The organism is Variovorax sp. SG517 (genome assembly GCF_013376045.1).
Lineage (GTDB): Bacteria > Pseudomonadota > Gammaproteobacteria > Burkholderiales > Burkholderiaceae_C > Variovorax.
Map to the genome: position 1 here is coordinate 1 of NZ_JABMJG010000007.1, position 224421 is coordinate 224421.

210 protein-coding genes, 5 tRNA genes and 1 riboswitch (1 of these 216 only partly in view) are annotated in these 224421 nt (G+C 67.3%); of the genes, 104 read left to right on the plus strand and 111 right to left on the minus strand.

Annotated features, from left to right (window positions below; translation table 11 throughout):
• The 5 genes from FHT32_RS35460 to FHT32_RS21200 form a co-directional block, all read left to right on the plus strand.
• A partial coding sequence (locus FHT32_RS35460) for an IS3 family transposase (protein WP_371132171.1) occupies window positions 1-62 on the plus strand: 62 nt, incomplete at its 5' end.
• Between the two features lie 105 nt (window positions 63-167).
• Entirely contained in the window at window positions 168-392 is a 225-nt protein-coding gene (locus FHT32_RS21185) for a hypothetical protein (protein ID WP_019652365.1), read from the plus strand.
• Entirely contained in the window at window positions 389-712 is a 324-nt protein-coding gene (locus tag FHT32_RS21190) for a cell division protein ZapA (protein ID WP_176666591.1), read from the plus strand. The genes FHT32_RS21185 and FHT32_RS21190 overlap by 4 nt, the downstream gene beginning before the upstream one ends.
• Before the next feature lie 281 nt (window positions 713-993).
• Window positions 994-1821 carry a sulfite exporter TauE/SafE family protein gene (locus FHT32_RS21195; protein ID WP_176666592.1) on the plus strand — a complete coding sequence of 276 codons (828 nt, stop codon included), beginning with the start codon at window positions 994-996 and terminating at the stop codon, window positions 1819-1821.
• A 78-nt stretch (window positions 1822-1899) separates the two neighbouring features.
• Entirely contained in the window at window positions 1900-2325 is a 426-nt protein-coding gene (locus FHT32_RS21200) for a universal stress protein (protein ID WP_176666593.1), read from the plus strand.
• A gap of 9 nt (window positions 2326-2334) precedes the next feature.
• Here the strand turns inward: FHT32_RS21200 and FHT32_RS21205 are convergent, their stop codons facing one another.
• The gene (locus FHT32_RS21205) at window positions 2335-3306 is read right to left on the minus strand and encodes a helix-turn-helix domain-containing protein (protein WP_176666594.1); all 972 of its coding nucleotides are present in this window, start codon (window positions 3304-3306) and stop codon (window positions 2335-2337) included.
• Window positions 3307-3489: 183 nt separating this feature from the next.
• Here FHT32_RS21205 and FHT32_RS21210 point away from each other — a divergent pair, with 183 nt between their 5' ends.
• Window positions 3490-4515, plus strand: a complete 1026-nt coding sequence (locus tag FHT32_RS21210; RefSeq protein ID WP_176666595.1) for a carbon-nitrogen hydrolase family protein — start codon at window positions 3490-3492, stop codon at window positions 4513-4515.
• A 17-nt stretch (window positions 4516-4532) separates the two neighbouring features.
• On the plus strand, window positions 4533-5606 hold the full coding sequence (locus FHT32_RS21215; protein ID WP_176666596.1) for a phenylacetaldoxime dehydratase family protein: 1074 nt from the start codon (window positions 4533-4535) through the stop codon (window positions 5604-5606).
• Between the two features lie 6 nt (window positions 5607-5612).
• Here FHT32_RS21215 and FHT32_RS21220 read toward each other — a convergent pair whose 3' ends face one another.
• From FHT32_RS21220 to FHT32_RS21255, 8 genes are all read right to left on the minus strand, one after another.
• Complete coding sequence (locus tag FHT32_RS21220) at window positions 5613-7151, minus strand: malonyl-CoA synthase (protein WP_176666597.1); 1539 nt, start codon at window positions 7149-7151, stop codon at window positions 5613-5615.
• 23 nt (window positions 7152-7174) lie between these two features.
• Window positions 7175-7969, minus strand: coding sequence for an enoyl-CoA hydratase/isomerase family protein (locus FHT32_RS21225; RefSeq protein ID WP_176666598.1), 795 nt, complete (start codon window positions 7967-7969; stop codon window positions 7175-7177).
• Complete coding sequence (locus tag FHT32_RS21230) at window positions 7966-8952, minus strand: tripartite tricarboxylate transporter substrate binding protein (protein ID WP_176666599.1); 987 nt, start codon at window positions 8950-8952, stop codon at window positions 7966-7968. Before FHT32_RS21230 ends, FHT32_RS21225 begins: the two co-directional genes overlap by 4 nt.
• A gap of 114 nt (window positions 8953-9066) precedes the next feature.
• A complete protein-coding gene (locus tag FHT32_RS21235) occupies window positions 9067-10533 on the minus strand; it encodes a malonyl-CoA decarboxylase (RefSeq protein WP_176666600.1) in 1467 nt (488 codons plus the stop codon).
• A gap of 37 nt (window positions 10534-10570) precedes the next feature.
• On the minus strand, window positions 10571-11239 hold the full coding sequence (locus FHT32_RS21240) for a GntR family transcriptional regulator (protein ID WP_176666601.1): 669 nt from the start codon (window positions 11237-11239) through the stop codon (window positions 10571-10573).
• 158 nt (window positions 11240-11397) lie between these two features.
• The gene (lgt, locus tag FHT32_RS21245; RefSeq protein WP_176666602.1) at window positions 11398-12231 is read right to left on the minus strand and encodes a prolipoprotein diacylglyceryl transferase; all 834 of its coding nucleotides are present in this window, start codon (window positions 12229-12231) and stop codon (window positions 11398-11400) included.
• Window positions 12232-12288: 57 nt separating this feature from the next.
• Window positions 12289-12558 carry a hypothetical protein gene (locus FHT32_RS21250; protein ID WP_176666603.1) on the minus strand — a complete coding sequence of 90 codons (270 nt, stop codon included), beginning with the start codon at window positions 12556-12558 and terminating at the stop codon, window positions 12289-12291.
• Between the two features lie 44 nt (window positions 12559-12602).
• Entirely contained in the window at window positions 12603-13376 is a 774-nt protein-coding gene (locus tag FHT32_RS21255; protein ID WP_176666604.1) for an SDR family oxidoreductase, read from the minus strand.
• Window positions 13377-13518: 142 nt separating this feature from the next.
• Here FHT32_RS21255 and FHT32_RS21260 point away from each other — a divergent pair, with 142 nt between their 5' ends.
• Window positions 13519-14460, plus strand: a complete 942-nt coding sequence (locus FHT32_RS21260) for a LysR family transcriptional regulator (protein WP_176666605.1) — start codon at window positions 13519-13521, stop codon at window positions 14458-14460.
• Here the strand turns inward: FHT32_RS21260 and FHT32_RS21265 are convergent.
• Entirely contained in the window at window positions 14457-15416 is a 960-nt protein-coding gene (locus FHT32_RS21265; RefSeq protein ID WP_176666606.1) for a LysR family transcriptional regulator, read from the minus strand. The two genes, FHT32_RS21260 and FHT32_RS21265, sit on opposite strands and share 4 nt — an antisense overlap.
• A 104-nt stretch (window positions 15417-15520) precedes the next feature.
• Between FHT32_RS21265 and ilvD the strand changes: the two genes are divergently transcribed.
• Complete coding sequence (ilvD, locus tag FHT32_RS21270; protein WP_176666607.1) at window positions 15521-17215, plus strand: dihydroxy-acid dehydratase; 1695 nt, start codon at window positions 15521-15523, stop codon at window positions 17213-17215.
• A 108-nt stretch (window positions 17216-17323) separates the two neighbouring features.
• Here ilvD and FHT32_RS21275 read toward each other — a convergent pair whose 3' ends face one another.
• Window positions 17324-18154, minus strand: coding sequence for a DUF3592 domain-containing protein (locus FHT32_RS21275; RefSeq protein ID WP_176666608.1), 831 nt, complete (start codon window positions 18152-18154; stop codon window positions 17324-17326).
• A gap of 58 nt (window positions 18155-18212) precedes the next feature.
• Window positions 18213-18467: a TIGR04438 family Trp-rich protein gene (locus FHT32_RS21280; RefSeq protein WP_176666609.1), complete on the minus strand. Its 255-nt coding sequence runs from the start codon at window positions 18465-18467 to the stop codon at window positions 18213-18215.
• Between the two features lie 105 nt (window positions 18468-18572).
• Between FHT32_RS21280 and FHT32_RS21285 the strand changes: the two genes are divergently transcribed.
• Window positions 18573-18887 carry a c-type cytochrome gene (locus tag FHT32_RS21285; RefSeq protein ID WP_176666610.1) on the plus strand — a complete coding sequence of 105 codons (315 nt, stop codon included), beginning with the start codon at window positions 18573-18575 and terminating at the stop codon, window positions 18885-18887.
• Window positions 18888-18912: 25 nt separating this feature from the next.
• On the opposite strand, the gene FHT32_RS21290 is transcribed toward FHT32_RS21285, so the two are convergent.
• Both FHT32_RS21290 and acs read right to left on the minus strand, forming a co-directional pair.
• Window positions 18913-19413, minus strand: a complete 501-nt coding sequence (locus FHT32_RS21290; protein WP_176666611.1) for a LapA family protein — start codon at window positions 19411-19413, stop codon at window positions 18913-18915.
• 279 nt (window positions 19414-19692) lie between these two features.
• A complete protein-coding gene (gene acs, locus FHT32_RS21295; RefSeq protein ID WP_176666612.1) occupies window positions 19693-21693 on the minus strand; it encodes an acetate--CoA ligase in 2001 nt (666 codons plus the stop codon).
• Between the two features lie 163 nt (window positions 21694-21856).
• On the opposite strand from acs, the gene FHT32_RS21300 reads away from it, so the two are divergent.
• Entirely contained in the window at window positions 21857-22492 is a 636-nt protein-coding gene (locus FHT32_RS21300) for a YqhA family protein (protein ID WP_176666613.1), read from the plus strand.
• Between the two features lie 6 nt (window positions 22493-22498).
• Here the strand turns inward: FHT32_RS21300 and FHT32_RS21305 are convergent, their stop codons facing one another.
• Window positions 22499-23428 carry a LysR family transcriptional regulator gene (locus tag FHT32_RS21305; protein WP_176666614.1) on the minus strand — a complete coding sequence of 310 codons (930 nt, stop codon included), beginning with the start codon at window positions 23426-23428 and terminating at the stop codon, window positions 22499-22501.
• A 122-nt stretch (window positions 23429-23550) separates the two neighbouring features.
• Between FHT32_RS21305 and FHT32_RS21310 the strand changes: the two genes are divergently transcribed.
• Window positions 23551-24168 carry an NAD(P)-dependent oxidoreductase gene (locus FHT32_RS21310; RefSeq protein WP_176666615.1) on the plus strand — a complete coding sequence of 206 codons (618 nt, stop codon included), beginning with the start codon at window positions 23551-23553 and terminating at the stop codon, window positions 24166-24168.
• Between the two features lie 61 nt (window positions 24169-24229).
• On the opposite strand, the gene fumC is transcribed toward FHT32_RS21310, so the two are convergent.
• Window positions 24230-25627, minus strand: a complete 1398-nt coding sequence (fumC, locus tag FHT32_RS21315) for a class II fumarate hydratase (protein WP_176666616.1) — start codon at window positions 25625-25627, stop codon at window positions 24230-24232.
• Window positions 25628-26151: 524 nt separating this feature from the next.
• Here fumC and proV point away from each other — a divergent pair.
• The 7 genes from proV (at window position 26152) to FHT32_RS21350 (ending at window position 35182) form a co-directional block, all read left to right on the plus strand.
• Window positions 26152-27423 carry a glycine betaine/L-proline ABC transporter ATP-binding protein ProV gene (gene proV, locus FHT32_RS21320; protein WP_176666617.1) on the plus strand — a complete coding sequence of 424 codons (1272 nt, stop codon included), beginning with the start codon at window positions 26152-26154 and terminating at the stop codon, window positions 27421-27423.
• Window positions 27424-27445: 22 nt separating this feature from the next.
• Window positions 27446-28624: a glycine betaine/L-proline ABC transporter permease ProW gene (gene proW / locus FHT32_RS21325; protein WP_176666618.1), complete on the plus strand. Its 1179-nt coding sequence runs from the start codon at window positions 27446-27448 to the stop codon at window positions 28622-28624.
• Between the two features lie 17 nt (window positions 28625-28641).
• A complete protein-coding gene (gene proX, locus FHT32_RS21330) occupies window positions 28642-29664 on the plus strand; it encodes a glycine betaine/L-proline ABC transporter substrate-binding protein ProX (protein ID WP_176666619.1) in 1023 nt (340 codons plus the stop codon).
• A gap of 66 nt (window positions 29665-29730) precedes the next feature.
• A complete protein-coding gene (locus FHT32_RS21335; protein WP_093306281.1) occupies window positions 29731-31284 on the plus strand; it encodes a fumarate hydratase in 1554 nt (517 codons plus the stop codon).
• A gap of 1 nt (window position 31285) precedes the next feature.
• Window positions 31286-32074, plus strand: coding sequence for a glutamate racemase (gene murI / locus FHT32_RS21340; protein ID WP_176666620.1), 789 nt, complete (start codon window positions 31286-31288; stop codon window positions 32072-32074).
• A gap of 19 nt (window positions 32075-32093) precedes the next feature.
• Window positions 32094-32885, plus strand: coding sequence for a hypothetical protein (locus FHT32_RS21345; protein WP_176666621.1), 792 nt, complete (start codon window positions 32094-32096; stop codon window positions 32883-32885).
• 89 nt (window positions 32886-32974) lie between these two features.
• The gene (locus FHT32_RS21350) at window positions 32975-35182 is read left to right on the plus strand and encodes an Ig-like domain-containing protein (RefSeq protein WP_176666622.1); all 2208 of its coding nucleotides are present in this window, start codon (window positions 32975-32977) and stop codon (window positions 35180-35182) included.
• Window positions 35183-35193: 11 nt separating this feature from the next.
• Here FHT32_RS21350 and FHT32_RS21355 read toward each other — a convergent pair whose 3' ends face one another.
• The 9 genes from FHT32_RS21355 to tig form a co-directional block, all read right to left on the minus strand.
• Window positions 35194-36492: an MFS transporter gene (locus tag FHT32_RS21355; protein WP_176666623.1), complete on the minus strand. Its 1299-nt coding sequence runs from the start codon at window positions 36490-36492 to the stop codon at window positions 35194-35196.
• A gap of 49 nt (window positions 36493-36541) precedes the next feature.
• Window positions 36542-37183, minus strand: a complete 642-nt coding sequence (locus FHT32_RS21360) for a DUF6806 family protein (protein ID WP_176666624.1) — start codon at window positions 37181-37183, stop codon at window positions 36542-36544.
• A 20-nt stretch (window positions 37184-37203) separates the two neighbouring features.
• Window positions 37204-37295 (minus strand) — tRNA-Leu (locus FHT32_RS21365).
• A 100-nt stretch (window positions 37296-37395) separates the two neighbouring features.
• Window positions 37396-37469 (minus strand) — tRNA-Cys (locus FHT32_RS21370).
• Between the two features lie 63 nt (window positions 37470-37532).
• Window positions 37533-37608, minus strand: a tRNA-Gly gene (locus FHT32_RS21375).
• Window positions 37609-37669: 61 nt separating this feature from the next.
• Window positions 37670-40111: an endopeptidase La gene (lon, locus tag FHT32_RS21380; RefSeq protein ID WP_176666625.1), complete on the minus strand. Its 2442-nt coding sequence runs from the start codon at window positions 40109-40111 to the stop codon at window positions 37670-37672.
• Between the two features lie 23 nt (window positions 40112-40134).
• Window positions 40135-41400, minus strand: a complete 1266-nt coding sequence (gene clpX / locus FHT32_RS21385) for an ATP-dependent Clp protease ATP-binding subunit ClpX (protein ID WP_176666626.1) — start codon at window positions 41398-41400, stop codon at window positions 40135-40137.
• Between the two features lie 107 nt (window positions 41401-41507).
• The gene (gene clpP, locus FHT32_RS21390; RefSeq protein ID WP_176666627.1) at window positions 41508-42116 is read right to left on the minus strand and encodes an ATP-dependent Clp endopeptidase proteolytic subunit ClpP; all 609 of its coding nucleotides are present in this window, start codon (window positions 42114-42116) and stop codon (window positions 41508-41510) included.
• Between the two features lie 114 nt (window positions 42117-42230).
• Window positions 42231-43547, minus strand: coding sequence for a trigger factor (gene tig, locus FHT32_RS21395; protein ID WP_176666628.1), 1317 nt, complete (start codon window positions 43545-43547; stop codon window positions 42231-42233).
• A gap of 263 nt (window positions 43548-43810) precedes the next feature.
• Between tig and FHT32_RS21400 the strand changes: the two genes are divergently transcribed.
• Window positions 43811-44827, plus strand: coding sequence for a tetratricopeptide repeat protein (locus FHT32_RS21400; protein ID WP_176666629.1), 1017 nt, complete (start codon window positions 43811-43813; stop codon window positions 44825-44827).
• Window positions 44828-44913: 86 nt separating this feature from the next.
• Here the strand turns inward: FHT32_RS21400 and FHT32_RS21405 are convergent.
• The 4 genes from FHT32_RS21405 to FHT32_RS21420 all read right to left on the minus strand — a co-directional run bounded on the left by FHT32_RS21405 (window position 44914) and on the right by FHT32_RS21420 (window position 51420).
• Window positions 44914-45000 (minus strand) — tRNA-Leu (locus FHT32_RS21405).
• Window positions 45001-45104: 104 nt separating this feature from the next.
• Complete coding sequence (locus FHT32_RS21410; RefSeq protein ID WP_176666630.1) at window positions 45105-48263, minus strand: efflux RND transporter permease subunit; 3159 nt, start codon at window positions 48261-48263, stop codon at window positions 45105-45107.
• The gene (locus tag FHT32_RS21415; protein ID WP_176666631.1) at window positions 48260-49456 is read right to left on the minus strand and encodes an efflux RND transporter periplasmic adaptor subunit; all 1197 of its coding nucleotides are present in this window, start codon (window positions 49454-49456) and stop codon (window positions 48260-48262) included. The genes FHT32_RS21410 and FHT32_RS21415 overlap by 4 nt, the downstream gene beginning before the upstream one ends.
• Window positions 49457-49575: 119 nt before the next feature.
• Entirely contained in the window at window positions 49576-51420 is a 1845-nt protein-coding gene (locus tag FHT32_RS21420; protein WP_176666934.1) for a potassium transporter Kup, read from the minus strand.
• 152 nt (window positions 51421-51572) lie between these two features.
• On the opposite strand from FHT32_RS21420, the gene hpnC reads away from it, so the two are divergent.
• From hpnC to FHT32_RS21445, 5 genes are read left to right on the plus strand one after another with little or no spacing between them, the layout of a single operon-like run.
• A complete protein-coding gene (hpnC, locus tag FHT32_RS21425; protein WP_176666632.1) occupies window positions 51573-52487 on the plus strand; it encodes a squalene synthase HpnC in 915 nt (304 codons plus the stop codon).
• On the plus strand, window positions 52484-53323 hold the full coding sequence (hpnD, locus tag FHT32_RS21430; RefSeq protein ID WP_176666633.1) for a presqualene diphosphate synthase HpnD: 840 nt from the start codon (window positions 52484-52486) through the stop codon (window positions 53321-53323). The genes hpnC and hpnD overlap by 4 nt, the downstream gene beginning before the upstream one ends.
• Window positions 53324-53334: 11 nt before the next feature.
• The gene (locus tag FHT32_RS21435; protein WP_176666634.1) at window positions 53335-54150 is read left to right on the plus strand and encodes a hypothetical protein; all 816 of its coding nucleotides are present in this window, start codon (window positions 53335-53337) and stop codon (window positions 54148-54150) included.
• Complete coding sequence (gene hpnE / locus FHT32_RS21440; protein ID WP_176666635.1) at window positions 54147-55409, plus strand: hydroxysqualene dehydroxylase HpnE; 1263 nt, start codon at window positions 54147-54149, stop codon at window positions 55407-55409. The genes FHT32_RS21435 and hpnE overlap by 4 nt, the downstream gene beginning before the upstream one ends.
• On the plus strand, window positions 55406-55714 hold the full coding sequence (locus FHT32_RS21445; protein ID WP_176666636.1) for a hypothetical protein: 309 nt from the start codon (window positions 55406-55408) through the stop codon (window positions 55712-55714). The genes hpnE and FHT32_RS21445 overlap by 4 nt, the downstream gene beginning before the upstream one ends.
• 19 nt (window positions 55715-55733) lie before the next feature.
• Here the strand turns inward: FHT32_RS21445 and FHT32_RS21450 are convergent, their stop codons facing one another.
• Window positions 55734-56375: a LysE family translocator gene (locus FHT32_RS21450; RefSeq protein WP_176666637.1), complete on the minus strand. Its 642-nt coding sequence runs from the start codon at window positions 56373-56375 to the stop codon at window positions 55734-55736.
• A 139-nt stretch (window positions 56376-56514) separates the two neighbouring features.
• Here FHT32_RS21450 and FHT32_RS21455 point away from each other — a divergent pair, with 139 nt between their 5' ends.
• Entirely contained in the window at window positions 56515-56820 is a 306-nt protein-coding gene (locus tag FHT32_RS21455) for an NIPSNAP family protein (RefSeq protein ID WP_176666638.1), read from the plus strand.
• Window positions 56821-56949: 129 nt separating this feature from the next.
• Here FHT32_RS21455 and FHT32_RS21460 read toward each other — a convergent pair whose 3' ends face one another.
• Entirely contained in the window at window positions 56950-57696 is a 747-nt protein-coding gene (locus FHT32_RS21460; protein ID WP_176666639.1) for an HAD family hydrolase, read from the minus strand.
• 15 nt (window positions 57697-57711) lie between these two features.
• Between FHT32_RS21460 and hemH the strand changes: the two genes are divergently transcribed.
• The 3 genes from hemH to FHT32_RS21475 are packed head-to-tail and all read left to right on the plus strand — an operon-like array spanning window position 57712 to window position 60709.
• Window positions 57712-58758: a ferrochelatase gene (gene hemH / locus FHT32_RS21465; RefSeq protein ID WP_176666640.1), complete on the plus strand. Its 1047-nt coding sequence runs from the start codon at window positions 57712-57714 to the stop codon at window positions 58756-58758.
• Entirely contained in the window at window positions 58755-59603 is an 849-nt protein-coding gene (locus FHT32_RS21470) for a bifunctional 2-polyprenyl-6-hydroxyphenol methylase/3-demethylubiquinol 3-O-methyltransferase UbiG (protein WP_176666641.1), read from the plus strand. Before hemH ends, FHT32_RS21470 begins: the two co-directional genes overlap by 4 nt.
• Window positions 59600-60709, plus strand: a complete 1110-nt coding sequence (locus tag FHT32_RS21475) for a hypothetical protein (RefSeq protein ID WP_176666642.1) — start codon at window positions 59600-59602, stop codon at window positions 60707-60709. Before FHT32_RS21470 ends, FHT32_RS21475 begins: the two co-directional genes overlap by 4 nt.
• A gap of 18 nt (window positions 60710-60727) precedes the next feature.
• On the opposite strand, the gene FHT32_RS21480 is transcribed toward FHT32_RS21475, so the two are convergent.
• From FHT32_RS21480 to FHT32_RS21535, 12 genes are all read right to left on the minus strand, one after another.
• A complete protein-coding gene (locus FHT32_RS21480; protein ID WP_176666935.1) occupies window positions 60728-61291 on the minus strand; it encodes a thioredoxin family protein in 564 nt (187 codons plus the stop codon).
• A gap of 132 nt (window positions 61292-61423) precedes the next feature.
• Entirely contained in the window at window positions 61424-61930 is a 507-nt protein-coding gene (locus tag FHT32_RS21485) for a DUF1993 family protein (protein WP_176666643.1), read from the minus strand.
• Window positions 61931-61995: 65 nt separating this feature from the next.
• Complete coding sequence (locus FHT32_RS21490) at window positions 61996-62880, minus strand: alpha/beta fold hydrolase (protein WP_176666644.1); 885 nt, start codon at window positions 62878-62880, stop codon at window positions 61996-61998.
• Window positions 62877-63944, minus strand: a complete 1068-nt coding sequence (locus FHT32_RS21495; RefSeq protein WP_176666645.1) for a branched-chain amino acid ABC transporter permease — start codon at window positions 63942-63944, stop codon at window positions 62877-62879. The genes FHT32_RS21490 and FHT32_RS21495 overlap by 4 nt, the downstream gene beginning before the upstream one ends.
• Before the next feature lie 19 nt (window positions 63945-63963).
• A complete protein-coding gene (locus FHT32_RS21500) occupies window positions 63964-64947 on the minus strand; it encodes a branched-chain amino acid ABC transporter permease (protein ID WP_176666646.1) in 984 nt (327 codons plus the stop codon).
• Window positions 64944-65672 (minus strand): ABC transporter ATP-binding protein, encoded by a 729-nt coding sequence (locus FHT32_RS21505; protein ID WP_176666647.1) that lies wholly within the window; start codon window positions 65670-65672, stop codon window positions 64944-64946. Before FHT32_RS21505 ends, FHT32_RS21500 begins: the two co-directional genes overlap by 4 nt.
• Complete coding sequence (locus tag FHT32_RS21510; RefSeq protein WP_176666648.1) at window positions 65669-66433, minus strand: ABC transporter ATP-binding protein; 765 nt, start codon at window positions 66431-66433, stop codon at window positions 65669-65671. The genes FHT32_RS21505 and FHT32_RS21510 overlap by 4 nt, the downstream gene beginning before the upstream one ends.
• Before the next feature lie 49 nt (window positions 66434-66482).
• Complete coding sequence (locus FHT32_RS21515) at window positions 66483-67943, minus strand: fibronectin type III domain-containing protein (protein WP_176666649.1); 1461 nt, start codon at window positions 67941-67943, stop codon at window positions 66483-66485.
• A gap of 243 nt (window positions 67944-68186) precedes the next feature.
• Entirely contained in the window at window positions 68187-69377 is a 1191-nt protein-coding gene (locus FHT32_RS21520; RefSeq protein ID WP_176666650.1) for a substrate-binding domain-containing protein, read from the minus strand.
• Between the two features lie 132 nt (window positions 69378-69509).
• Window positions 69510-69737, minus strand: coding sequence for a hypothetical protein (locus FHT32_RS21525; RefSeq protein ID WP_256099115.1), 228 nt, complete (start codon window positions 69735-69737; stop codon window positions 69510-69512).
• Window positions 69738-70015: 278 nt separating this feature from the next.
• Window positions 70016-70531 carry a hypothetical protein gene (locus tag FHT32_RS34815; protein WP_218088361.1) on the minus strand — a complete coding sequence of 172 codons (516 nt, stop codon included), beginning with the start codon at window positions 70529-70531 and terminating at the stop codon, window positions 70016-70018.
• Complete coding sequence (locus FHT32_RS21535; protein ID WP_176666652.1) at window positions 70528-72066, minus strand: sigma-54-dependent Fis family transcriptional regulator; 1539 nt, start codon at window positions 72064-72066, stop codon at window positions 70528-70530. The genes FHT32_RS34815 and FHT32_RS21535 overlap by 4 nt, the downstream gene beginning before the upstream one ends.
• A 135-nt stretch (window positions 72067-72201) precedes the next feature.
• Here FHT32_RS21535 and FHT32_RS21540 point away from each other — a divergent pair, with 135 nt between their 5' ends.
• Genes FHT32_RS21540 through FHT32_RS21555 form a run of 4 tightly spaced genes read left to right on the plus strand, consistent with a single transcriptional unit; the run spans window position 72202 to window position 78780 of the window.
• Window positions 72202-72900: a CerR family C-terminal domain-containing protein gene (locus tag FHT32_RS21540; RefSeq protein WP_256099116.1), complete on the plus strand. Its 699-nt coding sequence runs from the start codon at window positions 72202-72204 to the stop codon at window positions 72898-72900.
• Window positions 72897-74414, plus strand: a complete 1518-nt coding sequence (locus FHT32_RS21545; protein ID WP_176666654.1) for an efflux transporter outer membrane subunit — start codon at window positions 72897-72899, stop codon at window positions 74412-74414. The genes FHT32_RS21540 and FHT32_RS21545 overlap by 4 nt, the downstream gene beginning before the upstream one ends.
• Window positions 74411-75613, plus strand: a complete 1203-nt coding sequence (locus tag FHT32_RS21550; protein WP_176666655.1) for an efflux RND transporter periplasmic adaptor subunit — start codon at window positions 74411-74413, stop codon at window positions 75611-75613. Before FHT32_RS21545 ends, FHT32_RS21550 begins: the two co-directional genes overlap by 4 nt.
• Window positions 75614-75663: 50 nt before the next feature.
• Window positions 75664-78780 carry an efflux RND transporter permease subunit gene (locus FHT32_RS21555; RefSeq protein WP_176666656.1) on the plus strand — a complete coding sequence of 1039 codons (3117 nt, stop codon included), beginning with the start codon at window positions 75664-75666 and terminating at the stop codon, window positions 78778-78780.
• Window positions 78781-78864: 84 nt separating this feature from the next.
• Here FHT32_RS21555 and FHT32_RS21560 read toward each other — a convergent pair whose 3' ends face one another.
• The 3 genes from FHT32_RS21560 to FHT32_RS21570 form a co-directional block, all read right to left on the minus strand.
• On the minus strand, window positions 78865-80388 hold the full coding sequence (locus FHT32_RS21560) for a tripartite tricarboxylate transporter permease (protein ID WP_176666657.1): 1524 nt from the start codon (window positions 80386-80388) through the stop codon (window positions 78865-78867).
• Window position 80389: 1 nt separating this feature from the next.
• Window positions 80390-80926 carry a tripartite tricarboxylate transporter TctB family protein gene (locus FHT32_RS21565; protein ID WP_176666658.1) on the minus strand — a complete coding sequence of 179 codons (537 nt, stop codon included), beginning with the start codon at window positions 80924-80926 and terminating at the stop codon, window positions 80390-80392.
• Window positions 80927-81032: 106 nt separating this feature from the next.
• Window positions 81033-81992 (minus strand): tripartite tricarboxylate transporter substrate binding protein, encoded by a 960-nt coding sequence (locus FHT32_RS21570; protein WP_176666659.1) that lies wholly within the window; start codon window positions 81990-81992, stop codon window positions 81033-81035.
• A 136-nt stretch (window positions 81993-82128) separates the two neighbouring features.
• On the opposite strand from FHT32_RS21570, the gene FHT32_RS21575 reads away from it, so the two are divergent.
• From FHT32_RS21575 to FHT32_RS21590, 4 genes are all read left to right on the plus strand, one after another.
• A complete protein-coding gene (locus tag FHT32_RS21575) occupies window positions 82129-82812 on the plus strand; it encodes a response regulator transcription factor (RefSeq protein WP_176666660.1) in 684 nt (227 codons plus the stop codon).
• A 76-nt stretch (window positions 82813-82888) separates the two neighbouring features.
• On the plus strand, window positions 82889-84331 hold the full coding sequence (locus tag FHT32_RS21580; RefSeq protein WP_176666661.1) for a sensor histidine kinase: 1443 nt from the start codon (window positions 82889-82891) through the stop codon (window positions 84329-84331).
• A gap of 19 nt (window positions 84332-84350) precedes the next feature.
• Entirely contained in the window at window positions 84351-84788 is a 438-nt protein-coding gene (locus FHT32_RS21585; RefSeq protein WP_176666662.1) for an RNA-binding S4 domain-containing protein, read from the plus strand.
• Window positions 84789-84852: 64 nt separating this feature from the next.
• Complete coding sequence (locus FHT32_RS21590; protein WP_176666663.1) at window positions 84853-85659, plus strand: PPK2 family polyphosphate kinase; 807 nt, start codon at window positions 84853-84855, stop codon at window positions 85657-85659.
• Between the two features lie 42 nt (window positions 85660-85701).
• On the opposite strand, the gene FHT32_RS21595 is transcribed toward FHT32_RS21590, so the two are convergent.
• Window positions 85702-86370 carry a hypothetical protein gene (locus FHT32_RS21595; RefSeq protein ID WP_176666664.1) on the minus strand — a complete coding sequence of 223 codons (669 nt, stop codon included), beginning with the start codon at window positions 86368-86370 and terminating at the stop codon, window positions 85702-85704.
• Between the two features lie 140 nt (window positions 86371-86510).
• Here FHT32_RS21595 and FHT32_RS21600 point away from each other — a divergent pair, with 140 nt between their 5' ends.
• Window positions 86511-86855 (plus strand): c-type cytochrome, encoded by a 345-nt coding sequence (locus tag FHT32_RS21600; RefSeq protein WP_176666665.1) that lies wholly within the window; start codon window positions 86511-86513, stop codon window positions 86853-86855.
• A gap of 102 nt (window positions 86856-86957) precedes the next feature.
• Window positions 86958-88901, plus strand: a complete 1944-nt coding sequence (locus FHT32_RS21605) for an ATP-binding protein (protein WP_371132233.1) — start codon at window positions 86958-86960, stop codon at window positions 88899-88901.
• Here FHT32_RS21605 and FHT32_RS21610 read toward each other — a convergent pair.
• Complete coding sequence (locus FHT32_RS21610) at window positions 88889-90598, minus strand: acyl-CoA dehydrogenase family protein (protein WP_371132234.1); 1710 nt, start codon at window positions 90596-90598, stop codon at window positions 88889-88891. The genes FHT32_RS21605 and FHT32_RS21610 overlap by 13 nt on opposite strands.
• 269 nt (window positions 90599-90867) lie before the next feature.
• Here FHT32_RS21610 and FHT32_RS21615 point away from each other — a divergent pair, with 269 nt between their 5' ends.
• The 11 genes from FHT32_RS21615 (at window position 90868) to ileS (ending at window position 103463) form a co-directional block, all read left to right on the plus strand.
• Entirely contained in the window at window positions 90868-91707 is an 840-nt protein-coding gene (locus tag FHT32_RS21615) for an AraC family transcriptional regulator (protein ID WP_176666666.1), read from the plus strand.
• 287 nt (window positions 91708-91994) lie between these two features.
• The gene (locus FHT32_RS21620; RefSeq protein WP_176666667.1) at window positions 91995-92987 is read left to right on the plus strand and encodes a class I SAM-dependent methyltransferase; all 993 of its coding nucleotides are present in this window, start codon (window positions 91995-91997) and stop codon (window positions 92985-92987) included.
• Between the two features lie 68 nt (window positions 92988-93055).
• Complete coding sequence (locus FHT32_RS21625; protein WP_176666668.1) at window positions 93056-93883, plus strand: hypothetical protein; 828 nt, start codon at window positions 93056-93058, stop codon at window positions 93881-93883.
• Between the two features lie 70 nt (window positions 93884-93953).
• On the plus strand, window positions 93954-94262 hold the full coding sequence (locus FHT32_RS21630) for a DUF1330 domain-containing protein (protein ID WP_176666669.1): 309 nt from the start codon (window positions 93954-93956) through the stop codon (window positions 94260-94262).
• Between the two features lie 88 nt (window positions 94263-94350).
• Window positions 94351-95271: a DMT family transporter gene (locus FHT32_RS21635; RefSeq protein WP_176666670.1), complete on the plus strand. Its 921-nt coding sequence runs from the start codon at window positions 94351-94353 to the stop codon at window positions 95269-95271.
• Between the two features lie 59 nt (window positions 95272-95330).
• Complete coding sequence (locus FHT32_RS21640) at window positions 95331-96062, plus strand: alanyl-tRNA editing protein (RefSeq protein ID WP_176666671.1); 732 nt, start codon at window positions 95331-95333, stop codon at window positions 96060-96062.
• Window positions 96063-96072: 10 nt separating this feature from the next.
• Window positions 96073-96729 (plus strand): Rieske 2Fe-2S domain-containing protein, encoded by a 657-nt coding sequence (locus FHT32_RS21645; protein ID WP_176666672.1) that lies wholly within the window; start codon window positions 96073-96075, stop codon window positions 96727-96729.
• Between the two features lie 273 nt (window positions 96730-97002).
• Window positions 97003-98100, plus strand: a complete 1098-nt coding sequence (locus FHT32_RS21650; RefSeq protein ID WP_176666673.1) for an amino acid dehydrogenase — start codon at window positions 97003-97005, stop codon at window positions 98098-98100.
• Complete coding sequence (argE, locus tag FHT32_RS21655) at window positions 98097-99236, plus strand: acetylornithine deacetylase (protein ID WP_176666674.1); 1140 nt, start codon at window positions 98097-98099, stop codon at window positions 99234-99236. The genes FHT32_RS21650 and argE overlap by 4 nt, the downstream gene beginning before the upstream one ends.
• Window positions 99233-100597 carry an MFS transporter gene (locus FHT32_RS21660; protein ID WP_176666675.1) on the plus strand — a complete coding sequence of 455 codons (1365 nt, stop codon included), beginning with the start codon at window positions 99233-99235 and terminating at the stop codon, window positions 100595-100597. The genes argE and FHT32_RS21660 overlap by 4 nt, the downstream gene beginning before the upstream one ends.
• Window positions 100598-100673: 76 nt before the next feature.
• Entirely contained in the window at window positions 100674-103463 is a 2790-nt protein-coding gene (gene ileS / locus FHT32_RS21665; protein WP_176666676.1) for an isoleucine--tRNA ligase, read from the plus strand.
• 23 nt (window positions 103464-103486) lie between these two features.
• On the opposite strand, the gene FHT32_RS21670 is transcribed toward ileS, so the two are convergent.
• Window positions 103487-104437: a LysR family transcriptional regulator gene (locus tag FHT32_RS21670; RefSeq protein ID WP_176666677.1), complete on the minus strand. Its 951-nt coding sequence runs from the start codon at window positions 104435-104437 to the stop codon at window positions 103487-103489.
• A gap of 142 nt (window positions 104438-104579) precedes the next feature.
• On the opposite strand from FHT32_RS21670, the gene FHT32_RS21675 reads away from it, so the two are divergent.
• The gene (locus FHT32_RS21675; RefSeq protein ID WP_176666678.1) at window positions 104580-105317 is read left to right on the plus strand and encodes an SDR family NAD(P)-dependent oxidoreductase; all 738 of its coding nucleotides are present in this window, start codon (window positions 104580-104582) and stop codon (window positions 105315-105317) included.
• Window positions 105318-105356: 39 nt separating this feature from the next.
• Window positions 105357-105572, plus strand: a complete 216-nt coding sequence (locus tag FHT32_RS21680) for a 4-oxalocrotonate tautomerase family protein (protein ID WP_176666679.1) — start codon at window positions 105357-105359, stop codon at window positions 105570-105572.
• Window positions 105573-105692: 120 nt separating this feature from the next.
• Here the strand turns inward: FHT32_RS21680 and FHT32_RS21685 are convergent, their stop codons facing one another.
• The 8 genes from FHT32_RS21685 to FHT32_RS21720 all read right to left on the minus strand — a co-directional run bounded on the left by FHT32_RS21685 (window position 105693) and on the right by FHT32_RS21720 (window position 111938).
• Entirely contained in the window at window positions 105693-106268 is a 576-nt protein-coding gene (locus FHT32_RS21685; RefSeq protein WP_176666680.1) for a recombinase family protein, read from the minus strand.
• A 477-nt stretch (window positions 106269-106745) separates the two neighbouring features.
• On the minus strand, window positions 106746-107711 hold the full coding sequence (locus FHT32_RS21690) for a hypothetical protein (protein ID WP_176666681.1): 966 nt from the start codon (window positions 107709-107711) through the stop codon (window positions 106746-106748).
• Between the two features lie 419 nt (window positions 107712-108130).
• On the minus strand, window positions 108131-109303 hold the full coding sequence (locus FHT32_RS21695) for a zonular occludens toxin domain-containing protein (protein ID WP_176666682.1): 1173 nt from the start codon (window positions 109301-109303) through the stop codon (window positions 108131-108133).
• Complete coding sequence (locus tag FHT32_RS21700; protein WP_176666683.1) at window positions 109303-109602, minus strand: DUF2523 domain-containing protein; 300 nt, start codon at window positions 109600-109602, stop codon at window positions 109303-109305. The genes FHT32_RS21695 and FHT32_RS21700 overlap by 1 nt, the downstream gene beginning before the upstream one ends.
• Before the next feature lie 2 nt (window positions 109603-109604).
• Window positions 109605-110447 carry a hypothetical protein gene (locus FHT32_RS21705; protein ID WP_176666684.1) on the minus strand — a complete coding sequence of 281 codons (843 nt, stop codon included), beginning with the start codon at window positions 110445-110447 and terminating at the stop codon, window positions 109605-109607.
• Window positions 110448-111118: 671 nt separating this feature from the next.
• Complete coding sequence (locus FHT32_RS21710; RefSeq protein ID WP_176666685.1) at window positions 111119-111322, minus strand: major capsid protein; 204 nt, start codon at window positions 111320-111322, stop codon at window positions 111119-111121.
• A 10-nt stretch (window positions 111323-111332) separates the two neighbouring features.
• Window positions 111333-111533, minus strand: coding sequence for a hypothetical protein (locus tag FHT32_RS21715; RefSeq protein WP_176666686.1), 201 nt, complete (start codon window positions 111531-111533; stop codon window positions 111333-111335).
• A gap of 93 nt (window positions 111534-111626) precedes the next feature.
• A complete protein-coding gene (locus FHT32_RS21720; protein ID WP_176666687.1) occupies window positions 111627-111938 on the minus strand; it encodes a cellulose synthase in 312 nt (103 codons plus the stop codon).
• Window positions 111939-112494: 556 nt separating this feature from the next.
• Between FHT32_RS21720 and FHT32_RS21725 the strand changes: the two genes are divergently transcribed.
• The gene (locus FHT32_RS21725; RefSeq protein ID WP_176666688.1) at window positions 112495-112854 is read left to right on the plus strand and encodes a hypothetical protein; all 360 of its coding nucleotides are present in this window, start codon (window positions 112495-112497) and stop codon (window positions 112852-112854) included.
• Here FHT32_RS21725 and FHT32_RS21730 read toward each other — a convergent pair.
• From FHT32_RS21730 to cysS, 6 genes are all read right to left on the minus strand, one after another.
• Window positions 112822-112914, minus strand: a tRNA-Ser gene (locus FHT32_RS21730). The two genes, FHT32_RS21725 and FHT32_RS21730, sit on opposite strands and share 33 nt — an antisense overlap.
• Window positions 112915-112941: 27 nt before the next feature.
• On the minus strand, window positions 112942-114210 hold the full coding sequence (locus FHT32_RS21735; RefSeq protein ID WP_176666689.1) for an aspartate kinase: 1269 nt from the start codon (window positions 114208-114210) through the stop codon (window positions 112942-112944).
• A 55-nt stretch (window positions 114211-114265) separates the two neighbouring features.
• Window positions 114266-115243: a tRNA lysidine(34) synthetase TilS gene (gene tilS, locus FHT32_RS21740; protein ID WP_176666690.1), complete on the minus strand. Its 978-nt coding sequence runs from the start codon at window positions 115241-115243 to the stop codon at window positions 114266-114268.
• Window positions 115244-115257: 14 nt separating this feature from the next.
• Window positions 115258-116241 (minus strand): acetyl-CoA carboxylase carboxyltransferase subunit alpha, encoded by a 984-nt coding sequence (locus FHT32_RS21745; protein ID WP_176666691.1) that lies wholly within the window; start codon window positions 116239-116241, stop codon window positions 115258-115260.
• Window positions 116242-116396: 155 nt separating this feature from the next.
• Window positions 116397-117047 (minus strand): DNA-3-methyladenine glycosylase, encoded by a 651-nt coding sequence (locus FHT32_RS21750; protein WP_176666692.1) that lies wholly within the window; start codon window positions 117045-117047, stop codon window positions 116397-116399.
• A gap of 17 nt (window positions 117048-117064) precedes the next feature.
• A complete protein-coding gene (gene cysS, locus FHT32_RS21755) occupies window positions 117065-118441 on the minus strand; it encodes a cysteine--tRNA ligase (protein ID WP_176666693.1) in 1377 nt (458 codons plus the stop codon).
• 218 nt (window positions 118442-118659) lie between these two features.
• Between cysS and FHT32_RS21760 the strand changes: the two genes are divergently transcribed.
• The 6 genes from FHT32_RS21760 to FHT32_RS21785 all read left to right on the plus strand — a co-directional run bounded on the left by FHT32_RS21760 (window position 118660) and on the right by FHT32_RS21785 (window position 122787).
• On the plus strand, window positions 118660-119250 hold the full coding sequence (locus tag FHT32_RS21760) for a tetratricopeptide repeat protein (protein WP_176666694.1): 591 nt from the start codon (window positions 118660-118662) through the stop codon (window positions 119248-119250).
• A 90-nt stretch (window positions 119251-119340) separates the two neighbouring features.
• The gene (locus tag FHT32_RS21765; protein ID WP_176666695.1) at window positions 119341-119934 is read left to right on the plus strand and encodes a peptidylprolyl isomerase; all 594 of its coding nucleotides are present in this window, start codon (window positions 119341-119343) and stop codon (window positions 119932-119934) included.
• A 24-nt stretch (window positions 119935-119958) separates the two neighbouring features.
• Window positions 119959-120471: a peptidylprolyl isomerase gene (locus FHT32_RS21770; protein WP_176666696.1), complete on the plus strand. Its 513-nt coding sequence runs from the start codon at window positions 119959-119961 to the stop codon at window positions 120469-120471.
• Window positions 120472-120511: 40 nt separating this feature from the next.
• Window positions 120512-121288, plus strand: a complete 777-nt coding sequence (locus FHT32_RS21775) for a UDP-2,3-diacylglucosamine diphosphatase (RefSeq protein WP_176666697.1) — start codon at window positions 120512-120514, stop codon at window positions 121286-121288.
• 17 nt (window positions 121289-121305) lie between these two features.
• The gene (locus FHT32_RS21780; protein WP_176666698.1) at window positions 121306-122097 is read left to right on the plus strand and encodes a zinc-dependent peptidase; all 792 of its coding nucleotides are present in this window, start codon (window positions 121306-121308) and stop codon (window positions 122095-122097) included.
• Between the two features lie 93 nt (window positions 122098-122190).
• Window positions 122191-122787, plus strand: a complete 597-nt coding sequence (locus FHT32_RS21785) for a hypothetical protein (RefSeq protein WP_176666699.1) — start codon at window positions 122191-122193, stop codon at window positions 122785-122787.
• A gap of 83 nt (window positions 122788-122870) precedes the next feature.
• Here FHT32_RS21785 and FHT32_RS21790 read toward each other — a convergent pair whose 3' ends face one another.
• Together FHT32_RS21790 and FHT32_RS21795 are read right to left on the minus strand one after the other, a co-directional pair.
• Entirely contained in the window at window positions 122871-125720 is a 2850-nt protein-coding gene (locus tag FHT32_RS21790) for a DUF349 domain-containing protein (RefSeq protein WP_176666700.1), read from the minus strand.
• Window positions 125721-125941: 221 nt separating this feature from the next.
• Entirely contained in the window at window positions 125942-129763 is a 3822-nt protein-coding gene (locus FHT32_RS21795; protein WP_176666701.1) for a DUF748 domain-containing protein, read from the minus strand.
• Between the two features lie 670 nt (window positions 129764-130433).
• Between FHT32_RS21795 and FHT32_RS21800 the strand changes: the two genes are divergently transcribed.
• The 3 genes from FHT32_RS21800 to nrdR all read left to right on the plus strand — a co-directional run bounded on the left by FHT32_RS21800 (window position 130434) and on the right by nrdR (window position 133201).
• Window positions 130434-131273, plus strand: a complete 840-nt coding sequence (locus FHT32_RS21800; RefSeq protein WP_176666702.1) for a lytic transglycosylase domain-containing protein — start codon at window positions 130434-130436, stop codon at window positions 131271-131273.
• A 43-nt stretch (window positions 131274-131316) separates the two neighbouring features.
• Window positions 131317-131441: riboswitch (ZMP/ZTP riboswitch) on the plus strand.
• A 41-nt stretch (window positions 131442-131482) separates the two neighbouring features.
• Entirely contained in the window at window positions 131483-132727 is a 1245-nt protein-coding gene (gene glyA / locus FHT32_RS21805; RefSeq protein ID WP_176666703.1) for a serine hydroxymethyltransferase, read from the plus strand.
• Between the two features lie 30 nt (window positions 132728-132757).
• Window positions 132758-133201 (plus strand): transcriptional regulator NrdR, encoded by a 444-nt coding sequence (gene nrdR / locus FHT32_RS21810; protein WP_007836918.1) that lies wholly within the window; start codon window positions 132758-132760, stop codon window positions 133199-133201.
• Window positions 133202-133229: 28 nt separating this feature from the next.
• Here nrdR and FHT32_RS21815 read toward each other — a convergent pair whose 3' ends face one another.
• Genes FHT32_RS21815 through FHT32_RS21840 form a run of 6 tightly spaced genes read right to left on the minus strand, consistent with a single transcriptional unit; the run spans window position 133230 to window position 138459 of the window.
• Complete coding sequence (locus FHT32_RS21815; protein WP_176666704.1) at window positions 133230-133691, minus strand: type IV pilin protein; 462 nt, start codon at window positions 133689-133691, stop codon at window positions 133230-133232.
• A gap of 10 nt (window positions 133692-133701) precedes the next feature.
• Window positions 133702-135891, minus strand: coding sequence for a pilus assembly protein (locus tag FHT32_RS21820; protein ID WP_176666705.1), 2190 nt, complete (start codon window positions 135889-135891; stop codon window positions 133702-133704).
• A gap of 18 nt (window positions 135892-135909) precedes the next feature.
• A complete protein-coding gene (locus FHT32_RS21825; RefSeq protein ID WP_176666706.1) occupies window positions 135910-136599 on the minus strand; it encodes a PilX N-terminal domain-containing pilus assembly protein in 690 nt (229 codons plus the stop codon).
• Window positions 136596-137420 carry a PilW family protein gene (locus FHT32_RS21830; RefSeq protein WP_176666707.1) on the minus strand — a complete coding sequence of 275 codons (825 nt, stop codon included), beginning with the start codon at window positions 137418-137420 and terminating at the stop codon, window positions 136596-136598. The genes FHT32_RS21825 and FHT32_RS21830 overlap by 4 nt, the downstream gene beginning before the upstream one ends.
• A complete protein-coding gene (gene pilV, locus FHT32_RS21835) occupies window positions 137417-137965 on the minus strand; it encodes a type IV pilus modification protein PilV (protein ID WP_176666708.1) in 549 nt (182 codons plus the stop codon). The genes FHT32_RS21830 and pilV overlap by 4 nt, the downstream gene beginning before the upstream one ends.
• Window positions 137959-138459, minus strand: coding sequence for a GspH/FimT family pseudopilin (locus tag FHT32_RS21840; protein WP_176666709.1), 501 nt, complete (start codon window positions 138457-138459; stop codon window positions 137959-137961). Before FHT32_RS21840 ends, pilV begins: the two co-directional genes overlap by 7 nt.
• A gap of 205 nt (window positions 138460-138664) precedes the next feature.
• Here FHT32_RS21840 and ribD point away from each other — a divergent pair, with 205 nt between their 5' ends.
• The 11 genes from ribD (at window position 138665) to FHT32_RS21895 (ending at window position 148286) form a co-directional block, all read left to right on the plus strand.
• On the plus strand, window positions 138665-139786 hold the full coding sequence (ribD, locus tag FHT32_RS21845) for a bifunctional diaminohydroxyphosphoribosylaminopyrimidine deaminase/5-amino-6-(5-phosphoribosylamino)uracil reductase RibD (protein ID WP_176666710.1): 1122 nt from the start codon (window positions 138665-138667) through the stop codon (window positions 139784-139786).
• Window positions 139787-139830: 44 nt separating this feature from the next.
• On the plus strand, window positions 139831-140487 hold the full coding sequence (locus tag FHT32_RS21850; RefSeq protein WP_176666711.1) for a riboflavin synthase: 657 nt from the start codon (window positions 139831-139833) through the stop codon (window positions 140485-140487).
• On the plus strand, window positions 140484-141641 hold the full coding sequence (gene ribBA, locus FHT32_RS21855; RefSeq protein ID WP_176666712.1) for a bifunctional 3,4-dihydroxy-2-butanone-4-phosphate synthase/GTP cyclohydrolase II: 1158 nt from the start codon (window positions 140484-140486) through the stop codon (window positions 141639-141641). Before FHT32_RS21850 ends, ribBA begins: the two co-directional genes overlap by 4 nt.
• A gap of 5 nt (window positions 141642-141646) precedes the next feature.
• The gene (ribH, locus tag FHT32_RS21860; protein ID WP_176666713.1) at window positions 141647-142114 is read left to right on the plus strand and encodes a 6,7-dimethyl-8-ribityllumazine synthase; all 468 of its coding nucleotides are present in this window, start codon (window positions 141647-141649) and stop codon (window positions 142112-142114) included.
• On the plus strand, window positions 142111-142665 hold the full coding sequence (nusB, locus tag FHT32_RS21865) for a transcription antitermination factor NusB (RefSeq protein ID WP_093202799.1): 555 nt from the start codon (window positions 142111-142113) through the stop codon (window positions 142663-142665). Before ribH ends, nusB begins: the two co-directional genes overlap by 4 nt.
• Window positions 142666-142717: 52 nt before the next feature.
• Window positions 142718-143914, plus strand: a complete 1197-nt coding sequence (locus FHT32_RS21870) for a pyridoxal phosphate-dependent aminotransferase (protein WP_176666714.1) — start codon at window positions 142718-142720, stop codon at window positions 143912-143914.
• Window positions 143911-144369, plus strand: coding sequence for a YbgC/FadM family acyl-CoA thioesterase (locus FHT32_RS21875; protein WP_176666715.1), 459 nt, complete (start codon window positions 143911-143913; stop codon window positions 144367-144369). Before FHT32_RS21870 ends, FHT32_RS21875 begins: the two co-directional genes overlap by 4 nt.
• Window positions 144366-145091 (plus strand): protein TolQ, encoded by a 726-nt coding sequence (gene tolQ, locus FHT32_RS21880; protein ID WP_176666716.1) that lies wholly within the window; start codon window positions 144366-144368, stop codon window positions 145089-145091. Before FHT32_RS21875 ends, tolQ begins: the two co-directional genes overlap by 4 nt.
• 15 nt (window positions 145092-145106) lie before the next feature.
• Complete coding sequence (locus FHT32_RS21885; protein WP_093202808.1) at window positions 145107-145544, plus strand: biopolymer transporter ExbD; 438 nt, start codon at window positions 145107-145109, stop codon at window positions 145542-145544.
• A gap of 3 nt (window positions 145545-145547) precedes the next feature.
• Window positions 145548-146465, plus strand: a complete 918-nt coding sequence (locus FHT32_RS21890; protein WP_176666717.1) for a cell envelope integrity protein TolA — start codon at window positions 145548-145550, stop codon at window positions 146463-146465.
• Window positions 146466-146555: 90 nt separating this feature from the next.
• Window positions 146556-148286, plus strand: a complete 1731-nt coding sequence (locus tag FHT32_RS21895) for a penicillin-binding protein 2 (RefSeq protein WP_176666718.1) — start codon at window positions 146556-146558, stop codon at window positions 148284-148286.
• A gap of 22 nt (window positions 148287-148308) precedes the next feature.
• Here FHT32_RS21895 and FHT32_RS21900 read toward each other — a convergent pair whose 3' ends face one another.
• The gene (locus FHT32_RS21900; RefSeq protein WP_176666719.1) at window positions 148309-148728 is read right to left on the minus strand and encodes a YgiW/YdeI family stress tolerance OB fold protein; all 420 of its coding nucleotides are present in this window, start codon (window positions 148726-148728) and stop codon (window positions 148309-148311) included.
• Window positions 148729-148832: 104 nt separating this feature from the next.
• Complete coding sequence (gene dnaE / locus FHT32_RS21905) at window positions 148833-152351, minus strand: DNA polymerase III subunit alpha (protein ID WP_176666720.1); 3519 nt, start codon at window positions 152349-152351, stop codon at window positions 148833-148835.
• A 113-nt stretch (window positions 152352-152464) separates the two neighbouring features.
• Between dnaE and FHT32_RS21910 the strand changes: the two genes are divergently transcribed.
• The 5 genes from FHT32_RS21910 to FHT32_RS21930 all read left to right on the plus strand — a co-directional run bounded on the left by FHT32_RS21910 (window position 152465) and on the right by FHT32_RS21930 (window position 157790).
• Entirely contained in the window at window positions 152465-153250 is a 786-nt protein-coding gene (locus FHT32_RS21910) for a sulfurtransferase (RefSeq protein WP_176666721.1), read from the plus strand.
• A gap of 35 nt (window positions 153251-153285) precedes the next feature.
• The gene (locus tag FHT32_RS21915) at window positions 153286-154002 is read left to right on the plus strand and encodes a response regulator (RefSeq protein ID WP_176666722.1); all 717 of its coding nucleotides are present in this window, start codon (window positions 153286-153288) and stop codon (window positions 154000-154002) included.
• Entirely contained in the window at window positions 153953-155518 is a 1566-nt protein-coding gene (locus FHT32_RS21920) for a sensor histidine kinase (protein ID WP_176666723.1), read from the plus strand. Before FHT32_RS21915 ends, FHT32_RS21920 begins: the two co-directional genes overlap by 50 nt.
• Window positions 155519-155686: 168 nt before the next feature.
• The gene (locus FHT32_RS21925; RefSeq protein ID WP_176666724.1) at window positions 155687-156217 is read left to right on the plus strand and encodes a tripartite tricarboxylate transporter TctB family protein; all 531 of its coding nucleotides are present in this window, start codon (window positions 155687-155689) and stop codon (window positions 156215-156217) included.
• A gap of 4 nt (window positions 156218-156221) precedes the next feature.
• The gene (locus FHT32_RS21930) at window positions 156222-157790 is read left to right on the plus strand and encodes a tripartite tricarboxylate transporter permease (protein ID WP_176666725.1); all 1569 of its coding nucleotides are present in this window, start codon (window positions 156222-156224) and stop codon (window positions 157788-157790) included.
• A 29-nt stretch (window positions 157791-157819) separates the two neighbouring features.
• Here FHT32_RS21930 and FHT32_RS21935 read toward each other — a convergent pair whose 3' ends face one another.
• The 4 genes from FHT32_RS21935 to FHT32_RS21950 all read right to left on the minus strand — a co-directional run bounded on the left by FHT32_RS21935 (window position 157820) and on the right by FHT32_RS21950 (window position 160689).
• Window positions 157820-158743, minus strand: a complete 924-nt coding sequence (locus FHT32_RS21935; protein WP_176666726.1) for a pirin family protein — start codon at window positions 158741-158743, stop codon at window positions 157820-157822.
• 135 nt (window positions 158744-158878) lie between these two features.
• Window positions 158879-159430: a flavodoxin family protein gene (locus FHT32_RS21940; protein ID WP_176666727.1), complete on the minus strand. Its 552-nt coding sequence runs from the start codon at window positions 159428-159430 to the stop codon at window positions 158879-158881.
• Between the two features lie 52 nt (window positions 159431-159482).
• Window positions 159483-159902: a DoxX family protein gene (locus FHT32_RS21945; protein WP_176666728.1), complete on the minus strand. Its 420-nt coding sequence runs from the start codon at window positions 159900-159902 to the stop codon at window positions 159483-159485.
• An 85-nt stretch (window positions 159903-159987) separates the two neighbouring features.
• A complete protein-coding gene (locus tag FHT32_RS21950) occupies window positions 159988-160689 on the minus strand; it encodes a pirin family protein (RefSeq protein ID WP_176666729.1) in 702 nt (233 codons plus the stop codon).
• Between the two features lie 160 nt (window positions 160690-160849).
• Between FHT32_RS21950 and FHT32_RS21955 the strand changes: the two genes are divergently transcribed.
• The 8 genes from FHT32_RS21955 (at window position 160850) to FHT32_RS21990 (ending at window position 169460) form a co-directional block, all read left to right on the plus strand.
• On the plus strand, window positions 160850-161803 hold the full coding sequence (locus FHT32_RS21955) for a LysR substrate-binding domain-containing protein (RefSeq protein ID WP_176666730.1): 954 nt from the start codon (window positions 160850-160852) through the stop codon (window positions 161801-161803).
• A gap of 140 nt (window positions 161804-161943) precedes the next feature.
• Window positions 161944-163059, plus strand: coding sequence for an NAD(P)/FAD-dependent oxidoreductase (locus FHT32_RS21960; RefSeq protein WP_176666731.1), 1116 nt, complete (start codon window positions 161944-161946; stop codon window positions 163057-163059).
• 17 nt (window positions 163060-163076) lie between these two features.
• Entirely contained in the window at window positions 163077-164039 is a 963-nt protein-coding gene (gluQRS, locus tag FHT32_RS21965; protein ID WP_176666732.1) for a tRNA glutamyl-Q(34) synthetase GluQRS, read from the plus strand.
• A complete protein-coding gene (trmB, locus tag FHT32_RS21970; RefSeq protein WP_176666733.1) occupies window positions 164039-164794 on the plus strand; it encodes a tRNA (guanosine(46)-N7)-methyltransferase TrmB in 756 nt (251 codons plus the stop codon). Before gluQRS ends, trmB begins: the two co-directional genes overlap by 1 nt.
• 70 nt (window positions 164795-164864) lie before the next feature.
• Window positions 164865-165320, plus strand: a complete 456-nt coding sequence (locus FHT32_RS21975; RefSeq protein ID WP_176666734.1) for a helix-turn-helix transcriptional regulator — start codon at window positions 164865-164867, stop codon at window positions 165318-165320.
• A gap of 35 nt (window positions 165321-165355) precedes the next feature.
• On the plus strand, window positions 165356-165766 hold the full coding sequence (locus FHT32_RS21980; protein WP_176666735.1) for a VOC family protein: 411 nt from the start codon (window positions 165356-165358) through the stop codon (window positions 165764-165766).
• A 17-nt stretch (window positions 165767-165783) separates the two neighbouring features.
• Window positions 165784-168201, plus strand: coding sequence for an excinuclease ABC subunit UvrA (locus tag FHT32_RS21985; protein ID WP_176666736.1), 2418 nt, complete (start codon window positions 165784-165786; stop codon window positions 168199-168201).
• A gap of 86 nt (window positions 168202-168287) precedes the next feature.
• Window positions 168288-169460, plus strand: a complete 1173-nt coding sequence (locus FHT32_RS21990) for an ABC transporter substrate-binding protein (RefSeq protein WP_176666737.1) — start codon at window positions 168288-168290, stop codon at window positions 169458-169460.
• A gap of 15 nt (window positions 169461-169475) precedes the next feature.
• Here FHT32_RS21990 and FHT32_RS21995 read toward each other — a convergent pair whose 3' ends face one another.
• Window positions 169476-170198 (minus strand): Crp/Fnr family transcriptional regulator, encoded by a 723-nt coding sequence (locus tag FHT32_RS21995; RefSeq protein ID WP_176666738.1) that lies wholly within the window; start codon window positions 170196-170198, stop codon window positions 169476-169478.
• Window positions 170199-170344: 146 nt separating this feature from the next.
• Between FHT32_RS21995 and FHT32_RS22000 the strand changes: the two genes are divergently transcribed.
• From FHT32_RS22000 to FHT32_RS22025, 6 genes are all read left to right on the plus strand, one after another.
• A complete protein-coding gene (locus FHT32_RS22000; protein WP_125952939.1) occupies window positions 170345-170935 on the plus strand; it encodes an HD domain-containing protein in 591 nt (196 codons plus the stop codon).
• Window positions 170936-170955: 20 nt separating this feature from the next.
• Window positions 170956-171723: a class II aldolase/adducin family protein gene (locus tag FHT32_RS22005; RefSeq protein ID WP_176666739.1), complete on the plus strand. Its 768-nt coding sequence runs from the start codon at window positions 170956-170958 to the stop codon at window positions 171721-171723.
• A 131-nt stretch (window positions 171724-171854) separates the two neighbouring features.
• Window positions 171855-172781, plus strand: coding sequence for a LysR substrate-binding domain-containing protein (locus FHT32_RS22010; RefSeq protein ID WP_176666740.1), 927 nt, complete (start codon window positions 171855-171857; stop codon window positions 172779-172781).
• Window positions 172782-172863: 82 nt separating this feature from the next.
• Window positions 172864-174291, plus strand: a complete 1428-nt coding sequence (tcuA, locus tag FHT32_RS22015; RefSeq protein WP_176666939.1) for an FAD-dependent tricarballylate dehydrogenase TcuA — start codon at window positions 172864-172866, stop codon at window positions 174289-174291.
• Window positions 174275-175501: a tricarballylate utilization 4Fe-4S protein TcuB gene (tcuB, locus tag FHT32_RS22020; protein WP_176666741.1), complete on the plus strand. Its 1227-nt coding sequence runs from the start codon at window positions 174275-174277 to the stop codon at window positions 175499-175501. Before tcuA ends, tcuB begins: the two co-directional genes overlap by 17 nt.
• A gap of 122 nt (window positions 175502-175623) precedes the next feature.
• Window positions 175624-177939: a glycoside hydrolase family 3 N-terminal domain-containing protein gene (locus FHT32_RS22025; RefSeq protein ID WP_176666742.1), complete on the plus strand. Its 2316-nt coding sequence runs from the start codon at window positions 175624-175626 to the stop codon at window positions 177937-177939.
• 45 nt (window positions 177940-177984) lie between these two features.
• Here the strand turns inward: FHT32_RS22025 and FHT32_RS22030 are convergent, their stop codons facing one another.
• Window positions 177985-178344: a hypothetical protein gene (locus FHT32_RS22030; protein WP_176666743.1), complete on the minus strand. Its 360-nt coding sequence runs from the start codon at window positions 178342-178344 to the stop codon at window positions 177985-177987.
• A 194-nt stretch (window positions 178345-178538) separates the two neighbouring features.
• Here FHT32_RS22030 and FHT32_RS22035 point away from each other — a divergent pair, with 194 nt between their 5' ends.
• Window positions 178539-178832: a hypothetical protein gene (locus FHT32_RS22035; RefSeq protein ID WP_176666744.1), complete on the plus strand. Its 294-nt coding sequence runs from the start codon at window positions 178539-178541 to the stop codon at window positions 178830-178832.
• On the plus strand, window positions 178829-179179 hold the full coding sequence (locus tag FHT32_RS22040; RefSeq protein ID WP_176666745.1) for a VOC family protein: 351 nt from the start codon (window positions 178829-178831) through the stop codon (window positions 179177-179179). The genes FHT32_RS22035 and FHT32_RS22040 overlap by 4 nt, the downstream gene beginning before the upstream one ends.
• A 21-nt stretch (window positions 179180-179200) precedes the next feature.
• On the opposite strand, the gene FHT32_RS22045 is transcribed toward FHT32_RS22040, so the two are convergent.
• Window positions 179201-180496, minus strand: a complete 1296-nt coding sequence (locus tag FHT32_RS22045; protein WP_176666746.1) for an aspartate carbamoyltransferase — start codon at window positions 180494-180496, stop codon at window positions 179201-179203.
• A 214-nt stretch (window positions 180497-180710) separates the two neighbouring features.
• Here FHT32_RS22045 and FHT32_RS22050 point away from each other — a divergent pair, with 214 nt between their 5' ends.
• From FHT32_RS22050 to FHT32_RS34820, 3 genes are all read left to right on the plus strand, one after another.
• Entirely contained in the window at window positions 180711-181214 is a 504-nt protein-coding gene (locus FHT32_RS22050; RefSeq protein WP_176666747.1) for a MarR family winged helix-turn-helix transcriptional regulator, read from the plus strand.
• A gap of 62 nt (window positions 181215-181276) precedes the next feature.
• Window positions 181277-182482 (plus strand): MFS transporter, encoded by a 1206-nt coding sequence (locus FHT32_RS22055; RefSeq protein WP_176666748.1) that lies wholly within the window; start codon window positions 181277-181279, stop codon window positions 182480-182482.
• 58 nt (window positions 182483-182540) lie between these two features.
• Window positions 182541-183242, plus strand: a complete 702-nt coding sequence (locus tag FHT32_RS34820; protein ID WP_218088364.1) for a hypothetical protein — start codon at window positions 182541-182543, stop codon at window positions 183240-183242.
• Between the two features lie 175 nt (window positions 183243-183417).
• Here FHT32_RS34820 and FHT32_RS22065 read toward each other — a convergent pair whose 3' ends face one another.
• The 8 genes from FHT32_RS22065 to urtA all read right to left on the minus strand — a co-directional run bounded on the left by FHT32_RS22065 (window position 183418) and on the right by urtA (window position 190805).
• Window positions 183418-183768 carry an alpha/beta hydrolase gene (locus FHT32_RS22065; protein ID WP_176666749.1) on the minus strand — a complete coding sequence of 117 codons (351 nt, stop codon included), beginning with the start codon at window positions 183766-183768 and terminating at the stop codon, window positions 183418-183420.
• Between the two features lie 159 nt (window positions 183769-183927).
• Complete coding sequence (locus FHT32_RS22070) at window positions 183928-184269, minus strand: zinc ribbon domain-containing protein (protein ID WP_132751317.1); 342 nt, start codon at window positions 184267-184269, stop codon at window positions 183928-183930.
• A 14-nt stretch (window positions 184270-184283) separates the two neighbouring features.
• Complete coding sequence (gene fmdA / locus FHT32_RS22075; protein WP_176666750.1) at window positions 184284-185516, minus strand: formamidase; 1233 nt, start codon at window positions 185514-185516, stop codon at window positions 184284-184286.
• Between the two features lie 39 nt (window positions 185517-185555).
• Window positions 185556-186245: an urea ABC transporter ATP-binding subunit UrtE gene (urtE, locus tag FHT32_RS22080; protein ID WP_093075114.1), complete on the minus strand. Its 690-nt coding sequence runs from the start codon at window positions 186243-186245 to the stop codon at window positions 185556-185558.
• A 308-nt stretch (window positions 186246-186553) separates the two neighbouring features.
• On the minus strand, window positions 186554-187297 hold the full coding sequence (urtD, locus tag FHT32_RS22085) for an urea ABC transporter ATP-binding protein UrtD (RefSeq protein WP_176666751.1): 744 nt from the start codon (window positions 187295-187297) through the stop codon (window positions 186554-186556).
• A gap of 19 nt (window positions 187298-187316) precedes the next feature.
• Entirely contained in the window at window positions 187317-188519 is a 1203-nt protein-coding gene (urtC, locus tag FHT32_RS22090) for an urea ABC transporter permease subunit UrtC (RefSeq protein WP_176666752.1), read from the minus strand.
• Window positions 188520-188547: 28 nt separating this feature from the next.
• Entirely contained in the window at window positions 188548-189462 is a 915-nt protein-coding gene (gene urtB / locus FHT32_RS22095; protein ID WP_176666753.1) for an urea ABC transporter permease subunit UrtB, read from the minus strand.
• 77 nt (window positions 189463-189539) lie between these two features.
• On the minus strand, window positions 189540-190805 hold the full coding sequence (gene urtA / locus FHT32_RS22100) for an urea ABC transporter substrate-binding protein (RefSeq protein ID WP_176666754.1): 1266 nt from the start codon (window positions 190803-190805) through the stop codon (window positions 189540-189542).
• Between the two features lie 252 nt (window positions 190806-191057).
• Here urtA and FHT32_RS22105 point away from each other — a divergent pair, with 252 nt between their 5' ends.
• From FHT32_RS22105 to FHT32_RS22115, 3 genes are all read left to right on the plus strand, one after another.
• Window positions 191058-194459, plus strand: coding sequence for an ATP-binding protein (locus FHT32_RS22105; protein WP_256099118.1), 3402 nt, complete (start codon window positions 191058-191060; stop codon window positions 194457-194459).
• Complete coding sequence (locus FHT32_RS22110; RefSeq protein ID WP_176666756.1) at window positions 194437-195333, plus strand: response regulator transcription factor; 897 nt, start codon at window positions 194437-194439, stop codon at window positions 195331-195333. Before FHT32_RS22105 ends, FHT32_RS22110 begins: the two co-directional genes overlap by 23 nt.
• A 90-nt stretch (window positions 195334-195423) precedes the next feature.
• A complete protein-coding gene (locus FHT32_RS22115; RefSeq protein ID WP_176666757.1) occupies window positions 195424-196194 on the plus strand; it encodes a TIGR04325 family methyltransferase in 771 nt (256 codons plus the stop codon).
• Window positions 196195-196207: 13 nt separating this feature from the next.
• Here the strand turns inward: FHT32_RS22115 and FHT32_RS35090 are convergent, their stop codons facing one another.
• Window positions 196208-196333 (minus strand): hypothetical protein, encoded by a 126-nt coding sequence (locus FHT32_RS35090; RefSeq protein ID WP_256099119.1) that lies wholly within the window; start codon window positions 196331-196333, stop codon window positions 196208-196210.
• A gap of 172 nt (window positions 196334-196505) precedes the next feature.
• Here FHT32_RS35090 and FHT32_RS22120 point away from each other — a divergent pair, with 172 nt between their 5' ends.
• The 4 genes from FHT32_RS22120 to FHT32_RS22135 all read left to right on the plus strand — a co-directional run bounded on the left by FHT32_RS22120 (window position 196506) and on the right by FHT32_RS22135 (window position 199466).
• A complete protein-coding gene (locus FHT32_RS22120; protein ID WP_176666758.1) occupies window positions 196506-197405 on the plus strand; it encodes an SPFH domain-containing protein in 900 nt (299 codons plus the stop codon).
• A gap of 39 nt (window positions 197406-197444) precedes the next feature.
• Complete coding sequence (locus tag FHT32_RS22125; protein ID WP_176666759.1) at window positions 197445-197648, plus strand: hypothetical protein; 204 nt, start codon at window positions 197445-197447, stop codon at window positions 197646-197648.
• A 99-nt stretch (window positions 197649-197747) separates the two neighbouring features.
• Complete coding sequence (locus FHT32_RS22130) at window positions 197748-198602, plus strand: substrate-binding domain-containing protein (RefSeq protein ID WP_176666760.1); 855 nt, start codon at window positions 197748-197750, stop codon at window positions 198600-198602.
• A gap of 117 nt (window positions 198603-198719) precedes the next feature.
• Window positions 198720-199466 carry a transporter substrate-binding domain-containing protein gene (locus FHT32_RS22135; protein WP_176666761.1) on the plus strand — a complete coding sequence of 249 codons (747 nt, stop codon included), beginning with the start codon at window positions 198720-198722 and terminating at the stop codon, window positions 199464-199466.
• A 10-nt stretch (window positions 199467-199476) separates the two neighbouring features.
• Here FHT32_RS22135 and FHT32_RS22140 read toward each other — a convergent pair whose 3' ends face one another.
• From FHT32_RS22140 to alaS, 22 genes are all read right to left on the minus strand, one after another.
• The gene (locus tag FHT32_RS22140) at window positions 199477-199890 is read right to left on the minus strand and encodes a hypothetical protein (RefSeq protein WP_176666762.1); all 414 of its coding nucleotides are present in this window, start codon (window positions 199888-199890) and stop codon (window positions 199477-199479) included.
• Window positions 199891-199963: 73 nt separating this feature from the next.
• Window positions 199964-202204 (minus strand): M1 family metallopeptidase, encoded by a 2241-nt coding sequence (locus FHT32_RS22145; RefSeq protein ID WP_176666763.1) that lies wholly within the window; start codon window positions 202202-202204, stop codon window positions 199964-199966.
• A gap of 657 nt (window positions 202205-202861) precedes the next feature.
• Window positions 202862-204202 carry an MFS transporter gene (locus FHT32_RS22150; protein ID WP_176666764.1) on the minus strand — a complete coding sequence of 447 codons (1341 nt, stop codon included), beginning with the start codon at window positions 204200-204202 and terminating at the stop codon, window positions 202862-202864.
• 36 nt (window positions 204203-204238) lie between these two features.
• On the minus strand, window positions 204239-205345 hold the full coding sequence (locus FHT32_RS22155) for a porin (protein ID WP_176666765.1): 1107 nt from the start codon (window positions 205343-205345) through the stop codon (window positions 204239-204241).
• Window positions 205346-205389: 44 nt separating this feature from the next.
• Window positions 205390-206358 carry a PDR/VanB family oxidoreductase gene (locus FHT32_RS22160; RefSeq protein ID WP_176666766.1) on the minus strand — a complete coding sequence of 323 codons (969 nt, stop codon included), beginning with the start codon at window positions 206356-206358 and terminating at the stop codon, window positions 205390-205392.
• Between the two features lie 16 nt (window positions 206359-206374).
• Window positions 206375-207421, minus strand: a complete 1047-nt coding sequence (locus FHT32_RS22165; protein WP_176666767.1) for an aromatic ring-hydroxylating dioxygenase subunit alpha — start codon at window positions 207419-207421, stop codon at window positions 206375-206377.
• 14 nt (window positions 207422-207435) lie between these two features.
• Entirely contained in the window at window positions 207436-207660 is a 225-nt protein-coding gene (locus FHT32_RS22170; RefSeq protein WP_176666768.1) for a recombinase-like helix-turn-helix domain-containing protein, read from the minus strand.
• A 34-nt stretch (window positions 207661-207694) separates the two neighbouring features.
• A complete protein-coding gene (locus FHT32_RS22175; protein WP_176666769.1) occupies window positions 207695-208858 on the minus strand; it encodes an FAD-dependent monooxygenase in 1164 nt (387 codons plus the stop codon).
• 28 nt (window positions 208859-208886) lie between these two features.
• On the minus strand, window positions 208887-209882 hold the full coding sequence (locus tag FHT32_RS22180; RefSeq protein WP_371132239.1) for a Bug family tripartite tricarboxylate transporter substrate binding protein: 996 nt from the start codon (window positions 209880-209882) through the stop codon (window positions 208887-208889).
• Between the two features lie 14 nt (window positions 209883-209896).
• Complete coding sequence (locus tag FHT32_RS22185) at window positions 209897-210868, minus strand: VOC family protein (RefSeq protein WP_176666771.1); 972 nt, start codon at window positions 210866-210868, stop codon at window positions 209897-209899.
• A 13-nt stretch (window positions 210869-210881) separates the two neighbouring features.
• Window positions 210882-212357: an aldehyde dehydrogenase gene (locus tag FHT32_RS22190; RefSeq protein ID WP_176666772.1), complete on the minus strand. Its 1476-nt coding sequence runs from the start codon at window positions 212355-212357 to the stop codon at window positions 210882-210884.
• A gap of 14 nt (window positions 212358-212371) precedes the next feature.
• Complete coding sequence (locus FHT32_RS22195) at window positions 212372-213169, minus strand: aspartate dehydrogenase (protein WP_176666773.1); 798 nt, start codon at window positions 213167-213169, stop codon at window positions 212372-212374.
• Between the two features lie 14 nt (window positions 213170-213183).
• The gene (locus FHT32_RS22200) at window positions 213184-214884 is read right to left on the minus strand and encodes a thiamine pyrophosphate-binding protein (protein WP_126182128.1); all 1701 of its coding nucleotides are present in this window, start codon (window positions 214882-214884) and stop codon (window positions 213184-213186) included.
• Window positions 214877-215713 (minus strand): SDR family oxidoreductase, encoded by an 837-nt coding sequence (locus FHT32_RS22205; RefSeq protein ID WP_176666774.1) that lies wholly within the window; start codon window positions 215711-215713, stop codon window positions 214877-214879. The genes FHT32_RS22200 and FHT32_RS22205 overlap by 8 nt, the downstream gene beginning before the upstream one ends.
• A 10-nt stretch (window positions 215714-215723) precedes the next feature.
• On the minus strand, window positions 215724-216566 hold the full coding sequence (locus tag FHT32_RS22210; protein WP_176666775.1) for an IclR family transcriptional regulator: 843 nt from the start codon (window positions 216564-216566) through the stop codon (window positions 215724-215726).
• 40 nt (window positions 216567-216606) lie between these two features.
• Window positions 216607-217464, minus strand: coding sequence for an alpha/beta fold hydrolase (locus tag FHT32_RS22215; RefSeq protein WP_176666776.1), 858 nt, complete (start codon window positions 217462-217464; stop codon window positions 216607-216609).
• Window positions 217465-217576: 112 nt separating this feature from the next.
• Entirely contained in the window at window positions 217577-218125 is a 549-nt protein-coding gene (locus FHT32_RS22220; protein ID WP_019652117.1) for a cupin domain-containing protein, read from the minus strand.
• Window positions 218126-218170: 45 nt separating this feature from the next.
• Entirely contained in the window at window positions 218171-218986 is an 816-nt protein-coding gene (locus FHT32_RS22225; RefSeq protein WP_176666777.1) for an SDR family oxidoreductase, read from the minus strand.
• A 25-nt stretch (window positions 218987-219011) separates the two neighbouring features.
• Window positions 219012-219995: a tripartite tricarboxylate transporter substrate binding protein gene (locus FHT32_RS22230; RefSeq protein WP_176666778.1), complete on the minus strand. Its 984-nt coding sequence runs from the start codon at window positions 219993-219995 to the stop codon at window positions 219012-219014.
• Window positions 219996-220182: 187 nt separating this feature from the next.
• Complete coding sequence (locus FHT32_RS22235) at window positions 220183-221442, minus strand: D-amino acid dehydrogenase (RefSeq protein WP_176666779.1); 1260 nt, start codon at window positions 221440-221442, stop codon at window positions 220183-220185.
• Window positions 221443-221508: 66 nt separating this feature from the next.
• Window positions 221509-222525, minus strand: coding sequence for a 2-dehydropantoate 2-reductase (locus FHT32_RS22240; protein WP_176666780.1), 1017 nt, complete (start codon window positions 222523-222525; stop codon window positions 221509-221511).
• Window positions 222526-222560: 35 nt separating this feature from the next.
• On the minus strand, window positions 222561-224421 hold the 3' portion of the coding sequence (gene alaS, locus FHT32_RS22245) for an alanine--tRNA ligase (protein WP_176666781.1). It continues 764 nt past the right edge of the window; the window shows 1861 of its 2625 coding nt (coding positions 765-2625); its start codon lies beyond the right edge, outside the window; it ends in the stop codon at window positions 222561-222563.

Sequence of the window (224421 nt, forward strand, 5' to 3'; positions counted from 1 at the left end):
TCAAGCTCAAACTCAAAGGCCTGAGCCCAGTACAGTACCGAACTCAGGCCTTGTGCCATTAGCTTCTAACTGTCCAACTTCTTGGGGTCAGTTCAAATCCCTGCCACGCCGGGCAGCGCGTCCGGCCTCGGCGGGACCGCCTCCCCGGGAAACTACAATCGCCAACCATGCCCGCCTCCAGCCCCATCGATCAGATCGCCGAGCGCGTCGAACGACTGCTCGTGCGTCACGAAGAGGTGCAGCGCACCAACGCGCTGCTGCAGGAACAGGTCGATGCGCTCACGCGCGAACGCGACGCACTGAAATCGCGGCTCGTCGCGGCCCGCACGCGCCTCGATGCCCTGCTCGAACGGCTGCCGGCAGAACCACCTTCCGAAGATTCCCCCGCATGAAGCAGATTGAAGTACAGATCATGGGACAGAGCTATCTGCTCGGCTGTCCCGACGGCGGCGAGGCGCAGCTGCGCCAAGCCGTCGAACGCGTGGATGCCGCCATGTGCAAGATCCGCGACGCGGGAAAAGTCAAGGCCCGCGACCGCATCGCGGTGCTGGCATCGCTGAACCTGGCATTCGACCTTGCCGCGCAGCAGGCCGCCGCCAGCGCGGCGCCTGCTCCGACAGCAGCGCCCGATACCACCGAAACCGACCCGAAAGCCGCCCAGCTCATTCAAAGACTCGATCAGGCCCTGGCGGGCGATGGACATTTGCTGTGAACGGGTTCCGCCGGCAGGGCTGTAGCGGTAAAATCCAAACTGTCTGCGGTGCGCGTTGGGCTTTATATGTCCTTGTTCCAATGCTCTACGGAGCCGGGCTTGGTAAATCGCTCGACGGGTGTGATCATCTCGCGTCAGATGAACCCGAAGTCTTGCTGCCCTCGCCCACCTGAACCCCGGTTCAGGATGCGAGTCCGGCGCCCACTTGCAGACACCTAATTCCGCCACGGCCCCCTGCACACGCTGCTCGGGGCCGTTGCTTTTTGCGATACAGAATTTCCGTGAACGTCTCCAGCCTGCTCGACCCCCTCCTCATCGCCGAACTCGCCGCCCTCGGGCTCGGCACCGGTTTCCTCGCAGGCCTGCTGGGCATCGGCGGCGGCATGCTGATGGTGCCCTTCATCACGATCATCATGGGCCACCGAGGCGCGCCGGCCGACCTCTCGGTGAAGATGGCCATCGCGACCTCGATGGCGACCATCATCTTCACCTCGGTATCGAGCGTGCGCGCGCACCACAAGCGCGGCGCGGTGCGCTGGGAGATCGTGCGGCGCCTCGCGCCCGGCATCGTCATCGGCAGCCTGGTGGGCAGCCTCGGCGTGTTCGCGCTGCTCAAGGGCACGGCGCTGGCGATCTTCTTCGCGCTGTTCGTGGGCTTCTCGGCCACGCAGATGTTCCTCGACAAGAAGCCCGCGCCCACGCGGCAGATGCCGGGCACGAGCGGCCAGCTCGCGGCGGGCGGCGCCATCGGCTTCATCTCGGGCCTGGTGGGCGCGGGCGGCGGCTTCATCAGCGTGCCGTTCATGACGTGGTGCAACATCTCCATCCACAACGCGGTGGCAACCAGCGCGGCGCTGGGCTTCCCGATCGCGGTGGCGAACGTGCTGGGCTATGCGGTCAGCGGACAGTCGGTGCAGGGCCTGCCGGCCGGCTCCTTCGGCTACATCTGGCAGCCCGCGCTGGTGGTGATCGCGCTGTGCAGCGTGATCACGGCGCCGCTGGGCGCGAAGGCCGCGCACAGCCTGCCGGTGAAGAAGCTCAAGCGCGTGTTCGCGAGCATCCTCTACCTGCTGGCGGCCTACATGCTCTGGAAGGGCCTGCACGGCTGATTCCCTTCGGGCCCAAGGCCCTTGCGCCAGAGGTGCGACTCGTTGCCGCCCGCGCGCCGCGAGCCGTATAACGGGGCCATGAAAATCCTCATCGCAGTCGACGGCAGCGCCTACACGCAGAAGGCGCTGGCTTATCTGGTCGCCAACCGGGCCATGTTCGTGGACGGGCACGAGCTGGTCATCGTGCACGTGTGCACGGGCATCTCGGGCCACGTCACGCGCCACCTCAGCAAGGAGATCGTCTCCGAGTACTACGCCGAGGAAAGCGCCAAGGTGATCGAGCCCGTGAAGGCCCAGCTCGCGGCGCAGGGCATCACAAACTACACGGTCGATGCGCGCCACGGCCACATCGCCGAGGAGATCCTCAAGTCGGCCGCCGCCGCGCAGGCGGGGCTGATCGTGCTCGGCACGCACGGCCACGGCATCCTGGGCCGCGCGCTGATGGGCTCGGTCGCCACCAAGGTGATCGCCGAGACGAACACCACGGTGCTGCTGGTTCAGTAAGCCGATCCGTCACTGCGTACGCTGCTGCCGCCACTCGCGCGGCGAGCAGCCGAATCGCTCCTTGAACGCGCGGCTGAAATGCGCCGCGTCGTTGAAGCCCCTGCCGTAGGCGATGTCCGCCACGGGCCGGCCCGCAAGGCGCGGCTCCAGCAGGTCGCGGCTGCAGGCCTCCAGCCTGCGCTCCCAGATGTACTGCGAAGGCGTGAGCGGCTCGCTCCTGAACACGCGGTGGATGTGGCTGACCGACACGCCCAGCCCCGCCGCCAGCGTGCTGACCGACAGCGAAGGATCGGCCAGCTGCTCGTCGATGCGCCGCTTCACGCGCGCCAGGTGGTACGCCACCAGATTGCTCAGCGAGGGCGCGCTGGCCGCCGGCAACGTCTGCAGCCCCGCCACCAGGATGTTCTGCACGCCGTTGGCCACCGCGAGGGCCGAGGCCGGCTGCAGCGTGTCGATGTCCTCGCGCAGCGTGCGGATCATGCCCAGCAGCAGGTGCCCCGCGCCCTCGCGGCCCGAAACGGTGGTGGCCGTGAGCGCCTGGGTGTCGCGCAGTTCGCTGCGCAGGCGCTCGCCGGGCAGCTTGAGCACGATCTGCTCGAATGATTCGTCGAACAGCAGCTGGTAGGGCCGCGTGCTGTCGTACAGCGCGAAGTCGCCGGCCGACAGCACCGCGTCGCGCCCGTCCTGCCGCACCACGCCCCGGCCGCGCGCCTGGATGCTCACGAGGAAATAGTCGTCGCTCGAATGCGAGATGTGTCCCGGCGTGCGCATCACCTTCTGCGGGCTCGAGGTGACGACCGACACGTCGAGCCCCGGCAGCGTGTGCTGGCGGATGCTGCCCTCGAAATCGCCCGAGCCGCCCGAATTGCCCTCGCGCACCGGGTCGCAGCCCAGCTGCACGTAGACGTTGCAGATCATGTCGGTCCAGTAGGCGAGCCGCTGGTCGCGCGGGACGGCGTCGGTGCTGAGCAGCTGGGTCATCGGGGTTCCTCGGAAGGCCTGAGGGGCAGCGAACGGATGCAACGCTGGAACAAGAACGCTGCCAAACCGGGTCAAGGCGTTCAGGCGGCGCGAATCTACGCTTCAAGCAACCCGCATGCCACAGCGCAAACCCGGTGACTGCGGACCACGCCTCGTTACTTTCATTGCATCTGGAGAAGCATCATGCCGACCACCGTCCACCCCAAGCTGCGCGTTGCCGCAGTGCAGGCCGCCCCCGTGTTCCTCGACCTCGACGGCACCATCGACAAGACCATCGACCTGATGGCGCAGGCCGCGAAACAGGGCGTGAAGCTCATCGCCTTCCCCGAGACCTGGGTGCCCGGCTACCCGTGGTGGATCTGGCTCGATTCGCCGGCCTGGGGCATGCAGTTCGTGCAGCGCTACCACGACAATTCGCTGGTCGTCGGCTCGGCCGAGTTCGAGCGCATCGCGCAGGCGGCGCGCAGGCTCGGCATCTGGGTGTCGCTCGGCTACAGCGAGAAGGCAGCCGGCAGCCTCTACATCGCGCAGGCGCTCATCGACGACCAGGGCCGCACGGTGCAGACGCGGCGCAAGCTCAAGCCCACGCACGTGGAGCGCACGGTGTTCGGTGAGGGCGACGGCTCCGACCTCGCCGTGGTCGAGACGCCGCTGGGCAACATCGGCTCGCTTGCCTGCTGGGAGCACCTGCAGCCACTGAGCAAGTACGCGATGTATTCGCAGAACGAGCAGATCCACTGCGGCGCCTGGCCGAGCTTCTCGCTCTACCGCGGCGCGGCCTACGCGCTGGGGCCCGAGGTCAACAACGCCGCGAGCCAGGTGTATGCGGCCGAGGGCCAGTGCTTCGTGATCGCGCCCTGTGCCACCGTGTCGAAAGCCATGAGCGAACTCATGTGCACCGACGCCGGCAAGCAGCAGATGCTGCGCATCGGCGGCGGCTATGCGCGCATCTTCGCGCCCGACGGCTCGCCACTGGGAACGCCTCTGGCAGAGGACGAGGAAGGCCTGGTCGTCGCCGACATCGACCTCGGCATGATCTCGCTCGCCAAGGCCGCCGGCGACCCGAGCGGCCACTACTCGCGACCCGACTGCACGCAGCTGCTATTCAACAAGACGCGTCGCGAGCCGGTCGTGGTGCAACAGGCGCCGTCGCCATTGCCCGCGCCGTCCGAACCCGAAGCCAGCGTGTCCGAGCCCGTCGCGGTCTGAACCCTCGGAGGCAAGCCATGGAATCCGCCATCGACGGGCACCTGAAGTGCCCCCGCACGCGCCACCGCCGCGTGGAAGACGACTACGTGCCGCCCTACCCCGCATGGTCGGCCCGCGCCCCTGTGTCGGTGAAGCAGGTCGTGATGGGCTACTTCGGCGTGCAGTCGCGCGGCCCGGAGATACAGGGCCGCGCCTGCGCCGCGCTGATGAAGATCGCGCGCGACTTCGCTCTGCCCGACGGCCCCGGCCATCACGACCTCACGCACTACGTCGACGCGCAGGGCTTCGACAACATGGTCGCCATCGCCTACTGGAGCGACCCCGCCGCCTACGCCCGCTGGTGCGCGACACCCGCCATCGACGCCTGGTGGCGCTCCGACGAGCGCCTCAGGGAAGGCCTGGGCTACTTCCGCGAGATCGCCTCGCCGCGCGTCGAGCATTTCGAGACCATGTTCAACACGCCCGACCGCTTCGAGGGCGTCGGCGTGGTCATGGGCGGCGTCAGCGGCGAGTTTCAGGAGCACGGCTACTGGGGTTCGATGCGCGACCGCATTCCGCTCTCGCAGACCGATGCGATGGCGCCATCGGGCACGCGGGCGGTGATCGCGGGCGCGCCGGCCCCGGGGCAGCGCGTGCGCATCGCGGGGCACGAGAACGTCGCGATGATCCGCTCCGGCCAGGAGTGGACCGACACCACCGGCCAGGAGCGCAAGCTCTACCTGGAAGACATGGAACCGGTGCTGCGCGAGGGCATGGACTTCCTGCGCGACCAGGGGCTGGGCATCGGCTGCTACAGCAACCGCTACATGCGCCACCTCGACGCGCAGGGCGCGCCGCTGCAGAAATCGTTCGGCCTGAGCTACTGGCGTTCGCTGGCCGACATGGAACGCTGGGCCGAGTCGCACCCCACGCACGTCGCGATCTTCGGCAGCTTCATGCGCTACGTGCAGGCGTTGAACTTCCAGCTGCAGCTGCGCGTGTACCACGAGGTGTCGGTGCTCAAGGCCGACGAGCAGAGCTACGAGTACGTCAACTGCCACGCGGGCAGCGGGCTGATGAACGGACTCGCGCCAGCAGCAGTCGGGGCTTGAACCGGCTCAGGCCGCGAACAGCCCCTTGTGCTCGTTGCGCAGCAGCGCCTTCTGCACCTTGCCCATGGCGTTGCGCGGCAGCTCGGGCACCACGAAGCAGCGCTTCGGAATCTTGAAATTGGCGAGCTTCGATTTCAGCTCCGCCACGATGGCATCGCCGTCGAGCGCCGCGCCCGCCTTGGGGATGACGATGGCCACGCCCACCTCGCCGAAGTCGGGGTGCGGCACGCCGACCACCGCGCTCTCGGCCACGCCCGCCATCTCGTTGATGTAGCCCTCGATCTCGGCGGGGTACACGTTGTAGCCGCCGCTGATGATCAGGTCCTTGCTGCGCCCGACGATGGTGATGTAGCCCCGGCCGTCGATCTTGCCCACGTCGCCGGTCTTGAAGAAGCCGTCCGCGGTGAACTCTTCCTTCGTCTTCTCGGGCATGCGCCAGTAGCCTGCGAACACGTTGGGGCCGCTGACCTCGATGTTGCCGATCTCGTCGGTGGTGCAGTCGCGGCCGCTGTCGTCGCGCACGCGCAGCTGCACGCCCGGCAGCGCGAAGCCGACGGTGCCGCCGCGGCGTTCGCCCTGCTCGGGCCGGTAGGGGTTGGAGGTGAGCATGACCGTCTCGCTCATGCCGTAGCGCTCCAGGATGGTGTGGCCCGTGCGCTCGCGCCATTCGTCGAAGGTCTCGATGAGCAGCGGCGCCGATCCCGCGATGAACAGGCGCATGTTGCGCACCGCCTCGCGCGTGAGGCCGGGCTCGGCCAGCAGGCGCACGTACAGCGTGGGCACGCCCATGAACACGGTGGCCTCGGGCAGCTTCTGCACCACGCGCTTCGGATCGAACTTCGCGAACCACAGGATCTTGCTGCCGTTGAGCAGCGCGCCGTGCAGCGCGACGAACAGGCCGTGCACGTGGAAGATGGGCAGCGCATGGATCAGCACGTCGCCTTCGGTCCAGCCCCAGTAGTCCTTCAGCACCTCGGCGTTCGACAGCAGGTTGCCGTGCGTGAGCATCGCGCCCTTGCTGCGGCCGGTGGTGCCGCTGGTGTAGAGGATGGCTGCCATGTCGCCGGCCTTGCGCTGCGCGGGCAAGTGCTGGTCGCTGCACTGCGCGGCCACGTCGAGCAGCGTGCCGGTGCGGTCGTCGTCCAGCGTGAAGACGTGCTTCGTGCCCGCCGCGGTGGCGATGGGCGCGACCCACGAGGCGTTGCGGCTGGTACACACCACCACGGCCGGCTCGGCGTTGCCGATGAAGTATTCGATCTCTGCGCTCTGGTAGGCGGTGTTCAGAGGCAGGAACACGTAGCCCGCGCGCAGCGTGGCGAGGTACAGCAGCATCGCCTCGACCGACTTCTCGACCTGCACCGCGATGCGCGCGCCCTTCTCCAGCTTCAGAGCGTCGAGCAGGTTGGCGATCATGGCGCTGGCGCGTTCGAGGTCGCGCCAGGAATAGAACAGGCCGCTGTCGGTTTCGACGGCGATGCCGTCGAGGTCGGCAGGGAATGCCGCGCGCAGGGCGGCGAACAGGTTGGCGTTGGCGGACTTCTTCATTCGGACGATTGCTTGGCTTGGCTTCAGAAATTCGGGGTGCGCTTGGCAAGGAAGGCGGCGATGCCCTCGCGGTGTTCCGCGGAATCGGCGTAATCGTAGGCGGTGGCCAGCAGGCCGTGGGCCGAAGGTGCGCCGGCGCGCAGCACGGCGAAGGTGGCCTTGTGCAGGCGCGCGGCCTGCGGGGAGAGCGCGGCGATGCGCTCGGCGTGCGACTGGGCAGCGAGCGGAACTTCGTTGTCGGGCAGCACCTGCAGCAAAAAGCCTGCGTCGTACAGGCGCTGCGCACCATGCACGCCGGCGGCCAGCAGCATGTCGCGCGCGAGCACGTCGCCGATGGCGCAATGGACCAGCGCCGCTTCGCGCGGCGCCATCGGGAAACCGAGCTTGGCGATGGGCGCACCGAACTTCGCGGACGCGCCGGCCAGGCGGATGTCGCAGCAGCTCGCGATCTCGATGCCCGCGCCCATGCAGGCGCCCTCGATCTGCGCGACCAGCGGCAGCGGGCAGTCGAGCATGGCCTGCAGTGCGGCCCAGACCTCGTTCTCGTGGAACTCGCGCAGGCTGGGCTCGCTGAAGCGGAACGACGGGTACTCGGAAATATCGCCGCCCGCGCAGAAGGCGCCACCCTCGCCGCGCACGATCACGCAGCGCAGGGCGTTGTCGCTGTCGCCATCGCCATCGCTGCGCAGGCCGTCGAACACCGCGCGCAGTTCGCGCCACATGGCGCGCGTCATGGCGTTGAGCCGCCCCGCGTTCGACAGCGTGACGACCGCGATGGCGCCGTCGCGGCGCAGGGAGATGGAGCTTCCAGTCGTCATTCGAGCTTGGCGCCCGAGGCCTTCACCACCGCGGCCCAGCGCTTGATCTCGGCATTGACGAAGCTGCCGTAGGCGGTGGTGGTGAGGTTCGGGATCTCGGAACCGTTCTGGGCCCAGATGCCCTTCAGGTCGTCGGTGGCCAGCGACTTCTTCATGTCGTCGATGGCGCGCGCCTGCGTGTCGGCCGGCGTGCCCTTGGGCGCCCACAGGCCGTACCAGGTGGTCACGGTGTACTCGGGCAGGCCCACTTCGGCGGCGCAGGGCACGTCGGGGAAGGCCGGGTTGCGCTTGGTGCCGGCCACCATCAGCGCCTTGATGCGGCCGCTCTTGATGTGCTGCGCCGAGGAGCCCAGGCCGTCGAACATCAGGTCGACGTTGCCCGAGATCAGGTCCGACAGCGCCGGGCCCGCGCCGCGGTACGGAATGTGCGTGATGAAGGTGCCGGTCTGGATCTTGAAGAGCTCGCCCGCCAGGTGGTGCGAGGTGCCCGAGCCGGCCGAGCCGTAGTTGAACTTGCCGGGGTTGCGCTTCACCAGCGCGATGAATTCCTGGATGGTGTTGGCCTGCACCCGCTTCGGGTTGATCACCACCACCTGCGGCACGTTGGCCAGCAGCATCAGCGGCACGAAGTCTTTCTCGATGTCGTAGTCGAGCTTCGGGTAGATGGACGGCGCGATCGCGTGGTGCACCGCGCCCATGAAAAGCGTGTAGCCGTCGGCCGGCGCCTTGGCGGCGATGCTGGCGCCCAGCGTGCCCCCTGCCCCGCCGCGGTTGTCGATGACCAGCGTCTGCCCCGCGACGCGCGAGAACTGCCCCGACAGCGGCCGCGCGAAAGCGTCCGTGCCGCCACCGGCCGGGAACGGCACGATCATCGTCACGGGCTTCGTCGGCCAGCCCTGCTGGGCCCGCGCGGCGCCGCACAGAACGGCCGCACCGGCGGCGGCCACGCGCAGTACGTCGCGGCGCTGAAAGCTTGAATTCATTTGTCTCATCTCCTGTGTGTCGTTGTGGATCTTGCCGCCCCGTGCGGCTGCCGGCCTTGTGTGCGCCGGCTCTTTGCTCTGCTTCGACTTCCTCTGCTTCCTCTTTGACGGACTTCAGCCTTTCTTGAAATACAGGCCTTCGATGTCTCCCGATACCGCCACCCTGCCCTCGGCCAGCCAGGCGCGGTGCTTGTCCAGGCGCTTGAGGTCATAAAGGTAGTTGACCATGAGCCCGTAGGACTGCTTGTGCCCCTTGGGCGACGGATCGCCGGCCCAGTTCAGGCGCTCGACGCGCGCGCCGTTGCCGAGGTGGAATCGCGCCACCGGATCGGCCGGCGTGCCGTCGACCAGAGCGCGGCCGAGATACTCGGCGGCCGCCTGCATCAGCCACTGCCGCAGCGGCGACTTGGCGTCGAAGCTCGCGGCGCCGTCCACGGCGGCGAGCAGGCGCTCGGCCGTCGGCGGTAGCGAGCCGACGAGGCGGCCCAGTTCGGCCTCGCGCTTCTCGTCCAGGCGCGGCAGCAGGTCGGCGGCGTTCTTCGCGAGCCAGGTGCGAAAACCCGGAATCGGCGAGAGCGTGGCGAAGGTCTTCAGGCGCGGCAGTTCTTCCTGCAGCGTCTCGACCACGCGCTTGATGAGCGAGTCGCCGAAGCTCACGCCGCGCAGGCCGTTCTGCGTGTTGCTGATCGAATAGAAGATGGCGGTGGTGGCCCGCGCCGCGGGCACCGGCACCGCGGTTTCGTCGAGCAGCGGCGTGATGCCGTCGCTGATGCGGTCGACCAGCGCCACCTCGACGAAGATCAGCGGCTCGTTGGGCAGGCGCGGATGGAAGAAGCCGTAGCAGCGGCGGTCGCTGTCGTCGAGCCGGTTCTTCACGTCGGACCAGCTCTTGATGTCGTGCACCGCCTCGTAGCGGATGAGCTTCTCGATCAGCGAGGCCGGCGAATCCCAGTCGATGCGGCGAAGCTCCAGGAAGGCGACGTCGAACCAGGTGGAGAAGAGCTGTTCGAGCTCTGCATCGAGCGCGAGCAGGCGCTTGTCGGCCTTCAGGCACGGCAGCAGGTCGGCGCGCAGGTCGACCAGGAAGCGCATGCCCTCGGGCTCGACCGCGAAGCGCTGCAGCAGGCGCATGCGCGGCGACACCAGCGCGCGGCGCAGGCGCAGCTCGGCTTGGCCCTCGTCGGGCGTGCCGACTGCGGCCTGGTGCTGGTCACGCGCGGTCTTGAGCTTCTGCGCATCGGCGGCGAAATGCTCGCTCATGAGCGCCCAGTAATCGCGGCGCTCGTCGGCCGTGGCGGCGCGGTAGGCGTCGGCAATGGCATGCGCGCGGCGGCCGCCCTCGACCTCGCTCACGCGCGGGTCGATCACGGCCTGCAGGTCGGCCAGCACGCGGCGCAGCGCGCGCGGCGACAGGGCCTCGTCGGCCTTGCGCAGCGTGGCCTGAAGGCGCTCGGCGGTCGTGCGGACGCTGGGCTTGGGCGCGTTCTTCGATGCGCTCTTTGCCACGCCTTCGGGCGCCACGGGCACTTTGGATTTCTCTCCAGAACGCAGCCGCGCCTGGAACCATTCGGTCGCACTCATTGGGGCACTCCAATGCTTGAAGGGGTTGTCACGCCTGTCACGACATCACCCTGGATTTCTGCTGGCGCGCGACCTCGCGCAGCGCCTCGCGCTGGCGGGTGAGGTGCGTGCGCATGGCTGCGTCGGCGCCCTCGCTGTCGCGCGCCTTCAGCGCCGCGAACACGGCCAGGTGCTCCGACAGGCTCTGCTCGAGCCGCCCCGGGGCATGCAGCTGCTGCAGCCGGGCGAGCTTGAGGATCTTGCGCAGGTCGCCGATCACCTGGGCCAGCCACTTGTTGTCGGCCAGCTTGATGATCGCCTCGTGGATGATGTGATTGGTCGCGTAGTAGTCGTTGATGCGCTTGGCCCTGGCGTGGCGCACGAGGCGCTCGTGCAGCGCGTCGAGCTCCTGCAGTTCGGCGTCGCTGGCGTTGCGGGCCGCCTCGTAGGCGCAGCGGCCTTCGAGCAGCGCGATGACCGGGAAGATCTCGTCGAGATCGCGCTCGGTCACCTCGTTGACGAAGCAGCCGCGGCGCGGCTCGTGGCGCAGCAGGCCTTCGGCAGTGAGCACCTTGAGCGCTTCGCGCAGCGGCGTGCGCGAGATGGAGAGCCGCTCGCACAGGGCGATCTCGTCGACGAAGCTCCCGGGGGCCAGCGAGCCGTCGAAGATCTGCTCGCGCAGCGTGGCGGCGACTTCGTCGTGCAGGGAGTTGGGGACCAGGCGCATGGGATCAGGGGCGCATAATTTCCTGTAATTACACGTAATTCTGAGCCCGCTCACCGCCCGGCGCAAGTGCCGCACGTCGAATGCACGGCGGGTAGTTACCCTTAAAACAAACGGCCCCGAAGGGCCCTTTGCCCCGAAGGGCCCTTTTCCCTGAAAGCTCAGGCGCGCGCGGCGCTGGCCGTCTTGCCGCCGGTGCGGCCGAACCAGAACCACAGCGCGATGCCCGCGACGATCATCGGGATGCTCAGCCACTGCCCCTGGCTCAGGTTGAGCGCCCGCAGGCCGAGGAAGTCATCGGGCTCGCGGAAGAACTCGGCCACGAAGCGCAGCACGCCGTAGCCGATGAGGAACACCGAGGCCACCTGACCCTGCTTGCGCTCCTTGCGTGCATAGAGCCACATCACGACGAAGAGCAGCAGCCCCTCGAGCAGGAACTGGTAGACCTGCGAGGGATGGCGCGGCAGCATCGATCCGCTCTGCGGAAACACCATGCCCCAGGGCAGGTCGGGGCTGCTGAAGCGGCCCCACAGCTCGCCGTTGATGAAGTTGCCCACGCGGCCGGCCGCGAGGCCCGTCGGCACGCAGGGCGAGACGAAGTCCATCACCTGCCAGAACGGCCGCTTGCGCGAATACGAGAACCACACCATCGCGCCGATCACGCCAAGCAGCCCGCCGTGGAAGCTCATGCCGCCCTGCCACACGTAGAGGATCTCGAGCGGATGCGTGAGATAGAACTCGGGCTTGTAGAACAGGCAATAGCCCAGCCGACCGCCGACGATGACGCCCATTACGCCGAGGAAAAGAATGTCCTCGATGTCCCTGCGCTGCCACACGCCCGCATCCACCAGGCTGCGGAAAGGCTCGTGCCGCAGGCGGCGCGTGCCGAGGAAATAGAACAGCGCAAACGCGGCCAGGTAGGTCAGGCCGTACCAGTGAATGGCCACCGGCCCGATTTGCAGGGCGATGGGGTCGATATGCGGATACATGAGCATCCGCGGATTGTGCCCCGGCCGGATGTCGGGGCCGGGACGGGGCTTTTCAGGTGGAAATCAGCGCCCGAACTTCCACCACAAGAGCCCCGCGACCAGGGCCGGCACCGCGAAGATCAGCAGGAAGATCGGCAGTTCCTCGGCCACCGAATACCCGGCCTTGATCACGCCCACGGCCATGTTGATGCCCGCCCCGACGAACCACGCCGGGATGAACCACTTGGCCGCCACGGCCAGCGCCGCCGGGGAGCCGTCGCCCAGCAGGCGCCCGGCCAACAGGAACACCGCCAGCAGCACGAAGCCGCCGCCCATCACCATGATCGTGTGCATGTCGTTCGTCCTCCTCGCGGCATCTTGCCGGATCTGCACGCGGGTCAGCGCGTCGTGTAGCCGCCATTGGCGAAGATCGTCTGGCCGGTGATCCACCAGCCCTCGGTGACGAGGAAACGCACGATGGGCGCGATGTCCTCGATGTCGGTCAGGCCCTTCTTCGAGAACTTGCTGAGCGCGGCAGCGCTGCTGTGGTACTCCACGGCCTCCTTGCTCTCCTGGCCGTAGAAGAACGGCGTGTCCATGGGCCCGGGGCCGATGGCGTTGACCGAGATGCCGCGCTCGCCGAACTCCTTCGATGCGGCGCGCGTGTAGTGCTCCACCGCGGCCTTCGAGCCCGGGTAGATCGCATAGAACGGCGTGTAGGCCGCCAGCAGCGAGCTCACCAGCGTGACGATGCTGCCGCCGTCGGCCAGCGTGCGGCCGGCCTGCTGGATGAAGAAGAAGGCGGCCTTGGCGTTGGCGTCGAAGCTCTTGTCGTAGTCGGCTTCGGTGACGTCGAGGATCGGCTTCTTGATGACCACGCCGGCCGTGTTGATCGCGATGTCGACCTGGCCGAAGTGCTTCACCGCCTTGTCGAACAGGCCGACGCAGTTCTCGACCACCGAGAGGTCGCCCTGCACCAGCAGCGTGTCGGCACCCTTGGCCTTGAGTTCGGCGGCGGTCTTCTCGGCATCGGCGCGCGAGGCGTCGCTGTTGTAGTGGATGGCGATGCCCCTGGCGCCGCCGTCGACCAGCTGGTGGCCGATGAGAGCGCCGAGGTTCTTGCCGCCGCCGGCGATGACGGCGACCTTGTTCTTGAGGGTGCGTGCGGACATGGAATGGCCTCCTTGGTTGAAGCTTGGATGTGTGACGGGAGAGGCCAGTCTATTGATCGCCTTCGCAGAGATAAATAGATCGTTCAAGGCTAGACTATTCAGGACTTCACGAACAATCGAGTTCCCTTTCCTTCTCCACTCCATGGACCGCATCGACCTCCTCCAGGTCTTCGTACGCGTGGCCGAAACCGGCAGCTTCACGCGCGCCGCCGACCGCCTGGGCCTGCCGCGCGCCAGCGTCTCCACGGCCGTGCAGCAGCTCGAAACCCGCCTCGGCTCCCGCCTTTTGCACCGGACCACGCGCCGCGTCGGCCTCACGCCCGACGGCGAAGTGATGCTGGAGCGCGCCCGCGCGCTGGTAGCCGACATGGAGGACATGGAGCAGCAGTTCCTGCCCGCGCATGGCCAGGTGAGCGGGCGCCTGAAGGTCGACGTGCCCAGCCGCATCGCGCGGCGGCTCATCGCGCCCGCGCTTCCGGAGTTCTTCAGGCGCCATCCGGCCATCGAACTGGAACTGGGCTCCAGCGACCGCGCGGTGGACCTCGTGCTCGAAGGCGTCGACTGCGCGCTGCGCGTCGGCCCGCTGGCCAGCAGCAGCCTCGTGGCGCGTCCCATCGGGCATTTCACGCTGATCAACTGCGCGAGCCCAGCCTACCTCGAGCGCCACGGCACGCCGCGCACGCCCGCCGACCTGCCGCAGCACGTCGCCGTCAACTACGCCTCGCCGACCAGCGGCCGCGCCGCGCCCTGGGAATGGCTGCGCGACGGCGAGACCGCGACACTGCGCATGCGCAGCCAGGTGGCGGCGAACAACGCCGAGACCTACATCGCCTGCGCGCTGGCCGGGCTGGGCCTGATCCAGATTCCGGCCTACGACGTGCGCGAGCACCTGGCAGCCGGCGAGCTGGTCGAGGTGCTGCCCGAGGCCCGCGCCGAGCCGCTGCCCGTGCAGCTGGTATATCCGCACCGGCGCAACCTCTCGCGGCGCATGCAGGCCTTCGCAGGCTGGCTCGAGACGGTGCTGGCCGATGCGCTCGACAAGCCGGCGCAGCCCGCTGGCGGACGTACTCGCAAGGCCCGCTAAGCCTCGCCCCGGCTCTTCGAACCAGCCCCCCGCTCGCGCACGAAGGCGATGAAGCGCGCGAGCGCCGGACTGGCCGCTCCCTCGGGCCACACCAGGCTGGTCTCGCAGGCAGGCAACTCCGGCGGGGTACGACGCCGCGGGGCCGGCGCGAACTCCTCGGCACGCCGGTACACCACGCCCGCACGGCGGAACTGCGTGACGCTCTCCGGCACCCAGGCCACGCCGATGCCGCCCGAGACGAGGTTCACGATGGTCTGCATCTGTATCGCCTCCTGCCCCAGTTGCGGCGTGCGGCCGGCAGCGTGGTACAGGTCGAAGATGGCGTCGTGCAGCGAAGGCACGATGCGGCGCGGAAAGATCACCAGCGGCTCGGCGAGCACGTCCGCCAGGAGCAGCTTGCCGGTGCGCGCGAGCGCATGCCGCTCGGGCAGCGCCAGCACCAGCGGCTCCTCCGACACGGCAAGGCGCGCGAGCCCGGGCGGCGCGGCGCCGGGCGAATGCAGCATCAGCCCGGCATCGATCTCGCCGCGCGCGAATGCTTCGAGCTGCACGTCGCCGGTGGCCTCCACCAGCTCCAGCGCGACCTCGGGGCACAGCACGCGGAATTCGCGCACCCATGCGGGCAGCTGCTCGAAGCCCACCGTCGACACGAAGCCGATCCGCACCCGCCCCACCTGCCCCGCCGCCGCCGCGCGTGCCCGCGCAGGCAGTGCCTGCGCGCGGGCCAGCAGCTCTCGCACGTCGGGCAGCAGCGCCTCGCCCGCCGGCGTGAGCGCCACGCGCCGCCGGGTGCGGTCGAACAGCACCACGCCCAGCGTCTTCTCCAGCTGGGCGATGGCCTGGGTGACCGGCGGCTGCGTCATGTGCAGCCGCTGCGCGGCGCGGCCGAAGTGCAGTTCCTCGGCCACGGCGACGAACTGGCGCCAGGCCCGCAGGTCGACGAGGGCTTCATTCATATGCCGAGCATATCAATCTGCAATTGAAAATGGATTGGAAGCAATCAATCAGAAGTCCGATACTTGAGCCCCCCCCCCGATCTCCCCACGACAGAAGAGACACCATGGACACCAAGCCAATCCAGATCAACCGCCGCAGCGCCAACATCGTCGAAGGCAAGAGCCGCGCCCCCAACCGCTCGATGTTCTACGCCATGGGCTACGAGGAAGGCGACTTCAAGAAGCCGATGGTCGGCGTCGCCAACGGCCACAGCACCATCACGCCGTGCAACTCGGGCCTGCAGAAGCTGGCAGACGCGGCCATCGCCGGCATCGAGGAAGCCGGCGGCAACGCGCAGGTGTTCGGCACCCCCACCATCTCCGACGGCATGGCCATGGGCACCGAGGGCATGAAGTACTCGCTGGTCAGCCGCGAAGTCATCTCCGACTGCATCGAGACCTGCGTGGGCGGCCAGTGGATGGACGGCGTGCTGGTGGTCGGCGGCTGCGACAAGAACATGCCCGGCGGCCTCATGGGCATGCTGCGCGCCAACGTGCCGGCCATCTACGTCTACGGCGGCACCATCCTTCCCGGCAAATACAAGGGCCAGGACCTGAACATCGTGAGCGTGTTCGAGGCCGTGGGCCAGAACGCCGCCGGCAACATGAGCGACGAAGACCTGCACGAGATCGAGAAGCGCGCCATTCCCGGCACCGGCTCGTGCGGCGGCATGTACACCGCCAACACCATGTCGAGCGCATTCGAGGCGCTGGGCATCTCGCTGCCCTACTCGTCGACCATGGCCAACCCGCACGACGAGAAGGCCAACTCGGCCAAGGAATCGGCCAAGGTGCTGATCGAGGCCATCAAGAAAGACCTTAAGCCGCGCGACATCGTGACCAAGAAGGCCATCGAGAACGCCGTTGCCGTCATCATGGCCACGGGCGGCTCGACCAACGCGGTGCTGCACTTCCTGGCGATCGCGCATGCCGCCGAGGTCGAGTGGACCATCGACGACTTCGAGCGCATGCGCAAGAAGGTGCCCGTGATCTGCGACCTGAAGCCCTCGGGCAAGTACCTCGCGGTCGACCTGCACCAGGCCGGCGGCATCCCGCAAGTGATGAAGGTGCTGCTGAACGCGGGCCTGCTGCACGGCGACTGCATCACCATCAGCGGCCAGACCATCGCCGAAGTGCTCAAGGACGTGCCGGACGTGCCGCGCGCCGACCAGGACGTGATCCGCACCATCGACAACCCGATGTACGAGGAAGGCCACCTCGCCATCCTCAAGGGCAACCTGTCGCCCGAGGGCGCTGTCGCCAAGATCACCGGCCTGAAGAACCCCGTCATCACCGGCCCGGCCCGCGTGTTCGACGACGAGCAGTCGGCGCTCAAGGCGATCCTGGACGGCAAGATCAAGGCCGGCGACGTGATGGTGCTGCGCTACCTCGGCCCCAAGGGCGGCCCCGGCATGCCCGAGATGCTGGCGCCGACCGGCGCACTCATCGGCGCGGGCCTCGGCGAGAGCGTGGGCCTGATCACCGACGGCCGCTTCTCCGGCGGCACCTGGGGCATGGTGGTGGGCCACGTGGCGCCCGAAGCCGCTGCCGGCGGCACCATCGCCTTCGTGAACGAGGGCGACTCGATCACCATCGACGCGCACCAGCTCAAGCTCGAACTGAACGTGCCCGAAGCCGAGATCGCCAAGCGCCGCGAAGGCTGGAAGGCCCCCGCTCCGCGCTACACGCGCGGCGTGCAGGCGAAGTTCGCGTTCAACGCGTCGAGCGCCAGCTCGGGCGCGGTGCTCGACAAGTTCTGATCCTTGCGCGAAACACCGAGGAACCGGCTTTGCCGGGCCTCGGTGTTGCCCCCGGTCGGGGGTTGGCGAAGTGACACGAAGTGCACGCAGCCTGGGGGCGAGCCTTGCCTAAGCCATCATCCACGCGCCGTAGCCGAAGGCCAGGAAACCAAGGCCGACGATCGCGAGGATGCTGCGCGACTGGAAATCCATCGCCGGCGGCAGGCTCTGCACGAGAAAGTGCAGCATGGCGCCGGCGCCGACGGTCATGAAGCCCGCGCCGAACTGCTTCATCGGGCTCGGGTCCGGATAGAGGAAGACGAGCGCGAAGCCGGCCAGGAAGACGAGGTTGGCAAGCACGGTGCCGCGCGTGCGCCAGCGCTTCTGGCCGGGCGTGGGTTCGCGTACCTGCGCCCGCTCATAGGTGCCTTGCCTTTCGCGCGCGTCCTGGCGCGCCATGCCTATGAAGAACAGGCCGAACATCGCGGGAAAGGCACCGAAGATGCCGAGCCCCCAGACGCCACCCCACATGTTCTGGAAATCGGCCACCAGCGCCTGCGCGGGGTCGGCCACGCGGTAGCGCACCTCTACCGGATCGCCCCACTCCTTGCCCGACAGTCCGCCGCCGAGGCCCTTGACGCGGCGCTTCTGCCCATCCGGCGTGACGTACTCGACGATGGGCGCGCGCGATACGGTGACGCGGCCCTTGCTGTCCTTGCTCTGCTCGTCGACGAATTCGACCAGGCTGCCCTGCACGCTCGCGGTGCCGGCGATCGACTGGTAGCGATTCCAGCCGAGGGTGGCCGCGCCATAGAGACCGGCGCAGCCGATGAGCAAGGCGCCCACGCCCACACCCCAGAAGAAGTTCTTGAGCCAACCCACGAGCCCGCCGATGGCCGGGCCGATCAGCAGCGACAGTCCGAAGACGATCAGCGCGCGGGTGGTGGCTTCCTCGTCCATGGCACTTCAGCGTGATGCATGCGGTGCGCGGACTCCGGCCGATGGAAGAACAAGCGGCTCAGCGGCGCGGCCGCTGCCCGTTGCCGGTCTTCATGCCCATGTTGTTCTTCTGGCGGTCGATGCGCGCCTGCTTGCGACGGTCTTCCCGCTCGACGACCTTGCGCTTGGTGTAGCCCGACGAATCGGCCCACGCCCACCATGCGACGGCCATCGCGAACGGCGACAGCACGATCCACCAGCTCCATGTGGCGACCATGCCGATCTCGAAATACTTGAGGGCCAGAGCAAGCAGGCCCAATCCCAGAAACCACATCGCGAATCCCTCAGGGTTGTATTGGCAACGCATCCGGCGCCGTGCACGGGCCTACCTACAATCGCGTTGAGTCGAATGTAACTCAGCATTTAACAATTACACCCCATGAAAAGAGTCTTGCTGCCGGCAGTCCTGGGCCTCGGCCTCACCGCACTCGCCGCGCCTGCCTTCGCCGATCTGGCGCTGGCGACCTCGAAGAACTGCATGAGCTGCCACGCGGTCGAGCGCAAGGTCCTCGGCCCCTCGTTCAAGGACGTGGCCGCCAAGTACAAGGACGACAAGGGTGCCGTCGACACCCTCGCCAACAAGATCATGAAGGGCGGCTCCGGCGTGTGGGGGCCGGTGCCGATGCCAGCGAACAACCAGGTCAGCGAAGCCGACGCGAAGAAGCTCGCAGCCTGGGTGCTGTCGACGAAGTAAGCCCGCCGCCGGGCCTGGCTTTGCGTCAGATCTGCGGGTTGATGTCGGCCGGCACGGGCCGGCGCTCGATGCGGTCCTCGAGCTGGCCGATGTGGGCAGCCAGGGTGTTGTCGGTCTGGTCCGAGCGCAGTCGGATCGCCGTCTCGAGCTGCTCCAGCCGCGCCAGGATCGCCGTCTGGCGATCGGCGTTCTGCGCCATGTGCTTGTTCTCCTGCGCCTCCAGGAAGTTGCGCAGCTCGGTGAAGCGCGATGCCTCCGCCTTGTCGGCCAGGTCGCGCTGGGCCTGCATTTCCTTGGTGTGGCGCTTGGTGTCGATCAGCACCGAACTGTGCAGGTACAGCACATAGACGAGGAAGAAGGCCGCCAGCACCGCGGTCAGCCCCAGCATCAGGAGGCCCAGCGGGGCCGAGACGGTCATGAAGCCCAGCCACACGTCGGTGGGCGTGGCCAGCGTGCCCCAGTTGAGCGCGGCGAGCGCCACGATGAGCAGCACGACGACGAAAAGAAAAGCGGATCTCACGCCCATTTGGGGCCTCCTTCGGAAAGATCGAACACGTCGGAACCCGTGCGCATCGAGGCGCGCGGTGGTTGCGACGGTTTTACCTCAGCGAAGAGCCCCGTTCGGCGCAAATGGCCGCATAAACGGCCATGTCCTACAGCACTAATGCACTGCTGGTCAGTTCGTCTGCGACAACTGCTCCAGGATCGCCGGATTCTGCCGGCACCTCACATCGCTGCGCGATATGAGTGCCGTCTTCACCTGCTAACGTGCTTCGCACGTACCGGCCTCCGGCCGGATCCCGGATCAGTTCGTCTGCGACAACTGCTCCAGGATCGCAGGGTTTTCCAGCGTCGACGTGTCCTGCGTGATCGCCTCGCCCTTGGCGATGCTGCGCAGCAGGCGGCGCATGATCTTGCCGCTGCGGGTCTTGGGCAGGTTGTCGCCGAAGCGGATGTCCTTGGGCTTGGCGATGGGGCCGATTTCCTTGGCGACCCAGTTGCGCAGTTCGTTGGCGATCTGCTTGGCTTCCTCGCCGGTCGGGCGTGAGCGCTTGAGAACGACAAAGGCGCACACGGCCTCGCCCGTCACGTCGTCGGGGCGGCCCACCACGGCGGCTTCTGCCACCAGGTCGGTCTTGGCGACCAGCGCCGATTCGATCTCCATCGTCCCCAGGCGGTGGCCCGACACATTCAGCACGTCGTCGATACGGCCGGTGATGCGGAAGTAGCCGCGGTCGGCGCTGCGCACCGCGCCGTCGCCGGCGAGGTAGATCGTGCCGCCCATTTCCTCGGGGAAGTAGCTCTTCTTGAAGCGCTCGGGGTCGTTCCAGATCGTGCGGATCATCGAGGGCCAGGGCCGCTTGATGACCAGCATGCCGCCCGCGCCGTTGGGCAGGTCTTTACCGGTCTCGTCGACGATGGCGGCCATGATGCCCGGCAGCGGCAGCGTGCACGAGCCCGGCACCAGCGGCGTGGCGCCCGGCAGCGGCGTGATGACGTGGCCGCCGGTCTCGGTCTGCCAGAAGGTGTCGACGATGGGGCAGCGCTCGCCGCCCACATTGCGGTGGTACCACATCCAGGCCTCGGGATTGATCGGCTCGCCGACCGACCCGAGGATGCGCAGGCTGGTGAGGTCCCAGTTCTTCGGATGCACCTTCTCGTCGCCGTCGGCCGCCTTGATGAGCGAGCGGATCGCGGTGGGCGCCGTGTAGAACACGCTGACCTTGTGCTTCTCGATCATCTGCCAGAAGCGGCCCGCGTGCGGGAAGGTCGGGATGCCCTCGAACACCACCTGCGTGGCACCGGCCGCGAGCGGGCCGTAGGCGACGTAGGTGTGGCCGGTGATCCAGCCGATGTCGGCGGTGCACCAGAACACGTCCTCGGGGCGGATGTCGAAGGTCCAGTCCATCGTGAGCTTCGCCCACAGCAGGTAGCCGCCGGTGGAGTGCTGCACGCCCTTGGGCTTGCCGGTGGAGCCCGAGGTGTAGAGGATGAAGAGCGGATGCTCGGCGTTGACCGGCACAGGCGCGCATTCGGTGCCCTGCCCCTTCAGCGCCTCGGTGAAGCTGATGTCGCGGCCCTCGACGCGGTTCCACGCGGTGGGCGTGCGCTCGTACACCAGCACGGTCTTGATCGACTCGCAGCCGCCCAGCGCGATGCCGTCGTCCACGATGGCCTTCAGCGGCAGCTCCTTGCCGCCGCGCAGTTGGTAGTTGGCCGTGATGACCGCCACCGCGCCCGCGTCGATGATTCGCTCCTGCAGCGCCTTGGCCGAGAAGCCGCCGAACACCACGCTGTGGGTGGCGCCGATGCGCGCACAGGCCTGCATGGCGACGACGCCCTCGATGGTCATCGGCATGTAGACGATGACGCGGTCGCCCTTCTTGATGCCGCGCGCCTTCAGCGCGTTGGCGAACTGGCTCACGCGCGCGAGCAGCTCCTTGTAGGTGACCTTGGTGACGGTGCCGTCGTCGGCCTCGAAGACGATGGCGGTCTTGTTCTCGACCGGGGTGCCGATGTGCCTGTCGAGGCAGTTGGCGCTGGCGTTGAGCTCGCCGTCGCCGAACCACTGGTAGAACGGCGCATTCGATTCGTCGAGCGTCCTGGTGAAGGGCTTGGTCCAGTTCAGGTTGTCCTTGGCCAGGCGGGTCCAGAAACCCTCGAAGTCGTTCTCGGCTTCCTTGCACAGGGCCTCGTAGGCGGCCATGCCGGAAATGCGTGCGCCTTGCGTGGCGCGGCCGTCCGGCGGGAAGACGCGGTTCTCGACCAGGACGGATTCAATGTTCTTCGATGCGCTGCTGCTCATGCTCTTTGTCTCCAGGATGGGTGCGGCCGTAATGTCGGCGGACCCACTTACGGGTCACTGACGGCTGCCATGTTAGAGCCTGTTCGATGGCCCTCTCGGGGTTATCACGAGGGCGTCACCGGGACACCCCTAGAATTCGCGGTCCTCCACAACCGGACTGCAGATGTCTGCTCCCGACCCTTTCGACACCCGGAACCCGCCCGTACCACGCCGTGGTTCGCCGCTTCGCCCCCTGCCCAAGCTGATCTTCGCAAGCCGCTGGCTGCAGCTGCCGCTGTACCTGGGCCTGATCGTGGCGCAGGCGGTGTATGTGGTGCACTTCCTGGTCGAGTTGCTGCACCTGGTGGAGGCCGCCTTCGGCTCCAAGGATGCGCTGCAGGCGCTAATCACCAGCATCGGCTACAAGACCACGGCGCCAGTGGGCACGCTGAACGAGACGGTCATCATGCTCGTGGTGCTCGCGCTGATCGACGTGGTGATGATCTCCAACCTGCTTATCATGGTGATCGTTGGCGGCTACGAAACCTTCGTGAGCCGCATGGACCTCGAAGGCCACCGCGACCAGCCCGAGTGGCTGAGCCATGTGAACGCCTCGGTGCTCAAGGTGAAGCTGGCCACCGCCATCATCGGCATCAGCTCCATCCACCTGCTGAAGACCTTCATCAACGCGGACAACTACACAGACCGCGTGCTGATCGCGCAGACCGTGATCCACATCGCGTTCCTGTTCTCGGCGATGGCCATCGCCTACACCGACCGGCTGATGGCACCTGCCCATCCGCCCGCCGACCCGCACTGAGCCTGTTCAGCCGCCCCGACCCGCCTGCGGCAGCACGTCCCAGGCGGGTGGATCGGTGAAGCGCGCGGCCAGAAAATCGAGCATCGTGCGCAGCGTGGCCGGCATGTGCTTGCGCGATGCATACACCGCGTACATGCCTACCACCTGCGGCTCGAAATCACCGAAGAGCCGCACCAGTTCGCCGGACTGCAGCAGCTGCGACGTGAGGTATGTCGGCAGCATCGCGATGCCGGCCCCTGCCCTCGCCAGGTACATCAGGCTCGCCGCATCGTTGGTCGACACGTTGCCGCCGACCGCCACCGACACCGGCTCCCCGCTTTCCTTGCGCGTGAAATTCCAAAGACTGCGCCCGAAGTACGAGTGCGTGAGGCAGTTACGCTGCGCCAGCTCTTCCACGCTCGACGGCCTGCCGTGCTCCTTCAGATAGGCCGGTGAGGCACACACCACCGAACGGCAATCGGTGAGCCGCCGCGCAATCAGGTTCGGGTCGATCTCGGCCGCCACGCGGATCGCGAGGTCGATGCGTTCGTCGACGAGGTTCACCGCACGATCCAGCAGCACCAGGTCGACCGCCACGCCCGGATAGATCCGCACATAGTCGGCCATGGCATCGGCCAGTTGGGCCTGTGCGAACGAAGTGCTGGCCGTGATGCGAAGCTGCCCGCGCGGAGCCTCCGCCGGATGCCGCACCGCGGCCTGCATGTCGCCCGTGAGCTCCAGCACCTGGCGGCAGCGCGGCAGGAGCTCCTCTCCCGCCGCCGTGAGGCTCAGGCGACGCGTCGTGCGATGCAGCAGGCGCGCACCGGTCCACTGCTCCAGTTCGGCGACATAGCGCGTGACGACCGGGCGGGACATGTCGAGCTTGTCGGCCGCGGCCGAAAGACTGCCCGAATCGACCACGGCGACGAACACGCGCATTGCATTCAATCGATCCATTCGAACGATTTTAGGAATAAACAAGCGCGCAAATCGAGGTATTTCTTTCGAAACCAGAAACCTAAGATTCGCTCCATCCCATCCCGATCTCTCGATCCTTCCGATCTTTCACAGGAGTCACCATGAGCCACATCGCCATCATCGGCGCCACCGGACGCGCCGGCAGCCAGCTTCTCGACGAGGCCCTGCGCCGCGGCCACACCGTCACCGCCATCGCCCGCAAGGCCAGCGCCAAGCTGGCGGGCCGCGCCAACGTGAAGGCCGTCGATCTCGACGTGCTCGACGGCGCTGCGCTTGAGAAGACCCTGGCCGGCCACGACGCCGTGTTCAGCGCCGCGCACTTCGCCACCGTGCCGCCCGCGGCCATCATCGAGCCAACGAAGCGCGCCGGCGTGAAGCGCCTGCTGGTGGTCGGCGGCGCGGGCAGCCTGTTCGCGGCGCCCGGCCTGAAGGTGATCGACACGCCCAACTTCCCCGACGCGTACCGCGCCGAAGCCTCGGCCGGCGGCGTGTTCCTCGACACGCTGCGCAACGAGAAGGACCTGGACTGGACCTTCCTCTCGCCCTCCGCCGAATTCGTCGAAGGCGAGCGCACCGGCAAGTTCCGCCTGGGCAAGGACGACCTGCTCGTGAGCGCCGAAGGCCGCAGCTGGATCAGCTTCGCGGACTACGCGATCGCGTTCATCGACGAACTCGAAAAGCCCGCGCACTCGCGCCAGCGCTACACCATCGGATATTGAGCTGCAGGCAGAAAACAAAAAAGGACCTGCGAGGGTCCTTTTTTCGTTTGAGCCGGCCGGATCAACGCCCGGTCATGTTCTCCGGCACCACCCACTGGTCGAACTGCTCGGCCGTCAGGTGGCCCGATGCGATCGCCGCATCGCGCAGGCTGGTGCCTTCCTTGTGCGCCTTCTTCGCGATGTAGGCCGACTTGTCGTAGCCGATGTGCGTGTTCAGCGCCGTCACCAGCATCAGCGAGCGCTGCACCAGCTCGGTGATGCGCTCGCGGTTGGGCTCGATGCCCACCGCGCAGTGGTCGTTGAAGCTCACCATGCCGTCGGCCAGCAGGCGTACGCTCTGCAGGAAGTTGTGCGCCACCATCGGACGGAACACGTTCAGCTCGAAGTTGCCCGAGGCGCCGCCGATGTTGATGGCCACGTCGTTGCCGAACACCTGCGCGGCCAGCATCGTCACCGCCTCGCTCTGCGTCGGGTTGACCTTGCCCGGCATGATCGACGAGCCCGGCTCGTTCTCGGGAATGCTCAGTTCGCCGATGCCGCTGCGCGGGCCGCTGGCGAGCCAGCGCACGTCGTTGGCGATCTTGTTCATGCTGGCGGCCAGCGTCTTCAGCGCGCCGTGCGCGTGCACCAGCGCATCGACGCTGGCCATGGCTTCGAACTTGTTCGGCGCGGTCACGAACGGTAGGCCGGTGAGCTTCGCCAGTTCGGCCGCCACCTGCTCCGCATAGCCCTTGGGCGCATTGAGGCCGGTGCCGACGGCCGTGCCGCCCAGCGCCAGTTCGCACAGGTGCGGCAGCGCGGCGCGCACGTGCGCCTCGCCATGAGCCAGCTGCGCGACATAGCCGGAGAACTCCTGGCCCAGCGTGAGGGGCGTGGCGTCCTGCAGGTGGGTGCGGCCGATCTTCACGATGTCGGCGAAGTCCTTCGACTTCTGCTCCAGCGTGCCGCGCAGCTTCGCGATGGCCGGCAGCAGCTTGTGGGTGATGGCCTCGACGGCCGCCACGTGCATCGCCGTGGGGAACACGTCGTTGCTCGACTGGCTGCGGTTCACGTCGTCGTTCGGGTGCACGAGGCGTCCTTCACCGCGCTCGCCGCCGAGGATTTCGCTGGCGCGGTTGGCCAGCACCTCGTTGACGTTCATGTTGGTCTGCGTGCCCGAGCCGGTCTGCCAGACTACCAGCGGGAACTCGCCCGGGTGCTTGCCGGCGATGACCTCGTCGGCCGCGGCCACGATCGCGTTGGTTTTCTTCTCGTCCTGCAGGCCCAGCGCGTGGTTGACCACGGCGGAAGCGCGCTTGACCTGGGCCAGCGCCTTGATGATCTCGCGCGGCTGCTGCTCGCCGGAGATGTCGAAGTTCTGCAGCGAGCGCTGCGTCTGCGCGCCCCACAGCTTGTCGGCCGGCACGTCGATGGGTCCGAAGGTATCGCGCTCGGCACGGGTCTTGGGGGAAGTCGTCATGAGAAAAAGCTCCGCAGGATCATGAAAGGTCGCGCCGCTTGCCGGCGCGCCATGGAGTATCGCCCCGATGAGAGTAGCTCTCATCTGACGAGGGCATTGCACCGCCGCCGACACCGGCGCCCTGCCGCTTGCCTTGACCTCATCATGTCAAAAAGTTATAATTGACAGCTTCTGACGACCAACAAGTCATGATGACAACGTTGGTCAAGCCTGCACTACTCGCGGATCTCCGAATCCCGTCGCGGTGCAAGGTGCTCCCGCCGGGCCCTGCCCGGCAAACCGGCCGGATCTTTCCAGCCCCATTGCCACGTCAAGCTCATCCAGCCGGCGCCCCTCGACCAGGCCCGTCGCGCTGCGGATGAAGCATCCGGCGGGCACTGGCTTCGTCGCCCTGTCGTCTTCAGTGCCTGTCGGCAGCCCCTCCATCTGACGGGCTGGGGCGTGGTCGCGTCGCCCTTTTTGGAGCTTCCGGAGCTTCCGAAGGACGGCGATCTGTCAACCCTTCACCCAAGGAGCCCCGACGTATGGCCAAAGGAATTCTCATCGACCATGTCTTCAAGGTGTTCGGCGACGAGCCCGAACAAGCGCTGGAGCTGGTCCGCCAAGGACTTTCGAAGAAGGAGATCCTGGCGCGCACCGGCCAGTCGATCGGCGTGTTCGACGCCACCTTCGAGATCCAGGCCGGGGAAATCTTCGTCATCATGGGCCTCTCGGGCTCGGGCAAGTCGACGCTGGTGCGGCTGCTGAACCGGCTGATCGAGCCGACCGCCGGGCGCATCGTGATCGACGGCGCCGACATCAACGAGCATTCCGACGCGCGGCTTCGCGCGCTGCGCCGCAAGGACATCAGCATGGTGTTCCAGTCGTTCGCGCTGATGCCGCACATGACGGTGCGCGAGAACACCGCCTTCGGCCTAGAGCTCTCGGGCACCGGCAAGAAGGAGCGCCTCGCGCAGGCCGACAAGGCGCTCGCGCAGGTGGGCCTGGCGGGCTGGGGCGACAGCTACCCCGACGAGCTCTCCGGCGGCATGCAGCAGCGCGTGGGCCTGGCGCGCGCGCTGGCCTCCGATCCGTCGATCCTGCTGATGGACGAGGCCTTCTCGGCGCTCGATCCGATCATCCGCACCGAGATGCAGTCGGAGCTACTGCGCCTGCAGCAGGAGCAGCGCCGCACCATCGTCTTCATCTCGCACGACCTCGACGAGGCCATGCGCATCGGCGACCGCATCGCGATCATGAAGGACGGCCAGGTGATCCAGGTCGGCACGCCCGACGAGATTTTGCGCAGCCCCGCCAACGACTACGTGCGCAGCTTCGTGCGCGGCGTGGACGCGGCCGCCGTATTCAAGGCGGGCGATATCGCGCGCAAGCAGCTCACCGTGGTCTGCGAGCACCCCGAGCGCGGCGCGCGCGCGGCGCTCAAGCAGCTCGAAGACCAGGACCGCGACTTCGCCTACGTCACCAGCCCGAGCAAGCGCTACCTGGGCACCGTGTCGGCCGACACCCTGCGCGCGGCGCTCGACGGCCATTCCGGCCCGCTGGGCCTGCGCCACGCGTTCCTGAACGACCTCGGCACGATCGACGCCGATGCGCCCGTGGCCGGCCTCTTCGGCCAGGTGGCCCAGGCGCCGTGCGCGGTGCCGGTGGTGGCGGCGGACGGCCGCTTCTGCGGCGCGATCAGCAAGACGACGCTGCTGAAGTTCCTCGATCGCGACACGCCGCCCATCGACCCGGCGCACCAGCCGCAGCAACCCGTGGCCGCCGTTGTCTCCACCGCCGCCGCCACTGCCGCCTGAACGAAATCGAAGGACACAACAGATGAACGACACCGCACTGCCCTCCGAACTCGCGCCGATGAACGACGCATCGACCGCGCTCGCGACGCCCGCTGCCGCGCCGGCGCCGGTCGACCCGTGGGAAGCCCTGTCGGCCGCGCCCGACACCTCCGCAACCAGCGCCTGGCTCGACGCCCCCGCGCCGCTCGATAGCGCCCATCAGCTCGCCGGCCACGCCGATGCCGCGGGCGGCCTGCAACTGCACCGCCTGTGGGATGGCTCGCTGCCCATCGAATCCTGGATCAACAGCGGCCTGGGCTGGGTGGTGGAGCATTTCCGCCCCTTCTTCCAGACCGTGCGCCTGCCCATCGACGGCACGCTGAACTGGATCCAGGGCCTGCTCACCGGCCTGCCCACGCTGGCGATGATCGCGCTCATCGGCCTGCTGGCCTGGCAGTTCGCCGGCCGCGCGCTGGCCATCGGCACCACGGTGGCGCTGCTGCTGGTGGCCATGCTGGGCATCTGGCCCGAGGCGATGGTGACGCTGTCGCTGGTGCTGACCTCGCTGGTGTTCTGCATGGCCGTGGGCCTGCCGCTGGGCGTGCTGCTGGCCAGCAGCGACCGCGCGCAGCGCGTGATGCGTCCGGTGCTCGACGCGATGCAGACCACGCCGGCCTTCGTGTACCTGGTGCCGGTGGTGATGCTGTTCGGCATCGGCAATGTGCCGGGCGTGATCGTGACCATCGTCTTCGCGCTGGCGCCGCTGGTGCGCCTGACCAACCTCGGCCTGCGCCAGGTGCGCCCCGACCTGATCGAGGCTGCGCGCGCCTACGGCGCCTCGCCGTGGCAGATGCTGGTGAAGGTGCAACTGCCGCTGGCCATGCCGTCGATCATGGCGGGCATCAACCAGGCGCTGATGCTGTCGCTGTCGATGGTGGTCATCGCCTCGATGATCGCCGTGGGCGGCCTCGGCCAGATGGTGCTGCGCGGCATCGGCCGGCTCGACATGGGCCTGGCCACCGTGGGCGGCCTGGGCATCGTTCTGCTGGCGATCTCGCTGGACCGCCTGACGCAGGCCATGGGCAAGTCGCGTCGCGGCGGCGGCCGCCGCTGGTGGCACACGGGGCCGGTGGGCCTTGCGCTTCGCATGCTGCAGCGTGCAGTGGCACCGGCCCGCAACGACGCCGAGCCCGCGCCCGCCCTTTCCGCACAGGCGCGATGAACGGAGGAACCCGCCACATGAACTTCGTCAGGAACAAGACCGGATTCATCGCCCGCGGCCTGCTCGCCCTCGCCTTCGTGGCCTCGGGCGCGGCCGCCCAGGCCGCCAACGACCTGCCCGGCAAGGGCGTCACCGTGCAGCCGCTGAAGAGCTCGCTTGCGGAAGAAGCCTTCCAGACGCTGCTGGTGATGCGCGGCCTGGAGAAGCTCGGCTACAAGGTCGAGCCCATGAAGGACCTGGAGCCCGCCACCGAGCACCTGGCCATCGCCAACGGCGACGCCACCTTCATGGCCCACCACTGGAGCCTGCTGCACGCCGACTTCTACAAGAACAGCGGCGGCGACGCCAAGCTCTGGCGCAAGGGCGTGTATTCCGAAGGCGCGGTGCAGGGCTACCTGATCGACCGCAAGACGGCCGAGCAGTACGGCATCACCAACATCGCGCAGCTGAAAGACCCGGCCATCGCGAAGCTGTTCGACATCGACGGCGACGGCAAGGCCGACCTCACGGGCTGCAACCCCGGCTGGGGCTGCGAGCTCGCCATCGAGAACCACCTGACGGCCTACCAGCTGCGCGACACCGTCAGCCACCGGCAAGGCAGCTACGCCGCGCTGATGGCCGACACCATCGCGCGATTCAGGCAGGACAAGCCGGTGCTGTACTACACGTGGACGCCGTACTGGGTCAGCGCCGTGCTGCGCCCGGGCAAGGACGTGGTGTGGCTGCAGGTGCCGTTCTCGTCGTCGCAGGGCGACGGCGGCAATGTCGACACCCAGCTGCCCAACGGCAGGAACTACGGCTTCCAGGCCAACAACGAGCAGATCGTCGCCAACCGGGCCTTCGTCGAGAAGAACCCGGCCGCGGCGAAGCTGTTCGAGGTGATGAAGCTGCCGATCGGCGACATCAACGCCCAGAACCTGCGCATGAGCCAGGACGCCAACACCCAGCAGGACGTGGAGCGCCATGCCGACGGGTGGATCCGGGCGCACCGGCAGCTCTTCGACGGCTGGGTGGAGCAGGCCCGGGAAGCGGCAAGGTAAGCGGGGCAGGCGCGGCGGCTGAGATAATCGGGGGGCGTTTCCACACTCCTACAAAGCCCCCCCACCATGACGACCACGATCCAGCAGGCCGACCTGATCGAATCGATCAGCGCCGCGCTGCAGTACATCAGCTACTACCACCCCGCCGACTACATCGCCCACCTGGCCCGCGCCTACGAGCGCGAGCAGAGCCCGGCGGCCAAGGACGCCATCGCGCAGATTCTGACCAACAGCAAGATGAGCGCGACCGGCCAGCGCCCGATCTGCCAGGACACCGGCATCGTCAACGTGTTCCTCAAGGTGGGCATGGACGTGCGCTGGGGCGGCTTCACGGGCAGCCTCGACGACGCCATCAACGAAGGCGTGCGCCGCGGCTACAACCACCCCGACAACACGCTGCGCGCCTCGGTCGTGGCCGACCCGCAGTTCGACCGCAAGAACACCAAGGACAACACGCCCGCGGTGATCTTCACGGAGATCGTGCCGGGCGACAAACTCGAGGTCACCGTGGCCGCCAAGGGCGGCGGCAGCGAGAACAAGAGCAAGCTGGTCATGCTGAACCCCGGCGACAGCGTGGTCGACTGGGTGCTCAAGACAGTGCCCACCATGGGCGCCGGCTGGTGCCCGCCGGGCATGCTGGGCATCGGCATCGGCGGCACCGCCGAGAAGGCCGCCCTGATGGCCAAGGAAAGCCTGATGGACGACCTCGACATGCACGAGCTGCTGGCCAAGAAGAACTCGGGCGCCGAGCTGAGCAAGGTCGAGGCGCTGCGCGTCGAGCTGTACGAGAAGGTCAACGCGCTGGGCATCGGCGCTCAGGGCCTGGGGGGCCTGGCCACCGTGCTGGACGTCAAGATCCAGATGTACCCCACGCACGCGGCGAGCAAGCCCGTGGCGATGATCCCCAACTGTGCGGCCACGCGCCACGCGCACTTCACGATGGACGGCAGCGGCCCGGTCTACCTCGAAGCGCCCTCGCTCGACCTGTGGCCCGATGTGAACTGGGCCCCCGATGAAAAGAAGAGCAAGCGCGTCGACCTCGACAAGCTCACGCCCGCCGAAGTGGCGAGCTGGAAGCCGGGCGACACCCTGCTGCTCAACGGCAAGATGCTCACCGGCCGCGACGCCGCGCACAAGCGCATCCAGGGCATGCTGGCCAAGGGCGAGAAGCTGCCGGTCGATTTCACCAACCGCGTCATCTACTACGTCGGCCCGGTCGATCCGGTGAAGGACGAGGCCGTCGGCCCCGCCGGCCCCACCACCGCCACCCGCATGGACGGCTTCACCGAAATGATGCTGGCGCAGACCGGCCTGATCGCCATGATCGGCAAGGCCGAGCGCGGCCCGGTCGCCATCGAGGCCATCAAGAAGCACAAGAGCGCCTACCTCATGGCCGTGGGCGGCGCCGCCTACCTGGTCAGCAAGGCCATCAAGACCGCCAAGGTGGTGGGCTTCGAGGACCTGGGCATGGAAGCCATCTACGAATTCGACGTGGTCGACATGCCCGTGACGGTGGCGGTCGACGCCGGCGGCACCAGCGCGCACATCACCGGCCCGGCCGAGTGGCAGAAGCGCATCGCCACGGGCGAGTTCAAGACCATCATGATGGAAGAAGCCTGAGTTGAGCCCGGTAGGCGTCTTCGACAGCGGGGTCGGCGGCCTCAGCGTGCTGGCCGCGCTGAGGGCCGAGCTCCCGCACGAGCACTTCGTCTACTTCGCCGACACGGCCTATGCGCCCTACGGCGAACGCGGAGACGCCTACGTGATCGAGCGCTCGCGCGCGGTGGTCGAACACCTGCTGCGCGAGCACGGCATCAAGGCGCTGGTGGTGGCCTGCAACACGGCGACCACTGCCGCCATCCACCTGCTTCGTGCCGACCACCCCAGCCTGCCGATCGTGGGGCTGGAACCCGGCCTCAAGCCTGCAGTGGCTGCGAGCCGCACGGGGCACATCTCGGTGCTGGCCACGCGCGGCACGCTGGCCAGCGCGAAATACGCGACCCTGCGCGCCTCCTTCGCAGGATCGGCCGATGTCCGGCCCGTGCCCTGCGACGGGCTGGTGAAGGCCATCGAAGGTTTCGACTCGGCCGGCATCGCGGCGCTGGCCGAACGCTACATGGCCGAGGCCGGCCCTTTCGGCGATCGGCCCGGCGAGGTCGACACGGTCGTGCTCGGCTGCACCCACTATCCGCTGGTGAAGGACGAGCTGGGCAGGCATGCGCCGGCCACGCTGCGCTTCATCGACACGGGCGTGCCGGTCGCGCAGCAGACGCGGCGCCTGCTGGCATCGGCGGGCCGGCTTGCCGACAGCGGCAGCGGCGGTCTGCTGCTGCAGAGCAGCGGCGATGTCGCCGTGCTCGAGGCGGCTGCCGCGAAATGGCTCGGGCTTCCCGCCGCGGCCACGGCCTGAGCCGGACGACCGGACAACCATGCGCCTGCCGCGCCGCATCGCCTCCTGCGCCCTCTTCCTCCTGGGTCTTTCGGCAGCCGGCCTGAGCCATGCGGCCTGCGAGAGCGGCCTTGCCGAGCGCATGCACGCCAAGCTGCATCCCAACCGCCAGCTCGACGAGCGGCTCGCTGCCTGCAAGATCTGGCCGGCCTTTCCGGGACGCAGCATCGTCGTTCTTCCGATGCCCCGCGAAACCACCGACCGCGGCGCCAAGGTGTTCGACATCGAGATCCTGCTGATCCAGCGCCCGGACAACGGCAATACCGATCGCGACACCGTGATCGGCCGCCTCATGCAGCCCGAGGCGCTCGACGAGGACGCCACCACCTCGATCCAGGACCTGCGCATCGACACCTCGCGCTACGTGCTCTCGCCCGAGGCGCGCGCCTTCGGGCTGCGCGTGCGCTATCGCGGCAGCAACGCGCCCGGCAACCCTCTGGCCAGCGAAACCATGCGGCTCTACGTGCACCACGGCAAGCAGCTGCGCCAGGTGCTGCAGGAGGTCGAGCTCGACCACGACCATGGCGGATGGGACTCCACCTGTACCGGCCACTTCGAGAAGCTGCGCACCATGGTGTCGGTCGGCAACGGCAGCAGCAACGGCTTTGACGACCTGCAGCTGTCGCGCACGCTGCTGCAGAGCCGCGCGCAGGAGCTGGAAGACCAGGGTTGCGTGGAGAAGGCGCTGCCCCCGAAGTTCAACACCGTCACGCTGCGCTACGACGGCGAACGCTACAAGGTGCCGAAGTCGCTCCAGCAGCAAGTCCCCTGACGGGAGCCTGATTCAAGGCCCGCTTTTCACCGGGCCGTCATACAGAAGTACCAGCATGCGCGGTTTGTCAAAAAGTATTGCCGCGCACGATGAACTCACTCTCCCAGGCCCGCATTCCCTTCAAGCCCATGATCCTCGCCGGCGCTCTTGCGCTCGTGCTGGGCGCCTGCGGAGGCGGCGGCGGTGGCTCCGGTTTCGGCGCGATCTTTCCGCCGGCAAGCACTGCGCCGCCTCCTGCTGCCCAGCCACCGGCGCAGCCGCCCGCCGCGCAGCCTGAGCCCGACCAGCTCGTTTCCAAGGCACGATTCACGCCCAATGCGGGCACCACCGAGGGCTCGTCCGACGCATCGACCGCCATCGCCCTGCCCGACAACTTCATGATCGTGGCGGACGACGAAGCCAACGTACTGCGCGTCTACCCGCGCGCCGGCGGCGCCGCGGTGAAGGAATGGAGCTACAAGCTCGAAGGCCCCAAGCTCGCCAAGGAACTCGACCTCGAGGCCGCCACGCGCATCGGCGACACGCTGTACCTCACCGGCTCCAACAGCAACAAGAAGGACGGCGCGGACGCCGTCTCCGACCGATCGCACCTGTTCGCCGTCAAGGTGAGCGGCACCGGCGCGGCCACCGCGTTCGACTATGTCGGCCAGTTCGCGCTGCTCGAGGCGCAGCTCATCGCCTGGGATTCCGGCAACGCGCACGGCCTCGGCGCCAATCACTTCGGCTTTGCCGTGTCGGCCGGCGCCGGCATCGCGCCTGAGCGGGTCGACGGCTTCTCCATCGAGGGCATGACCAGCTCGCCGGGCGACACCGCGCTGTGGCTCGGTTTCCGCGCGCCGCAGACGGGTGCCACCGTGCGCTCCAAGGCGCTGATCGTGCCGCTGCAGAACTACGCGGCGCTGGTCGCAGGCACCGCCACCCAGGCCGCCTTCGGTGCGCCCATCGAGCTCGAACTGGGCGGCCGCGGCATCCGCTCGATCGACAAGGGCACCGATGGCAACTACCTGATCGTCGCCGGCCCTGCAGGCCCCGCGAGCCCGGACGTGGAGCGAAACTTCGCGCTCTTCGCATGGAACGGCAATCCCGGCAGCGCACCGGTCGAGCTGTCGAACGACCTCGATTCGCTGTCGAAGAAAACCGGCGGCAGCTTCGAGTCCGTCGTGGAGGTGCCCGGCCCCGTGAAGGCCGGTACGGAGGTCCAGCTGCTGCTGGACAACGGCGATACCAAGTGGGACGGCAAGACCGCCTCGAAGGACCTGCCGCCCGCCGACCAGAAATTCGACGGCTTCGTGGTGCGTCTGGGTTCGCCCCTGGTCGATACCACTGCGCCGAAGCTGAAGAAGGCATCGCTGGCGGGCCTCGTGGGCGTGAACCTCGATGCATCGCTCACGCTGACGTTCAACGAAGCCGTGCGCCTGGGCTCGGGCAGCATCGTGCTGCACAAGGCCGACGGCAGCGTGGTCGAGACCTTCGATGCCAGCAGCCCCGCCGCACGCCTGCAGGTGGCCTTCAACAAGCTGAAGCTGGTGCCGACCGCACCGCTGGCGGCGAGCAGCGGCTACTACGTCACCATCGACGGCAACGCGATCACCGACCCCACCGGCAACGCCTTTGCCGGCATCGGCGACGCGACGACGCTGAGCTTCACCACCACCGCCGGCGCCACCACGCTCGCCACCGGCGACCTGCTCTTCATGGCCGCCAACGCCGAGGCGCCCGACGCCTACGCTTTCGTGCTCCTGAAGGCGGTGAACGGCGGCACGAAGGTGCTGTTCACCGACCGCGACCGCAAGTCCGGCACCAACGAGTTCACGGGCATCACCAACGAGACGGCCTTCTTCTGGACCGCCGACCAGAACCTGCCGGCAGGCACCATCGTGACGATCCAGACCGACGTCACGGGCAATCCGATCGCGGACAAGGGCTTCACGCTCGGGTCGCCGGGCGGCATCGGCAAGTCGGAAACCGTCTATGCGATTGCAGGCGGCACCATCGCCGGACTGGGCGACGGCGTGGCGGGGCAGATCACCGCCGTCGGCGACTACCTCGCGACCATCACCCTCGGTGGCACCGCGGGCACCATTCCCGACGCCGTCACGACCGCCGGCACCGCCTTCAGCTTCACAGTGAGTCCCGCCAACCAGACCAGCGCGATCTACACCGGCTCGCTCGACCGCTCCGACCTGGCCGCCTTCGCGGCGCGTGTGAAGAACCCGGCGAACTGGACCGTGCGCTATGCGCCAGAAGTGGGCTGGCCGCTGACCAACGACAGCCTGTTCGGCGACAGGCTGCCCTGATCGAAGCCTGATCAGGCGCGCAGCGCGGCTTGCCGGCCGCGCTGCATGTCGATCGGCAGCAGCAGCAACAGCCCCGCCACGAAGAGCACGGCCGTCGAGAGGATCGCGATGCGCTGGTTGCCGCCGGTCATCCAGGTGATGGCGCCGAAGCTCAGCGGGCCGACGATGCTCGCCAGCCGCGTCGCGAAGGTCCACAGGCCGAAGAACTCGGCGAGTTGCTGCGGCGGTGCCAGGTAGCCCGTCATGGCGCGGCCGGCCGACTGGCTCGAACCCATCGAGAGTCCCGCGATGGCCGCGGCCCACCAGAAACCGCCTTTGGTGGTGACCATCGCGGCGATCACGCAGACCGCTATCCACGCGGCCAGCGTACCGGCCAGCGAAACCTTGTGGCCGACGCGGTCCTGCACGTAGCCGAAGCCGAAGGCACCCAGCGCCGCCGCGATGTTGAGCACGAAGATCAGCACCATCGTCTCGCTCGCCACGAAGCCGATCACCTGTTCCGCATAGATGGCCGCGAGCGTGATGGCCACCGCCACGCCGCCCTGGTAGCAGACGGTGCATGCCAGCAGCCACATGAAGTCGCGATATGCCCGCGCCTGCCGGTAGGTTGCGCGCAGCTGCTGCCAGGCGCCGAGCCCGGTATCGGCGGCCCTGGGCTGTGCGCGCTCGGGCAGCAAGGCGAAGGTGGCGCATGCGGCCAATCCGTAGATGGCGGCCGTGATCAGCATCGTGACCGGCACGAAGTGCGCCGCCGGCAGGCCCTTGGATTGAGACCACAGCACGTAGGCCAGGCAGATGCCCAGCGCGAGCATGCCGCCGACGTAGCCGAAGGCCCAGCCCCATCCGCTCACCTTGCCCATTCCCTCGGCCGTCGCGAGCTCAGGCAGGAAGGCGCCGGTGAGCGACTCGCCGTACGAGTAGAAGGCGTTGGAAACGACGATCAGCGCCATCGCCAGCGCCACGCCGGCAGCGCCGGAGAAGCTGGGGGTGATGGCAAGCGCCGCCGTTGCGAAGACGCAGCCGATGGTCGCCAGCATGAGCACGCGTTTCTTGGCCGCGCGCAGGTCGGCCCATGCGCCGATGGCGGGCATCGTGAGCATCACGATGGCGTACGAGGTGCTGAGCGCCGCGGTCCACGCAAAGGCGGCCCATGGAGCGCCCTTGGCGATACCGCCCACGAAGTAGGCGGCGAACACAGCGGTGATGACGACCGTGGTGTAGCCCGAGTTGGCGAAGTCGTACATCGCCCAGCCGAACACCTCGCGCTTGCGCACGCCCGGTCTCAGCGCCGAGGCGGGGAACAGGGCCATGCGAGGGCCTGTGGCTTGTTGTGGCGCGTCTTCGCGGGGTGCCGCGGAATCAGTGCAGGTGGCGCGGACGGCGGCCGCCGCCATGCCCGCCGCCACTGCCTCCGCTGCCCGAACCGCCGGTGCCGCGCGGGCGCTTGCCGATCTCGAGCGAATTCACGAGCGCATCGAAACGGTCGCTGAAGAGGCGATCGATCTCGGCGACCACGCCACCCAGTTCGGAGCCGTCGAAGTGGCGCTCCATGAGGTTGACCACGTCTTCCACCAGCAAGTCGCGCTGCACCTGCATGATCGCGGCCGGGTTGGGGCCGACGAACAGCATCACGAAGTCGTCGCGCGATTCTTCCTCGGGGTCGCCCTCTTCCTCGTCGAAGTCGGTGTCGTAGAAAGTGACCTCGATGGCGGCTCCACGCTCTGAGAGTTCGTTCAGGCCCATGCACATCTCGTCGAGCGCCTGGCGGAAGTCCTCGTCGCCGGCCACGGTCCAGCACATCTGGAGCATGTGGTCCTTCTGCTCGAAACGGATGCCGGGTTCTTCCTCGTAGCTGCTGGTGGCGCCGTCGGCCAGCGATTTGGCACCGGCGTATTTCCACAGCGGCTTGAGCGCCTCCTGGATCTGCTCGAAGGTCGCGTCCGCACGCAGCGGCACGTCGCCGTGCACATGAATTTCAAATGGAGCGTTGTAGCGAGGCATCTAATGCTCCCTTGTAAGAGTGGTACCCGGAACGGGGGTCGAACCCGTATGCCCCGATTAAGGAAGCGGCGGATTTTAAGTCCGATGTGTCTACCAATTTCACCATCCGGGCGTCAGGTTGGACATCGACGATAACCCAAATAAAACAAGCCCCGGCAACGTCGGTTGGCGGGGCTTGGCGTTCGGGGTCGAATCAGTTTGAACCGAGAGAGTGGAGGCGCGATCCGGAGTCGAACCGGACTAGACGGATTTGCAATCCGTTGCATAACCGCTTTGCTATCGCGCCACGCAGAAATACGAAATCGAACTAGCGAAAAAAAGGGAAGCTGGAGCTTCCCTTTTTCAAAACTGGAGCGGGAAAAGAGTCTCGAACTCTCGACCTCAACCTTGGCAAGGTTGCGCTCTACCAACTGAGCTATTCCCGCGTTTCGAGCCTTGAAGTATATACCAATTTTTCAAGGTCCCGCAACTTTTGCGACCGTTCGATCAGTGCTTGACCGAGCCTTCGGAGGCCGGTGCCGGCGTGCGCTGCTTGGCCAGTTCGGCCATCGCAGCAGCGGACGCAGCGACCTCTTCGTCGGACAGCGGCTCGGGCTGCTTCTCGAGAGCGATCTCGAGAACCTTGTCGATCCACTTCACCGGCACGATCTCGAGGCCGTTCTTCACGTTCTCGGGGATCTCCTGCAGGTCCTTGGCGTTCTCTTCCGGGATCAGCACGGTCTTGATGCCGCCGCGCAGCGCGGCCAGCAGCTTTTCCTTCAGGCCGCCGATGGCGGTGACCTCGCCTCGCAGCGTGATCTCGCCGGTCATCGCGACGTCGCCGCGCACCGGAATGCCCGTGAGCGCCGACACGAAGGCCGTCGTCATCGCAGCGCCCGCGCTCGGGCCGTCCTTCGGCGTGGCGCCGTCGGGCACGTGGATGTGGATGTCGCGCTTCTCGAACATCTCGTCCTTGATGCCGAGCCGGCGCGAGCGGCTGCGCACCACGGTGCGCGCGGCCTCGACAGACTCCTTCATCACGTCGCCCAGCGAACCGGTGCGGCTGATCACGCCCTTGCCGGGCATGGTCACGGCCTCGATCGTCAGCAGGTCGCCGCCGACTTCGGTCCACGCGAGGCCGACCACCTGGCCGACCTGGTTCTGCTTCTCCGCGAGTCCGAAGGTGTACTTGCGCACGCCGAGGAACTCGTTGAGGTTCGCGCCGTCGACGGTGACCTTGGGCGTGAGCTGCTTGAGCAGCAGGCCCTTCACCACCTTGCGGCAGATCTTGGACAGTTCGCGCTCGAGCGAACGGACGCCCGCTTCACGCGTGTAGTAGCGCACGATGTCGCGCACGGCCTCTTCGGTGACGAACAGTTCGTCGTCCTTCACGCCGTTGTTCTTCATCTGCTTGGGCAGCAGGTACTTGATCGCGATGTTGGTCTTCTCGTCCTCGGTGTAGCCCGAGAGGCGGATGACTTCCATGCGGTCCAGCAGCGCCGGCGGGATGTTCATCGAATTCGAGGTGGCGACGAACATCACGTCGCTCAGGTCGAAGTCGACTTCCACGTAGTGGTCGCCGAAGGTGTGGTTCTGCTCGGGGTCGAGCACCTCCAGCAGCGCGCTCGACGGGTCGCCACGGAAGTCGGTGCCCAGCTTGTCGATTTCGTCCAGCAGGAACAGCGGATTGCGCGTGCCGATCTTGCTCAGGCCCTGCAGCACCTTGCCCGGCAGCGCGCCGATGTAGGTGCGGCGGTGGCCGCGGATCTCGGCTTCGTCGCGCATGCCGCCCAGCGCCATGCGGGTGTACTTGCGGCCGGTCGCCTTGGCGATCGACTGCCCCAGCGAGGTCTTGCCCACGCCCGGAGGTCCCACGAGGCACAGGATCGGCGCCTTGACCTTGTCCACGCGCTGCTGCACCGCGAGATATTCGAGGATGCGGTCCTTGACCTTCTCCAGGCCGTAGTGGTCGGCGTTGAGCACCGCCTCGGCGTTGGCGAGGTCGTGCTTGATCTTGGTCTTCTTGCTCCACGGCAGGCCGATCAGCACGTCGATGTAGTTGCGCACCACGGTGGCCTCGGCCGACATGGGCGACATGAGCTTGAGCTTCTTGAGCTCGCCCTCGGCCTTCTTCAGGCCTTCCTTGGACATCTTCGCGAGCTTGATCTTCTTCTCGATCTCCTCGATGTCCGCGCCCTCTTCGCCCTCGCCGAGCTCCTTCTGGATGGCCTTGACCTGCTCGTTGAGGTAGAAGTCGCGCTGGTTCTTCTCCATCTGGCGCTTCACGCGCCCACGGATCTTCTTGTCGACGTTCAGTATGTCGACTTCGCGCTCGAGCTGGCCGAACAGGTTCTCCAGGCGAGCCTTGACGTCGTCGAGGTCCAGCACGGCCTGCTTGTTGTCGAGCTTGAGCGGCAGGTGGGCGGCGATGGTGTCGGCCAGGCGGCCCGGATCGTCGATGCTCGAGATCGAGGTGAGGATCTCGGGCGGGATCTTCTTGTTCAGCTTGACGTACTGGTCGAACTGCTGCATCACCGCGCGGCGCAGCGCCTCGACCTCGGTGCCCTTCTCGCCGCCTTCGGGCGCCTCGACGGGCGTCACGTTGGCCGAGAAGTGGGTCTCGCCGTCATCGATGCGGTTCACGCGGGCGCGCTGCTGGCCTTCGACCAGCACCTTCACCGTGCCGTCGGGCAGCTTGAGCATCTGCAGGATGGTCGAGACGCAGCCGACCTCGAACATGTCCTCGACCGAGGGCTCGTCCTTGGCGGCGGCCTTCTGGGCCACCAGCATGATGCGGCGCTCCGCCTCCATGGCGAGTTCGAGCGCCTTGATGCTCTTGGGGCGCCCCACGAACAGCGGGATCACCATGTGTGGAAACACCACGACGTCGCGCAGCGGCAGCAGCGGCAGGTCGAGGGCTTCGGGAGGCAGAGGGGTATGGCCAGACATGCAGATCCTTCGCGTCTTTGGCTTTAAGCCTTTTTCGCCGCTTCGCGGTACACGAGCAGCGGGGGCTTGTTTTCGTCGATGGTCGATTCCTCGACCACCACCTTGTCGACATTGGTCGCGTTCGGCAATTCGAACATGGTGTCGATCAGTGACTGTTCAAGGATCGAACGCAAACCGCGCGCACCGGTCTTTCGTGCCAGCGCCTTGCGGGCGATCGCCTTGAGCGCCGCGGGGCGGATCTCGAGGTCCACGCCCTCCATCTGCAGCAGCTTGGTGAACTGCTTCACCACCGCGTTCTTGGGCTCGGTGAGGATCTGGACCAGCGCGTCCTCGCTGAGCTCCGCGAGTGAGGCGACCACGGGCATGCGGCCCACCAGCTCGGGGATCAGGCCGAACTTGATCAGGTCTTCGGGCTCGACTTCGCGGAACACCTCGGTGAGGCTGCGCTGCTGCTTGCTCTTGACCGAAGCGCCGAAGCCAATGCCCGAGGCTTCGGTGCGGTTTTCGATGACCTTCTCCAGGCCCGCGAACGCGCCGCCGCAGATGAAAAGGATGTTGGTCGTGTCGATCTGCAGGAAGTCCTGGTTCGGATGCTTGCGCCCGCCCTGCGGCGGCACGCTGGCCATGGTGCCTTCGATGAGCTTCAGCAGCGCCTGCTGCACGCCCTCGCCCGACACGTCGCGCGTGATCGAGGGGTTGTCGGACTTGCGCGAGATCTTGTCGATCTCGTCGATGTAGACGATGCCGCGCTGGGCGCGCTCGACCTCGTAGTTGCAGCTCTGCAGCAGCTTCTGGATGATGTTCTCGACGTCTTCACCCACGTAGCCGGCTTCAGTCAGCGTGGTGGCGTCGGCCATCACGAAGGGCACGTCGAGCATGCGCGCCAGCGTCTGCGCCAGCAGCGTCTTGCCCGAGCCGGTGGGGCCGATCAGCAGGATGTTGCTCTTGCTGAGCTCCACGTCGTCGCCCTTGGCCTTTTCCTTGTGGCGCAGGCGCTTGTAGTGGTTGTAGACGGCCACCGACAGCATGCGCTTGGCCGGCTCCTGGCCGATCACGTAGTTGTCGAGGTTGGCCTTGATCTCCAGCGGCGTGGGCAGGTCGTTGCGCGCCTCGCGCGCTTCCTCACCCGCCGGGAGTTCGTCGCGGATGATCTCGTTGCAAAGGTCGATGCACTCGTCGCAGATGAAGACCGAAGGGCCCGCGATCAGCTTCTTGACCTCGTGCTGGCTCTTGCCGCAGAACGAGCAATAAAGCGTTTTTTCGCTGGAGGAGCCTTTTTTATCGGCCATGGACATTTGCCTCGTTACAGGGTAGGGACAATGATAACTAAACAAAAACGGCGTTTCCCGTGTGGAAAACGCCGTTTTTTGCCATTTGGCGCCCTCGGCGCCGGCGTTCAACCGCGCTTGGCGACGACCTGGTCCACCAGGCCGTAGTCCTTGGCCTCGTCGGCCGTGAGGAAATAGTCGCGTTCGGTGTCGGCCTTGACCTTTTCCAGCGGCTGGCCGGTGCGTTCGGCCAGGATGCGGTTCATCTGGTCCTTCGTACGCAGGATGTCCCGGGCGTGGATCTCGATGTCGGTCGCCTGGCCGCGTGCGCCGCCGAGCACTTGGTGGATCATGATCTTCGAGTTGGGCAGCGAGAAGCGCTTGCCCTTCTCGCCGGCTGCCAGCAGGAAGGCGCCCATGCTGGCCGCGAAGCCCAGGCACATGGTCGACACGTCGGGCTTGATGAACTGCATGGTGTCGTAGATGGCCATGCCGGCGCTCACGCTGCCGCCCGGGGAGTTGATGTAGAAGGAAATGTCCTTGTCCGGGTTCTCGCTCTCGAGGAACAGCAGCTGGGCCACCACGAGGTTGGCGGTCTGGTCGTTGACCTCGCCCACCAGGAAGATGATGCGCTCCTTGAGGAGACGCGAATAGATGTCATACGACCGCTCGCCGCGGCCGGATTGCTCGATGACCATCGGGATCATGCCGAGGGCCTGGATATCCTGTGCGCTCATGTATTTGCTCTCCGGGAAATGGAATCGTTCGCTGTTTCTGAACTGTACGCCTGAGTGAAATGGGGCTCGTGCCGCAAAGCACAAGCCCCATTGGCGTTGCGGGCGAGACGGAGATCAGCCCTGCTGCTGAGCCATCAGTTCGTCGAACGACACCGACTTTTCGTTGACCTTGGCCTTGCTCAGCACGAAATCGGTCACGTTGTTCTCGATGACGACGGCTTCGACTTCCGCCAGGCGGTTGTTGTCGCTGAAGTACCAGCGCACCACGTCGGCCGGCTTCTCGTAGCTGGCGGCCAGCTCGTCGATGTGGGCCTTGATCTGCTCGGGCTTGGCCTGCAGGTTGTTGGCACGCACCAGTTCGGCGACCACCAGGCCCAGGCGCACGCGGCGCTCGGCTTGCGGGCGGAACACTTCGTCGGGGATCGGAGCCTTGTCGGCGTCCTTGATGCCGCGCTGCTTCAGCTCGGCGCGGGCGCCTTCGACCATGCGGTTGACTTCCGACTGCACGCTGGCGTTGGGCAGGTCGAGCTCGGCGTTGGCCACCAGGGCGTCCATCACGGCGTTCTTGTTGCGGGCCAGCAGGCGGAACTTCACTTCTCGCTCGAGGTTGCGCTTGATGTCGGCGCGCAGGCCTTCGACCGTGGCTTCGGCGATGCCGAGCGACTTGGCGAGCTGCTCGTTGACTTCGGGCAGGTGCGAGGCTTCGATCTTCTTCACGGTGACGAGGAAGTCGGCCTGCTTGCCGGCCACGTCCTTGCCGTGGTAGTCGGCCGGGAACGACAGCGGGAAGGTGCGGCTGTCGCCGGCCTTCATGCCGCGCACGGCGTCTTCGAATTCCTTGAGCATCTGGCCTTCGCCGACGACGAACTGGAAGTCTTCGGCCTTGCCGCCCTGGAAGGGCTCGCCGTCGATCTTGCCTTCGAAGTCGACGGTCACGCGGTCGCTGTCCTGGGCCACGGCGTCTTGCGCGCGCTGGGCGAAGGTGCGGCGCTGCTTGCGCAGGATGTCCAGGGTCTTGTCGATGGCGTCATCGCCGACTTCGGCCGACAGCTTCTCGACTTCGGCGCCCGACAGGTCGTTGATCTTGACGTCGGGGAACACTTCGAAGACCGCGTCGAAGGCCAGTTCGCCTTCAGGCGCGTCTTCCTTCTCGGTGATGCGGGGCTGGCCGGCGACGCGCAGCTTGGCTTCGTTCGCGGCTTGCGAGAAGGCCTCGCCGACCTTGTCGTTCATGACTTCGTAGTGCACCGAGTAGCCATAGCGCTGGGCCACGACGTTCATCGGCACCTTGCCGGGACGGAAGCCGTCCATCTTGACGGTGCGCGCGAGCTTCTTGAGGCGCGAATCGACTTCGGACTGGATGGTGCCGACCGGCAGGGTCAGCGTGATCTTGCGTTCGAGCTTCTCGAGAGTTTCAACGGTCACGGTCATGATGTCTTCCTGGTAAGGGGCTGGTGCGCGGGGCCTGCATCTTTTTATCAATACAGATCAAGGACTTACACGCGCTCGCGGGATTTATGCGGAGGCACGTGCGTGCCGCCTGCAAAACTGGGCAACCGATGATTCTAATCGGCTGGAAGCGCCCGTTCTGAGCGGGCCAAGGACCGATGGCGATGGAGATCGCACAACATGTCCGATCCGGCACCGAATTCGCCTTTACAGTGGCTGCGATTCGACATTTCCCCGAGAAACGAATGCCCATGCTCTTCCAGCGACTGCTCGCCTCCCTCGCCTTCACCGTGGCCCTCGCGTTCGGCATGCTTGCGCCCGCGCTGGCCAAGACCGCCACGCCGGCTGCAGCGGCGGCGAAGGAGCCAACCATCCAGCAGATCTACGAAGCTGCGAGCAACGGAAAGATGGCCGATGCCGACGCGATGATCGCGAAGGTGCTGAAGAACCATCCGAAGAGCGCGAAGGCCCGCTATGTGCACGCCGAGCTTCTCGCGATGAAGGGCGAGCTCGACGATGCCCGCGACGAACTGGCCCTGGCCAAGGAGCTCTCGCCGGGACTCAAGTTCGCGAAGGCCGAATCGGTCGCCAAGCTCGAGCGCAAGCTGGAGAAACCGGTCGAGACCAAACCCGAGCCACCGCCCGTACCCAGCCCGGCTGCAGCATTGGCGTCCGGCAAGACGGATACGGGCTCATCGTCCGGCCCGATCCCCTGGGGGCCGATCGGCATCGTGGCGCTGTTCGTCGTCGCCTATGTGGTCTTCCAGCAGCGCCGCCGCGCCACCACCTTCGAGGCGCCTGTCCCCGCCGGGAGCGGAACCAGGTTCTCCAGGCCCACGAGCGATTCGTCGATGGGCTACGGCAGGACGGACGACTACAGGGACTACGGCTCCGCACCTCCCGCACCCAGCCAGGGGCCCGGCATCGGCGGCGCGCTGGCCGCGGGTGCGGCAGCGGGCGTGGGCGCGGTTGTCGCGGGCGAGTTGCTGCGCCACATGATGAACGACCGCTCCGACGAGCACCGGGGCAGTACGGTCAACATCTTCAACACCCACCGCGGCCACGACAGCGGCAACGACAGGATGGGCAGCAGCCTGTGGCCCACGTCCGACCCGGAGCCGGAGCGCCAGGTCGACCGCAGCTTCGTCGACAACGACTTCGGCATCAGCGACACGAGCTCGTGGGACGACTCGAGCAGTAGCAGCAGCTCCGACAGCGGAAGCAGCGACAGCAGCAGCAGCAGCAGCAGTAGCGACTGGTAAGCCGGGGAAAAGGGAAAGAGAAAAAGCCCCGCTCCTTGCGGAACGGGGCTTTCAGTCTGCTCGATAGAACGGGCTACGTGCAGGGCTGGTGCGCGGGGCCGGACTCGAACCGGCACGTTCTTGCGAACGTCAGGACCTAAACCTGGTGCGTCTACCAATTTCGCCACCCGCGCGATGCCAATCTTTTTTCAGGTGAATGCAAAAGCGGACGGGCTTTTCGCACCACGGATTCCCGTGGGCCAAAGACCATCCGCTTGAAATCGGTCAGCCAGCGATTTTAGACGCTAATTGGCAGCGTTTCCGGCTCGCGCTTCACACGGAATGCAGCGGCGTACATCGCGGGCAGCGCGAGCAGGGTCAACACCGTTGCCACGATCAGCCCGCCCATGATGGCAACGGCCATCGGCCCCCAGAACACGCTGCGCGACAGCGGGATCATCGCCAGCACCGCTGCGGCCGCCGTCAGCACGATCGGCCGCAGGCGGCGCACCGCGGATTCGACGATCGCATCCCACGCCGGCACGCCCGCCGCGCGGTCGAGTTCGATCTGGTCGATCAGGATCACCGCGTTGCGCTGGATCATGCCCATCAGCGCGATCACGCCCAGCAGCGCGACGAAGCCGAAGGGCCGGTTCAGCACCAGCAGCGCGCCGGCCACGCCGGCGATGCCCATCGGACCGGTGATGAACACCAGCAACGAACGGCTGAAGCTGTGCAGTTGCAGCATCAGCAGCGTGAACACCAGGAACAGCATGATCGGCACGCCCGCCACGATGGAGGCCGAACCCTTGCTGCTTTCCTCCACCGCGCCCGCCACTTCGATGCGATAGGCGCCCTGCCCGGCCGCGACCCAGCCGGCCTCGAGCTCGCGCAGCTTGGGCAGCAGCTGCGCGGTCACGGTGGCGCCCTGCAGGCCCTCGATCACGTCGCCCTGCACGGTAATGGCGTAGTCGCGGTTCTCGCGCCACATCACGCCCGGCTCCCAGGTGAACACCGGCTTGGCGATCTGCGTGAGCGGGATCGAGCGGCCCGAGGTCGTCGGGATGTAGGCGTTGCCGATGTCCGAGATGGCCTGGCGCTCGTCGGGCGCCTGGCGCAGCACGATGTCGATCAGCAGGTCGTTCTCGCGGTACTGGCCCACGGTCGTGCCGCTGAACATGGTCTTGGAAGCCTGCGCGATGGCCTGGCTGGTCACGCCCAGCGCGCGCGCCTTGGCCTGGTCGATCTCGAGGCGGATCACCTTCACCGACTCGTTCCAGTTGTCGTTCACGCCGCGCATGTTGGCGTTGTCGCGCAGCACCGCCTTCACCTCGTCGGCGTGGCCGCGCAGCAGCGCCGGGTCGGGCCCGATCACGCGGAACTGCACCGGGTACGGCACCGGCGGGCCGTTGGGCAGCAGCTTCACGCGACCGCGTACCTCGGGGAATTCCTGCGCCAGCACCTGCGGCAGCTTGATGCGCAGGGTCTCGCGCACCTTGAGGTCCTTGGCCAGCACGATCAGCTGCGACACGTTGGTCTGCGGGAACACCTGGTCCAGCGGCAGGTAGAAGCGCGGCACGCCCGAGCCGATCCAGGTGCTGACGGTGCTCACGCCGGCCTCCTGCATGAGGCGCTTCTCGACGCGCTTGGCCACTTCCTCGTTCGCGGCGAACGAGGTGCCTTCGGGGAACCAGATGTCGACCAGGATCTCCGGCCGGCTCGAATCCGGGAAGAACTGCTGCTGCACCTTGCCCATGCCGAAGATGCCCAGTGCGAAGATCAGCACCGTGGCGCCAATGGTCATCCAGCGGTGCTGCACGCACCAGTTCACCGAGCGGCGGAAGGCGTTGTAGAACGGCGTGTCGAAGAGTTCGTGCGGCGGCGCGTTGGGGTCGTGCGGCTTCACCTTGAGCAGCAGCGTGCCCAGGTAGGGCACGAAGTACACCGAGACGATCCACGACAGCACCAGCGCGATCACCGTCACCGCGAAGATCGCGAAGGTGTACTCGCCAGTCACCGACTTGGCGATGCCGATCGGCAGGAAGCCCGCAGCGGTGATGAGCGTGCCCGTGAGCATCGGCTTGGCCGTCACGTCGTAGGCGAAGGTGGCGGCGCGGACCTTGTCGTAGCCCTCTTCCATCTTCCGCACCATCATCTCGACCGCGATGATGGCGTCGTCCACCAGCAGGCCCAGCGCAATGATGAGCGAGCCCAGCGATATCTTGTGCAGCCCGATGCCGAAGTAATTCATGGCCAGGAAGGTCACGGCCAGCACCAGCGGGATGGTGATGGCCACCACCAGCCCCGGGCGCATGTCGATGTACCAGCCGAAGCGCCCGCCCTTGTGCAGGCCCAGCGAGATGATGCTCACGGCCAGCACGATGGCCACGGCCTCGATCAGCACGCCCACGAATTCGTTGACCGAACTCGCCACCGCCACCGGCTGGTCCTGCACCTGCGCCAGCTTCACGCCGGCCGGCAGGCGCTGCTCGATGGTCGCCGTGGTGGCCTTCAGCGCCTTGCCCAGCGCGATGATGTCGCCGCCCTTGGCCATCGACACGCCCAGGCCGATCACTTCCTTGCCCTGGTGGTGCATCTTGACCGAGGGCGGATCGACGTAGCCGCGATGGATGTCGGCGATGTCGCCGAGCTTGAGCTGGTTGCCCGAGCTGCCGCGAATGGGCATCTCGCGTAGCTGGTCGACGCTGGTGAACTGGCCCGCGACGCGCACCTGCACCACGTCCAGCGGCGACTGGATCGTGCCCGCGCTCTCGATCGCGTTCTGCGAGCCGAGCTGCGAGAGCACCGCGTTGAAGTCGAGCCCCAGCTGCGCCAGGCGCTTCTGCGAGATCTCGATGTAGACCTTCTCGTCCTGCACGCCGAACTGGTCGACCTTGGCCACGTCCTTCACGCGCAGCAGCTGCTGGCGCACGTCGTCGGCCAGGGTCTTGAGCTCGGCATAGCTGAAGCCTTCGCTCTCCAGCGCATAGATCACGCCGTAGACGTCGCCGAAGTCGTCATTGAAGAACGGCCCCTGCACGCCGGCGGGCAAGGTGGCGCGCATGTCGCCGATCTTCTTGCGCACCGTGTACCAGACGTTCGCCACCTCGGTGGACTTCGACGAGTCCTTGATGTTGAAGATGATCTGCGACTCGCCGGGCTTCGAATAGCTGCGGATCTTGTCGGCGTAGGGCGCCTCCTGCAGCGTGCGTTCGAGCTTGTCGGTGACCTGCTCGGCCACCTGCTGCGCGGTGGCGCCGGGCCAATAGGTGCGCACCACCATCGCGCGGAAGGTGAAGGGCGGGTCTTCGTCCTGCCCGAGCTGGAAGTACGCGAACGCGCCCAGCACCATCAGCACCACCATCAGGTAGCGCGTGAGGGGCGCGTGGTCCAGCGCCCATTTGGAGAGATTGAAGCCCGAGGGCTTGTCGTTGGGGTTCGCTGCGCCGCCGCTCATTTGGCGGCACCCGCTGCGATCTCCTTGTTCGTCGCCGCGACGGCCGTGACGGGCTGCGCCGACTCCTTGCCGACATTGGCGGCGGCCGCGGCCGCCTCCTTGGACTGGTAGATGGTGACCTTCTGCCCCGGCGACAGCACGTGCACGCCAGCGGCCACGACCATCATGCCGGGCGAGACGCCGCCCACGATCACGGCTTCGTTGCCGTCGGCAGTGGCCACCTGCACGGGCTGCGAGCGCACCGTCATCGTCGACTTGTCGAGCACCCACACGGAAGTGCCCTTGCCTTCCTGGCGCAGCGCGCTGGTCGGAAGCTTCATCACAGGAGCGCTGGAATGCGCCAGGGCCTGCGGACGGGCGTAGACCGTGGCGCCCAGAGGCGGCGCCGTGGCCGCGTCGATGGAAACCTTGACCGAGTAGGTGCGCGTGACCGCGTCGGCGCTCGCCGCCACCTCGCGCACCTGGCCCTGCAGCTCGTTGCCGCCGGACCAGCCGCGCACCGTGACGGGCGAACCGGTCTTGATCAGCGTGGCGCGGTCTTCGGGCACCGCGAACACCACGTCGCGCGCGCCGTCCTGCGCAATGCGCACGACCGGCGTGCCGGCCTGCACCACCTGGCCGGGCTCGGCCTCGATGGCGGTGACGATGCCGGCCACGTCGGCCACCAGCGTCGTGTAGTTGGCCTGGTTGCCCTGCGAGGCGAGCTGCGCCTGTGCCTGCTCGAGCTGGGCCTGCGCGGCCTTCCAGGTGGTTTCGCGGCGCTCCAGCTCGGCGCCGCTGATGAAGTTCTGGGCCCGCAGCTCGGTGTAGCGCTTGAGGTCGGCGGCGGCAAGGTCGCGATTGGTCAGCGCGGCGGCCTGCTGGGCGCGTGCCGCTTCGGCGGCGAGGCGGTAGTCCTGCGGATCGAGCTGGGCCAGCACCTGGCCGGCCTGCACGTGCTGGCCGAGCTCGGCCTGGCGCTTGGTGATCTTGCCGCCGACGCGGAAGCCCAGTCGCGACTCGACGCGGGCGCGAACCTCGGCCGAGAACTCGGGCTGGGCGTCGAATTCGCTCGCCCCCACGGTCACGAACTTGACCGCCCGGACCGGGTCTTCAGCCGCGGGTTTGGGTGAACAGCCAGCCAGAAAGATGGCGGGAAGCAGCAGCCAGGCGGCGCTGCGGAGGCGGGACGGGAAGACGGCGGAAGCGGTCATGAGACACCCTGGAAAGGACGAACCGGATCATTACTGACCCACTGGTTAGTAATCTAGGGTAAACGTGAACCGGTGTCAATGACCCGCCGGTCACTAGGGCCTGCCAGCCGCCGAATCTTCTAGGTGCGCTGGCCCATCTCCACGAGCCGGTTGTCGGGCAGTTCGAAATAGTCAGAGGCCCGCCCTGCATTGCGCTGCAGCCAGCCGAAGAGCGCGCGCCGGATGGGGTTCATGCCCGGCAGGTTCTCCTCGCCCACCGAGGCCCGGGAGACGAAGTACGACGTCTTCATCGAGTCGATCGCCAGCGTTTTCTGGTAGGCCAGGATGCGAATGAATTCCGGCACGTCCGGCCGTTCCATGAAGCCGTGGCGCGCCGTGACCATCCAGATGCCCTCCATCAGCTGCTCGGCCTCGATGCGGATGCGCGCGTCGACGCGCGGCGTGTCGCAAGGCAGCACGCGCAGCACGATCACCTGCTCGTGCAGCACCTGGTTGTGCTTGAGGTTGTGCAGCAGCGCATGCGGCACCGCCGTGGCGTCGGGGTTCAGGAACACGGCCGTGCCGCTGACGCGGTGCGGCATGTGCTGCGCCAGCGACTCGACAAAGGGCCGCAGCGGCAGGCTCTCCGCCGCAGCCGCCTCCAGCCCCAGCCGGCGCCCCTTCGACCAGGTGGTGAAGAGCACCATCACCACGGCCGCTACGGCCAGCGTGAGCCAGCCGCCCTCGGCCACCTTCAGGCTGTTGGCGATCACGAAAGTCAGGTCGACCACCGCGAAAGCCGCCACGCCGATCACCACCGCCACCTTGTTCCAGCGCCACAGCCCCCAGGCCACGATGCCGGCCAGCAGCGTGGTCGTCACCATCGTGATCGACACCGCGATGCCGTACGCCGCCGACAGCGCCCCCGAGCTCCTGAAGCCCAGCACCAGCAGCAGCACTCCCACCATCAGCAGCCAGTTGACCGCCGGCACGTAGATCTGCCCGATGGCCGTGCCGGATGTCTGGATGACCCGCATGCGCGGCAGGTAGCCCATGCGCATGGCGTGCGCCGTGAGCGAGAAGGCGCCCGAAATCACCGCCTGCGAGGCGATCACCGTCGCCATTGCCGCCAGCACCACCATCGGCAGCACGCCCCACGAAGGAAAGAGCCGGAAGAACGGGTTGTCGATGGCGGCCGGGTTCGCCAGCACCAGCGCGCCCTGCCCGAAGTAGTTCAGCACCAGCCCCGGCAACGCGATGAAGATCCATGCAAGGCGGATCGGCCTGGCGCCGAAATGCCCCATGTCGGCGTACAGCGCCTCGCCGCCCGTGAAGGCCAGGAACACCGCGCCCAGCACCGCCAGCGACTGCGCCCGGTGCTCGATCAGGAAGCCGAAGGCGCGGCGCGGATCGAGTGCCGCCAGCACCTGCGGCTGCTGCAGCACCTGCCACGCGCCGGCCACCGCCAGCACGATGAACCACAGCAGCATGACCGGCCCGAATATCTTGCCCACCGTGCCGGTGCCCTTCTTCTGCACCATGAAGAGCGCGACCAGGATCACCACCGTGGTCGGGATCACCGCGCGCTGCAGCACGGGCGCCTGCACCTCCAGCCCCTCGACCGCCGACAGCACCGAAATGGCCGGCGTGATGAGGCTGTCGCCATAGAACATGGCCGCCCCCACCAGGCCCAGCATGCCGATGGCGCTCCACACCCAGGGCTTCGTCTTCGGTCCCGCTACGGCGCTTCGCGCCAAGGCCTGCAGCGCCAGGATGCCGCCCTCGCCGTCGTGGTCGGCACGCAGCACGAACACCACGTACTTCAGCGTGACCACGAACATCAGTCCCCAGAAGATCAGCGAGAGCAGCCCCAGCACCGAATCGGGCGTGAACGGCACGCCGTGCTCGGGGTTCATCGTTTCCTTGAAGGCGTAGAGCGGCGAGGTGCCGATATCGCCGAACACGACGCCCAGCGCCGCGACCATGAGCGCCGGGCCCGTCGGATGCGCCGCCTCGCCGTACGCTGAAACCTGGGACCCGGAAGCCGGAGCGGATGCTTTCATGAAGCGGGGGAGTTCGTAGTGGCGACGCTGCGAGCATAGTGCCGGGGCATTGCGTCGTCGCTGACAATCGTGGCGTGTCCGCCACTCCCCAACACGCCGCGCCACCTGCGCATTACGAAAACTTCCCCGTGGCCTCCTGGCTATGCCCGCCGCACCTGCGCCCGCCGATCGCGGCCATCTATCACTTCGCACGCACGGCGGACGACATCGCCGACGAAGGCAGCGCATCGCCCACCGAGCGCCTGGCCGACCTGCGCGCCTACCGTGAAGAGCTGGCCGCGGCCGCCCGCGGCGAAGTGCGGCCCGAGTCGCGCTGGCCCCACGTCTTCGGCCCGCTCGCCCACAGCATCGCCCGGCACGGACTGCCCGAAGACCTGCTCGCCGACCTGCTGAGCGCCTTCGTGCAGGACATCGAGAAAACCCGCGACCGCGGCACCTACGCCGACCGCGCCGAGCTGCTCGACTACTGCCGCCGCTCCGCCAACCCCGTCGGCCGCCTGCTGCTGCACCTCTACGGTGTGCACGACGCCGGGGCCCTGGCCCAGAGCGACGCCATCTGCAGCGCGCTGCAGCTCATCAACTTCTGGCAGGACCCGAGCGTCGACCTGCCGCGCGGCCGCTTCTACTTTCCGCTGACCGACTGCGACCGGCGCGGCCTGACGCCCGAGAACTTCAAGGTCTTCGCGCCGCTGTCCGCCTCCGAGCCACCTCAGGAAGCTATCAATCTGATAGCAGTGATGGTCTACTGGGCGCGCGAGCTGATGCACCAGGGCGCGCCCCTCGTGCATCGCCTGCCGGGCCGTGCCGGCTGGGAGCTACGCCTGGTCGTGCAGGGCGGCCTGCGCATCCTCGACAAGATCGAGGACCTGGGCTTCGACACCTTCTCGCAGCGCCCCGCCATCGGCAAGCTCGACGCCCCGGTGCTGCTCTGGAAGGCCGTGCGGATGCGGAGACAATCACGCCCCATGAAAGCAGCGCCTCCCCGATGACCCCCGAGCAATACGTGCAAGACAAGGCCGCCGCCTCGGGCAGCAGTTTCTATTACGCCTTCCTGTTCCTTCCCAAGCCGCGCCGCGCAGCGATCACGGCCTTCTATGCCTTCTGCCGTGAAGTCGACGACGTGGTCGACGAGGTCAGCGACCCCGGCGTGGCCGCCACCAAGCTCGCCTGGTGGCGCACCGAGGTGGCGCAGTCGTTCGCGGGCACGCCGCGCCATCCGGTGATGCAGGCGCTGATGCCCCACGCCGCGGCCTACGGCATCGAAGCGCGCCAGCTCAACGAGGTGATCGACGGCTGCCAGATGGACCTGGACCAGACGCGGTACCTCGACTTCCAGGGCCTCTCGCGCTACTGCCACCTCGTGGCCGGCGTGGTCGGCGAGGTCGCCGCCCGCATCTTCGGCCAGACCGACGCCCAGACCACCGCCTACGCCCACAAGCTGGGCCTGGCGCTGCAGCTCACCAACATCCTGCGCGACGTGGGCGAGGACGCCATGCGCGGGCGCATCTACCTGCCGGTCAACGAACTGCAGAAGTTCGACGTGAAGGCGCACGAGATCCTGAACCGCGTGCACTCCGACCGTTTTGTCGAACTCATGAAGTTCCAGGCCGCGCGCGCCCACGCCGCCTACGACGAAGCGCTCGCCCTGCTCCCGCTGGCCGACCGCCGCTCGCAGAAGCCCGGCCTGATGATGGCCAGCATCTACCGCACCCTGCTGCGCGAGATCGAGCGCGACAACTTCCAGGTGCTGAACCAGCGGGTGAGCCTGACTCCGGTGCGCAAGTTCTGGCTGGCGTGGAAGGTACAGGCATTGGGGCGCATCTAGCGCCCGGTCAGATGGATGCATCCGAACTTTCGCATGTGGGCCTCTTCAGGGCGATCCTGAACTCCGACCCGAAGGCCAACCTTTTCCACGAACTGCTCTGCCCCTGGATGGAAAGGGAGCGCGGCTGGCTGACGGCGTTCGCACAGCAGACGTCGCCGGAGCCGATCGCCATCGAAGACTCCTGGCGCCTCTACGCGCTGTCTCGCATCAACGAGATCTTGTTGATGGCTTTTCAGCGGGGAACCTACGACAGTTGGGAAGGGCCGACGCTGACCTTGCTCGAGTACCTCGCGTTCATGACCGGCCTGGGTTTTCGCGTGGTTGACGAGCCCGCCTACTCGCCTTTTTTCCACGAGATCGTCGACATCGTCGAAGCCGCTCCTCTCCGGCCTCGCAGCGACTACATCGATCTTGAACGGATTGATTGGCCCGCACTCATGCTTGGCCCCATGATGTTCTCGCGCGCCGGTGTTGCCGTGTCCTGCCTGGCTGGCACGCTGAACCCTGAAATCGCAACATCGTCAACGCTGTACTGGGCGCATCGACGCAAGTTCCGCCGCCGTGAGGATCTGGCAGACGGCTGGGGCTCCAATTCGCAATGGCGAACGCAATTCAGGCGTGACTACATCGTGGGTGACAAGCTGCTCTTCAACGCAGATGGCAAGTACGACTTGAACGATCGCAATCAGGCGCTGCGCGAGGATGGATTGACAAGAAGCGAGCGCATCGAGCTTTTGACGTATAGGTGCTTCGTGAGATGCGCCAAGCCGGACGACGATCTGGCCCCCTACTACGACCGCGTGCTGCTTCCACGCGACTGTCAATGAGAACGACCGCCGTCATCGGCGCCGGCTGGGCCGGCCTCGCCTGCGCGGTGGAGGCCACGCGGCTCGGACATGCCGTCACGCTGTTCGAGGCGGCGCACACGCCGGGCGGGCGGGCGCGGCGGGTCGACAACATGCACGGGCTGGCGCTGGACAACGGCCAGCACATCCTGATCGGTGCGTACACCGCCACGCTGCAGCTGATGCGCGATGTGGGCGTGGATGTCGACGGCGTGCTGCTGCGGCTGCCTCTGTCGCTGCGTTTCGCCGACGGGGGCGGACTGAAGCTGCCGCGGCTGCCGGCGCCGCTCGATCTGCTTGCGGGCATCTTCACGGCGCGCGGCTGGACGTGGCGCGACAAGTCGTCGCTGCTGCGCACCGCCGTGGGCTGGAGGCTCTCGGGTTTTCGCTGTGAGCGCGGCACGACGGTTGCCGATCTCTGTGCCGGACTCACTCCGCGCGTGATGCGGGAACTGATCGAGCCGCTGTGCGTTTCCGCGCTCAACACGCCCGTGGCGCAGTCGAGCGGCGAGGTTTTCCTGCGCGTGCTGAAGGATGCGCTTTTCAGTGGCAGCGGCGGTGCGGACCTGCTGCTGCCGCGCGCCGATCTGGGCGCGCTGCTGCCGGATGCCGCCATCCAGTGGCTGTTAGAGCGCGGCGCAACCGTGCGCATCGGCACCCGCGTCCGCGCCATTTCATCCGAGGTCGGGCGATGGCTGGTCGACGGCGAAGCTTTCGATCAGCTCGTGCTGGCCTGCGCGCCCTGGGATGCCGCCCGGCTGGTGCGCGCGTCCAACCTGCCCGCGGACCCTTGGTGCGAGACCACCGAGGCGCTGCGCTTCGAGGCCATCGCCACCGTCTACGTGCGCGGCGCGACGACGCTCGCCGAGCCGATGCTCGCGCTTCGCAGCGATCCGGCCACGGCACCGGCGCAGTTCGTCTTCGACAGGAGCCAGCTCGGCGGCCTGCAAGGCGTGCTCGCAATGGTGGTGAGTGCGAACGAGGCGTCGCGCGAAGTGCTGGAAGAACAGGTCATTGCCCAAGCCGCCGCGCAACTGGGCCAAGCGAACCTGCGGCTCGTGCAGACCGTGGTCGAGAAGCGCGCCACCTTCGCCTGCACACCGGGCCTCGCGCGGCCGCCCTCGGCCATCGCACCAGGCCTGCAGGCCTGCGGCGACTATGTCGAAGGCCCCTACCCCGCCACACTCGAAGGCGCGGTCCTCAGCGGACTGGCCGTCGCGAGAGCATTGACGACACCATGACGACCGAACTGCGCTACCTCGACTTCGACTACAGCGAAGACACCGAAGGCCATGGCACCTTCGACGCGATGGCTTCGACCACGCCCGACAGGACGCCCGAGGTCCAGGCCGAGATCGCGCAGGTGCTGGCCTGGGCCGAAGCCGTGTTCCCCGATGCGCGCGGCGCACTCGAGGAAGGCGGTGTCTGGGACTACGACCTGCAGCAGGCGCAGGAAGAAGACGCACGCTTCGTCACGTGCACCCTCTCGCTCAGCGGCACGGCCGACTTCTGCGCGGCGCTGCGCGAGCAGTTCGCGCTCGACTGAAGAAGCTGAGAAAAGCGAATCAGGCCGTCTTGTTGGGCAGCCGCAGCAGGCTCAGCCCCAACAGCACGAAGGCGCCGCCCGACAGCTTGTTGAACAGCCGCGTACGGCGCGGGTCCGACAGTTGCCTGCGCAGCAGGCGCGCCAGCAGCACGTAGAACGCATGCGACAACACCGAGGCGGCTGCGAAGGTCGTCGTCAGCACAGCGAACTGCATGGCCAGCGGTGCATCCTGCGTGAGGAACTGCGGGAACAGCGCCGAGAAGAAAAGAATGCCCTTGGGATTGGTCAGCGCCACCGTCAGGCCATGCCCGAACAGACGCCAGCTCGAACGCGGCGAGGCCGCCGCCGAAGAACCCTGCAGATCGGCGAACACGCTGCCCTGGCTGCGCCACTGCTTGATGCCCAGATAGATCAGGTAGGCCGCGCCGGCCAGCTTGAGCAGCATGAAGGCATGGGCCGAGGTGGAGAGCACCACGCCAAGCCCAGCCATCGCGGCGGCCGACACCACGAACAGTCCTGTTGCATTGCCCAGCGAACTGATCATCGCGCGTCGCGGGCCCACGCTCATCGAATTCGAGACCGCCAGCAGCACGGCCGGTCCCGGCGTGAAGGCGACGAGCAGCGTGACGCCGCAGAAGATGAGCCAGTTGGAGAGATGCACTTCAGAGATCCTGCCCGGCGCGAAGCCGCAAGAAAGACGTTGAGGGACGAACGGGAAACTATAGTCAGCCCGGCGCCTCATCGCTGGCGCCGCGCCAATACCCCTGCGCGCCCCTCAACCCGACACCAATCGAACCACCATGGTCACCTGCTACCTGCGCTACATCGTCGATCCCTACAAGCTCAAGGAATTCGAACACTACGGCCGGCTCTGGATTCCGCTGGTCGAGAAGTTCGGCGGCAAGCACCACGGCTACTTCCTGCCGTCGGAGGGCACGAACAACGTGGCGCTGGCGATGTTCAGCTTTCCGAGCCTGGCGGCCTACGAGAAGTACCGCGCCGATTCGATGGAAGACCCCGAATGCCAGGCCGCGTTCAAGTACGCGGAAGAGACGCGCTGCATCCTCAGCTACGAACGCAGCTTCTTCCGGCCGGTATTTGGCTAACCCCCAGGCTGCGCGCACTTCGTGTCGCTTCGCCAACCCCCTTGCAGGGGGCAACACCAGCGGCCCGGCAAAGCCGGTTCCGCAGTGTTCCTGGAATGAACCAAGTTTCTTGTCGGACCCGTTGACGCCTCAGCCGTCGAGCGCCATGCACAGGGCGTGCAGGTTCGGCACGATCAGCTGCGGCCGCGCGCCGTGCACCCAGGGCCGCTCGTCGCGCACCAGCCAGGCGGCCTGCATGCCGGCGTTGAGCGCGCCGACCACGTCGAGCTCGGCATCGTCGCCCACGTGCAGCACGTCCTTGGGCAGCAGGCCCACCGATGCGGCAGCGGCGCGGAAGATGGGCGCGTGCGGCTTGCCGCTGCCGAAGGCGCGCGCATTGAAGGCGGTGCGGAACCAGCGGCCCACGCCCGTCTTGTGGATGTCGGCGTTGCCGTTGGAGATGGCCACCAGCGGATAGCGTTCGCTGAGCCACTTCAGGGCAGGCAGCGCGTCGTCGTACAGCGTCACGCGCTGGCGCTCGGCGAAGAAGGCATCGAAGGCCGGCTCGGCCAGCGCCGGGTCTTCGCCCGCGCGAGTGAGCGCGGTGCGGATCGACTCGCGGCGCAGCGCGCTCAGGTCGTGCGCAAGATCGGAACGCTCCTTGGCAGTGGCTTCGCGCAGCTCGCGAAGGATGCCCGGGGTCATCAGCAGCGTGGCCGTCTTGGGCGCTTCGCGCAGCAGCCATTGGTGCAGCACGGCCTCGGCGCGTTCGATGGTGGGCCAGATCGGCCAGAGGGTGTCGTCGAGGTCCAGCGAGATCGCCGAAATACGCTTGAGGTCCAGAGGCTTGAGATCGAGAGGCGCGGCGCCTGTGGGCACCGGGGAAGCGGAAGTCATGCCCGAGAATATCGCATGCCTTCGACCCACGAGAACGCCGCCCCGAGTACCCCCGGTTCCCTTCGCACCGCCGTGCTCTGGTGCAACCTGGGCTCTCCCGACGCCCCCACCGCCGCCGCCGTGCGCCCCTACCTCGCCGACTTCCTGGGCGACCCGCGCGTGGTCGAGATTCCGAAGGCGGTCTGGGCGCCGATCCTGCACGGCATCATCCTTCGCACGCGCCCGGCCAAGTCGGCAGCCAAGTACGCGAGCATCTGGATGCGCGAAGGCTCGCCGCTCAAGGTATGGACGCAGAAGCAGGCCACGCTGCTGGCCGGATGGCTCGGCGAGCGCGGCCACCGCGCGACGGTGCGCGACGCGATGCGCTACGGCAGCCCCTCCATCGCCTCCCGGCTCGACGCGCTGCAGGCCGAAGGCGTCGGCCGCGTGCTGGTGCTGCAGGCCTACCCGCAATACTCGGGCACCACCACCGCGAGCGTGATCGACGCCGTGAACGCCTGGAGCCGCAAGCAGCGCCGCGTGCCCGAATTCCGCTTCGTCAACGACTACCACGACGACCCGGCCTACATCGACGCGCTGGCCCTGAGCATCGAAAAGCACTGGAAGACCGAGGCTCGCGGCGAAGTGCTGCTGATGAGCTTCCACGGCATTCCCGCGCGCAACATCGCACTGGGCGATCCTTACCAGGCGCAGTGCCTCGAAACTGCGCGCCTGCTCGCCGCGCGGCTCGGTCTTTCGAGCGCGCAGTACCGCGTGACCTTCCAGTCGCGCTTCGGCAAGGCCAAATGGCTGGAGCCTTATACCGAGCCCACGCTGCGCGAACTCGGCGCGTCCGGCGTGAAGCGTGTCGACGTGGTGTGCCCGGGCTTCCCGGCCGACTGCCTCGAGACGCTGGAAGAAATCGCCATGGAAGGCCGCGAAGCCTTCCTGCACTCGGGAGGCGAAGCCTTCAGCTACATCCCCTGCCTCAACGACAGCCCCGCATGGATCACCGCGCTCGCGGGCATCGCCGAACGCAACCTTGCCGGCTGGCCCACGCAGACGGCGCCCACTGCCCGATGAAGAAAGACCTGCACGAAGCCAACCGGCTCTCATGGAACGCGGCCACCCTCGCGCACAACAGCCACAAGGGCGACCAGGCTGCCTTCTTCCGCAACGGGGGCTCCACGCTCTTTCCAGAGGAAGCCGGTCTGCTCGGCGACGTGAAGGGCCTGTCGGTGCTGCACCTGCAGTGCAATGCGGGCCAGGACAGCCTGAGCATCGCTCGCATGGGCGCCGATGTGACGGGCGTGGACATCTCCGACGAAGCCGTCGACTTCGCGGCGCGGCTGTCGCAGCAGTCGGGCATTGCGGCGCGTTTCGTGCGCTCGGACGTCTACGACTACTTCCGTGATGCGCAGGCACGCGGCGAGCGCTTCGACATCGTGTTCTGTTCGTACGGCACGCTCTGCTGGTTCTCCGACATCGCCGCCTGGGCCCGCGGTGTGGCGCAGATGCTCAAGCCCGGCGGACGCTTCGTCATCGTCGAGTTCCACCCCTTCGCGCTGGTGTTCGATCAGGACTGGAAGTTCCACTACGACTACTTCAACGAGGCCGCCGTGCCCGAACAGGGCGTGAGCGACTACGTGGCCGAGTCCGGCGACGGCCTGGTGCGCGAAGGCTACGAGCGCGGCGTGGAGAACTTCAGCAACCCGCATCCGAGCTTCGAGTTCACCTGGGGCGTGGGCCAGGTGACGACCGCGCTGTCGCGGGCCGGCCTCGTCATCGAGCAGTTCGACGAGTATCCGTACGCCAACGGCTGGAAGCCCTTCGAGGGCATGCGCGACATCGGCGGGCGCCGCATGGCGCCGCCCGAGGGCATGCCGCGCATCCCGCTCATGTATTCGATCTCCGCCCGTAAGCCATGAAAAATTTCCACGCCCGGTGCCTCGCCGGCCTGCTCCCGCTGCTGCCCCTGCTGCCCTGCGCGGCCGCAACCGCGGACGTGCCCAAGGGCGTGTGGGAAGGCACGCTCGGCACCAAGGCCATCGTGGCCTGCTTCAATGCCGAGTTCCGTAGCGGCAGCTACTTCTACAAGCAGTACCGCAAGGCGATCCCGCTGAGCCGCACCGAGAAGGACAGCTTCTGGCACGAAGCCGGCGACACCGGCCTGTGGTCGCTGGACCCGGCCAAGGGCAACACGCTGACCGGCACCTGGAAGAACGTGAAGGGCACGCCCGTCACGCTGCCCATCAAGCTGGACCTTGCCGATGCAACGGGCGGCGACCGGGCCTGCGGCAGCGACGGCTACGCGGGCCAGCTCGAAGCGCCGCCGAAGATCGAAGTCGGCAAGAAGGAGGAATACGCGCCCGGCCGCAGCTTCCGTCGCCTGCGCTTCGCGGGCCAGGAAACCGTCGAGCTCTCCGGCCCCGAGCCCACGCTGGCGGCCATCAACCGCGAACTGCGGCGCGACTTCGACACCAGCAAGGACGCGGTCAAGGCGTACTTCGACAAGCGACGCGAATTCCTCGACCGCGTCGGCGTGCCTGCGGAGGACGAGAACACTGCCGAGCCCGAGTACTGGACCTCGCAGTGGCTCAGCATCCGCAACTACACCTGGGCGGCCGGCATGGGCCGCAATGGCATCTCCTGGTTCTATCGCACCTGGGACCTGCAGACGGGCAAGCAGGTCGATCCGTGGTCCTGGTTCGGCCTGCGCTCGCTGTCGAAGTCGCGCCCGACCGAGGGGCGAATATCCGGCACCGGAGGCGGCTCGATGCCGCCGAAGCTGCGCCGCTTCCTGTTCCGCTACGCGGGCATCGACGCGTCGAAGGCCGAGGACAACTGCCAGTCCAACCACGAAGAAGGCGCCTACTACGACCTGACGCTGGAAGCCGAGGGCATGCGCTTCGCCCAGCCCGCCCGTGGCAACGGCTGCGAGATCGAGGTCGAAGTGCCCTACGCCGATCTCGACCCGGTCCTCACGCCCGCAGGCAAGGCCGCGGTGCGGCGCATCGTCGAATCGGGCAAGTAAAGCTGGCTCAGCCCGGGCTCAGGCCGGCGGCCTGCGCGCCAGCAGCGCCTCGATCGCGGCCTCCATCTCGGCGTACTCCCCTTCGCCGAAATGGCGCCGCATCACCTGCCCGTTGCTGTCGGCGAGGTAGAAGGTCGGCCAATACTGGTTGTTGTAGGCCTTCCAGGTGCTGAAGCCGTTGTCCTGCGCCACTGGGTAGCGGATGCCGAAACGCTGGATCGCGTCCTGCACGTTGCGCGTCGACTTCTCGTAGGCGAACTCGGGCGAATGCACGCCCACCACCACGAAGCCCCGCTCCTTGTACTTCTCGTACCAGCCCACCACGTAGGGCAACGTGCGGATGCAGTTGATGCAGGAATAGGTCCAGAAATCGACCAGCACCACCTTGCCCGCCAGGCCCTGCATGGTGAGCGGCTCCGAGTTGAGCCACTTGTCGATACCGGTGAACTCGGGAGCCTTGCCGTAGTCCCGCAACCCCGGCGACGCGGCCAGCGCGCTGCGCACCGGCCACGCACCGCCCACGGCAGCCGCGAGCGCGGAGGAGCCGACGGCGAGTCCCGAGAACGCCCTTCTGGACAACATCTTCATGATCGCGAACCTCGCTCGAATGTCAGACCGAAAGCGGTCAGGCTCGATTGTTCGCGGCGCACGCCGGGCGTGCGCATGTGTCACGGCAATTTGAACTTTGTCCCGGCGGCGTGAAGGCCGCCCGGGTCAGAACTTGCCCAGATAGTCCAGCTTGCCGATCGGCATGCCCTTGTGGCGCAGCACGTCGTAGGCCGTGGTCACGTGGAAGAAGAAGTTGGGCAGCGCGAACTGCAGCAGGTAGCGCTGCGCCGTGAAAGTCGCCTCGCCTTCGCGGGTCTTGATGGTCACGGCGCGGTCCTCGTGGCCGTCGATCAGGGCGCGATCGACGCCCGCCAGGAAGTCCTGCGTCTTCGCGATGCGCGCGACCAGGTCGTCCCAGGTCTTCTCCTCGTCGGCAAAGCTCGGCGCGGTGATGCCGGCGATGCGGGCCGTGCCCAGCTTGGAGGCATCGCTCGCGCGCTGGATCTGGCCGACCAGCGTGAGCATGTCGGGCGCGAGGCGCGCATCGACCAGCGTGGCCGGGTCGATGCCGTTGGCCTTCGCGTGCGCGAGGCTCTTGTCGAGGATATGGGTGAGTTGGCCGAGTCCGCGCGTGAAGACGGGCACGGACAGGTCGTACATCGAGAGCGCCATGGTGTTCGAGGCCTTGTCTCGGCCTTGTGGTTGAGGTGGGCGGCGATTGTCACGCCGCCGCAGCCTCAGCGGCCGGCCGCGCGGATAAACCCCTCGATGGGCTCAAGTTGTTCGGGCACGTTGAGCGCGGGCGCGTGACCGCAGGCAGGAACTTCGATCACCTGCAGCCTGCCGGCCGCGCCGGGGCCGCGGCGCTTCATTTCCTCGACCACGCCGGGCAGCACCAGGTCTGACTCGGCTCCGCGCAGGCACAGCACCGGCACCTCGATGGCGTCGTAGTGCGGCCAGATCAGGTAGTCGTTGTCGTGCGCGCTGAACTGCCGGACCATGGCCGGGTCGTAGTGCGGCGTCACGCGGCCGTCGGGCAGGCGGCGCGTGGAGGTCTCGGTCAGGCGGCGCCATTGAGCGTCGCTGAGCCAGCCGTAGGGCTTGTAGACCGTGCGGAAGAAGGCCTCCAGCTCGGCCACCGTATCGAAGGCGGGCGGACTGCCCGCATAGGCACGGATGCGCTCGATGGCTGGCTGCGCCAGCTCGGGCGCGTTGTCGTTGAGCACCAGGCTCGCGATGCGCGCCTTCATGCGCGGCTCGAAGAGGCCCGACGCGCAGACGGTGCCGATGGCGCCGCCCATCGAGGTGCCGACCCAGTGCACGCGCCCGAGCCGCAGCTCGTCGCACAGCGCGTTGGCGATGCGCGCATAGAACGCGAGCGTGTATTCCTCGTCGGGCAGCGGGCTCCATTGGCTCAGCCCACGGCCGATGGTGTCGGGGCAGATCACGCGGAAGCCGCGCGAGGCGAAATGCTGGGCCAGCTCGTCCATGTCGCGGCCGGTGCGCGCCAGGCCATGCCAGGCGATGACCACGGGGGCCTCGGGCGCGCCCCATTCGAGCCAGTGGATCTCGCGGCCCGCGAGCTGGGCGTAGCGGGACAGGGGAATGTGGTTGTCGCTCATCGCGTTGCCCTTGCTCGCAGTTTTCCGACGATGCCGGTGGGGAAGTAATAGACGGAAAGAACGAACAGCACGCCCAGCCACAGCAGCCAGCGGTCGGGCGACAGCAGCGCCGCCAGCCACGGCAGGCCACTGGCGGCCTCGTTGCCGATGCGCAGCAGGTCCTGCAGGTAGCTCTGCGCCACCACGAAGAGCACCGCGCCGATGGCAGCGCCGTAGATGGTGCCCATGCCGCCGATCACCACGATCAGCAGCACGTCGATCATGATCTCGAAGCTCAGCGAGGTGTCGGGCCCGTTGTAGCGCAGCCAGATCGCGAGCATCGCGCCGGCCAGCGTGGCGAAGAGCGCCGACAGCACCGCGGCCGTGGTGCGATACACCACCACGCGGTAGCCGATGGCCTCGGCGCGGAACTCGTTCTCGCGTATCGCCTGCAGCACGCGGCCAAAGGGCGAGTTCACGATGCGCAGCAGCGCCAGCACCAGCACCACCGCCGCCACGAACAGCAGGTAGTAGCACAGCAGGCGGCCGTCGAGCGAGACGCCGAGGAAAGGCTCTTCGGCGAACTCGAAGCTAGGCGAGATCAGCTCCGGCAGCTTGAAGGTCAGGCCGTCCTCGCCGCCGGTGAAGTCCGACAGCTGCGAAGCCAGCGTCTGGAAGGCCGAGGCCACGGCCAGCGTGATCATCGCGAAGAAGATCGCGCGAACCCGCAGCGAGAACAGGCCGATGGCGAACGACAGCACCAGCGAGATCGCCAGCGACGCGCCCAGCCCCACCAGCACCGAGCCCCAGTTGGGCCCGAGCCGCGAGGCCGAAATGGCGATGCCGTAGGCCCCGATGCCGAAGAACATGGTGTGCGCGAAACTCACGATGCCCGTGTAGCCCAGCAGCAGGTCGAAGCTGGCCACCAGCACCACGAACACCAGGATCTTGGCCGCGACGCTCAGCGCCTTCACGCCGGGGAAGATGAATGGCGCGAAGGCCAGCGCGACGAACACCGCCAGCAGCAGCACGGCGAGCAGCCGGCTGCGGGGCATGTCGTTGGAGAGGAGTCGTTTCAGGAACATGTTTTCTTCCTCCCCTTCTTCAACGGTTCGCCACCGGGTACACGCCCTGCGGGCGCCACAGCAGCACGGCCACCATCAGGAAAATGCTCGCGAACTGCGTGAGCGTGGGCAGCAGGAAGCCCACGTAGTTGGTCATCAGCCCCACCAGCAGCGCGCCGATGAGCGCCCCGCCCGTCGAGCCCAGCCCGCCGATGATGATCACGATGAAGATCAGCACGTTGACCTGCGCGCCCATCTGCGGCACCAGGTTCTGCTGGAACAGCCCCCACATCACGCCGCCCAGGCCGGCCAGCGCGCTGCCGACCACGAACACGCCGACGAAGAGGCGCCCGATGCGGTAGCCGAGAGACTCGACCATCTCTCGGTCTTGCACGCCGGCACGGATGAGCAGGCCGATCTTGGTGCGCCCCAGCGTCCATGCGAGCACGCCGAACACCACCACGCCCACGGCCACCGCGAGCAGGCGGTACTTGCTGATGGCCGCATCGCCCACCAGCAGCGAGCCGCGCAGCGCCTCGGGCAGCGGCAGCGGAACCTGCGCCGGGCCCCAGATCACCTTGATGAGCTCCTCGCCGATGATCATGCCGCCCATGGTGATGAGGATCTGCTTCAGATGCTGGCCGTACACCGGCCGCACGATGAAGCGCTCGAAGGCCAGCCCGACTGCGCCGGCCATGGCCATCGCGACCAGCATCGCCGGGAACACCGCCACCAGATTGCGCCACAGCTCGCCGGAGCCCGTCCAGTCGCCCATCAGGCCGAGCACGCTGCTGGCCACGAAGGCGCCCAGCGCGATGAACACGCCGTGGCCGAAGTTCAGCACGTCCATCAGACCGAACACCAGCGTGAGGCCCGAGGCGATGATGAAGATGATCATGCCCATGGCGAGCCCCGCCACCGTGAGCGTGAGCCAGGTGGAGAAAGAGCCGGTGAGCGGCAGCGCGGCCAGTGCGAGCGCTGGGGCCAGCAGCAACGGCCGCCAGTCGAATTCGAGTTTCTTCATAGAGCCAGTCCGAGCAGCGATTGCTGAAGTTGCGCGTTAGCAGAAAACTCCGCCATGGAGCCCGCATGCACCACGCGCCCGTTGTCCATCACCGCGACGGTGTCGCCCAGGCGCTGGGCGAAGTTGATGTTCTGCTCCACCAGCAGGATCGTCACGCCGCTGCGCTTGAGCTCGGCGAAGGCGTCGATCATGTTGTTGATCATCACGGGCGCGAGGCCCTTGCTGGGCTCGTCGATGATGAGCAACTCGCGCGGTTCCACGATCGCGCGCGAGACCGCCAGCATCTGCTTCTGCCCGCCCGAGAGCTTGCCCGCCGGGTGGTTCCAGAATTTCTCGACCGCGGGGAAGAGCTTGAAGATCCACTTCAGCCGCGTGTCGTCGATCTGCGCCGCGTTCTTCGCGCCGCGCGCTGCCAGCAGCATGTTCTCCTTCACCGTGAGGTCGGAGAAGATGCCCATGTTCTCGGGCACGTAGGCGATGCCCAGGCCGGCGATCTGCGGCGTGTGCTGCGTGGTGATTTCCTTGTCACCAAAACGCACCCTGCCCTGCGACGCATGCCACAGGCCCATGATGGTTCGCAGCGTGGTCGTCTTGCCCGCGCCGTTGCGGCCCAGCAGCATGGTGAGCTGCCCGCGCGGCACGGCGAGGTCGACGCCGTGGAGGATGTGATACGCCCCGATGTGCGTGTGCACGCCCTCGAGGGTCAGCAGGTTGTTCGTGCTCATGCGGCCTCCTTCGAAACGCCCAGGTAGGCCTCCTGAACCACCGGCGAGGCGATCACCTCGGCCGGCTCCCCGTCGGCCACCAGCGTGCCGTTGTGCAGCACGATGATGCGGTCGGCGAGCTCGCGCACCACGTCCATCTTGTGCTCGACCAGCAGGATGGTCTTGGTCTTGTCCTTCTTGAGCTTGCGGATCAGGTCGAGGATGACGGGCGCCTCGGCCGCGTTCATGCCGGCCGTGGGCTCGTCGAACATGAAGACCTTGGGCTCCAGCGCCATCAGCAGCGCCACTTCCAGCTTGCGCTGGTCGCCATGCGGCAGGCTCGCCACCGTGGCGTGCTCGCGCGACTTCAGCGCCACCTCGGCCAGGATCTGGTCGGCGCGCTCGGTCAGCGCCTTGTGGTCGCTCCAGATGCTCCACAGGTTGAGCCCGCGCCGGTGCGCGCCGTCGCGCGTGGCCTGCACCGCGAGGCGCACGTTCTCCAGCACCGTGAGGTTGGGGAACAGGTTGGTGAGCTGGAAGGCCCGCCCCAGCCCCGCGTGCGTGCGCGCCGAGGGGGACAGGCCCGACAACGACTGCCCGTCGAGCGACACCGTGCCCGCGCTCGCCTTGAGCTGGCCCGAGATCAGGTTGAAGTAGGTGGTCTTGCCCGCGCCGTTGGGGCCGACGATGGCCGTCAGCGTGCCCGGCGCGAAGGCGCAGCTCACGCTGTTGACGGCCACGTGCCCGCCGAAGCGGATGGTCAGATCTCGGGTCTCAAGCATCGTCGTTGGTCATTGCGAATCGGAAAACAGGAAAGAAGACCGGCCTGCCTCAACAGGTCCCGATCACGTAGTAGTTGGGCCCCGTCTGCTTCAGCGTGGTCGTCACGTAGATGTTCCACAGGCCCATCGACTGGTTCGAGCCGTACGCATAGGTCAGGCCGTACAAGGCATAGGCCCGCCCGGCGATGGTGTGCGTGTAGTTGCTCGCGGTGTAGCAGGTGCCGCCGCTGCCGCCTCCGGTGGTGGTGCCGGTGGCAGCCGACGACATGGCGCCCTCGACGTTGCTCGCGTTCAGCGCGGACACGGTCCAGCTGTAGGTGGTCGAGGCGGCCAGGCCGGTGTCGGTGTAGCTGGTGGTGGTCACCGGCGAGGCGTTGACCTTGCTGCCGCCGCGGTACACGTTGTAGCCGCTGGCGCCGCTCACGGCGTTCCAGGCGATCACCATGCTGTTGGCGGTCGCGCCCGATGTGCCCACGCCGGTGGGCGCGGGCAGGCCGCTGCCGCCCGAGGAGCCGGTGACGCGGTCGATCATCGCCTTCATCGCGGCCATCTGCGGGCCCGACTTCTTCGCGTAGTTGGCGTTGTCGTAGCCCCACCAGTCCCAGCAGCTGTTGGTGGCCGCCGTGCTGGTCTGCGGGTAGATCAGCACGATGTTGTTGGTGTCGGCCCAGCGGTTGTAGCCGGTCTTGCGCACGTACTGGTCGCTCACGTCGGTGTAGTTCTGCTTGCAGCCGTGCAGCACCAGGTGCACGCGGCACGAGGTGGTGGTGCAGGCCTGCGGCACGTAGATCCAGCCCGTGGCGGCCATGCCGTGGCCGGAGATGAATTCCGACTGGTTGAACTCGGTGAAGGTGCCGCCCAGCGTGCCGTTGTTGCGCGGGTTCAGCGGGCCGTAGAGCTGCGTGAGGATCTCGCCCGCAAGGTCGAAGCCGCAGTTGTTGATGTAGGGCGCGGCCGTGGTGCTGCAGGCGCTGCCGTAGTCGTCGGTGACCATCGCGTGGCCCGCGCCGATGTTGTTCTTGTAGACCACGTTGGCCGCGGGCACGAAGCTCTGGTAGTAGGTCTTGAGGTCGTCCATCACCGGCTGCTTGACGGTGTTGTCCGAGGTGCCCGAGAACATGTAGACCTTGGAGCCGCTCATGTTCGACACCGGGTCGATCGCGCCGCTGGCGGCCCAGCTGTTGGTGGTGCTCACGAGCGAGGACACCGGGATGCTGGTGCTGTGCGTCATGCAGCGCCCCGTGGCATTGAGCACCGAACCTTCGGCGCAGTAGTAAGGCCCACCGGCCACCACGCCCGCGCCGCGCTTGAAGGTGGCCGAGTACGCCACGTGCAGTTGCACCGCCATGAAGCCGCCGGCCGACAGGCCCGACACGCTCACCTCCGCCGGGTTGGCACCGAGCGCGGGCAGCGGCACCGCCGCCTGCGCGGCATGCGCCGCCACCGTCATCGCCGCGGCCGCGGCGAGCGCCTTCCAGTTCTTCCACTTCTTCCATTTCATCGCTTGCATCGCTGTCTCCTTGTGTTGTGGGTATCGAACGCTTGCTTTGCTGACTGACGAATCGAATCGGCCGAGGGAACAACACGCCGCCGCGAAGAAATGCGCAGGCTGGCGCTTCGCCCGGCGGCCATCCGGGGCGAACTTGGAACATTCAAGGAACACCGCGGAACCGGCTTTGCCGGGCCGCAGGTGTTGCCCCCGGTAGGGGGTTGGCGTAGCGACACGAAGTGCGCGCAGCCTGGGGGCGAGTTCTTACCTCTTGTTCTTGATGGGGATGTCCATCTCTTCAGGCTTGATCTCGTGCACCAGCTCCGGCACGCCCCAGGCGAACGCCGGGTCGACCTTGATCTTGAAGTGGTACATCGACTGCATCGCCTGGTGGTCTTCCTTGCGGAAGGTCATCTTGCCCTTGGGCGTGTCGAAGCTCATGCCTTCCATCGTGCTGATGAGCTTGTTGGTGTTGGTGTCGCCGTTGGTCTTCTTCAGCGCCGTCACCACCGCCATCGCGGCGGAGAAGCCGCCGGCAGTGAAGAAGTCGGGCGGCGTCTTGAATTCCTTGTAGTGGGCCGAGACCATCGCCTCGTTCACCGGGTTCTTCGGAATGCCGAAGTAGTAGTAGGCCGCGCCCTCCATGCCCGGCAGCGCCTTGTAGGCAGCCATGGCCGGCAGGATGTTGCCGCCGGTGGCGATCTCGATGCCGTAGCGCTTGAGGTCGAGGTCGACGATCTTGAACGGGTTGCCCGCGCCCGCCCAGACGATCCAGATGATCTTGCGGCCCGGCTGGTCCTTGAGCTTGTCGATCAGGCGCTGCGCGCCGGCCGTGAAGTCGGTGGTGGTGGGCGGAAGGTATTCCTCATGGACCAGCTTGGCCTTCTTGAGCGCGGCACCGAAGGCCTTCACGCCGTCACGGCCAAAGGCGTTGTCCTGCGCCAGCGTGGCGACGGTGACGCCGGGCTTGTCGATGGCCACCGCGTTGGAGATCGCGTCCTGGCTCGAATTGCGGCCGGTGCGGAAGATGTACTTGTTCCACTTGTCGCCGGTGATCGAATCGGCCACCGCGGGCTCGACGATCAGGATCTTCTTGTATTCCTCGGCCACCGGCAGCATCGCCAGCGCGACGCCCGAGGCGGTCGGGCCCACGGCCAGCGCGGCCTTGTCGTCGGAATACGCGGCCGCCAGCAGCGACTTGCCGAGGTCGGGCTTGCCCTGGTCGTCCTTCTCGATGACCACCAGCTTCTTGCCGTTGATCGTCATCGTGCCGCCGGTGGCGTAGTCCAGGCCCATCATGAAGCCGGTCTGGGTCTGCTTGCCGTAGGCCTCCAGCGCGCCGGTCTTGCTGTAGATGTGGGCGATGCGGATTTCGTTGGACTGAGCCCAGGCCGGAGCAGTGGCCGCGGTGCAGGCGGCGAGCGCGGCCAGGGCGACGAGGTGGCGACGGTTCATTCTTTGTCTCCTGAAAAAGGTGACTGAATATTGCACAGTTCGTGCCATCCGCTAAGCCATTGATAACAAACGCTTCTCCATTCGGGAGAAGCGCTTTCCGGCTGAATTCAGAACACTTGCAATGTCTGAATTTCAGTCGATTGCCTGATTTTCAGTCAGGGTTTTCGCGGAGGCCTTGCGCTGGGCGATCCACTGCTCGAACTGCCGCTCGGCCTGCATCCGGAACTCGTTGCGCGCATGGTTGCAGGCCGCGTGCGCGAGTCGCCGATGCTTCGACGAGCGGATGCCGCCGAAGGTCGAATCGACCAGATGCTCGACGGTGGCGGATTCCGGCCGGCCCGCGGGCTCGTCGAAGTCCATGGTCAGGCCGCACCAATGGCAGTTGGGGCCGAAGGTGGAGCGTAGGGCCTTGACGCTCATAGGATTGCGCACTCCTTGATTTTCAGGCGCATCGATGTGCAGTCGGCGCCCGAAACGAAGTAGACCAGCCTCATCCGATAGCTGCCCCTGCAGATCGAGCTCCAGACCTCGGGCACCTTGAGTTGCTGCTTGCTGCAGCAGTGCGGGAAGGGGTCTTGGTCATCGGGATATCGGGTGGGGTTTCATCCAGGGCGGGAGTATCGCCCGGCCTTCGGGCCTCAGTGCCCCTCGCTCACACCCTCGACCCAGTAGAGCTGCTTGTGGCCCCTGCCCTCATAGACTCTTTGGTAGTAGTCGGCGACCCGACGGCTCTCGTACTCGTGCATCAGGATGCGGTTGCCGTTGTCGTCCAGCCGAAAGAGGCGGCAGGGCTCCAGATCCTTCGTGTAGACAGGATATTTCGTCCGCAAGAGTTCCACCATGAAAGCCTCGACGTGTATCTCGAACGCTCTCAATTCAAGAAAATCAAGCACAGCCTCGATCTCCAGGCACTCGAGGTAGATGTTGAACAAGTCGATGGACTTGTGGCGCTCAAGAGTGATCCTGTGCCCCCAAGGAAGCTCAAAGAACCATAGCTCGACCGGTCCCGGCGCATCCCAGTCAGCGGGTTGATCCAAGTGCTTTGCGCCGAATCGCCTGACGAACTCCGGGTACGGCATCTCGACGGCAATCAAGCGCTCGCCAGCCTCGATGTCGCCGCGGCCGATCTGGCGCATGGCAGGCAGCGGCCTCATGTCGACCGCTCCTGGCTCGTCATCCGCTCATACAACGTCGCCCGCGAAATCCCGAGCAGCCGCGCCGTCGCCAGCTTGTTGCCGCCCGTGGAGGCCAGCGCCGCCGCGATCGCCTTGCGCTCCAGCTCGGCCACCTGTTGCGCGAGCGGGCGCAGCAACGCAGCTTCTTCATCCGCGTCGTGCGCACTCTGCAAGGTGGCGGGAAGCTCGATCTGCTCCAGCCCGGCTTCGCGCAGGATGCGTTCGAGCTGCACGGCGTCGATGCGCTGCGAGTCGCTTCGCATCGTCACCTGCTCCAGCACGTTGCGCAGCTCGCGAATGTTGCCGCGCCAGTGCTGGCCGGCGAGCAGCGCGAGCGCGTCGGGCGTGAGTTCGGGCGGCGCTTCGCCGCTGCGCAGCGCCATGTCCTCGCCCAATGCCTCGACGAGCGCGGGAATGTCGGCGCGCCGCTCGCGCAGCGGCGGCACGCGCAGCGGGAGCACGTTGAGGCGGTAGTACAGGTCTTCGCGGAACTGGCCGCGGCGCACGAGTTCGGGCAGGTCGCGCGAGGTGGCGGCGATCACGCGGGCGTCGAAGGGCACGAGCTTGTTGGAGCCGAGCGGTTCGATCTCGCCCTCCTGCAGCGCGCGCAGCAGCTTGGCCTGCAAGCCCAGCGGCATGTCGCCGATCTCGTCGAGGAAGAGGCTGCCGCCGTCGGCCAGCTTGAACTTGCCTTCGCGGCCCTTGCGGTCGGCACCGGTGAAGGCGCCGGGCGCGAAGCCGAAGAACTCGGCCTCCAGCAGCGTGTCGGGCACGGCCGCGATGTTGACGCTGACGAACTGGCCCTTGGCACGCGCGGACGATGCGTGGATGGCATGCGCCAGCAGCTCCTTGCCGGTGCCGGTCTCGCCCAGCAGCAGCACCGGGCTCGTCGATTGCGCCGCGCGCCGCGCATGCCGCTTCACTTCCACCGCGGCGGGGCTGCTGCCGATGAAGCTCGCGAAGGTGTACTTGGAGCGCCGCTGGCCGTCGGCCGAGTGCTGGTAGAGCGGGTTGTTGCGCTGGCTCGCGAGCTCGCGCCGCGCATCGTCGAGGTCGCGCTGCAGCAGCGCGAACTTGCTGATGAGCGGCTGAAGCGTGGTCTCGGGCTGGTCGAAGAGCACGATGCCGATGGCGCCGATGACCTTGCCCATTCCTCCCTCACCTCCCTCTCGCTCTTCGCGAAGCGGAATGCGGCTGACGACGAAGGTGCCGGCCTTGTTGGTCAGCAAGTCGACCAGGATGGGCTCGCCGGTCTCGAGCACGCGCCGCATCTGCGTGTTGGGGATCACGTCCTCCACCATGTGGCCCATGAACTCGTCGATGGACGAGAAGCCCAGCGCGGGCAGGAAGCGCCGGTAGCCTTCGTTGACCCACACGATGCGCCCGGTGCTGTCGACCAGGAACATGCCCTGGCTGATGCTGGAAAACAAATGAAACATCGAGCGCGCGGCGAGCGCGAGAATGCCCTCGGCATCGAGAGGCAGCGAGGGTGTTGCGGTGGAGGCTGCAGGCATGGCGGAATCGTAGCGCGGGCCGGATCCGCACCTTAAGTCTTAAGGATTCGCTTCGGCGAGCACAGGTCGGCAAAGACCTTCAGGAAGCCTTAAGTTAATCAATCGTTTGATTTTGTGCGTGGTGTAATGCCGGCCATGAACGCGAGAGATCCGATCACCCAGGCACCTCGCCGCGCACCGCGCGCAGACGGTGCCGAGGCACGCCACCGGCTGCTCCACACCGCGCTGCGGCTCTTCGCGCAGAAGGGTTTCGCCAAGACCTCCACCCGCGAGATCGCCCGCGAGGCCGAGGTCAACATCTCGGCCATCAGCTACTACTTCGGCGACAAGGAGGGGCTGTACGCCGCCACCTTCAGCGAGCCGATGGGTGGCGACTCCAGCGACCTCATCGCCGCCTGCAATGCACCCGGCCAGTCGCTCGAGGAAACGCTTCGCACGTGCATGGTGTCGATGATCGATCCGCTCAAGCAGGGAGAGATCGTGCGGCAGTGCATACAGCTGCACATGCGCGAGATGCTGGAGCCCACCAGCCGCTGGGCCGAGGAGCTGGAGCGCGACATCAAGGGCCCGCATCGCGCCATCGCCGACCTGCTGTGCCGCCACCTGAAGGTGGACCGGGCCGACGACGACATCCATCGCCTGACCTTCGCGATCACCGGGCTGTCGATGCAGCTCTACGTGAGCCAGGACTTCATCGAGGCCATCCGCCCTTCGCTGCTGCGCACGCCGCGCGCCATCGACGCCTGGGCCGACCGGCTCACGGCCTATGCGCTGGCACTGGTCGAAGTCGAGGCCGCCCGCCGGCGCGCCGAGAGAAAGCAGAAGAAACAATGAGAAAACTCCGATTCAAACTGACGGCCGCTGTCTGCCTCGGCATCGGTCTTTCGGGCTGCTCGCTGATGCGTCCGCCGACGCAGGTCGAAGCTCCCATCCCCGCGCAGTGGCACGCGCCCCTGCCCCATGGCGGCTCGCTGGCTTCGCTGGCCAACTGGTGGAGCCAGCTCGACGATCCGCTGCTGGTCGAGCTGATTGCCGCCGCGGAAGCCGCGAGCCCCAATGTCGCGAGCGCCGCCGCACGCGTGGCCGAGGCGCGCTTCACGCGCGTTCAGGCCGGCGCCGCGCTGCTGCCGAGCCTCGACGGCACCGCATCGGCCAGCCGCGGGCCCGTCGGCATTTCAGGCGGCAGTTCCTCTGGCACCAACAGCGGCAGCAGCGGCGGGCTGTCGTCGAGCACGCCGATCACCACGCTGCAGGCCGGCCTGCAGTCGAAATGGGAGGCCGACCTGTTCGGCCGCCTGCGCGCCGATCGCGATTCCGCCGAGGCCAAGCAGAGCAGCGCCAACGCCAAGTGGCACGACGCCCGCGTGGCGGTGGCGGCCGAGACGGCCAACGCCTATTTCGCCGAACGCGCCTGCCAGCAGCAGCTGCGCGTGGCCGAGGCCGACGCCCGTTCACGCTCCGAGACCTCGCGGCTCACAGATCTGTCGGCCAAGGCCGGCTTCACCGCGCCGGCCGATGCCTCGCTCGCGCGCGCCAGCGCCTCCGACGCTTCGGCCCGCCTCACGCAGCAGCGCGCTCAGTGCGCGGTGCAGCGCAAGGCGCTGGTCGCGCTCAGCGGCATCGACGAGACCACGCTCGAAGGCAAGCTCGCAGCCGCGCCGGCACAGCGCGCGCTGCCTGCCGTGGGCAGCATCGCCAGCGTGCCGGCCGAAGCGATCACGCAGCGGCCCGACGTCTACGCGGCCGAGCTCGGCGTGGCTTCGGCCAGCGCCGACGTGGGCTCGGCCGAGGCCGAGCGCTATCCCAAGCTCACGGTATCCGGCTCCATCGGCCGTTCGCAATACCGCGTGAGCGGCGTGCACCAGTCGCTCGAAACCTGGACGGTGGGCCCGATCTCGCTGACCGTGCCGCTGCTCGACGGCGGCGCGCGCAAGGCGAATGCCGACGCGGCCAAGGCACGCTACGCCGAAGCCGTGTCGCTCTACCGCGCCAACGTGCGCCAGGCGGTGCGCGAAGTCGAGGAGGCGCTGGTCAACCTCGATGCGACCAACGCCCGCACCGCCGATGCCGACGCCGCGGTGAAGAACTACCAGGCCTCCTTCGACGCCACGCAGGCGCGCTACAGCAGCGGCCTCGCGAGCCTATTCGAGCTGGAGGACTCGCGCCGCACGCTGTTCTCGGCACAGACCGCGCGCGTGACGCTGCAGCGCGAGCGCACCGAGGCGTGGGTGGCGCTGTACCGCTCGATGGGCGGCGGCTGGAACCGCCAGTCCGCGGGGGCTCCCTCCTCTTCCGATTCGACCTCAATGACCACCACACCGACCGCCAAGGTCGCGACGTCGCCATGAAAACAATGAAGCGTTCCACCCTCGCCATCGCGCTGGCCGCGCTGGTCGTCGTCATCGCCGCAGTCTTCTTCATGACGCGCGGCAAGCCGGCTGACAAGACCGCCGAACCGGCCGCCGCAGCCAGGACCAAGGACGGCGCCGCCTCGCCCAAGCCCGCGCTGACCGTGACCGTCGCGAAGCCCGAAGCCACCGAGCTGATGCTCACGCTCGCGGCCAACGGCAACGTGGCCGCCTGGCAGGAAGCCGTGGTCGGCTCCGAGTCCAACGGATTGAAGCTGGCCGAAGTTCGCGTGAACGTCGGCGACACGGTGAAGAAGGGCCAAGTGCTCGCCGTGTTCTCGCCCGAGACGGTGCAGGCCGACATCGCACAGGCGCGCGCCTCGCTGGCCGAAGCCCGCGCCACCGCGGCCGACGCCGCCGGCAACGCGGCACGCGCACGCACGCTGCAGGCCACCGGCGCGCTGAGCCAGCAGCAGATCAACCAGTACCAGACCACCGAGCAGACCGCCAAGGCGCGCGTCGAGGCGGCCGAGGCCGTGCTGGCCGCGCAGCAGGTGCGCGGGCGCAACACGCAGGTGCTGGCGCCCGACGACGGCGTGATCTCGGCTCGCACAGCCACGGTGGGCAGCGTGGTCGCGGCGGGCACCGAGCTCTTCCGGCTGATCCGCCAGGGCCGCCTCGAATGGCGCGCCGAAGTGACCTCGGCCGAATTGAGCCGCGTCGCTGTGGGCACCACCGCATTCGTGGTCAGCGCCAGCGGTGCGCAGGTGCGCGGCAAGGTGCGCAGCATCGCGCCCACGGTCGATCCGCAGACGCGCGCGGCGCTGGTGTATGTCGACCTGCCCAACGTGCAGCAGAACACCGGCGTGAAGGCCGGCATGTTCGCGCGCGGCGACTTCGAACTGGGCCGCAGCACGGCGCCGACGGTGCCGCAGGCCGCCGTGGTGCCGCGCGACGGCTTCAACAACGTGTTCATCCTGAAGCCCGACAACAAGGTGTCGCAGCTCAAGGTGCAGATCGGCCGCCGCCTGAACGACCGCATCGAGATCACCAGCGCGCTGCCCGAGGGCGCCCAGGTGGTGGTGCAAGGCGCGGGCTTCCTCAACGACGGCGACCTGGTGCGCGTGGTGGATTCGCCCGCCGCCACGTCGGCGGCGCCGGCTCCCACGGGCGCGGCCTCCGCCGCCGTTGCCAGGTAAAGAAGAAAAGAAGAAGAAATGAAAAGCCAGATGACGCAAAGGACACGCCCATGAACGTTTCCGCCTGGTCCATACGCAACCCGATTCCGGCGGTGATGCTGTTCGTGCTGCTCACCTTCGGCGGGCTGCTGTCGTTCAACGCGATGAAGGTGCAGAACTTTCCGGACATCGACCTGCCGACCGTGACGGTCTCGGCCTCGCTGCCCGGCGCCGCACCTTCGCAGCTGGAGACCGACGTCGCGCGCAAGCTCGAGAACTCCATCGCCACGGTGCAGGGCCTGAAGCACATCACCACCAAGGTGCAGGACGGCGCCGCCACGCTGATCGTCGAGTTCCGCCTCGAGAAGCCGGTGCAGGAAGCCGTGGACGACGTGCGCTCCGCGGTGCAGCGCGTGCGCGCCGACCTGCCGGCCGACGTGCGCGACCCTGTGGTCACCAAGCTCGACTTCGCGGCCCAGCCGGTGCTGGCCTTCACCATCGCCTCCTCGGCCATGGATGCCGAGGCGCTGAGCTGGTACGTCGACAACGACGTCACCAAGAAGCTGCTCGCGCTGCCCGGCGTGGGCGCGGTGAACCGCGTGGGCGGCGTCACGCGCCAGGTGCACATCGACCTCGACCCGTCCAAGCTGCAGGCGCTGGGCGCCTCGGCGGCCGACATCTCGCGACAGCTGCGCCAGGTGCAGACCGAGAGCGCGGGCGGCCGCTTCGACCTGGGCGGCAGCGAGCAGCCGGTGCGCACCATGGCCACGGTGAAGTCGGCCGATCAGCTCGCCGACATGCAGATCGTGCTGAGCGACGGCCGCCGCATCCGCCTCGACCAGGTGGCGCGCGTGAGCGACACCATCGCCGAACCGCGCGCCGCCGCGCTGCTCAACGGCAAGCCGGTGGTGGGCTTCGAAGTGGCCCGCAGCCGCGGCGCCAGCGAAGTGGAAGTGGGCCACGCGGTGATGAAGGCGCTGGCCGACATGCGTGCCGCGCGCCCCGACATCGAGCTGACCGAGGCCTTCAACTTCGTCGACCCGGTGGAAGAGGAATACAACGGCTCGCTGCACCTGTTGTACGAGGGCGCCATCCTCGCTGTGGTGGTGGTGTGGCTCTTCCTGCGCGACTGGCGCGCCACCTTCGTCTCTGCCATCGCGCTGCCGATGTCGGTGATTCCGGCCTTCATCGGCATGCATCTGCTGGGCTTCTCGGTCAACGTGATCTCGCTGCTGGCGCTGTCGCTGGTGGTGGGCATATTGGTGGACGACGCCATCGTGGAGGTCGAGAACATCGTGCGCCACCTGCGCATGGGCAAGACGCCCTACCAGGCGGCGATGGAAGCGGCCGACGAGATCGGGTTGGCGGTGATCGCGACCACCTTCACGCTCATTGCCGTGTTCCTGCCCACGGCTTTCATGAGCGGCGTGGCCGGCAAGTTCTTCAAGCAGTTCGGCTGGACGGCATCGCTGGCGGTGTTCGCGTCGCTGGTGGTGGCGCGGGTGCTCACGCCGATGATGGCGGCCTACATGCTCAAGCCGGTGGTCACCGCCGAAACGGAACCGGGATGGATGCGCTGGTACATGCGCGCCGTGACCTGGAGCACGCACAACCGCTTCAAGACGATGGTGCTCGCCACCCTCTTCTTCTTCGGCTCGCTGGCGATGATCCCGCTGCTCAAGACGGGCTTCATTCCGCCGGACGACAACTCGCAGACGCAGATCTATCTCTCGCTCGCGCCCGGCTCCACGCTGGCGCAGACCACGGCAGCGGCGGAAGAAACGCGCAACCGCGTGATGAAGATCCAGCACGTGAAGAGCGTCTACACCACGGTGGCCGGCGGCAGCGCGGGCGGCGACCCGTTCGCGAACTTCGGCACGCCCGAGACGCGCAAGGCCACGCTCACCATCAAGCTCGACCCGCGCGGCGACCGCCCGCGCAAGCAGGTGATCGAGAACCAGATCCGCGCGGCGCTCGAAACGCTGCCCGGCGTGCGCAGCACGGTGGGCCTGGGCGGCTCGGGCGAGAAGTACATCCTGGCGCTCACCGGCGAGGACCCGGTGGCGCTGTCGAGCGCGGCCAGCGCGGTGGAAAAAGACCTGTGCACCATTCCCGGCCTGGGCAACATCACCTCCACCGCGAGCCTGATCCGCCCCGAGATCGCCGTGCGCCCCGACTTCGCGCGGGCCGCCGACCTGGGCGTGACCAGCTCCGCCATCGCCGAGACGCTGCGCGTGGCCACGCTGGGCGACTACGACCAGTCGCTCGCCAAGCTCAACCTCGCGCAGCGGCAGGTGCCGATCGTGGTGAAGCTGGAAGACTCGGCCCGCAAGGACATCGACCTGCTCGGGCGCCTGTCGGTGCCGGGCACGCGCGGGCCGGTGATGCTCAACCAGGTGGCTTCGCTGAGCATGGAAGGCGGCCCGGCCGTGATCGACCGCTACGACCGCTCGCGCAACGTGAACTTCGAGATCGAGCTCTCGGGCGTGGGCCTGGGCGACGCGAAGGACGCGGTGCAGAAGCTGCCGTCGATCCAGAAGCTTCCGCCGGGCGTACGCATCGCCGAGGTGGGCGATGCCGAAGTGATGACCGAGCTGTTCGCGAGCTTCGGCCTGGCCATGCTCACCGGCGTGCTGTGCATCTACATCGTGCTGGTGCTGCTCTTCAAGGACTTCCTGCACCCGGTGACCATTCTGTGCGCGCTGCCGCTCGCGCTGGGCGGCGCCTTCGTGGGCCTGCTGATCGGGCAGAAGGCGCTGTCGATGCCTTCGCTGATCGGCCTGATCATGCTGATGGGCATCGCGACGAAGAACTCCATTCTTCTGGTGGAGTACGCCATCGTGGCGCGCCGCGACCACGGCATGAACCGCTGGGACGCCCTGCGCGACGCCTGCCACAAGCGCGCCCGTCCCATCATCATGACCACGCTGGCCATGGGCGCGGGCATGCTGCCCATCGCGGTGGGCTTCGGCGCGGCCGACTCGAGCTTCCGCTCGCCGATGGCGATGGCGGTGATCGGCGGGCTGATCACTTCCACGGTGCTGAGCCTGCTGGTGGTGCCGGCCGTGTTCACCTACATCGACGACATCGAGCACTGGATCAGGCGAACCGTTCGCAAGCTGCGCGGGCAACCGGCCGATCCGCACATCGATGACGATCTGGTCGAGACGCCTGCGCCGGGACGGTAGATAGAAGCTCCCGGCAGAAACGAAAAAAGCTGCGGCAATGCCGCAGCTTTTTTTGGCCAGGCCCCGGATGAGGCCTTCGGAAGATCAGGCGTCCATCTGCGCGAGCTTCGCCAGCTTGCGTTCGCTCATGCGCTTCGCAAGGCGCGGCAGGATCAGCACGGCCACCACGATGACGACCAGCGCGATCGACATCGGGCGCTGGAAGAACACCGCCGCGCTGCCCTCGCCGATCGACATGGCATTGCGCAGCTGCGCTTCGGCCAGCGGGCCGAGGATCATGCCGACCACCACGGGAGCGGTCGGGAAGTCGAAGCGGCGCATCACCACGCCCAGGATGCCGATGGCATACAGCAGGAACAGGTCGAACGCGCTCTGGCGCATGCCGTAGGCCCCCACCGTCGCGAAGATCAGGATGCCGGCGTAGAGCTGCGGCTTCGGAATCTTCAGCAGCTTGACCCACAGACCGACCATCGGCAGGTTCAGCACCAGAAGCATCACGTTGCCGATGTAGAGCGACGCGATCAGCGCCCATACCAGCGCGGCCGAGGTGGTGAAGAGTTGCGGCCCCGGCTGGATGCCGTAGTTCTGGAACGCGCCCAGCAGGATGGCGGTGGTGTTCGAGGTCGGAATGCCCAGCGTGAGCAGCGGGATCAGCGCGGCCGTCACCGTGGCGTTGTTGGCGGCCTCGGGGCCGGCCACGCCTTCGATGGCGCCGGTGGTGCCGAACTCGGCCTTGGCGTCCTTGTCCTTTGCCAGCTTCTTCTCGGTGGCGTAGCTCAGGAAGGTCGGGATCTCGGTGCCGCCGGCCGGAATGCAGCCGAAGGGCGTGCCGATGGCGGTGCCGCGCAGCCAGGCGGGAATGGAGCGCTTCCAGTCGCGCTTGCTCATGTGCACGCGGCTGAGCTTGTTCTGGCCCTCGACCACCTTGCCTTCATACAGCACGGCGTACAGCACCTCGGCCACGGCGAACAGGCCCACGGCCACCAGCACGATCTCGATGCCGTCGAGCAGCTCGGGAATGCCGCCGGTGTAGCGGCCCTGGCCCGAGATCTGGTCGAGGCCGATGCAGCCCGCCGCGAGGCCGACGAACAGCGCCGTCATGCCGCGCAGCGTGCTCTTGCCGAGCACCGCGCTCACCGTGGTGAAGGCCAGCAGCATCAGCATGAAGTATTCCGGCGGGCCGAGCTTGACAGCGAATTCGGCCACGAAGGGCGCGAACAGCGTGACGATGACGGTGGCGATGGTGCCGGCCACGAACGAGCCGATGGCCGCCGTGGCGAGCGCCGCGCCCGCGCGGCCGCTCTTGGCCATCTTGTTGCCCTCCATCGCCGTCACCATGCTCGCGGTCTCGCCGGGCGTGTTCAGCAGGATGGAAGTGGTCGAGCCGCCGTACATGGCGCCGTAATAGATGCCCGAGAAGAAGATCATCGAGGCCGTGATGTCGACCTTGCCGGTGATCGGCAGCAGCATGGCCACCGCCACGGCCGGGCCGATGCCGGGCAGCACGCCGACGGCCGTGCCCAGGGCGCAGCCGACCAGGCACCAGAGGAGATTGACGGGGGTGATGGCGGCTGCGAAGCCGGCCATCAGGGCGTTGAAGATTTCCATGTCAGATCCACCCGGTGTTGGTGAGGCCAGGCAGGTTGATGGCCAGGAATTGCGTGAACATCCAGAACACCGGGGCGGAGATCACCGCGCCGGTGATGAAGTCGGTCGCCCAGGTGCGCGGCGAATTGACGCCGACCTGCCCGCTCGCGCGTCGCAGGCCCTGCACCGCCAGCAGGTAGCACAGCGTGCAGCTCAGGATGAAGCCCAGCGTGGTGATGAGCGCTGCGTTGAGCAGCAGGCCTGCCGACACCCAGATGAAGCCGGGCCAGTAGGCATGCTCGGCGCCCGATGGCGCATCGAGTTCGCGGAAACCGCCGGTGCGCGCCTCCCACAGGATCCAGGCGCCGCACAGCACGAGCACCACGGACACCAGCCAGGGCAGGAAGTTGGGGCCGACGCCGCCGTAGCCCGCGTCGGAGGAAATGCCGATGGCGCCGAAGGCCAGCGCCAGGCCGGTCAGCAGCACGCCGGCGCCGACCAGGGTTTGCGGCCAGGTGGCCGCGGGTTGCGGCGGAGCCGAGGAGTCTGGAGTTGTCATTTTTTCTCCCGGGATGTGGAGCTGGATTTGAAAACGGCACGCTGTCGTCTCTTGCGAGGACAGCGCGCCGTGGAGCGGACCAATGGCTGCGGCGCGAGCCGCAGGATCAGATCATTCCCGACTTGGTCATGATGGCGCGCAGGCTGGCGAAGTCGTCGTCGACGAACTTGGCGAAGGCGTCGCCCGAGAGCACGGCCGACGTCCAGTCGTTCTTCTTGAGCGATTCGGCCCACGAGGGGCTCTTCATGGCGGCCAGCACCATGTCGGTCAGCGCCTTGCGCTGCTCGGCCGAGATGCCGGGGGCGCCGTAGACGCCGCGCCAGTTGCCGATCTCGACGTCGATGCCCTGCTCCTTCAGCGTGGGCACGTTCACGCCCGGCAGGCGCTGCGCGGAGGTGACGGCGATGGGCTTCATCTTGCCGGCGGCGATGTACTCGGCGAACTCGCTGTAGCCGCTGCCGCCGACGGTGACGTTGCCGCCCAGGACGGCGGCGGTGGCCTCGCCGCCCCCGCGGAAGGCGACGTAGTTGATCTTGGACGGATCGGCGCCGACCTTCTGCGCGATCATGGCCGCGGCGATGTGCTCGGTGGAGCCGCGCGAACCGCCACCCCACTTGACGCTGCCCGGGTCCTTCTTGAGCTGCTCGACCACGTCCTTCATGGACTTGAACGGCGAATTGGCCGGCAGCACGAACACGTTGTATTCGGTGGTCAGGCGCGCGATGGGCGTGGCCTGCGACAGGTTGACCGGCGGCTTGCCGGTGATGATGCCGCCCAGCATGACCGAGCCCATGACCATCAGCGCGTTGGCGTCGCCCTTGGAGCCGTTGACGAACTGGGCCAGGCCCAGCGCGCCGGCGGCGCCGCCCTTGTTGTCGTAAGTGACGGTGTCGGCCACCTTGGCGTCGGTCAGCGCCTTGCCCAGCGCACGGCCGGTGGTGTCCCAGCCGCCGCCCGGGTTGGCGGGGATCATCATCTTGACGTTGGCGGCCGCGCGCGCCGACAGTGGCAGGGCTCCGACGGCGGCCATGGCGGCCAGTGACTTCAGAAAGGTGTCGCGACGCATGCTTGGGTCTCCTGATTGGAAGGAACTTGAAAGGAAGCTGACTTGTAGCTGAGCGCTATCATGCGCCGCCCCGCTGTCAGTTGGCTGTCCGCCAGACTGGGGAAAACACCAAAGTACGCACCCCGAAGCCCCACGTATGAAGCTGCTGCTGGTCGAAGACGACCCCACGATGCAAATCACCCTGCAGCGCACCCTCGGGCGCCGCCGCATCGACGTGCGCGTCTGCGGCGACGGTGCCGAGGCCGTCTCGCAGTGGCGCGCCATCGAGCCCGACGTGGTCGCCCTGGACCTGAGCCTGCCCAACGTCGACGGCATGCAGGTGCTGGCCCAGGCCCGCGCCGAGGGCCTGCGCACGCCGGTGCTGCTGCTGACCGCGCGCGGCACGGTGGGCGACCGCATCGTCGGCCTGAACGCCGGTGCCGACGACTACCTGCCCAAGCCCTTCGACCTCGACGAGCTGGAAGCCCGCATCCGCGCACTGCGCCGGCGCAGCCACGGCGCCACCGGGCCGGACGCGGGCCTGAACCCGCAGGAGATCGGCGGCCTGCGCTTCGAGCCCGACAACGGCGCCATCTACAACCGCGCCGAACTGCTCGAGCTCACCCCGCGCGAGCTGGCGCTGCTGAAGGCGCTGATGATGAAGCCCGGCCACGCCGTGACCAAGGAGCGCCTCTTCGAGCTGGTGTTCCCGGGCGAGACCGACGTGCAGTACGAGGCCATCGAGGTGGTGGTGTACCGGCTGCGCAAGAAGCTGGCGGGCACCGGTGCCGTGCTGATGACGATGCGCGGGCTGGGCTACCTGCTGCGCCCCGAGACATGACTCACCCCCAGGCTGCGCGCACTCCGTGTCGCTTCGCCAACCCCCTTGCAGGGGGCAACGCCTGCAAGCCCGTTCGATGACCCGCGCGATCTCGTTGCGCGCGCGGCTGCTGCTCGGCATCCTCGCGCCGGTGGCGGTGTTCATCGTGATCAACAGCGTGAGCCTGTACCGCCAGAGCTTGGCGGCGGCCACCACAGCCTACGACCGCACGCTGCTGGCGTCGGCCAAGACCATCGGCGAGCAGCTCGACGTGGAAGGCTACGACGACATGGCGCGGCTGCGCGCCATCGTGCCCTACTCCGCGCTGGAGGCCTTCGAGGCCGACAACCGTAGCCGGCTCTTCTACCGGGTCTCGGCGCTCGACGGCGAGATGATCTCGGGCTTTGCCGAGCTGCCCTTCTGGCGCGGCCGCATCCCCGACCGCAGCGCCTACGCGGCCCTGGTCGACTTCTACGACGCGCAGTTCCGCAACCAGCCAGTGCGCGTGGCGGTGCTGCTCCAGCCGGTGGCCAGCGCCACCGGCCGCGGCATGGCCGTGGTGCAGGTAGCCGAGACGCTGGAGATCCGCGAGACGCTCGCGCGCAAGCTGCTCATCGACACGCTGTGGCGCCAGCTGCTGCTGATGGGCGTGATCGCGCTGGTCACGGTGTTCGTGGTGCAGCGCGCCACGCGGCCGGTGCGCGAACTGGGCGAGGCCATCGGGAGGCGCCAGGCCGACGACTTCTCGCCCATCGACGCGCCCGACGCGCCGCGCGAACTGCGCCCGCTGATCGACGCCACCACGCAGGTCATGGGCCGGCTGCAGCGCCTGCTCGACCACCAGAAGCGCTTCGTGCGCGACAGCGCCCACCAGCTGCGCACGCCGCTGGCGGTGCTCAAGGCGCAGGTGCAGTCGGCGCAGCGCGGCGACGTGGCCCCCGAACAGGCGCTGCACGAGATCAGCGGCACCGTGGATCGCGCGACCACGCTCGCCAACCAGATGCTGTCGCTGGCCAAGGTGGAACAGCTGCGCCAGCAGCCGGAATCGGTGACGCTCGATTTCGCCGAGGTGGCGCGCAACATCGCGCTCGACCTGTCGCCGCTGGTGGCCGACAAGGCGCTCGACTTCGAGCTCGCCATCGACGAGCCCGTGCCGGTGCGCGCCCACCAGTGGATGCTGCACGAACTCACGCGCAACCTGCTGCACAACGCGATCAAGCAAAGCCCGCCGGGCGCCGCGCTGTCGGTGGCGGTGCGCGCGGAGGGCCCCGACGCCGTGCTCGTCGTGCGCGACGGCGGCCCCGGCATCTCGCCCGAGCTTCGCCAGCGCCTGTTCGCGCCCTTCTCGGCGGGCAGCACCTCCAGCGGCTCGGGGCTGGGGCTGGCGATCTGCCGCGAGATCGTGCTGGCGCTGGGAGGGAGCATCAGCCTGGACAACCGCATCGCCCCCGACGGCAGCGAGCGAGTCGTTGGGCTGGACGCCGTCGTGCGCCTTCCGCTCGCGCCGCCGCAGCCGGCGCCGTCGCGGCACAATGCCTGACCTCCACTCCTCGACTTTCATGGACCGTCTGCGCATCGACAAATGGCTCTGGGCCGCCCGCTTCTTCAAGACGCGCTCGCTGGCCGCGGAGGAAATCGGCAAGAACCGCGTGCAGGTGAACGGAGACATCGCCAAGGCCTCGCGCGAGGTCAAGGCGGGCGACACCGTCGCGATGCGCATGGGCCCGCTGACGCGCACGGTGACGGTGCGCGGCCTCAGCGGCCAGCGCGGGCCGGCGCCGGTGGCGCAGCATCTCTACGAGGAAACGGCCGAGAGCCTGGCGGCGCAGGCTGCCTTCAGGGAAATGCGCCGCGCGGGCATCGAGCCGGCACTGGCCATCGAGCAGGGCCGCCCCACCAAGCGCGACCGGCGCGAGCTCGACGGCGCGGTGCGCCGGCACACCGATTGGGACAGCCGCTGGAGCGCCTCGCTGCCGCCCGAGGACGACGAGCGCTGACGGCAGGCCGCCGGATCGATCGCTTACGCTGTCGGCTTCGTTGTTCTTCACGGAGTCCCGCTTCATGGCCAGCTTCAAGAAATACCGCGTCGGCGGCAAGTTCAAGCTCTCGCACGTCGACCCCGGCGACACGCCCTTCTGCGAAGGCGACGAAGCCACGCAGCGCGCCGAGGTCGATGCGCTGGCGGTGGAACTCGACGAGCTGCAGGACCTGCTGAATGCCGAAGGCCGGCGCAAGCTGCTGCTGGTGCTGCAGGGCATGGACACCAGCGGCAAGGACGGCACCGTGCGCTGGGTGTTCTCGCGCACCTCGCCGCTGGGCGTGCGCGTGACCGCCTTCAAGGCGCCGACCGTGGACGAGCGCGCGCGAGACTACCTCTGGCGCTGCCACGCCGTGGTGCCGCGCACCGGCGAGATCATGGTGTGGAACCGCAGCCACTACGAGGACGTGCTGGTGCCCGTGGTCGAAGGCTGGATCGACAAGGCCGAGGCCAAGCGCCGCTACGCGCAGATCAACGACTTCGAGCGGCTGCTCACCGAGACCGGCACGGTGGTCGTCAAGTGCATGCTGCACATCGACAAGGACGAGCAGCGCGAGCGCCTGCAGGCGCGCATCGACACGCCCGGCAAGCAATGGAAGTTCAGCATGGACGACCTGGAAGTGCGCACCAAGTGGGACGCCTACCAGCAGGCCTACCAGAACGCACTGGCCGCCACGTCGACGGAACATGCGCCCTGGTACGTGGTGCCCGCCAACAGCAAGCGGCACCGCAACGTGATGATCGCCCGGCTGCTGGTGAAGACGATGCGCCAGATGAAGCTCAAGCCGCCGCCGCCGGACCCGGCGCTCAAGGGAATGATCGTCAAGTGACGAGCCCGGGGCCGGCGGAGCGGCCCGGCCCGGGGTTCAGGCTCAGGAGCGGCGGATGACGGCCTGCGCCAGCACGCGGCACTTGCCGAACTCGCAGCGCACCGCCCAGGTGCCGCCGTTGTCGCAAGGCACGTTGTAGGTTTCGTAGCCGGGGCCCTTGGCCGTGAGCTCGGCGCGCGGCTGCAGGTTGCAGCGGCCGGCCTTGGCCAGCGTTTCGACGTTGTAGGTGTCGACGCCCGTGCGGCGCGGCTTGACGATCACGCCCGGATCGAAGGTGTTGCCGTAGAAGGTGTCGCGCACGTTCGGGTCGAGATTGCGATAGCCGCGCTTGGCCATGCAATGCACGACGGCGATCTGCTGGTGCTCGGCGATGAGTTCCGAGCTGGGGCGGCCGTTCCAGTCGATGATGGCCGCGGTGATGCCGGTGTACGAGGCCGCGGCCACGATGCCCTGCCCGTACACGGTGATCAGCCCCACGCCCAGCGCGCCCCACATGGCGTCGCCGGTTTCGCTGCGGGCCGAAATGCGGGTGGCGGCGGTGCGGCAGTCGGCCACGTCGTTGTCGTAGCGCACCTTATCGACGCCTTCCATGGCGACCATCGGCACATAGGAAGTGCCCGTGCCCGTTCCGGGCTCCGTGGGGGTGACCGGAGCGCTGGCGCAACCGGCCAGGGCCACGGCGGCAAACGCAATGCTCAGCAACAGCTTCATGCAATCCCTCGTCTTCTTCGCGATAGTTGCGCGGATTTAACCATACATATAGTTACTCTTGAATCGTCTTGTCGTGAATGCACGACGACTGCCCCCGCCGGCGCGGCATGCGACCATGCCGGGCGCAAGCCCCGCCACAAATGAAGATCCAGACTCCCGGCAAGCTCCTTTTCCCGTTCCTCACCGGCTGCGTGATGGCCCTCCACCCCTTCTGCGCGACGGCGCAGACGCCGGCCGACCTGGCGCGCAGGAATGCCTGCATGGCCTGCCACGGCCTGGTCCACAAGCAGGTGGGTCCGGGTTTCGCGCAGATCGCCGAGCGCTACCGCGGCGACGGCGAAGCCGCAACGCGGCTGGCCGGGAAGATCCGCAACGGCAGCGTCGGCACCTGGGGCCGCGTGATCATGCCGCGGCAGACACAGGTTTCCCAGGCCGACGCGCAGGCGCTCGCGCAATGGATCCTGTCGCAACCCACACCGCGCTGAGGCCCATCCCGGGGCGCAAGCTCGCCCGGCTGGTAACAAAGTGAGAAAATAGGTTACACAAACCTCCGCCCCCGCTTCGGCCGCGGCACTTTGCAGCCTTCCTTGAACTACCGCCCCGCACCCTTCTTCGCCCACGTGGTGCTCGTTCTCTCGATGGCACTGCTGGGCATCGTCGGCGCCTACCTGGTCGGGGCGACCGGCGTACGGCAGTCCGACGCGCTGCTGCACATGACGCACGCCGATTGGCAGGTCGAGGATGCATCGGGCTTCAGCACGCCGCCGCCCCGGCAGGACAGCAGCGCCCTGCCGCGGAACTGGAAGAAGGTCGAACTGCCCCTGGCCCTGCCGATCGCGCTGCTGCGCCAGGCCGAGAACACTTCCACCAGCACCACGCGCACCACCTGGATCAGGCTCGGCACCCGCGGCCTGCCGGCCAGCTCCGGCCCGCTGGCGCTGTACGGCGCGCGCATCAAGACCGACGGCACCATCGCGGTCTATGTCGATGGCCAGCTGGTCCATCGCGCGCAGCAGTCGGGCCCGCTGTGGAACAGCACCCGCATGCCGCTTTGGGTGCAGCTCGACGACCACGGCGCCGGCGGCAACGGCCCGCCGGCCGAGATCCTGCTGCGCCTGGAGCACACCCGCGGCGCCCAGGTGGCGCTGTCCTCGCTGTGGATCGGCCCTGTCGATGCGCTGCGGGGCCGCCACGGCATGCGCCAGTGGCTGCAGCAGGAGTTGCCCGCGATGCTCGGCGCGGCGTTCATGGCGGTGGGCGTGTTCGCGCTCTTCGTGTGGTTCAGGCGCCGCGACGAAACGGGCTATCTGCTGTTCTTCAACCTCGCGGCCACGTCCTTCATGCGGGGGCTGCACTTCTACGTGAGCCTGCCGGTCCTCAACGACTGGTTCGCATGGCTGACCGTCAACTCGCTCTTCTGGCTGGTGATGGTCGTGCACTTCTTCCTGCGGCAGCTGCATGGGCGGCAGCTCGTGTGGCTCACCCGCGGCGTGGTCGCGACGACGACGGCCATCGGCATCGTCACGATCCCCGGGCTGGCGATCGTGCAGAACACGCCGCAGGTGACGCCGCTGATCTACGCGGTGGCGGCGCTCATGGGCACGGCGGTCTGCCTTGTGGGTGCCGTCAGCGCCTGGCGCCGCTCCACCGAGGGAAGGCTGGTCGCGGCCGGCATCGGCGCCTGCGTGCTGCTGGGCATCACCGACTGGCTGCTGCAGAACAATTTCATCAGCCCCGAGGGCTGGTATCTGGGCGCGTACACCAACGCCGTCACCTTCAGCGTGTTCGGCGTGCTGATGTACCGCCGCTACATCCATGCGATCGGCGAAGTCGAGGAACTCAACGCGAGCCTCGCGCAGCGCCTGCACAAGCGCGAGGCCGAGCTGGAAGACAGCCACCGCCGGCTGCGCGAGATCGAGCGCCGGCAGACCATCAGCGACGAGCGCCAGCGGCTGATGCAGGACATGCACGACGGGCTGGGCTCCTCGCTGATCAGCGCCATCCGCTCGGTCGAAGGCGGCGGCATGAGCGACGACAAGGTCTCGCAGATCCTCAAGAGCTGCCTGGACGACCTGAAGCTCACGCTCGATTCGCTGGAGCCGGTGGAGGCCGACGTGCTCCTGCTGCTGGCCACGCTGCGCTACCGGCTGGAGCCGCGCCTCGAAGGCACCGGCGTCTCGCTGCGCTGGGAAGTGCAGGAGCTGCCCGCGCTGGAATGGCTCGATCCGTCGAGCGCGCTGCACATCCTGCGCATCGTGCAGGAGAGCATCTCGAACATCCTGCGCCACACGCGCGCGACCGAGATCCGCGTGGCCACCTCGCTCGACGGCGCGGGCGTGCGCGTGACCATCGAGGACAACGGACAGGGCTTCGACGTCGCCAAGGCCATGGCCGCGTCCTCGGGCCGGGGCCTGCAGAACCAGCGGCGGCGCGCGCATTCGATCCGCGGCACCGTCGACTGGGAATCCCTGCCGACGGGGACGCGCTTCGTGCTGTGGCTGCCGCTGCGGCGCGAGGCTCAAGCGGCCTGAGGCACGGGCGCCACTTCGGCGCGCGAGACGATCTCGCGCAGATCGGCGCCGTCTGCCAGCGTGCCCATCACGCCGGCGTGCCGTCCGCCCAGGCGCGATTCGATGAAGCGCCGGGCGACCGCGCCGTCGCCGTGCCTGAGCATCTCGCTCGCCTGCAGCGCGAGGGCCATGCGCGTCACGATGGCGCGCGAGTTGCCCTCGTCGATGGCTCCTCCCGCAAGGTCGTCGCGCAGTTTCGCAATGAACTTCGCGTGCGCCGCATCGCCAGCCGCCTGCGGAGGCGAAACCTCGTCCAGGAAGACTTCGAGCGCCCCCTTCTCGCGTCCGAGCGCGCGCACCACGTCCATGCACATCATGTTGGTGGTGCCTTCCCAGATCGAGTTGAGCGGCGCCTCGCGATACAGCCGCGCGATCGGGTTCTCCATGATGAAGCCGTTGCCGCCGTGGACCTGCAATGCCTCGTAGACGAAGTAGGCCGCGCGCTGGCAGTTCCAGTACTTGACCACCGGCGTCGCCACGCGGGCCAGAAGCCGCTCGCGTTCGTCAGACGCCATGCCGTCGGTCGCGCGCGCGACGCGCATCGCCGACAGCATGGCCGCCTCGCTTTCGAGCGCGAGGTCGGCAAGCACGTTGGTCTGCATCGGCAGGTCGGCCATGCGGCGGCCGAAGCCGTCGCGCGTCGATGCGTGGCCTATGGCCAGCGTCAGCGCCTGCCGCATGAGGCCGGCAGAGCCGACGGCGAAGTCGAGCCGCGTCAGATGCGCGTGCGTGAGGATCTCGCGGATGCCGCGCCCTTCTTCGCCGACCAGCATCGCCCAGGTCTTGTTGAACTCGACCTCGCTCGATGCGTTGGAGCGGTTGCCGCACTTGTCCTTGAGGCGCTGCACCGCGACGCGGTTGGCGCTGCCGTCCGGCAGGAAGCGCGGAACGAAGAGGCAGCTCACGCCCGATTGCGTCCGGGCCAGCGTGTAGAAGCCATCGGAAGTCGGCACCGAGAAGAACCACTTGTGGCCCGTGATGCTGTAGACCTGCACACCGTTGTCGGTGCCGACGAAGGCCGCGGTGGTCTGCGTCTGGCGCAGGTCGGAACCGCCCTGCTTCTCGGTCATGGCATAGCCGATCACCGCGCCGGTCTTCTGCGACAGAGGCAGGCGTCGCGGGTCGTACCGGCCCGAGAGCGTCTTCTCTCTCCACGGCGCGAATTCCGGCCGCCCTTCGAAGCCGGCGCAGGCCGCATACGCCATGCCGGTCGGGCAGCCCGTGCCGTTCTCGACCTGGTTCCACAGATAGCTCAGCACCGCGCGCGCGAAATGGCCCGAGCGCTCCGTGGTCGTCCATGCGAGGCCGGGCACGCCATGCGCGAAGGCCAGGCTCATCAGCTGGTGCCACGCGGGATGGAACTCGACCCAGTCCAGCCTGTTGCCGAAGCGGTCGTGCGTACGCAGTTGCGGGTTGTGCTCGTTGGCCAGTCGCGCGAGATCCTGCACCTGCTCGTCGCCTGCCAATGCACCGACGGCCGTCGCGTTCGGAATGCTCCACGGTGCATGCTTCCTGGTTAGTTCCCGTAGAGCAACGTCGCCCGTGAACGCGTTGTGGCCGATGCATGGCTCGGCCTGGTTGAATACCTTGTGCGTTTCGACGCCGTCGGCCAGCGAAAACTGAAACGCCAGTTCTGTGCTCTCGAGAGGCATGTTCATGAAAGATCTCCATGGAATGGCTTTGCGCCGCGAAGCATGGTGAATCATTCGCCGCGATTCGTGAATCTGATCTTTCCCGGGGCAATGCGGGCGGCCCGCAAAATGGCATAGCGTTTGCTTGAAACGAGCCGCAGCGACCGGAAGCTCCCCGCTTCACCCAAGATCGCGCTGTAATCACCGGAAAGAGACGGCCTTGCTCACCATTCAGGTGCCATCGACCGGTTGAACGAAGGGTGCGTTGCAACCGCTGATCCAAACGGAGGTTTTCGTTGGCCAAGCTGGACCCTCTGAACACGTCGCGCTACTGGCATGCATCCGGCATCCCCGGCATGGACATGCTGCACGCCGACTTCACCACGCACGAATACGCGCCGCACGTGCACCATTCCTTCGTGATCGCGGTCACCGAGGTCGGAGGCGCGGAATTCAAGAGCCGCGGCCGCACGGGCATCGCCGATCAACAGGCTCTGCTGGTCTTCAACCCTTCGGAGCCCCACTCGGGCCGCATGGGCGGAAGCAACCGGTGGCGATACAGGGCGCTCTACCTGGCCGACCCGGGCATCAGGCACCTGATGAGCACGCTGGGCATCGACCAGACTCGGTACTTTGGTTCCAACATCTACGACGACCCGGAACTCATCGCCTGCTTCCTGGAGTTGCATCGGGCCTTCGACGGAGACAGCGGCCAATGGGACCCGCTGCGGCAGCAGGAGCTCTTCGTCCACAGCTTCGGCACGCTCTTCCAGAACCACGCGCAGCCCGGCCAGCGCGTGCTTCCGGTGCCGGCGGATGCGAGCGTGCTCGCGCCGGTGCTGGAGCTGCTGCGCGATGCCTTCGCGGAGCGCCTGACCCTCGAGCAGATGGCGGCCGCGGCCGACCTCACGCCCTTCCAGCTGATCGGCGCGTTCAACCGCACGATCGGCCTGACCCCGCACATGTACCTGACGCAGCTGCGGCTGAGGGCCGCTATCGGTCTTCTCACCGCGGGCCGCCCGCTGATCGAGGCCGCGGTGGCGAGCGGCTTCTACGACCAGAGCGCCCTCACCCGGCACTTCAAGCGCACCTTCGGCATGACGCCCCTGCAGTACGTCCGCGCGCGGATCAACTGAGGGACTGAAAGGCCGAGAGCCTGACTCGCCCCGCGGTACGAGCCGGGGCCTCCACTTTCCCCATACCACCCCGCGCGGCATGACCGCGCCGGGTCGGCTTTACCCGCGCGCGCCTGCCCTGGCACCTCGGCCGAATTCTTTCGGCCAGCTCTTTTTTGCCTCTTGCTGCTGTGCCGCAATTTTTACCAATACGGCCTCCGGCCCCCTGACTATCGTGCAACTAAATGGTTTCGGCCATTGCAAAGTAATCAGTTCGTTTTCAATAGCATTCAACCCACAGGTGACCCATGCAAAACGTCGATCGCGGCATTACTGGTTCTTCCCTCGCAGGTTCTGCAATCCTGCTGGAAATAGGCGCTGAATACGGAGTCATCGAATTCCTGCAGAAATCGCCCGTCGTGGATGCGGAATCGGCATCGCGCTCCTGCGGCATAAAGGAATCCGTCATTTCGGCCTACCTCGATTCGCTGAGCAAGGCCGGCATCATCGAGGACCTCGGCACAAAGACTCCGGCAACCTACAAGGTCGGCAGCAATTTCGACGAGCTGATCAACGAGGTCGGATATCTCTCGTGGGCGCTTCGCGCATGCGCGCCGCTGATCAACAACGCCAAGGAATTCTCGGAACGCAACGAGGAGGCGCAGGCCAAGTACCCGCGCAGCGGCGGCCTGGTGGCCCGCACGTCGAAGTGGATGGGGGAAAAGTCCTTCTATCCCCAGCCGGAGAACGCCATCGTCGCGATGGCACCAAGGAAAATCGTGGATCTTGGATCGGGCTCGGGCGGCTTCCTGATCCGCATGCTGCGCAAGATCCCCGGCTCCACGGGCGTGGGCATCGACCTGAGCGCATCGGCCACCGAGCAGGCCGTCCAGGCCGCCAAGGACGCCGGCATGAGCGACCGGCTGCAGTTCGTGACGGCCCCCATCCAGGTGCTCGTGGAAGACGCGTCGCTCATCAAGGACGCCGACATCATCCACGCCGGCTTCGTCATGCACGACTTGCTTCCGGCCGAAGAAGCGACGCTCGACGCATTGCTGCGCGCCTGCTGCACCTACGCCATCAAGGGCACGCTGATCATCGTCGACGCAATTCCGGTCGCCCAGTCGAATTGGGAAAAGCCGTTTGCGGCGGCATTCAACCATCTGCACAACCATTTCATGTCCAGGCGTCTTCTGAGCGAAGAGGAATGGACTGAAAAATTGTTCCGCGCGGGATTTTCCAATGTGCGGATCGAAGTACTCGATCACCCTGGAGGGCGCATGCTGATGGCAAGCAAGTAATCAAAGCAATTCATCCGTCAATTTTTTCCTCATGGCATTTTTTAACCAACCGTAATTAGGAGAAAGAAATGAGCGTTACCATTTCCGATCTGGTCGAAAGAGTTAAAAGTCATCGTTGCTATTCGCACCCGATTTTCAAGAATTGGGCGAAGGTCGAGCCGGAGCCGCCCGTCGTCGGGGCCCTTTTCCACCAGATCCAGAGCTTCTGTGCGTCGACCCGTCCGGGGTGGAACTTCCCCGAAGCCCTGAAGACGCACGGGCTGCACAGGCAAAGCGAGCTGCTCGAGGAAATCGTCGAGAGCGAATCGGGCCACGGCCCCGAACTGGCCACGATGGCCGGCTACATCGTCAACCAGTCGGCCGAACAGCCCGTCTTCGCGGACCTCTACAACCAGGAGAAGGTCGAGGCGAAGCTGAAGGCCTTCTCCGACCAGCTGCTCGGCTCCCTGCCCGGCTACGACATGGAGACCGGCCTGACCACGCAGGTCCGCAAGGCCATCGGCGTGTTCGACCACCGCAAGCTGACGGACATCGAGAACACTTACCGCAACCTCGGCACCACGCTGGCGCTGGAGATGATCTCGAACCAGCAGCTGATTCCCGGCGAGAAGTACTGCCTGGTGGACAGCGGCATCTACAACGCCGATCTCGAAGTGCCCGAGATGCACTACCTGCTGGAGCACTGGGGCGAAGTCGGCGCCGAGCAGCACCACGAGCAGAACGCACGCACCGCGGTCGAGCTCGCGCTGAAGACCGAATACGCGCACCTGGTCATCGAAGGCGCAGACGACTTCCTCGATTCGCTGACGGGCCTCTGGGACATCCTGGACGCGGCGCTGCTGCAGTCCGGCGTCGCGGCGCAGGCCCAGCAGCAGCGCAAGGTGGCCTACGTCTAACGGCGGCCCGACGGCATCTTCTGCGCGCTCGGACACAGCATTCATTCACCGAAGCGAGTCGGGTAGCCACATGGTCGCCTATCTGATCGGCCGGATGTCCATCGTGAATCCGGACCAGTACAACCAATACAAGCAACTCACGCCCGGCATCGTCGAGAAGTTCGGCGGCAGGTTCCTGACACGGGGAGGCGAGCGCATGCACCTTGAAGGCGCTCACGACGACAGGCGCGTGGTTCTTGTCGAGTTCAAGACCGCGGACGCGGCGAGGAAGTTCTACGAGTCGCCCGAATACACCCACGCAAGAGGGTTGCGAAAAGACGCAGCGGTCGACATGCAGCTCATGGTGATCGAAGGATTCGAAGAGCCCCTACGGCCCTAGCTTCCGTCCTCGCCATGTCTGTCCTCCAGATCATTCACAACAAACCGAGCGATACGGCCGATGGAGACCCGGTCGTATCGAACAGAACATGACGACAACCATCGCACTACCGGCTGCATCGAAGAGCAGCTTCTTCTCTTTCGTCGCGCTGCTATTGGGCGCGGCGGCATTGGCATTGGGGGGCGTCTTCCTGCGCCACAGCGAACTGCCTCCGACGGCCAGCGCGGTCTACCGGGTCGCACTCGCCATCCCGATCTTCTTCCTGCTCGACATGCTCGCGGCCAGGGCCGAGCCGGCGCCGGCGGGCGGGCAGCAATCCGCGCGGCAATCCACGCCGGGCATTCCCTTCAAGCTCATCCTCGTGGGTTTCATCTTCTCGGGAAACCTCGCGCTCTATCACTGGTCGATGACGCTGACCACGCTGGCCAACTCGAACCTGCTGGCCAACCTGGCGCCCATCTTCGTGGTGCTCGGCTCCAGGATCTTTCTCGGCAAGAGGTTCAAGCGGGGCTTCCTGTTCGGCATGCTGTTCGCGCTGACCGGCGCGTTCATCCTCATAGGCCACAGGCTCGACTTCGGCTCCAGCTACATGGCGGGCAACCTGCTGGGGCTGCTCACTGCCGTCTTCTACGGCTCGTATCTGCTGGCGGTCAGCCTCGTGCGCTCCAACTACCGGACGATGACGGTCATGGCATGGAGCAGCGTCGGCACCTTCATCGTGCTGCTGCCTATCACGCTGCTGCGCGGCGAATCGCTGGTGCCGCACACGCTGCACGGCGTGCTGATGCTGGTGGCGCTCGCCGTGGTGTCGCACGTCGGCGGCCAGGGCCTCATCGCCTATGCGCTGGCCAAGCTGCCGGCCGCGATGTCGTCGATCACGCTGCTGATACAGCCCGTCATCGCAACGGTGTTCGGCGCCTACCTCTTCCACGAGTACCTGAGCGTCACCGAGTTCGTGGGAGCCGTGGTGATCCTGGCCGGCATCGTGACGGCCCGGCGTTTCTCCTGAGCAGCAACCCGCAAGCAAGCATCCAAGCAACCCCGCATTCCGCACAACCCGAGGAATTCATGTCCCAGTATCTTTGCCACATCGAACCCGACCGCCTCCAGTTCGAAGCCGACGTCATCGCGCGCCGGCCGAACGCAGTTCTTCTCGACAAGTCCTACTTCTATCCGGGCGGCGGCGGGCAACTGGCGGATCGCGGCACGCTGCAATGGAACGGCAGCACGGTGAAGATCGACCGCATCGAGATGGAGGGCAAGAATGCCTGGCACGTCTTCGACGAAGCGGACATCGGCAAGGCCCCCGCCGACAAGGTGGTCGCCAGCGTCGACCACGACTTCCGCTTCATGATGAGCCAGCTGCACACCGGCCTGCACATCCTCAACGCCCTGGTCTACCAGCGCTTCGAGGGCTCGCTGGTCACGGGCGTGCAGATGGCGGCCGACGGCACGGCCCGCATCGACTTCGACCTGCCCGCGGTCGACAACAACGAACTGCGCAAGCTCGAACCGGAGCTCAACAGCCTGATCTCCGATGGCCTGCACGTGAACGCGGTCTACCTCGATTCCGCGGCGCTGTCGCGCGAGCCGGGCGTGCTGCGCAGCCGCTCGGTCGCGCCGCCTCCGCAAGACGATGGCACCACGCGCATCATCGAGATCGTGGGCCTCGACCGGCAGGCCTGCGGCGGAACGCATCTCGTGAAAACCTCCCAATCGTCACCGCTGCGCATCCTGAAGATCGAGAACAAGGGACAGCACAACCGCCGGATCCGCATCGGCCTGCTCAAGCAAGCCTAGGCGGCAGGACATGCAGGCCGAAGCACCTCGGGAGGCAGGCTCCTTCCGCCCTTTGCCCGAGGGCTTCCTGCCCTCGAACTGCACCTACTCCGAGCAGGACTGGCCCGTTCTGGCCAGGCAGTGGTTCCCGGTCTGCCGCGCAGACGATGCGCTCGCCAGGCCCAGGCAGGTGGTGGTGCTGGGCCTGCGTCTTGTCGTCTACCGGATGCCCGACGGCATCCGCGTCGGCCGCGACATGTGCCCGCATCGCGGGCTGCCGCTGAGCGGCGGCCGCATCGAAGGCGGGGAACTCGTCTGCGCCTATCACGGCCTGCGGTTCGGTTCCGACGGCCAGTGCACGAAGGTGCCGGAGAAGCTCGCGCCGAAGACGGCGGATTGCTTCAGCGTCACGATGTTCCCGGCAATCGAACGGCACGGCCTTGTCTGGACCTGCCTGATTCCGGAGGAAGGAACGGAGGTTCCCGATGGAACTCCGGACTCGCCATTCAAACTTTCCAGCGAATACTTCGCTGAGTCGATGATTTTCGAATTTCGCGACGGAAGCGGAATCGTCGAACCTGAAAATCATCAATCGCTGAGAAATCTCGGACTCTCCGAGTACCAAAGGCTTCTCTCGGGAATTGGCTTCGGCAGCGAGACAAGCCCTCTTCCCTCATCTGCCGCCTGATCCCCATCGGGGCGGAAATTTTCGCCAATATCGCGGCGAATCCACCTGTCATGCTGCACCTCAAAGCGAGGCCTACACATGACGCAATCATTTCGCCAAGCAAGCACTGAAGTCCTTCCTCTATCGGGCATGGATCTCGACGTCCGTCCGGTGGAGCTGCTACTACGCCTGCGTCGCCTGTTGCTGTTCCTAGCCTGCTTTCGCAGGCATTGAGCGGCGGCCTTGCATCGAAGCCGGTCCGCACTCGTTCACACGAATTCCAAGAAGCACCAGATGACAGTTTTCTCCACCGAGTCTTTCGCGGACCACGAGCAGGTCGTTTTCATATCCGATGACAAGGTCGGGCTGCGGGCCATCATCGCCATCCACAGCACGCGGCTCGGGCCGGCGCTCGGCGGCTGCCGGATGTATCCGTATGCCGACGAAGCCTCCGCCCTGCGCGACGTGCTGCGGCTGTCGCGCGGCATGACCTTCAAAGCCGCTGCAGCGGGGCTGGGCCTGGGCGGCGGCAAGTCGGTGATCCTTGGCGATCCGCGCAAGAACAAGACGCCCGAGCTGCTGCGGGCCATGGGCGTGGCGGTCAACCGCCTCGGCGGCCGCTACATCACTGCCGAGGACGTGGGCACCACCGTCGACGACTTCGCCTGGGTGCGGCAGAGCACGCGGCACGTGGTCGGCCTGCCGGAGGCACTGGGCGGCACGGGTGATCCTTCGCCGACCACGGCGTTGGGTGTCTACCACGGCATCGTGGCCAGTGTTGAGCACCGGCTCGGTCGCGACCTGTGCGGGCTGACGGTGGCCGTGCAGGGCCTGGGCAACGTCGGCTGGAATCTCTGCCGGCTGCTCGCCGATGCGGGCGCGCACCTGGTGGTGACCGACATCGACGCTACGCTCGCGCACAAGGCTTCCGCCGAATTCGACGCGCGGGTGGTGGAGCCCGAGGCGATCTACGCCGTGCAGGCCGACGTGTTCGCGCCCTGCGCGATGGGTGCCGTCGTGAACGACCGGACCCTGCCGCAGATGAAGTTCCGGGTGATCGCCGGCGGCTCCAACAACCAGCTGGCGCGCGACGAACACGGCAGGCATTTGCGCGACAGGGAGATCCTGTACGCGCCCGACTTCGTGATCAACGCGGGCGGCCTCATCCGCGTGGCGTCGGAGCACGAGGGCTTCAATGCCGCCAAGGTGGATGCGCAGGTGCAGGGCATCGGCGCCACGCTGCACCGGATCTTCGAACTCGCCTCCCGCAGCGGCACGCCGACCCAGTCCGCGGCCATGCAGCTGGTGCAGGAGCGGCTGGGCGGACATGCCGCCGGCGGCATCCAAAGCAGCAGCGGCAGCAACAACAACCTGGCAGAGCGTGTCGCATGAACACCATAGAGATCCTTCGCGCCCTGGTGGCCTTCGACACGACCTCGCATCGCTCCAATCTCGACCTGATCCACTGGATCGCCGACTACCTCTCGAGGCACGGCGTCAAGGTGCAGCTCGTGCACAGCGACGACCGGCGAAAGGCGAACCTGCTGGCCAGCATCGGCCCCGACATTGCCGGCGGCATGGTGCTCTCGGGGCACAGCGACGTCGTGCCCGTGACCGACCAGAACTGGACGTCGAGCCCCTTCGCGCTCGCCGAGCGCAACGGCCGCTTCCACGGCCGCGGCGCGGCGGACATGAAGGGCTTCATCGCCGCCTGCCTCTCGGCCGTGCCCGCATGGCGGCGGCAACAGCTGCGCCGGCCGATCCACCTCGCCTTCTCCTACGACGAGGAGATCGGCTGCCTCGGCGTTCCGCAGCTCGTGGAGCAGCTGAAGGCCCAGGTGCCGGCGCCTGCGCTGGCCATCATCGGCGAGCCGACCGGGATGCGGGTCGGCGTGAGGCACCGCGGCTTCTTCGGGCACCGGGCCGTCTTCACCGGGCTGCCCGCGCATTCGAGCGACCCGTCGCTCGGCGCCAGCGCGATCGAGCCGGCGGCGTACCTGGTCACCCGCCTGGCCGGGCTGCGGCGTCGCCTGGCGGACCAGGGCGGCGAAGCCACCATCAACATCGGCCGCATCGACGGAGGCACGGCAATCAACATCGTGCCGGGCTGCTGCGAGGTGCTTTGGGAGTTCCGCCCGAAGGACGAGGCGACAGCCGAGCTCGTGCGCAGCACGGTCCGCGAAGCGCTGGCCGACCTGCCCGCGGGCGTCACCGTCGAGGCTTCGCAGGTCGCCGGCGTGCCAGCGCTCTCGGCGCGCGACAACGACGCGGCCGTCTCGGTGGCGCGCGAGCTCGGCGCCCTCTGGCCCGAGGCGGAACTGCCCTTCGGCACCGAGGCCGGCTTCTTCCAGCAGGTCGGCATCTCGACCGTGGTGTGCGGCCCGGGCTCCATCGCCCAGGCCCACCAGCCGGACGAATGGATCGCCGCGTCGCAGCTGCAGGCGGCCGACCGCTTCATGCAGTCGGCCGGCGCCTGGGCGCTGGCCAAGCCGGCCGCCCGTCTTACTTCAACCCTCAGGACAGCATGAAAAACATCGACGCAGCCGCGCTGGCGGACGCCACCAGCAACTTCTCTCCGCTCGCCCCCGGCGCCCCTGTGGCGCACGGCGTGCAAACCCGCGACGCCAGGCGCCGGACGATTCTTGCGGCGGTCATCGGCAACACGCTGGAGTGGTTCGATTTCGCCGTCTACGGCTTCTTCGCGCTCACCATTTCCAGGCTCTTCTTTCCCACGGGCGACGAGACCTCCTCGCTGCTGCTGACGGTGGCAACCTTTGGCGTGGGCTTCGTGATGCGGCCCATCGGCGCGGTGGTGCTGGGCGCGCTCGGCGACTCGCGCGGGCGCAAGGCCGCGCTGTCCACCACGATCCTGCTGATGGCGCTGGGCACGGCCATGATCGGCTTCGCGCCGACCTATGCCGACGCGGGCCTCTGGGCGCCCGCATGGATCGTGCTGGCAAGGCTGATCCAGGGCTTCTCCGCCGGCGGCGAGGTCGGCGGCGCGACGGCGTTCCTCGTCGAGCACGCGCCCAAAGGCCGCAGGGGTTACTTCGCGAGCTGGCAGCAGGCGAGCCAGGCCGGCGCGCTGCTGCTGGGCTCGGTCTTCGGTGCGACGCTCACCGACGTGCTGACGCCCGAGCAGCTCGAGGCGTGGGGGTGGCGAGTTCCGTTCCTGTTCGGCCTGATCATCGGGCCGGTGGGCTGGTACATCCGCACCCGGACCCAGGAGTCGGAGAGCTTCGTGCAGGCGAAGGCGGCGGCCCGGAGCCAGCACAGCCAGGCCTCGCCGCTGAGACGGGCGCTCGGCTCCTACCGCAAGGAAATCATCGCCGGCTTCGGCGTGACCATCGTGTGGACCGTGTGCACGTATTTCTTCCTCGTCTACATGCCGACCTACGCGGTGCGCACGCTGAAGCTGCCGCAGAGCGTGTCGCTGTGGGCCAACGGCGCGGGGCTGATGGTGCTGGTGGTGCTGGCGCCCTTCTTCGGCGCGCTGTCGGACCGGATCGGCCGCAGGCCCCTGCTGATCGGCTTCGCGGCCGCGATCCTGGTGCTGGCCTATCCGGCGCTGTGGCTCCTCACGGCCGTGCCCAACCCGTCGACCCTGACCATCGTGCTGCTGGTCTTCGCGGTGCTGATCGCCGGCTTCACCGGCCCCGCGCCCGCCGCCATGGCCGAGCTCTATCCGCCGGAGGTGAGGTCCACGGGCCTCTCCATTGCCTACAACTTCGCTGTCACGATCTTCGGAGGCTTCGCGCCGTTCATTGCAACGGCGCTGATCGCGCGGACCGGGAATCCGCTCGCTCCCGCCTGGTACGTGGTGTTCGCGGCGGCGGCCAGCCTGGTCGCGCTGCTGGCCGCCGGCTCGGCCCTGCGCAACAGGGACTGAGGCCGACGCTACCGATCGCTCGACCAATCAATCGATCGACAAATCGTCTCTCTCGAAAAAGAAAACACCACGCCACATGCCAGATCTAAAGAGCACCCTGAACCTGCTGACGACCTCGTTCCCGATGAAGGGAGACCTGCCCCGGCGCGAACCGGCGCTGGTCGAGCGCTGGGCGCGGCTGCGCATCTACGAGCGGATGCGCGCCGCGGCGGCAGGACGCCCGCCATTCATCCTGCACGACGGCCCGCCGTATGCCAACGGCGACATCCACATCGGGCACGCGGTGAACAAGGTGCTCAAGGACATGGTCTTCAAGAGCCGCTTCTTCGACGGCTTCGACGCGCAGTGGATTCCCGGCTGGGACTGCCACGGCATGCCCATCGAGCACCGCATCGAGCAGATGAACGGCCGGGGCCTGCCGACAGAGCAGGTGCAGCAGCTTTGCCGCGAATACGCGCACTCGCAGACGCAGAGCCAGAAGAAGGACTTCCTGCGCCTGGGCCTTCTCGGCGACTGGGACAACGCCTTTCGCACGATGGATTTCGAAACCGAGGCCAACGAGATCCGCTTTCTCGACTGCATCCGGCAGCGCGGCCTGCTGTTTCGCGGCCAGAAGCCAGTGAACTGGTGCGTCGATTGCCAGTCGGCATTGGCGGAGGCGGAGCTCGAATACGCGAACAAGCGCTCGACGACGGCGTACGTCGGCATGAAGGCAGTCGACGCGGCCGATCTGGCGTCGCGCTTCAAGTGCGCTCACGTTGCCGGCAAGCCGGCGCGCGTCGTGATCTGGACCACGACGCCGTGGACGCTGCCCGGCAACGCGGCGGTGGGCCTGGACCCGCAGGCCAGCTACGGCCTGTACGACTCTCCCGACGGCATGCTGGTGATGGCGGCGGAAACCGGCGGCAAGCTGCTGCAGGGCTTCGGTGTCGAGCACGAGCTCTGCGCGGTCGTGCCCGGCGCCGACCTGGTCGGCCTCGTGCTGAAGCATCCGCTGCACGACGCAGCAGTGCCCATGGTGGCGGCCGACTTCGTCTCGCTGGACACCGGCACCGGTCTCGTCCACCTCGCGCCGGCGCACGGCGCGGAAGACTTCGAGCTGTGCCGCGGCCTGGGCATCACCGGCGACAACGTGATCGACGGTGCCGGCCGCTTCGTGGCGAACCTGCCCGCCATCGGCGGCATGTCGCTCGAGGAAGGCAGCAAGGCCATTCTCGAAATGCTGAAGGCCGACGGCTCGCTGCTGCGGCAGGAGCGCATCGAGCATTCGTATCCCCATTGCTGGCGCCACAAGACGCCGATCCTCTTCCGCTCGACGACGCAATGGTTCATTGCCATGGACCATCCCGCGAAGGGCGACGAGCGCACGCTGCGCGAGACCGCGCGCGAGGCGATCAGGAACGTGCCGTTCTACCCTGCCTCGGGCCGCTCGCGCATGGAAGCGATGATCGACGGCCGGCCCGACTGGTGCGTCTCGCGGCAGCGCGCGTGGGGCGTTCCCCTCGCCTTCTTCGTCAGGCGCAGCGACAACTCGCTGCACCCCGAGACCTCGCGCCTCGTCGAGGAAGTGGCGCGGCGCGTGGAGCGCGAAGGAATTTCCGCCTGGACTCGGCTGAGTCCCGCGGACCTGGGCGTGGATGAGTCGGAGTTCGAAAAGCTGTCCGATACCCTCGACGTGTGGTTCGACTCCGGCTCAATCCACGCAACCGTCTACAGGGACCCGCGCCGCCCCGACGCGCACGGCCATCCGGCGGACCTGTACCTGGAGGGCTCCGACCAGCACAGGGGCTGGTTCGGCTCCTCGCTCATGACGGGCTGCGCGGCGGACGGCCGCGCGCCGTTCAAGGCCGTGCTGACGCATGGCTTCGCCGTCGACGGGAACGGCAAGAAGATGAGCAAGTCGCTGGGCAACACGGTCAGCCCCCAGCAGGTGGCCGGCACGCGGGGCGCGGAGATCATTCGGCTGTGGATCGCGAGCACCGACTATTCGACGGACATCTCCGTCTCGGAAGAGATCCTGGACCGCGTCGTCGAGATGTACCGGCGCATCCGCAACACGATCCGCTTCCTGCTGCTGAACGTGTCGGACTTCGATGCGGGCGCCGACCGGGTGCCCCTGGACTGTCTCGAAAGCGTCGACCGGCATGCGCTGGCCCGTTGCCGCGAACTGGCGCAGCAATGCCGCAAGGGCTACGGCGACTACGACTTCGTCTCGGTGACGCGGCTCGTTCACGGCTACTGCGCCGACGAACTTGGCGGCTTCTATCTCGACGTGCTGAAAGACCGCCTGTACGCCAGCGCGCGCGACAGCCGCGAAAGGCGCTCCGCGCAGACCGCGCTGCACATCATCCTGGAGAACCTGCTGCTGCTCGTAGCCCCCATCCTCAGCTTCACGGCCGAGGAAGCGTGGGCGGTACTGCGCGGATCGTCCGGGGAAGACAGCGTGTTCCTCCACACCTGGGACGAGGCCGTGCCGCCGGCTACCGACGATCCGGAAACCGCCGGGTTCTGGCGCCACGCGAGACAGCTCCGCCCGAGCGTGATGAAGGCCATCGAGGATGTCCGCTCATCCGGAAGCATCGGCCGCTCCGGGGAAGCGAGCGTGGTCATCGAGGCGCCCGCGGAAATCATCGAATCGCTTTCCATGCTTCGTTCGGAGCTGCCGGCCATCTTCATCGTTGCCGACGTGGCCTTGAAGGAAGCCGAGAGGGTCGACGTCAAGGTCAGGCGCACCGCTTCGCTGCGCTGCATGCGGTGCTGGCGGCACGATGCCTCCGTGCGTGACGACGCCGATGCCGAACAGGCAATGCTCTGCGGCCGGTGCACGACGGTGCTGGCCGGTCTTCCGGAGCTGTCGGGCGCCTGATGCGGGCGAGGCAGGCGCGTTGCTCAGGACGAGGCAGACGACGACTCGCCTGAACCGCCTGAACCGCCTTGGCCGCGCTCCGCGAGGAAATCGACGAACGCCCGCACCCGCGAAGGCAGCAGCCGGCCGTGCGGATACATCAGGCTGACGGGGCGTGAGCGCCCGCCGAAGGGCTGCAGCAGTTCCACCAGCTCGCCACTGGCCAGCTCCTTCTCGACCGTGAAGCGATAGGCCTGGAAGAGCCCCGCGCCGGCCTTGGCCAGCGTCACGCCGGCGAGCACGTCTTCCGCGCAGTTGTAGTGGCCCGTGGAGAAGACTTCCTTCTCGCGACCGTCCTCCATGAACAGCCAGGCGATCTGCCTGCCGCTGCTGGGCAGGTCGAACTGGATGCACTCGTGCTGCGCCAGGTCCGCGAGCGTGGCAGGCCGGCCCGCGCGCTGGAGATAGCCGGGGCTGGCGACGACGACCAGTTCGGCGTCTTCGAGGTGCCGGGCCACCATCGTCGAATCGGGCTGGGCCCGCAGGCGGATGGCGACGTCGAAGTTCTCTTCGCGGAAGTCGATGTTGCGGTTGCTGACGTGCACTTCCACGCGGATCAGCGGGTACTGCGCGCGAAACGCCGGCAGCAGCGGCAGCAGGCGGTGGTGGCCGTAGGTGGTGGGCGCGCTGATGCGGATGGTGCCGCTGGGCTGCACCTGCTCGCCCGTGACCTTGCGCTCGGCCTCCACCAGTTGCTGGAGCGCGGCACGGCATTGCTCGAAATATTCCCGGCCTGCCTCGGTGAGGCGGCTGCTGCGCGTGGAGCGCACGAACAGGCGCACGCCCAGGCGCTTTTCGAGGCGCGAGACCGACCGGCTGACCGCCGCGGGCGTCACGCCCGCGATGCTGGCTGCCGCCGTGAAGTTGCCCGACTCCGCCGCAAGGCAGAACAGCTCGATGCTGCCCAGCAGCACGTCGTCGAATTGCCGGTGCATATTCATTACGCCATGTATCAATACAAGTGCTCTGGAGCCTATTTTTTGCGCCTGACGTTGTCAATAAAGTCCCACTCAACCGGTGGGCACACAGAAAAAAGCCGCCGGCCTCCCTGAAACCCAACCCACTACGAGGTACTTCATGAGCAAGTCTGAACAGAACACCGCCGTCATCACCGGCGCCAGCAGCGGCATCGGCCTGGGCCTGGCCGAGGCATTCCTGAAGCGGGGCTACAACGTGGTCGGCACCGGCCGCTCCGCCGATCGCCTGCAGGCCGCGGCCCGCACGCTGGATGCGGGAGACCGCTTCCTCGCCGTGGCGGGCGACGCCGGCCGGCCCGAATCCGCGAAGAGTGTCTTCGAGCAAGCCATCGCCCGCTTCGGCAAGGTGGACGTGCTGGTGAACAACGCCGGCATCTTTGCCGCGCAGCCCTTCGTGCAGTTCACGCCCGAACAGATCGAGGAACAGATCGCCACCAACCTGAAGGGCGTGCTGTACGCATCGCAGGAGGCGGCCCGCCACATGATCGAGCGCAAGCGGGGAAAGATCGTCAACATCACGGCCGCGCTGGCGATGCAGCCGCACAGCGGTGTGCCGGCGCTGCTGGCGGTCGCGCTGAAGGGCGGCATCAACGACGCCACGCGTGCGCTGGCGCTCGAGCTGGCACCGCACGGCGTCACCGTCAACGCCGTCGCGCCGGGCCTGGTCGATACGCCGATGCACGCGCCGCAGTCGCACGACTTCCTGGCAAAGCTGGCGCCGCTCAATCGCATCGCGAGCGTGCGCGAGATCGCGGACGCGGTGCTCTACCTCGTCGAGGCCGACTTCGTGACCGGCACGGTGCTGCCGGTCGACGGCGGCTTCAGCGCAGGCCGCTGAGGCACTTTTTCATTCGCAAGCCAAAAGGAGAAAGACGCCATGCCATTCGTCAGCATCCGCATCACCCGCGAGGGCAACACCGCCGAGCAGAAGGCGCAAGTGATCAAGGAAGTCACCGAGACGCTGGAACGCGTACTGCACAAGCCTCCGGAGTGGACCCACATCACCATCGAGGAGATCGACACCGACAACTGGGGTTTCGCCGGCATCACCACCACCGAGATGCGCAAGGCCCAGGCTTCGGGCAGTCGTTAGGCGGCGACGCCGCACAGCGCTCAGGCCTTGCGCGATCCGCCGCGAGGCAAAAGAAAAAGCCCCGTCGATCAAACGATCGACGGGGCTTCATCAACTTGGCGGAACCGGAAGGTTTCGACCCTAATTCAGACTCGAATGGCCCGGCTTTTTCGCGCGATATACGGCACGCTTCACAACGGAGTCAGACACATCGAACATCAAAGCAATCGCATGCATCGTGTGCTCGCCAGTGGCGTACAACCGCACCACCTCAGCCTCAGCATCTAACGACAGCGCACGAGTTCGCCCTGGGAGATTCCCACGGTCTCGCGCCGCACGCTGGCCAGCGATAGACCTCTCTCGAATGATGCCACGCTCAAGCTGCGCAACGGCACCCAGAATCTGAATAACAAACGACCCCATCGCAGTGGTCGTATCAAGCGGCTCAGTCAGGCTCTTCACGAGCGCACCGGCTAGCCGAATCTCTTCCAAGATCGCAAGCAAGTCGGGCAAGGACCGAGCCACCCGATCCAGCTTGTACACCATGAACACGTCGCCGGGCCGAAGCTCCCGAAGGCAACGCCTCAACTCCGCTCGCTCCCCAACGCTAGACGTCTTTTCCTGAAAGATGACCTCAGCACCAGCAGCCCTCAGCGCATCAATTTGCAAATGCGTCTCCTGCTCACGAGTCGAAACCCGCGCGTACCCAATCAGCATAAACACCCTTCCGAGGCGGGATCAAAAGCGCAACCTCCCTCCGTTAGACACGCCCAATCCCAACGCGCTTAGGCCCCGAGCGCACCGCTAAGGCTCACTGCTACGCCGTGGACCCCACCTCACCCCGCGCTATTGTTTTAATAGCATAGTACATTTGGCAACATGAAGACGCCACTACTCGCGATCACCCTCTTTTCAGCAAGCGCAGCCTTTGGCCAGCCGGTGAACCTCAACCGATGCCAGACGGACAACACCTTCGCCTACTGGACCCCAGACGCGTGCGCACAAGGTGACGACAACAACGGGAGTTTCCTGCTAACAGAAACAGCACGGAACTTCACGGAACACGTGAAGCACGCTGAATGCCTATGGCGCGCATCGGTATCAGACAACAAACTCTACGGCCCCCCGCCACGAGGCCAGAGCAGACGGACACGACCGCACCCCGAGTGCGACTACCCCACCCCAAAATGAGCCTCACACGCGCCGACACGCGAAGCCGCTCTCAGCCGCCAGCGTAGCGAACTGCGCATAGCGCTGCGCAGCAGCATCGACCATCACCGCTTCGGTCGTTCGCTTCACCAGCGGGTCAGGCTCGCTGTAGAGCATCCACATGGTGTTGAACTTATTGCACATGTGTTGCACTACTACATGACCCTGCGGTAGCTCCCACGCCATGCCGATAGCATCGGCCATCGAAACACCTGGGAAATGCATCGTCATCGCGGGAGGCGGCGTCAGCCCTTGCGTGCTATCCCACATGCGCGCCCCGAACTCACCGTTCTCATGGTCCTTGGTGAGGTACTTCGACACGTAACCCGCGATCTTGGCCGGGCTGCGGTAGCGATTGAATCGGCCGTCTTTGCCACCGACGAAGCAAAGGCCATTGTTCCGACCGACCACATCGCGCCACAAGGCCGTGCCGACCTTCCAGCTGACCACCCTGCCGCCACGAAACTGCATGAGCATGGGAAGGCGGTCACAGGCCACGTGAACGTGCCACGCACCGCGTTCCTGCCGTTCGAAGCCCCACACCCCACGGAAGCCGGGAATGGCCCTGCGCATCTTGCGCAGCCACGCCGCGAAGTGTTTGCGGCAGAGGGCGAGATCCTGCTGATTCTCCCGGTAGGTGATCGTCAGCATTTCATTGAAACCCGCCTGCTTGATCTTCCAGCGACAGCCCCTCTTTGCACGCTGACCGCTTTTCCAGCGGGAGCGCTTAGCCTTTTCCTCGAGGCGCTTTTGTTCCTCGAGCGTGCCGGTCTGATCGACCTCGGAAACCCATGCGTCAGGGTCATCAGGATCGCTGGTGCCCGGGATAAAAAGATAGCGCGGCTGGATCAACGTCTCGCGCTGCCCATTGTCAAACACCTGCATGCGCACCTTGACTCCATCCTGAACTTTCTCGCACCAAAGACCTTTGTGCTTTACCATCGCGCTCATACCGTGATCCCTCGAAAACGTTGCGGTATCCCGTCCCCGGTGGCCTGCCAGCTACGCGGGGACTTTCTTTTGGGCTTCGCCCTATCGACCCGACCGGGTTGCGTACCCCCATGTCGAGATGTGTTCTTTTAATAAATTAAGGCCGCGCTGCGCGCGGCCTTGGCCCGCACTACGTGCTGGTCCTGCGGCCGGCTCAGCGCGTGCCCCATCGCATCCGCAGCCGCACACGAACGACAGGAGCCCGCAGCCGCGGGCGTGTTGCTTCACGTTGGACACGGAGGCCGGGGCACGTAAACACAGTGCGCCACTCGGAGGCGTGTCTGCGCTTCGCTCCGACGTTGGCTTAGCAGTAGCGCGAGCGCTGGCGCAGGGGCACGTAAAGAGCATCCCGCAGCCAAGACGGCCGTAGTACAGGGTGATCATTCGCCGCCGGTCTGGAATGACCACTTGGAGCCCGGCTGCACCCGAGGTTGCGGCGCTGGTGCCGGTGCGGCCGCGATGGCCGTAGGCGCACCGGGAGACTTGCCGCCACTGTCGATCAAGACAATGCCGGAAGGCGCAGGAAGGGCCGTTTCCGGGCTTTGGCGGGGGGTCTGCGGCTGATCGAAGGCCCGACGCTCACCTTCAGCCGCGAAGGCGTAAAACGCCCCATGCTTGACCAAAGCCTCACACATCGCCTGATCGATCGGATAGGGCGTGGCGTCCTGGGTGAAACATTTGCAGCCCTTCGACGGCATCGAAATGCACGCCGCAGCGACGGGCACACGCTTCGGCTCAGTGAGCTTGTCATAGACCGGCGCAGTGTGCATCAGGCCCTCAATGCGCGGGCGATAGCTCGCAGCGTATTCCGCAGGGGTTGAAGGCCGCTCACGCGCTGCACCTGAGGCCCCTGCAACCGCACCGGACGCCGAGGCAGAACCAGCAGCAACGGCAGGAGCCTTGTGCGTTCGATCCCACAGCAGCTTACCCGCCATGTACATCATCGACAGCGCTACAGGCACGCCGACCACGACCATCCAGAACTGTTTAGGAATCTTGCGCTTGCCGGTATGCAGCTCAGCGCTGTCGTACCAGTCGTACACCTCTTTCGGCTGACCGCGCATGGTCACCTGCGCCGACTTGCCGGAACCGTCTTTCTCGCAGGTGTTGTTGACAGCCGACCACTGAAGCACGCTGGTCATGTTCGACGCACCGAACGCACGCTTCAGGTGCTGGTGCCAGCCGGGCGAGCCGACGAGCTTCGTGACGAAGCTATCGATGTTGCTGGGGTGCTGGGTGAGCAAGAAGAAGTCAAAGCCGCGTGCACGGTGCTCGGCGAGCTTGCTGACGTAGAGCGGGACCGCCGAACCGTTGGGCCGCTTGGGCAGATCGAGATGGCACTCATCCATCAGGAAGATGGTGCCGTCCGGCTCTGCCTGCCAGTCCTTGAAATCGATCAACTTCCAGCCGAACTCTTTGAGCTTTTCAGGCTTGAGTTTGAATCGACCGTTATAGCAAACGGGGCGCAACTCCTTCATCTGCATCTCACGCACATCCTTGAGCGTGAACAGGGTCTTACACGAGCCGTTGGCCCCGGTGCGGAGATACAGCATTACTTAATCACCCAGCGCTTGACCTTGTCGTTCGTGACGCCGGTCACCACGGCCCGCGCAACGATGGCACTCATCACGATGCTGATGGCGACGCCAACCTTCATGTACGACAGCAGGTTGACCACATCGGCCCCCATGCCCTGCAACGCTGCGACGGCCTGCGACTTGAGATAGCCCAAGCTGGCATTCATGCCGGTGTACGTCGCGACACCAATGCCCAGGCGGAGCAGCACCTGCCCGGCAAGCGACCCGGAGACCCACAGCAGGCCCCGCAACAACAACGCGATGATCAATGGCATGGTTACCCCCTTGTGACGATGCGAGCGCCCAGCAGGAATGCGAAGGCAACAAGGATTTGGCCGAAGATGGCCAACGGATCACACAGGACGTTGAAAGGCAAGGCCACGCTGTAGCCACGCACGCTCACCGTCTTGTTCAGGCTGCACCCGCCACCGCCGAGCGCATCGGAAGTATCGAAGCTACCCGGGCCGATACTGAACTCGGCATTGTTCGGACTGTCCGCCATCACGTTGCCCGTCTTCTGCCCCTCCGCAGTCGCCCAGGTGGACGGCTCGGCATCAGTGCGAAGGACTTCGCAATTGCGCTTGTGCTGTTCCAACGCCATAGCATTGAGGATCGGATCCTCACCCTTGATGACGAAACCAGCAACACAGTTTCCAGTGAGGCCACCGCCGCCCTCGACGCCCGTTCCCGTCGACGCGCAGACCTTGTTTCCGGGATCGGCATTGCACTTCGCGCCGATAGTCTCTTTTTTCTCATCGACCTTGACGGTGCCAATGATCGCGCCCGTCGCATCGCGGTTGGTCGTCTCCTTCGTGGTCGTACAAATGCCCGCATTGCACTTCGTCGTTTCCTTCGTCGTCGTGCTGGTGCCGTCCGCGTTCTTTGTCTCAGTGCCTTGGACTCCCTCGATGCCCTTGTCAGGCTCGCGCTTGATGCAAACGCTCGTACCGTTCAACGATCCCGGAAAACCATCAGGACATGGGTTCGGGTCTGCCTTTGGTTGCGCATCCGTCGCTGGCTCATCCGAACAGGTTGCACCGGTCGGAACACCCGTCGCAGACCAATCACGCAACAACGGGTCACCCTCACGCGGCACCGCAATCGTGTTGTTGAGCGTCATCTGACAGCCCTTCACCGCGTCAGGCCCCTCGAATGGCGGGTACGGCTTATAACAAGACGCGCCCGGCAACGCCGAAGCACTCCCAACCGTACCCCTCTGAGTGAACGGATTCTTTGCAGCAGCGTGCTGCTGACAAAACTGCTCAAGATCGCTAAGAGGCGCAACACAGGAGGTATGCGTGGAATCTTCCACGTACGGCGACGTGCACTGACACGCCGAACCCGACAACGTGCTGTTTGCAGGACAGGCACCACCGCGTGTCCCTTGTGCATACGAGACAGCTTGCAACGGCCCACTGCTGCCACGTGCCTTGCGTTGCACGTCACATCTGAGCCCGGGCACATTGGCAACCGCACTCACGTAGTCATAGACCGCCTGAGCACCATTGAGATAGCCGATGTAGTCATCGCACGATGACTGCTGACTAGTAAACCAAGGACGCCCGGAACCAACCACTTGATACTCCGGAACAGTCGGCACCAGAGCGCTCGCGGCAAACGACGCCAGGAGCAAAACCGCCCCGACGATCAGACAGAAAAAATGAGCCATAGCGCCCCGAGGATTGCAATGATGACGAACAGTCCCATGACGTTTTGCCCTGTGCGAAGCAGTCGGCGACCGCTTTGAACAAGGCACCTGCAGGCGTCCCCGCAGATGCGCTCAGCGGTGGATCAGCTCAGGGCCGAACGCACCCACTTGAAGGCCTTCACCGCGCCGTAGATCAGCAGCACGGCCACGCCGATCAGGCCCACGGGGGCGGCTTGTGCGCCGATGTCGGTCACGACTGCAGCCACGTCCACAGCGGCAGCGTTCGCGCCGCCAACGATGGTCAGAGCACCAGCGGCAACCAGGCCGCGAATCACGTTTGCATTCATTTCAGTTTTCCTACTCAGGTTGGTTTCCATCGGAAGTACTGAGCGTCTTCAGGACCATTCGCACGGCCCATCCAACGACCCAGACCGCGCTGATGGCGAGCGCGATTTGTGCGCCTTCTTCCAGCGTGAGCTGGAGAGGAGGCAAAGAGAGTTCGTGCACCACGGTGACGGTGCACGCAGAAGCGCAATCGATGACGGTGGGGTCAGCCATGGCGTACACGCTTCGGAGCGGTCAACGTGGAGAGAACCCACATGCACGCGATGGCTGAAGGGACCGCCAGCGTGAACGCGATGGCGTGGAACATCAGGCGCCTGCTGCGCTAGGTTGCGGCTTGCCGCCCTTCGGAGGCAGAGGGGTCAGCCCGACCAGCTTCGCCACGATGCGGCCTTGGTTCTCGCCGAAGGACGCAGCCTCGAGGGCGAATGCGCCGGTGTACGTACCGGGCTTCGCGACCTCTTCCAACTGCTTAGGGATGACCAGCACGCCGACCGCCGCCACGGTTCCGTCATCGTTGATCAGCACGCACTGCGCCTCAGGAATCTTGTACGGCTGGCCGGACTTTTTCGAGGTGCCCTCTTTGGTGTTGACCACGAGAATTTGAAGAATGGATTGCATGGTGTGTTCGTCCTGGGAAGACGCAGCCAAATCGACTGCCGGATGCTCGCGTTGGAAGCGAGCAACGAGCGGGCGACTCAGCCAGTTAGGCATGCGCTCCCCGGACTGGGGAAGCCACGGTGGCACCAGCAAGCGCACGCGGATGGTCCGGACACACGCCACCAGCACGCACTTCAAACCCATGCTTCCGACAGCTGGTGTACGGCGTGATGCCGATGCCACCCTCATCAGCAAGCTGCGAATGCTTGCAGTCCCTGCAGCTAGGCCGTCCTTGTGGCGACACGTAGCCAGCTGCGAAATGCGCGGCGACCATACGCATCACCGACTCCCCGACTTGGGGACGCGCGAAATACGCCGCTTGATCGCGGCCAACTGGCGCAGCTGCCAAGCGTTGAGGGGAGGAAGGCCGGACTTCCCCGGACTGGGGAACGGCAGCGGGAGGGTGCGGCTGTCTGTTTGGTCGCGCATGTAAGACTCCTAGAATGAGCAATCAGCTACTGAAGCAAATTGCTATAGGTAGCAGCCTATCACACACGGAAGCACTTTGCTACACCCCATGGACGTAAAACAACTCATCGAGGCCGCCGCCGAGATCGCAGGCAGCCAAGTCAAGCTGGCAGCACTTCTAGACATGGCTGCACCGACACTGATCCAGATGAAAAACGGCACTAGGCCGTGCAACTGGCGAGTGCGCGGCAAGCTACGGGCAGTCCTGGGAGAAGACCCGACACGCGCCTTCATCACCGCGATGGCGGAAGACCTCGAACAGTCGGAAAGGGAAGACGAGAAACAAGCCGCAGAAGGCTTTAAGGCGATGCTCGCCGCCTTCCCAGAGAATGAAAAAAGCCCCGTCAATCCTGAGATCAACGGGGCTTCATCAACTTGGCGGAACCGGAGGGATTCGAACCCTCGATGAGGCTCTACACCCCATACTCCCTTAGCAGGGGAGCACCTTCGGCCACTCGGTCACAGTTCCTGAAAGAAGCCGAGATTATGCCACTACTTAGGCGCCCGGCTGATCCAGATCGAAGGCTTTGTGCAGTGCGCGCACTGCCAATTCCATATATTTTTCGTCGATCACGACCGAAGTCTTGATTTCGCTGGTCGAGATCATCTGGATGTTGATGCCCTCTTCGCTCAGCACGCGGAACATCTTGCTCGCAACGCCCACGTGGCTGCGCATGCCGATGCCCACGATGCTGACCTTGCAGATCTTGGTGTCGCCGACCACTTCGGTCGCGCCCAGCGAGGGCATCACCTTCGACTGCAGCAGGTCGATCGTCTTCGCGTACTCGTTGCGGTGAACGGTGAAGCTGAAGTCGGTCTTTCCGTCCTTGCTGAGGTTCTGGATGATCACGTCGACTTCGATGTTGGCGTCGGCCACGGCACCGAGGATGTGATACGCGATGCCCGGCTTGTCGGGCACGCCGAGCACCGAGATCTTGGCTTCGTCGCGGTTGAATGCGATGCCGGATACGACGGCTTGTTCCATGTTTTCGTCTTCCTCGAAAGTGATCAGCGTGCCGGACTTGGCCTCTTCATTGATGTCGATGTCCCACGGCGTGAAGCTCGAAAGCACGCGCAGCGGCACCTTGTACTTGCCGGCGAATTCCACCGAGCGGATCTGCAGCACCTTGGAGCCCAGGCTCGCCATTTCGAGCATTTCCTCGAAGCTCACCGTGGTCAGGCGGCGCGCATCGGGCTCGACGCGCGGATCGGTCGTGTACACGCCGTCGACGTCGGTGTAGATCAGGCATTCGTTCGCCTTCATTGCCGCGGCGATGGCCACGGCCGATGTGTCGCTGCCGCCGCGACCCAGCGTGGTGATGTTGCCGTCGTCGTCGACGCCCTGGAAGCCGGTGATGACCACCACCTTGCCGGCGTTCAGGTCGGCCATCACGCGCTCGTTGTCGATGCTCTCGATACGGGCCTTGGTGTAGGAGTTGTCGGTGCGCACCGAAACCTGCCAGCCCGCGTAGCTCACGGCCTCGACGCCCTCGGCCTGCAGCGCGATGGCCAGCAGCGCCGACGAAGCCTGCTCGCCGGTGGAAGCCAGCATGTCGAGCTCGCGGTTGTGGGCCACGCCGGGTTTGCTGGGCGCCAGCTCCTTGGCCAGGCCGAGCAGGCGGTTGGTCTCGCCGCTCATGGCACTCGGAACCACGATCATCTGGTGGCCTGCGCGCGCCCACTTGGCGACACGCTTGGCGACATTCTTGATGCGCTCGGTCGAGCCCATCGACGTACCGCCGTATTTGTGAACGATCAATGCCATGGGTGAAATCAGAGAAAAGAAAAGGGCCGCTGGATAGGCGGCGCCCTGCAAGCGGTCAGAGCGAAGTCTTCGGCGAGGGCGGGGCATTGTACCAATGCAGCAAATCGCCCTTCCGCTCGACGAAACCGGTAGCCACCTTGAGGTGGATGCGATGGCCGCGCGTGGTGCAGGCGCGGACCTGGTCGAGCAGCTGTTCGAGCTGCGCTGCGCTCGGCGCGCAGCCGTGCGATTGCGCCAGCCAATGGCGCAGCACATTGGCCTGCCGGGCACGCGACAGCGCCTGAAGTATGGCGATGCGCGGTGGGCTGCCGACGCCTTCCAGGTCCTGCGCCGCGAGTTCGCTCAGCAGTTGCTGCGCCTGCGCGGCATGGCCCACGCTGCGCGCAAAAGTGGCGCGGAACTGCGGAAAGGCCTGCTCCAGCGCGGGCAGCAGCACGGAGCGGATGCGGTTGCGGGTGTAGCGCGCGTCGTCGTTGGTCGGGTCCTCGATCCAGGGCAGATCGCGCCCGGCCAGCCATTCGCGGATCTCGCCCCCTGGCACCGCGAGCAGCGGCCGGTAGATGTCGAGCCCGTTGCGCTGCGCCAGCGCCGGCATGGCGGCCAGCCCCGGCAGCCCCGCGCCGCGCGACAAGGCGAGAAGCAGCGTCTCGACCTGGTCATCGGCATGGTGCCCCAGCGCCACCGACCGGATCGCCGCCCTCGCCCCGTCGGCACGCGCCATTTCGGCGAATGCCGCGTAACGGGCTCGGCGAGCCGCGTCTTCAGGGCTTTCACCGGACGCATGCCGCGCATCGACGCGATGGACGACCAACGGCACACCCAGGCGCTCGCAGATCGCATGGCAATGCTGCTCGAAGCCATCGGCCGCCGCCTGCAGCCCGTGATGTACATGGAAGGCGACCACCTGCCCTGGCCAGCGCAACACGCAGGCAGCCAGCAAGGCGGTCGAATCGGCGCCGCCGCTGAACCCCACCGCCAGCGGCCAATGCGCCGGCTCGAACGCGGCAATGGCGCGTTCGAAAGTGGAGTTCATGGCGCGCCTGCGGGTTACCTGCCGTTGCTGTCGGCCTTGGTGTCGTTGAAGCGGCCGTAGCTCTGCAGGCGCTCGTAGCGGCGCTCCAGCAGTTCCTTCGGCTTCAGGTCGCTGACCTGGCGGAAGGCGTCGTTGAGGGCGCGCTTGAGGAACGCGGCCATCTGGCGATGGTCGCGGTGCGCGCCGCCCACGGGCTCGTTCACGATCTTGTCGACCAGGCCCAGCGCCTTCAGGCGGTGCGCGGTGATGCCCAGCGCATCGGCCGCTTCCTGCGCCTTCTCGCCGGTCTTCCAGAGGATGGAAGCGCAGCCTTCGGGGCTGATCACCGAATAGATCGAGTACTGCAGCATCAGCAGTTGGTCGCCGACCGAGATGGCCAGCGCGCCGCCGGAGCCGCCCTCGCCGATGATGGTGACGATGATCGGCACCTCGAGCTGCGCCATCTCGAAGATGTTGCGGCCGATGGCTTCCGACTGGCCGCGCTCCTCGGCGTCGATGCCGGGGTATGCGCCGGGGGTATCGACGAAGGTGAAGACCGGCAGCTTGAACTTCTCGGCCGTCTTCATCAGGCGCAGCGCCTTGCGGTAGCCCTCGGGCTTGCTCATGCCGAAGTTGCGCGCGGTGCGCTCTTTCGTGTCGCGGCCCTTCTGGTGGCCGATGACCATGCAAGGCACGCCGTTGAAGCGGGCCAGGCCGCCCACGATCGACAGGTCGTCCGAGAAATGGCGGTCGCCGTGCAGTTCGACGAAATCGGTGAAGATTTCGTTGACGTAGTCCAGCGTGTAGGGGCGCTCCGGATGCCGTGCGATCTTGGTGATCTGCCAGGGCGTCAGGTCGCTGTAGATGTCCTTGGTGAGCTGCTGGCTCTTCTTGCCGAGCTGATCGATTTCTTCAGAGATGTCGACCGCGGATTCGGTCTGCACATAGCGCAATTCTTCGATCTTTGTTTCGAGCTCGGCAATCGGCTGCTCGAAGTCGAGGAAGGTTCGTTTCGCCAACGTCTTCTCCTGTTTTATTTCAATTTGCCAAACACCCGCCTGCCTGCCGCATCCCTTCCAGGAACACCAAGGAACCGGCTTTGCCGGGCCTTAGGTGTTACCCCCTTGAGGGGGTTGGCGAAGCGACACGAAGTGCGCGAAGCCTGGGGGTGTTGCTAATACGTAACTGGAGCGGGATCCAGCGATCGCCAAATATACCAAGTCGCCACGCTGCAATAAGGCGCCCAGGCCACGGCGACGTCGCGGGCATCGCTGCGGCTGACCGGGTCGCCCGAGAAGTAGTTGACGCTGATGCCGTTGAGCAGCCCCAGGTCGTCCACGGGCAGCACGTTCGGGCGCATCAGGTGGAAGATGAGGAACATCTCGGCCGTCCAGCGGCCGATGCCGCGGATGGCCACCAGCTCCTCGATGATCTGCTCGTCGTCCATGTCCTTCCATGCATCGACGTGCACCAGGCCCGAGTCGAAATGCAGGGCCAGGTCGACGAGGTACTCGATCTTGCGTGCCGAAAGCCCAGCCCCGCGCATGTCGTCGACCTTGAGCTTGAGCACGTTGGCCGGCGTCAGCTTGCGCGGCAGCGCGGCGAACTTGTCCCAGACCGACTGCGCGGCCTTCACCGAGATCTGCTGGCCCACGACGCTGCGCGCGAGCGTGGTGAACGCATCGCCGCGCGACTCCAGGCAGGCGTCGCCGAACTTCGGGATCAGCCGCTTCATCACGCGGTCCTTGCGCGAGAGGTGCTTGCACGCCTCCTCCCAGTAGTCCGGCGTGTAGATCTTGACGCTGGGCTTCCTGGGGGCAGGCATGGGGTTCGTGGTTCCGTTCACTGCGCGGCCGCCCAGGTCGTGCCCGTGGGCGAATCCTTGAGCACGATGCCCTGCTCGAGGAGTTCCTGGCGAATGCGGTCGGCTTCGGCGAAGTTCTTCGCGACCTTGGCGGCGGCGCGCGCGTCGATCTTTGCCTGGATGGTGGCTTCGTCGAGCGTGCTGCCGGCCTGCAGGAAGGCCCGCGGGTCGCCCTGCAGGATGCCCAGCGAAGCAGCCAGCGCCTTCAGCAGCCCGGCGGTTTCGGCGGACTTGGTGCGGTTGACCTCGCCGGCCAGCTCGAACAGGACGGCGATGGCTTCGGGCGTGCCGAAGTCCTCGTCCATGGCGGCCTTGAAACGCGCGGCATGGGGCTGGGTCCAGTCGATGGCCACGTCGGCCGGCGCGACCAGGTCGAGCGCGGTGTACAGGCGCTTGAGCGAATTGCGTGCGTCGTCGAGATGCGCGTCGCTGTAGTTGAGCGCGCTGCGGTAATGCGTGCGCACCAGGAAGAAGCGCAGGCTCTCGGCGTCGTACTTCTGCAGCACCTCGCGGATGGTGAAGAAGTTGCCCAGGCTCTTGGACATCTTCTCGTTGTCCACGCGCACGAAGCCGTTGTGCACCCAGAAGCGCGACAGCGGCTTGCCGTTGGCGCCCTCGCTCTGCGCAATCTCGTTCTCGTGGTGCGGGAACTGCAGGTCGGCGCCGCCGCCGTGGATGTCGAAGGTTTCGCCGAGGGTGGCGCAGCTCATGGCCGAGCACTCGATGTGCCAGCCCGGACGGCCGGCGCCATAGGCGCTTTCCCATTTGGCATCGGCGGGCTCGGTCGGCTTTGCGGCCTTCCACAGCACGAAGTCGAGCGGGTCCTGCTTGCCGTCGAGCACCGCGACGCGTTCGCCCGCGTGCAGCTCGTCGAGCGACTTGCCAGAGAGCTTGCCGTAGCCCGGGAACTTGCGCACCGCGTAGTTCACGTCGCCGTTCTCGGAGCGGTAGGCCAGGCCCTTCTGCTCCAGCTTCTCGATGATGCCGAGCATCTGCGGCACGTATTCGGTGGCGCGCGGCTCGATGGTGGGCGGCTCGATGCCGAGCGCGCCGATGTCCTCGTGCATGGCTGCGATCACTTCGTCGGTCAGCTGGCGGATGGTGATGCCGCGCTGCACCGAGCGGGCGATGATCTTGTCGTCGATGTCGGTGATGTTGCGCACGTAGGTCACGTCGTAGTCGCTGGCGCGCAGCCAGCGCTGCACCACGTCGAACGCCATCATCATGCGGGCGTGGCCGATGTGGCAGAAGTCGTAGACCGTCATGCCGCAGACGTACATGCGCACCTTTCCCGGTTGCAATGGGGAGAATTCCTCCAATTCACGCGACAGCGTGTTGTAGATGCGCAGACTCATGAGATTCGGAAAACGTCATTTCGCGCGCGTGCGGCACGGGCGAAAGACGGTGTTTTTCAGGGGTGACTGGGACTGTGTTCGCGAGGGGTTCGACATGGCCCCTCGGTTACAATCGGCTCAAGTATAAACGGCTGCCATCGGGTAGCGTCGGGGTGTTCCCCAAGCCCGCTGCACCGAGTTCGCTTCCCGCATCTCCCCCCAAATTCCGTCGAGGCTTCATGAAGCGCTCCGCCTTCTCCAGATTCTCCATTGCCTTCGCGCTGCTGTTCGGCCTCTGGGGCTCCGCAGTCCATGCGAACGAATACGACGACGTGAACGCGCTGCTGCGCCAGGGCAAGTCGAACGAGGCGCTCGCCAAGGCCGACACCTACATCGCCGGCAAGCCGCGCGATCCGCAGATGCGCTTCCTGCGCGGCGTGATCCTCACCGAGCAGAACAAGCAGGCCGAGGCCATCATCGCCTTCACGCAGCTCACGCAGGACTTCCCCGAGCTTTCCGAGCCCTACAACAACCTGGCCGCGCTGTATGCGTCGCAGAGCAAGTTCGACCAGGCGCGCGCCGCCTTGGAGCAGGCGCTCAAGCTCAACCCGAACTACGCCACGGCGCACGAGAACCTCGGCGACGTGTATGCGCGTCTCGCGGCACAGGAATACGTGCGTGCCCAGCAGTTCGCCAGCACCAACGCCAGCGTCGCGCCCAAGCTCGCGCTGATCCGCCAGATCTTCACGCCGAAGACCGAAGCCGAGGCGGCCGCCCTGCCCGCTGCGCCGGCGGTCATCCGCAAGCCGGTCGGCCGCACCAGCAAGTAAGCAAGTAAGCAGCCGGTCGCCGCCGTACCGGGGCGCCGCGATGGCGCCCACCACGCGACCCCGTTCCCTCATCCGCAAACGGAGCCTCATTTGACGATCAACTCCTTCTCCCGTTTCAGCCGCCGCGGCGCCCTCGTGCTGGCAGCCGCATTCGCGTTCGCCGCCAGCGGCCACGCGCAGTCGGCAACGCCGCGCGTCAAGCTCGCCACCTCGGCGGGCGACATCGTGGTCGAGCTCGACGAGGCCAAGGCGCCCAAGACGGTCGAGAACTTCCTGCAGTACGTCAAGGACAAGCACTACGACGGCACGGTCTTCCACCGCGTGATCGACGGCTTCATGATCCAGGGCGGCGGCTTCACGGCCGACCTGCAGCAAAAGCCCACGCGCGCGCCCATTCCGCTGGAAGCGGGCAACGGCCTGAAGAACGACAAGTACACGATCGCCATGGCCCGCACCGGCGACCCCAATTCGGCGACCTCGCAGTTCTTCATCAACGTGAAGAACAACGACTCGCTCAACGCACCCAACCCCGACGGCTACGGCTACACCGTGTTCGGCAAGGTCGTTGCCGGCACCGACGTGGTCGACAAGATCCGCGCGGTGGCCACCGGCAACAAGGGCGGCATGCAGAACGTGCCGCTCGAGGCCGTCACCATCAAGTCCGCCACCGTGGTGGCGAAGTAATCCCTTTCAAGTAGGAGTCCTCTCATGAGCAACCCCCAAGTCGAACTGCACATCAAGAACCTCGGCGTGATCACGCTCGAACTCGACGCCGCCAAAGCGCCGAAGTCGGTCGAGAACTTCGTCGCGTACGTGAAGAAGGGCCACTACGACAACACGGTGTTCCACCGCGTGATCCCCGGCTTCATGGTGCAAGGCGGCGGCTTCGAGCCCGGCATGAAGCAAAAGCCCACCGACGCCGAGATCCAGAACGAAGCCAACAACGGCCTGAAGAACGACAACTACACCGTGGCCATGGCCCGCACCAGCGCGCCCCACTCGGCCACCGCCCAGTTCTTCATCAACGTGGCCGACAACGGCTTCCTGAACCACACCGCCCCCACGGCTCAAGGCTGGGGCTATGCCGTGTTCGGCAAGGTCACCAAGGGCACCGAGGTGGTCGACAAGATCAAGGCCGTGAAGACCGGCCGCAAGGGCTTCCATGACGACGTGCCCCTCGAGGACGTCGTGATCGAAAAGGCCGTCGTCATCGCTGAATGACCGGCACCCGGCTCGGCTCGGTGGCAGCTGCAACGACGGCATGACTGCGGTGGCGAACCCGGCTTTTGCGGAGCTGGTGGCGCCGCCCGCGTGGCGCACGGTCGACCTCATCTCCGACCTGCACCTGCAGGCCGGCGAGCCCGCCACCTTCGAGGCCTGGCAGGGCTACCTGCAGACCACGCCGGCGGACGCCCTCGTCATCCTCGGCGACCTGTTCGAGGTGTGGGTGGGCGACGATTCGGCCACCCAGCCCGGCTTCGAGGCGCAATGCGCCGAACTCCTGCGCCAGACCGCGCAGCGGCTGCCCGTGTTCTTCATGCACGGCAACCGCGACTTTCTCGTCGGCCCCGCCTTCGCCGCGCAATGCGGCCTCACGCTGCTCGACGACCCGACGGTGCTGGTGCTGCACGGCCGGCGCTGGCTGCTGAGCCACGGCGACATCCTCTGCCTGGAAGACACCGAGTACCTCAAGTTCCGCGCGCAGGTGCGCACGCCCGGATGGCAGGCCGCGTTCCTCGCCCGGCCGCTGGAAGAGCGCCGCGCACTCGCGCGCTCCATGCGCGTGCAGAGCGAAGACCGCAAGCGCAATCCGTCGATGGTCTGGGCCGATGTCGATACGGCCGCGGCACGCGACTGGCTGCATCGTGCCAACGCCCAGGCACTGGTGCACGGCCACACGCATCGTCCGGCCGACCATGACCTTGGCGAGGGCCTGCGCCGCATCGTGCTGAGCGACTGGGATGCCGACGCGCATCCGCCGCGCGCGCAGCTGCTGTGCCTGTCCGCCGCCGGCGCGCAGCGCGTCGACCTGCGCTAGCCGCGCCGCCGCCAGCAATGTTCAAGTGGCTGCGCCGCCTGCGCGCCCTGCCCCCGATCCCCGAAGCCGCCTGGCAGGCCACGCTCAGGCGCTATGCCTTCCTGGGCACACTGCCGGAGGCCGACCGCCAGCGGCTGCGGACGCTCACCGCTGAATTCCTGCGCGACAAGGAGTTCCACGGCGCCAAGGGCTTCACCATCACCAACGAAGTGGCGCTGGCCATCGCGGCGCAGGCCGTGCTGCCGGTGCTGCATCTCAAGGGCGGGCTGAACTGGTACGACGATTTCGTCGGCATCGTCGTGCACCGCTCCGAGGTGGTAGCGCGGCGCAAGGTGATCGACGAAGCCCAGGTGGTGCACGAATACGGCGAGATCGTCGCCGGCGAGGCCATGGACCGCGGCCCCGTCATGCTGAGTTGGGACGACGTGCTGGCCAGCAGCGTCACCAGCGAGCGCGGCTACAACGTCGTCATCCACGAGTTCGCCCACAAGATCGACATGCGCAGCGGCGATGCCAACGGCTGTCCGCCGCTGCCGCCCGGCTTCGCGGGCCAGCGCAGTTCGCGCGCGGCCCGCGCGGCCTGGATGGCCGTGCTGCAGCCCGCCTACGACGACTTCCGCGAGCAGACCATCAAGGCCGAGCGCTTCGGCACCGAGGCGCCGTGGCTCGATGCCTATGGCGCCACCTCGATCAGCGAGTTCTTCGCGGTGGCCTGCGAGGCCTATTTCGTGAACCGACCGAACTTCGCCCGCGACTTCCCCGGCGTGCTCGCGATCTTCGATGAATTCTTTCTGCCTAAACGGCCCTGAGCCCTCGCCAATCCTTGCCCTTCAGCTACCGATTCGATAGCGCCACAACCCTTACCATTGATGGGTTATCAACTCACCAAAAAGGTAAACAACATGAGGGATTGGTTCTATCAGCTGACGGGCAAGGCGTGGATCGCGCTGGTGTTCGGCATCGGCATCCTGGGCTGGGCGGGATATGCGCAGTTCAAGGCGAGCTCGGATACGCACGGCGCGGCCGTCGAGGATCTCGTCGCGAAGAGCGGCACGATCGTCAGCGGCAGCGAGGTCACGGAGACCACCAAGCGCCGCCGCGGTGGCAGCAGCACGCGCCGCTACTTCGTGCTCGACGCCAAGCTGGCCGACGGCAACACGGAGAAATGGCGCGTCGACTACGCGGTGGGCCGCAGCAAGCTCGAGCCGCTGATCGACGAGGCCGTCGAAGTGCGCGTCGATCCTTCGGACAACAACCTGGTCTACGAGGTGAAGCTCAAGGGCAAGCCCGTGGTGTCGCTGGCCGACGTGCAGCAGATCATGGAAGTGAAGGACAAGGCCGCGGCATCGAGCGCCACCGACAAGGGCACGCTGATCGTCGGCGCCATTGCGCTGCTGCTGGGCATCGGCGGGCTCTTCGCCCGACGCAAGATCCGCGACAGCTACCTGGCCGAGCAAGGTGCCGCCGTGCAGACACCGGCCGTCGGCGAAAAGGCCTGAAGGGCTTCGGCATCTGCGCCGACGCGCCAATGAAAAAGGCGCCCTGCGGGGCGCCTTTTTCGTGGCCGAAGCCTTCTCTTCCCTTACTTGCGCAGCAGCGCCTTCAGCGCGTTCTGCAGGCGACGTGCGCTGGCAGCGTCGTGCGCAGCGGCCAGCACCTTGCCGGCGTCCTGGCCCCAGGTCTGGGCAGGCGCCGGGTCGCCGCGCTTCGTCAGCAGCTTGAGCTGCAGGGCGCGGCGTGCTTCGAGCTGTTCGGCGGGCGTCGGCACTTCGGCGGCCATTTCGAGGCGCAGCAGCGCTTCGGCGGCGTCGTTCGCGGCAGCCGAGGGCGCGGAGCCGATGGCTTGCGACCAGCCGCTGCGCACTGCCGGCGTAACCGCGCGGCCCAGTTCCTGGATGCTCGGCAGACGGCTGGCGTCGCGCTGCTCCCAGGCGCCCAGCACCTGGGTCAGGGCTTCGCCATGAGCCTGCGCAGCGAGCTTGCGCAGCGCCAGGTCGGCGCGCTCGAGCGCTTCGCGCTGTGCACGGAAGGCAGCATCGCCCAGGCGCGGGCCACGGTCTTCACGCGGGGGGCGGTCGCCGAAACGGCCGCCGGGCGCGCCACGGTCGCCACCACGAGGGGCTCCACGGTCACCGCGATCGCCGCGATCACCGCCAGGACGACCCGGGCCACCGGCACCGGGACGGCCGCCATCGCGGCGGTCGCCGAAGCGGCCACCGGCACCGCCGCGCGCGGCAGGTGCCGCCTCGGCCTTCTTGCTGCTCGGACGGTCGTCGCCACGCATCGCCACGACGGGCTTGGGCGCGGCCTTCGGCGCTGCCGCCGGTGCTTCGACGGCTGCGACTTCGCCGGCGTCATGCGCTTCGCCATCGGTACGCGCCGAAGCGTCGGCACCGTCGGCCGGCGCCACGAGGTCCGCGGGTGCCGCGCCTGCTTCGTGGGATGTGCCGGGCGAGGCTTCCGCATCACCCGGGCTCGGCGCCTGTTCGGCACTTTCACTGAATTCGGCGGCTGCCTGCCCCGGCGCCACGACTTCGGTCGCGCCGACCGACGGACCATCGGCCTTCGGTGCGGGCGGCGGCACCTCGCCGCGCAGCGCGGCCTCGAGATTGGCAATGGCCGCACGGATCTTCTGCGCATCGCCGCCGGCGTTGGCCGCGTCGAGCGCCTTGGACGCCTCGAGCACATGGCGGTCGTGCGCATTCATCGCAGCCGACGCCTTCTCGCGCTCGGCGGTCTTGCGGTTGAAAGCCTCGTCGATGGGCGCGCGGAATGCGTCCCACAGCTTCTGTTCATGGCGGCGGTCGAGCGGCACGCTCTGCGCCTCGGCCTGCCAGCGCTGCTGCAGCGCCTTGACGGCGTCGATGCGCAGCACCGGCTGGGCGCCGAGCTCGGTCGCCTCGGCGATCATGGCCTGGCGACGTTCGACGCTTGCCTTCTGCGCCGTCTCGAACGGTGCGCGCGCGGCGCCGAAGGCTTCGTTCCACAACGGCTGCAGCTCGGCGAACACCTTCTCGCCCACGTGGCCGGCATCGCGCCAGCGGTCGGCGAACTGGTGCAGCGCGCGGTTGTGCGCCTTCAGGTCGGTGGCACCGGCATGCTCGGCGGCCCAGGCCTTGACCTCCTCGATCAGTGCAACGCGCAGCGCGCGGTGCTCTGCCGCATCGGCGCGGACCTTCTCGAGCCAGGCCTCGACAACCTTGTGGGCTTCGTTGCAGGCTTCATCGAAACGCTTCCAGAGCGCATGGTTGGGCACGCCGCCCTGGTCGGCCTGCTTCCACTGGTCGCGCAGGGCGCGCAGCGTTTCCTGCATCTTGCGCCCGCCGAGGGCCTGGCCTTCGGGGCGCTTGAGCAGGCCTTCGGCCTTGGCGACGAGGTCTTCGCGCACCTTGTCGGCGCTCCAGCGCTGCCAGCCTTCGAGTTCGCCGGCAGCCACCAGCGCGGCATGCACGCGGGCTTCGAGCGGCGCATCGACCAGCTTGCCGTGTTCCTTGAGCACGGCGCGCAGCGCGGCAGCCGCGCCGGCGCTGGCCTTGCCGTGGCCTTCGGCGGTTTCCTGCTCGAGCTTGGCGAGCGCGGCCTGGACGGCGTCCTGAGCGGCGGCGCGCACGGCCGGATCGACCTTGGGCGCGGCCGGGCGGGCGGGAGCAACGGGCTTGGGCGCCACGACCTCGCCGCGCGCGGCGCGCAGTTCGTCGGCCCACACGGGCACGGGCGGCAGCGGTGCCGCTGCATCGGCGGCGGCGGCGACGGCCTGGGCCAGCGCGCTATGGAACGCGTCGGACACCACCAGCAATTGCGACTTCGACGATTCGAGCTGCGGCGCGAACTTGGCGTCGAGGCTGCTCCAGTTGGCATCGCCGACGATCTCGGCGGCCTGCTGCTGCCAGTGCGCCACGTCGGCGCGCAGCGACTCTTCGGCGACCTGGGCGTCCTGCCAGCCCTTGGTGGACAGCACCTCGAAGCGCTGCGCCAGCAGCACGGCGGCTTCGCGGTGCACCTGCGCGCGGTGCTGCAGGTCTTCGATGCCCTTGACGCGCTCCGACAGCTTGAGCTTCAGGCCCGCCAGCGGCTCGCGCGACAGCGGCGCACCGGCCTTGGCGGCGTCGCGCTGCCAGGCGAGCGCATCGGCAATGTTGAGCTTGGACTGGGCGAGCAGCGCTTCCGCCTTCTGCGCCCATTCGGCGGCGATCGCCTCCTGGCCCTTGGCGCGCTTGAGTTCGTCGAGCTTTTCGCGCAGCAGGCGTGCGGCGCCCTTGTCACGACCGCTCAGTTCCTTGAAGACTTCCTGCATCTGCTCGGGCGCCGGGTTGCCCGCGAGCCAGTCGCGGATGCGCGCGGCGCGCTCGCCGGAAGTCGGCGCGGTGAAGGCGCCGCCGGTGAGCGTATCGAGGGCCTGAATGTCGTGTGGCTTGGAAGAAGTAGAGGTCACTGCGCGAAATCGTTGTCTTGGTAGAGAAAGCGAAGGCGCCGGCAAAGGCCGGCGCACATCGACATTTTCACCCACTTGCGGCCGGCCGCAGAAATCCATGCCGAAACGGCGCTGCGCGCGAAGGTAGTGGGTGGTGGAGCCGACGGACTACATATATAGCGAGCCGGAGGAAAAAACCAAGTGGGCGGGTGCGATCGCGCCCCACCCCATTTGGCGTCGGGTTACTTCATGGTCAGGCTGAGTTCGGCGCCCGGCTTCCAGTCGCTGCCGCTGGCACTGGTGCGCACCGCCCCCAGGAAGAGCCGCTCGCTCGGCAGCTTCTTCGAGAGCAGGTAGTCGCGCACCGCCGCGCCGCGCTCGACGGCAAGCTGGCGCATCGACTCCTCGTCGACCGGCACGCTGGCGAACAGCAGCTTTTCCATGTCCTGCAGCGGCAGGTCCTTGGCGAGGCCGACCATGTTGCGCGGCTTGGTGATGTCGGCGCGCTTGTACACGGCGGTCAGCAGCTCGGGGTATTCGGCATCGGTGACGGGCGCAACGTCGGTGCCCGTCTGGCCGCCGCGCACCGCAACGCGGCGCTTCTCGGCATAGGCGAGCTGGCGCACGCGCTGGCGCTGGTAGGCGTCGCGCTCCTTCTCGAGGCTGGAGGTGCCGACCACCGTCATCTGCAGCGTGGGCCGGTCGGTCAGCGCCTTGGCGACCTTGTCCAGGCTTTCCTTGGCGGAAGCGCTGAGCTCCGAACTGCCGGCCTCGAAGGTGATGGCGCTCGATTCGCCGCTGCCGCCACCCAGGCCGCCAGTGAGCAGGCTGAACGGCGCCGTCACGGCCTTCACGACCAGATTGACCACCGCCTTCCAGATCAGCGGGCCGACGCTGAACTGCGGGTCGTTCAGCGAGCCGCTGAGAGGCAGGTCGACATCGATCACGCCGTTGCGGTCGGCCAGCAGCGCCACGGCCAGCTTTACCGGCAGGCTGTTGGTGGAGCCCGCCACCTCGTCGCCGAACTGCAGCTGGTTGAGCACCAGCTTGTTGGTGGCGGTGAGCTGGCCGTCGGGCGCGACCTTGTAGTTGACGTCCATGCTCATCTTGCCGCGCTCGATGCCGTGGCCGGCGTAGCGCACCGAGTACGGCGACAGCGGCGCCAGGTCGAGGTCTCGCATCTTGGCGGTGATGTCGAGCTCGAGCGGCTTGGCCAGCGGATTGAGCTTGCCCGTTATTTCCAGCGCCGCGGTCTGCTGCGCCTTGCCGCGCAACTCGAGGTCGGCCAGCGCGGGCCGGCCGCTCTCGCCCTTCGGCGGATTGGACGAGAAGGAACTGAGCTTGCCGGTCAGCTCGCTCAGGTCGGCCGAATAGTTGGGCTTGACGAACAGGTCGGTGAAATCGATCTTGCCGTTGACCAGGCTCATCGGGCCGAAGTTGATGACCGGCGCCGGGCCCGCATCGGCCGCCGCGGGCGCGGGCGCCGCCGCGGCAACGGCCGCCGGCTTGGACGGTTCGCGCGCTCCGCCGACCATTTCCTCCGCCGACACCGCACGGCCGGCGGACCGCTGCGCCGGCGCCGCCGCCGTGGTGGTGGTCGTTCCGCCCGGCCCCTTGCGGGTGCTGGCCTCGCCGGCTGCCGCGGCGGCCGCATTCGCTTCGGCCTCGCCCTTCTTGGTCAGGCTCAGCAGGTTGAGCCTGCCGGTGGGGTCGACGATCACGCGGGCGAAGAAATCGGTCAGCGTGGTTTCGCGCACGTCCACGTTCGGCGGCGCGTTGGGCGCCATGGTCACCTGCAGGCCGCGCAGGCTCAGGGTCTTCCAGCTCAGCAGCTGGTTGTTGCTGCGGTCGAAGCCCGGCGACTGGGTCAGCGAGACACTGTTGGCGCGGAAGTCGTCGAGCGCGGTGTCCCCGGCCAGCTTGACGCTCATGCCCACCGGCGAAGTGGCGTAGCGCACCGTGCCGCGATAGCTCGCGAAGGCGCGGCGGATGTCGACGTTGAGCGCGTCGGCGTAATAGGCCTTGAAAGCGTGCGCCGGGAAGGACGCGATCTCCACCCTGCCCTCGGCCGCCAGCGGCTTGAGCACGATGTTGCCCTTGTAGTCGAAGCGGCCCGGATCGGAGCGTCCGGAACCGATGCGGCCCGAAACCTCCAGCGGCGAAGTCGTGCTGGTTTCGGGCGCGAGCTTCTGGGCGTGCAGCTTGAAGGCAGTTACTTCCACCGTTACCGGCGTTGCGCCGGCCTTGTCTGAATAAGAGAGCGCGCCGTTGTCGACCGCCAGCGTGCCGACGGTCAGCGCCCAGGGCTTGGTATTGGCGCCAGGCTGCGGCGTTTCGGCGGCGGCGGGCTTGGGCGCTGCGACCTTGGCCTCGGCCTCCTTCGTGCCGCCGCCGGCCGGCGTCTTGAGCCAGCGCTCGAACATCCAGCGCTTCTCGCTGTCGCGCTCCACGCGGATCTTCGGGTTGGTCGCGGTGAACGAGGCTACGTTCAGCGTGTGCTTCGTCATGTCGGCCTCGGCGTCGACCAGCTCGAAGCGTCCGACGCTTGCCAGCGCCGTCTTGCCCTGGGTCAGCGCCAGCCCGTCGGCGGACACCCGGCGCGCCTTGAACTTCAAGTCGGGCTGGGCCCAGGCGATGTCGATCTGGCCGCTGAGCTTGCCGTCGAGCGTGGGCTCCAGGCTCTGCGCCAGATAAGGAGCGGCCAGCGACAGCGGGAGCGCGGCGACCTCGGTCTGCACGTCGGCCACCTTGTCGGTTGCGTTGCCCTTGAACTTGAGCGAGGCGCCGGCAACGGCGGTGCTGCCGCTGAATTCGGCCGGCTTTTCCATCGGCCAGGTGACGCCCGAGACGTCGATGCCGAGGTCGGTCAGGTCGACTGCCGCCGCGGGATTGACGGTTTCGTCGCGCCAGCCGATGCGCCCGCCGTTCAGGGCCACCTTGTCCACCTGCACCTTCAGCGCCGGCTTCGGCGCGGGCTTGCCTGCCGCTGGCGCGCTCGCTGCCGCGGCGGGCGGCGGGGCCACCTTCTCTGCCGCACCAGTCGCCGGGTCGGTCGCGAGCAGGTTGAGCTTGCCGGCCGCGTCGCGAGCCACGGCAAGCTGCGGGTTGGCCAGCGCCACCTCGCTCAGATGGAATACCGACTCCAGCGGACGCACGTCGGCCAGCCCCAGCTTGAGCGACTCGAAGGCCAGCAGGTCGCGACCGCGCGCGTCGGCCACCTTGGTGGTGTGGGCCTCGACCGTGCCGGTGATCTTCAGGCCGGTGGTGGCAGCCTGCTCGAAGCCGATCTTCAAATCGGCGTCGAGGCTGCCCGCCTGCAGCTTCACCGGCAGGCCGCCGGGGATGTAGCCGAGGTACGGCACGAGGTCGAGCCCCTTGAACTGCACGTGGGCGTCGGTTTTGCGGTTGTCGGCGAAAGGCGTGGTGAAGGCAGCCGAGTCGAACTTGCTGCCGTTGAGGGCGAAGGCGAGCTTGGGCTCCGTATTGATGTCGCGCTTGGAATCGAGGTTGCTCAGGAAAGGCACCTTGAGCACGAAGTCGCGCAGCTCGTGCTTGCGCTTGACGGTCTGGTCGTCGAAGTCGACCGAGCCACCATTGATGGCGATGTTGTAGATGGCGAAACGCGCGGGCTTGGCGTTCGGATCGGGCGGCGGGCCGGCCGCGAGCCTGGCCAGGATGTCGTCGATGTCGTACTTGCCGTCCGCCAGGTGCGTGAGCAGGATGGCCGGGCCGTCGAGGGTGACCGCGTCGATCACCGGAGCGAGGCGGAAGATCGACTGCAGTTCGGCGTCGGCATAGATGCGGTTGATGGCCACCTGCGGCTTGCTGCCGTCGGCGGTGGCGATGCGCAGGTCGTTCAGCGCGAGTTCGAGCGTCCAGGGCTTGAAGTCGATCTTGCCGACCGTCACCTGCCGGCCGAGCTTTTCACTGGCGATCTTCTGGATCTGGCTCTTGGCGATCGGCGGTACTGCCAGCCAGGCGATGACCCAGAAGGCCAACAGCGCCAGCAACGCGACGATCCCACGTCGCACCCATTTGTTCTGTTTGATCGAAGCTACGTCCATCGCTGGAGTGTGCCGCAAACATGCGTCGGCGCTAGGTACGCAGAAAGGACGCAGGCCCCGTCCCGGAAGAATTACCGAAGAAAGGTCTTCATCGGGATCTCTCAGATGAAGAAAGCCCGGTGAGTCGACGGAATGTCTCGTCACCGGGCTTGATGGCGGGCACAAAACCCATGCCATCGATTCGCGCGACCGGAAGTCAATGGTTCCCGCCGTGCTGGCAGCAAGAGATTGCCACCGTTGCTCCTCGACCGCTGAACCCTCGGACTTGCACCTCGGGTTTCCCGGGCCTCGGAAGAACGCCTGAAAAGCCAGGCCCGTCCAGATTAGGCGTCGCCCCCTCCGATTGCAAACGTGTTTTACAAAGGGATTTCCCGTAAGCCGAAACACCTCTGTGGGAGCCAACTTTTAAACAATTATTAGCATAATAAAACAAGTTCTTATGCTTGACCGTGTATTTAGCCACGCTAGAATCCGCGCTGCCCTGACCGCCCGACGCGGAGGGGCCACCTGAATCCGCTGCCGAACTCCCCCGGCTTGATCAGGCCGCTGCGCTCCCACCAACCCTTCACTCCATGCGCGGAGCCTGATTCGTACCAATCCAAGCGCCGCTGCCCTCACCCATCGCCTTCCGTGGCGTTGCGACCCGGGTGCCGCACAGAAAGGAAGAGCGATGAACAAGGCGTTTGATGCCACGGCCCGAGGGCTGAGGACCTTCGTGTCCGATGTGGCAGACGGCTTTTTTGAAATCACCCACAACGGGTTCGCACTGGTTGGCCTGGCCATCGTGTTCGCGGCACTCGCCCTGGTGGCGCGGCCCGACCTGCGCAAGACCGGCGAAGAGGAACTGATGGGCTGGCTGCAGTCGCGCAAGCCCGCGCCCGAGGCCACCGACCTCGAGCCGACCGCCATCGAGCGCACCACGGCCGCGAGCCCCGCCGACCTGCCCAAGCAGCAGGCCGCCGTGGCCTACTGGCTGAGCAAGAAGTACCGCGTGGCCGCCGAGCCGCTGAGCGTGCTGGTGGCCGAGGCCTACGGCATCGGCAAGCGCACGAAGATCGACCCCACCCTGATCCTCGCGATCATGGCCGTCGAATCCAGCTTCAACCCCTTCGCCCAGAGCCAGGTCGGCGCGCAGGGCCTGATGCAGGTCATGACCCGCGTGCACGGCGACAAGTATGAAAGCGCGGGCGGCACGCTCACCGCGTTCGACCCGGTCACCAACATGCGCGTCGGCGTCAAGGTGCTGCAGGAATGCATCGCCCGCGCCGGCTCCCTCGAAGGCGGCCTGCGCTACTACGTGGGCGCCGCCAACCTCGAGGACGACGGCGGCTACGCCGCCAAGGTGATGGCCGAACACGAGCGCCTGCTGCAGGTGGCCAACGGCCGCGCGCCCTCGACGGTCACGCCGCCGACCGTGCGTCCGCAACCCATCCCCGTGGCGGTGCCCCCGGCCAAGCGCGAGGAAGGCTCCGAGCCGGCCAAGGTGGCCCTGCTTTCCTCCGTTTCCTGAAGAAGGAACATTGCGGTCCGGGTGGGGGCTACTGAGCTACACTCGGCCGGTACGCGACTGGCGATAGGCGCAGCACCCGCACAAGGTGCCACGCGCTGACGTGGAATACCACTGGGAAGCGTACCGCCTGGTCACGCAGGCGTTCAGCCGTTCGCCTGGGCAGCCCTTGTTTGGTTGAAGAACAAGGACCTCGTCTTCAAAGGACTGCCATGTACCAACGCAATATCCTGGTCGAACAGACCGATCCCGAAATCTGGGCTGCGATTCAAGCCGAAAACGCGCGCCAGGAACACCACATCGAGCTGATCGCCAGCGAGAACTACGCCTCGCCGGCCGTCATGGCCGCCCAGGGCTCGCAGCTCACCAACAAGTACGCCGAAGGCTATCCGGGCAAGCGCTACTACGGCGGTTGCGAACACGTCGACGTGGCCGAGCAGTTGGCCATCGACCGCATCAAGCAGATCTTCGGCGCCGACGCCGCCAACGTGCAGCCGCATTGCGGCGCCTCGGCCAACGAGGCCGTGATGCTCGCCTTCCTCAAGCCCGGCGACACCATCATGGGCATGAGCCTGGCCGAAGGCGGCCACCTGACCCACGGCATGCCGCTGAACATGAGCGGCAAGTGGTTCAACGTGGTGAGCTACGGCCTGGACGCCAACGAAGCCATCGACTACGACGCGATGGAGCGCAAGGCGCATGAGCACATGCCCAAGCTGATCATCGCGGGAGCATCGGCCTACTCGCTGCGCATCGACTTCGAGCGCTTCGCCAAGGTGGCCAAGGACGTCGGCGCGATCTTCATGGTCGACATCGCCCACTACGCCGGCCTCGTGGCCGCGGGCGTGTACCCCAACCCCGTTCCGCACGCCGACGTGGTCACCTCCACCACCCACAAGAGCCTGCGCGGCCCGCGCGGCGGCATCATCCTGATGAAGTCGCAGCACGAGAAGGCCATCAACAGCGCGATCTTCCCGGGCCTGCAAGGCGGCCCGCTGATGCACGTGATCGCCGCCAAGGCCGTCGCATTCAAGGAAGCCATGTCGCCCGAGTTCAAGACCTACCAGCAGCAGGTGGTCAAGAACGCCCAGATCGTGGCCGAGACCCTCACGCAGCGCGGCCTGCGCATCGTGAGCGGACGCACCGAAAGCCACGTGATGCTGGTCGACCTGCGCGCCAAGGGCATCACCGGCAAGGAAGCCGAAGCCGTGCTGGGCAGCGCCCACATGACGATCAACAAGAACGCGATCCCCAACGACCCGGAAAAGCCGATGGTCACCAGCGGCGTGCGCATCGGCACCCCCGCCATGACCACCCGCGGTTTCAAGGACGAAGAGGCCCGCATCACCGCGAACCTGGTAGCCGACGTGCTCGAGAACCCGCGCGATGCGGCGAACATCGATGCCGTGCGCGCCAAGGTTCACGCCCTGACGAGCCGCTTCCCTGTCTACCGCTGATTTCTTCCGGGTCGCAGAAGACGTGGCCGCATGAAATGCCCCTTTTGCGGCCATCTTGAAACGCAGGTCGTCGAGACCCGCGTTTCGGAAGACGCCGACTTCGTCCGCAGGCGCCGCCAGTGCAGCGCCTGCGACAAGCGCTTCACCACCTACGAACGGCCCGACGTCAATTTTCCCGTGGTCGTGAAGAAGGACGGCAGCCGCGCCGACTTCGACTCGACCAAGGTACGCGCCTCCATGATGCTGGCGCTGCGCAAGCGCCCCGTGAGCATCGAACAGATCGACAACGCCCTGCTGCGCATCGAGCAGAAGCTGCTGGCCAGCGGCCTGCGCGAAATCGACTCGACCAAGGTCGGCGAGCTCGTCATGCGCGAACTCAAGAAGCTCGACAAGGTCGCCTACGTGCGCTTCGCCTCGGTGTACCGCAGCTTCGAGGACGTGGACGAGTTCAGGCAGCTGCTGCGCGACATCTGAGCCGCGCCGCCGTCGCCCTTTTCAGCCTTCAGCGGTCCCAGCAAAGCTGCACCAGCGCATCCGAGGCGCTGCCGCGGCCGGCGGCCAGCCTGGCACCCTGCTGGTTCACGGTGAGCGTTCCGCATTCATCGCGCCTCGACGCGCCCTGCGGCACGGCATGCAGGGTGAATGTGTTCGCGGTCCTCGTGCCGTAGCGGATGACATAGCTGGCCGGCCCGGACGGCGGCGACTGGCTCAGCCCCGCCGGCAGCACGACGCCTTCCGGCGGATACCTGCCGTTCGCGGTCAGGTAGCGCTCGGACCACTGCGCCGCCTGCAGCAGTTGCTGCTTGGCATCGGCTCGCTTGGCCCACAGCACATAGCGCGTATAGCTCGGGTAGACGATGGAGGCCAGGATGCCGATCACCGCGATCGCGATCATGACCTCGATCAGCGTGAAGCCACGCGGGCGCGCCCGTTCGCCAGCCCTTGGCCTGGAGTGCCTTTTCATGGTCCGTGCCTCAGTGGGTGGAAATCAAGTTGCGCCAGCCGAAGCGGCGCCCGATGACCGGCCGCTTCGTCGAACTGCAGTCGCCGGCGGCATTGCAGATCACGTCGCTGCCCCTCTCCCCGCTCTGCGGCTCGAAGAAGATGTCATCCCTGCCTGAGCTGTTCCGGAAGCCGGCATAGGCCCCCAGCGCATCGGACGTGCCATACGCGATGCCTTCGGGAGCGGAGCCGCTGAAGAGGTCGATCACCATCGACCACCCGCCGTCTCCCCTGCCGGACGCACAGGCGCCCGGCTTGCCGCCGGCATCTCGAATGGTGGTCGAGAACAAACCCACGCCGCTTCCCAGCACGTCGCCGGGATAGACGATGCGCTCCCCCGCCGTCGGCAGCTTCAGATGCCAGCCACGCCTGGCATCGGAGCCGGAGAAGCTCACGCCGTGGCGCGAGACGGTGCGCAGCCCAATTTCGCCTTCCCGGGTGGAAGCGGCGCCGGCGGTCTGGGCCACGAGGTCGGCCGGTGTCGCGGTGTCCGCGCCGCCGTCGGCCGGGTCCCAGACGCCGTAGAGGTATTGCTCGGCGGTCGAGCCTTCGTCGCCGGAGGCAGGCGGCCTACCCGTGCCGAACACCACCATGTAGCCGCCGCGCGGATGCCCGACGACCACCGGCGCCGCCGTGATCGGCTGGCTGGCGCCGGCCGCGAAGAGCGGCTTGTCGTCGAGGCTGGATGCCATCGCCGCCCGAGCGTTCGGACCGACGGGCCCCAGGGCGGCCTTCCACCTGCTGCTGTCGCTGCCGCCCAGGTCGAACCTCCAGAGGTTGCCGTGCAGGTCTCCCGCATAGACGAGGTCGACATTGCCGTCGCCGTCGCGGTCCACCGGCCGCGGCGCGGACAAGCCGTTGCCGCTGCCGCTCGCCTGCGCGGCGGGCGCGGGAATCCTGAGGACCGACTTGTCGCCGTCCAGATACTGGATCCACAGCAGCGCCTTCTCGCTCCTGCTGCCGTAGCCGTTGCCCAGGATCACGGCCCTGCGCCCGTTGTTCAGCGTCGCCACTTGCAACGCGCGCTTCGAGTAGGCATCGAGCGCCGGCTGCTGGAACTGATGGCCCAGGTCATCGTCGTCGAGCGCGGTCGTGTCGATCAGCACCACGCCGGCTGCGCTGCTCTCGCCGATGCTTTCGGGCCTGGTCACGTCGAGCACGAAGTAGCCTTTGCCGCCCGCCCCCAGCGTCCCTACCAGCAGCGACTTCCAATAGGCCGCCTTCTGAACTTCGGTCATGCCGGCCGACTCCGCCGGTCCCATGTAGATGTCTGCCACGAATGCGCTGCCGTCGACGTAATACCTGTGGACGTAGCCGCCGTCGCTGAGCCGTTGAAGACCTGGCGCTGCCGCCGTACCGTAGAGGCCTTCGGGCACGTAGGCGAACTCCTCCTTGCCGGTTGTCGCGTTGAAAGCGTGCAGCATGCCGTCGTTGGCCCCTACATAGACCATCGGCGTGCGGATGGCGGAGGCGAAGGTCGCATAGCCTCCACGGGTGAAACTGCCGCGGGGCTGGCCGGCAAACCAGACGCTGGAGCCCTCGATGTCGCCGAGCACGTGGGCGCGCCTGCGCAACCCCGGTCCGGCGCCCTCGTTGCTGCGGTCACCACGCAGGAAGTCGAGCACCGCCTGGCCGCGCGCGGTGCTGCCGGCATCGGTGGCGGTGCTTGCCTTGAGAGCCGCCTTCTGCGCTTCGCTCAGATGGTTCCATCTGAACGGCACGCCCAAGCCGGCGGCCGCCGCGCGGGTGGCCGTGGCCGCCGCGGTGCCCGAGAAGCTCAGCACCTTGCGATCGCCGTCGTGCGCGCCGGCCTTTGCCATGCGGGCATCGAGCAGTTCGCTCGCAGACCACTCGGGCGCGCTCGCCAGCTTGCCGCCGGCGCCGAATTTCGTGGCGGTGAGCGTGCCCGACCCGCTCGACGGGTCGTAGCCCGCCTGGTAGACGAGCGTGCCGGTCGACAGCCTGGAGGTGCTTGCCGCGATCGAGGTCCGCCGAGGGCTGGTGTCCGCCAGGCTCCCCGCAAGGATCATCTTCGGCGACGCCGCCCCCGCCGCGGCGTTGCGCGGCATCCGCGCCTGCTGGCATTGCCCCGCATGCGCCGCGACCTGCGCCAATGACAGGCCGCACGCGACGGCGCCTCCCAGGAACTGCTTGATGTTCATATCCCCCTCTCGCGATGCTCAATTGATCTTGTTGACCGGGTCCGGATCGAAGGAAACCTGCAGTTCGACCTTCGTGCCACCCGCCCCACCCGTGCTGCCGCGCGCTCCCGTGGCGACCGCGGTGATCCGGTACAGCGGGTATCGGCTGTTCTCGCGGTCGATGACCTCGATCCAGTACTTCGCGCCAGCCAGCGCCGGATTGCCCGCGTCCGGCGCGCCGGTGAATTGCCCGAAGGATGCGTGCTTGTTCTTGTATGCATCGCGCCCCCAGAACCGGAAGGCCTCGCTGCCGGATGCGGCAGCCACCGAATCGCGCCCGGAGAAATAACAGATGCCCTGCGCGCAACTGTTGGCGCCGTCGTTCAGGTAGGCGCCCACCCAGCCGGTGTCCCGATTGGGGAAGACGCGGTCGTATTCGGCCCTGCGGCAGGGGTGCTCTGCGAGCGCCGAACATGCGACATAGGCCTGGCTCGCAGGATCGAACGCCAGTTGCCGGATGTCACGCTCAGCGTCCAGCAGAGCGGCTTCGGCGGCCTCGAAGGCGCGCTGGTGCTCGCGCTGGTTGCCCGCCACGGATTCGAGCAGCAGCGCCGTGTGCGCGCCTGCGACAACGAGCAGCGCCGAGAGCAGCAGCATGGTCATCACGATGAAGAGCGAAAAGCCCTGCTGCGCCGGGCGTGCGCCAGGAAGCCCACGTGGAAACCTCATGGCGCCCCCAGGTCGTTGCGCAGCGAGAACACCGCGGTATAGACGCGGCGCAGCCTGCCGTCGCTGCTGGCTCGCGGTTTCCCGTCGCAGTCGACATGGCTGCCGCCCGGGTTGTTCCTGGAGGTGCCCGCGAGCTGCAGGCAGACGCGCACCGTGCGCACGCTGGCGAACTCCGCCACCTGGTCGGCCCTCACGTAGCGCACCACCTGCCGGCTCCCGACCCCGGCGCTGACGCCGTACATGACGTCGAAGCGCTCCACACCGTCGATGACCGGCTGCGGCTTCGTGTTGCCACTGCCCTGACACCGGAGCGCACCGTCCGCGACCGAGAACTCGCTGGTGATCAGCCGGGCACTGCCAGGCGCCGCGGGATCGGCTGCATCGTATTTGCCGCCCGAGTTCCGCCCGGGTTCCTGCCCCAGGCAGTCCTTGAAGTGATCGGGATTCGGCGCGTAGCCGATTTTCAGCCGGTCGTTCGCCGAACCGCCCGGCGACTCCACGCCCTTGATCGCGAAGAACGCCGGCTCGCCCGTGAGATTGGTGCTCCTGCCAGGGTCTACATCGAAGTGGTACAGCGGCCCGGTGGCATCGATGGGGGTATAGCCGGCCTGGCGGATCTGCTGTCCCAGCAGCCTGAACGCCAGCGCCGACGACTGGTTGAGCGCGTTGACGTCGTCGCCCGCCATGGCGACGCTGCGCACGCCGAGCATGGTTGCGACGGACGCCAGCACGACCAGCATGCCGATGACCAGCGCGACCAGGAACTCGACCAGCGTGAGGCCGGCCTGCCGCAGCCCTTGAGTGATCACCTGGCGGGTCATGGCTGCAGCACCGCGACGGCGAGTTCCATGCATGCCTTGCCCGCGGGGCAGTTCCAGGCAGGGTCCGGCGTGATCGCGTTGACGGCCGACGGTTCGCTCCATGCAATGTGAATGAACAGCAGCGCGCCCGCCGTCGGCCTGCCCTGCACGTCGGCGACTCCGCCGGGGAGCGCGTCCGCCACCGCGCGCTTCCAGTGCCGCAGATCGTGCGCGGCAAGCTCGGCCGCGCCGCAGTTGGCAGCGGCGCCCACGCATGACGGACCGGATTCGCCCTCGTCCGCCGGCGACCAGTCCGCCACATAGGGGCTGGCCGTTGCCGCGCCCGCCGCAGGATTGGCGCGGATGCGGTCGGCCATGTCGCCAGCCAGGCGCGCGGCGACGTTCTGGTTGCTCGCGCCGACGCTGGCGGCCAGCACGCGGATCTGCACGCCTGCGAGCGCCAGCAGTCCCAGCGAGAGCACCAGGAGCGCCACCAGCGCTTCGATCATCGAAACGCCTGCCTCGCGAACGTGCAGGCCGCGAACGGGCGGGGCTGGCATCAGCATGCGTCGCCTCCCTTCGCCAGACGAACGCGCCCGCCGAGTGCCAGGCACACGGCAACGGCGTTGGACGGGCCGCTGCTGCCCGACGGACGCAGGCGGAAGCTGGCCACGCCCATCGAATGCCCCATGGCGTCGAACGACACGGCGCCGTTCGCGCTCTTTTCGACCACAACCCGGCCGTCCGGGTCTTGCCGCTTCAGGATTTCAGCGGCGTTTCCGCTACCGGCAAGCGTGTCCCAGCCGCAACTCCAGTTCCGCCCCTCGCACCCCTCGCGCTGCCGGATGGTCACGGTTTTTCCGCGCCGGACTGCCTCGGCGCGTGCATGGCTCACGCTGGCCATCAGCACCTTGGCCATGCCTTCGACCCGATACCGTTCGGCGAGCCCGTTGAAAGCGGGCAGCGCCAATCCCAGCATCACGGCCATCAGTACGATGACGGCCATCATTTCGACGAGCGTGAAGCCCCGCTCGAACGCGCAGAATCCGTGTTGGTTCATGCCATGCCGCTCGTCGCCTTGCACACCGTGCCGGACAAGCGTTTCCCCCTGATCTCAATAGGCGCGAATCTTATTTTTCTGGTTCTGTACCAATCGGAATATTCCCGGAATAGCGCGACAAACGGTCAAGACAAATAGATCGGCGGAGAATTGTTTTCGACTGATTTCGAATTGACATTTGCAACGCATTTGAATTGACAAAAGAATGACAAAAGAAAATCCGAATTTCATGATCCAGGCGCTGAATCTGGCGCGCCAGGCCGGCGCGGAAACCGATCCGAATCCTCGAGTGGGCTGCGTGCTGGTGGCACCCGACGGCACGGTGATCGGCCAGGGCCACACCCAGCAGGTCGGCGGGCCGCACGCCGAGGTCATGGCGCTGCGCGATGCAGCGGCGCGGGGCAATTCGGTTGCCGGGGCAACTGCCTGGGTCACGCTGGAGCCCTGCTCCCACCACGGCCGCACCGGCCCGTGCTGCGATGCGCTGGTGGCGGCCGGCGTGGGCCGGGTGGTGGCGGCCATGGCCGACCCCAATCCGCTGGTCGCCGGCCAGGGCTTCGAGCGGCTGCGCGCCGCCGGGGTCGAAGTCGAGGTCGGGCCCGGCGCGGATGAAGCGCGGGAGCTCAACCTCGGCTTCTTCAGTCGCATGATCCGCAAGACGCCGTGGGTGCGGCTCAAGGTCGCGGCCTCGCTCGACGGCAAGACCGGCCTGCGCAACGGCGTGAGCCAGTGGATCACGTCCGAGCTCGCACGCGCGGACGGCCACGCCTGGCGGGCGCGCGCGAGCGCGGTGCTGACCGGCGTGGGCACCGTGATGGAGGACGACCCCAGGCTCGACGTTCGCCTCGTGCAGACCACACGGCAGCCGCGCGTGGTGGTGGTCGACAGCCAGCTCCAGACCCCCCCGGGCGCGAAGCTCTTCATGCCCGGCCGCGCAGTCTGGATCTACGCGGCGGTGCAGGATGAACGGAAAGCCGCCGCCCTCGAGGCGCGCGGCGCCACGGTCACCTGCCTGCCCAATGCGCAGGGCAAGGTCGACCTGGCGGCGATGCTGAAGGATCTTGCCCGCCGCGAGGTCAATGAATTGCACGTCGAGTCCGGCCACAAGCTCAATGGCTCGCTGCTTCGCGAAGGCCTGGTCGATGAATTGCTGGTCTATCTGGCGCCGAAATTGATCGGCGACGGGCTCGATATCGCCTCCGGTATTCACGCCAGCGGCCCGCTGACCGAATTGGCGGGCGCCCTGCCCCTCGAATTCCGAGGTCTCGAGCAGATCGGCCCCGACCTGCGCATCGTCGCCAGGATTGCCGGAAGGGATGCCTTCTAGCCCGCCCGCCGCGTAGCCCCTTCGTTCTCTGCGAAAATGCCGGGATGTTCACCGGAATCATCACCGGCGTGGGGCGCATCGCCGCCATCCACGACCTCGGCACCACCTCCTCCTACGGCAAAAGACTCAGCATCGAGGTGCCTGACGGCTATCTCGACGACGTCGGTCTCGGCGACAGCATCGCGCTCAACGGCGCGTGCATGACAGTCACCACGCTCGCTCCCGAGCGCCAGCAGTTCACCATCGACATCTCGGCCGAATCGCTCGACAAGACCGCGGGCCTGACCGACGAAGGCAGCCGCATCAACCTCGAGAAGGCCCTGCGCGCGAGCGACCGCCTCGGCGGCCACATCGTCTCGGGCCACGTCGACGGCATCGGCAGCGTCAGCAAGTTCGAGCCGGTCGGCGAAAGCTGGGAACTGCGCGTAGTCGCTCCGCCCGAGCTGGCCCGCTTCCTCGCCTACAAGGGTTCGATCACCGTCAACGGCGTGAGCCTCACGGTCAACAGCGTCGAGGACATCGTCGGCGGCGCGGAGATCAGCATCAACCTGATCCCGCACACCGTCGAGAACACTTCGCTGGGCGGCCTGAAGGCCGGCTCGAAGGTCAACCTCGAAATCGACACCGTGGCGCGCTACGTGGAGCGCATGCTCCAGGCGGGCGTGCTCGCACCGACTCCATCCAAGGACATCTCCAAATGAACGCCTCCGTCACGCCGATCGGCGCCGCTTCCCGCGCCGCGCGCGCACCAGCCCCGATCTCCTCGGTCGAAGAGATCGTGGCCGAGCTCGCAGCCGGCCGCATGGTGATCCTGGTCGACGAGGAAGACCGCGAGAACGAAGGCGACATCGTCATCGCGGCCGACCACATCACGCCCGAGGCGATCAACTTCATGGCCCGCCATGCGCGCGGCCTGATCTGCCTGACGCTCTCGCGCGAGATGTGCGAGCGGCTGCAACTGCCGCCGATGGTCCAGCGCAACGGCGCCAAGCACTCCACCGCCTTTACCGTGTCCATCGAGGCGGCCGAGGGCGTGACCACCGGCATCTCCGCTGCCGACCGCGCGCGCACGGTGCAGGCTGCCGTGGCGCCCAACGCCGTGGCCGCCGACCTGGTGCAGCCCGGCCACATCTTCCCGCTGCAGGCGGTGGACGGCGGCGTGCTGATGCGCGCCGGCCATACCGAAGCCGGCTGCGACCTTGCCGCCATGGCCGGCTGCTCGCCCGCCTCGGTGATCTGCGAGGTGATGAACGAAGACGGCACCATGGCCCGCCTGCCCGACCTGCAGGTCTTCGCGGCCGAGCACGGCCTGAAGATCGGCACCATCGCCGCGCTCATCGAGCACCGCAGCCGCGTCGAATCGCTGGTCGAGAAGGTCGGCTGCCGCGAGATCCAGACCGCCTGGGGCAGCTTCACCGCCCACGCCTTCCTCGACAAGCCCAGCCACGGTGTGCACCTCGCGCTGGTGCGCGGCAAGTGGGCGCCCGAAGAGACGGTGTCGGTGCGCGTGCACGAGCCGCTGTCGGTGCTCGACGCGCTCGAGATCAACCGCTCGCTGCACTCCTGGAGCCTGGACGCCAGCCTCTCGCACATCGCGAACGAGGGCAAGGGCGTGGCCGTGCTGCTGAACTGCGGCGAGACCGCCGGCGAGCTGCTCGCGCAGTTCGACGGCACCGCCCGCCCCGCGCAGGCACCCGAGCGCGGCCGCATGGACCTGCGCAGCTACGGCATCGGCGCGCAGATCCTGCGCGAATGCGGCGTGCACAAGATGAACCTGCTGGGCACGCCGCGGCGCATGCCCAGCATGGCAGCGGGCTACGGCCTCGAGATCGCCGGCTACCTCACGAAAGACTGAAGACCATGCAAGGTGCAAACAAGGGAGCGGACGCGAAGCCGCTGAACGGAAAGGGCCTGCGCATCGGCATCGTGCAGGCGCGCTTCAACGCCGATATCACCGACGCGCTGGCCTCGGCCTGCCTCTCGGAGCTAGAGGCGCTGGGCGTGGCCGCCAGCGACATCCACCACCTGCAGGTGCCTGGCGCGCTCGAAGTGCCCGTGGCGCTGCAGGCGCTCGCCGAGCGCGGCGGCTATCACGCGCTGGTGGCGCTGGGCTGCATCATCCGCGGCGAGACCTACCACTTCGAGCTCGTGGCCAACGAGTCGGGCTCCAGCGTGAGCCGCGTTGCCCTCGACTACCGCCTGCCCATCGCCAACGCGATCCTCACCACCGAAAACCTCGAACAGGCCGTCGCCCGCCAGACCGACAAGGGCCGCGACGCTGCCCGCGTGGCTGTCGAAATGGCGCAACTGCTGGCCACCCTTTCATGACCGAAGACCGCTCCAAGTCCCTCAAGGCCCTGAAGGCCGCCGGCGAAAAGCCCAAGCAGTCCCGCGTGGGCCTCACCAGCACCGGCGTGCGCAAGGCCGCGGCCAAGTCGAACCGCACCCGTGCGCGCGAATTCGCGCTGCAGGCGCTCTACCAGCACCTGGTGGGCCGCAACGACCCGACCGACATCGACCACTTCACGCGCGACCTCGCCGGCTTCCACAAGGCCGACGCGCTGCATTACGACGCGCTACTGCACGGCTCCATCGAAGGTGCCGAGCAGCTCGACGCACTGATCCGCCCGCTGCTCGACCGCAAGTTCGAGGAAATCTCGCCCATCGAGCACGCCGTGATGTGGATCGGCGTCTACGAATTCCAGAACTGCCCCGACGTGCCCTGGCGCGTGGTGCTCAACGAGTGCATCGAGCTCGCCAAGGAATTCGGCGGCACCGACGGCCACAAGTACGTGAATGCCGTGCTCAACGGCCTGGCGCCGCAGCTTCGCCCGCTCGAAGTGGAAGCCGACCGGGCTTCCGGAAAAGCAAGGGCATGAGCGGCACCGCTCGGCCGACCGAGGGCGCACGGCGCCGCAGCCTGGGGGTGCGATGAGAATTTCCACGCGCGCGCAGCGCATCGAGCCCTTCTACGTGATGGAAGTGGCCAAGGCGGCCGGCGTGCTCGCCCGCGAGGTCGCCCACACCGACCGGCCGATGATCTTCCTGAACATCGGCGAGCCCGACTTCACCGCCCCGCCGCTGGTCCAGGAAGCCGCCGCCCGCGCGGTGCGTGCCGGCGCCACGCAGTACACGCAGGCCACCGGCCTCGACCATCTTCGCGAACGCATCAGCGCCTGGTACCGCCAGCGCTTCAACGTGGACGTGCCGGCGCGCCGCATCGTCGTCACGGCCGGTGCCTCGGCCGCGCTGCAACTGGCCTGCCTGGCGCTGATCGAATCGGGTGACGAGATCCTGATGCCCGACCCGAGCTATCCGTGCAACCGCCACTTCGTGAGCGCTGCCGAAGGCAAGGCAGTGCTGCTGCCGACCACAGCCGAGGAGCGTTTCCAGCTCACGGCCGCCAAGGTCGAGGCCGCCTGGACCGACAAGACGCGCGGCGTGCTGCTCGCGTCGCCCTCGAATCCGACCGGCACTTCGATCGCGCCCGACGAGCTTCGCCGCATCCACGAGGTGGTGTCGAAGCGCGGCGGCATCACGCTGATCGACGAGATCTACCTGGGCCTCTCCTACGACGATGCCTTCGGGCAGACGGCGCTGGCCATCGACGAGAACGTCATCAGCATCAACAGCTTCAGCAAGTACTTCAACATGACCGGCTGGCGCCTGGGCTGGCTGGTGGTGCCCGAAGTGCTGGTGCCGGTGGTCGAGCGGCTGGCGCAGAACCTGTTCATCTGCGCGAGCACCGTGTCGCAGTACGCGGCGCTCGCCTGCTTCGAGGACGAGAGCATCGCCGAGTACGAACGCCGCCGCGCCGAGTTCAAGGCGCGCCGCGACTGGTTCATTCCGCAGCTCAATGCGCTGGGCCTGAACGTGCCCGTGGTGCCCGACGGCGCCTTCTACGCCTGGGCCGACTGCACCGCCTTCGCCGGGAAGCTCGGCATCTCGGGCAGCTGGGACTTCGCCTTCGAGACCATGAAGCGCGCGCACGTCGCCGTCACGCCGGGGCGCGACTTCGGCACTGCCGAGACGGCGAAGTTCGTCCGCTTCTCCACCGCCAGCTCGATGGCGCACCTGCAGGAGTCCATCGAGCGCCTGCGGGCGATGGCAGAGAACCGGGACCGATGAGCTACGCGTTTCCGATCCGCGTCTACTGGGAAGACACCGACGCCGGCGGCATCGTGTTCTACGCCAACTACCTGAAATTCATGGAACGCGGCCGCACCGAATGGCTGCGCTCGCTGGGCGTGGAACAGCGCAAGCTGCGCGACGAAACCGGCGGCCAGTTCGTGGTGAGCGAGACGCAGCTCAAATACCATCGGCCCTCGCGGCTGGACGACGAGCTGCTCGTGACTGCCGATCTCAAACAATTGGGCACCGCGTCATTGATAATCGGACAGCGCGTGCTATCGAAAACAGAGCAGGAACGAACGGGGGCCTCCGAACCAGTCTTGCTGTGCGAAGGCACGATCCGCATCGGATGGGTGGACGCGGCCACGTTGCGGCCCGCACGCATTCCGAAACAGGTGACGGGAACCCTAGAGCGCTACAGCGGCTCCATGACTCAAACTTTCAAGCCATGAACCAAGACCTTTCCATCATCAATCTCCTGCTCCATGCGAGCTTCGTGGTTCAACTGGTGGTGGCACTGCTGGTGATCGTCTCGATCGCAAGCTGGGCCGCGATCATCCGCAAGTACTTCGCGCTTCGGCGCATGCGCGCCCTCAACGAGGACTTCGAGCGCGAGTTCTGGTCGGGCACCAGCCTCAACGAACTGTTCGCCTCGGCCGCGCAGAACGCCAAGTTCGCCGGCCCCATGGAGCGCATCTTCGCCTCGGGCATGCGCGAGTACCAGAAGCTGCGCGAGCGCCACGTCACCGACGCCGGCACGTTGCTCGACGGCGCCCGCCGCGCAATGCGCGCGAGCTTCCAGCGCGAGCTGGATGCGGCCGAGCAGAACCTCTCGTTCCTGGCGACCGTCGGCTCCGTCTCTCCGTACGTCGGCCTGTTCGGCACGGTCTGGGGCATCATGCACGCCTTCACCGGCCTGGCCGCGCTGGCGCAGGTGACGCTGGCCACCGTGGCCCCCGGCATCGCCGAGGCGCTGGTGGCCACGGCCATCGGCCTCTTCGCCGCCATTCCGGCGGTCGTGGGCTACAACCGCTTCGCCCGCGAGATCGACAAGATCGCCATCGCCCTCGAGACCTACATCGAGGAGTTCTCCAACATCCTGCAGCGCAACCTGTCGGCCAACCCGGCCGCGGGCGGCGGCGCGGGCTCCTCGGTGGCTCCGGCCAACCGCTGAACGGAGGCGCAGCGCATGCCCGCCGTTTCATCCCGGGGCCGCGGCCGCCGGACGATCAACGAGATCAACATGGTCCCGTTCATCGACGTGATGCTGGTGCTGCTGATCATCTTCATGGTCACCGCGCCGCTCATCACGCCGAGCGTGATCAACCTGCCCTCGGTCGACCGCGCCAGCAAGCAGCCCGACAAGCCGATCGAGATCGTCATCAAGAGCGAAGACGAAGTGCAGATCAAGAAGGACCCGTCCACCGGCACGGGCGGCACCTCGATCCCCATGGCCCAGATCGGCTCGGCCGCCAAGCAGGCCCAGGGCGGCGACGACCAGCGACCGGTGGTCATCAGCGCCGACAAGGCCGTGAAGTACGAGACCGTCGTGAAGGCGATGAACCAGCTCAAGCGCAGCGGCATCGAGCGCGTGGGCCTGTCGGTCACGACCACGGGCGGCAAGTAAGGCATGTCGCTCGCACTGGATCGCCCCGAGTTCGCACCGCCGCCGCAGCGCGGCACCGGGCGTGCACTGGTACTGGCGCTCATTGCCCACGGCCTGCTGATCGCGGCGCTGACCTGGGGCGTGCGCTGGCGCAGCGACGCCGACGAGGGCGCCGTGGACGCGGAGCTGTGGTCGTCCACGGTGCAGCAGGCAGCGCCTCGCCTGCAGGCGCCGCCGGCACCCACCCCGGTTCCCGCGCCGCCGCCGCCCGCTCCTGCGCCGCCGCCTCCTCCGGCTGCGAAGGCGCCCGAGCCCGCCCCTGCGCCCAAGGCCCCCGACATCGCCCTCGAGCGTGAGAAGAAGCTCAAGGAGCAGAAGGAACAGCAGGAGCGCGAGCTCGAACGCCAGCAACAGCAGAAGAAGAAAGAGCTGGAAGCCAGGCAGCGCGCAGAGGACGAGGCCGAGCGCAAAAAGGAACAGCAGAAGAAGCTGGCCGAGCAGAAGAAGCAGCAGGAAGCCGAAGCCAAGCAAGCCGAGCAGAAGAAGGCCGAGGCTGCTGCGAAGCAGGCGGCCGCGGACCGCGCCGCCGCGCTCAAGCGGATGCAGGGTCTCGCGGGCGCCAGCGGCGCCGACGATTCGAAGGGCACGGCGCTGCGCTCCTCGGGCCCGTCGAGCGGTTATGCCGGCCGCATCGCCGCAGCGGTGCGGCCGAACATCACCTTCCCCGATGCCGACACAGTGAACGGCAATCCGGCCGCCGAGTTCGAGGTGAGCCTTGCGCCCGACGGCACCATCGTCGGCGTGAAGCTCAGCAAGTCGAGCGGCCTGCCGGGTTGGGACGACGCTGCCGAACGCGGCCTGCGCAAGACCGACAAGCTGCCGCGCGACACCGACGGGCGCATCTTCCCGTCGCTGATCGTCACGCTGCGGCCCAAGCGCTGATTTCCTTCCTCGCGCGCCTAACGCGCAGCTAAGAAAACGGGGCCCTTCCGGGTGACTTTCACGTCACCCGGAACTCGATAATCAGGGCTCATGACCCCCAACGGCCGCATCCGCTATGGCAGCAGTCCCCTGCTCGCCAGCCCCACTCCCGTGTGGCGCAGCAAGTTCATCGTGGCCAGCGTCGCCTTCGGCTTCCTGCTGCTGGCCGGACGCGCCGCCTACGTCCAGATCTTCGCCAACGACTTCTTCCAGCACCAGGGCGAGGTCCGCTACCAGCGTACGCTGGAGCTGCCGGCCAACCGCGGCCGCATCCTCGACCGCAACGGGCTGATCCTGGCATCTGACATTCCGGCTCCCAGCATCTGGGCCATTCCGGAAGACATCGAGCGCGACGATCCGGCCACGCAGGAAAAGCTCAGGCAGGCCGCGAAGCTTCTCGGCATGCCGCAGAAGGACTTCGACAAGAAGCTGGAGGACGAGGACAAGAGCTTCGTCTGGATCAAGCGCCAGGTCGACGAGCCCATCGCCAGGCAGGTTGCCGCGTTGAACATCAAGGGCGTCTACCTGCGCCGCGACTACCGCCGCCAGTACCCCGAGGGCGAAGCGGCGGCGCATCTGGCGGGCTTCACCAACGTGGAAGACGTGGGCCAGGAAGGCATCGAGCTGGCCTTCGACCACGACCTGGCCGGCAAGGCCGGCTCGCGCCACGTGCTGAAGGACCGGCTGGGCCACATCATCGAGGACACGGAAGACCAGGTGCCGCCCACGCCGGGACACGACATCCAGCTGAGCATCGACGACCAGGTGCAGTTCGTGGCCTACGAGAAGATCCGCGATGCCGTGGTCGCCAACAAGGCGCGCGCCGGCAGCGTGGTGGTGGTCGACGCGCAGACCGGCGAACTGCTGGCCATGGCCAACTATCCGAGCTACGACCCGAACGACCGCCGCAGCCTCACCGGCGAGCAGTTGCGCAACCGCGCCATGACCGACGTGTTCGAGCCCGGCTCGACGATGAAGCCCATCACCGTCGCCACCGCGCTGCAGCTGGGCCGCGTCACGCCCAAGACCATCATCGACACCAACCCCGGGCGCATCACCGTCTCGGGCGCGACCATCCACGACGACGAGAACTTCGGCGTGCTCACAGTCGAGGGCGTGATCCAGAAGTCGAGCAATGTCGGAGCCACCAAGATCTCGCAGCGCATGTCGGCGCAGGAGATGTGGAACTCGCTCACCGCCGTGGGCCTCGGCCAGAAGCCGCAGACGCCCTTCCCCGGCGCGGTCACCGGCAGGCTGCGGCCGTGGAAGTCGTGGCGGCCCATCGAGCAGGCGACCATGTCGTACGGATACGGGCTGTCGGCCTCGCTCTTCCAGATCGCGCACGCGTACACGGCCTTCGCGCACGACGGAGAGGTGATCCCCATCAGCCTGCTGAAGAACCGAGGGGAGGAGCCCGCCGGCGTGCAGGTGTTCTCGCCGCTGGTAGCCAGCGAGGTACGCCAGATGATGCACATGGCCGCCGCGCCCGGCGGCACCGCGCCGCTGGCCCAGACGGTGGGCTACTCGGTGGGCGGCAAGACCGGCACTGCGCACAAGCAGGTGGGCAAGGGCTACGCGAGCAACAAGTACCGCGCCTGGTACACGGGCATGTCGCCCATCGACAAGCCGCGCATCATCGTCGCGGTGATGGTCGACGAGCCCAGCGCCGGCAAGTACTTCGGTGGCCTCGTGGCCGCGCCGGTGTTCAGCCAGGTGGTGCAGCAGACGCTGCGCATCATGAACGTGGTGCCCGACCTCGCCGTGGCGTCGATGGCGCACTGAGGCCGCCAGGCCGGCCCGGGGCTCAGCGCAGCACGGCGAGGCGCTTCACGTCGAGCTCGACCTTGCTGCCGATCAGGTCCTTGTCGAACTCGCCCGTGAGCTCGACGCGCACCTTGTCGTCGATCTTCACGCCCGGCGGGAAATGCTTGGCGTCGATCTCCACCTTGATGCGGCCGGTTTCGTCGGCGAAGGTGTAGTGCTCTCCGCCGTCGTGCGACACGATGAAGCCGCGCAGCGTGGCGTACTGGTCGTCCTTGCCGGTGTCGATCAGCTGCTTGACGCTCATCGCCGGCACGGTGCTCGGGCCGGCGTACGGCGTGCCCGACGCGCCGGCTCCGGCGGCCGGCTGGGTGTTCGGGCCGGTGTACTGGGCCGATGCGGCAAGCGGCAATGCCAGGGGCAACGCCAGTGCCAATGCGATGACGAGAGACTGTTTCTTCATGACGGGATCCTCCTTGTGCCTCTCGACTGAAAGGCTGGAGGCATCGTAGCGAGGGCCTCAAAGAGCCCACGCCCGCCGGGCACTTGTCACCGCGCCGGCAGAAATCAGTCGTAGACGATCAGCGCCTTGCCCGCCTCGGCCTGCGCGGTCCAGCTGGCCAGCGCCGCGTCGGTCGGGAAGAACTTCGCGCGGTCGCCCAGCTGCAGCTCGACCTGCGCACCCGAGCGCGCCATCGAAAGCCGCACCGGCAGCCCCTGGATCAGGTCGCCCACCTCGGTCTGCTCGGTGCGCGGCGGAAAGTCTTTCAAGAGGCGCGCGATGTCGGGCGCCTTGCCGTTGACCGCCACGCGCAGGAACTTGCCGAAGCGGCAGCGCGCCGAGGCCAGGTCCCACACCTGCTGCACCTGGAAGCGCGCCTCGAAGCCGCCGCGCGCGGGCTGCAGCCGGCCGCTGACGATGACGAGCTCGTCGTCCTTCAGCGTGTTGCGGTTGGCGTTGATCAGCGCCTCGTCGGCCGTGGCCTCGATGGAATCGGACTTGTCGTCGAGCTTGAAGATCGCCAGCCGGCCGCGCTGGCCGTTGATGACGCGGAAGTCGCTCACGATGCCGGCAATGACCTGCTGGTCGCGGCTGTCGAGCAGGTCGGCGATCTCGCGCTTGCAGAAGCGCCGCACCTCGTGCGAAACCTCGTCGAACAGGTGGCCCGAGAGATAGAAGCCGATGGCCGTCTTCTCCAGCGTCAGGCGCTCCTTCACGCCCCAGGGCGTGGCGTCGACCAGGTCGGGCTCGGCAGTGGCGGAACCGTGCTCGGAGTCGCCGAAGATGTCGACCTGCGAGGCGTTGGCCGCCGTGGCGTTGGCGAATTCGAAGGCGCGGTCGAGCGAGGCGACCAGCGCCGCGCGGTTCTGCTGGATGGCGTCGAAGGCGCCGGCCTTGATCAGCGCTTCCACCGTGCGCTTGTTGATGCGCTGGCGGTCGATGCGCACGCAGAAGTCGTACAGGCTCTTGAACGGCCCGCCCTCCTCCCGTGCGCGCACCACGGCCTCGACCGCGAGCTGGCCGGTGCCCTTGACGGCGCCCAGGCCGTAGCGGATCACCTTGTTGGTGACCGGCTCGAAGCGGTAGTTGCCGCGGTTCACGTCCGGCGGCTCGAAGGTGATGCCGAAGTTCTTCTGGGCGTCCTCGAACAGCAGCTTGAGCTTGTCCGTGTCGTCCATTTCCACGGTCATGTTGGCGCAGAAGAACTCGGCCGTGTAGTGAACCTTGAGCCAGCCCGTGTGGTACGCCAGCAGCGAGTAGGCGGCGGCGTGCGACTTGTTGAAGCCGTAGCCCGCGAACTTCTCCATCAAGTCGAAGATCTCGTCGGCCTTGTCCTGCTCGATGCCGTGCGTCTTGAGGGCGCCCGCGCGGAATTTCTCGCGGTGCTCGGCCATCTCCTCGAGCTTCTTCTTGCCCATCGCGCGGCGCAGCAGGTCGGCGCCGCCGAGCGAGTAGCCGCCCAGAATCTGCGCCGTCTGCATCACCTGCTCCTGGTAGACCATGATCCCGTAGGTCTCGGAGAGCATCTCGGCCACCGCCGGGTGCGGGTACTCCACCTCTTCGCGGCCGTGCTTTCGCGCCACGAAGCTGGGAATCAGGTCCATCGGGCCCGGGCGGTACAGCGCGTTCAGCGCGATCAGGTCTTCCAGGCGCGTGGGACGCGCGTCCTTCAGCATGCCCTGCATGCCGCGGCTTTCAAACTGGAACACGGCCTCGGTCTTGCCGTCGGAGAAGAGCCGGTAGGTGGCCGCGTCGTTCAGCGGGATGTTCTCGAACGCGAAGTTCTCCTGGCCCTTGTGGCGCTTCATGATGAACTCGCGCGCGATCTCCAGGATTGTGAGCGTCGCCAGGCCCAGGAAGTCGAACTTCACGAGGCCGATGGCCTCCACGTCGTCCTTGTCGTACTGGCTCACGGCCGATTCGCTGCCGGGCTGCTGGTAGAGCGGGCAGAAGTCGGTGAGCTTGCCCGGCGCGATGAGCACGCCGCCGGCGTGCATGCCGATGTTGCGGGTCATGCCTTCGAGCTTCTGCGCGAGCTCGACCAGCATCCTGACTTCTTCTTCCTTCTCGATGCGCTCCGCGAGCTGCGGCTCCATCTCGATGGCGTAGTTGTTCTTGTCGCCCTCGATCTTCTTCTCCGGCGGGTACTGCAGCGTGACCGACATGCCGGGCTTGTTCGGGATCAGCTTGCTGATGCCGTCGCAGAACATGTAGCTCATGTCGAGCACGCGGCCCACGTCGCGGATGGCCGCGCGCGCGGCCATGGTGCCGAAGGTGGCGATCTGGCTCACGGCGTTGCGGCCGTACTTGTCCTTCACGTAGTCGATGACGCGGTCGCGGTTGCCCTGGCAGAAGTCGATGTCGAAGTCGGGCATCGAGACGCGCTCGGGGTTCAGAAAGCGTTCGAACAGCAGCTTGTATTCGAGCGGGTCGAGGTCGGTGATCTTCAGCGCGTAGGCCACGAGCGAGCCGGCGCCCGAGCCCCGGCCCGGGCCCACCGGGCAGCCGTTGTTCTTGGCCCACTGGATGAAGTCGCCCACGATCAGGAAGTAGCCGGGGAACCCCATGTTCAGGATCGTCTTGATCTCGAACTCGAGCCGCTCGACGTATCGCGGGCGCTCGGCGTCGCGCCTGGCTTCGTCGGGGTAGAGGTGCTTCAGGCGCAGCTCCAGGCCCTCGAACGATTCCTGGCGGAAGAAGTCGTCGATGGGCATGCGCACGCCTTCGGCGATGAAGGGCGTCGGGAAGTCCGGCAGCTGCGGCTTGCCCAGCACCAGCGTGAGGTTGCAGCGCTTGGCGATCTCGACCGTGTTGGCCAGCGCGCTGGGCACGTCGGCGAAGAGCGCCTCCATCTCGGCGGTCGACTTGAAATACTGCTCCTCGGTGAAGCGGCGCACCCGACGCGGATTGCCGAGGATCTCGCCTTCGGAGATGCACACGCGCGCCTCGTGCGCCTCGTAGTCCTCGCGGGCGGCGAACTGCACCGGGTGCGTGGCGACCACCGGCAGGTGCAGCCGGGCCGCGAGTTGCACGGCGGCAACCACGTGCGGCTCGTCCTCGGGACGGCCCGCGCGCTGCAGCTCGATGTAGAAGCGGTGCGGGAAGATGCCCGCCAGCTGCAGCGCCAGCTCGGCCGCCCGTTCGCCCTGCCCCTGCAGCAGCGGCTGCCCCAGCGGGCCCGCCTGCGCGCCCGACAGCGCGATCAGCCCGCCCGAAAGCTCCTGCAGCCATTCGAGCTTGCAGGCCGCCTGCGACTGGCCGCGGCCCACGTTCTGCGTCCATGCCCGCGCCAGCAGCTCGGACAGGTTGAGGTAGCCCTCCATGTTCTGCACCAGCAGCACGATGCGGGTGAGCGCGCCGGGCTCCTTGCCCAGTCCGTCCACGAAGGCCTCGGCGCCGATGACGGGCTTGACGCCCTTGCCCCGGCCCTGCTTGTAGAACTTGACGGCCCCGAACAGGTTGTTCAGGTCGGTGATGGCCAGTGCGGGCTGCTTGTCGGCAGCGGCGGCCTTGACGACATCGTCGATTCGATTGGTGCCGTCGACGACGGAAAACTCGGTGTGCAGGCGCAGGTGAACAAACATGCTTCCATTGTAGAAAGCAGCCCCTCCACGATGTGGGTTGGCAATCCCTGAAATTGCCCCGGCAGAGGCCCCGCACCCGGGCGATATTCCGCCGGCACCTAAAATCCCGCCCCGTGCAAGAGATTTTGAATATCGCGGCCTACAAGTTCGTGGCCATCGACGACAGCCCCGCGCTGCGTGAAGACCTGCGTGCCAGCACCCAGGCCCTGGGGCTCATGGGCACCATCCTGGTGGCACCCGAAGGTATCAACATGTTCCTGGCCGGAGCGGCCGACAACGTGCGGGCCTTCCTGGCCCACCTGCGCGCCGACGCCCGCTTCGCCGACCTGGAGGCCAAGGAAAGCTGGTCCGCCACGCAGCCCTTCCGCCGCATGCTGGTGAAGCTCAAGCGCGAGATCATCCGCATGGACCACCCCGCCATCCGCCCCGCCGCCGGCCGCGCGCCCGGCGTGGACGCCGCCACGCTCAAGCGTTGGCTCGACCAGGGCCATGACGACGGGGGCCGCGAGATCGCCCTGCTGGACACCCGCAACGCCTTCGAGGTCGACTACGGCAGCTTCGAGGGCGCCATCGACTGGCGCATCGGCAAGTTCACCGAATTCCCGCCCGCCCTGCGCGCGCACCGCGACGAGTTCAAGGGCAAGACGGTGGTGAGCTTCTGCACCGGCGGCATCCGCTGCGAGAAGGCGGCCATCCTGATGCACGAGGAAGGCGTCGAGAACGTGCTGCAGCTCGAAGGCGGCATCCTCAAGTACTTCGAGGAAGTCGGCGGCGCACACTACAAGGGCGACTGCTTCGTCTTCGACGGCCGCGAGGCCCTGGCGCCCGACCTGAGCGCGCGCTCGGCACGCGCCAGCGCCCGCGCGTCCGAAGACCCCGACCTCGCCATCAAGCAGTAAAGCCTGCAACAACAACGCAGCACGCGACAGGCCCCATGCGCATCCTCCTGGTGGAAGACGAACTGGACATGGCCTCGTGGCTGGTCCGGGCGCTCACGCAGAGCGGCTTCGTGCCCGACCACGCGCCCGACGCGCGCACGGCCGAGGCCTTTATGGCCGGCACCGAATACGACGCCATCGTTCTCGACCTGCGCCTGCCAGACAAGCACGGCCTGAGCGTGCTGGCCGACATGCGGGCCGCCGACGACCGCACGCCGGTGCTGATCCTCACCGCGCAGGGCGCGCTGCAGGACCGGGTGCGCGGCCTGAACCTCGGAGCCGACGACTTCCTCACCAAGCCCTTCGAGCTGGAAGAGCTCGAGGCACGGCTCGCGGCGCTGGTGCGGCGCAGCCGCGGCAAGCAGCACCCGCGCCTGCAGTGCGCCTCTCTCTCCTACGACAGCCAGAGCCGCGCCTTCACGCTGCGCGGCACGCTGCTGTCGCTCACCCCGCGCGAGCAGGCCGCGCTCACCGCCCTGCTGCTGCGCAGCGGCTCGCCGGTGGGCAAGTCGCAGCTCTTCGCCAAGGTGTTCACCAACGACAGCACCGCCGGCCCCGACGCCATCGAGGTGGTGCTGCACCGGCTGCGGCGCAAGCTCGCCGACAGCGACGTGCGCATCGTCACCGTGCGCGGCCTGGGCTACATGCTGGAGAGCATCGCCGATGGATCCACAGCCCCGGCCAGCACCCCACTCCCCGGCGAAGGCGACTGAGGCACAGCAGCCGCGGCGCTTCGGCATCCGCGCGCGCCTGCTCGCGCTGCTGCTGCCCGGCATCGTCGCGCTGCTCGCACTCGACAGCTGGAACGATTACCGCGCGCTGACGGACTCGCTCGTAGTCGCCTACGACCAGAGCCTGCTGGAGCCGGTGCAGGCGCTGGCCAACGGCATCGTGGTGGCCAGCGACGGCAGCGTGCGCGTGCAGGAGCCCTTCTCGATCCAGGCGATGTTCGAGTCCACGCGGCTGCGCTACAAGTACCTGCACGTCGGCGTGCAGCGCATTCCCAAGGGCGAGACGCTCGACGTGAACTCGCCCGAGACCACCCTCATGGGCGTGCCCGCCCTGCCGCGCCCGGCGCAGCGCCCGCCCGACGGCACGCCGGTGTTCTACGACGCGCAGCACGAGGGCCATCCGGTACGCGTGGCCGCGCTGCGGCAGACGGTGTACGACAACGCCCATCCCGGCATCGCCTACAGCGTGCTGATCCAGGCGGCCGAGGGCACCGGCCCGCGCGCCCGGGCACAGGCCGAGACGCTGCGCCAGGAGGTGCTGCGCGACACGCGCATGGTGCTGGTGACCGCGCTGCTGGTGTGGCTGGGCGTGGCGTGGACGCTGCGCCCGCTGGAGCGCCTGCGCCGCTCGCTGCGCGAGCGCCAGCGCGACGACCTCACGCCACTGGACGCCAGCGGCGTGCCGCGCGAGGTGGCGCCGCTGGTGGACGCGGTCAACCACCACATCTCGGGCCACCGGCGCATGGTGGCCGAGCAGTCGCAGTTCCTCGCCGACGCCTCGCACCAGCTGCGCACGCCACTGAGCATCCTGTCGATCCAGGCCGGCTACGCGGTGCGCGAGACCGACCCGGCGCGCATGCGCGAATCGCTGCACGCCATCGTCGCCCAACTCGCGCGCACGCGCCGCCTGAGCGAGCAGTTGCTGGCGCTGGCCCATGCCACCGCCGGAGACGAAGCCGCGCCGGCCGGCGCCGCGGTGGCAGACCTCAACGCCGTCGCGCGCGACGTGGTGCTGCAGTACCTGCCGCTCGCGCGCGAGAACGACCAGGACCTCGGCTGGGTCGATGCGCGCGGCGACATCGGCACGGACGAATCGGCCGACGACGAAGGCGACCCGCCCGTGCTGCCCGTGGCAGCCGACGCGGCCGAGCTGCACGAGGTGCTTTCCAACCTCGTGCACAACGCCATCAAGTACACGCCGCGCGGGGGCAACATCACCGTGACCGTGCGGCGCGACGCCACGCATGCGCTGGCCGAGGTGTGCGACAGCGGACCCGGCATCGCGCCCGAGCGGCGCGAGAGCGTGTTCGAGCGCTTCCATCGCGACAGCTCCACCACCACCGGTCCGGCGCAAGGCGCGGGCCTGGGCCTCGCCATCGCGCGCGGCTACGCGCGGCGCAACGGCGGCGAGATCGAACTCTCGAATGCCGACACGCCCGAGCGTCCCAACGGTGGCGGATTGCGCGCGACGCTGAGGTTGCCGCTGCACGCTTCCTGAACATCGCGCGAGCCCCGCATCGGGATCCGCTTTTTGCAAGGGTTTCACCGGATGGGCCGGTACGTGATTACACGTATTTTGAGGCGCGCAGGGCTGCAAGAGCCTCTCCCGAAAGGGGACTGAAAGCCCCGATTCCTAGACTGCCCTCCTTCAAGACGAAGGAGATTTATGCAGCACCAGCTCGGTGAAGATCCGGCCTCGCACGCGCCCCGGCCCGCTTCGAAATTCAAGAAAGACTACTACGGCGGCGCACTGCTGATCGTCGTCGGGCTGGCAGCCGTGTATGCCGGCGTCGGCTACCGCGTGGGCGAGCTCGCGCACATGGGGCCGGGCTTCTTCCCCGTCGCGCTCGGCGCGCTGCTGGCACTCACCGGCCTGCTCATCGCGGTCTCCGCGCGCGGCGACAAATCCACCGAAGTCGCAAGCGAGGAAGCGGCCTCGCACGGCCACCCGGGCGGCATGCCCGACCTGCGCGGCGGCGTCTGCATCATCCTCGGCATCCTCGCCTTCCTGCTCTTCGGCGAATACGGCGGGCTGCTGCCCGCGACCTTCGCGATCGTGTTCATCTCGGCGCTGGGCGACCGCGACAACACGCTGACCGAGGCGCTGCTGCTCTCGCTCGCGATGTGCTTCATCGCGGTAGTGGTCTTCTGGTGGGCGCTGAAGCTGCAGCTGCCCCTGTTCCAGTGGGGAGGCTGAAGCCATGATCGGTCAATCGCTCCACGACCTCTGGTACGGCTTCGGCGTGGCCTTCCAGGGCTCGAACCTGATGTGGTCCTTCTTCGGCGTGCTGGTGGGCAACCTGATCGGCGTGCTGCCGGGCATGGGCGCGCTGCAGGCCATCTCGATCCTGCTGCCGCTCACCTACGTGATGCATCCGGTGCCTGCCATCCTGATGCTGGCCGGCATCTTCTACGGCTCGCAGTACGGCGGCGCCATCGGCGCCATCCTGATGAACATGCCCTCGCACCCGCCGCATGCGGTGACCTGTCTCGACGGGTACCCGATGACCAAGCAGGGCAAGGGCGGGGTCGCGCTCGGGGTGACGATGATCGCCTCGTTCCTCGCGGCCTCGGTCGGCATCATCGTGATGATCTTCGCCTCGCCGCTCTTGGTGCAGATCGCGTTCAAGTTCGGCCCGACCGAGATCTTCTCGATCATGCTGCTGGGCCTGCTGGCCGGCTCCACCATGTCGCGCGGCTCGCCGCTCAAGGGCGTGGCGATGACGCTCTTCGGCCTGCTGTGCGGCGTGGTCGGCACCGACGTGAACAGTGGCAGCTTCCGCTTCGCCTTCGGGCTGCCCGAGCTGAGCGACGGCCTCGAACTCGTGGCGATCTCGATGGGCCTGTTCGGCGTGGCCGACTTCCTGCTCAACGTGAACCGCATGAAAGCCATCGGCGACACCGGCACCCTCAAGCTCAGCGACATGCGCCCGAGCAAGGAAGAGCTCAAGCGCGCCTTCCCCGCGATGATCCGCGGCACCATCGTCGGCACGGTGTTCGGTGCTATGCCCGGCACGGGCCCGACCATCACCACGTTCATCGCCTACGCGCTGGAGCGAAAGGTGTCGAAGACGCCCAACAGGTTCGGCACCGGCATGATCGAAGGCGTGGCCGGCCCCGAGGCTTCGGCTCACTCGAAGACGCAGGTCGACTTCATTCCGACGATGAGCCTGGGCATTCCCGGCGACGCAGTCATGGCGCTGATCCTCGGTGCGCTGCTGATCCAGGGCATCCAGCCCGGTCCGCAGCTCATCACCGAGCACCCGGACATCTTCTGGGGCCTGATCGCCTCGTTCTGGATCGGCAACGTGATCCTCGTGATCCTGAACGTCCCGATGATCGGCGTGTGGGTGAAGCTCCTGAAGGTGCCCTACAAGTATCTGTTCCCGGCCGCGATGTTCTTCATTGCGACCGGCGTGTACAGCACGCAGAACAGCCTGTTCCAGATCTGGGAGGTGCTGGTGTTCGGCATCGTCGGCGCAGTGCTGATGACGCTGGAGTTCTCGGTCGCGCCGATCCTGCTGGGCTTCGTGCTCGGGCCGATGGTGGAGGAGAACTTCCGCCGCGCCCTGCTGCTGTCGCGCGGCGACATGTCGGTGTTCGTGACGCGGCCGATCAGCGCCACCTTCATCGGCCTGTGCGCGCTGCTGCTGCTGGGCGTTAGCTACTCCGCATGGCGCGGCCGCGGCAGCCGCAAGGCCATGCTCGACCTGCCGAAGGCGCCCGAGGGCGCACCGCCTGCCGAGAGCGTGTCGATCGGCGGCAAGTAACCGGCGCGCCGCCGGGCGGCACAGACGGCTCAGACCGGCGTGGTGCCCGTATCGGGCTCGCGCACGCCGAAGGGCTTGCCGGGCAGCGGGATGAACTCGGTCTCGCCCGGCACATGGCCCATGCGTTGTGCTGCCCAGTCGGCGCCGGCTTCGAGGATGCGCTCGCGGCTGCTGGAGACGAAGTTCCAGGTGATGTAGCGCGGGCCGTCCAGCGGCTCGCCGCCGATCACCACGAGGCGCACGGCGGCGTCGGCCGTAATGGTGCCACCCTGCCCGAGCGGCAGCACGGCCATGGTGTGGACCTCGACCGGCTCGCCGTTCACCGCGAGGTCGGCATCGACCGCGTAGACGGCCAGCTCGGGCGCCAGCGCGGGCAGCTCGAAGCGCCCGCCTGCCGGCAGCGCGATGTCGAGGTACACGGTCTGCGAAAGCGTCTTCACCGGCGAGCGGGCGCCGAAGGCCTCGCCCACCAGAACGCGCACCGCAGCGCCCTGCTCCGTCAGTTCGGGAATCGCGTCAGCAGGGGTGTGCTCGAAGCTGGGCTCGACCTCTTCGTGCGCCTGCGGCAGCGCGGCCCACAGCTGCAGGCCGTGGTTCACGTAGGTGTCGGCCTTCAGGCGCTCGGGCTTGCGTTCGGAGTGCACGATGCCGCGGCCGGCGGTCATCCAGTTGATGGCGCCGGGCAGGATCTCCTGCACGCTGCCGAGGCTGTCGCGATGCATCATCGCGCCCTTGAAGAGATAGGTGACGGTCGAAAGCCCGATGTGCGGATGCGGGCGCACGTCGTGCTCGGTGCCCGGCTGCTCGGTGGCCGGGCCGAAATGGTCGAAGAACACGAAGGGGCCGACCGAGCGCTGCTGCGCCGCGGGCAGCAGGCGCCTGACCTTGAAGCCGCCTCCGAGGTCCTTGTCGTGCGGCTTGAGCAGTCGGGTTTCGGGGGTGGCGTCGGTCATCGTGTTTCTCCGTGGGTTATGGATCGGCTTCGCTCATGACGGCCCGTTCGCGGGACACCGCAGGACCGGCGGGGTCGGGCCGCAGGTGTCGCCCCCGGCGAAGGGGGCGGGCTGCGCGAAGCCTGGGGGCGAGCTCTAGCCCCGCGATCTTGCCACCGTGGCGATGCGCTCGCCGAAGGCGCGGGCGGTGTCGAAATCGCCCTTGAACATCTCCGCCGGGCTGGCGTCCGAAGGCGACTGCGTCAGCAGGCCGCCGTAGCCGCCCACGTAGTTCAGCGCATCGCGCGTGGCTGCCTTGTTGTTGCTCGGCAGGATGCCCATGCTGACCCAGATGCCGCTGTGCTGCATCGCCAGCGTCCAGAGGTAGTTCAGCGTCGTGACCTTGTCGCCGTTCATGGTGGCGCTGTTGGTGAAGCCGGCGAAGAGCTTGTCCTTCCAGCCCTGCGTGAACCAGACCTTCGACGAGGCGTCGGCGAACTTCTTGAACTGCCAGCTCACGCCGCCCATGTAGGTCGGCGAACCGAAGACGATCGCGTCGGCCGCGGCCAGCAGCTCCCAGCCGCCTTCGGGCAGGTTGCCGTCCGCGTCGATGGCGAGCAGCTGCGCACCCGCGCCATCGGCGACGGCCTGCGCCACGCGTTGGGTGTGGCCGTAGCCGGAATGGAAGACGACGACGATGTTTGCCATTTTTTCTATGCTCCTGAGCAGGTTGATGATGTGTGACAGAAAGGGTGCCGGATCAGCGCTTGTCGATGCTGAAGCGGCCGGGGCCGAAGGCGGCGAGTGCGAGCAGACCGCCGGCGATCGCGATGTTCTTGTTGAAGTTGATCTGCTGCATCATCTTCATCGCATCGGGGGCCGACCAGTACTTGTGGAAGAACAGCGCGGCAGCGACGGTGAAGATCGCCATCGCGATCGCCGTCCAGCGGGTCTTGAAGCCCAGCAGCAGCGCGATGCCCAGGCCCAGTTCCACGACGATCGCGATGACCGCGCCCACTTCGGGCAGCGGCAGGCCGACGGACGTGATGTAGCCGACGGTGCCGCCGAAGCCCATCAGCTTGCCGATGCCGGCCGGGATGAACAGGTAGGCGATCAGGATGCGGCCGATGAGGGCCAGGGTGTCCTGTGCGGGGTTCGGTGCGGTGTTTGCGGTTGCCATGGTTGAAAACTCCTCGGTTGTTGCTTGGATTGAAAAGACACGGGTGAAAAAAGCCGGGCGGCAAGCGCCCGGCAAGGGGAAAAGATCAGGCGGCCAGGTCGAACACCAGCACTTCGGCGTCCTTGCCGCCGGCCAGCGTCACCTGCGATTCGCCTTCGAGCATCGCGGCGTCGCCGCCCACGAGCTTCTGGCCGTTCACTTCGAGCTCGCCGCGCACCAGGTGCACGTAGCTCTTGCGCTTCGGGTCGAGCGAGAGGCTGGCCTTCTCGTCGCCGTCGAAGAGGCCGGCGTACAGGCTTGCGTCGGCATTCACCTGCACCGAGCCTTCGCTGCCTTCGGGCGAGGCCACCAGGCGCAGCTTGCCGCGCTTCTCGTCGTCGCTGAACTTCTTCTGCTCGTAGCCGGGCTCGATGCCTCGCACCTTCGGCAGGATCCAGATCTGCAGGAAGTGCGTGGTCTGGTCGGCCTTGTGGTTGAACTCGCTGTGCATCACGCCGCGGCCCGCGCTCATGCGCTGGACGTCGCCCGGAGGAATGCTCTCCACGTTGCCCATGCTGTCCTTGTGCGCCAGTTCGCCCGAGAGCACGTAGCTGATGATCTCCATGTCCTTGTGGCCGTGGGTGCCGAAGCCGGCGCCCGCCGCCACGCGGTCTTCGTTGATCACGCGCAGGTTGCCGAAGCCCATGTGGGCCGGGTCGTAATAGTTGGCGAAGGAAAAGCTGTGGAAGGAGCGCAGCCAGCCATGGTCGGCATAACCGCGTTCCTGTGATTTACGGACTTGCAACATCGTCTGACTCCTTCTGCCCTGCCCCTGTGGGGTGTGCGGGCCTTCTTCGTATGCCGCGCCGGATGCGCAGCGGATGTGAAGAATTTTGGGACGCGGCCCCCGTCCGAAAGACGCCGCGGTTTGATGGCACCATTCAAATATTTTGATCAATGGAGCCGCCATGCCCAGCCCCAGAGACGTGCTGACCCCCGACGCCCTCGCCATGCTCCAGGCGGTGGCCGCCACCGGCAGCTTCGCCGCCGCCGCCCGCGCCCTGAACCTGGTGCCCAGCGCGCTGAGCTACCGGGTGCGCCAGATCGAGGACGCGCTCGACGTGCTGCTGTTCGACCGCAGCACCCGCCAGGCCCGCATGACCGAGGCCGGCGCCGAGCTGCTGCGCGAAGCCGAGCGGCTGCTGGGCGAGATAGACGCGGTGGCCAACCGCGTGAAGCGCGTGGCCACCGGCTGGGAGGCGATGCTGACCATCTCGGTCGACAGCGTGATCGCGCGCGACCCGCTTCTCGACCTGGCCACCGCCTTCTTCGCGCTGGAACCGCCCACGCGGCTGAAGCTGCGCGACGAAACCCTGCTGGGCACCATCGAGGCACTGACCACCGGCGAGGCCGACCTCGCCATCGGCGCGGTGCTCGATGCCGCGAGCCTGGCCTTCAGCGCCACCGGCATCCGCAGCCGGCTGATCGGCGAGCTGTGCTTCGTCTACGCTGTGGCGCCGCACCACCCGCTGGCGCGCGAAACCCAGCCGTTGACCGACGCCGTGATGCGCCGGTACCGCGCGGTGGCGGCGGCCGATTCGGCGCGCCACGGGCCGAGCATGACGGTGAACCTCGTCGGTGGGCAGGACGTGCTCACCGTGCCGAGCATGCAGGCCAAGATCGCCGCGCAGCTGCACGGCCTGGGAGGCGGCTTCCTGCCGGAGCCGATGGCGCGGCCGTACATCGAGGCCGGGCACCTGGTCGAGCTGCAGACGGAGCGCAAGCCGCCGATGGGATCGATGCACTGCGCCTGGCGCGTGCCAAGCGCCGGCAAGCCGGGACGCGCGCTCGAATGGTGGCTCGCGCAGTTCGAGCACGAAGGCACGCGGCGCGCGCTGCTCGAACGGCATCGAGGCCGCTAGAAAACCGGCGTGGGGCCGACGAGTATTGCCGAGGATCGCGCCGCGCCGCTAAGGGTGTGCCCTCAGGCGGAGCGGCTGCCGGACCGATGTAGAGTGCAGACACATCCATCCGCATTCCATCCAGAAGAAAAGAGCCGTTCATGAGCACTCGCGCAACTGCAAAGAAGCCGGCCAAGGCCGCCGCCGACCGCCACCGAACCCCAGCCGGCCCTGGCCAGCCGCGCCCCTCCCGCCACTTCGCCGTCGTCGGCGCCGGCATCGCCGGGGTGGCCTGTGCGCGAACGCTGGTCCAGGCCGGCCACAAGGTCACGCTGTTCGAGCGCAACGACGCCGCCGGCGGACGCATGGCGAGCGTGGACACCGCCTTCGGCCGCTTCGACAGCGGCGCCCAATATTTCACCGTGCGTGATCCGCGCTTTGCCCTGGCGCTGGAGAACGCCCCTGGCGTGTGCAAGCGCTGGAGCGCCAACCTCGTGCGCGTGCTCGATGCGCACGGCCGCGTGGCCGAGGCTGCGCTGCCTTCCCTCGAGCCGCACTGGGTGGCCCAGCCGGGCATGGATTCGCTGGTAGCCCGCTGGGCGGCGCCGCTGGGCAACAGCCTGGTCACCGGCACGCGCGTCACGAATATCGAGCCCGATGCGCTCGACGCGAAGCGCTGGCAGCTGCGCACCGCCGGTGCCGACGATTCGCAGCATGTGTATTCGGGCTTCGACGCCGTGCTGCTCGCGGTGCCGCCGGCCGGCGCCCGTGCGCTGCTGGGCGAGGGCAAGCTCTCGGCCACACTGGCCCGCAAGATCGAACCCGTGCGCATCGCGCCCTGCTGGACGCTGATGATCGCCTTCCCCCAGGCCAACCAGCCCAATATGTCGCACCTCGGCCCGCAGTGGAACGCGGCGCGCAGCACGCACCATCGCGTGGCCTGGCTGGCGCGCGAGTCGTCCAAGCCCGGGCGCGAGCCCGTCGAGCGCTGGACGCTGCAGGCCAGCGCCACCTGGTCGCAAGAGCATCTGCGCGACGCGCCCTCGCGCGTGGAAGCCAAGCTGCTGCGCGCCTTCGCCGAGATCACCGGCATCCACGCCACGCCGGCCCACGCCCAGGCCATCTGCTGGAACGAAGCCCAGACCCAGGTGCCCGTGGGCACCACCCATCTGTGGGACGCCAAGGCCCGCATCGGCATTGCGGGCGATTGGTGCACCGGCCATCGCGTGGAAGACGCCTTCCTCTCGGGCCTGTCGCTCGCGCTCGACGTGATCTGAGGCAGTCCATCCGGGAGATGAGAGAGACCGGCCGCTTCGCGCCCTCGCCCACCGGCCCGCTTCACGCGGGCTCGCTGGTGGCCGCGCTTGCGAGCTGGCTCGACGTGCGCGCGCGCGGCCCGCAGGCGCGCTGGCTGGTGCGCATCGAGGACGCCGACACCGAGCGCTGCCTGCCCGGCATGGGCGAGCACATCCTCCGGCAGCTGGCCGACTGCGCCCTGCTGCCCGACGAGCCCCCCGTATGGCAGACCCGCCGCACCGACCGCTACGAGGCCGCGCTGGATCGGCTCAAGGCGCGCGGCCTGGCCTACCCCTGCGGCTGCTCGCGCAAGGACATCAACGAAGCGCTCGCGCGGCTCGGCCATCGGCACGAGCGCCACGGCGAACGCGTCTACCCCGGCACCTGCCGCGACGGGCTGCACGGCAAGCCCGCGCGCGCCTGGCGCTTTGCCACCGAGAAATTCGAGACCGACCTGCCACCCACGCCCGGCGTGCCGTGGGAGGAAGACGCCGGCGATGCGGCCGCCAGCGGCGAGCTCTGCTTCATCGACCGCCGCCTCGGCCGCCAGTGCCAGAACGTGAGCCGCGAGGTCGGCGACTTCGTGCTGCGCCGTGCCGACGGCCCCTGGGCCTACCAGCTCGCGGTGGTGGTCGACGATGCGGAACAGGGCGTGACCGACGTGGTGCGCGGCGAGGACCTCACCGACAACACCGCGCGCCAGATCCTGCTGCAGCGCGCGCTGGGCTTTCCCACGCCCAGCTACCTGCACACGCCGCTGGTGCGCGGCGCCGACGGCGACAAGCTCTCGAAGCAGAACGGCGCGACCTCCATCGATACCGGCTCCCCGGCCGCCGCCCTGGCGGCGCTCGACGCGGCCGCGCGGGCGCTGGGCCTGCAGCCCGCCACGGCCCCGGACTGCCCCGCGGCGCTGGCCGGCTGGGTGCCTCAATGGCGCGCTCTCTACAATTCGCGCCCGTGATGAATCTTTCCGATACCGTGTCCAACGACCTCCCACCGGGCCATGACGAGGGTGCCGACGAAGGCGCCGACAAGCCCCATCCGCTGCACCGCCGCCTCAAGAGCTTCGTCAAGCGCGGCGGCCGCACCACCGAGGGCCAGGCGCGCGCCTTCTCCGAACTGGGGCCGCTGTACCTCGTGCCCTACAAGCCCGAGCCGATCGACCTGACCGCCACCTTCGGCGGCCGCGCCGGGCCGACGGTGCTGGAAATCGGCTTCGGCATGGGCGAGGCCACCGCACACATCGCGACGGTGCTGCCCGACACCAACTTCTTCTGCTGCGAAGTGCACGAGCCCGGCGTGGGCGCGCTGCTCAAGCGCATCGGCGAGCAGCAGCTGTCGAACATCCGCATCTGCGCGCACGACGCGGTCGACGTGCTCGACCACATGCTGCAGCCCGGCACGCTGGCCGGCGTGCATGTGTTCTTTCCCGACCCGTGGCACAAGAAGCGCCACAACAAGCGCCGCCTGATCCAGCCCGGGTTCGTGACCAAGCTCGCGCAGCACCTGCGCCCCGGCGGCTACATCCACTGCGCCACCGACTGGCAGCCCTACGCCGAGCAGATGCTCGAGGTGCTTTCAGGCGAGCCGCTGCTGCGCAACACCGCCGAAGGCTACGCGCCCAAGCCCGACTACCGGCCGCTGACCAAGTTCGAGAACCGCGGCATCAAGCTGGGCCACGGCGTGTGGGACCTGGTGTTCGAGCGCAAGGCCTGACGCTTTCGCATCGGCCCACGCGGGCCATGCCGGGTTGAGCCTGCCGCCGCGACATGGCACGATCCCGCGGATGACCAGCAACAAGACCGACGCAGAGCAGCTCCATCTGCGCGACCTCGCCCGGCTGCGCCGGGTTCGCGACCGCATCGACCGCGAATACGCACAGCCCCTGGACGTCGAGGCCCTCGCCTTCGGCGTGCACATGTCGGCCGGCCACCTGAGCCGCCAGTTCAAGCTCGCGTACGGCGAAGCGCCCTATTCCTACCTGATGACCCGGCGCATCGAGCGCGCGATGGCGCTCCTGCGCCGGGGCGACCTGAGCGTCACCGAGGTCTGCTTCGAGGTCGGGTGCTCCTCGCTGGGCACCTTCAGCACGCGCTTCACCGAGCTGGTGGGCATGTCGCCCAGCGCCTACCGGCGCGAGGCCGCGCAGCAGACCGAGGGAATGCCCTCGTGCGTGGCGAAGCAGGTCACGCGACCGATCAGGAATCGAGAAGCGCCGGTGGGGGAGCCGCATCTAGACTGAGCGCTCCTCTACAACAACAGACCGGAGCGATCACGATGAACATCAGCATCCACGCGAGTTTTCTTCCGCACAACGACCCCGAGGCCTCGCTCGCCTTCTACCGCGACCTGCTCGGCTTCGAGGTCCGCAAGGACGTGGGATACGGCGGCATGCGCTGGATCACCGTCGGGCCCAAGGGCCAGCCCGATGTTTCCATCGTGCTCTCGCCGCCGGCCGCCTACCCCGGCATCACCGACGACGAGCGCCGCACCATTGCCGAGATGATGGCCAAGGGCACCTATGCCGCCATCCTGCTGGCCACGCCCGACCTCGAAGGCACCTTCGCGAAGCTGCAGGCCAGCGACACCGAGATCGTCCAGGAGCCGACCGACCAGCCCTACGGCGTTCGCGACTGCGCGGTGCGCGACCCCGCGGGCAGCCTGATCCGCATCCAGCAGCTGGGCTGAGGCGCAGAGGCGAACCGATGAGCACGAAGGCCGCGAAGAAAACCTCCCCCCGAGCAACCGCCAAGGCAGCGCCTTCCGCGCAGCACGCCGCCGACAGCCACGACATGATCCGCGTGCACGGCGCGCGCGAGAACAACCTGAAGGACATCAGCATCGATATCCCGAAGCGCAGGCTGACGGTGTTCACCGGCGTCTCGGGCTCGGGCAAGAGCTCGCTGGTGTTCGGCACCATCGCGGCCGAGTCGCAGCGGCTCATCAACGAGACCTACAGCGCCTTCGTGCAGGGCTTCATGCCCACGCTGGCGCGGCCGGACGTCGACGTGCTCGACGGCCTGACCACCGCGATCATCGTCGACCAGCAGCGCCTGGGCGCCGACCCGCGCTCGACCGTGGGCACGGTCACCGACGCCAACGCGATGCTGCGCATTCTCTTCAGCCGCCTGGGCAAGCCGCACATCGGGCCGCCGGGCGCCTTCGCCTTCAACGTGCCCTCGGTCAGCGCGGCGGGTGCGATCACCGTGGAACGCGGCGCGAAGACGAAGACGGTGAAGGAGAGCTTCAACCGCATCGGCGGCATGTGCCCGCGCTGCGAGGGGCGCGGCGCGGTGACCGACTTCGACCTTGCCGAGCTCTACGACGACGGCAAGTCGCTCAACGAGGGCGCGCTCAAGATTCCCGGCTACAGCATGGAAGGCTGGTACGGGCGCATCTTCCGCGGCTGCGGCTTCTTCGACGCGGACAAGCCGATCCGCAAGTTCACGAAGAACGAGCTGCACGACCTGCTCTACAAGGAGCCGACGAAGATCAAGGTGGACGGCGTCAACCTCACCTTCGCGGGGCTGATACCGACGATCCAGAAGTCATTCCTGTCGAAGGACGTGGAGGCGATGCAGCCGCACGTGCGCGCCTTCGTGGAGCGCGTGGTGACGTTTTCCACCTGCCCCGAATGCGAGGGCACGCGGCTCGCGGCGCCGGCGCGCTCGTCGAAGATCAAGGGCGTCAACATCGCCGACGCCTGCGCGATGCAGATCAGCGACCTCGCCGAGTGGGTGCGCGGCCTGAAGGAGCCCTCGGTGGCGCCTCTGCTGAAGGCGCTGGCGGCGAGCCTCGATTCATTCGTGGAGATCGGGCTGGGCTACCTCTCGCTCGACCGGCCTTCGGGCACGCTGTCGGGCGGCGAGGCGCAGCGCACGAAGATGATCCGCCATCTCGGCTCCTCCCTCACCGACGTGACCTACGTGTTCGACGAGCCCACCACCGGCCTGCATCCGCACGACATCCAGCGCATGAACGAGCTGCTGCTGCGGCTGCGCGACAAGGGCAACACGGTGCTTGTGGTCGAGCACAAGCCGGAGGTCATCGCCATCGCAGACCACGTCGTCGACCTGGGGCCGGGCGCGGGCTCGGCCGGCGGCAGCGTGTGCTTCGAGGGCAGCGTCGAGGGGCTGCGCGGCAGCGGCACGGTCACCGGCCGGCATCTCGACGACCGGGCGACGCTGAAGAAGAAGGTTCGCAAGCCGACCGGCAAGCTTGAGATACGCGGCGCGGCCACGCACAACCTGCGCAAGGTGGACGTCGACATTCCGCTGGGCGTGCTCGCGGTGGTTACCGGCGTGGCGGGCTCGGGCAAGAGCTCGCTGGTGCACGGCTCAATTCCGCCCGGCGCGGGCGTGGTGAGCATCGACCAGGGCGCGATCCGCGGCTCGCGGCGCAGCAACCCGGCCACCTACACCGGGCTGCTAGACCCGATCCGCAACGCCTTCGCCAAGGCCAACGGCGTGAAGCCGGCGCTCTTCAGCGCCAACTCCGAAGGCGCCTGCCCAACCTGCAACGGCGCGGGCGTGATCTACACCGACCTCGCGATGATGGCCGGCGTGGCCACCCCCTGCGAGGAATGCGGCGGCAAGCGCTTCCAGGCCTCGGTGCTGGAGTACCGCTTCGGCGGGCGCGACATCGCCGAGGTGCTGGGGATGCCGGTGGACGAGGCCCTCGCCTTCTTCGGCGAGGGCAAGGCGCGCACGCCGGCCGCGCACGCCATCCTGCAGCGGCTGGCCGACGTGGGGCTGGGCTACCTGCGGCTCGGGCAGCCGCTCACCACGCTCTCGGGCGGCGAGCGGCAGCGGCTCAAGCTGGCCACGCAGATGGCCGAGAAGGGCGACATCTACGTGCTCGACGAGCCCACCGCCGGCCTGCACCTGGCCGACGTGGCGCAGCTGCTGGGCCTGCTCGACCGGCTGGTGGATGCGGGCAAGTCGGTCATCGTGGTCGAGCACCACCAGGCGGTGATGGCGCATGCCGACTGGATCATCGACCTCGGCCCCGGTGCGGGGCACGAGGGCGGGCGGGTCGTCTTCGAGGGCACGCCGGCGGAGCTCGTCGCCAAGCGCCCGACGCTCACAGGCAAGCACCTCGCAGGCTACGTGAAGGGAGACTGATCGAAGCCCCTTCACCTGGTAAGCCCGCCTTTCACCCTGGCCCCGATATTGCTACACTTTTTTACTAATGTGAAAGAAGGTGTCCAATGAACACGTCACGCAGGGAATGGTTGGGCAAGGCAGGCGCCCTGGTGCTCGGAAGCGGCATCGGCATGGCCCACCCCGTCATGGCGCAGACCGCGCGGACGGCGGCCGCGGCCGGCGGGGCGCGCGTCGTGCTGCTGGGGCAATCGGTGCCGCTGACCGGCGGCGCCTCCGAGATCGGCACCGCCTTCGCGGCCGGCAGCCGACTCGCGGTGACCGCGTTCAACGAACGCAATGCGGCCAGCGGCCTGCAGCTGAAGCTGCTGCAGCTCGACGACGGCTATGACGCGGCCCGCGCCACCGCCAATGCGCGCACCCTGCTCACCACCGACAAGGCCGACATGCTCTTCGGCTTCGTCGGCACGGCCAGCAGCGAGGCCGGCGCGAACGTCGCCACGCAGCAGGGCAGCCTGCTGTTCGCGCCCTTCGCGGCCTCCGACACGCTGCGCGGCGCCGAGCATCCCAATGTGTTCCACGTGCGCCCCGGCATGATCGACGAGGCCCTGAAGATCGTGAGGCAGTGCGCCACGGTGGGCCAGACGCGCGTGGCGCTGGTGGGCGACGACGACGCCATGGGCCGCGCCGGGCTCGCGGCCGTGGAGCAGGCCATCACCGAGCTCAGGCTCACGCCGCTGGTCGCGACCGCGCTGGTGCCGGCCAACGGCGACAAGCTCGACGCGGCGCTGAAGGAAGTGCAGAAGCAGTCCCCCCAGGCCATCGTGCTGGTGTCGCTCTCGGGCACAACGGCCAACGCCATCCGCAAGCTGCGCAAGAGCGGCTACGCGGGCAGCTTCATGGCCTTCTCCATCGTGGGCATCGACCCGCTGTACGCCACGCTCGGCAAGGACATCGGCGGCATCGTGATCTCGCAGGTGGTGCCTTCGCCGCGCCCCTCGGCCATTCCGATCGTCAAGGAGTACCTCGCGGCCGTCGACAACTCCGACCAGACCGCGTCGTACGAAGGCCTCGAAGGCTTCATCGCGGCCAAGGCCGCCGGCGAGGCGGTGCGCCGCGCGGGCCGCGGCTTCAACACGGCGAGCCTGCTGCGCGTGATGTCGGGCATGACCGACTACGACGTGGGCGGCTTCCGCATCAACCTGCGCCCGGGCCTGCGCGACAGCGTGCGCAACATCGACCTGATCAGCATCTCGGCCGACGGGCGCGTGCTGCGATAGTTCTCGGCGCGCCACCTAACCGGTGCTCACCAGCGCCCGCAGCGCATCGAGCGAGCGCAGCTCGATGCGCCCGTAGCCCAGCGAAAGCACGCCCTCCGCCGCCAGCGCATTGAGCTCCTTCGACAGCGTCTGGCGCGTCACGCCGAGCATCATCGCCAGCGCCTCCTGCGGCAGCTGCAGTTCGTGCCGCAGTTGCACCGACTGCGTGGCGTCGCCGCGCGCCAGCACCAGCAGACGGTGCGCCACGCGCGCGCGCAGGCTGCGCAGGGTGGCGTCCTCCGCGAGGCCGTAGAGCATGCGCACGCGCGACGCCAGCATCGCGGCGATGGCGTTGGAGAACACCACGTCGCGCATCAGCTGCACGAAAGCCGCGGGCGGCACCACCAGCAGGTCGAGCGCCTCCAGCGCGGTGGCGTCGTGCGTGCGCGGCGAGCCGTCGATCAGGGTGATCTCTCCGAACCAGTTGCCCGGCTCCAGCACGGCGAGGATGGCCTCGCGCCCGTCCTGGCGCAGCGACGAGACCTTGATGGTGCCCGCCACCAGCCCGTAGAAGCCGCCGTCCGTAGCGTGGATGGGGTCGCCCTGGCGGAACACCATCGCGCCGCGGCGCACGTGATGCAGCTCGGCCGCGCCCACCAGCGCCTCGCGCTGCGCACGCGGCATGCTCATGAACCACGGGTTGCCTTCCAGCGCGGCGCGGTGCGCGGCGGAAAGGCGCGGCTTCGAAGAGGCGGCCATCAAGAAAGAGGAAATGACAGGGGAATGACGAGGGAACGGGGGTTTACCAGAACCCCGCATTGTCAAATTCTTGACAGTTCATGGTCAAGCGCAGGCATACAGTGGCCAGCTCCCCCACAGGACACAAAAGAACGGAGACTCCGGCGATGAACGCACGCGCAAGTTTCAAGAGCATGCAGGAAAGCACGCGCGAAGACTGGCAGCTGATCGGTGGCGAGTTCATGCAGTTCGCGGGCGGCCTGCCCGCCCGCGTGATCAAGCACCTGCAGATCCTCGAAGGCGACTACGGCGGCTTCCCGGTCGACCGCTACACCCACTCGCTGCAGACCGCCACCCGCGCGCTGCGCGACGGCCGCGACGAGGAATACGTGGTGTGCGCCCTGCTGCACGACATCGGCGACACCCTTGGCAGCTTCAACCACCCCGACATCGCCGCGGCCATCCTCAAGCCCTTCGTGAGCGAAGCCAACCACTGGATGGTGCAGAACCACGGCATCTTCCAGGGCCACTACTTCTTCCACCACATCGGGCTGGACCGCGACATGCGCGACAACTTCAAGGGCCATCCGCATTACGAGCGCACGGCCGAGTTCTGCGCGCTCTACGACAACCCCGCCTTCGACCCCAAGGCCGAGACCCTGCCCATCAGCGAGTTCGAACCCATGCTGCGCCGCGTGATGGCACAGCCGAAGCAGAGCATCTACAAGGCCGCGCTGACCGAGCCCGCGGCCGCCTGAACCAGCCTTAGGAAACACCCATGAACGCCTTCGCACAACCCGAAATCCAGAAGCTCGTCTCCGCCGAGGAGTGGCAGCTGCGCGTCGACCTCGCCGCGTGCTACCGCCTGGTAGCGCTGCACGGCTGGAGCGACCTGGTCTTCACGCACATCAGTGCGCGGATTCCGGGCCCCGAGCATCACTTCCTGATCAACCCCTACGGCCTGATGTTCGACGAGATCACCGCGTCGAGCCTGGTGAAGGTCGACCAGCAGTGCAACAAGGTCATCGACTCGCCCTACCCCGTGAACCCCGCTGGCTTCGTGATTCACAGCGCGGTGCATGCGGCGCGGGAAGACATCCAGTGCGTGCTGCACACCCACACCCGCGCCGGCATTGCCGTGAGCGCGCAGAAGAACGGCGTGCTGCCCATCAGCCAGCAGTCGACCTTCGTGCTGGCCTCGCTGGCGTACCACGACTACGAGGGCGTGGCCTTCCGCGACGACGAGAAGCCGCGCCTGCAGGCCGACATGGGCAACGCCAACTTCCTCATGCTGCGCAACCACGGCCTGCTGACCTGCGGCAAGACCATTGCGGACGCCTTCCTCTCGATGTACACCTTCGAGGCCACCTGCCAGATCCAGATCGCGGCGCAGTCGGGCGGAAGTGAACTCACGCACGTGAATCCGCGCATCGTGGAGGGCGTGGGCCAGGCCATGAAGGTGCAGACCGGCGGCCTGGGCGGGCAGTTCGTCTGGCCGTCGCTCATCCGCAAGCTCGACCGCATCGACGACAGCTACAAGCAGTAAGACCGACCTTCGCCGGTCACGGTTTCCACGGCTGCCAGCGCCTGCGCGACGGGTGTTGGCGGCCATTTTTTTGCCTGGCCGCTGCTGTGAGTGCCGAGTGCGGCACTCCTTGCCGGTGCGATGATCGCCCGATGGAACTCAGGCAACTGCGCTACTTCGTCAAGGTCTGCGAGCTTCGCAGCATGGGCCGCGCCGCGGTCGAACTGGGTGTCGTCACCTCGGCGCTGAGCCAGCAGATCAGCCGGCTCGAAGGCGAGCTCTCCACCCGGCTGCTCAAGCGCAGCGCCAGCGGCGTGGTGCCCACTGATGCCGGCGTGGCCTTCCTGCACCAGGCCCAGCTCGTTCTGCGCCATGCCGACGACGCGGTGCTCGCGGCGCAGCAGGCGCGGCTCTCTGGCCACGTGAGCGTGGGCCTCGCGCCCACCACCGCCACGGTGCTCGGCGTGCCGCTGATGCGCGCCATGCGCGAGCGCTACCCCGATGTGCGGCTGCACCTGATCGAGGCGCTCTCGGGCCATCTCACGACCATGCTGCAGGCGCGGCAGCTCGACCTGGCCGTGCTGTTCCATACCGACACGCCGCGGCGCTGGAGCGTGACGCCACTGTTGGCCGAGAAGCTCTTCGTGATCGCATCCCCCACGCTGGCCCATCGCCCCACCGGTGCGCGCGTGCGGCTCGCGCAACTGGCCGAGCTGCCTCTCATCCTGCCCACCGGCAGCCACGGCCTGCGCGCCACGCTGACGGCCGCCTTCACGCGGGCACGCATCTCGCCACGCATCGTGGCCGAGGTCGACGGCCTCGCACTGCTGATGGACGCGGTGCGCGCCGGCCATGGCGCGACCATCCAGCCCGGCGCCGCCACCGCGCGGCACGAGCGCGACGATCTGCAGCTCACCCAGATCGCCGACGCGCACGTGGGCCGGCGCAACCTGCTCGTGAGCCTGTCGGACGACGAGCTCTCCCCCGCCGCGCTGGCCACCCGCGTGGTGGTGGCCGACACGGCGCGCACCCTGGTGCGCGAGGGCCGCTGGGCAGGCGCCAGTCTTCTCGAAACGTGAACACCCGTTGCCCGAACCGGCCTTTCGCCTGAAGGCCTGCCTGCCTACAGTCTCCTCATCCCAAGGAGACCCACGAGTGAGAGTGATGGACGTACTGGTGGTCGGAGGCGGCAATGCCGCCCTCTGCGCCGCCCTGATGGCGCGCGAGGCAGGCGCCTCGGTGCTGCTGCTCGAAGCCTCGCCCAGAGCATGGCGCGGCGGCAACTCGCAGCACACGCGCAACCTGCGCTGCATGCACGACGCGCCGCAGGACGTGCTGGTCGATGCCTACCCCGAAGAGGAGTACTGGCAGGACCTTCTGAAGGTGACCGGCGGCCTCACCGACGAGCGACTCGCGCGCCTTGTGATCCGCGCCTCGTCGAGCTGCCGCGACTGGATGCGCAGCCACGGCGTGCACTTCCAGCCGCCGCTGTCGGGCGCATTGCACGTCGCGCGCACCAACGCCTTCTTCATGGGCGGCGGCAAGGCGCTGGTGAACGCCTATTTCCGCAGCGCCGAAAGGCTCGGCGTGCAGATCCGCTACGACACGCCCGTGGCCTCGGTCGAGCTCGACGGCGAGCGCTTCGTGGCCGTGCGCACCGAAGCCGGCGAGCGCATCGAAGCGAAGAGCTGCGTGCTGGCCGCCGGCGGCTTCGAGTCGAACCGCGAATGGCTGCGCGAGGCATGGGGACGGAACGAGCGCGGCGAATGGCCTGCCGACAACTTCCTGATCCGCGGCACGCGTTTCAACCAGGGCGTGCTCCTGAAGCACATGATCGAGTCGGGCGCCGACAGCATCGGCGATCCGTCGCAGGGTCACATGGTGGCCATCGACGCGCGCGCGCCGCTGTACGACGGCGGCATCTGCACGCGCATCGACTGCGTGTCGCTGGGCGTGGTGGTCAACCGCGAGGCGAAGCGCTTCTACGACGAGGGCGAGGACTTCTGGCCCAAGCGCTACGCCATCTGGGGCCGGCTGGTGGCACAGCAGCCGGGGCAGATCGCATGGTCGGTCATCGACCAGAAGGCGGTCGGGCGCTTCATGCCGCCGGTGTTTCCCGGCACGCAGGCCGACACGCTCGGCGAGCTCGCGCGCAAGATCGGCCTGGACGAAGCCACCTTCGTGCGCACCGTGGAGGACTACAACGCCGCATGCCGCGTCGGCCGCTTCGACCACACCGCGCTGGACGACTGCCACACCGAGGGCCTCGCGCCCGCCAAGACGCACTGGGCGCGCCCCATCGATACAGCGCCCTTCCATGCCTATCCGCTGCGGCCCGGCATCACCTTCACCTACCTGGGCCTGAAGGTGGACGAGACGGCGGCCGTGCGATTCAGCGGCCGCCCCAGCCCCAACCTGTTCGTGGCCGGCGAAATGATGGCCGGCAACGTGCTCGGCAAGGGCTACACGGCGGGCGTGGGCATGAGCATCGGCACGGCCTTCGGCCGCATCGCAGGCACGCAGGCGGCAAAAGCCGCGCGGGCCTCCACGAAGAACGACAAGGAGGCCGCGCTTGCAGCAGCTCACTGATCTCGTCGCGCGCGCACGGGCGGATGCCGAGGGCACGCCCGCGCAGCGCGTGATTCCCATCGCCCCCGCGCTGCCCCTGACCGCCGGTGAAGGCGAAGTCGCGCGCATCCTGCAGATCTGCAACGCCTGCCGCTACTGCGAGGGCTTCTGCGCCGTGTTCCCGGCCATGACGCGCCGGCTCGACTTCGGCAACAAGGCCGACACGCACTACCTCGCCAACCTCTGCCACAACTGCGGCGCCTGCCTGCACGCCTGCCAGTACGCGCCGCCGCACGAGTTCGCGGTGAATGTGCCGCAGGCCATGGCCCGGGTTCGCATGCAGACCTATCACGACTACGCCTGGCCGCCCGCCATGGGCGCGCTCTACCGCAGAGCCGGCCTCACGGTCGCACTGGCCCTGGCGGGCGGACTCGCCCTCTTCCTGGTGCTGGCCGTGGCGATGTCGGGCTCGCTGCTGCACGGGCCGATGGCGGGCAACTTCTATGCGATCTTTCCGCACAACCTGCTCGCGCTGGTTTTCGGCGCGGTGTTCCTCTTCGTGATGCTCGCGCTCGCGATGGGCGTGCGCCGCTTCTGGCGCGAGGTTTCGCCGGCGAACGATCCTCAGAACGCGCCCGACCTGCCGGGCGTGCGCGGCCCCGCCGGCGCCGAGGCGGCACGCGATGCGCTGCGCCTGAAGTACCTCGACGGCGGTCACGGCGAAGGCTGCAACAACGAGGACGACCGCTTCACCCTGTGGCGCAGGCGCTTCCATCACTTCACCTTCTACGGCTTCATGCTGTGCTTCGCATCGACCTGCGTGGCGACGCTCTATCACTACCTGCTCGGCCTGCACGCCCCCTATGCGTTGACCAGCCTGCCGGTGCTGCTGGGCACCGCCGGCGGCATCGGGCTGCTGATTGGCCCCGCAGGCCTGCTGTGGCTGAACCTGCGGCGCGACCCGGCTCATGGCGACACCGCACAGCGCCCGATGGACCGGGGCTTCATCGCACTGCTGCTGCTCACCAGCCTCACCGGCCTCGCGCTGCTGGCGTGGCGCGACACCCGCTTCATGGCGCTGCTGCTGGCGGTGCACCTGGGCGTGGTGATGGCGCTCTTTCTCACGCTGCCCTATGGCAAGTTCGCGCACGGCATCTTCCGTTCGGCGGCGCTTCTGAAGTTCGCGATCGAGAAGAGGCTGCCGAGCCGATTGCAGCTGGGCGCCGACTGAACGGCGCAGCGAAGGCCGCGGCGCCGATGCGCGCTCGCCTTCGCCGAGCGTCACATCCGGCAACAACCTGCGCGAAGGCCTATCGAAAGGTGCGGCTCCCGATGTCTGCAGAATAGGAGCCCATGCACGTCCGACTCCCGCGCCTTCCGGCGCGCTCTCTCGCCCCCGCCTGCGCCCTCCTCTCCCTCGCGCTCCTCCTGCCCTCCGCATCGGCCGCCGCCGATGCAACGACCGCTGCACCCCAGCAGCAGCCGCAGCAACAGGACGCCGAGGCCCGCATCGAAGCCCTGATCTCCCGCATGACGGTGCAGGAGAAAGCCGGCCAGCTCAGCCTGTACGGCCCTGCCGACATCGACACGCCCAACAACCCGCAGGCCGGCTGGCGCAACGCCCAGCAGGAGACGGCCGACGTTCGCGCCGGCCGGCTCACGGGCCTTTTCAACAACGCAGGCCTCGAAGGCAAGCGCAGGCTGCAGCAGATTGCGATCAAGGAATCGCGCCTGGGCATTCCGCTGATCTTCGGCGCCGACGTGATCCATGGCTTTCGCACGATGTTCCCGATGCCGCTGGCCGAGGCTTCGAGCTGGGAACCCGCGCTGGCCGAGCGCACCGCACGCGCCGCAGCAGTGGAGGCCACGGCCGACGGTTTCCGCTGGACCTTCGCGCCGATGGTCGACATCGCACGCGACGCGCGCTGGGGCCGGGGCCTCGAAGGCGTGGGCGAAGACGTCTTCCTCGCGAAGCAGTTCGCGGCCGCGCGCGTTCGCGGTTTCCAGGGCGCCGACCTGTCGCGGCCCGACTCGATGCTGGCCACGCCCAAGCACTTCGCGGCCTATGGTGCTGCCGAGGGCGGCCTCGACTACAACGTGAGCGACATCTCCGAGCGCACGCTGCGCGAGGTGTACCTGCCGCCCTTCCGCGCGGCGCTGGACGCGGGCGCGCTGTCGGTGATGAGCGCCTTCAACGAGATCGGCGGCGTGCCCTCCACCGCCAACCCCGCGCTGCTGACAGGCGTGCTGCGCGACGAATGGAAGTTCCGCGGCTTCGTGGTCTCCGATTACACGGCCGACGAGGAACTCGTGGAGCACGGCTACGCCGCCAACCCTCGCGAGGCGGCCAAGCAGGCCTTCATGGCGGGCACCGACGTGAGCATGCAGAGCGGCCTGTACATGCGCTACCTGCCCGATCTCGTCGCCTCGGGCGAGGTGCCGATGTCTCGGCTCGACGAGGCCGTGCGCCGCGTGCTGCGCGTAAAGCAGAAGCTGGGCCTGTTCGACGACCCCATGCGCGGCCTCGACGGCCTGCCTGCCGCCCAGCGCGCCGAGAACCCCGAATTCATCTCACTGGCGCGCGAAAGCGCGCGCCGCTCCATCGTGATGCTGAAGAACGACCGCATGCTGCTGCCACTGCCCAAGGCAGGCACGAAGATCGCGCTGATCGGCCCCTTCGCCGAGGGCACCATCGACCTGATGGGCGCCTGGAGCCTGTTCCCGGGGCAGTCGGCGCCGGTGGGCATCGACCAGGGCCTGCGCAACGCGCTGGGGCCCAACTCGTCGGTGAACGTGGTGCGCGGATCCGGCATCGAATCGGCGCTGCCCGGCGGCATCGACGCCGCGGTGGCCGCCGCGCGCGATGCCGACGTGGTGCTGCTGGCCATCGGCGAAAGCCAGAAGATGTCGGGCGAAGCACGCTCGCGCAGCGACATCGGCCTGCCGCAGGCGCAGCAGGACCTGGCCGAGGCGGTGGCCGCCACCGGCAAGCCCGTGGTCATGCTGCTGAGCAACGGCCGCGCGATGGCGCTCAAGGGCGCGGTGCGCAATGCGCGCGCCATCCTCGTGACCTGGTTCCTCGGCGTGCAGACCGGCAACGCGATCGCCGACGTGGTGTTCGGCGACTTCAATCCCTCGGGCCGGCTGCCCGTGAGCTTTCCGCAGACGGCCGGTCAGGTGCCCTACTACTACGGCCACAAGCGCACCGGGCGCCCCTCGCCGGAGAACGCGCCCGACATGGCCTTCAAGACCCGCTATGTCGACGCGACGAACGAGGCGCTCTATCCCTTCGGCTTCGGCCTCGGCTATGCGCCCGTGCGCTACGACAACGTGGAACTGAGCAGCGAGCGCATGCCGCTGTCGGGCACGCTGCGCGTGCGCGCCACCGTCACCAACACCGGCACGCGCGAGGCGGAGGAAGTGGTGCAGCTCTACGTCGCCGAGCGCGCCGCGAGCGTGACGAGGCCGGTGCGCGAGCTCAAGGGATTCCGCAAGCTGTCCATTGCGCCGGGCGCATCGGAAATCGTCGAGTTCACGCTCACGGCCGATGACCTGTCATTCATCGGCCGCGACATGAAGCCCACCGTGGAGCCCGGCGAGTTCGACCTGTGGGTGGCGCCCTCGGCCGCGAGCGGCATCCGCAAGCGCTTCGTGCTCACGCGGGATTGAGGCCCGCCGGCACCGAGCCCCCTATTCGTTCATCTGTTCGTCCGTCTATTCGCCCATCGCGTGCGCGACCGGCGAACCCGACGGATTCGCCGACGCCACGGGCGGCGCCACCTGCGACTCCATCACCTCGGTCGGATGGATGCCGTTGTTCGCGCGAATCGCTTCGGCCTGCACCTGCGCGCGATCGGCCCCCGACACGCTCGGCGCCGGCTGCGACTCGGCGACCTCGGTCGCATGGACGCCGTTGTTCGCGCGCATGGCCTCGTCAGCCACCGCATCGCGCGACTGCGTCGAGTGCGAGATCTGCGGATAGTCCGGCTCCGCACGTCCGCCCGCGTGCGCAAGCGATGCCAGCACCAGCGTGGGCGCGGCGACGATGCACAGGGCAATGGTTCGAACTCTCATGGCTGTCTCCTTGTGAGTGATGACTATGGATTCACTCTAGGACGCGGTACTTATCGGCCGCTGAGGGACTGCTTAGGTTGGGGTGAGGGTTCGCTTAGGTGTAGATGAGCACGCCTGCCAGCACGATTCGGCGCGATGATCCGAACGCCCGGCCATCCTGCGCATAGAGACAAGAAAGACGTCTTCCAAAGCCCATGTCCAACCACCGCCTGCCCATCGGCCACCAACTGAACCTCGTATCCGACACCCTCGTCGGCAGCTACAGCTTCCACCCCGCCGGCCACGTGAGCGCAACCATCGGCGCGAAGAACGGCCCGCTGGCTGCGCCGGTGTTCAGCTACCGCGTGACCTCCGAAGACTCGGTAGAGATCATTGACTCGAACGGCCGCATCGAGCGATGGGACGGCATCCGCGTCGAAGACGATCTGCTGCATGTCGAGTGCAACGGCCAGCCCCAGACATTCATCATCGGGAAACCCACGCCATGAAAGTCAAACGCCTAGTCGCCAACTTCGCCACGCCCGATCCCACGCGCGCCGCCATCTTCTACAAGGACATCCTCGGCCTCGACCTGCTCATGGACCACGGCTGGATCCAGACCTACGGCTCGCAGGCCGGCATGACGGTGCAGCTGAGCTTCGCATCCGAAGGCGGCTCCGGTACGCCGGTGCCCGAGCTCTCCGTCGAGGTGGACGACGTGAACGAAGCTTTCGAACGCATGAAGGCCGCGGGCTTCGCCATCGAATACGGCCCGGTCGACGAGCCCTGGGGCGTGCGGCGCTTCTACGTGCGCGATCCGTTCGGCAAGCTGGTCAACATCCTCGCCCACAGCTGACGCCACTGAAGGTCCTGGGCGTCAGTCGAGCCCGTGGAAGATGCTGTCGTCCGGCCCGATGTGCGAAGGCGGCGTCCAGGCAGCGTCGCGCATCGAGCGGCTCACCAGCTTGTCCACGCCCAGCAGCGTGGCGAAGATGGCCATGCGCACCGGGATGCCGTTGTCGGTCTGGCGGAAGATGGCCAGGCGGGGATCGTTGTTCAGGTCGACGCTCAGGTCGTGCGAGCCGGAGCGGCTGTCGCGCGGCAGCGGGTGCATCACCACCACGTCTGGCTTGCAGGCCGATTCGACGAGCGCGCGGTTGATCTCGAAGGCGTTGTCGAAGCCTTCCAGCACTTCGTCGTGCGCGAAGCGCTCCTTCTGGATGCGCGTGGCGTAGATGATGTCGGCGCCGGCCAGGCCCTGCGCGGGCGTGGCAGCCGTCTCGACCACGTGGCCGTTGCGGCTGACCGCATCGACGATCTCCGGCGGCATGGCCAGCGAAGGCGGAGAGATCAGCGTGAACTTCAGGCCCTTGTACAGCGCCAGCAGCTTGATGAGCGAATGCACGGTGCGGCCGTACTTCAGGTCGCCGACCATCGCGATGTGCGCGCCGTCGACCAGCTTGCCCAGCCGCGAGAACTCGCGCTGGATGGTGTAGAGGTCGAGCAGCGCCTGGCTCGGGTGCTCGCCCGGGCCATCGCCGCCGTTGATGACGGGCACGTTGGTGGCGCGCGCGAATTCCGCCACCGAGCCCTGCTCGGGGTGCCGCACGACGATGGCGTCGACGTAGCCGCTGATCACGCGGCTGGTGTCGTAGATCGACTCGCCCTTGGCCATCGACGAAAAAGTGAAGCCGGTGGTGTCGCACACCGAGCCGCCCAGCCGGCAGAACGCGGCACCGAAGCTCACGCGGGTGCGCGTGCTGGCCTCGAAGAACAGGTTGGCGAGCACCGCCCCCTCGAGCACGCGGCTCACCTTGCGGCGGCGCGCGATGGGCTGCATCACGTCGGCCAGCTGGAACAGCTCGTCGATGGCGTCGCGGTTGAACTGGCTGACCGACAGCAGGTGATGCGAGCCCCCGACCGCCATCGACTGGCGCAACGCACCGCCATGTGCGCTTTGCGTATATTCATCACGCCGACCGTCGGACGCGAGGATCTCACTCACGAAGCGCCGCGCGACCTCGGGCATGGCCCTGAATTCATTGGACTCGTCGGGCAGCAGCCAGGCGTCGAGTGCCCTTCTTCGGCTGCCGATGCGCTCGGCGAAGGCGTCGCGCGTCATGTTGAGTTGACGCATTGCGTCGCGTAGGAGCACCTGTTGGGGCGTGTTCATGGGCCTCGAATATATACTCAATGCGTATATTTTCAAAGCAAGCGCGACAATAACGAGCCCTAGCCATTCCAACCGGCGAGCGGTGCCGCTTCGCAATGGGAACAATGAACCTTGCTGCTCGTTAATTCGACAGTGCCCACAGGCTTGCTATCCAATCTTTTAATCCTTGCCGATATTTATACAGCCGGCTACATTTCAGCTAAGGATCAATCTAATGTTTGAACTCAAGGACCTGCCCAGTTACGAAACGCTTTCCGCCTTCGGGGAGGCCTATGGCAACCCGGACGTGGGCGGCCTGTACACATGGCTGGTCTGGGCCTCCGCCACCAATGAGATGCTCTCCGAATTTGAAGGCAATCTGGCCCGGCACGGCGGCCTGTCGCAGTCGCAGTTCTTCGTTCTGCTGCTACTCAAACGCAATCCCAGCGGCTTGAGCGTGGGGGCTCTGGCGCAAGGAGTGGCCGTAACCTCCCAAACGATGACTCGCATCATCGACCGCATGGAGGGCGCGGGACTGTGCCAGCGGGCCCCCGATCCGCAAGACCGCCGGGCTTGGCTGATCCGCCTTTCGCCACCGGGCGATAAGTTGCTGGATCAGGCCCTACCCGCGCACTACGCTTGGGTAGCAAATCTAATGCGTCACTTTGATGCTGAGGAACGCCAGATGCTCAACCAACTCATGCACAAGCTCCACGCCGCGGGCCTCGCATCCAAGTAAACAGGCCATCTTCGGTGCATGGCCTTTTTCCTAATCTATATGTAGTTAGCTTCATTTCAGCTATGAACCAAAATAAATTTACTCGCCACGAGCCTTCGACCGGATTGCGGCTGATGTTGACCCTGTGTGCGCTGGCCGTGGTGTCCCAACTCTATGTCCCCTTGCCCATCCTGAGGCAACTGGCCCAGACGCTTCACATGACGCCCGGAATGGCGGCAGCGGTAATGAGCGCGTTCGGCTTCGCCTATGCCGTGGGCTTCATCGTGTTCGGCCCACTGTCGGACCGCCTTGGTCGACGCCATGTGATGGCGTGGGGACTTTTTGCACTAGCCCTGGTTTCCGCAGTGATCGGCTGGTCAGACTCCGCATCTCTGCTGGTTGCCGGGCGCGCACTGCAAGGCTTTGCCGCAGCTGCCTTCCCCCCGGTCGTCATCGCATACTTAGCCGAGCGCGGTACGCCGCGCCAGCGTACCTGGGGCGTGGCCTGGATCAGCACAGCTTTTTTGTCCGCTGGCCTGCTGGGGCAGATCTATGGCGGCACAGTGGCGGGCCGCTGGGGTTTTGGCGCCGCCATGCTGCCGCTGGCGCTGGTGTATGCCTGCACTGCAGGAGCCTTGCTCCTGACGGACGCTGATGCAGGCCAAGCCCCCAGCCACCCGTCCTTGCTGGCCGCTTACCGCCCGGTGGGTCGCCTGCTAGCCGATGCGAGCTTGCGGCGTGTCTATGGTCCGGCCTCACTGCTGCTCATGTGCTTCGTGACGTTCTACCTGACACTGGATGCTCATGCCGGCGCCGCGCTGCTCAACCAAGGCATCACCCCCTTGCTATTGCGAGCAGTGGCGCTGCCAGCCTTCCTCGCGCCACTGGCTATCGCCGCGGTAATACCTCGCGTCGGCGCACAGCGCATGGTCATCGCCGGCCTAGGCATGGCCGCGGCGGGGCTGGCCCTGTGCGCTTGGGCCGGCTCTACACATTTGCATGGCCTGCTAGCGGCGAGTGTGCTGTTTGTCGCTGGCGTCGGCATCAGCGTGCCCAGCCTGATTGCGCGTGTGGCCGGGCTGGCTGATCCACCCCTGCGCGGCCTAGCGGTAGCGCTTTACACCTTCGTGCTGTTTGTAGGTGCAAGCCTTGGCCCATGGCTCGCGCAAAGCATCTCGCACTGGCCTTTGGCACGCACGTTGTCGCTGTTGGCGGTACTGCTCACCGTGGCGGCTCTGTACGTCTTCACCGGCCGCAACGCCAGTACACCCTCCATGAGGGCTACGTAACGGGCAACGGCGCCGTACTCCTATTGGAGTTCTCAACCACCTCAACGAGAGATTCCGCATGAAAAGTACTCGTCAATCAGCCACGACACTGATTCTTGCTGCGTGCGTCGCAGGGGCATTGATCGCCAATGCACAAACCCAGCATTCGCCCACACCCTCAGCCGCTTTCCAGAAAGGAACGTCCATGCTCCCGCAGAATGCAGCCTTGTTGTCCGCATTGATTCCCGCCTCCCATCAACTAGCCGGGCACCGTAGCGTAGTCGTAGACGGGGAATCAGCGAGGTTGACACGCTACGAACGCAAGGATGGCCGTAACGCCGGCCTGCAAGGGGAGCACTTCAGCACAGTGGTTGCAGCAGACGGAACGCTCAAGGGTTTCGTCAACATATCAGCGGACCTGGCTGACGGGCCGCTGCCGTCGCGGGAACGAACCGAAGCCATTGCACGGGCCTTTTTGCAAAACCACGCACCGGAGTTGCTGTCGCACATGCAAATCAGTTGGATCGAGCCGCACGACGAAGCCCTACGCGTTCAGCGCAATGACCGCAGTGACACCGTGAAGGTGACGGGCATGAAGGTCAAAGCGGTCAATCTTGCCGATGGCCGCTGGTTCTGGGTCATTGTGGGTCGCGACGAACGTCCGATGGTCTTCGAGCGGGACGTAGTGTGGGTTACCTTCCCCGGACATCGGAAGACGGAGAAATGGCTACACGACAACTGGATCAAGGAGCAGTCGGCAAAGACGGTCAAGCAGCCGTGAGCGAAGCAGCGCGAGACAAGCCCATGCGAAACCCCATCGACTGGGGCATTCATAGAAATATGCCCTTCAGACAAAGCCTGAAGGGCATATTTCAAGCGCTCAATGCAGCCTGTTTACACAGACAGCGGAAGGCCCGTCCTTTTCTGCAACACCCAAACGTGTCGCGTCCGGTTCCTTACAGGCCAGCCTGGCGCGTGAACGACACGCTGGGCTTCTTGTACGCGGCCGGCACTTCGTCGCGGTAGAACGCGCGGCGGTCGAGGCTGGCGAGCGGGTCATGGGCCTTGGCGACGGCTTCGGCCTGGACGGTGGCGCGGTTGGCGGTCGACGTGAAGGTCTGTGCGCCGGCGGCGGAGGCTTCGCTGTATTCGTTGCCGGCGCGAGCGGCGGCAGCGGCTTGCGGGGCGACTTCTGCGCGGCTCACCGAGGAATTCACGACGTGCACGCCGTCATAGGTTTCTGCTTGAGCGCCGGCAGCAGCCAGGAGCGAGAGGGCAGCAGCGGCGAGGATCTTCGAGGCATTCATTTCAATCTCCTTCAGGGCAAACGGTTGGTTGGTGAGGAGAAGTTTGATCCTGAATGACCTCGAAAAACGCTCGCAAAACGAACCGCGGCGTTCACGGGATTGAAACAATCAGGGCCTTGAAAAGATGCCCGCCAATGGGGGCAGCCCCAGCAGGCAGCCTCAGTGGCTGATCATCCAGGGGCGCCTCGACGGGGCAGCCTTCGCGCCGTTGGGCGCGGTCACCGTCGCCCCGCGCTTGCCCGAGCCGCAGCACCCGCAGCCCGCCGGATGCCGCAGCCGCGCGTAGTCGCGAGAACTCACTGGCTCGTGCCGCGCGCGCTCGTTGGTCTCGATGGCGCGGCGCGTGCCCGAGGCCATCAGCGCAAGACGCGGCGCGGCAGACAGCACGCGCGGCGATGCGCTGCCGCAGTCGGGGCATGCGGCCGGCTCGTCGCGCAGGCCCGAAGGCCGCAGCGCCTCGAAGCCGCCGCAATGCCCGCAGGCGTAGTCGTAGGTGGGCATGGGCGGGCCTTTCCTCAACGCAGGTCGGGCGACAGCGGCATGCTCACGCTGCCGTCGATGAACTTCACAGGGCCCGATGCATTCGGGTTGATGTCGAAGTCGAAGATGCCCGTGGGCAGCCACAGCGTGGCGCACGAGTTCGGCACGTCGACCACGCCGCTGATGTGGCCCTGCACCGGAGCCGTGCCCAGGATCGAATAGGCCTGCGCGCCCGAGTAGCCGAACTTCTTCAGGTACTCGATCGCGTTCAGGCAGGCCTGGCGGTAGGCCACGTTCACGTCGAGGTAGTGCTGCTTGCCGCTCTCGTCGACCGAAATGCCTTCGAAGATCAGGTAGTCGTTGTACTGCGGCGTGATGGGGCTGGGCTTGAAGATCGGGTTCTTGATGCCGTACTTGGCCATGCCGCCCTTGATGAGCGTGACCTTCATGTGCACCCAGCCGGCCATCTCGATGGCGCCGCAGAAGGTGATCTCGCCGTCGCCCTGGCTGAAGTGCAGGTCGCCCACGCTCAGGCCCGCGCCGTCGACGTACACCGGGAAGAACACCTTCGAGCCGCGCGACAGGTCCTTGATGTCGCAGTTGCCGCCGTGCTCGCGCGGCGGCACGGTGCGTGCGCCTTCCGCAGCGGCCTTCGCCCTCGCCTCGCCGGTCATCTTGCCCATGTGGGCGGTGCCGGCGAAGGGCGGATTGGCCAGGCCAGGCACGCGCTCAGGGTCGGTGGCGATGAGCGCCTTCTCGCGCTCGTTCCACATGTCGAGCATGGGTTTGTCGGGCAGGCAGCCGATGAGGCCGGGGTGGATCAGGCCCGCGAAGTTCACGCCCGGCACGTGCCGCGAGCTGGTGAACATGCCCTTGAAGTCCCAGATCGATTTCTGCGCCTCGGGGAAATGGTCAGTGAGGAAGCCGCCGCCGTTCTTCTTCGAGAAGAAGCCGTTGAAGCCCCAGAGGCTGTCCTGCTTGGCGCCGATGTCCAGCAGGTCGACCACCAGCAGGTCGCCGGGCTCGGCGCCCTTCACGCCCACGGGGCCGGAGAGGTAGTGCACCGTGCTCAGGTCGATGTCGCGCACGTCGTCCGCGCTGTCGTTGTTCTTGATGAAGCCGCCGGTCCAGTCGAAGGTCTCCAGGATGAAGTCGTCGCCCGGGTTGACCCAGCAGGCCATCGGGATGTCCGGATGCCAGCGGTTGTGGATCATCTCGTTCTCGGTGGGCGGCTTGGTCAGGTCGACCTTGATCAGCGTGTCCGTCATTTGCAGTGGCTCCTGGTTGGGTTGTGTTGAACGGAAGAATCAAACGGAGAGATAGGCCTTGATGTGGTCCACGTCGGTCTTGTCGCGCGCCGTCTCGTGCACGAGGCGCCCGCCCTCGATCACGAAGAGCCGGTCGGCCACGTCCATCGCGAAGCTCAGCACCTGCTCTGACACGACGATGGTGATGCCGCGCAGCTTGCGGATCTCGTTGAGCGCCTTGGCGATGTCCTTGATGATCGAAGGCTGGATACCCTCGGTGGGCTCGTCGAGCAGCAGTACCTTGGGGTCGGTGACGAGGGCTCGCGCAATGGCGAGCTGCTGTTGCTGGCCGCCCGAGAGGTTGCCGCCCTTGCGGCTCTTCATGTCCCACAGCACGGGGAACAGCGCATAGATTTCTTCGGGGATGCGGCGGGTCTTAGAGTTCTCCAGGCCCGTCTGGATGTTCTCTTCCACCGTCAGCGTCGGAAAGATCATCCGGCCCTGCGGTACGTAAGCGATGCCCTTGGCGACACGGCGGAAGCTCTCGTCGCGCGACACGTCCTGGCCTGCCACCTCGATGCGCCCGCTCTTCAGCGGCAGCACGCCCATGAGGCTCTTGAACAGCGTGGTCTTGCCCATGCCGTTGCGGCCCATGATGGCGATGGTTTCGTTGGCATGGCCCTCGAAGGAGATGCCGTGCAGGGCCTCGCTCTGGCCGTAGGCTACGTGCAGGTCTTCGACCTTCAGCATGATGTTGCTCATCTCGTTGGACTCTCTTGGGTTGTGTTCGGGGTGCTTGCACAGGCCATCGGGTACTCCCCTCCGCGAATGTCCCCCGGGCTTTGCCCTCCTCCTTTATTTCGCTGCGGGGAGCACCCGACGCCCTGTGCAAGAGGACACGCCGCTGGTGCACGACTGATCAATGACTGCCCCGTCCAACGCTCACGCCGATGGGGTGCCTTGCGCAGCGAAATAAAGGAGGAGGCCGAAGGCCGGGGGACATTCGCGGAGCAAGGTACCCCGTCGGCGTGAGCTCGCCCTGAAAAACGGCAAGCCATCTAGTGCCCCAGATAAACGTCGATGACCTTGGGATCGGCCTGCACCTTCTCCATCGGCCCTTCGGCGAGGATCTTTCCCTGGTGCATCACCGTGACCTTGTGCGCGATCTGCTTCACGAAGGCCATGTCGTGCTCGATGACGATCACCGCACGGTTCTGGCAGATGCGCTTGAGCAGTTCGGCCGTGAGCTCGCGTTCGCGCGCACTCATGCCGGCGATGGGCTCGTCGAGCATCAGGAGCTCGGGCTCCTGCATCAGCAACATGCCGATTTCCAGCCACTGCTTCTGGCCGTGGCTCAGCAGGCCGGCCTCGGTGTCGAGGCGGTCGGCCAGGCCGATCTCCTCGGCGACCGACTGCACCCTGGACTTGACCTCGTCGTCGCACTTGAAGGCCAGCGCGCCGAACACCGAGCGGCCTTTCGGGAACGAAACCTCCAGGTTCTGGAAGACGGAAAGGTTCTCGTAGATCGAGGGCGTCTGGAACTTGCGGCCGATGCCCAGGCGCACGCGCTTGTGCTCGGCCATCTTCGTGAGTTCGGTGTTCCTGAACTTGATGCTGCCGGCGCTGGCGCGCGTCTTGCCGCAGATCAGGTCGAGCAGCGTGGTCTTGCCCGCGCCGTTGGGGCCGATGATCACGCGCAGCTCATTGCGGTCGATGTACAGCGTCAAATCGTCGATGGCCTTGAAGCCGTCGAAGGAGACGGTGAGGTCTTCCACGGCGAGCGCGAAGTCTGTGTTGCTCATGAGGTGGCTCCGCGTGTGTTCAGGCGCGCTGGCTGCCGATGCCTTCGGGCAGCGCAGGCTCGGTCTCTGCTGCAATTGGTGCTGCTGCAGGGGCGGACGCGGCGGGGGCAACCGGCGGCTTCGCCGCCGCGTCGCGCAGCGCCTGGCGACGCGACTTCCACCACGGGCGGATCTTTTCTTCCCACACGCCGGCAAGCCCCATCGGGAAGGCCATGGTCACGCCGATGAACAGGCCCGCCATCAGGAACAGCCACAGGTCCGGGAAGCTCTCCGAGAACAGCGTCTTGCCCGCATTCACCAGCAGCGCGCCGTACACCGCGCCCACCAGGCTCATGCGGCCGCCCACGGCGCAGAAGATCACCATCTCGATGGAGGGCACGATGCCCACGAAGCTCGGCGACATGAAGCCCACCTGCAGCGCGAACATGGCGCCGCCGATGCCCGAGAGCCCCGCGGCCAGGCAGAAGATGAAGACCTTGAAGTTCGACACGTCGTAGCCGGAGAAACGCACGCGATCTTCCTTGTCGCGCATCGCCAGCAGCAGCGTGCCGAGCTTGCTGGTCTGGATCCAGCGGCACAGCACGATGCTGCCCACCAGCAGGCCCACGCAGACGTAGTAGAGGATGTACTTGGCGCTGTCGGTGCGCGTGTCCCAGCCCAGCAGGGTCTTGAGGTCGGTCATGCCGTTCACGCCGCCCGTGTAGCCCTGCTGGCCGATGATGAGCACGGTGCAGATCAGCGCCACCGCCTGCGTGATGATCGCGAAGTACACCCCGCCCACGCGGCGCTTGAACATCGCGAAGCTCACGAGCCAGGCCAGCGCCATCGGTGCGAGCACCACGAGCGCCAAGCTCACCGGCAGGCTCTTGAACGGCAGCCACAGCGTGGGCAGTTCGGTGATCTGGTTCCAGTCCATGAAGTCCGGAATGCCGGGCGTGGTCTGGATCTTGGTCGACACGGGGTCGGAAGCCTCGAGCTTGAGGAACATCGCCATCGCGTAGCCGCCGATGCCGAAGAACACCCCCTGCCCCAGGCTCAGCACGCCGCCGTAGCCCCACACCATGACGAGGCCCACGGCCACGAAGGCGTAGGTGAGGTACTTGCCCACGAGGTTGAGGCGGAAGATGTCGAGCGACAGCGGCAGCACCACCGCGAGCAGCAGCACCAGCAGCAGGAGGCTTCCGAGCTGGTAGCGCTGGATCGAGGCCTTGATGAAATTCATCGGAACGTTCTCCAGGAAGGAATCGGATTCAGCGACGCACCTTGACGGCGAACAGGCCCTGGGGGCGCAGCATCAGGATGAAGACGATCAGCGACAGCGTCAGCACCTTGGCCATCGAGCCGGTCATGAAGAACTCCGAGACCGACTGCGTCTGCGCAATACCGAAGGCCGAGACCACCGTGCCGAACAGGCTGGCCGCGCCGCCGAAGGTGACGACCAGGAAGGCGTCGACGATGTAGAGCGAGCCCGAGGTCGGCCCGGTGGAGCCGATGGTGGTGAAGGCCGCGCCCGCCACGCCTGCAATGCCGCAGCCGATGGCGAAGGTGAGGCGGTCGGTCTTCTTGGTGTCGATGCCGGTGGCGTTGGCCATGGTGCGGTTGGCGACGGTGGCGCGCACCCTCAGCCCCCAGCGGCTCTTGTGCAGCGCAATCAGCACGCCGCCCGTGACCAGCGCGGTGAGCGCCAGCACGAACATGCCGTTGATCGGAATGTCCAACCCCTCGTGCGGCGTCCACGAGCCCATGAGCCATTCGGGCAGCGTCGGGCTCACCTCCTTCGGGCCGATGAAGGTGCGGAAGATCTGCTGCAGCCCCAGGCTCACGCCCCAGGTGGCCAGCAGCGTGTCGAGCGGGCGTTTGTAGAGGTGGCGTATCAGCACCCACTCCACGATCCAGCCGACGATGAAGGCGAAGACGAAAGCCAGCGCGATGGCGATCGGGAAGTAGTACGGCATGAACTCGGGCGCGAGGCTCTCGGTGACGCGCGCGGCCAGGTAGATCGAGTAGGCGCCGATGGTCATGAACTCGCCATGCGCCATGTTGATCACGCCCATCTGGCCGAAGATGATCGCCAGGCCCAGGCCCATCAGCAGCAGCACCGCGAAGAGGCTCAGCCCCGCGAAGCCCTGCATGAGGCCGATGTTCAGCATGTCCGACAGAGTCATGGCGGGAAGTCCGGAAAGTTGGAGTTACCCCCTCTCCCGCTTGCGGGAGAGGGTTGGGGTGAGGGCCGGCGGCCTGCTTACTGGTAGCCCTTCGGGAACGGATCCGGCTTGATCAGCTCGGCCGACTCCGCCACCACCTTGAAGGTGCCGTCCGCCTGCCCCTGCCCGATGCGCGCCTTGCTCCACAGATGGTGGTTGGCGTCGAGCTTCACGTAGCCTTCGGGCGCGGTCTTCAGCTCGATACCCGGCGAGCCGGCCACGACCTTGTCGACGTCGAAGCTGCCGGCCTTCTCCACCGCCGCCTTCCACAGCCAGGGACCGAGATAGCCGGCCTGGGTCACGTCGCCGATGACGGCGTCCTTGCCGTACTTGGCCTTGAAGGCTTCCACGAACTTCTTGTTGTTCGCGTTGTCCAGCGTCTGGAAGTACTTCATCGACGAGTAGAAGCCCGCGAAGTTCTCGCCGCCCACGCCGGTCATCTCGTCCTCGGTGACGGCCAGCGTCAGCAGGAACTGCTTGTCGCCGGTGATGCCCGCGGCCTTCAGCTGCTTGTAGAAGGCCACGTTCGAGCCGCCCACCACCGCCGCGAAGATGCAGTCGGGCTTGGCCACCTTGATCTTGTTGATCAGCGAGTTGAAGTTGGTGTGGCCCAGCGGGTAGTACTCCTCGCCCTTGACCGAGCCCTTCTGGAAGTTCTCGATGTGCTTGCGCGCGATCTTCATCGAGGTGCGCGGCCAGATGTAGTCGGAGCCCACCAGGAAGAAGGTCTTGGCCTTCTTCTCCTTCGCGCCCCAGTCCAGGCCCCAGATGATCTGCTGCGTGGCCTCCTGGCCGGTGTAGATCACGTTCTTGCTCTGCTCCAGGCCTTCGTAGAAGGTCGGGTAGTACAGCAGGCCGTTCTCCTTCTCGAACACCGGCAGCACCGCCTTGCGCGAGGCGCTGGTCCAGCAGCCGAACACGGCCGCGACCTTGTCGTTGACCAGCAGCTTCTTCGACTTCTCGGCGAAGGTGGGCCAGTCGGAGGCGCCGTCTTCCTTGATGACCTTGATCTTGCGGCCCAGGATGCCGCCCATGGCGTTGATCTGGTCGATGGCGAGCTGCTCGGCCTGGATGGAGCCGGTCTCCGAGATGGCCATGGTGCCGGTGGACGAATGCAGCTGGCCCACGGTCACCTCGGTGTCGGTCACGGCGAGCTTCGTCGTGTTGACCTTGGCCGTGGGGAACTGGCCCTGGCCGAAGCTCAGGCCGCTGAGGCCCATCACGGGCAGCGCGGCGGCGCCCTGCAGCAGGCGGCGGCGGCGCAATGCCATGGCATCGAGGGAAAGATCGGAATCACGCGACATCAGGAAACTCCAGGCAGGTTGTTGGAAAGGAAGGCCGCGCACCATCGCAGTGCATCGGACGGTGCCCCGAGCACCATGGCTGGAACTTTAGAAATCAGTGGCGTATGCGCGAATACGTCATTCAACGTAGCGGCCAGAGCACGCCGTGCCTGCAGACTCGCGAGCCAGAAACCAGTGCAAGCGCGGCGCAAGCACGCAGGGAGCGCTTCTTGCTGTACCCGCGCCATGCCACCGCCGCCGCGAGAACCCCTCATGCAATCCGTCTCCGGACAGAAGATCTTCCGCATCCGCCGCGACTACAACGCCTGGGTCGCGAACGAGACGCTGGAGGACTACGCGCTGCGCTACACGCCGCGCAGCTTCCGCAAGTGGTCGGAGTTCCGCGTCGCCAACGCGGCCTTCGGGGCCACGTCGTTCCTGGCGCTGGAGGCCATCGGCGGGGCCATCGCACTGAGCTACGGCTTCTCGAACGCACTGTGGGCCATCCTGGTGGTCGGGCTCATCACCTTCCTCACGGGCCTGCCGATCTCGTACTACGCGGCGCGCCACGGTGTGGACATGGACCTGCTCACGCGCGGCGCGGGCTTCGGCTACCTGGGCTCCACGCTCACCTCGCTGATCTACGCGAGCTTCACCTTCATCTTCTTCGCGCTGGAGGCGGCCATCCTCGCGCTGGCGCTGCAGATGTACCTCGACTGGCCGCTGTGGCTGCTGTACATGGTGTCGTCGATCGTCATCATCCCGCTGGTGGCGCGGGGCATCACGCTCATTTCGGGGCTGCAGCTGTGGACGCAGCCGATCTGGATCGTGCTGTTCATCTGCCCCTTCGTCGCGGTGCTGGTGAAGAAGCCCGAGCTCTATGCAGACTTCACCGGCCTCGTGGGCCGCACCTCCGACAGCAGCGGCTTCGACCCGCTGATGTTCGGCGCCGCCGCCACAGTCGCCTTCTCGCTGGTGGTGCAGATCGGCGAGCAGGTCGACTACCTGCGCTTCCTGCCCGAGAAAACCGCTGCCAACCGCGTGCGCTGGTGGACGGCGGTGCTGGTCGCCGGGCCGGGCTGGATCGTTCCGGGCATGCTGAAGATGATGGGCGGCGCATTCCTCGCCTTCCTCGCGCTGCAGCACGAGATACCGGCCAACCACGCGGTCGAGCCCACGCAGATGTACCTCACGGGCTTCTCCTACGTGCTGCGCGATCCGGCCTGGGTGCTGGGCATCACGGTGCTGTTCGTGCTGGTGTCGCAGATGAAGATCAACCTGACGAACGCCTATGCGGGCTCGCTGGCATGGTCGAACTTCTTCGCGCGGCTCACGCACAGCCACCCAGGGCGCGTGGTGTGGCTGGTGTTCAACGTGGCCATCGCGATCCTGCTGATGGCGCTGGGCGTGTTCGCCGCGCTGGAGCACGTGCTGGGCTTCTACAGCAACATCGCCATCGCCTGGGTGGGTGCGCTGGTGGCCGACCTGGTCATCAACAAGCCGCTGGGCTGGAGCCCGCGCACCATCGAGTTCAAGCGCGCGCACCTGTACGACATCAACCCGGTGGGGCTGGTGTCGATGCTGGTGGCGGCGGCGCTGGCCATGCTGGCCTACTCCGGCACGCTGGGGCAATGGGCGAAGGCCTTCTCGCCCTTCATCGCGCTGGCCACCGCCATGGCGCTGTCGCCGCTGCTGGCCTGGCGCACGCGCGGGCGCTACTACCTCGCGCGCAACGACATCGAGCGCTGGACGCCGGGCCAGGGCGTGAAGTGCTCGGTGTGCGACAACAGCTTCGAGTCGGAGGACATGGCGCACTGCCCGGCCTACAGCGCGCCGATCTGCTCGCTGTGCTGCACGCTCGAGTCGCGCTGCCACGACCGCTGCAAGACCGATTCGCGCGCGGCCGAGCAGATGAGCGGCTGGCTGCAGGCGCTGCTGCCGCCTGCCCTGTCGGCACGCCTGAACTTCCGCGTGGCGCACTACCTGCTGGTGGCCACGTCGCTCGTCGCGCTGCTGGCCACCGTGGTGGGCGTGGTGTACGCGCAGGAGGCGCTGGCGGGCACCAGCGACCCGGTCATGGCCACGGCCTTCCTGAAGGTGTTCGCGCTGCTTTCCGTGGTGGCCGCGGTGGCCGCCTGGTGGGTGGTGTTGGGCAGCGAGAGCCGGCAGATGGCGCAGGAGGAATCGAACCGCCACAACAACCTGCTGGCGCTGGAGATCGAGGCGCACCGCCGCACCGACGCCGCGCTGCAGACCGCCAAGGAGGCCGCCGAGGCCGCCAACCAGGCCAAGACCCGCTATGTGGCCGGCATGACGCACGAGCTGCGCACGCCGCTCAACAGCATCCTCGGCTACTCGCAGATCCTGCTGAAGGGCGACTCGGTGAAGCCGCCGCGCGAGGCGGTGCAGACCATCCACCGCAGCGGCGAGCACATGCTGGGCCTGATCGACGGCCTGCTCGACCTCGCGCGCATCGAGGCCGGCCGGCTGCAGTTGGAGCCCGCGCCGCTGGCGCTGCCGGCCTTTCTCGACCAGCTCGTGCACATGGTGCGCCCGCAGGCCGAGAACAAGGGCCTGGCCTTCGTCTACACGCACGCGGGCCGGCTGCCGCCATGGGTGCATGCGGATGCGAAGTGGCTGCGGCAGATCCTCATCAACCTGCTGACGAACGCGGTGCGCTTCACCGACAGCGGCACCGTCACGCTGCACGTGGACGCGCGCCGCGAGGTGCTGCGCTTCGACGTGGCCGACACCGGCATCGGCGTGGCGCCGCAGGACCACCAGCGCATCTTCCTGCCCTTCGAGCGCGGCGCGGCCGGCCGCCGGCGCGGCGAGCCGGGCACGGGGCTGGGCCTGACCATCACCGGCCTGCTCACCTCGCTGATGGGCGGCGAGCTCAAGCTTGCATCGACCTCCTCGCAGGGCAGCACCTTCAGCGTGCGCGTGTACCTGCGCGAGGTGGCCGACCCGGGCCCGCAGGCCGGCAAGGCGGGCGCGCTGCGGCAGCCCGTGTCGGGCTACATCGGCGCGCGCCGCACGCTGCTGGTGGTGGACGACCAGCCGGTTCAGCGCCAGATGCTCGCGGGCATGCTCGCGCCGCTGGGCTTCGAGGTACGCGAGGCCGCGAGCGGCACCGAGTGCCTCGACAGCCTGCGCGAGGAGCTGCCATCGGCCATCCTGCTCGACCTGACGATGGACGACATGGACGGCTGGCAGACCGCCGCCTCGGTGCGCGCCTCGGGCTTCGGCGAGATCCCGATCATCATCGTCTCGGCCAACATGTTCGAGAACCAGGCCGAGCGGCTGCGCGCGGCGGGCTGCCAGGCCTTCGTGGGCAAGCCGGTGATCGAGTCGGAGCTCATCGCCACGCTGGAGCGGCACCTGGGCCTCGAATGGCTCACGGCCGGGGACGCCATGGGCCCAGCCGCGACCGACGAGCCGGAAGCGCAGCCGCGCCCGCGCCAGCTCGCCCTTTCCGAAGACGAACGCGCCGAACTCATGCGCCTGGCGCAGATGGGCCACGTGCGCGGCCTGCACACCACGCTCGACCGGCTGGTGGCCGCATCGCCCGCGGCGGCCTCGACCTGCACCTGGCTGCGCGGCATGGTCACGCGCTTCGAACTCGACAAACTCCGCAACGCACTGTCAGAAGATGCAGACACCCTCGCTCCCTGATTCGCCTTCGGCCGAGCGCCCCGTGGTGCTGGTGGTGGACGACGCCCCCAGCAGCCTGGGCATGCTGTGCGACACGCTCGAGGCCAGCGGCTACACCGTGCTGGTCGCGGCCGACGGCGAGGCCGCGCTGCAGCGGCTCGAACTGGTGGTGCCCGACGCGATCCTGCTCGACGGCCTGATGCCCGGGCTCTCCGGCTTCGAGACCTGCAGGCGCATCAAGGCCAATCCCGCGTGGGCACACATTCCGGTGCTCTTCATGACAGGGCTCTCGGAAACCACGCACGTGGTCGAGGGCTTCGAGTGCGGCGGCGTCGACTACGTGGTGAAGCCCATCCGCGCGCAGGAGGTGCTCGCGCGGCTGCACACGCACGCGCGCAACGCGCGCATCACACGCATGGCCCGCGACGCGGTGGACGTGGCGGGCATGGGCGTGGTCTTCGTCGACACGCGCGGGCGCATCGCGTGGCGCTCGCCGCAGGCCGCGCTGTGGCTGCATGCGCTGGAAGAGCCGGTGGCGCCGGGCCTGCTGCCGGCCTCGCTCGAAGCGGCGCTGGTGCCGGGCGCGGCCATTGCCGTCGGAACGGCCACGGGCATGCGGTTGTCGGTGCGCAACCTGGGCGCGGCTGCGCTGGGGGAGACGATGCTGCTCTTCGCCATCCAGCGCGACGGCCCAGCCGCCCGGCTGGCCGACGCGGCCCTCACGCCGCGCGAGACCGAGGTGCTCTCATGGCTCGCCAAGGGCAAGACGAACCGCGACATCGGCGAGATCCTGGGCACCAGCCCGCGCACGGTGAACAAGCACCTGGAGCACATCTTCGAGAAGCTGGGCGTGGAGACGCGGGCAGCGGCGGCGGCGCTGGCCAGCGGTATGTAACCCGCTTGGGGTAACTGCCCCAACGGCACTGGGCTATAGCGCCCGAAAGCGCCGGTTGCGCCCAGAATGGGCCGGCCACCGGAGAAAGAAATGCTGTCCAGCCTTCTGCAGTTTCCGCCGCGCGAAAGTGCCTACAAGCGCAAGTTCCTGAACAACACCGACGAGAACCTCTTCATGGGCTCGTTCGAGAGCTTCGCCGCGGCCGAGGCCGGAGCGCCTTCCAGCAAGGCCGTGGGCTATGCCAACGCCGACGCGGGCGAGCTCTACAGCCCGCAGATCTACTTCTACGACTACCCCGGCCTCTTCTGGCTGGGCCGCTCGATCGACGCGGGCATGACGCGCGTGTTCGACCTGGGCGGGCACGTCGGCATCAAGTACTACGCCTTCCGCCGCGTGCTGAGCTATCCCTCCACACTGCGGTGGACCGTGTGCGACGTGCCCGGCGTGGTCGAGAGCGGCCGCGCGATGGCCGTGAAGCGCGAGGCGACCGAGCAGTTGAGCTTCACCACGGACTACCGCGACGCGAGCGGCTGCGACGTGCTGTACGTGTCCGGCAGCCTGCAGTACCTGCCGGTGCGCATGGACACGATCCTTTCCGAACTTGCGGTGAAGCCCCGGCGCATCGTGATGAACACCACCGCCGTGCACCCCGAGCGCACGATCTACACGCTCAACAGCATCGGCATCGCGGTGTGCCCCTACCGCATCCAGCACCACGACGAGCTGCTGGCCGATCTCTCGCGCTCGGGCTACCGAAAGCGCGACGTGTGGCGCAACGAGGGCAAGCCCATCGAGGTGCCTTTCGTCGAAGGCGGCGACAAGCCCTACTACGCGGGCTGCTGCTTCGACCTGATCGACTGACCGATCCGGTGGATCAGGGAACGACGGCCGGCAGGTTCCGGTCGGCCGTATGGCGCTGCCCTGGCGTCATCGAGTCGTAGAGCTTCGACAGCGCATCGCTCGCCGCCTGCATGCGGCGCGCACGGTCTTGCGCCTGCATCGCGCGCTGCTGGGCGGGCGGCCGGCGAGGTCCCCACACCGCGTGCCGCGCCGTCTCTACCTTGGCGCCTGCACCCAGCGGCGGAAATCCGGCGCATTCGCCAGGACATCGAAAACCTCTTGACTGGCCTCAAAAAGATATTAGAGTGATATCACTTTCAACGGAGGCAGCGATGCAAGAGAAGACCCCCAACATCAACTCGCGACCGGTCCGCAAGGAGCGCCCTTACCGGTCGATCAACGGCTACGGCGTGTCCGCCGTGGCGCTGCTGCTGATCGCCATCGGCGTCTGGGCGATGGTGCAGCGCCTAATGCCGCTGCCCATGAGCATCCTGCTGATCGTGGTCGGCCTCGTGCTGATCCCTGGCCTCTATATGCTGCAGCCCAACGAGGGCATCATCCTCACGCTCTTCGGCCAGTACCAGGGCACCGACCGCTCCGAGGGCCTGCGCTGGACCAACCCGCTGCAAAGCGGCCAGAAGATCTCGCTGCGCGCGCGCAACCTCAACACGCCGCCGCTGAAGGTGAACGACAAGCGCGGCAACCCGGTGGAGATCGGCGCGGCGGTGATCTGGCGGGTCTACGACACGGCGCAGGCCGTCTTCGAGATCGACGACTACAACAAGTTCGTCGCCATCCAGTCCGAGGCCGCCATCCGCCATCTCGCCACCCTCTACGCCTACGACAGCGGCGACGACCTGCCCAGCGACGAAACCACGCTGCGCGCCGGCCTCGACACCGTGGCCGATGCCCTCCGGGACGACCTGAACCGCCGCTTCGCCAGCGCGGGCGTCGAGGTGCTCGACGCCAAGCTCACGCACCTGGCGTACGCCCCCGAGATCGCACAGGTGATGCTGCGCCGCCAGCAGGCGGTGGCCATCGTGAGCGCGCGGCACCAGATCGTGTCGGGTGCGGTCGGCATGGTCGAGGCGGCGCTCAAGGGCCTGTCGGAGCGCAACCTCGTCGTGCTCGACGACGAGCGCAAGGCCTCGATGGTGTCGAACCTGCTGGTGGTGCTGTGCTCCGACCGCGAGACGCAGCCCGTGGTGAACACCGGTACGCTCTACACCTGAGGCGCGAACCGTACCCGCCCTCCGATCCGTACCCACCCGATGGCCAGCCCCGGCAAGAAAGCCTATCCCCTGCGCATCGATCCGGCCCTGTGGGCCGAGATCGAGCGCCTTGCCGCGCAGGAGCTTCGCAGTGCGAACGCGCAGGTCGAGTTCCTGCTGCGCGAGGGGCTGGCCCGGCGCGGGCGGCTGCCGGCCGCGGATGCAGGCAAGAGCACGCCCGACGAGCCACCGGCGTCTCAGTGATAACCCCGACTTCGCTGAAGGCCGAATGACAGCCCCGGCTTCTACGATGACAGCGGCAAACGGCAACCGCGCCGCAACCTTCTTCCTCCTGGAGACATCGTGACGAAGCCCTTCGAGACCCGCTCTTCCTTCCCCTCTTCCATCGGCACCCTCACCCGCCGCGCCGCGCTTCCGCTGGTCGCGGCCCTCGCGCTCGCAGGCTGCGGCAGCCTCGGCACGAGCAGCAGCAACAAGCCCGCGGGCGGCGCCGACATCCACGTCATGACCTCCGGCGGCTTCACTGCCGCCTACAACGACCTGCGCCCCGAGTTCGAGCGCAGCAGCGGCCGCAGCGTGAAGACAGCCTACGGCGCCTCGATGGGCAATGCCGAAGACTCCATTCCCAGCCGCCTCGCCCGCAACGAGCCCGCCGACGTGGTGATCCTCGCGCGCCCCGCGCTCGACGCGCTGGTGGCCGAGGGCAAGGTGGTGCCGGGCAGCCAGGTCGACCTGGTGCGCTCCGCCATCGGCTTCGCGGTGCGCAAGGGCGCGCCCAAACCCGACATCAGCACCGTCGACGCGCTCAAGCGCACGCTGATCGCCGCGCCGTCGATCGCCTACTCGGCCAGCGCGAGCGGCACCTACTACGAGACAGAGCTGCTCAAGAAGCTGGGCATCGAGGACCAGGTCAAGCCCAAGAGCAAGCGCATCCTGAGCGAGCGCGTCGGCACGGTGGTGGCGCGCGGCGACGCGGCGCTGGGCCTGCAGCAGGTCAGCGAGTTGCTGCCCATCGCCGGCATCGACTACATCGGCCCGCTGCCTGCCGAGGTGCAGCGCGTGACGGTGTTCTCCGCCGGCATCGCCACCGCCTCGAAGCAGCCTGACGCGGCGCGACAGCTCATCCGCTACCTCAACTCGCCCGCTGCAGCGCCCACGATCGCCAAGACCGGGCTGGAGCCACTGACGGCGCGCTGAGGGCGCAACGTCAGAGCCGCCCGGGCTGACGGGTTGGCTCGGGATCGCGACACCGGCCTGGTCCCGAGGGGCGCCCCGTAAACTGGCGGCCATCTCCATCCATCGATGCCGAACGCCATGACACAGCAGCCGACGATCACGCCCGCCCTCGTTTCCGCCTTCGCGCCCGGCGGCACGCTGCGCGCCTCGATCAACCTGGGCAACCCGATCCTGGCCAACAAGGACGCCGCCACCGGCGAGCCCGTCGGCGTGTCCATCGACCTGGCCCGCGAGTTCGCGCGGCGCCTGGGCGTGGGCATCGAGCTGGTGGTGTTCGAGAAGGCCGCCGCATCGGTGGACGCGGTGAAGAACGAGAAGGCCGACATCGGCTTCTTCGCCATCGACCCGGCGCGCAGCGAGGGGCTGCGCTTCACCGCGCCCTACGTGCTGATCGAAGGCAGCTACCTCGTGCCCGAAGCCTCTGCCCTCACCGACAACGCACAGGTCGATGCCAAGGGCAACCGCATCTCGGTGGGCTCCGGCAGCGCCTACGACCTGTTCCTCACGCGCGAGATCAAGGCAGCCGAGATCGTGCGCCTCCAGGGCGCGGGGCCCGCACTGGCTGCATTGCGCTCAGGCGAGGTCGAGGTGGCGGCCGGCATCCGCCAGTTGCTGGAAGGCGAGGCGCAGCGCGCACCCGGCTTGCGCGTGCTGCCGGGGCGCTTCATGGTGATCCAGCAGGCCATGGGCACGCCCGCGAGCCGCGGCGCCGAGGCGCAGGCGCTGCTCGCGGCCTTCGTCGAGGAGATGAAGGCCAGCGGCTTCGTGGCCGATGCACTGAAGCGCCACCGCATCGAGGGCGCGAGCGTGGCGCCCGCGGCCTGAGCCTTCAGGCTCAGAGCTTGTAAGCCTCCACCGGCCCGCGCGAATAGAACAGGAAGTAGCCGGTCGAGGTCTGGAAGCCGTTCTTCTGCCAACCCGCCGGCACCTTGAAGATGCCGAGCTGCTCGCTCGCCACGCCGACGAAGGCGGTGTTCTCCTTGTCGGTGGTGATGCGGCTCCAGTGCTCGCGCGTCACGGGCTTCAGTGTCATCTTCGGCTCGCTCCATTCGGCCGTGCGAACCTTGTCGCGCATCACGTAGGCGTCGCCCTGCTTCTCGATCTTGATGAGCTCCTTGAGCGCGCCGTTCTGCTTCACGGCGTAGGTGCCGACCAGTTCGGCCTCGGGTGCGCCGCCGCTGTTCGCGCCGCAGGCGGCGAGCAGCAATGCCGACGCGCCTGCGGCCAGCCATTTCAGTGCTGTGTTCATGGTGATCCTTTGTCGAAGTGGCGCGCGCCGCCTTTTTCCCGAAGGCGGCGCGCGCCGGTTCAGGCGATGCCGCTCAGCGCTTCTCGTTGTCGCGCAGCTTCAGGCTGCCCTGGAAGCGCAGCGCGTGCGGGTACGACTCCTTCTCCTCGCCGGTGGCCACCGCCACCATCTTCTGCTCGCTCACCTGCGTCTTCGCGAGCAGCGGCGCCGGCAGGTTCAGCACGCCCTTGATCTGGTCGTACTGCGCCTGCGTGATGCGGCCCACGCCCAGCAGCCGGAACGCATCGCGCTCGATGTTCAGCAAGAGCGGCTTGTTGCCCGCGAAATTCTGCGCCTTGGCCAGCAGCGCGCTCCAGGACTGGGCGCTGTAGTTGCTCACGTAGTAGTCCTGCCCGGTCGGCCCGGCCAGCACCGCGGTGCAACCGGGCAGCTCCACTTGCGTGCTGTTGCCCGACATCACGAAGGTCTTGCGCTGCTCCATCGAGTCGCCGTAGGCCAGCGTCACGGGAATGGTCCACGTCGATGCCGGGTACAGGTTCTGGTTGGGGAAGGCCTCCTGCGTGATGTTCACGTAGGTGCTGTTGCCCGCGCACTGCGCGTCCACCGTGAGCAGCGGAATGCCGGTCTGGCGGATCAGGCTGTCGCCGATCTCGCTCACCTTCTTGCCGTTGCTCGCCTTCTCCAGCGAGCTCCACAGGCGCGAAGGCGTGACGTTGCCGAAGGCGTAGTCCTTCAGGTAGATGCGCAGGCCCTTCTGCATCGCCTCCTCGCCGATGTAGTTCTGGATGGTCTCCAGCACGTGGCTGCCCTTGTTGTAGACGAAGATCGACGGGCTGATGAAGCCGAACGAGCCCGCGTCGTTGAGGTTGCGCTGCACCGGCACGGCCGTGTTCTTCAGGTCGGCGACGATCACGTTGTGCTTGTCGAGCACGTAGTCGGAGAAGCTGTAGTACTCGGGGTGGAACTTGATCGTGGTGCGCCTTTCGAACCAGCGCGCGAACGACTCGTTGAGCCACACGTTGTCCCACCAGTCGAGCGTGACCAGGTCACCGAACCACTGGTGCGCCACCTCGTGCGTCACCACCGTCACCGAGTACAGCGTGGGCGTGTCGCCCGGCTTGGTGAGCACCGAGTCCGCGAACTCGAAGATCGAGCCCCAGTTCTCCATGCCGCCGAAACCGGTGTTGGGCTTGTTGTCGTAGCTGTCGTTGGCCGCGACGGTGTCGAACTTCTTGAACGGCAGCGGAATGCCCGTGTAGTTGTAGTAATAGTCCATCGACACCTTGGTCCACTCCATCGCGAACTTCGCCCAGTCGGAGCGGCCCGGCGGCGTGAACCAGCGCAGCGGCATCTCGCTGCCGTCCAGCGGGTTCTTGAACTTGTCGGCCAGGATGTCGAACTTGCCGCCGCCGAAGAAGGTCAGGTACATCGGCATGGAGGGCGTCTTCTCGAAGGCCACGCGCTGGTAGCCGTCGGGCAGTTTGGTCGCTTCGGTCTGCGCGCCGTTGGACACCGTCTTCCAGTCGCCCGGCACCTCGGCGGAAATTTCGAAGGTATGGCGGAAGGCCGGCTCGTCCCATCCCGGGAACCACTGCCGCGCGTAGTTGGTTTCGCCCTGCGTCACGATGGCATCGCTGCTCACGCCTTCAGGCGTGGAGAGGCCCACCTTGAAGATGCCGGTGGCGGCCGAGCAGAACGGGTTGCGCGCCACCTCGGCGGGCGGGCAGTACTCGGCATCGGAGAACTGGATCTTGCCGTCCCACTCCATGTGCAGCAGGTACTTGCCCTTGGCGATCTGGCCGTCGTTCAGGCGCAGCTGCACGAAGTCGCCCAGCGTCTGCGGCGTGGGAATCAGCGGGATCGCCTCCGAGGGATTCGACACCTTGCGCAGCGTGGTGCGGCCCTTCGCGAAATTCAGGTTGTGTGCGGCGACGACGATGGCATCGACCGGCTTGAGCACTTCGATCTCCACATCGCCGCGGCCCACGAAGGTCTTGAGCGCGGCATCGGGTCGGAACCACAGCTTGTAGTTGCTGGGCCAGACGGTGTCGGGCAGCTCCATCGGCTTTGCAGAGCGGTCGACGGCGGCGACCGCATTGTTCGCCGAGTTGGGTACTCCATCGTCCGGCGCCTTGGCGGAGGGATCGGACACGGGAGCGGAAACGACCTGGTCCGAAGGTGCGTTGAGGCCAACGCCTCCACCGCCCAACGAAGAACCACCACTGTCTCCGCCGCCGCCACAAGCCGTGAGAACGGCAAGGGTCACTGCGGTGATGGCAAGATGATTGACCACGGGTGTATTGAATCTTTTCATGATCGCCTCTGAGTACTCTTGGTAAGAAGAAACATGCGCCGGCTTCGCAGCCGCCGGCGGATAGCCGGCGATGCACAAGACGCGCGCGGTGATGAGTGAGATGAACAACGGGGGAATCGGGAAGAAACGGGCAACACAAGGCCCTCCCGGCGAACTCATTCGTTCGTCAGGACCACACAGTCATGCAGGGACACACCGCGCACGAAGCGGCGGTCCCAGGATGCGAGGCGTAAGAGGTTCCATTCCCGGCAATCGCGGGGTGATGGGATGCGGAGGCGGGGCTTGTAGCGCGAAGGCCTTCGTCAGTGCATGCGCATCGTCGGCGCAGCATGCTCCCGCGAAGCGGGAACGGTGCGAACCGTGTTGGCGATGGCAAGACTTGCTGCGGCTCTTGTCGTTGATTTCACGCGCATTCCCTCGTCCATTGATGTCACACAGTTGTAGCTGATGGGCGCTGCGTGCTCAACGAATCGCGGAACTTTTCCTTCTCAAAATGTTCGCGCGCGATAGGCCGAATGGCGTCATGGCACGCGATGCATGCCATGCAATACGAAGATGGTTCAGCCGCCGAAACACCTGCTCACGCAGATGACGGAAATCGGGCCACCGCACTGTGACCCGACCACGACAGTACGAAGGTACAAGCCTTCGAAAAGCCTATGAAAGCTGTGAACCAGAGACTGTGTGCGCACTGCGCGAGCGGTCGCGCAGCCACAGCATGAAGCCGCAGACGAACACGACGACCTGCGTGCCGATCAGCAGCGCGAAGCCCGCGAAGAAGCCCGAGGCCGACGAAGCCGCTGCCGCAGGGCCGGCACCGGCCCCATGCGACATCGCACCGATCACGCCGCCCATCAGCGCGGGCATGAAGCCCGCCACCAGGCTGCCCACGCCGTTGGTCACGCCGAATGCACTGGCCGTGTGCTCAGCGCGCGAGCAGTACTGCACCGTGCTCGGAATGGCCGGGCTCTGCAGGCCCCAGAAGAAGTTGGCCGCCACCAGGCAGCATGCGGCCGCGTAGGGGTCGCGCGCGTTGATGGCCATCAGCACCGACAGCGCCACGCCCACGCTCGCGCCCATGAAGATGAAGGGCACGCGCTCGCGGCCCACCTTGTCGATGAGCACGCCGCCCACGAACACCGCGAGCACGGTGGCGTACTGCGACAGCGAGGCCAGCCAGCCCATCTCGCGCATCGAGAAGCCGCGCGCCTCGCGCAGGTAGGTCGGCAGCCAATTGCTGCTGCCCCAGAGGTAAGCCAGCGCGGCGGAGGTCAGCAGCGTGATGAGGAACAGGTGCCGCGTCTGCAGCGCGCCCTTCACGATGCCGCCCACGCGCGACATCGCCTCGCCGAAGGAAGATGGCTTCACGCCGTCGGCGTGCCCCGGCGGCATGCGCACGAAGGCCAGCACCAGGGGAATGCCCAGCACGATGTTCATGACGCCGAGCACGTGGAAGGAGCTGTCCCACGCGAACTGCGTGAGCAGCCAGCCGACGAGCGGATAGCCGATGGCCAGCCCCAGGCCCGTGCCCATGTTGACGAAGGCATTGGGCTTGCCGTTCTCGTCGCTGCGGAAGTGCGCCTTGATGTACGCGGACGCCAGCGAGAAGAGCGGCCCTTCCGACACGCCCAGCAGCACGCGGGAGGCCAGCAGCAGGCCGTAGCTGTGGAACATCGGCGAGGCCCACGTCACCACGCCCCAGAGGATCAGCCCGTAGACCAGGCTGCGCCGCACGCCGAAGAGCGCCGAGCAGAACGGCGTGAGCACGAAGGCCGACACGCCGTAGCCCAGCATGAAGGCCGTCGCCAGGAAGCCCTGGCTCACGCGGTCGGTCGCCGCGAGGCCCACATGGTTCAGGAACGCCGCGTCCGTGATGAGCACGGCGATGTTGATGCGGTCCACGTAGGAGATCGCGACGATCACGAACAGCGTGATGACGCCGTACCAACGAAAGCTCTTGCTGCTACTGCTGTTGTTGTCGCTGTTGCTGTTCTGCATGACCTGTCCTGCCGGTATGGGGGTGTTGGCGCGCGCCTAGAACATGTGGCGCATGCCGAACTCGGTGCCGCTGGAGGCACGGTTCGGCGCGGTGATCGCGCCCGAGAGGGCCTGCGATGCACCGTTGCTGTTGCTGATGCGCGCGATGGTGGCGTACAGCGCCGTGCGCTTCGAGAGGTTGTGCACGTAGCCGATGGCGAGCTTCGACGAAGTGGGCTTCAGCAGCGCACCGGCCGGCTCCAGCCGGTAGCGCGCATATGAGGCCTTGATCTCGCCGGGCCCGATGGGCAATTGGAAGCCGACCAGCACGCCCCTGGCATCGGTGCTGCCCTTCGACTCCTTGTACAGCTCGCTCGTGAGCTTGAGGTTCATGAGCGAGGCGTCGAAGGTGTAGGAGGCGCCGAGGTTGGTCACGCGCAGGTCGCCGCTCGCATAGCGCGTGCGGCCGGTGGCCAGCGCGATGTTGAGCCCGCCGCCCTGGTAGCCGAAGCGCGCGCCGGTGTGGTCGCCGTCGTGCCTGTTCGATACCTTCGTGCCCGGCAGCACCGCGTTCGAGTCGTTCTCGCCCATGGCGTACATCACCTGGCCGTAGAAGCCGCCGAGGTCGGCCGGCAGCAGGTAGCCGATGCTGTTCGACGCGCGCGTTCCGGTGGGCGCGACCAGGCCGCCCAGGCCCGAGAAGTAGATCTGGTTGGCGCCGATGCCGCCGCCCGTGCCGAAGGGATCGAAGATGGCGGTGTTCCAGAAGGCCGGCACGTAGTCGCGGCCGAGCCGCACCTCGCCGAAGGGACCCGCGAGGCTCACGGTGGAGCGGCGGTTGAAGCTCAACACTCCTGCTGTTCCGTTGCCGCTGGCCTGGTTGTTCGAGTTCGACGGAAAGCCCTGCGCGCTGTCGTTCTGCAGGCCCATCTCCATCCAGAAGTTGGCCGAGTAGCCGCCACCAAGGTCTTCCGTGCCCCGAAAGCCCAGGCGGCTGAACATGTTGCCGCTGTTGGTCAGCTGCGTCTTGCTGGCCGAACCCGGGCCGCTGCCCTTGGTGTAGGTGACGGCTGCATCGACCACGCCGAAGAGCGTGAGGGAAGATTGGGCCAGCGCTCCGCCAGCCCCGCTGGCCGCAGCCAGCGCGATCAGGTACTTTTTCATTGAGTTGTCTCGGGTAGTTTTCTTCTGTCGGCCGGTGGCCCCGTTCAGATGTCGAGCACCAGCCGCGCGCCCTTGCAGCGCGAGACGCAGATCATCATGGTCTTGTTCGACGCACGTTCGATCTTGGTGAGGATGCCGTCGTGGTGGTCGATCTCGCCTTCGAGCACCGCCGTCTCGCAGGCGCCGCACACGCCTTCCTTGCAGCTGTGGTCGGGGTTGAGGCCGGCGTCGATCAGGCTGTCGAGGATCGACTTGCCCGCCGGCACCTCCACGCTCCTGCCGCTCTTGGCGCACTCCACCACGCAGGCCTGCGAGGCGGCGCCCGCCTCTACCTGCACGGCGGCAAAGCGCTCGATGTGCGCGTTGGCATAGCCCAGCTGCTCGCAGCTCTTCTCGAAGGCATCGAGCATCGGCGTGGGGCCGCAGCAGTAGTAGTGGCTGGAGGCGCCCTTGCCCGCCAGCAGCCCGACCAGATTGGGCGGCGCGCCCTTCTCGTCGTCGAAGTGCCAGGTCAGCTGCACCGACTTCTCTTTCGCGAGCGCCTCTATGGCGTCGCAGAAGGCGGCCTCCTTGCGGGTGCGCGCGCAATAGACGATCTCCACCGGCTTGCCGATGGCCACCAGCCGCTGCAGCATGCACCAGATGGGCGTGACGCCGATGCCGCCTGCCACGAGCACCGAGCGCTCAGCGCCCTCTTCCAGCCTGAAGTTGTTGCGCGGGGCCGAGATGGGCAGCGTCATGCCCACGCGCAGCTGCTGGTGCACGTAGCGCGAGCCGCCGCGGCTCTTGCGGTCGTTGAGCACGCCCACCACGTAGCGCTGGCGGTCGCTCGACGGGTTGCACAGCGAGTAGCTGCGCACCAGCCCGTTGGGCAGGTGCAGGTCGATGTGGGAGCCGGCCTCGAAGGCGGGGAAGTCCACCGCGGGCGTGGCCGGCCGGAACTCGACGCTCACGATGCCGTCGGCCTCGTAGCGCATGGTGTGCACGAGGGCGTTGAGCGTGGGAGAAGACATGGCGATCGCTTCCCCGTCAGGCCGTGGCGGCTTCGCCTGCCTCGGCCAGCTGCGCAACGGCCAGGGTGCGCATGTGGCGGCGCAGGCGGACGATGCCCAGGTCGTGCTGGTACAGGTTCTCGTGCTGGTTGGCGTCGGGCTCCATCTCTTCGAGCATCACGCGGTCCTGCTCCAGCACGTGCCAGTGGCGCGCCTCGAGGCGGTTCTTGTACAGGAAGCGCCAGGTGTCGCGCTGCCAGCCCGGCTGCAGCTTGCGCACGCGCCAGAAGAAGGTGGCCGTCATGCCCTTCACGATGGGCGAGAAGGCGCCGATGATGATGAAGTTGCCGCCGGGGCCGCCGGTCTTCGGATACGGAATTTCGAGGCGCATCCAGTGGATGCCGGTGTCGGCCCACTCGGTCCAGTCGAAGTTGACGTTGCGCTGGCCTTCCTTCTCGAAGACGAAGCCGATGTCGGTCTGGCGGATGCCGAACTTGGCGCTCGAATCGCCCTCGGCCATCGAGTGCGACTGCTTGTGCAGGTAGGTGCCGTGCATCGGGTCCATCACGTTGTCGAGCACGTAGCGGTAGTCGCCCTTCCACTCGGTGTAGCAGAGGAAGCTGCTGTACTCGGCGTCGTCGGTGAGCTGCTCGGGCAGCACCAGCGGCGGCGGCACGTCGACCGGCTCCTTCGAGTTGTAGAGGAACACCGCGCCGGCGCGCTCCTGCACGTGGAAGTGCATCGTGGCCTTCGAGCCCTCGAGCTTGCAGCCGGGGCTGCCGGGCACGCGCGTGACGACGCCATCGTGGCGCACTTCGACGCCGTGGTACGGGCAAGAGAGCCGGTCGCCCAGCACCACGCCCTGAGACAGCGGCGCGCCGCGGTGCGGGCAGCGGTCTTCCAGCGCGTGCAGCACGCCCTCGCCGTCGCGCCACAGCGCGAGCTTGCGGCCGAGGCGGCGCAGGGAGATGGGGTTCTCCTTGATGAAGTGCGAGGGGCAGATGGGGTACCAGAGGTCCTTCAGGCCGATCTCGAGCAGGTGGTCGACCGGATCAACGGGAACGGGTTGGATGGCGATGGTCATGATGTTCGTTCCTCTCAGGCCGCCAGCGCAGCCATCTCCTTGCGATACAGCTCCTCGGTCCACTGCTGGCCGCCCGGCGTGGCGAGGCCGCTGTCGTTCAGGCGCTGCACCAGGCCCGGTAGGTCGTGGATGCCGTCGGCGAAGGCGCGCTCGATCACGTCGCCCAGCAGGTCTTCGTAGGTGGTCGCGGGGCGCCGGCGCGCCTGGTGCGGTTGCAGGTAGCGGTCTTGGTTTTGCATCGTGAGCCTCCGTGGGGCGGAATGAATTGAAGAATCAGGCGGCGGCCACCATGGCCGGGGTTGCGAGCGGCGCGGCCCAGGCGTCGTAGCCGTAGACCCAGTCGGCGTTGCCGCCTTCGCGCAGCCAGTTGTTGCCGCGCGAGCCGAGCTGAACCTGGCTGGCGCGCTCGATGCGCGCGGTTTCGAAGCCCTGCAGCGCGGCAGGCACGTCGGCCATCGCCACGCCTTCGAGGTGGCGCGACAGCACCACCGCGTCCTCGATGGCCATGCCCGCGCCCTGCGCCATAAAGGGCAGCATCGGGTGCGCGGCATCGCCCAACAGCGCCATGCGGCCCTTGGTCCAGGCGGGCATCGGGTCGCGCTCGTACAGCGCGGTCTTGAGCACCGTGTCGCAGGCGTCGAGCAAGGCGCGCGCCTCGGGGTGGTAGGCCACGTACTGCTCGCGCAGTTCTTCGACGCTGCCGGGCGCGGTCCACGATTCGAGGTGCCAGCTGTCCTGCGGCGTGGTCGCGAAGATGAAGACGTCCTTGCCCCGGTTCAGCGGGAAGGTGACGATCTGGCTCTGCGGATTCGGGCCCCACCACTTGGTGAAGGCGCCGAGGTTGGGCACGCCGGCCACGCGCTCGGCGGGCACCACGGCGCGGTAGGCCACGATGCCGGTGAAGCGCGGGCTTTCGGCACCGAACATCGCGGTGCGCACGCACGAGTGGATGCCGTCGGCGCCGATCAGCACGCCGACACGCGCATCGCTGCCATCCGCGAACGAGAGGCTCACGCCCTTTTCGTCGGCGGCTATCTTCTCGGCCCGCTTGCCGAGCGCGACGCGCTCGATCGGGAACATGTCGGCCAGCGCAGCCAGCAGGTCGGCGCGGTGGATGGTGAGCTGCGGCGCGCCGTAGAGCTGCTCGGCAGTGTCGGCCATCTCCAGGCGCGAAGTCTCCTCGCCGGTGTCGTAGGTGCGGCTGATGCGGTGCGACGGGCGCGCCGCCGTCACGCGGGCCGCCTCGCCCACGCCGAGGCCGTCGAGCGCGCGCACGGCGTTGGGCGTGAGGTTGATGTCGGCGCCGACGCGGGCGAACTGCTTCGCCTGCTCGAACACGATCACGTCGTGCCCCGCGCGCCGCAGCGCGATGGCCGCGACGAGCCCGCCGATGCCCGCGCCGACGATGCCGATGGTGGATTCGCTGGTGGTCTTCATGAGACTGTGCTTTCGTTCCTGCGCCGGCTCACTCGGCAACGATGTTGCGGGCCTTGATGATCTTGGCCCACACGGCCGTCTCGTCGCGGATGTAGGCGGCGAACTCGGCCGGCTTCATGGCCGCGTCGGTCATGCCCTGCGCCTTCAGGCGCTCGCGCACGTCGGGTGTCGAGAGCATCTCGGCCGCGTCCTTGGCGAGCTGCTCGACCACGGCGGGCGGCGTGCCCTTGGGCGCCATCAGGCCGTACCAGGAGGTCACGGTCACGCCCTGGATGCCCTGCTCCGCCAGCGTCGGGATTTCGGGTGCCGCGGCGCTGCGCTTCGCCTCGGTCACGCCCAGCGCGACCAGCTTGCCGTTCTTCAGGAAGGGCAGCGTCGCCGGCAGGTTGCTGAACATCAGCGGCACGGTGCCGCCGAGCACGTCGTTGAGCGCGGGCGCCGTGCCCTTGTAGGGCACGTGCAGCATGTCGATGCCAGCCTGCTGCTTGAAGAGCTCGCCCGCCAGGTGCAGGCCGCTGCCCACGCCGGGCGAGGCATACGACAGCGTGCCGGGCTTGGCCTTGGCCTGCGCCACCAGTTGCTTCGCGTCCTTGATGCCGGAGGCCGGAGATGCCACCAGCACGTTGGGCGCCTTCGCGAGCATGGTGACCGGCACGAAGTCCTTCGCCATGTCGAAGGGGAAGTTGGGCATCAGCGTCGGGTTGATGGTGACGTTGCCCGCCGGGATCACCAGCAGCGTGTGGCCATCGCCCTTGGCGCGCTTGACCTTGTCCATGCCGATGTTGCCGGCCGCGCCCACCTGGTTGTCGACCACGGCCGCCTGGCCGTAGCGCTTGGCCAGGCCGTCGGAGAGCACGCGGGCGAGCGTGTCGACCGGGCCGCCTGACGGGAACGGCGAGATGATGGTGAAGCGCTCGCTGGAGAGCTGCTTCTGCGCCTCGCTCTGCTGCGCGTGCACGGGCGCGGCGAGCGTGAAGGCAGTGAGTGCGGCGAACAGGACGGAGAAGGAAAGACGTCTTTGCATGAGAGTCGAGGAGTTCATTTCTTTTCGGTCAGGAAGGCGCCCTTGGGGCCTTCCGCGTTCTTCTGGCGGCGCGTGTTGCCATCGAGGCCGCCGTCCACCGCCCATTCGGCAAAGACCGTGGGGCCCGGCTCGAACTCGCGCGGCTGCCAATCGGCGGTGAGCTGGTCTTCGTCGGCGTAGTACTCGATGAGGCCGCCCGCCGGATTCTTGAAGTACCAGAAGTACGCGGACGACACCGGGTGGCGCCCCGGGCCGAGCTGGGTTTCCCAGCCGCATCGCGAGAAGTGCAGCCCGCCGCCGAACACCTCATGGATGTCGCGCACGGTAAAGGCCACGTGGTTCAGCCCACGCTTGCCCGAGGGAATCTGCAGCAGGAACAGGTCGTGGTGGCCGCCTTCGGCCGCACAGCGCATGAAGGCGCCGCGGTTGGGGTAGCTGTCGGAGGCCACGAAGCCGAAGCGATCGGCGTAGAAGGCGCTGGTGGCCTTCACGTCGCTCACGAAGAACACGACGTGGCCGACCTCGATGGGCGTGGCGCGTTCGTAGATGGGCGCCGGCTGATTGACGCGCGGCTTCGCGTTCCAGGTGTTCATGGCGCCGCAATCGACCTGCACCGCGTGCTTGCGGCTGACCTGCAGGCGCACGGCCAGGCCGTTGGGGTCGATGCAGCCGATGCGGCGCGCGCCGTCCACCGTGGCGTCGAAGAAGGCCGGGTCCTGCGCGATGGCTGCGGCGTAGCGGTCGAGGTCGGCATCGCTTTCCACGCCCCACACCACTTCGCGCAGCGTCGGGCCCTCTTCCATCGCGGGCGGCAGGCCCGGCTTGTCCAGCGCGGCGACCACCACCTTGCAGCCGTTCAGGCACTCGAAGACGAGTTCGTCGGCGGCCTCCGACTTCAGGGAAAGGCCCCAGTCCTGGAAGAACCGGCGGCAGGCGGGCAGGTCGTCCGCGCCGTAGGTGATCTGGTCGATGCCAAGTACGCTCATCGTGCGCTCCTCTTCAGTTCGCCCAGGGGAGCGGTTGTTCATTGGTACCCCAGTACATGCTCTTCTGCTCCATGTACTGGAAGATGCCTTCGCGGCCCTTCTCGCGGCCCAGGCCGCTGTCGCGCCAGCCGCCGAAGGGCGTGGACACCGAGAACTGCTTGTAGGTGTTGACCCAGACCGTGCCGGCCTGCACCGCGCGGCCCAGCTTCCAGGCGCGCTTGAAGTCGCGGCTCCACACGCCGGCCGCCAGCGCGTAGACGCTGTCGTTGGCCTGCGCGATCAGCTCTTCCTCGCTGTCGAAGGGCATGGCGACCAGCACCGGGCCGAAGATCTCTTCCTGGCTGATGCGCGCGCCGTTCGTCAGGCCTTCGATGATGGTCGGCTTGTAGAAGTAGCCCCGGTCATAGCCATCGCCGTGCGGGCGTACGCCGCCCGTGCGAATCCTGCCGCCTTCGGAAACGCCAAGATCGACGTAGCGCTCGATGCCCTCTCGGTGCTTCGCGGTGATGAGCGGACCCATCTGCGTGCGCTCCGAGGCCGGGTCGCCCACGCGCAGCGCGTTGGCGCCTTCGGCCAGCCGCGTGAGGAACTCGTCGTAGATGCCGCGCGCCACGAACAGGCGCGACCCCGCGATGCACGACTCGCCCGACGAGCTGAAGATGCCGTAGAGCACGCCGTTCACCGCGTGGTCGATGTCCGCATCGTCCAGCACCATGGTCGGCGACTTGCCGCCGAGCTCCAGCGACACCGGCATCATCTTGTCGGCCGCGATGTGGGCGATGTGCTTGCCGGTGGTGGTGCCGCCGGTGAACGACACGCGCTTGACCAGCGGATGCTTGGTGATCGCGTCGCCGATCACCGAGCCCCTGCCCGGCAGCACGCTGACGATGCCCTTGGGCACGCCGGCCTTCTCGCAGATGCGCGCCAGCTCCAGCGCCATCAGCGGCGTGACCTCGGCGGGCTTCACGACCACCGCGTTGCCGGCGGCCAGCGCGGGCGCCAGCTTCTGCGCCTCGCTGGCAATGGGCGAGTTCCACGGGGTGATGGCCGCGACCACGCCCATGGGCTCGTGCACGCTCATGGTCACGAAGGCGCCGCGCGAGGGCGTGATGGTTTCCTCCAGCGTCTCCAGCGCGGCGGCGAAGAACTGGAAGGTGCCGGCGGCGCTGGCCACGAGGTTGCGGGTCTCGTTGATCGGCTTGCCGTTGTCCAGGCGCTGCTTCTGCGCGAGCGATTCGGCCTCTTCGCGGATCAGCTGCGCCACGCGGTGCAGCACGGCCGCGCGCTCGTGCGGCAGGCGCTGCGCCCAGCCGCTGGTGCGAAAGGCGCGGTCTGCGCCCGCAATGGCTTCCTCGACGTCGGCCAGGCTCGCGGCCCGCAGGCGCGCGATGGGCTCGCCGGTGGCCGGGTACAGGCTTTCGTAGACGTCGCCGCCGCCCAGGCGCCATTCGCCGGCGATGCAGATCGGAAGGAGTTCGGAAGAGATCATGGGAAACGGCGGGTTCAGATGGCGAGCGCGGCCACGCGATTGCGCAGCGCACGCACGGCGCTGTAGACGGTCAGCGCGGATGTCTTGGGGTTGGCCGCCAGCGGCTTGTTGCGCATGGTCAGTTCGAAGCTGCCGAATGCGCCCTCGGCTTCGACCGTGTGCACGTTCTCGGTGGTGGCCGGGTCGGCGATGAGCCGCACCATGGTGCGGTCGAGCCCCAGCCCCGCGAGCGAGACGGTGGCCGCGACGTTGGCGTTCTTCGGATAGAGCAAGGCCGCTTCGCGCGCGCTGCCTTCGAAGATCACGGTTTCATGCGCCAGCGCGCCGAGGTCGCGGCCCTGCTCGGCCGGCGTGCCCTTCCAGGCCTGAGGCGGCTTGCGGCCGGTGTAGCGCACGCTGTCGAGACCGCCGATGCGCGCGGCAGCGAGCGCGTCGATGGCGCCGATGGCGCCGGGAATCAACTGCACCTGAGTGCGGCCGGCAATGGCGGCGGCTTCGAGCTTCTCGGCCAGGCCGGTAGCCGACAGCGCGCCGACCGAGGCGACCACGCAGGGCGTGCCGCGTGCCAGCGCGGGCAGCACGTGCTGCTCGATGGCGGCATGGCCTGCGGTCTCGACCACGAGGTCGATACCGTCGGCGGGCAAGGCGCTGCCCACCTGCGCGTCGGGTGCAGCCTTCTGCGCGGCGGCGATGGCGTCGGCGGGCACGACGACAGCCACCACCTTCAGGGCGGGATCGCCGTGGAGCAGTTCGAGCACCGAGGTGCCGATGGCTCCGCAGCCGACGAGTGCGATCCGCGTGGGCGTTGGCATGGAACGGCCTTCCCTCACTTGCCCACCGTGCCGAGCGCCGGGATCTGCGTGACCGTGTTGGTCGGCGGGCCGGCGAAGGTGGTCTTGAAGCTGCCGATCGAGAGCATGTCGATCTCAAGCAGGAACGGGCCCTCGGCCGCCAGCGCCTCGCCGATGCGGGCGGGCAGCTCGGCCAGGTCCTGCACGCGGGCATGCGGCAGCGCGATCGACTTGCACAGCAGGTCGTAGTCGGGCGTGTGCAGCTCGGCGTAGCACTGGCGGCCGCCGTACTGCGCGTCCTGGATGTTCTTGATGACGCCATAGCTCTTGTCGTTCATGAGCACGATCACCATCGGCGCCTTCTCCTGCACCATGCAGGCCAGCTCGCCCAGGTTCAGAATGAAGCCGCCGTCGCCGGCCAGGCAGAAGGTCTTGCGGCCCGATCCCGTCACTGCCGCGCCGATGGCCGCGCCGATGGCCATCGGCATGCCCTGGCCGATGCCGCCGCCCGTGGCGTGCACGCCGGCGCTCGGTTCGAAGACGCGCAGCTCGCGATTGCCCCAGGTGCTGTTGGAGACGGTAACGTCGCGCACCCAGTTGAAGTTGCGCCCGGCCGCCGACTGGAGCTGGCGCACGAGTTCGGCGTACGGGCCGAGGCCGTCGCGCAGCCCCGCAACCGCCTGGTCGTGCGCGGCGCGCAGGTCGACCAGCAGCTGCGGGTCGGCCTTGTACCTGGCGGCTTCGAGGCGGTCGGCCAGGCCTTCGAGGGCCAGCGCGGAATCGCCGCAGACGAAGGCTTCGGACGCGTAGCAGCGGCCTTCGGCGGCGGCGTCGACGTCGATGCGGTAAAGCGGGCGGGGCAGCTTCAGCTCGTACTTGAGCGTCTCGTTGCCGCGCAGGCGCGAACCGACCACGAGCATCGCGTCGCAGGTCTGGTAGAGGGCCTCGACCGGCTTCTGGATGTTGTAGGCGCCGAGCGAGCCGGCGTCGTCCTCGGGCACCGTGCCGCGGCCCTGAGTCGTCGTGACGACACCGAAGCCGAGTTTCTGCAGGCGCTGGATGGCGGCGCGGGCATGGCGGGCACCGCCGCCGACCCACAGCATCGGGCGCCTTGCAACGGCGAGGCGCGCGGCCAGCGCGTCGAGTGCGGCGGCCGACGGCACGGCGCGCTCGACGGGCAGCGGCGACAGGTCGGCCGGCATCGTGGTCAGCGCCGACTGGATGTCGATCGGGATCTCGACGCTGACCGGGCCGGTCGGCGCCGTCAGCGCGAGCTGCACCGCGCGCTTGAGCGTGCCGAGCACCGTCTCGACGCTGCGCACGCGCAGCGCGGCCTTCGACACGGCCTTGAGCATCGTGAGCTGGTCGGGCGCCTCGTGGATGTACGACATGCCCTTGTCGAGGTACGGCGTCTCGATCTGCCCAGTGATGTGCAGCAGCGGCGCGCCGGCCGTCAGGGCCTCGACCATGCTGCCCGCGATGTTGCCCGCGGCAGGCCCGGTGCTGGTGATGCACACGCCCAGGCTGGCGGTGGATCGCGCGTAGGCGTCGGCCATGTTGCCCGCGCCGGCTTCTCCGCGCGCCGAGATGAAACGCACCGTGCCGCGCTGCGCGAAGGCATCGAGGATCGGCATGTTGTGGATCGAGATCACGCCGAAGGCCGCCTTGACGCCGCACTGTTCGAGAAAGGCGGCGACGACGGCGCCGACGGTGACGGTGTTGTTGGGGTTATGCATGGCGTGACAGGCCTCCGGAAATGTCGATGTGGCTGCCCGTCGTGTACGACGCGAGGGGCGAAGCGAGGAAAAGGATCGCGCGCGCGGCTTCGGTCGGAAGCCCCAGGCGACCCAGCGGGATGTGCTTGTTCTTCGCGAGCTGGCCGCTCCAGGCGGTCCAGTCGAGCGACTTGTCTTCGCGCGCCTCGAAGCGGCGGCGCCACTGGCCCGACTCCACCAGGCCGATCAGGATGCCGTTGACGCGCACGCCCTGCGGCGCGAATTCGGTCGCCATGGAGCGCACGAGGTTCAGCAGGCCGGCGCGCGCGGCCGAGGTGGCGACCATGTGCGGCTCGGGCTGGCGCGCCAGCAGCGAGTTGGCGCAGACGATGGCGGCATCGCCCAGCACCGCACGCTGTGCAGCGAGCTGCGGCAGGAAGGCGCGCGTGGGATTGATGACGGAGAAGAATTTCAGGTTCAGCTCTTCGGTCCAGGCCTCGTCGTCGGTGTTCGCGAAAGTCGAGACCCTGCCCTGCCCCGCGTTGTTGACCAGCATCGAGGCCGGGCCGAGCGCGGCTTCGCTGGCGGCGGCGAAAGCGCGCACCGAGGAGGCTTCGAGCACGTCGCAAGGCTGGGCGAAGAGCTTCGCGTCCGGGAACTGACTGCGCAGGCCGGCCACGGCGCCGTCGAGCCGCTCGGCATTGCGGCCGCACAGCGCGACGGCGGCGCCGCAGCCCAGCAGCAGCTCGACGGTGGCCAGGCCGATGCCCGACGAGCCGCCCGTGACCACGGCCACGCGGCCGGCCAGCGCATCGGCGGCGAAGAAGGAAGGAAGAGCCTGGTCTGTCATGGTTTCAGGGTCATGCGGAGCGCAGCGGCACCACCTTGGCGGTGCGCGCGGGCGAGTAATTGAGCAGGCCGGAGATCTCGTCGGCCGTGCCGCGCACGCGCTGCACCATCTCGTCGATGCGGCTTTCCTCGATGTGGCTGGCGGTGACGGTGGCGCCCAGGGCGGCGACGATGTGGCCGCTGTGGTCGCGCACCGGCGCGGCGATGCTGGAGATGTTCGATTCGAAGAAGCCCTCGCCCAGCACGTAGCCGCGCTGGCGGTCGGCCTGCACCATGTCGAAGAGTTCGTTCACGGTCTTGGGCGTGCTCGGCGAGAAGGTCTCGAGCTTGTCTTCGGGGTAGAGCGCGCGCAGCTGCGGCAGCGTGAGGTCTTCGAGCAGGATGCGGCCCAGCACCGTGGCATGGGCCGGCAGCCGCGTGCCCACGGTGACCGAGCTAGCGAAGGGCGTGGGCGGCGCGACCTTGGCGACATAGACGATGGAGCGGCCGTCGCGCACCACCAGGTTGCAGGGTGTGCGCAGCTCGTCGCACAGGCGGTTGAGCAGCGGCGTGCCCAGCTGGGTGAGCTCCAGCGAGGCGAGGTATTCGAAGCCCAGGCGCAGCACGGCAAGGCCCAGGCGGTAGTCGCGACCGCCCTCGGTGCGCTCGAGAAAACCCATGTTCTCCAGCGTGGTGAGCAGGCGGAAGACGGTCGAGCGCGGCAGGTCGAAGCGGCGCGCCAGTTCAGGCGCCGAGAGCGTGCGGCTTTCGCGGCTGAACTCGCACAGCACGCGCAGTCCGCGCTCCAGCGCGGGCACGTTGTAGCGGTCGGCGCCCTCTTCCATCGCTTCGTTGCCGTCGTTGTTGTTGGCCATGCCAGTGGTTCCTTCCTCGGATGTCTCTGTGTGGTTGCGGTCAGCCGGCGAGCGATTCGCGCAGCAGCTTGGCGACGGCCTGTGGTTGCTCCACATAGCCGGCGTGGCCCGCATCCTCCACCAATTCGAGCGGCACTCCGCACTGGCGCGCGACTTCTTCGCAGGCCGACGGCGGCGTGACCACGTCGAGCGCGCCGCAGGCCACGCGCACCGGCATGGGCGGCGGCAGGTCGGCCAGAAGGTCGGCGTTGCACAGCAGCTCGACCGCCTGACGGTAGCCGCGGTCGTTCAGCCGGGCCATGTTCCAGCGCACCCACTGGCGGGCGTGCTCGGAGGCCTTGTCGGAAACCAGCCGGGCCGAACGCTTCGCGGCCATGCCTGCGATGCCGAGTTCGTCGAGCGTGGCGAGGCGTTCGGCGCGGACCCTGGCGCGGGCTTCCGCACGAGACGCCGCGCCGTAGCCGATGGCCGGGCTGACCAGCACCAGCCGGTGGACGCGCGCATCGCTGCGCGCGGCCGAGGCGGCGGTGATGGCACCGAGCGAATGGCCGACCAGCACGCACGAATCGATCTCCAGCGCATCGAGCAAGGCGCCCAGGCGCGCCGCGTAATCGGCGGCGGTCGGCGCACGGGCCTCGAGCGGCGTGGAGCTTCCGTAACCGGGCGCATCCCAGGCAATCACGCGGGCCTGCGATGCGAGCAGCGCGGCGGTGTCGATCCACGATGCTGCGCCCGAGCCGATGCCGTGCAGGCACACGATGGCCGCGCCCCGCCCGCACTCGCGCACCGACACCACCGCGCCGCCGCCGACCGCGACATCGCGCGCCGGAAAGCGGGCGTCGAGCCGTGCCAGCTCGGAGGCCGGCAGGAGCGCATCAGGATGGGCAGCGTGGTTCATGGGCTGAGGGTCTTTTTTCGGGAATACCGCGGAACCGGCCTTGCCGGGCCGCAGGTACCGCCCCTGCAAGGGGGCGGCGGCCGCACGGAGTGGGCGGGCCTGGGGGGCGGCCTTATCGCTTGATCTTGGCGAGGGGGTGATCGGCCGGGTACGTCGGCGTCACCGGCTTCTTCGCGCCGAGCATCACGCACATCAGCGCGTCCTCGTCGCCGATGTTGATCTCCTCACGGTACACGCCGGGCGGCACCGAGATCAGGTCGCGGTCGGTCATGATGGTCTCGAAGCGCTCGCCGTCCTTCTCGATCACCACCTTGAGCTTGCCGCGGATCAGGAAGAACACTTCCTCCACGTCGGTGTGCAGGTGCGGCGGGCCTTCGTGGCCGGCGGGGATCACCATGGTCGAGAAGGTGAAGTGCTCGGCAGGCACGGTGTTGACGTCGGCCGCGACGCCGGTGCCGCCGGTGCCCACGTAGCGCATCTGGGCGCGGCGGTACTTGGGGTCGAAGTCGGCCTGGAACTTCAGCGCGTCCCAGTCGTACTTGCGGGTTTCGTAGCGCGCGATGCGGGTGTTCATCCACTCCGCGAGGCTGCTGCCTTCGGGCTGGGCCAGGGTGCTGGTAGCCGCGGGGTTGATCTTCTGCTGTTCGGACAGGTCGCTCATCGGGTTGACTCCTTGGTCGGAAAAATCGGGTGCGTGGGTTGGTTCTCAGTGCATCGCAAAGCCGCCGTTGACGGCCAGCAGCTGGCCAGTCACGAAGCGCGCGAGCCCCGAAAGAAGGAAGACGGTGGCGCCGCACACGTCGGCGGCCTGCTGCTCGCGCGGAATGGCGCGGCCTTCGAGGTACTTCTGGTGGCGCGCCATCGGCACGTATTCGGTGGCTTCCACCAGCGTGAGGCCGGGCGCCACGGCGTTGACGGTGATGTTGTCGCCGCCCCACTCGCGCGCCAGCGAGCGCGTCATGGAAATGACTGCGCCCTTGCTCGACGCATAGGCCAGCAGGTTGGGCGCGCCCCACAGCGCGGTGTCGGAGGCGAGGTTGACGATCGCGCCGCGGCCGCTTTCGGCCAGCGCGGCGCGGCAGGCGCGGCCCATGAGCCAGCTGCCGCGCACGTTGACGTTCATCACGCGATCCCACATGTCGATCTCGAGCTGGTGCGCGTCGCGGCCGCCGGAGTTGGTGATGGCGGCGTTGTTGACGAGCCCGTCGAGGCCGCCGAGCAGGCGGATGGCTTCGTCGGCGCAAGCCACGATGGAACCCGGGTTGGCCAGATCGACGGGCAGCGCGTGGGCGTCGCGGCCCGCTTCGCGCAGCGCCTTCGCCTCGGTCTCGGCCAGCTCACCGAGGATGTCGGCCAGCACCACGCTCGCGCCCGCGGCGGCAATGCACTGCGCGAAGGCGAGGCCCAGCCCGCGCGCGCCGCCGGTCACGAGCACACGGCGGCCGGCCAGCAGGTTGGCGGGCATCTCGGCGAGCAGCGCCTGCAGGCTCGATGGATCGGCGATGGCTTTGAGTTCGGTCATGGAATGAAGCTGGTGGAAACGAAGGTCAGTCGGCCTGGATGCCGAGCTCCTTGATGACCTTGCCGAAGCGCGCGTAGTCGGCGGCATTGGTCTTGCCGAGCACGTCGGCGTCGCCACCCACGGGCGTGGTGCCGAGCACGGCCATGCGCGAGACGATCTCGGGCATCTTCAGGATCTCGTTGAAGTGGGCGTTGAGCGTCTTGACGATCTCGGGCGGCAGGTTGCGCGGGCCCCAGAGGCCGTTCCAGGCGGTCACCTCGACGTCCTTGTAGCCCTGCTCGGCCATCGTCGGCACGCTGGGCGCGAGCGGCGAGCGCTGGGCCGAGGCCACGGCCAGCGGGCGCAGCTTGCCGCCGGCGAGGTACGGCGCCACCGGCCCCAGCGTGACGAAGGTGACCGGCACGTGGCCGCCCAGCACGTCGTTGATGGCGGGCGCCACGCCCTTGTAGGGCACGTGCGCGAGGGTGGCGCCCGAGGCGCGGGCGAACATCTCGCCCAGGATGTGCATCGGCGAGCCGCTGCCCGGGCTGGCGTAGCTCAGCGTCTTGCCGCCCTTGGCCGCGGCCACCGCATCCTTCACCGAGGAGAGGCCGCTGTTGCCGCCGGCCACCAGGAACAGCGGCTGACTGCCCGTCTGCACGATCGGCGTGAAGCCGTTCAGCACGTCGTAGCCCGAGCCGTTGGTCTTGAGCACCAGCTGCGCGATCGAGAAGGTGCTGGGCGCGAGCAGCAGCGTGTAGCCGTCGGGCACGGCCTTCGACACATAGGCGCTGCCGATGATGCCGCTGGCGCCGGGGCGGTTGTCGACCAGCACGGTCTGGCCGACGCGCGCCGACAGCTTCTCCGCGAAGAGGCGCGCCAGCGCGTCCGTGTCGCCGCCGGCCGGATAGGCGACGACCAGCGTGATCTGCTTGGCCGGATAGCTGTCGGCTGCCCAGGCGAGTCCGGAGGCGCAAGCGGCGGCCATGGAAATGGCGGCGGCGATGGCATGGCGGCGAGTGGGTTTCATCGTGTCCGTTCTATCTAGGATTGTTTCACTAAAGAAACAACGATTTATTAATGGAACGCCACGAAGAATATCGAAGAAGACAACTTCATGACTAAGGGAAAACCCGTATTCGTATCGCAACGAAAACAGGGCGGCCTTTTCGGGCCGCCCTGGCTGGCGTGAGAGAGAACGAGGAGAGAACGAGGCGTCAGCCGCCGTAGCGCGCCACGGTGAGGCCTTCCATGTCGATCTCGGGCGACCTGCCCTCGATCAGGTCGGCCATCACGCGGCCGGTGCCCGCGGCCATGGTCCAGCCGAGCGTGCCGTGGCCGGTGCTCAGCATCAGGTTGGGAACGCGGGTGGCGCCGATCACCGGCGTGCCGTCGGGCGTCATGGGACGCAGGCCGGTCCAGAAGGAAGCCTCGCGCACGTTGCCGCCTCGCGGGAAGAGGTCGGTCACGACGTGTTCGAGCGTGTCACGCCGGCGTTCGTTGAGTCGCAGGTCGAAGCCCGAGAGTTGCGCGGTGCCGCCCACGCGGATGCGGTCACCCAGGCGCGTGACCGCCACCTTGAAGGTCTCGTCCATCACGGTGGATTCGGGCGCGCCGCCCGCATCGGTGATGGGCACGGTGATCGAGAAGCCCTTGACCGGATACACCGGTAGCCGGATGCCCAGCGGCCTGACCAGCGCCGGCGAGTAGCTGCCGAGCGCGACCACATAGCGCTCGGCGGTGAAGCTGCCCGCGTCGGTGTGCACCGCCGTCACGCCCTTGGCCGCGTCGTGCTCGAGTGCCTGGATGTTCACGCCGAACCGGAACTTCACGCCCTCGGCCTCGGCCAGCTTCGCCAGCGCCTGCGTGAACTTGAAGCAGTCGCCGGTCTCGTCGCCCGGCAGCCGCAGGCCGCCGACGAACTTGCCCTTCACCGCCGCGAGCGCCGGCTCGTACTGCACGCAGCCTTCGCGGTCGAGCAATTGGTAGGGCACGCCGGAAGCCTGCAGCACCTCGACGTCCTTCGAGGTGCCGTCGAGCTGCTGCTGCGTGCGAAAGAGCTGCAGCGTGCCCTGCATGCGCTCGTCGTAGGCGATGCCGGTGTCGGCGCGCAGTTCCTTCAGGCAATCGCGGCTGTACTCGGCGAGCCGCACCATGCGGCTCTTGTTGACCTCGTAGCGCGCCTGCGTGCAGTTGCGCAGCATCGAGAGGCCCCAGCGCCACATCGCCGGATCGAGCATCGGCTTGATGACCAGCGGGCTGTGCTGCATCAGCATCCACTTGATCGCCTTGACCGGCACGCCGGGCCCGGCCCAGGGCGCCGAGTAGCCGGGCGACACCTCGCCCGCATTGGCGAAGCTGGTTTCGAGCGCCGGCGCCGGCTGGCGCTCCAGCACCGTCACCTCGTGTCCGGCGCGCGCAAGGTAATACGCGATGGAGGTGCCGATGACACCGCTGCCGAGAATCAGGACCCGCATGAGAACTCCCCCTGTCTCTTGAAAGCCGAATGCTGCAACGGCCCGAGAGTACAGGTTCGGCAGGCGCTACAGACCCAGCGAGTCCTGCAATTGCCGTGCCGTCCAGCGCTTGGGCTGTTGCGGCCAGGCCTCGAGCAGCGCGACCATGCGGGCGTTCCGTGGTGCGCTCAGTCCATGCTCCTGCGCGAGGCGCACCACCTCGCCGCTGAGCGCGTCGATCTCGGTGCGGCGGCCCAGCGCAAGGTCGTCGGCCATGCTGGAGCGCGCCTTGGCGTCGATGCGCAGCATGCGCGCGGCGACGATGCGGAAGATCCAGTCGGGCAGCCGCAACAGGCTGACCAGCCGGTGCGCGGGCACCGCCGCCACCTGCGCCGGCACGATGCCGGCCACGTTGAGGATGCCCAGCGCCTCGTCGATCAGCGACGCGAAGCAGCGGCGGTAGCCGCGCAGCATCAGCTCCTCGCGCAGGGGCAGGCCCGAAAGCGCGTTGACGGGGTTGTTGAGGTTGAGCATCAGCTTGCCCCACTGCACTGGCAGCAGGTCGGCATGCAGGTCGAGCGGCACGCCGGCGCGCTCGAAGACGGGAAGCCAGGGACGCAACGCCGCATCGTCCTCGGCGGCCAGCCGGCCGGGGGTGCCGCGATGGAAGGCCCCCGGGCCGATCTCGGCCACGTTGTAAGGCACCATGCCCGCCAGCACGTTGAGCGACGGGCCGGTCTGGGCGGCCGCGGCGCGGTTGGAAATGCCGTTCTGCAGAGAGATCACCGCGGTACCGGCCGGCAGCGAGAAGGCCAGCTCGCCCGCCGCCTCGGCGGTGGCACCGCTCTTCACGCAAAGCAGCACCAGCGAAGGCTTGGCGCCCGCAGGAACCTGCTCGGCGAGCCGCAGCTTGCCTGCGGGCAGGCTGCGCTTGGCGCCGTCGATGTCGGTGAGCGTCAGGCCATGCTTCGCGAGCTTCTCGAGCACGCGCGGACGGCCGACGAAGGTGACGGGCACGCCCGCGGCCGCGAGGCTGCCGCCGATGAAGCACCCGATGGTGCCCGCCCCCATCACAAGCACTTCACCGGGGGTTGCTTCTGGCATGGGTGGAGTGCTTGTTCCGGGTGTGTGGCTGTCGGTCAGGCGCGTTCGGCGACCCAGGCCTGCACCGACTGCAGCGCGCCCGGAAGGCCTGCCGCGTTGGTGCCGCCGGCCATGGCCATGTCGGCCTTGCCGCCGCCCTTGCCGCCGACCTGCTGGGCCACGAAGTTGACCAGTTCGCCGGCCTTGACCTTGCCCGTGCTGTCGGCGGTGACGCCGGCCGCGATCTGCACTTTCTCGCCGTCGACGGCGGCCAGCACGATGGCGGCGGTCTTGAGCTTGTCCTTGAGCTTGTCCATGGTCTCGCGCAGCGTCTTGGCATCGGCGCCGTCGAGCTTGGCGGCCAGCACCTTGATGCCCTTGACGTCCACCGCCTGCGACACCAGCTCGTCGCCCTGCGACGACGCGAGCTTGCCCTTGAGCGCGCCCACTTCGCGCTCGAGTGCCCTCACCTGATCTAGCACCTGCGAGAGCCGGCCCTGCAGCTCGGCGGCCGGCGACTTGAGCGTGGCGGCCACGCTATGCACGGTCGATTCGAGATCCTGCAGGTAAGACAGCGCATTCGCGCCGGTGACGGCCTCGATGCGGCGCACGCCGGCGGCCACGCCGCCTTCGCTGACGATCTTGAAGAGGCCGATGTCGCCCGTGCGGCCCACGTGGGTGCCGCCGCAGAGTTCACGGCTGGTGCCGATGTCGAGCACGCGCACGGTCTCGCCGTACTTCTCGCCGAACAGCATCATCGCGCCGGTCTTCTGGGCCGATTCCATGTCCATCACGCGGGCGTGCGTCTCGGTGTTGGCGAGGATCTCGGCGTTCACGCGCTTCTCGATCTCCAGGATCTGCTCGTGCGTAACGGGCGCGTTGTGCGCGAAGTCGAAGCGCGTCTTGTCGGCATCGACCAGCGAGCCCTTCTGCTGCACGTGGCCGCCGAGCACTTCGCGCAGGGCCTTGTGCATCAGGTGGGTGACCGAGTGGTTGCGCATGGTGGCGGCGCGGCGCGCGGTGTCGACCGCGGCCTTGACCGTGTCGCCGACCTTCAGCGTGCCCTGGGTCTGGGTGCCGTGGTGGCCGAACACGTCGGCCTTGATCTTCTGCGTGTCTTCGACGCCGAACTGCACGCCTTCGGCCACGAGCACGCCCTGGTCGCCGACCTGGCCGCCGCTTTCCGAATAGAAGGGCGTGGTGTCGAGCACGACGATGCCGCTCTGGCCTTCCTTGAGCTCGTTGACGGCGGAGCCCTCGAAGTACAGCGCTACGACCTTGGCGCTTTCTTCCAGCTTCTCGTAGCCGGTGAAGGTGTTGCCCGCGCCGGCGTATTCGACGTTGCGGTCCATCTTGAACTTGCCTGCAGCGCGGCCCGCGGCCTTCTGCTTTTCCATGGCGGCATTGAAGCCGGCCTCGTCGACGCTCACGCCGCGCTCGCGGCACACGTCGGCCGAGAGGTCGAGCGGGAAGCCGTAGGTGTCGTGCAGTTTGAAGGCCACGTCGCCCGGCAGCACCTTGGCGTCACCGGCCAGCGCCGCGTCGAGGATCTCCATGCCGTTGGCCAGCGTCTCGAAGAAGCGTTCTTCTTCCGCCTTCAGCGTGTCGGTGATGCGCTTCTCGTCGGCCACGAGCTTCGGGTAGGCCTCGCCCATGAGCCTCGCAAGCTCGGGCACCAGCTTGTGGAAGAAGGGCTTCTTCTGGCCCAGCTTGTAGCCATGGCGGATGGCGCGGCGGATGATGCGGCGCTGCACGTAGCCGCGGCCTTCGTTCGACGGGATCACGCCGTCGGCCACCAGGAACGAGGTGGCGCGGATGTGGTCGGCAATCACCTTGAGCGAGTTGTTCGACAGGTCCTGCGTGCCGGTGGCCTGCCCTGCCGCCTTGATGAGCGCCTCGAAGATGTCGATCTCGTAG

Coding starts and splice junctions, on each gene's coding strand:
- FHT32_RS21185 (WP_019652365.1), top strand. CDS start 168: ATGCCCGCCTCCAGCCCCATCGATCAGATCGCCGAGCGCGTCGAACGA.
- FHT32_RS21190 (WP_176666591.1), top strand. CDS start 389: ATGAAGCAGATTGAAGTACAGATCATGGGACAGAGCTATCTGCTCGGC.
- FHT32_RS21200 (WP_176666593.1), top strand. CDS start 1,900: ATGAAAATCCTCATCGCAGTCGACGGCAGCGCCTACACGCAGAAGGCG.
- FHT32_RS21205 (WP_176666594.1), bottom strand. CDS start 3,306: ATGACCCAGCTGCTCAGCACCGACGCCGTCCCGCGCGACCAGCGGCTC.
- FHT32_RS21210 (WP_176666595.1), top strand. CDS start 3,490: ATGCCGACCACCGTCCACCCCAAGCTGCGCGTTGCCGCAGTGCAGGCC.
- FHT32_RS21215 (WP_176666596.1), top strand. CDS start 4,533: ATGGAATCCGCCATCGACGGGCACCTGAAGTGCCCCCGCACGCGCCAC.
- FHT32_RS21220 (WP_176666597.1), bottom strand. CDS start 7,151: ATGAAGAAGTCCGCCAACGCCAACCTGTTCGCCGCCCTGCGCGCGGCA.
- FHT32_RS21225 (WP_176666598.1), bottom strand. CDS start 7,969: ATGACGACTGGAAGCTCCATCTCCCTGCGCCGCGACGGCGCCATCGCG.
- FHT32_RS21230 (WP_176666599.1), bottom strand. CDS start 8,952: ATGAATTCAAGCTTTCAGCGCCGCGACGTACTGCGCGTGGCCGCCGCC.
- FHT32_RS21235 (WP_176666600.1), bottom strand. CDS start 10,533: ATGAGTGCGACCGAATGGTTCCAGGCGCGGCTGCGTTCTGGAGAGAAA.
- FHT32_RS21240 (WP_176666601.1), bottom strand. CDS start 11,239: ATGCGCCTGGTCCCCAACTCCCTGCACGACGAAGTCGCCGCCACGCTG.
- lgt (WP_176666602.1), bottom strand. CDS start 12,231: ATGCTCATGTATCCGCATATCGACCCCATCGCCCTGCAAATCGGGCCG.
- FHT32_RS21250 (WP_176666603.1), bottom strand. CDS start 12,558: ATGCACACGATCATGGTGATGGGCGGCGGCTTCGTGCTGCTGGCGGTG.
- FHT32_RS21255 (WP_176666604.1), bottom strand. CDS start 13,376: ATGTCCGCACGCACCCTCAAGAACAAGGTCGCCGTCATCGCCGGCGGC.
- FHT32_RS21260 (WP_176666605.1), top strand. CDS start 13,519: ATGGACCGCATCGACCTCCTCCAGGTCTTCGTACGCGTGGCCGAAACC.
- FHT32_RS21265 (WP_176666606.1), bottom strand. CDS start 15,416: ATGAATGAAGCCCTCGTCGACCTGCGGGCCTGGCGCCAGTTCGTCGCC.
- ilvD (WP_176666607.1), top strand. CDS start 15,521: ATGGACACCAAGCCAATCCAGATCAACCGCCGCAGCGCCAACATCGTC.
- FHT32_RS21275 (WP_176666608.1), bottom strand. CDS start 18,154: ATGGACGAGGAAGCCACCACCCGCGCGCTGATCGTCTTCGGACTGTCG.
- FHT32_RS21280 (WP_176666609.1), bottom strand. CDS start 18,467: ATGTGGTTTCTGGGATTGGGCCTGCTTGCTCTGGCCCTCAAGTATTTC.
- FHT32_RS21285 (WP_176666610.1), top strand. CDS start 18,573: ATGAAAAGAGTCTTGCTGCCGGCAGTCCTGGGCCTCGGCCTCACCGCA.
- FHT32_RS21290 (WP_176666611.1), bottom strand. CDS start 19,413: ATGGGCGTGAGATCCGCTTTTCTTTTCGTCGTCGTGCTGCTCATCGTG.
- acs (WP_176666612.1), bottom strand. CDS start 21,693: ATGAGCAGCAGCGCATCGAAGAACATTGAATCCGTCCTGGTCGAGAAC.
- FHT32_RS21300 (WP_176666613.1), top strand. CDS start 21,857: ATGTCTGCTCCCGACCCTTTCGACACCCGGAACCCGCCCGTACCACGC.
- FHT32_RS21305 (WP_176666614.1), bottom strand. CDS start 23,428: ATGGATCGATTGAATGCAATGCGCGTGTTCGTCGCCGTGGTCGATTCG.
- FHT32_RS21310 (WP_176666615.1), top strand. CDS start 23,551: ATGAGCCACATCGCCATCATCGGCGCCACCGGACGCGCCGGCAGCCAG.
- fumC (WP_176666616.1), bottom strand. CDS start 25,627: ATGACGACTTCCCCCAAGACCCGTGCCGAGCGCGATACCTTCGGACCC.
- proV (WP_176666617.1), top strand. CDS start 26,152: ATGGCCAAAGGAATTCTCATCGACCATGTCTTCAAGGTGTTCGGCGAC.
- proW (WP_176666618.1), top strand. CDS start 27,446: ATGAACGACACCGCACTGCCCTCCGAACTCGCGCCGATGAACGACGCA.
- proX (WP_176666619.1), top strand. CDS start 28,642: ATGAACTTCGTCAGGAACAAGACCGGATTCATCGCCCGCGGCCTGCTC.
- FHT32_RS21335 (WP_093306281.1), top strand. CDS start 29,731: ATGACGACCACGATCCAGCAGGCCGACCTGATCGAATCGATCAGCGCC.
- FHT32_RS21345 (WP_176666621.1), top strand. CDS start 32,094: ATGCGCCTGCCGCGCCGCATCGCCTCCTGCGCCCTCTTCCTCCTGGGT.
- FHT32_RS21350 (WP_176666622.1), top strand. CDS start 32,975: ATGAACTCACTCTCCCAGGCCCGCATTCCCTTCAAGCCCATGATCCTC.
- FHT32_RS21355 (WP_176666623.1), bottom strand. CDS start 36,492: ATGGCCCTGTTCCCCGCCTCGGCGCTGAGACCGGGCGTGCGCAAGCGC.
- FHT32_RS21360 (WP_176666624.1), bottom strand. CDS start 37,183: ATGCCTCGCTACAACGCTCCATTTGAAATTCATGTGCACGGCGACGTG.
- lon (WP_176666625.1), bottom strand. CDS start 40,111: ATGTCTGGCCATACCCCTCTGCCTCCCGAAGCCCTCGACCTGCCGCTG.
- clpX (WP_176666626.1), bottom strand. CDS start 41,400: ATGGCCGATAAAAAAGGCTCCTCCAGCGAAAAAACGCTTTATTGCTCG.
- clpP (WP_176666627.1), bottom strand. CDS start 42,116: ATGAGCGCACAGGATATCCAGGCCCTCGGCATGATCCCGATGGTCATC.
- tig (WP_176666628.1), bottom strand. CDS start 43,547: ATGACCGTGACCGTTGAAACTCTCGAGAAGCTCGAACGCAAGATCACG.
- FHT32_RS21400 (WP_176666629.1), top strand. CDS start 43,811: ATGCCCATGCTCTTCCAGCGACTGCTCGCCTCCCTCGCCTTCACCGTG.
- FHT32_RS21410 (WP_176666630.1), bottom strand. CDS start 48,263: ATGAGCGGCGGCGCAGCGAACCCCAACGACAAGCCCTCGGGCTTCAAT.
- FHT32_RS21415 (WP_176666631.1), bottom strand. CDS start 49,456: ATGACCGCTTCCGCCGTCTTCCCGTCCCGCCTCCGCAGCGCCGCCTGG.
- FHT32_RS21420 (WP_176666934.1), bottom strand. CDS start 51,420: ATGGTCGCGGCGCTGGGCGTCGTGTTCGGCGATATCGGCACCTCGCCG.
- hpnD (WP_176666633.1), top strand. CDS start 52,484: ATGACCCCCGAGCAATACGTGCAAGACAAGGCCGCCGCCTCGGGCAGC.
- FHT32_RS21435 (WP_176666634.1), top strand. CDS start 53,335: ATGGATGCATCCGAACTTTCGCATGTGGGCCTCTTCAGGGCGATCCTG.
- hpnE (WP_176666635.1), top strand. CDS start 54,147: ATGAGAACGACCGCCGTCATCGGCGCCGGCTGGGCCGGCCTCGCCTGC.
- FHT32_RS21445 (WP_176666636.1), top strand. CDS start 55,406: ATGACGACCGAACTGCGCTACCTCGACTTCGACTACAGCGAAGACACC.
- FHT32_RS21455 (WP_176666638.1), top strand. CDS start 56,515: ATGGTCACCTGCTACCTGCGCTACATCGTCGATCCCTACAAGCTCAAG.
- FHT32_RS21460 (WP_176666639.1), bottom strand. CDS start 57,696: ATGACTTCCGCTTCCCCGGTGCCCACAGGCGCCGCGCCTCTCGATCTC.
- hemH (WP_176666640.1), top strand. CDS start 57,712: ATGCCTTCGACCCACGAGAACGCCGCCCCGAGTACCCCCGGTTCCCTT.
- FHT32_RS21470 (WP_176666641.1), top strand. CDS start 58,755: ATGAAGAAAGACCTGCACGAAGCCAACCGGCTCTCATGGAACGCGGCC.
- FHT32_RS21475 (WP_176666642.1), top strand. CDS start 59,600: ATGAAAAATTTCCACGCCCGGTGCCTCGCCGGCCTGCTCCCGCTGCTG.
- FHT32_RS21480 (WP_176666935.1), bottom strand. CDS start 61,291: ATGTTGTCCAGAAGGGCGTTCTCGGGACTCGCCGTCGGCTCCTCCGCG.
- FHT32_RS21485 (WP_176666643.1), bottom strand. CDS start 61,930: ATGGCGCTCTCGATGTACGACCTGTCCGTGCCCGTCTTCACGCGCGGA.
- FHT32_RS21490 (WP_176666644.1), bottom strand. CDS start 62,880: ATGAGCGACAACCACATTCCCCTGTCCCGCTACGCCCAGCTCGCGGGC.
- FHT32_RS21495 (WP_176666645.1), bottom strand. CDS start 63,944: ATGTTCCTGAAACGACTCCTCTCCAACGACATGCCCCGCAGCCGGCTG.
- FHT32_RS21500 (WP_176666646.1), bottom strand. CDS start 64,947: ATGAAGAAACTCGAATTCGACTGGCGGCCGTTGCTGCTGGCCCCAGCG.
- FHT32_RS21505 (WP_176666647.1), bottom strand. CDS start 65,672: ATGAGCACGAACAACCTGCTGACCCTCGAGGGCGTGCACACGCACATC.
- FHT32_RS21510 (WP_176666648.1), bottom strand. CDS start 66,433: ATGCTTGAGACCCGAGATCTGACCATCCGCTTCGGCGGGCACGTGGCC.
- FHT32_RS21515 (WP_176666649.1), bottom strand. CDS start 67,943: ATGCAAGCGATGAAATGGAAGAAGTGGAAGAACTGGAAGGCGCTCGCC.
- FHT32_RS21520 (WP_176666650.1), bottom strand. CDS start 69,377: ATGAACCGTCGCCACCTCGTCGCCCTGGCCGCGCTCGCCGCCTGCACC.
- FHT32_RS21525 (WP_256099115.1), bottom strand. CDS start 69,737: ATGGACTTCGACGAGCCCGCGGGCCGGCCGGAATCCGCCACCGTCGAG.
- FHT32_RS34815 (WP_218088361.1), bottom strand. CDS start 70,531: ATGAGGCCGCTGCCTGCCATGCGCCAGATCGGCCGCGGCGACATCGAG.
- FHT32_RS21535 (WP_176666652.1), bottom strand. CDS start 72,066: ATGCCTGCAGCCTCCACCGCAACACCCTCGCTGCCTCTCGATGCCGAG.
- FHT32_RS21540 (WP_256099116.1), top strand. CDS start 72,202: ATGAACGCGAGAGATCCGATCACCCAGGCACCTCGCCGCGCACCGCGC.
- FHT32_RS21545 (WP_176666654.1), top strand. CDS start 72,897: ATGAGAAAACTCCGATTCAAACTGACGGCCGCTGTCTGCCTCGGCATC.
- FHT32_RS21550 (WP_176666655.1), top strand. CDS start 74,411: ATGAAAACAATGAAGCGTTCCACCCTCGCCATCGCGCTGGCCGCGCTG.
- FHT32_RS21555 (WP_176666656.1), top strand. CDS start 75,664: ATGAACGTTTCCGCCTGGTCCATACGCAACCCGATTCCGGCGGTGATG.
- FHT32_RS21560 (WP_176666657.1), bottom strand. CDS start 80,388: ATGGAAATCTTCAACGCCCTGATGGCCGGCTTCGCAGCCGCCATCACC.
- FHT32_RS21565 (WP_176666658.1), bottom strand. CDS start 80,926: ATGACAACTCCAGACTCCTCGGCTCCGCCGCAACCCGCGGCCACCTGG.
- FHT32_RS21570 (WP_176666659.1), bottom strand. CDS start 81,992: ATGCGTCGCGACACCTTTCTGAAGTCACTGGCCGCCATGGCCGCCGTC.
- FHT32_RS21575 (WP_176666660.1), top strand. CDS start 82,129: ATGAAGCTGCTGCTGGTCGAAGACGACCCCACGATGCAAATCACCCTG.
- FHT32_RS21580 (WP_176666661.1), top strand. CDS start 82,889: ATGACCCGCGCGATCTCGTTGCGCGCGCGGCTGCTGCTCGGCATCCTC.
- FHT32_RS21585 (WP_176666662.1), top strand. CDS start 84,351: ATGGACCGTCTGCGCATCGACAAATGGCTCTGGGCCGCCCGCTTCTTC.
- FHT32_RS21590 (WP_176666663.1), top strand. CDS start 84,853: ATGGCCAGCTTCAAGAAATACCGCGTCGGCGGCAAGTTCAAGCTCTCG.
- FHT32_RS21595 (WP_176666664.1), bottom strand. CDS start 86,370: ATGAAGCTGTTGCTGAGCATTGCGTTTGCCGCCGTGGCCCTGGCCGGT.
- FHT32_RS21600 (WP_176666665.1), top strand. CDS start 86,511: ATGAAGATCCAGACTCCCGGCAAGCTCCTTTTCCCGTTCCTCACCGGC.
- FHT32_RS21610 (WP_371132234.1), bottom strand. CDS start 90,598: ATGAACATGCCTCTCGAGAGCACAGAACTGGCGTTTCAGTTTTCGCTG.
- FHT32_RS21620 (WP_176666667.1), top strand. CDS start 91,995: ATGCAAAACGTCGATCGCGGCATTACTGGTTCTTCCCTCGCAGGTTCT.
- FHT32_RS21625 (WP_176666668.1), top strand. CDS start 93,056: ATGAGCGTTACCATTTCCGATCTGGTCGAAAGAGTTAAAAGTCATCGT.
- FHT32_RS21630 (WP_176666669.1), top strand. CDS start 93,954: ATGGTCGCCTATCTGATCGGCCGGATGTCCATCGTGAATCCGGACCAG.
- FHT32_RS21635 (WP_176666670.1), top strand. CDS start 94,351: ATGACGACAACCATCGCACTACCGGCTGCATCGAAGAGCAGCTTCTTC.
- FHT32_RS21640 (WP_176666671.1), top strand. CDS start 95,331: ATGTCCCAGTATCTTTGCCACATCGAACCCGACCGCCTCCAGTTCGAA.
- FHT32_RS21645 (WP_176666672.1), top strand. CDS start 96,073: ATGCAGGCCGAAGCACCTCGGGAGGCAGGCTCCTTCCGCCCTTTGCCC.
- FHT32_RS21650 (WP_176666673.1), top strand. CDS start 97,003: ATGACAGTTTTCTCCACCGAGTCTTTCGCGGACCACGAGCAGGTCGTT.
- argE (WP_176666674.1), top strand. CDS start 98,097: ATGAACACCATAGAGATCCTTCGCGCCCTGGTGGCCTTCGACACGACC.
- FHT32_RS21660 (WP_176666675.1), top strand. CDS start 99,233: ATGAAAAACATCGACGCAGCCGCGCTGGCGGACGCCACCAGCAACTTC.
- ileS (WP_176666676.1), top strand. CDS start 100,674: ATGCCAGATCTAAAGAGCACCCTGAACCTGCTGACGACCTCGTTCCCG.
- FHT32_RS21670 (WP_176666677.1), bottom strand. CDS start 104,437: ATGCACCGGCAATTCGACGACGTGCTGCTGGGCAGCATCGAGCTGTTC.
- FHT32_RS21675 (WP_176666678.1), top strand. CDS start 104,580: ATGAGCAAGTCTGAACAGAACACCGCCGTCATCACCGGCGCCAGCAGC.
- FHT32_RS21680 (WP_176666679.1), top strand. CDS start 105,357: ATGCCATTCGTCAGCATCCGCATCACCCGCGAGGGCAACACCGCCGAG.
- FHT32_RS21685 (WP_176666680.1), bottom strand. CDS start 106,268: ATGCTGATTGGGTACGCGCGGGTTTCGACTCGTGAGCAGGAGACGCAT.
- FHT32_RS21690 (WP_176666681.1), bottom strand. CDS start 107,711: ATGAGCGCGATGGTAAAGCACAAAGGTCTTTGGTGCGAGAAAGTTCAG.
- FHT32_RS21695 (WP_176666682.1), bottom strand. CDS start 109,303: ATGCTGTATCTCCGCACCGGGGCCAACGGCTCGTGTAAGACCCTGTTC.
- FHT32_RS21700 (WP_176666683.1), bottom strand. CDS start 109,602: ATGCCATTGATCATCGCGTTGTTGTTGCGGGGCCTGCTGTGGGTCTCC.
- FHT32_RS21705 (WP_176666684.1), bottom strand. CDS start 110,447: ATGACGCTCAACAACACGATTGCGGTGCCGCGTGAGGGTGACCCGTTG.
- FHT32_RS21710 (WP_176666685.1), bottom strand. CDS start 111,322: ATGAATGCAAACGTGATTCGCGGCCTGGTTGCCGCTGGTGCTCTGACC.
- FHT32_RS21715 (WP_176666686.1), bottom strand. CDS start 111,533: ATGGCTGACCCCACCGTCATCGATTGCGCTTCTGCGTGCACCGTCACC.
- FHT32_RS21720 (WP_176666687.1), bottom strand. CDS start 111,938: ATGCAATCCATTCTTCAAATTCTCGTGGTCAACACCAAAGAGGGCACC.
- FHT32_RS21725 (WP_176666688.1), top strand. CDS start 112,495: ATGGACGTAAAACAACTCATCGAGGCCGCCGCCGAGATCGCAGGCAGC.
- FHT32_RS21735 (WP_176666689.1), bottom strand. CDS start 114,210: ATGGCATTGATCGTTCACAAATACGGCGGTACGTCGATGGGCTCGACC.
- tilS (WP_176666690.1), bottom strand. CDS start 115,243: ATGAACTCCACTTTCGAACGCGCCATTGCCGCGTTCGAGCCGGCGCAT.
- FHT32_RS21750 (WP_176666692.1), bottom strand. CDS start 117,047: ATGCCTGCCCCCAGGAAGCCCAGCGTCAAGATCTACACGCCGGACTAC.
- cysS (WP_176666693.1), bottom strand. CDS start 118,441: ATGAGTCTGCGCATCTACAACACGCTGTCGCGTGAATTGGAGGAATTC.
- FHT32_RS21760 (WP_176666694.1), top strand. CDS start 118,660: ATGAAGCGCTCCGCCTTCTCCAGATTCTCCATTGCCTTCGCGCTGCTG.
- FHT32_RS21770 (WP_176666696.1), top strand. CDS start 119,959: ATGAGCAACCCCCAAGTCGAACTGCACATCAAGAACCTCGGCGTGATC.
- FHT32_RS21775 (WP_176666697.1), top strand. CDS start 120,512: ATGACTGCGGTGGCGAACCCGGCTTTTGCGGAGCTGGTGGCGCCGCCC.
- FHT32_RS21780 (WP_176666698.1), top strand. CDS start 121,306: ATGTTCAAGTGGCTGCGCCGCCTGCGCGCCCTGCCCCCGATCCCCGAA.
- FHT32_RS21785 (WP_176666699.1), top strand. CDS start 122,191: ATGAGGGATTGGTTCTATCAGCTGACGGGCAAGGCGTGGATCGCGCTG.
- FHT32_RS21795 (WP_176666701.1), bottom strand. CDS start 129,763: ATGGACGTAGCTTCGATCAAACAGAACAAATGGGTGCGACGTGGGATC.
- FHT32_RS21800 (WP_176666702.1), top strand. CDS start 130,434: ATGAACAAGGCGTTTGATGCCACGGCCCGAGGGCTGAGGACCTTCGTG.
- glyA (WP_176666703.1), top strand. CDS start 131,483: ATGTACCAACGCAATATCCTGGTCGAACAGACCGATCCCGAAATCTGG.
- nrdR (WP_007836918.1), top strand. CDS start 132,758: ATGAAATGCCCCTTTTGCGGCCATCTTGAAACGCAGGTCGTCGAGACC.
- FHT32_RS21815 (WP_176666704.1), bottom strand. CDS start 133,691: ATGAAAAGGCACTCCAGGCCAAGGGCTGGCGAACGGGCGCGCCCGCGT.
- FHT32_RS21820 (WP_176666705.1), bottom strand. CDS start 135,891: ATGAACATCAAGCAGTTCCTGGGAGGCGCCGTCGCGTGCGGCCTGTCA.
- FHT32_RS21825 (WP_176666706.1), bottom strand. CDS start 136,599: ATGAGGTTTCCACGTGGGCTTCCTGGCGCACGCCCGGCGCAGCAGGGC.
- FHT32_RS21830 (WP_176666707.1), bottom strand. CDS start 137,420: ATGACCCGCCAGGTGATCACTCAAGGGCTGCGGCAGGCCGGCCTCACG.
- pilV (WP_176666708.1), bottom strand. CDS start 137,965: ATGCTGATGCCAGCCCCGCCCGTTCGCGGCCTGCACGTTCGCGAGGCA.
- FHT32_RS21840 (WP_176666709.1), bottom strand. CDS start 138,459: ATGAACCAACACGGATTCTGCGCGTTCGAGCGGGGCTTCACGCTCGTC.
- ribD (WP_176666710.1), top strand. CDS start 138,665: ATGACAAAAGAAAATCCGAATTTCATGATCCAGGCGCTGAATCTGGCG.
- FHT32_RS21850 (WP_176666711.1), top strand. CDS start 139,831: ATGTTCACCGGAATCATCACCGGCGTGGGGCGCATCGCCGCCATCCAC.
- ribBA (WP_176666712.1), top strand. CDS start 140,484: ATGAACGCCTCCGTCACGCCGATCGGCGCCGCTTCCCGCGCCGCGCGC.
- ribH (WP_176666713.1), top strand. CDS start 141,647: ATGCAAGGTGCAAACAAGGGAGCGGACGCGAAGCCGCTGAACGGAAAG.
- nusB (WP_093202799.1), top strand. CDS start 142,111: ATGACCGAAGACCGCTCCAAGTCCCTCAAGGCCCTGAAGGCCGCCGGC.
- FHT32_RS21870 (WP_176666714.1), top strand. CDS start 142,718: ATGAGAATTTCCACGCGCGCGCAGCGCATCGAGCCCTTCTACGTGATG.
- FHT32_RS21875 (WP_176666715.1), top strand. CDS start 143,911: ATGAGCTACGCGTTTCCGATCCGCGTCTACTGGGAAGACACCGACGCC.
- tolQ (WP_176666716.1), top strand. CDS start 144,366: ATGAACCAAGACCTTTCCATCATCAATCTCCTGCTCCATGCGAGCTTC.
- FHT32_RS21885 (WP_093202808.1), top strand. CDS start 145,107: ATGCCCGCCGTTTCATCCCGGGGCCGCGGCCGCCGGACGATCAACGAG.
- FHT32_RS21890 (WP_176666717.1), top strand. CDS start 145,548: ATGTCGCTCGCACTGGATCGCCCCGAGTTCGCACCGCCGCCGCAGCGC.
- FHT32_RS21895 (WP_176666718.1), top strand. CDS start 146,556: ATGACCCCCAACGGCCGCATCCGCTATGGCAGCAGTCCCCTGCTCGCC.
- FHT32_RS21900 (WP_176666719.1), bottom strand. CDS start 148,728: ATGAAGAAACAGTCTCTCGTCATCGCATTGGCACTGGCGTTGCCCCTG.
- dnaE (WP_176666720.1), bottom strand. CDS start 152,351: ATGTTTGTTCACCTGCGCCTGCACACCGAGTTTTCCGTCGTCGACGGC.
- FHT32_RS21915 (WP_176666722.1), top strand. CDS start 153,286: ATGCGCATCCTCCTGGTGGAAGACGAACTGGACATGGCCTCGTGGCTG.
- FHT32_RS21920 (WP_176666723.1), top strand. CDS start 153,953: ATGGATCCACAGCCCCGGCCAGCACCCCACTCCCCGGCGAAGGCGACT.
- FHT32_RS21925 (WP_176666724.1), top strand. CDS start 155,687: ATGCAGCACCAGCTCGGTGAAGATCCGGCCTCGCACGCGCCCCGGCCC.
- FHT32_RS21930 (WP_176666725.1), top strand. CDS start 156,222: ATGATCGGTCAATCGCTCCACGACCTCTGGTACGGCTTCGGCGTGGCC.
- FHT32_RS21935 (WP_176666726.1), bottom strand. CDS start 158,743: ATGACCGACGCCACCCCCGAAACCCGACTGCTCAAGCCGCACGACAAG.
- FHT32_RS21940 (WP_176666727.1), bottom strand. CDS start 159,430: ATGGCAAACATCGTCGTCGTCTTCCATTCCGGCTACGGCCACACCCAA.
- FHT32_RS21945 (WP_176666728.1), bottom strand. CDS start 159,902: ATGGCAACCGCAAACACCGCACCGAACCCCGCACAGGACACCCTGGCC.
- FHT32_RS21950 (WP_176666729.1), bottom strand. CDS start 160,689: ATGTTGCAAGTCCGTAAATCACAGGAACGCGGTTATGCCGACCATGGC.
- FHT32_RS21955 (WP_176666730.1), top strand. CDS start 160,850: ATGCCCAGCCCCAGAGACGTGCTGACCCCCGACGCCCTCGCCATGCTC.
- FHT32_RS21960 (WP_176666731.1), top strand. CDS start 161,944: ATGAGCACTCGCGCAACTGCAAAGAAGCCGGCCAAGGCCGCCGCCGAC.
- gluQRS (WP_176666732.1), top strand. CDS start 163,077: ATGAGAGAGACCGGCCGCTTCGCGCCCTCGCCCACCGGCCCGCTTCAC.
- trmB (WP_176666733.1), top strand. CDS start 164,039: ATGAATCTTTCCGATACCGTGTCCAACGACCTCCCACCGGGCCATGAC.
- FHT32_RS21975 (WP_176666734.1), top strand. CDS start 164,865: ATGACCAGCAACAAGACCGACGCAGAGCAGCTCCATCTGCGCGACCTC.
- FHT32_RS21980 (WP_176666735.1), top strand. CDS start 165,356: ATGAACATCAGCATCCACGCGAGTTTTCTTCCGCACAACGACCCCGAG.
- FHT32_RS21985 (WP_176666736.1), top strand. CDS start 165,784: ATGAGCACGAAGGCCGCGAAGAAAACCTCCCCCCGAGCAACCGCCAAG.
- FHT32_RS21990 (WP_176666737.1), top strand. CDS start 168,288: ATGAACACGTCACGCAGGGAATGGTTGGGCAAGGCAGGCGCCCTGGTG.
- FHT32_RS21995 (WP_176666738.1), bottom strand. CDS start 170,198: ATGGCCGCCTCTTCGAAGCCGCGCCTTTCCGCCGCGCACCGCGCCGCG.
- FHT32_RS22000 (WP_125952939.1), top strand. CDS start 170,345: ATGAACGCACGCGCAAGTTTCAAGAGCATGCAGGAAAGCACGCGCGAA.
- FHT32_RS22005 (WP_176666739.1), top strand. CDS start 170,956: ATGAACGCCTTCGCACAACCCGAAATCCAGAAGCTCGTCTCCGCCGAG.
- FHT32_RS22010 (WP_176666740.1), top strand. CDS start 171,855: ATGGAACTCAGGCAACTGCGCTACTTCGTCAAGGTCTGCGAGCTTCGC.
- FHT32_RS22025 (WP_176666742.1), top strand. CDS start 175,624: ATGCACGTCCGACTCCCGCGCCTTCCGGCGCGCTCTCTCGCCCCCGCC.
- FHT32_RS22030 (WP_176666743.1), bottom strand. CDS start 178,344: ATGAGAGTTCGAACCATTGCCCTGTGCATCGTCGCCGCGCCCACGCTG.
- FHT32_RS22035 (WP_176666744.1), top strand. CDS start 178,539: ATGTCCAACCACCGCCTGCCCATCGGCCACCAACTGAACCTCGTATCC.
- FHT32_RS22040 (WP_176666745.1), top strand. CDS start 178,829: ATGAAAGTCAAACGCCTAGTCGCCAACTTCGCCACGCCCGATCCCACG.
- FHT32_RS22045 (WP_176666746.1), bottom strand. CDS start 180,496: ATGAACACGCCCCAACAGGTGCTCCTACGCGACGCAATGCGTCAACTC.
- FHT32_RS22050 (WP_176666747.1), top strand. CDS start 180,711: ATGTTTGAACTCAAGGACCTGCCCAGTTACGAAACGCTTTCCGCCTTC.
- FHT32_RS22055 (WP_176666748.1), top strand. CDS start 181,277: ATGAACCAAAATAAATTTACTCGCCACGAGCCTTCGACCGGATTGCGG.
- FHT32_RS34820 (WP_218088364.1), top strand. CDS start 182,541: ATGAAAAGTACTCGTCAATCAGCCACGACACTGATTCTTGCTGCGTGC.
- FHT32_RS22065 (WP_176666749.1), bottom strand. CDS start 183,768: ATGAATGCCTCGAAGATCCTCGCCGCTGCTGCCCTCTCGCTCCTGGCT.
- FHT32_RS22070 (WP_132751317.1), bottom strand. CDS start 184,269: ATGCCCACCTACGACTACGCCTGCGGGCATTGCGGCGGCTTCGAGGCG.
- fmdA (WP_176666750.1), bottom strand. CDS start 185,516: ATGACGGACACGCTGATCAAGGTCGACCTGACCAAGCCGCCCACCGAG.
- urtE (WP_093075114.1), bottom strand. CDS start 186,245: ATGCTGAAGGTCGAAGACCTGCACGTAGCCTACGGCCAGAGCGAGGCC.
- urtD (WP_176666751.1), bottom strand. CDS start 187,297: ATGAGCAACACAGACTTCGCGCTCGCCGTGGAAGACCTCACCGTCTCC.
- urtC (WP_176666752.1), bottom strand. CDS start 188,519: ATGAATTTCATCAAGGCCTCGATCCAGCGCTACCAGCTCGGAAGCCTC.
- urtB (WP_176666753.1), bottom strand. CDS start 189,462: ATGACTCTGTCGGACATGCTGAACATCGGCCTCATGCAGGGCTTCGCG.
- urtA (WP_176666754.1), bottom strand. CDS start 190,805: ATGTCGCGTGATTCCGATCTTTCCCTCGATGCCATGGCATTGCGCCGC.
- FHT32_RS22105 (WP_256099118.1), top strand. CDS start 191,058: ATGCAATCCGTCTCCGGACAGAAGATCTTCCGCATCCGCCGCGACTAC.
- FHT32_RS22110 (WP_176666756.1), top strand. CDS start 194,437: ATGCAGACACCCTCGCTCCCTGATTCGCCTTCGGCCGAGCGCCCCGTG.
- FHT32_RS22115 (WP_176666757.1), top strand. CDS start 195,424: ATGCTGTCCAGCCTTCTGCAGTTTCCGCCGCGCGAAAGTGCCTACAAG.
- FHT32_RS35090 (WP_256099119.1), bottom strand. CDS start 196,333: ATGCAGGCGCAAGACCGTGCGCGCCGCATGCAGGCGGCGAGCGATGCG.
- FHT32_RS22120 (WP_176666758.1), top strand. CDS start 196,506: ATGCAAGAGAAGACCCCCAACATCAACTCGCGACCGGTCCGCAAGGAG.
- FHT32_RS22125 (WP_176666759.1), top strand. CDS start 197,445: ATGGCCAGCCCCGGCAAGAAAGCCTATCCCCTGCGCATCGATCCGGCC.
- FHT32_RS22135 (WP_176666761.1), top strand. CDS start 198,720: ATGACACAGCAGCCGACGATCACGCCCGCCCTCGTTTCCGCCTTCGCG.
- FHT32_RS22140 (WP_176666762.1), bottom strand. CDS start 199,890: ATGAACACAGCACTGAAATGGCTGGCCGCAGGCGCGTCGGCATTGCTG.
- FHT32_RS22145 (WP_176666763.1), bottom strand. CDS start 202,204: ATGAAAAGATTCAATACACCCGTGGTCAATCATCTTGCCATCACCGCA.
- FHT32_RS22150 (WP_176666764.1), bottom strand. CDS start 204,202: ATGCAGAACAGCAACAGCGACAACAACAGCAGTAGCAGCAAGAGCTTT.
- FHT32_RS22155 (WP_176666765.1), bottom strand. CDS start 205,345: ATGAAAAAGTACCTGATCGCGCTGGCTGCGGCCAGCGGGGCTGGCGGA.
- FHT32_RS22160 (WP_176666766.1), bottom strand. CDS start 206,358: ATGTCTTCTCCCACGCTCAACGCCCTCGTGCACACCATGCGCTACGAG.
- FHT32_RS22165 (WP_176666767.1), bottom strand. CDS start 207,421: ATGACCATCGCCATCCAACCCGTTCCCGTTGATCCGGTCGACCACCTG.
- FHT32_RS22170 (WP_176666768.1), bottom strand. CDS start 207,660: ATGCAAAACCAAGACCGCTACCTGCAACCGCACCAGGCGCGCCGGCGC.
- FHT32_RS22175 (WP_176666769.1), bottom strand. CDS start 208,858: ATGAAGACCACCAGCGAATCCACCATCGGCATCGTCGGCGCGGGCATC.
- FHT32_RS22180 (WP_371132239.1), bottom strand. CDS start 209,882: ATGCAAAGACGTCTTTCCTTCTCCGTCCTGTTCGCCGCACTCACTGCC.
- FHT32_RS22185 (WP_176666771.1), bottom strand. CDS start 210,868: ATGAGCGTACTTGGCATCGACCAGATCACCTACGGCGCGGACGACCTG.
- FHT32_RS22190 (WP_176666772.1), bottom strand. CDS start 212,357: ATGATCTCTTCCGAACTCCTTCCGATCTGCATCGCCGGCGAATGGCGC.
- FHT32_RS22195 (WP_176666773.1), bottom strand. CDS start 213,169: ATGCCAACGCCCACGCGGATCGCACTCGTCGGCTGCGGAGCCATCGGC.
- FHT32_RS22200 (WP_126182128.1), bottom strand. CDS start 214,884: ATGCATAACCCCAACAACACCGTCACCGTCGGCGCCGTCGTCGCCGCC.
- FHT32_RS22205 (WP_176666774.1), bottom strand. CDS start 215,713: ATGACAGACCAGGCTCTTCCTTCCTTCTTCGCCGCCGATGCGCTGGCC.
- FHT32_RS22210 (WP_176666775.1), bottom strand. CDS start 216,566: ATGGCCAACAACAACGACGGCAACGAAGCGATGGAAGAGGGCGCCGAC.
- FHT32_RS22215 (WP_176666776.1), bottom strand. CDS start 217,464: ATGAACCACGCTGCCCATCCTGATGCGCTCCTGCCGGCCTCCGAGCTG.
- FHT32_RS22220 (WP_019652117.1), bottom strand. CDS start 218,125: ATGAGCGACCTGTCCGAACAGCAGAAGATCAACCCCGCGGCTACCAGC.
- FHT32_RS22225 (WP_176666777.1), bottom strand. CDS start 218,986: ATGACCGAACTCAAAGCCATCGCCGATCCATCGAGCCTGCAGGCGCTG.
- FHT32_RS22230 (WP_176666778.1), bottom strand. CDS start 219,995: ATGAAACCCACTCGCCGCCATGCCATCGCCGCCGCCATTTCCATGGCC.
- FHT32_RS22235 (WP_176666779.1), bottom strand. CDS start 221,442: ATGCGGGTCCTGATTCTCGGCAGCGGTGTCATCGGCACCTCCATCGCG.
- FHT32_RS22240 (WP_176666780.1), bottom strand. CDS start 222,525: ATGCCAGAAGCAACCCCCGGTGAAGTGCTTGTGATGGGGGCGGGCACC.